General features: G+C 54.5%; 186 protein-coding genes, 2 tRNA genes and 1 riboswitch (2 of these 189 only partly in view). Of the genes, 103 read left to right on the top strand and 85 right to left on the bottom strand.

Annotated features, from left to right (window positions below; translation table 11 throughout):
* The 9 genes from DTL42_RS23650 to DTL42_RS23605 all read right to left on the bottom strand — a co-directional run.
* Positions 1-583, bottom strand: the 5' portion of a protein-coding gene (locus DTL42_RS23650) for a hypothetical protein (RefSeq protein ID WP_114372862.1). 32 nt of this gene lie to the left of the window's left edge; the window shows 583 of its 615 coding nt (coding positions 1-583); it begins with the start codon at positions 581-583; the stop codon falls past the left edge of the window.
* Positions 584-617: 34 nt separating this feature from the next.
* Complete coding sequence (locus DTL42_RS26110) at positions 618-782, bottom strand: intracellular growth attenuator family protein (RefSeq protein WP_147274420.1); 165 nt, start codon at positions 780-782, stop codon at positions 618-620.
* Positions 783-856: 74 nt separating this feature from the next.
* Positions 857-1,153, bottom strand: coding sequence for a hypothetical protein (locus DTL42_RS23645; RefSeq protein WP_114372860.1), 297 nt, complete (start codon positions 1,151-1,153; stop codon positions 857-859).
* 34 nt (positions 1,154-1,187) lie between these two features.
* Positions 1,188-1,532 (bottom strand): hypothetical protein, encoded by a 345-nt coding sequence (locus DTL42_RS23640; RefSeq protein ID WP_147274419.1) that lies wholly within the window; start codon positions 1,530-1,532, stop codon positions 1,188-1,190.
* A gap of 14 nt (positions 1,533-1,546) precedes the next feature.
* On the bottom strand, positions 1,547-2,524 hold the full coding sequence (locus DTL42_RS23635; RefSeq protein ID WP_114372855.1) for a hypothetical protein: 978 nt from the start codon (positions 2,522-2,524) through the stop codon (positions 1,547-1,549).
* Between the two features lie 210 nt (positions 2,525-2,734).
* Positions 2,735-3,175 carry a tellurite resistance TerB family protein gene (locus DTL42_RS23630; protein ID WP_158545530.1) on the bottom strand — a complete coding sequence of 147 codons (441 nt, stop codon included), beginning with the start codon at positions 3,173-3,175 and terminating at the stop codon, positions 2,735-2,737.
* A gap of 68 nt (positions 3,176-3,243) precedes the next feature.
* Positions 3,244-3,450 carry a carbon storage regulator CsrA gene (gene csrA, locus DTL42_RS23625; RefSeq protein WP_114372851.1) on the bottom strand — a complete coding sequence of 69 codons (207 nt, stop codon included), beginning with the start codon at positions 3,448-3,450 and terminating at the stop codon, positions 3,244-3,246.
* Between the two features lie 123 nt (positions 3,451-3,573).
* Positions 3,574-4,545: a tyrosine-type recombinase/integrase gene (locus DTL42_RS23620; RefSeq protein WP_114372849.1), complete on the bottom strand. Its 972-nt coding sequence runs from the start codon at positions 4,543-4,545 to the stop codon at positions 3,574-3,576.
* 838 nt (positions 4,546-5,383) lie between these two features.
* Positions 5,384-5,457 (bottom strand) — tRNA-Asp (locus DTL42_RS23605).
* Between the two features lie 262 nt (positions 5,458-5,719).
* Between DTL42_RS23605 and DTL42_RS26455 the strand changes: the two genes are divergently transcribed.
* Both DTL42_RS26455 and DTL42_RS23600 read left to right on the top strand, forming a co-directional pair.
* Entirely contained in the window at positions 5,720-5,866 is a 147-nt protein-coding gene (locus DTL42_RS26455) for a hypothetical protein (RefSeq protein ID WP_158545529.1), read from the top strand.
* Positions 5,867-5,937: 71 nt separating this feature from the next.
* The gene (locus DTL42_RS23600; RefSeq protein ID WP_114372843.1) at positions 5,938-6,975 is read left to right on the top strand and encodes a GGDEF domain-containing protein; all 1,038 of its coding nucleotides are present in this window, start codon (positions 5,938-5,940) and stop codon (positions 6,973-6,975) included.
* Between the two features lie 34 nt (positions 6,976-7,009).
* Here DTL42_RS23600 and DTL42_RS23595 read toward each other — a convergent pair whose 3' ends face one another.
* Positions 7,010-7,954 (bottom strand): tetratricopeptide repeat protein, encoded by a 945-nt coding sequence (locus DTL42_RS23595; protein ID WP_114372841.1) that lies wholly within the window; start codon positions 7,952-7,954, stop codon positions 7,010-7,012.
* A gap of 411 nt (positions 7,955-8,365) precedes the next feature.
* On the opposite strand from DTL42_RS23595, the gene DTL42_RS23590 reads away from it, so the two are divergent.
* Both DTL42_RS23590 and DTL42_RS23585 read left to right on the top strand, forming a co-directional pair.
* Positions 8,366-8,692, top strand: coding sequence for a DUF6793 family protein (locus tag DTL42_RS23590; protein ID WP_114372839.1), 327 nt, complete (start codon positions 8,366-8,368; stop codon positions 8,690-8,692).
* 236 nt (positions 8,693-8,928) lie between these two features.
* Positions 8,929-9,156, top strand: a complete 228-nt coding sequence (locus DTL42_RS23585) for a hypothetical protein (RefSeq protein WP_114372837.1) — start codon at positions 8,929-8,931, stop codon at positions 9,154-9,156.
* A 148-nt stretch (positions 9,157-9,304) separates the two neighbouring features.
* Here the strand turns inward: DTL42_RS23585 and DTL42_RS23580 are convergent, their stop codons facing one another.
* Both DTL42_RS23580 and DTL42_RS23575 read right to left on the bottom strand, forming a co-directional pair.
* Positions 9,305-10,321, bottom strand: coding sequence for a hypothetical protein (locus DTL42_RS23580; RefSeq protein WP_147274418.1), 1,017 nt, complete (start codon positions 10,319-10,321; stop codon positions 9,305-9,307).
* Between the two features lie 409 nt (positions 10,322-10,730).
* A complete protein-coding gene (locus tag DTL42_RS23575) occupies positions 10,731-11,339 on the bottom strand; it encodes a superoxide dismutase (RefSeq protein ID WP_114372832.1) in 609 nt (202 codons plus the stop codon).
* Between the two features lie 349 nt (positions 11,340-11,688).
* Between DTL42_RS23575 and DTL42_RS23570 the strand changes: the two genes are divergently transcribed.
* Positions 11,689-12,621 carry a cupin-like domain-containing protein gene (locus DTL42_RS23570; protein WP_114372830.1) on the top strand — a complete coding sequence of 311 codons (933 nt, stop codon included), beginning with the start codon at positions 11,689-11,691 and terminating at the stop codon, positions 12,619-12,621.
* Positions 12,622-12,625: 4 nt separating this feature from the next.
* Here DTL42_RS23570 and DTL42_RS23565 read toward each other — a convergent pair whose 3' ends face one another.
* Positions 12,626-13,024 carry an NINE protein gene (locus DTL42_RS23565; RefSeq protein WP_114372828.1) on the bottom strand — a complete coding sequence of 133 codons (399 nt, stop codon included), beginning with the start codon at positions 13,022-13,024 and terminating at the stop codon, positions 12,626-12,628.
* 126 nt (positions 13,025-13,150) lie between these two features.
* On the opposite strand from DTL42_RS23565, the gene DTL42_RS23560 reads away from it, so the two are divergent.
* Together DTL42_RS23560 and DTL42_RS23555 are read left to right on the top strand one after the other, a co-directional pair.
* Positions 13,151-13,900 carry a 2-phosphosulfolactate phosphatase gene (locus tag DTL42_RS23560; RefSeq protein ID WP_234824333.1) on the top strand — a complete coding sequence of 250 codons (750 nt, stop codon included), beginning with the start codon at positions 13,151-13,153 and terminating at the stop codon, positions 13,898-13,900.
* Positions 13,901-14,116: 216 nt separating this feature from the next.
* Positions 14,117-14,191: transfer RNA gene (locus tag DTL42_RS23555), tRNA-Pro, on the top strand.
* 118 nt (positions 14,192-14,309) lie between these two features.
* Here DTL42_RS23555 and DTL42_RS23550 read toward each other — a convergent pair.
* From DTL42_RS23550 to DTL42_RS23515, 8 genes are all read right to left on the bottom strand, one after another.
* Complete coding sequence (locus DTL42_RS23550; protein ID WP_114372826.1) at positions 14,310-16,502, bottom strand: PVC-type heme-binding CxxCH protein; 2,193 nt, start codon at positions 16,500-16,502, stop codon at positions 14,310-14,312.
* Positions 16,503-16,569: 67 nt separating this feature from the next.
* Complete coding sequence (locus DTL42_RS23545; protein ID WP_158545528.1) at positions 16,570-17,439, bottom strand: 3-keto-disaccharide hydrolase; 870 nt, start codon at positions 17,437-17,439, stop codon at positions 16,570-16,572.
* A 259-nt stretch (positions 17,440-17,698) separates the two neighbouring features.
* Positions 17,699-18,988, bottom strand: a complete 1,290-nt coding sequence (locus DTL42_RS23540) for a DUF1501 domain-containing protein (protein WP_114372821.1) — start codon at positions 18,986-18,988, stop codon at positions 17,699-17,701.
* Positions 18,989-19,050: 62 nt separating this feature from the next.
* The gene (locus tag DTL42_RS23535) at positions 19,051-22,785 is read right to left on the bottom strand and encodes a DUF1553 domain-containing protein (RefSeq protein ID WP_234824332.1); all 3,735 of its coding nucleotides are present in this window, start codon (positions 22,783-22,785) and stop codon (positions 19,051-19,053) included.
* A gap of 92 nt (positions 22,786-22,877) precedes the next feature.
* Positions 22,878-23,309, bottom strand: coding sequence for a hypothetical protein (locus DTL42_RS23530; RefSeq protein WP_234824331.1), 432 nt, complete (start codon positions 23,307-23,309; stop codon positions 22,878-22,880).
* Positions 23,310-23,408: 99 nt separating this feature from the next.
* Complete coding sequence (locus DTL42_RS23525; protein ID WP_114372817.1) at positions 23,409-24,347, bottom strand: DUF1559 domain-containing protein; 939 nt, start codon at positions 24,345-24,347, stop codon at positions 23,409-23,411.
* A 136-nt stretch (positions 24,348-24,483) separates the two neighbouring features.
* Positions 24,484-26,172 carry a FecR domain-containing protein gene (locus DTL42_RS23520; protein ID WP_114372815.1) on the bottom strand — a complete coding sequence of 563 codons (1,689 nt, stop codon included), beginning with the start codon at positions 26,170-26,172 and terminating at the stop codon, positions 24,484-24,486.
* Positions 26,169-26,696 (bottom strand): sigma-70 family RNA polymerase sigma factor, encoded by a 528-nt coding sequence (locus DTL42_RS23515; protein WP_114372813.1) that lies wholly within the window; start codon positions 26,694-26,696, stop codon positions 26,169-26,171. The genes DTL42_RS23520 and DTL42_RS23515 overlap by 4 nt, the downstream gene beginning before the upstream one ends.
* Positions 26,697-27,291: 595 nt before the next feature.
* Between DTL42_RS23515 and DTL42_RS23510 the strand changes: the two genes are divergently transcribed.
* Positions 27,292-28,104 carry a hypothetical protein gene (locus DTL42_RS23510; protein ID WP_114372811.1) on the top strand — a complete coding sequence of 271 codons (813 nt, stop codon included), beginning with the start codon at positions 27,292-27,294 and terminating at the stop codon, positions 28,102-28,104.
* Positions 28,105-28,230: 126 nt separating this feature from the next.
* On the opposite strand, the gene DTL42_RS23505 is transcribed toward DTL42_RS23510, so the two are convergent.
* The 3 genes from DTL42_RS23505 to DTL42_RS23495 form a co-directional block, all read right to left on the bottom strand.
* Entirely contained in the window at positions 28,231-28,698 is a 468-nt protein-coding gene (locus DTL42_RS23505) for a hypothetical protein (protein WP_114372809.1), read from the bottom strand.
* Between the two features lie 81 nt (positions 28,699-28,779).
* Positions 28,780-29,658: a DUF1559 domain-containing protein gene (locus tag DTL42_RS23500; protein ID WP_114372807.1), complete on the bottom strand. Its 879-nt coding sequence runs from the start codon at positions 29,656-29,658 to the stop codon at positions 28,780-28,782.
* Positions 29,659-29,920: 262 nt separating this feature from the next.
* Positions 29,921-31,126, bottom strand: coding sequence for a XylR family transcriptional regulator (locus DTL42_RS23495; protein WP_234824330.1), 1,206 nt, complete (start codon positions 31,124-31,126; stop codon positions 29,921-29,923).
* A gap of 259 nt (positions 31,127-31,385) precedes the next feature.
* On the opposite strand from DTL42_RS23495, the gene DTL42_RS23490 reads away from it, so the two are divergent.
* The 3 genes from DTL42_RS23490 to DTL42_RS23480 all read left to right on the top strand — a co-directional run bounded on the left by DTL42_RS23490 (position 31,386) and on the right by DTL42_RS23480 (position 33,900).
* Positions 31,386-32,570, top strand: coding sequence for a sialidase family protein (locus DTL42_RS23490; protein ID WP_114372805.1), 1,185 nt, complete (start codon positions 31,386-31,388; stop codon positions 32,568-32,570).
* Positions 32,570-33,529, top strand: coding sequence for a dihydrodipicolinate synthase family protein (locus tag DTL42_RS23485; protein WP_114372803.1), 960 nt, complete (start codon positions 32,570-32,572; stop codon positions 33,527-33,529). The genes DTL42_RS23490 and DTL42_RS23485 overlap by 1 nt, the downstream gene beginning before the upstream one ends.
* Before the next feature lie 155 nt (positions 33,530-33,684).
* A complete protein-coding gene (locus tag DTL42_RS23480) occupies positions 33,685-33,900 on the top strand; it encodes a hypothetical protein (RefSeq protein ID WP_114372801.1) in 216 nt (71 codons plus the stop codon).
* 21 nt (positions 33,901-33,921) lie between these two features.
* On the opposite strand, the gene DTL42_RS23475 is transcribed toward DTL42_RS23480, so the two are convergent.
* Positions 33,922-35,118 carry a Gfo/Idh/MocA family protein gene (locus DTL42_RS23475; RefSeq protein WP_114372798.1) on the bottom strand — a complete coding sequence of 399 codons (1,197 nt, stop codon included), beginning with the start codon at positions 35,116-35,118 and terminating at the stop codon, positions 33,922-33,924.
* Between the two features lie 26 nt (positions 35,119-35,144).
* The gene (locus DTL42_RS23470; RefSeq protein WP_114372796.1) at positions 35,145-35,927 is read right to left on the bottom strand and encodes a phytanoyl-CoA dioxygenase family protein; all 783 of its coding nucleotides are present in this window, start codon (positions 35,925-35,927) and stop codon (positions 35,145-35,147) included.
* Between the two features lie 134 nt (positions 35,928-36,061).
* On the opposite strand from DTL42_RS23470, the gene araC reads away from it, so the two are divergent.
* The 3 genes from araC to DTL42_RS23455 all read left to right on the top strand — a co-directional run bounded on the left by araC (position 36,062) and on the right by DTL42_RS23455 (position 39,528).
* Positions 36,062-36,877 carry an arabinose operon transcriptional regulator AraC gene (araC, locus tag DTL42_RS23465; RefSeq protein ID WP_114372794.1) on the top strand — a complete coding sequence of 272 codons (816 nt, stop codon included), beginning with the start codon at positions 36,062-36,064 and terminating at the stop codon, positions 36,875-36,877.
* A gap of 103 nt (positions 36,878-36,980) precedes the next feature.
* On the top strand, positions 36,981-38,066 hold the full coding sequence (locus tag DTL42_RS23460; protein WP_147274417.1) for a hypothetical protein: 1,086 nt from the start codon (positions 36,981-36,983) through the stop codon (positions 38,064-38,066).
* A gap of 109 nt (positions 38,067-38,175) precedes the next feature.
* Positions 38,176-39,528 carry a sulfatase gene (locus tag DTL42_RS23455; protein WP_114372790.1) on the top strand — a complete coding sequence of 451 codons (1,353 nt, stop codon included), beginning with the start codon at positions 38,176-38,178 and terminating at the stop codon, positions 39,526-39,528.
* A 56-nt stretch (positions 39,529-39,584) separates the two neighbouring features.
* Here DTL42_RS23455 and DTL42_RS23450 read toward each other — a convergent pair whose 3' ends face one another.
* A complete protein-coding gene (locus tag DTL42_RS23450; RefSeq protein ID WP_114372788.1) occupies positions 39,585-39,806 on the bottom strand; it encodes a hypothetical protein in 222 nt (73 codons plus the stop codon).
* A 200-nt stretch (positions 39,807-40,006) separates the two neighbouring features.
* On the opposite strand from DTL42_RS23450, the gene DTL42_RS23440 reads away from it, so the two are divergent.
* Entirely contained in the window at positions 40,007-41,110 is a 1,104-nt protein-coding gene (locus DTL42_RS23440) for a hypothetical protein (protein WP_147274416.1), read from the top strand.
* Positions 41,111-41,162: 52 nt separating this feature from the next.
* Positions 41,163-41,525 (top strand): phosphopantetheine-binding protein, encoded by a 363-nt coding sequence (locus tag DTL42_RS23435; protein WP_147274415.1) that lies wholly within the window; start codon positions 41,163-41,165, stop codon positions 41,523-41,525.
* 7 nt (positions 41,526-41,532) lie between these two features.
* On the opposite strand, the gene DTL42_RS23430 is transcribed toward DTL42_RS23435, so the two are convergent.
* The 3 genes from DTL42_RS23430 to DTL42_RS23420 form a co-directional block, all read right to left on the bottom strand.
* Positions 41,533-43,959 carry an amidohydrolase family protein gene (locus DTL42_RS23430; RefSeq protein ID WP_199590202.1) on the bottom strand — a complete coding sequence of 809 codons (2,427 nt, stop codon included), beginning with the start codon at positions 43,957-43,959 and terminating at the stop codon, positions 41,533-41,535.
* 124 nt (positions 43,960-44,083) lie between these two features.
* Positions 44,084-47,164, bottom strand: a complete 3,081-nt coding sequence (locus DTL42_RS23425) for an efflux RND transporter permease subunit (RefSeq protein ID WP_114372780.1) — start codon at positions 47,162-47,164, stop codon at positions 44,084-44,086.
* 57 nt (positions 47,165-47,221) lie between these two features.
* A complete protein-coding gene (locus DTL42_RS23420) occupies positions 47,222-48,709 on the bottom strand; it encodes an efflux RND transporter periplasmic adaptor subunit (RefSeq protein WP_158545527.1) in 1,488 nt (495 codons plus the stop codon).
* 321 nt (positions 48,710-49,030) lie between these two features.
* On the opposite strand from DTL42_RS23420, the gene DTL42_RS23415 reads away from it, so the two are divergent.
* Together DTL42_RS23415 and DTL42_RS23410 are read left to right on the top strand one after the other, a co-directional pair.
* Positions 49,031-49,912 (top strand): sensor histidine kinase, encoded by an 882-nt coding sequence (locus DTL42_RS23415; RefSeq protein ID WP_114372776.1) that lies wholly within the window; start codon positions 49,031-49,033, stop codon positions 49,910-49,912.
* A complete protein-coding gene (locus tag DTL42_RS23410) occupies positions 49,909-50,589 on the top strand; it encodes a response regulator (protein ID WP_114372774.1) in 681 nt (226 codons plus the stop codon). The genes DTL42_RS23415 and DTL42_RS23410 overlap by 4 nt, the downstream gene beginning before the upstream one ends.
* Here DTL42_RS23410 and DTL42_RS23405 read toward each other — a convergent pair.
* The gene (locus DTL42_RS23405) at positions 50,583-51,587 is read right to left on the bottom strand and encodes a hypothetical protein (RefSeq protein ID WP_114372771.1); all 1,005 of its coding nucleotides are present in this window, start codon (positions 51,585-51,587) and stop codon (positions 50,583-50,585) included. The genes DTL42_RS23410 and DTL42_RS23405 overlap by 7 nt on opposite strands.
* Before the next feature lie 301 nt (positions 51,588-51,888).
* Here DTL42_RS23405 and DTL42_RS23400 point away from each other — a divergent pair, with 301 nt between their 5' ends.
* From DTL42_RS23400 to DTL42_RS23390, 3 genes are all read left to right on the top strand, one after another.
* On the top strand, positions 51,889-55,035 hold the full coding sequence (locus tag DTL42_RS23400; protein WP_114372768.1) for an amidohydrolase family protein: 3,147 nt from the start codon (positions 51,889-51,891) through the stop codon (positions 55,033-55,035).
* A gap of 67 nt (positions 55,036-55,102) precedes the next feature.
* Positions 55,103-56,344 carry an amidohydrolase family protein gene (locus DTL42_RS23395; protein WP_114372766.1) on the top strand — a complete coding sequence of 414 codons (1,242 nt, stop codon included), beginning with the start codon at positions 55,103-55,105 and terminating at the stop codon, positions 56,342-56,344.
* Positions 56,345-56,427: 83 nt separating this feature from the next.
* Positions 56,428-57,030, top strand: coding sequence for a nitroreductase family protein (locus tag DTL42_RS23390; RefSeq protein ID WP_114372764.1), 603 nt, complete (start codon positions 56,428-56,430; stop codon positions 57,028-57,030).
* 51 nt (positions 57,031-57,081) lie between these two features.
* On the opposite strand, the gene DTL42_RS23385 is transcribed toward DTL42_RS23390, so the two are convergent.
* On the bottom strand, positions 57,082-58,080 hold the full coding sequence (locus DTL42_RS23385) for a hypothetical protein (protein ID WP_114372762.1): 999 nt from the start codon (positions 58,078-58,080) through the stop codon (positions 57,082-57,084).
* 208 nt (positions 58,081-58,288) lie between these two features.
* Between DTL42_RS23385 and DTL42_RS23380 the strand changes: the two genes are divergently transcribed.
* Both DTL42_RS23380 and DTL42_RS23375 read left to right on the top strand, forming a co-directional pair.
* A complete protein-coding gene (locus DTL42_RS23380) occupies positions 58,289-59,038 on the top strand; it encodes an ABC transporter ATP-binding protein (protein WP_158545526.1) in 750 nt (249 codons plus the stop codon).
* Positions 59,035-60,837: a hypothetical protein gene (locus DTL42_RS23375; RefSeq protein ID WP_114372757.1), complete on the top strand. Its 1,803-nt coding sequence runs from the start codon at positions 59,035-59,037 to the stop codon at positions 60,835-60,837. The genes DTL42_RS23380 and DTL42_RS23375 overlap by 4 nt, the downstream gene beginning before the upstream one ends.
* A 44-nt stretch (positions 60,838-60,881) precedes the next feature.
* Here DTL42_RS23375 and DTL42_RS23370 read toward each other — a convergent pair whose 3' ends face one another.
* The 3 genes from DTL42_RS23370 to DTL42_RS23360 all read right to left on the bottom strand — a co-directional run bounded on the left by DTL42_RS23370 (position 60,882) and on the right by DTL42_RS23360 (position 65,131).
* Positions 60,882-62,351: a DEAD/DEAH box helicase gene (locus DTL42_RS23370; protein WP_199590201.1), complete on the bottom strand. Its 1,470-nt coding sequence runs from the start codon at positions 62,349-62,351 to the stop codon at positions 60,882-60,884.
* Positions 62,352-62,761: 410 nt separating this feature from the next.
* Positions 62,762-63,700: an epimerase gene (locus tag DTL42_RS23365; protein ID WP_114372755.1), complete on the bottom strand. Its 939-nt coding sequence runs from the start codon at positions 63,698-63,700 to the stop codon at positions 62,762-62,764.
* Between the two features lie 78 nt (positions 63,701-63,778).
* Positions 63,779-65,131 carry a sugar porter family MFS transporter gene (locus tag DTL42_RS23360; protein ID WP_114372753.1) on the bottom strand — a complete coding sequence of 451 codons (1,353 nt, stop codon included), beginning with the start codon at positions 65,129-65,131 and terminating at the stop codon, positions 63,779-63,781.
* A gap of 235 nt (positions 65,132-65,366) precedes the next feature.
* Between DTL42_RS23360 and DTL42_RS23355 the strand changes: the two genes are divergently transcribed.
* The 4 genes from DTL42_RS23355 to DTL42_RS23340 all read left to right on the top strand — a co-directional run bounded on the left by DTL42_RS23355 (position 65,367) and on the right by DTL42_RS23340 (position 69,817).
* A complete protein-coding gene (locus DTL42_RS23355) occupies positions 65,367-66,692 on the top strand; it encodes a UDP-glucose dehydrogenase family protein (RefSeq protein ID WP_114372751.1) in 1,326 nt (441 codons plus the stop codon).
* A 41-nt stretch (positions 66,693-66,733) separates the two neighbouring features.
* The gene (locus tag DTL42_RS23350) at positions 66,734-67,702 is read left to right on the top strand and encodes a UDP-glucuronic acid decarboxylase family protein (protein ID WP_114372749.1); all 969 of its coding nucleotides are present in this window, start codon (positions 66,734-66,736) and stop codon (positions 67,700-67,702) included.
* An 81-nt stretch (positions 67,703-67,783) separates the two neighbouring features.
* Positions 67,784-67,847: riboswitch (guanidine-III (ykkC-III) riboswitch) on the top strand.
* 33 nt (positions 67,848-67,880) lie between these two features.
* Positions 67,881-68,204 (top strand): DMT family transporter, encoded by a 324-nt coding sequence (locus DTL42_RS23345; RefSeq protein WP_114372747.1) that lies wholly within the window; start codon positions 67,881-67,883, stop codon positions 68,202-68,204.
* 221 nt (positions 68,205-68,425) lie between these two features.
* The gene (locus tag DTL42_RS23340; protein WP_114372745.1) at positions 68,426-69,817 is read left to right on the top strand and encodes an alkaline phosphatase PhoX; all 1,392 of its coding nucleotides are present in this window, start codon (positions 68,426-68,428) and stop codon (positions 69,815-69,817) included.
* Between the two features lie 177 nt (positions 69,818-69,994).
* Here the strand turns inward: DTL42_RS23340 and DTL42_RS23335 are convergent, their stop codons facing one another.
* From DTL42_RS23335 to DTL42_RS23320, 4 genes are all read right to left on the bottom strand, one after another.
* A complete protein-coding gene (locus DTL42_RS23335) occupies positions 69,995-70,786 on the bottom strand; it encodes a hypothetical protein (protein WP_114372743.1) in 792 nt (263 codons plus the stop codon).
* Between the two features lie 79 nt (positions 70,787-70,865).
* A complete protein-coding gene (locus DTL42_RS23330) occupies positions 70,866-71,672 on the bottom strand; it encodes a hypothetical protein (protein ID WP_114372741.1) in 807 nt (268 codons plus the stop codon).
* Complete coding sequence (locus DTL42_RS23325) at positions 71,669-72,505, bottom strand: hypothetical protein (protein WP_114372739.1); 837 nt, start codon at positions 72,503-72,505, stop codon at positions 71,669-71,671. Before DTL42_RS23325 ends, DTL42_RS23330 begins: the two co-directional genes overlap by 4 nt.
* A complete protein-coding gene (locus DTL42_RS23320; RefSeq protein ID WP_114372737.1) occupies positions 72,505-73,350 on the bottom strand; it encodes a hypothetical protein in 846 nt (281 codons plus the stop codon). The genes DTL42_RS23325 and DTL42_RS23320 overlap by 1 nt, the downstream gene beginning before the upstream one ends.
* Positions 73,351-73,575: 225 nt before the next feature.
* Here DTL42_RS23320 and DTL42_RS23315 point away from each other — a divergent pair, with 225 nt between their 5' ends.
* Positions 73,576-75,177: a glycine--tRNA ligase gene (locus DTL42_RS23315; RefSeq protein WP_114372964.1), complete on the top strand. Its 1,602-nt coding sequence runs from the start codon at positions 73,576-73,578 to the stop codon at positions 75,175-75,177.
* A gap of 45 nt (positions 75,178-75,222) precedes the next feature.
* Here DTL42_RS23315 and DTL42_RS23310 read toward each other — a convergent pair whose 3' ends face one another.
* A complete protein-coding gene (locus DTL42_RS23310; RefSeq protein ID WP_114372735.1) occupies positions 75,223-77,466 on the bottom strand; it encodes a diguanylate cyclase domain-containing protein in 2,244 nt (747 codons plus the stop codon).
* A gap of 261 nt (positions 77,467-77,727) precedes the next feature.
* Here DTL42_RS23310 and DTL42_RS23305 point away from each other — a divergent pair, with 261 nt between their 5' ends.
* The 4 genes from DTL42_RS23305 (at position 77,728) to DTL42_RS23290 (ending at position 83,607) form a co-directional block, all read left to right on the top strand.
* The gene (locus tag DTL42_RS23305) at positions 77,728-78,588 is read left to right on the top strand and encodes a fumarylacetoacetate hydrolase family protein (RefSeq protein ID WP_114372733.1); all 861 of its coding nucleotides are present in this window, start codon (positions 77,728-77,730) and stop codon (positions 78,586-78,588) included.
* A 294-nt stretch (positions 78,589-78,882) separates the two neighbouring features.
* The gene (locus DTL42_RS23300) at positions 78,883-80,616 is read left to right on the top strand and encodes a hypothetical protein (protein WP_147274414.1); all 1,734 of its coding nucleotides are present in this window, start codon (positions 78,883-78,885) and stop codon (positions 80,614-80,616) included.
* A gap of 168 nt (positions 80,617-80,784) precedes the next feature.
* On the top strand, positions 80,785-82,374 hold the full coding sequence (gene gltX / locus DTL42_RS23295) for a glutamate--tRNA ligase (protein ID WP_114372729.1): 1,590 nt from the start codon (positions 80,785-80,787) through the stop codon (positions 82,372-82,374).
* 6 nt (positions 82,375-82,380) lie between these two features.
* Positions 82,381-83,607, top strand: a complete 1,227-nt coding sequence (locus DTL42_RS23290; protein ID WP_234824329.1) for a class I SAM-dependent rRNA methyltransferase — start codon at positions 82,381-82,383, stop codon at positions 83,605-83,607.
* Between the two features lie 19 nt (positions 83,608-83,626).
* On the opposite strand, the gene DTL42_RS23285 is transcribed toward DTL42_RS23290, so the two are convergent.
* Positions 83,627-84,412: a hypothetical protein gene (locus DTL42_RS23285; RefSeq protein WP_114372727.1), complete on the bottom strand. Its 786-nt coding sequence runs from the start codon at positions 84,410-84,412 to the stop codon at positions 83,627-83,629.
* Positions 84,413-84,671: 259 nt separating this feature from the next.
* Here DTL42_RS23285 and DTL42_RS23280 point away from each other — a divergent pair, with 259 nt between their 5' ends.
* The gene (locus tag DTL42_RS23280; protein WP_114372725.1) at positions 84,672-85,616 is read left to right on the top strand and encodes a N(4)-(beta-N-acetylglucosaminyl)-L-asparaginase; all 945 of its coding nucleotides are present in this window, start codon (positions 84,672-84,674) and stop codon (positions 85,614-85,616) included.
* A gap of 400 nt (positions 85,617-86,016) precedes the next feature.
* Here the strand turns inward: DTL42_RS23280 and DTL42_RS23275 are convergent, their stop codons facing one another.
* Positions 86,017-88,980 carry a hypothetical protein gene (locus tag DTL42_RS23275; protein WP_114372723.1) on the bottom strand — a complete coding sequence of 988 codons (2,964 nt, stop codon included), beginning with the start codon at positions 88,978-88,980 and terminating at the stop codon, positions 86,017-86,019.
* A gap of 240 nt (positions 88,981-89,220) precedes the next feature.
* Here DTL42_RS23275 and DTL42_RS23270 point away from each other — a divergent pair, with 240 nt between their 5' ends.
* From DTL42_RS23270 to DTL42_RS23235, 8 genes are all read left to right on the top strand, one after another.
* Positions 89,221-90,123 (top strand): PfkB family carbohydrate kinase, encoded by a 903-nt coding sequence (locus DTL42_RS23270; protein ID WP_114372721.1) that lies wholly within the window; start codon positions 89,221-89,223, stop codon positions 90,121-90,123.
* Positions 90,124-90,151: 28 nt separating this feature from the next.
* Complete coding sequence (thpR, locus tag DTL42_RS23265) at positions 90,152-90,724, top strand: RNA 2',3'-cyclic phosphodiesterase (protein WP_114372719.1); 573 nt, start codon at positions 90,152-90,154, stop codon at positions 90,722-90,724.
* A 271-nt stretch (positions 90,725-90,995) separates the two neighbouring features.
* A complete protein-coding gene (recA, locus tag DTL42_RS23260) occupies positions 90,996-92,144 on the top strand; it encodes a recombinase RecA (RefSeq protein WP_276527742.1) in 1,149 nt (382 codons plus the stop codon).
* Positions 92,145-92,432: 288 nt separating this feature from the next.
* The gene (alaS, locus tag DTL42_RS23255) at positions 92,433-95,249 is read left to right on the top strand and encodes an alanine--tRNA ligase (protein ID WP_114372717.1); all 2,817 of its coding nucleotides are present in this window, start codon (positions 92,433-92,435) and stop codon (positions 95,247-95,249) included.
* A gap of 231 nt (positions 95,250-95,480) precedes the next feature.
* Positions 95,481-95,699, top strand: coding sequence for a BON domain-containing protein (locus DTL42_RS23250; RefSeq protein ID WP_114372714.1), 219 nt, complete (start codon positions 95,481-95,483; stop codon positions 95,697-95,699).
* Between the two features lie 278 nt (positions 95,700-95,977).
* On the top strand, positions 95,978-96,499 hold the full coding sequence (gene tpx, locus DTL42_RS23245; RefSeq protein ID WP_114372712.1) for a thiol peroxidase: 522 nt from the start codon (positions 95,978-95,980) through the stop codon (positions 96,497-96,499).
* A gap of 131 nt (positions 96,500-96,630) precedes the next feature.
* The gene (locus DTL42_RS23240; RefSeq protein ID WP_114372710.1) at positions 96,631-98,109 is read left to right on the top strand and encodes a hypothetical protein; all 1,479 of its coding nucleotides are present in this window, start codon (positions 96,631-96,633) and stop codon (positions 98,107-98,109) included.
* A gap of 161 nt (positions 98,110-98,270) precedes the next feature.
* Complete coding sequence (locus DTL42_RS23235; protein WP_114372708.1) at positions 98,271-99,680, top strand: undecaprenyl-phosphate glucose phosphotransferase; 1,410 nt, start codon at positions 98,271-98,273, stop codon at positions 99,678-99,680.
* Between the two features lie 46 nt (positions 99,681-99,726).
* On the opposite strand, the gene DTL42_RS23230 is transcribed toward DTL42_RS23235, so the two are convergent.
* Complete coding sequence (locus DTL42_RS23230) at positions 99,727-102,171, bottom strand: PVC-type heme-binding CxxCH protein (protein ID WP_114372706.1); 2,445 nt, start codon at positions 102,169-102,171, stop codon at positions 99,727-99,729.
* Between the two features lie 123 nt (positions 102,172-102,294).
* On the opposite strand from DTL42_RS23230, the gene DTL42_RS23225 reads away from it, so the two are divergent.
* Positions 102,295-103,296: a ThuA domain-containing protein gene (locus DTL42_RS23225; RefSeq protein ID WP_114372704.1), complete on the top strand. Its 1,002-nt coding sequence runs from the start codon at positions 102,295-102,297 to the stop codon at positions 103,294-103,296.
* A 2-nt stretch (positions 103,297-103,298) separates the two neighbouring features.
* Here the strand turns inward: DTL42_RS23225 and DTL42_RS23220 are convergent, their stop codons facing one another.
* From DTL42_RS23220 to DTL42_RS23180, 8 genes are all read right to left on the bottom strand, one after another.
* The gene (locus DTL42_RS23220; RefSeq protein WP_114372702.1) at positions 103,299-104,876 is read right to left on the bottom strand and encodes a GumC family protein; all 1,578 of its coding nucleotides are present in this window, start codon (positions 104,874-104,876) and stop codon (positions 103,299-103,301) included.
* A 113-nt stretch (positions 104,877-104,989) separates the two neighbouring features.
* On the bottom strand, positions 104,990-106,117 hold the full coding sequence (gene solA, locus DTL42_RS23215) for an N-methyl-L-tryptophan oxidase (protein WP_114372700.1): 1,128 nt from the start codon (positions 106,115-106,117) through the stop codon (positions 104,990-104,992).
* 8 nt (positions 106,118-106,125) lie between these two features.
* Positions 106,126-107,967: a BlaI/MecI/CopY family transcriptional regulator gene (locus DTL42_RS23210; protein ID WP_114372698.1), complete on the bottom strand. Its 1,842-nt coding sequence runs from the start codon at positions 107,965-107,967 to the stop codon at positions 106,126-106,128.
* Positions 107,968-108,142: 175 nt separating this feature from the next.
* Positions 108,143-109,246: a DNA polymerase III subunit delta gene (gene holA, locus DTL42_RS23205; protein WP_114372696.1), complete on the bottom strand. Its 1,104-nt coding sequence runs from the start codon at positions 109,244-109,246 to the stop codon at positions 108,143-108,145.
* A gap of 32 nt (positions 109,247-109,278) precedes the next feature.
* Positions 109,279-111,027 (bottom strand): hypothetical protein, encoded by a 1,749-nt coding sequence (locus tag DTL42_RS23200; RefSeq protein ID WP_114372693.1) that lies wholly within the window; start codon positions 111,025-111,027, stop codon positions 109,279-109,281.
* A 166-nt stretch (positions 111,028-111,193) separates the two neighbouring features.
* The gene (locus DTL42_RS23195; protein WP_158545525.1) at positions 111,194-112,117 is read right to left on the bottom strand and encodes a DUF1559 domain-containing protein; all 924 of its coding nucleotides are present in this window, start codon (positions 112,115-112,117) and stop codon (positions 111,194-111,196) included.
* Positions 112,118-112,235: 118 nt separating this feature from the next.
* Positions 112,236-112,883, bottom strand: coding sequence for a bifunctional 4-hydroxy-2-oxoglutarate aldolase/2-dehydro-3-deoxy-phosphogluconate aldolase (locus tag DTL42_RS23190; protein WP_114372689.1), 648 nt, complete (start codon positions 112,881-112,883; stop codon positions 112,236-112,238).
* Between the two features lie 651 nt (positions 112,884-113,534).
* Positions 113,535-113,762, bottom strand: coding sequence for a hypothetical protein (locus DTL42_RS23180; protein ID WP_114372684.1), 228 nt, complete (start codon positions 113,760-113,762; stop codon positions 113,535-113,537).
* Between DTL42_RS23180 and clpX the strand changes: the two genes are divergently transcribed.
* The 6 genes from clpX to DTL42_RS23150 all read left to right on the top strand — a co-directional run bounded on the left by clpX (position 113,761) and on the right by DTL42_RS23150 (position 121,104).
* Positions 113,761-115,050 carry an ATP-dependent Clp protease ATP-binding subunit ClpX gene (gene clpX, locus DTL42_RS23175; protein WP_114372682.1) on the top strand — a complete coding sequence of 430 codons (1,290 nt, stop codon included), beginning with the start codon at positions 113,761-113,763 and terminating at the stop codon, positions 115,048-115,050. The genes DTL42_RS23180 and clpX overlap by 2 nt on opposite strands.
* 201 nt (positions 115,051-115,251) lie before the next feature.
* Positions 115,252-116,262: a UbiA family prenyltransferase gene (locus DTL42_RS23170; RefSeq protein WP_114372680.1), complete on the top strand. Its 1,011-nt coding sequence runs from the start codon at positions 115,252-115,254 to the stop codon at positions 116,260-116,262.
* 75 nt (positions 116,263-116,337) lie between these two features.
* Positions 116,338-117,174 carry a sugar phosphate isomerase/epimerase family protein gene (locus DTL42_RS23165; RefSeq protein WP_114372957.1) on the top strand — a complete coding sequence of 279 codons (837 nt, stop codon included), beginning with the start codon at positions 116,338-116,340 and terminating at the stop codon, positions 117,172-117,174.
* A 128-nt stretch (positions 117,175-117,302) separates the two neighbouring features.
* Complete coding sequence (locus DTL42_RS23160) at positions 117,303-118,625, top strand: alkaline phosphatase family protein (RefSeq protein ID WP_114372678.1); 1,323 nt, start codon at positions 117,303-117,305, stop codon at positions 118,623-118,625.
* A gap of 397 nt (positions 118,626-119,022) precedes the next feature.
* Entirely contained in the window at positions 119,023-120,630 is a 1,608-nt protein-coding gene (locus DTL42_RS23155; protein ID WP_114372676.1) for a HEAT repeat domain-containing protein, read from the top strand.
* A gap of 12 nt (positions 120,631-120,642) precedes the next feature.
* Entirely contained in the window at positions 120,643-121,104 is a 462-nt protein-coding gene (locus tag DTL42_RS23150) for a hypothetical protein (protein ID WP_114372674.1), read from the top strand.
* A 41-nt stretch (positions 121,105-121,145) separates the two neighbouring features.
* Here the strand turns inward: DTL42_RS23150 and DTL42_RS23145 are convergent, their stop codons facing one another.
* Together DTL42_RS23145 and DTL42_RS23140 are read right to left on the bottom strand one after the other, a co-directional pair.
* Positions 121,146-121,466, bottom strand: a complete 321-nt coding sequence (locus tag DTL42_RS23145) for a YbjQ family protein (RefSeq protein WP_114372955.1) — start codon at positions 121,464-121,466, stop codon at positions 121,146-121,148.
* 231 nt (positions 121,467-121,697) lie between these two features.
* Complete coding sequence (locus tag DTL42_RS23140; protein WP_114372672.1) at positions 121,698-123,098, bottom strand: hypothetical protein; 1,401 nt, start codon at positions 123,096-123,098, stop codon at positions 121,698-121,700.
* A 498-nt stretch (positions 123,099-123,596) separates the two neighbouring features.
* On the opposite strand from DTL42_RS23140, the gene polA reads away from it, so the two are divergent.
* From polA to DTL42_RS23100, 8 genes are all read left to right on the top strand, one after another.
* Positions 123,597-126,458 carry a DNA polymerase I gene (gene polA, locus DTL42_RS23135; protein WP_234824328.1) on the top strand — a complete coding sequence of 954 codons (2,862 nt, stop codon included), beginning with the start codon at positions 123,597-123,599 and terminating at the stop codon, positions 126,456-126,458.
* Positions 126,459-126,565: 107 nt separating this feature from the next.
* Positions 126,566-127,177, top strand: coding sequence for a dephospho-CoA kinase (coaE, locus tag DTL42_RS23130; RefSeq protein ID WP_114372667.1), 612 nt, complete (start codon positions 126,566-126,568; stop codon positions 127,175-127,177).
* Positions 127,178-127,715: 538 nt separating this feature from the next.
* A complete protein-coding gene (gene rho, locus DTL42_RS23125) occupies positions 127,716-129,194 on the top strand; it encodes a transcription termination factor Rho (protein ID WP_425305532.1) in 1,479 nt (492 codons plus the stop codon).
* A 160-nt stretch (positions 129,195-129,354) separates the two neighbouring features.
* Complete coding sequence (gene ribH / locus DTL42_RS23120) at positions 129,355-129,825, top strand: 6,7-dimethyl-8-ribityllumazine synthase (RefSeq protein WP_114372665.1); 471 nt, start codon at positions 129,355-129,357, stop codon at positions 129,823-129,825.
* A 112-nt stretch (positions 129,826-129,937) separates the two neighbouring features.
* A complete protein-coding gene (gene nusB, locus DTL42_RS23115) occupies positions 129,938-130,357 on the top strand; it encodes a transcription antitermination factor NusB (protein ID WP_114372663.1) in 420 nt (139 codons plus the stop codon).
* Positions 130,358-130,508: 151 nt separating this feature from the next.
* A complete protein-coding gene (locus DTL42_RS23110; RefSeq protein ID WP_114372661.1) occupies positions 130,509-131,705 on the top strand; it encodes a glycosyltransferase family 61 protein in 1,197 nt (398 codons plus the stop codon).
* A 131-nt stretch (positions 131,706-131,836) separates the two neighbouring features.
* On the top strand, positions 131,837-132,829 hold the full coding sequence (ftsY, locus tag DTL42_RS23105) for a signal recognition particle-docking protein FtsY (protein ID WP_114372659.1): 993 nt from the start codon (positions 131,837-131,839) through the stop codon (positions 132,827-132,829).
* Between the two features lie 243 nt (positions 132,830-133,072).
* The gene (locus DTL42_RS23100; RefSeq protein ID WP_114372657.1) at positions 133,073-133,396 is read left to right on the top strand and encodes a calmodulin-binding protein; all 324 of its coding nucleotides are present in this window, start codon (positions 133,073-133,075) and stop codon (positions 133,394-133,396) included.
* A 245-nt stretch (positions 133,397-133,641) separates the two neighbouring features.
* Here the strand turns inward: DTL42_RS23100 and DTL42_RS23095 are convergent, their stop codons facing one another.
* Positions 133,642-134,826, bottom strand: coding sequence for a M20 family metallopeptidase (locus DTL42_RS23095; protein ID WP_158545524.1), 1,185 nt, complete (start codon positions 134,824-134,826; stop codon positions 133,642-133,644).
* Positions 134,827-135,023: 197 nt separating this feature from the next.
* Here DTL42_RS23095 and DTL42_RS23090 point away from each other — a divergent pair, with 197 nt between their 5' ends.
* From DTL42_RS23090 to DTL42_RS26450, 4 genes are all read left to right on the top strand, one after another.
* Positions 135,024-136,400, top strand: a complete 1,377-nt coding sequence (locus tag DTL42_RS23090; protein WP_114372652.1) for a sigma 54-interacting transcriptional regulator — start codon at positions 135,024-135,026, stop codon at positions 136,398-136,400.
* 66 nt (positions 136,401-136,466) lie between these two features.
* Positions 136,467-136,904 (top strand): hypothetical protein, encoded by a 438-nt coding sequence (locus DTL42_RS23085; protein ID WP_114372650.1) that lies wholly within the window; start codon positions 136,467-136,469, stop codon positions 136,902-136,904.
* 79 nt (positions 136,905-136,983) lie between these two features.
* Positions 136,984-138,051 (top strand): Mrp/NBP35 family ATP-binding protein, encoded by a 1,068-nt coding sequence (locus DTL42_RS23080; protein ID WP_114372648.1) that lies wholly within the window; start codon positions 136,984-136,986, stop codon positions 138,049-138,051.
* Between the two features lie 190 nt (positions 138,052-138,241).
* Positions 138,242-138,700 (top strand): hypothetical protein, encoded by a 459-nt coding sequence (locus DTL42_RS26450; protein WP_158545523.1) that lies wholly within the window; start codon positions 138,242-138,244, stop codon positions 138,698-138,700.
* A gap of 174 nt (positions 138,701-138,874) precedes the next feature.
* On the opposite strand, the gene DTL42_RS23070 is transcribed toward DTL42_RS26450, so the two are convergent.
* The 3 genes from DTL42_RS23070 to DTL42_RS23060 form a co-directional block, all read right to left on the bottom strand.
* Positions 138,875-139,648 (bottom strand): hypothetical protein, encoded by a 774-nt coding sequence (locus DTL42_RS23070; protein ID WP_114372644.1) that lies wholly within the window; start codon positions 139,646-139,648, stop codon positions 138,875-138,877.
* Positions 139,649-139,665: 17 nt separating this feature from the next.
* Positions 139,666-140,451, bottom strand: a complete 786-nt coding sequence (locus DTL42_RS23065; RefSeq protein ID WP_114372642.1) for a site-2 protease family protein — start codon at positions 140,449-140,451, stop codon at positions 139,666-139,668.
* A gap of 198 nt (positions 140,452-140,649) precedes the next feature.
* Positions 140,650-141,348, bottom strand: a complete 699-nt coding sequence (locus tag DTL42_RS23060; protein ID WP_114372640.1) for a 3-keto-disaccharide hydrolase — start codon at positions 141,346-141,348, stop codon at positions 140,650-140,652.
* 264 nt (positions 141,349-141,612) lie between these two features.
* Here DTL42_RS23060 and DTL42_RS23055 point away from each other — a divergent pair, with 264 nt between their 5' ends.
* The 3 genes from DTL42_RS23055 to DTL42_RS23045 all read left to right on the top strand — a co-directional run bounded on the left by DTL42_RS23055 (position 141,613) and on the right by DTL42_RS23045 (position 144,967).
* Positions 141,613-143,184 carry a sialate O-acetylesterase gene (locus DTL42_RS23055; RefSeq protein ID WP_234824327.1) on the top strand — a complete coding sequence of 524 codons (1,572 nt, stop codon included), beginning with the start codon at positions 141,613-141,615 and terminating at the stop codon, positions 143,182-143,184.
* A gap of 157 nt (positions 143,185-143,341) precedes the next feature.
* A complete protein-coding gene (locus DTL42_RS23050) occupies positions 143,342-144,232 on the top strand; it encodes a mechanosensitive ion channel family protein (RefSeq protein WP_114372638.1) in 891 nt (296 codons plus the stop codon).
* Between the two features lie 171 nt (positions 144,233-144,403).
* A complete protein-coding gene (locus DTL42_RS23045) occupies positions 144,404-144,967 on the top strand; it encodes a hypothetical protein (RefSeq protein WP_114372636.1) in 564 nt (187 codons plus the stop codon).
* Positions 144,968-145,150: 183 nt separating this feature from the next.
* Here the strand turns inward: DTL42_RS23045 and DTL42_RS23040 are convergent, their stop codons facing one another.
* The 5 genes from DTL42_RS23040 to DTL42_RS23020 all read right to left on the bottom strand — a co-directional run bounded on the left by DTL42_RS23040 (position 145,151) and on the right by DTL42_RS23020 (position 151,519).
* Positions 145,151-146,854, bottom strand: coding sequence for an STN domain-containing protein (locus tag DTL42_RS23040; protein ID WP_114372634.1), 1,704 nt, complete (start codon positions 146,852-146,854; stop codon positions 145,151-145,153).
* 16 nt (positions 146,855-146,870) lie between these two features.
* Positions 146,871-148,622 carry a hypothetical protein gene (locus DTL42_RS23035; RefSeq protein WP_114372632.1) on the bottom strand — a complete coding sequence of 584 codons (1,752 nt, stop codon included), beginning with the start codon at positions 148,620-148,622 and terminating at the stop codon, positions 146,871-146,873.
* Positions 148,619-149,203, bottom strand: a complete 585-nt coding sequence (locus tag DTL42_RS23030; RefSeq protein WP_114372630.1) for a hypothetical protein — start codon at positions 149,201-149,203, stop codon at positions 148,619-148,621. The genes DTL42_RS23035 and DTL42_RS23030 overlap by 4 nt, the downstream gene beginning before the upstream one ends.
* Before the next feature lie 124 nt (positions 149,204-149,327).
* Positions 149,328-151,130: a hypothetical protein gene (locus DTL42_RS23025; protein WP_114372628.1), complete on the bottom strand. Its 1,803-nt coding sequence runs from the start codon at positions 151,128-151,130 to the stop codon at positions 149,328-149,330.
* 125 nt (positions 151,131-151,255) lie between these two features.
* Positions 151,256-151,519 carry a hypothetical protein gene (locus DTL42_RS23020; RefSeq protein WP_114372626.1) on the bottom strand — a complete coding sequence of 88 codons (264 nt, stop codon included), beginning with the start codon at positions 151,517-151,519 and terminating at the stop codon, positions 151,256-151,258.
* A gap of 234 nt (positions 151,520-151,753) precedes the next feature.
* On the opposite strand from DTL42_RS23020, the gene DTL42_RS23015 reads away from it, so the two are divergent.
* A complete protein-coding gene (locus DTL42_RS23015; RefSeq protein ID WP_114372624.1) occupies positions 151,754-152,608 on the top strand; it encodes a sensor histidine kinase in 855 nt (284 codons plus the stop codon).
* A 279-nt stretch (positions 152,609-152,887) separates the two neighbouring features.
* Positions 152,888-153,913, top strand: a complete 1,026-nt coding sequence (gene aroF / locus DTL42_RS23010) for a 3-deoxy-7-phosphoheptulonate synthase (RefSeq protein ID WP_114372622.1) — start codon at positions 152,888-152,890, stop codon at positions 153,911-153,913.
* 117 nt (positions 153,914-154,030) lie between these two features.
* Here the strand turns inward: aroF and DTL42_RS23005 are convergent, their stop codons facing one another.
* From DTL42_RS23005 to DTL42_RS22980, 6 genes are all read right to left on the bottom strand, one after another.
* A complete protein-coding gene (locus DTL42_RS23005) occupies positions 154,031-156,199 on the bottom strand; it encodes a hypothetical protein (RefSeq protein ID WP_147274413.1) in 2,169 nt (722 codons plus the stop codon).
* A gap of 24 nt (positions 156,200-156,223) precedes the next feature.
* Positions 156,224-159,196: a serine/threonine protein kinase gene (locus DTL42_RS23000; RefSeq protein WP_158545522.1), complete on the bottom strand. Its 2,973-nt coding sequence runs from the start codon at positions 159,194-159,196 to the stop codon at positions 156,224-156,226.
* 387 nt (positions 159,197-159,583) lie between these two features.
* On the bottom strand, positions 159,584-160,627 hold the full coding sequence (locus DTL42_RS22995) for a threonine aldolase family protein (RefSeq protein ID WP_114372615.1): 1,044 nt from the start codon (positions 160,625-160,627) through the stop codon (positions 159,584-159,586).
* Between the two features lie 124 nt (positions 160,628-160,751).
* Entirely contained in the window at positions 160,752-162,473 is a 1,722-nt protein-coding gene (locus DTL42_RS22990; RefSeq protein ID WP_114372613.1) for a DUF1559 domain-containing protein, read from the bottom strand.
* 147 nt (positions 162,474-162,620) lie between these two features.
* Positions 162,621-164,342, bottom strand: a complete 1,722-nt coding sequence (locus DTL42_RS22985; RefSeq protein ID WP_114372611.1) for a DUF1559 domain-containing protein — start codon at positions 164,340-164,342, stop codon at positions 162,621-162,623.
* 63 nt (positions 164,343-164,405) lie between these two features.
* Complete coding sequence (locus DTL42_RS22980) at positions 164,406-166,109, bottom strand: DUF1559 domain-containing protein (RefSeq protein ID WP_114372609.1); 1,704 nt, start codon at positions 166,107-166,109, stop codon at positions 164,406-164,408.
* 233 nt (positions 166,110-166,342) lie between these two features.
* On the opposite strand from DTL42_RS22980, the gene rlmKL reads away from it, so the two are divergent.
* The 6 genes from rlmKL to DTL42_RS22950 all read left to right on the top strand — a co-directional run bounded on the left by rlmKL (position 166,343) and on the right by DTL42_RS22950 (position 174,830).
* On the top strand, positions 166,343-168,529 hold the full coding sequence (gene rlmKL, locus DTL42_RS22975; protein ID WP_234824326.1) for a bifunctional 23S rRNA (guanine(2069)-N(7))-methyltransferase RlmK/23S rRNA (guanine(2445)-N(2))-methyltransferase RlmL: 2,187 nt from the start codon (positions 166,343-166,345) through the stop codon (positions 168,527-168,529).
* Positions 168,530-168,616: 87 nt separating this feature from the next.
* Positions 168,617-169,987, top strand: coding sequence for a histidinol dehydrogenase (hisD, locus tag DTL42_RS22970; protein ID WP_114372607.1), 1,371 nt, complete (start codon positions 168,617-168,619; stop codon positions 169,985-169,987).
* A gap of 9 nt (positions 169,988-169,996) precedes the next feature.
* A complete protein-coding gene (gene hisC, locus DTL42_RS22965; RefSeq protein ID WP_114372605.1) occupies positions 169,997-171,055 on the top strand; it encodes a histidinol-phosphate transaminase in 1,059 nt (352 codons plus the stop codon).
* Positions 171,056-171,076: 21 nt separating this feature from the next.
* On the top strand, positions 171,077-171,670 hold the full coding sequence (hisB, locus tag DTL42_RS22960; protein WP_114372602.1) for an imidazoleglycerol-phosphate dehydratase HisB: 594 nt from the start codon (positions 171,077-171,079) through the stop codon (positions 171,668-171,670).
* Between the two features lie 119 nt (positions 171,671-171,789).
* Positions 171,790-172,965, top strand: coding sequence for an SHD1 domain-containing protein (locus DTL42_RS22955; RefSeq protein ID WP_114372600.1), 1,176 nt, complete (start codon positions 171,790-171,792; stop codon positions 172,963-172,965).
* Between the two features lie 56 nt (positions 172,966-173,021).
* The gene (locus tag DTL42_RS22950) at positions 173,022-174,830 is read left to right on the top strand and encodes a S1C family serine protease (protein ID WP_114372598.1); all 1,809 of its coding nucleotides are present in this window, start codon (positions 173,022-173,024) and stop codon (positions 174,828-174,830) included.
* Between the two features lie 77 nt (positions 174,831-174,907).
* Here the strand turns inward: DTL42_RS22950 and nadD are convergent, their stop codons facing one another.
* Positions 174,908-175,531 carry a nicotinate-nucleotide adenylyltransferase gene (nadD, locus tag DTL42_RS22945; RefSeq protein WP_114372596.1) on the bottom strand — a complete coding sequence of 208 codons (624 nt, stop codon included), beginning with the start codon at positions 175,529-175,531 and terminating at the stop codon, positions 174,908-174,910.
* A 169-nt stretch (positions 175,532-175,700) separates the two neighbouring features.
* Here nadD and priA point away from each other — a divergent pair, with 169 nt between their 5' ends.
* From priA to DTL42_RS22920, 5 genes are all read left to right on the top strand, one after another.
* Complete coding sequence (gene priA, locus DTL42_RS22940) at positions 175,701-177,986, top strand: replication restart helicase PriA (protein WP_234824325.1); 2,286 nt, start codon at positions 175,701-175,703, stop codon at positions 177,984-177,986.
* A 134-nt stretch (positions 177,987-178,120) separates the two neighbouring features.
* The gene (locus DTL42_RS22935) at positions 178,121-180,010 is read left to right on the top strand and encodes a sensor histidine kinase (protein WP_114372593.1); all 1,890 of its coding nucleotides are present in this window, start codon (positions 178,121-178,123) and stop codon (positions 180,008-180,010) included.
* A 161-nt stretch (positions 180,011-180,171) separates the two neighbouring features.
* Entirely contained in the window at positions 180,172-180,639 is a 468-nt protein-coding gene (rnhA, locus tag DTL42_RS22930) for a ribonuclease HI (protein WP_114372591.1), read from the top strand.
* A gap of 27 nt (positions 180,640-180,666) precedes the next feature.
* Complete coding sequence (gene recG / locus DTL42_RS22925) at positions 180,667-182,763, top strand: ATP-dependent DNA helicase RecG (RefSeq protein WP_114372588.1); 2,097 nt, start codon at positions 180,667-180,669, stop codon at positions 182,761-182,763.
* Between the two features lie 97 nt (positions 182,764-182,860).
* Positions 182,861-183,304, top strand: a complete 444-nt coding sequence (locus DTL42_RS22920) for a GNAT family N-acetyltransferase (RefSeq protein ID WP_114372586.1) — start codon at positions 182,861-182,863, stop codon at positions 183,302-183,304.
* 33 nt (positions 183,305-183,337) lie between these two features.
* Here the strand turns inward: DTL42_RS22920 and DTL42_RS22915 are convergent, their stop codons facing one another.
* The 5 genes from DTL42_RS22915 to ubiE all read right to left on the bottom strand — a co-directional run bounded on the left by DTL42_RS22915 (position 183,338) and on the right by ubiE (position 188,161).
* Entirely contained in the window at positions 183,338-184,375 is a 1,038-nt protein-coding gene (locus DTL42_RS22915; protein ID WP_114372584.1) for a DUF4272 domain-containing protein, read from the bottom strand.
* A gap of 252 nt (positions 184,376-184,627) precedes the next feature.
* Complete coding sequence (gene mqnE / locus DTL42_RS22910; protein WP_114372581.1) at positions 184,628-185,782, bottom strand: aminofutalosine synthase MqnE; 1,155 nt, start codon at positions 185,780-185,782, stop codon at positions 184,628-184,630.
* 117 nt (positions 185,783-185,899) lie between these two features.
* Entirely contained in the window at positions 185,900-186,808 is a 909-nt protein-coding gene (locus DTL42_RS22905; protein ID WP_114372579.1) for a UbiA-like polyprenyltransferase, read from the bottom strand.
* Positions 186,801-187,454 carry a UbiX family flavin prenyltransferase gene (locus tag DTL42_RS22900; RefSeq protein WP_114372577.1) on the bottom strand — a complete coding sequence of 218 codons (654 nt, stop codon included), beginning with the start codon at positions 187,452-187,454 and terminating at the stop codon, positions 186,801-186,803. The genes DTL42_RS22905 and DTL42_RS22900 overlap by 8 nt, the downstream gene beginning before the upstream one ends.
* Entirely contained in the window at positions 187,451-188,161 is a 711-nt protein-coding gene (ubiE, locus tag DTL42_RS22895) for a bifunctional demethylmenaquinone methyltransferase/2-methoxy-6-polyprenyl-1,4-benzoquinol methylase UbiE (RefSeq protein ID WP_114372575.1), read from the bottom strand. Before ubiE ends, DTL42_RS22900 begins: the two co-directional genes overlap by 4 nt.
* Positions 188,162-188,667: 506 nt before the next feature.
* Between ubiE and rpmE the strand changes: the two genes are divergently transcribed.
* The 3 genes from rpmE to prmC all read left to right on the top strand — a co-directional run bounded on the left by rpmE (position 188,668) and on the right by prmC (position 191,043).
* Positions 188,668-188,898 (top strand): 50S ribosomal protein L31, encoded by a 231-nt coding sequence (gene rpmE / locus DTL42_RS22890; protein WP_114372573.1) that lies wholly within the window; start codon positions 188,668-188,670, stop codon positions 188,896-188,898.
* Between the two features lie 130 nt (positions 188,899-189,028).
* Positions 189,029-190,105, top strand: coding sequence for a peptide chain release factor 1 (gene prfA / locus DTL42_RS22885; protein WP_114372571.1), 1,077 nt, complete (start codon positions 189,029-189,031; stop codon positions 190,103-190,105).
* Positions 190,106-190,161: 56 nt separating this feature from the next.
* On the top strand, positions 190,162-191,043 hold the full coding sequence (prmC, locus tag DTL42_RS22880; protein WP_114372568.1) for a peptide chain release factor N(5)-glutamine methyltransferase: 882 nt from the start codon (positions 190,162-190,164) through the stop codon (positions 191,041-191,043).
* A gap of 6 nt (positions 191,044-191,049) precedes the next feature.
* On the opposite strand, the gene DTL42_RS22875 is transcribed toward prmC, so the two are convergent.
* From DTL42_RS22875 to galE, 4 genes are all read right to left on the bottom strand, one after another.
* Positions 191,050-192,342: a sensor domain-containing diguanylate cyclase gene (locus DTL42_RS22875; protein WP_114372564.1), complete on the bottom strand. Its 1,293-nt coding sequence runs from the start codon at positions 192,340-192,342 to the stop codon at positions 191,050-191,052.
* A gap of 113 nt (positions 192,343-192,455) precedes the next feature.
* A complete protein-coding gene (locus tag DTL42_RS22870; RefSeq protein ID WP_114372562.1) occupies positions 192,456-193,493 on the bottom strand; it encodes a 3'-5' exoribonuclease YhaM family protein in 1,038 nt (345 codons plus the stop codon).
* 58 nt (positions 193,494-193,551) lie between these two features.
* Complete coding sequence (locus tag DTL42_RS22865) at positions 193,552-194,772, bottom strand: 1-acyl-sn-glycerol-3-phosphate acyltransferase (RefSeq protein ID WP_114372560.1); 1,221 nt, start codon at positions 194,770-194,772, stop codon at positions 193,552-193,554.
* A gap of 38 nt (positions 194,773-194,810) precedes the next feature.
* Positions 194,811-195,794: a UDP-glucose 4-epimerase GalE gene (galE, locus tag DTL42_RS22860; RefSeq protein ID WP_114372558.1), complete on the bottom strand. Its 984-nt coding sequence runs from the start codon at positions 195,792-195,794 to the stop codon at positions 194,811-194,813.
* Between the two features lie 242 nt (positions 195,795-196,036).
* Between galE and xerD the strand changes: the two genes are divergently transcribed.
* Positions 196,037-196,966, top strand: coding sequence for a site-specific tyrosine recombinase XerD (gene xerD, locus DTL42_RS22855; RefSeq protein ID WP_234824324.1), 930 nt, complete (start codon positions 196,037-196,039; stop codon positions 196,964-196,966).
* Between the two features lie 134 nt (positions 196,967-197,100).
* Here the strand turns inward: xerD and DTL42_RS22850 are convergent, their stop codons facing one another.
* The 7 genes from DTL42_RS22850 to DTL42_RS22820 form a co-directional block, all read right to left on the bottom strand.
* The gene (locus tag DTL42_RS22850; RefSeq protein ID WP_114372554.1) at positions 197,101-197,610 is read right to left on the bottom strand and encodes an ExbD/TolR family protein; all 510 of its coding nucleotides are present in this window, start codon (positions 197,608-197,610) and stop codon (positions 197,101-197,103) included.
* A 17-nt stretch (positions 197,611-197,627) separates the two neighbouring features.
* Positions 197,628-198,080: an ExbD/TolR family protein gene (locus DTL42_RS22845; protein WP_114372552.1), complete on the bottom strand. Its 453-nt coding sequence runs from the start codon at positions 198,078-198,080 to the stop codon at positions 197,628-197,630.
* Positions 198,081-198,128: 48 nt separating this feature from the next.
* The gene (locus tag DTL42_RS22840; RefSeq protein ID WP_114372549.1) at positions 198,129-198,956 is read right to left on the bottom strand and encodes a MotA/TolQ/ExbB proton channel family protein; all 828 of its coding nucleotides are present in this window, start codon (positions 198,954-198,956) and stop codon (positions 198,129-198,131) included.
* 237 nt (positions 198,957-199,193) lie between these two features.
* Positions 199,194-200,210: a tetratricopeptide repeat protein gene (locus DTL42_RS22835; protein WP_114372547.1), complete on the bottom strand. Its 1,017-nt coding sequence runs from the start codon at positions 200,208-200,210 to the stop codon at positions 199,194-199,196.
* 70 nt (positions 200,211-200,280) lie between these two features.
* Positions 200,281-203,451, bottom strand: a complete 3,171-nt coding sequence (locus tag DTL42_RS22830) for a hypothetical protein (protein WP_114372545.1) — start codon at positions 203,449-203,451, stop codon at positions 200,281-200,283.
* A gap of 274 nt (positions 203,452-203,725) precedes the next feature.
* The gene (locus DTL42_RS22825; protein ID WP_114372543.1) at positions 203,726-205,813 is read right to left on the bottom strand and encodes a hypothetical protein; all 2,088 of its coding nucleotides are present in this window, start codon (positions 205,811-205,813) and stop codon (positions 203,726-203,728) included.
* Between the two features lie 85 nt (positions 205,814-205,898).
* Positions 205,899-206,471 carry an RNA polymerase sigma factor gene (locus tag DTL42_RS22820; protein WP_234824323.1) on the bottom strand — a complete coding sequence of 191 codons (573 nt, stop codon included), beginning with the start codon at positions 206,469-206,471 and terminating at the stop codon, positions 205,899-205,901.
* 397 nt (positions 206,472-206,868) lie between these two features.
* On the opposite strand from DTL42_RS22820, the gene DTL42_RS22815 reads away from it, so the two are divergent.
* The 23 genes from DTL42_RS22815 to DTL42_RS22705 form a co-directional block, all read left to right on the top strand.
* A complete protein-coding gene (locus DTL42_RS22815; RefSeq protein ID WP_114372540.1) occupies positions 206,869-207,918 on the top strand; it encodes a hypothetical protein in 1,050 nt (349 codons plus the stop codon).
* Positions 207,821-209,377 carry a hypothetical protein gene (locus DTL42_RS22810; protein ID WP_158545521.1) on the top strand — a complete coding sequence of 519 codons (1,557 nt, stop codon included), beginning with the start codon at positions 207,821-207,823 and terminating at the stop codon, positions 209,375-209,377. Before DTL42_RS22815 ends, DTL42_RS22810 begins: the two co-directional genes overlap by 98 nt.
* A 185-nt stretch (positions 209,378-209,562) precedes the next feature.
* On the top strand, positions 209,563-210,510 hold the full coding sequence (gene mdh, locus DTL42_RS22805) for a malate dehydrogenase (protein ID WP_114372536.1): 948 nt from the start codon (positions 209,563-209,565) through the stop codon (positions 210,508-210,510).
* A 343-nt stretch (positions 210,511-210,853) separates the two neighbouring features.
* Positions 210,854-211,594, top strand: coding sequence for an alpha/beta hydrolase (locus tag DTL42_RS22800; RefSeq protein ID WP_147274411.1), 741 nt, complete (start codon positions 210,854-210,856; stop codon positions 211,592-211,594).
* Between the two features lie 307 nt (positions 211,595-211,901).
* Positions 211,902-214,424 carry a tetratricopeptide repeat protein gene (locus DTL42_RS22795; protein WP_114372532.1) on the top strand — a complete coding sequence of 841 codons (2,523 nt, stop codon included), beginning with the start codon at positions 211,902-211,904 and terminating at the stop codon, positions 214,422-214,424.
* Positions 214,425-214,440: 16 nt separating this feature from the next.
* Positions 214,441-214,902 carry a hypothetical protein gene (locus DTL42_RS22790; RefSeq protein WP_114372530.1) on the top strand — a complete coding sequence of 154 codons (462 nt, stop codon included), beginning with the start codon at positions 214,441-214,443 and terminating at the stop codon, positions 214,900-214,902.
* Positions 214,903-214,918: 16 nt separating this feature from the next.
* Positions 214,919-215,797, top strand: a complete 879-nt coding sequence (locus tag DTL42_RS22785) for a sensor histidine kinase (RefSeq protein WP_234824322.1) — start codon at positions 214,919-214,921, stop codon at positions 215,795-215,797.
* Positions 215,794-217,206 carry a sigma-54-dependent transcriptional regulator gene (locus DTL42_RS22780; protein WP_114372527.1) on the top strand — a complete coding sequence of 471 codons (1,413 nt, stop codon included), beginning with the start codon at positions 215,794-215,796 and terminating at the stop codon, positions 217,204-217,206. The genes DTL42_RS22785 and DTL42_RS22780 overlap by 4 nt, the downstream gene beginning before the upstream one ends.
* A gap of 13 nt (positions 217,207-217,219) precedes the next feature.
* Positions 217,220-217,417, top strand: a complete 198-nt coding sequence (locus DTL42_RS22775) for a hypothetical protein (RefSeq protein ID WP_147274410.1) — start codon at positions 217,220-217,222, stop codon at positions 217,415-217,417.
* Between the two features lie 12 nt (positions 217,418-217,429).
* Positions 217,430-217,846 carry a flagellar basal body rod protein FlgB gene (gene flgB, locus DTL42_RS22770; RefSeq protein ID WP_114372523.1) on the top strand — a complete coding sequence of 139 codons (417 nt, stop codon included), beginning with the start codon at positions 217,430-217,432 and terminating at the stop codon, positions 217,844-217,846.
* A 38-nt stretch (positions 217,847-217,884) separates the two neighbouring features.
* Positions 217,885-218,307 (top strand): flagellar basal body rod protein FlgC, encoded by a 423-nt coding sequence (flgC, locus tag DTL42_RS22765; protein WP_114372521.1) that lies wholly within the window; start codon positions 217,885-217,887, stop codon positions 218,305-218,307.
* Between the two features lie 18 nt (positions 218,308-218,325).
* The gene (gene fliE / locus DTL42_RS22760; RefSeq protein WP_114372519.1) at positions 218,326-218,628 is read left to right on the top strand and encodes a flagellar hook-basal body complex protein FliE; all 303 of its coding nucleotides are present in this window, start codon (positions 218,326-218,328) and stop codon (positions 218,626-218,628) included.
* 81 nt (positions 218,629-218,709) lie between these two features.
* Complete coding sequence (locus DTL42_RS22755; RefSeq protein WP_114372517.1) at positions 218,710-220,392, top strand: hypothetical protein; 1,683 nt, start codon at positions 218,710-218,712, stop codon at positions 220,390-220,392.
* A 22-nt stretch (positions 220,393-220,414) separates the two neighbouring features.
* A complete protein-coding gene (locus DTL42_RS22750) occupies positions 220,415-221,590 on the top strand; it encodes a FliG C-terminal domain-containing protein (RefSeq protein WP_114372515.1) in 1,176 nt (391 codons plus the stop codon).
* A 13-nt stretch (positions 221,591-221,603) separates the two neighbouring features.
* The gene (locus tag DTL42_RS22745; protein WP_114372513.1) at positions 221,604-222,272 is read left to right on the top strand and encodes a FliH/SctL family protein; all 669 of its coding nucleotides are present in this window, start codon (positions 221,604-221,606) and stop codon (positions 222,270-222,272) included.
* A complete protein-coding gene (locus DTL42_RS22740; RefSeq protein ID WP_114372511.1) occupies positions 222,269-223,627 on the top strand; it encodes a FliI/YscN family ATPase in 1,359 nt (452 codons plus the stop codon). Before DTL42_RS22745 ends, DTL42_RS22740 begins: the two co-directional genes overlap by 4 nt.
* A 13-nt stretch (positions 223,628-223,640) precedes the next feature.
* Positions 223,641-224,090, top strand: a complete 450-nt coding sequence (locus tag DTL42_RS22735; RefSeq protein WP_114372509.1) for a flagellar export protein FliJ — start codon at positions 223,641-223,643, stop codon at positions 224,088-224,090.
* Positions 224,091-224,092: 2 nt separating this feature from the next.
* Positions 224,093-224,791, top strand: a complete 699-nt coding sequence (locus tag DTL42_RS22730; RefSeq protein WP_114372506.1) for a hypothetical protein — start codon at positions 224,093-224,095, stop codon at positions 224,789-224,791.
* Between the two features lie 12 nt (positions 224,792-224,803).
* A complete protein-coding gene (locus DTL42_RS22725) occupies positions 224,804-226,459 on the top strand; it encodes a flagellar hook-length control protein FliK (protein ID WP_158545520.1) in 1,656 nt (551 codons plus the stop codon).
* Between the two features lie 75 nt (positions 226,460-226,534).
* The gene (locus tag DTL42_RS22720) at positions 226,535-227,128 is read left to right on the top strand and encodes a flagellar hook assembly protein FlgD (protein WP_114372502.1); all 594 of its coding nucleotides are present in this window, start codon (positions 226,535-226,537) and stop codon (positions 227,126-227,128) included.
* 55 nt (positions 227,129-227,183) lie between these two features.
* The gene (locus DTL42_RS22715; protein WP_234824321.1) at positions 227,184-230,024 is read left to right on the top strand and encodes a flagellar hook-basal body complex protein; all 2,841 of its coding nucleotides are present in this window, start codon (positions 227,184-227,186) and stop codon (positions 230,022-230,024) included.
* A 99-nt stretch (positions 230,025-230,123) separates the two neighbouring features.
* The gene (locus tag DTL42_RS22710; protein WP_114372500.1) at positions 230,124-230,345 is read left to right on the top strand and encodes a flagellar FlbD family protein; all 222 of its coding nucleotides are present in this window, start codon (positions 230,124-230,126) and stop codon (positions 230,343-230,345) included.
* A gap of 12 nt (positions 230,346-230,357) precedes the next feature.
* On the top strand, positions 230,358-230,686 hold the start of the coding sequence (locus DTL42_RS22705; protein ID WP_114372499.1) for a motility protein A. It continues 448 nt past the right edge of the window; 329 of the gene's 777 nt are visible here — the first part of the coding sequence; the start codon lies at positions 230,358-230,360; its stop codon lies beyond the right edge, outside the window.

Genomic DNA, 230,686 nt, shown 5'->3' with positions numbered 1-230,686 from the left:
GATTACACTCGTACCATATTAAGGAGTCTTCAGAAATAGTCGTAATGCAATCGATTAGGCATTGGCCCCGATAGTTGTGAGGTCGACTGTTTTTCATCGCCTCGGGCGGTACGATCGGGTTGCGATCGTACCAGGCTTCAACCTCCCACAAGATGTGGTAACGCCGCAGGTCGACCGATCGCTTCATTGCTCGCAGTTCTTGCCTGACGTCGGCTGGCACGATCGGGATTCGCGTGTATTTCGTTTCCCAAGTATTCACAAGGTCGTTGGCGATCTGGACTATCAGGCTTGAACCGTAGCCTTCACGCGAGGCGTCAAATGTGGTGCGTCCTCTTTGCAGAACACACTTCACCACTTGGCGGTCAGCACGGGCGATTGCCAGGCGTGGGAACTGATCGGGAAATGTTCCCCCTTGGGAAATTGCCTGGCCGATGTCGATCAGCTTCAGCCCTTTCGCCAAGGCCTCGTAGCCTTGGGCCGCCGCCTGATAAACCTCATCCGCGCCGTGATGCAATTCACGCCGATAAGCTTTCAGCTTCGCCAAAGCCTGTTCCTGGTCCATCTCGATCGTGGGGACGTTCATAATTCGCAGCTCCAAAAGGTTGGGAAATAGTTCGCTAGGCGTTAGTCTTGCTAATCGCCCTAGCCACAAACCAGCACGCCATCGCCAGCAGCACGACCGACATCATCGCCAGCCAGGGCAGAAGCGACTGTAAGAACCAACTGACAATCGGCAGCGAGACAATCGCCGCGAAGAACAACACTAGGTAAAAACGCATCATCAACTCCCAAGCGGAAAGGGAAACGGTTCGCAGGTGCCCTCCGTGGCTTGCTGTTTCCTCCGTGCCGATCGCGATCAGCCCACCAGCTTCTCGAGATTATTGAGGGCCTCAACCGCCCGGGCCTTGCCGCCCATCTGACGAACGAAGTCTTTCGCGGCCAGCAAGTCGTCGGCAGTCAGTTCGCCACGCCGCGTGGTCCCGCTGCTCTTGCGTTTGTCCATGCTCTTAATCGTGCTGACATATTGCGGCGTCGTGTCCTTGAAGCCGCGTTTCTTCATCGCTTCGGCGATCACCGCAGGGGAAGCGTCAGGCGTGGCGGCCATTAGTTCGCGGATCGCGTCGGCCTTGGTTTGCTTGGTTCGTTTGATCATTGGGGCATTCCTTGTAATGAAACAGAAACAGAAATTAAAAAAGAGACATCTGACCAGCCGCAGCCGGCTTCTCGGTGTGAACGATGGGTGGCGGTGGTGGGATTACCGGGGGCTGCACCTTTGGATAGCGACCGTGCCGTTCACAAATGCGACACGGTCCACCTTTCGAGTTAATCGCCGTCCCGCCGCAAGCCAGACAAAACTCTTCGGCAGCCGGCTCGGCCTCGGCTGGCTGTTCGTCGGCAACGAAACATTCGCCTGGCAGATCCTCAACAGGCAGCCCGCGATTGATCCGCCAACACCGGTACGAGCAAAACGAGCCATACCCAGGCCCACCGCATTGCTGACAGACGTGGCTTGCCAAGGGGGAACTATTCATGAGGCCATGATTTGTCATGTGCCGATAGTCTCCAACTGCGCGAGGACTTTTCGGCGTGCTATTTCGGTGGAGTCGCCGTCCGTTGTCGCCAAGGGAACGCCACGCAACTGCAAAGCGTCGCGGCTGCGTCTAGGAATTCGGTTGGGTGGCTGTTGGGGCCAACGTGGCTCAATCCAAACGCCCAGAGAAAGCTGGTCGAACTCGGGACAGATATTGCGAACTGTCTGCCGAAAGTAACCTGGTGCGTTTCGACTTCCACGGCAACCCCGAGCAGCGTCGACCAACTGGTGGCGGGTTAGTTTGCCGGGATTGGTTTCGAGAACGGCAGCCGCCTTGTAGAAGATTCCCCCGTCATCGCCGGAGTACTTCGCCTGGCGAAAGAGTTCTTCGGCAACCTCCATCACCTTAGAAAGCTCTACTTCGGTGAACAGTTCGCCTTGGGCTTTCTTCCCCGAACTTCCTTTTCCTTGGTCAGAGCAATCAGGGGGTTCTTTCTTTGGGGAAGGTGTGGAGGCCGTTTGACTGTTACTCTGATCAGGTAAATTCTTCTTCTTGTTCTTACTGTCCTGTTGGTCGGCATTCTGTCGGCAACCTGGCGACACAATGCCACGCTTCGCAGGCTTAGGCTCTTCGGCCTTAGCTGCTCGCGATTTAGCCTTCTGCCGTGCATCTTGGGCGCGGCGTTTGGCCGACTTGTCAAACCGCTTTTCATAACGCGGAATCTGCAAGCCTTCCTCGGTGATCCAGAGCCAATCGACGGCAGGATCCGCCAAGGCCAGCCAAAATTCAGGCGTTCCACCGAACTTGCGGGCAAGCGTGTTCACCGTGAGGCCCGGAAAGAATCCGTCCGTGGTGGCTCTTTCCACCCACGACCACAGCTTCACCAGACGAAAGAGAACAAGCTCGTCTGCGTCGCCAGTGATCTCGACTATTCGCAAGAACTCTGGCTTTTCCATGATGTCGATATCGATTTGCATCCATTCGCCGGCCATGGTTATTGCCCTCCCGTCGCAGAAGGCGTTGTCCGAATGACGAATGTCTGATTAATCTTGTCGCCAGGTTGCCGACAAAATGCCGACTCAGTCCGTTCGCATAACATGGGGCAAAACTCCTTTTCTTTGGGCGTGCATCCATTCCAAAACCCGCGTCCGGCCTTGCTTCACAGCACACCATCCAGGCCGGACGCGGTTCCGGGGTAGCGGTTACAGCCCGTAGTTCACCGGGTTTAGTTCCATGCGTGAACAAAGCTGGCGAACGATTCCCTTCTCGGTGTCGTCGAAGTCGCCGTCAGCCCCGCCAATGTAGACGGCCGCCCGAATGATCGCTTCGGCTGCTTCGCCTTTCGCTTTGCCGATCTCGTCCATCACTTCGAGCGTGCCCATGTTGACATCGAAGTTCAGCTTGTCTTCTGCCTTCGCAATCGCTTCTAAGATGTCGTCGAGCGAGTACTGAGGCAGCTTTTCACGAATCAATTCGGCGGTTGCTTTTCGCTCTTGGCTATCGAAGTTGCCATCAGCGCGACCGATCAGGAAACAGGCCCACACCACACGGTTAAACGTGGTGCGATCCTTAATGCGATTGAACGTCTCCGCGCCGCGATCGCGACACGATTTCAGAAAGTCGGTAAAGAGGGGGAATACCATCGAGAACAACTCCATTCAAAAAGAACACCGGCCCAAAACGCCCTGGACCGTGGGGCATGTTTGAGCGGTTACGCGGCAGGAACTGGGATCGCTTCGCCGCCTTCTTCATCCTGGCCGGCCTTGATCTTGGCCCACACTTCGCGACGGTGAACGTCGATCGACTTGGGGGCCTCGATCCCCAGGCGGACCTTATCGCCGCGAATTTCGACGACGGTGATTGCCACGTCGTCGCCGATCATGATCGTTTCGTTTTGGTAGCGAGAAAGAACAAGCATCTTGGAATCCTTTCAGATGCGGACCGTCAGGCGGTCCAAGGGGGGCAGCAAAAGCCACGCGTGGAACCGTTCCACGCGTTGAAACAGGGAAGGGCAGGGGAGTCCAACGAAGCGGACGGTCCGTTAAACGGCTTCCGATTCCTCCCTGCCTTGGGCTAATGCGTCGAAGATCGTTAGCTTCTCTTGGGCTTGGGACAGCAAGCGAACCTTTTGATAGATTCGTGTGGTTCGCATGCTTGCGTGGCCGGCTGCAAACTGAGCAGCTTCGCCAGAGATTTCCGACAAGCTGGTGATTGCGGAAGCTCGCACGGCGTGAAACCCGAAGTGGGGAACGCCTGCGAGATCTTGCAGGCGATGAAGTTCGTCGTAGATCGTCTTCTTGGAATGTTCCTCGAAGATCGGAAACAGCAGTTCCCGAGGCCCACGAATTCGCATCAGCAACTGCATGACGAAAGAGTGAACCGGTTTCGGTTCGTCCTTCTTCGACTTGCGGCAGATCTCGTAAGGCAAAACGATTTGCATGCGATCCCATTTGACGGCGTTCATGGGGATCTGCGAACACTGGCCGATTCTTAGGCTGGTACAAAGTTGCAGCCCGAAGATGGCTTGCCATAAATGGCCTGGGTTGACGCCGGGGACTTTGGGCAAGCGGGCATGCTCGCCAGCCACGTGAAACACTTTCACGATGTCGTCGGCAGGGACTTCGTCCTGGTACGTTTCGCGTCGCTTGGGCAACTTCGTAAATGGAACTCGGTCCAAGATCCCGACGGCCGTTTTCTCTTTGCCGCGTCGACCTGGTGGCCCGGCCTGATCGAGAACCCACTGAATGTGCGATAGATGCTTGTGGACCGTGTTTACCGCGAGCGTTCGCCCGCGAAAACGAAAGGCAAGCAGTTTGCCTTTGAACTCGGACAACGTCTCGCAAGTGATTTGCTTTAGCGGCGGGTTGTCGGTTAGTTCCTCCCACAGATCGAGGGCACGTTCGTATCCTTCCATGTTGCGGCTGGTTGGATCTTCGATGCAATGCGGGATGTAGTGGCGGAGGAAGAATTGACGTAGATAGGTATTGGGCCCAAGTGGTGGTTGGGAAATCATGGAAAAGGTGCCTCTTGCAGAGCACTGGCGTTCGCTCGCTCCTCGCGTCCATCGCCGCGATCGCCAGTATCAAGGCCTCCCTGAGAGTCGCGCATTCCCACACGACATGCGAGGTGTTTCGGGGGGACGCGCAGGCGTCCCGTTGGCGCATGCAAAGATGCATGGTGTTGGTCCATTGGTTGGCACCAAGCGCAGCATTTGACGAGGCGTTTCCACGCCTAATTGCAATTGGTTCGTTCAAGTGAACGACGCGGTAGCGTTGCATCAAATGGTGGTCAGAGGACGGCGCGGACTCCTTCTCAGTTCCGCGCCGCCTCTGATCCAACCAGGCTCGGCGGTCGTAGCCAATGCCGAAACTTCTGCAAAACGGCTACGACAAATTCGGAGGTGTGCAAGAATCTCCGAAGGTCGAGGCCACGCCGCCGCATGATTGCAGTTTTTGTTGGTTATTGCCGAAGCTCAATCGAGCCCGATGCGCGTTGGCGTCCCTCGCGACGGACGAAGAGAAATCTGCCCAGGGCATCGTTGATTTATAACGGTACCGTTAACTCTTCAGTGAGGCACGAGAGCAGCCGGTCAAAATAGCCAAATAGGCTAGTTGCGTACTGCTGTTTTGTTTTCCAGAGTCACAAAAACCGGATAGAAGTTCGGTTCCCAGCAAGGAAAAAGATCGCTGCCCCAGAGTCGCACAGGTTAGCAATGTCAACGATTAACGGCAGCAATTACCGAAGAGTTGGCTGTGCGACGCCGGGCCAATGGCCCAATTGCAATTTCAAAATGAGCGCGTAAAAAATGGCAGTTGTTGGACATCCAACAACTGCCATTTTCGCTTTAAAAGCGAGGCCGACGGGGATCGAACCCGCAACCACCGGATCGACAGTCCGGTACTCTAACCAATTGAGCTACGGCCCCAACTCGTGTTGAGATAGATAAATATAGGCCCATCTTCACAGAACTCAAGGCCCCCTGGCGATAATTTGCTCGCATTTTTTTTGCTCGCTGCAAGCATTCCCCCAGAAAGGACAGTTCGGGGCTGTGAGTTGTCCGGACGGTTGTTGGTGGTTCGCATGAATCGGGCAATTTGGATTGGTTTTGGTGCCTGGCATCGATTCATGACCTACCGTTCTAGTGTGGTATATCGTTTGCCTTTTTTCCGTCGCGGGACTGCAAAACCATGCGAGATTTCCTCTTCAAGCTCATCGACAAAACAGAAGACTTTGTCGTGCATATGGGGACGCTGGAGTGGACGCTGGCTTTTCTGATCGTCGTGGGGTTCGGTGCGCTGTGCCTGCAGGGCGTGGGAAGTCGGAATCGGTTGTAAGTGACCGGAAGGGTAGCGAGAAGCCGTATTGAGACAACGAGTCCTCCCAGAGTGAACAGGGTAGAGCCAGGATGGAAGACTGGATTTTCGGAATACCGACCCCAGTGGCAATGGCGCTGATTGCGTTGATTGGCTACTTCTTGGGCAAAAGAAATCAGCAGCCAGCATCGGTAGAGCATGCGTTTGCTCGCCGCGAGCTGAAGCGGGCCAAGGCTGTCGTAAAGCAGCTCGAGGAAATTTCGCGCGAAGTACGCCGCAATCTGGCGACCCATCAATCAAGCATTACTCACTTCAAAGATCGTATTTTGCTGATGAGTTCCGACGAGAACCAGTCGGGGGAATCTTGGCAAACCTTATGCGAAGAAGCGGAACGCATGTTGAGCCCGACGATGCGGCTCTCTTCCCAGATTGCGCATGCCTATGACGAAGTGCGTCAGCAGGCCAACCTGTTGATGACCTTCACCGAATCACGTACCGACCCGTTGACTGGCCTCTCTAATCGGCGGGCTTTAGATGATAGCCTGGAAAGCTTGTTTGCGATGAAAGATCGCTACGAGCTGACTTTCTCGCTGTGCATTTTGGATGTCGATCATTTCAAGAGAATCAACGACGAGTATGGTCATCTAGAGGGAGACCGGGTGTTGCAGAAAGTTGCGGATTTGATCGACAACTGCGTGCGTGAAACCGATGTGGTTACACGTTACGGTGGCGAAGAATTCGTTGTTTTAATGCCTTCCACTGGTCTGGACGGAGCAGGCATGTTTGCCGAACGGGTACGCAGTGCGGCCGAGGAAAAGCTGAACGTGACCGTGAGCGGAGGCGTTGCCCAGGCAAGTGCTGCTGATGAACCGCAGACGTTGTTGGCCCGTGCTGATGCGGCTCTTTACCGCGCCAAAGCGAATGGACGAAATTGTATCTTCTGTCACACAGGCGATAAGGTCGTTCCCTATCCTTCCTCATCTGAAACGAATGCTCACGAGGAACTGAGTGACGATAAGAACTTGCTGGAAGAAATTCGCTTGCTTGAACGGTCGCTGGGGACGCGGCTTGAGATCGAGGATTCGGCAAGTAAATCTGACGTGAAATTAGAGGAAACCGAAGTGGTTTAGTGCCACTTCGCGGAAGTTCGTTTCGCTGGAACTACTACCAAATTCCCTTCTTGCGGTTCAGACCGAAATCTTTAGCTCGCGCGCGATCTGCTGCGGCAGCTTCTGGCTGGTTCAACTTTTCGTAAATCGCAGCGCGATGCGAGTAGAGGACCGCAAGGACGTTCTTCAGTTCTTTGTCCTCGGCAACCACCGTTTCAGGGAGTTGGTCGAGCTTTTCATCTTTCTTCGTTTGGGCAAGCAATTTTTGCCGCAAGAGTTCGTACACTGCGATTGCTTTGTTGATATCTTCCAGACCTTGTTTGGGGGCACCAGCAAAGAGTTCGAGATAGCCTCGGGTATCGAGATAGTTAGCGATCCGTTGGTCAATCACCATATCGTCGTGTACGAAGATAGCCAGAGCTTCGTTAATGTCGATCAGCCCCTGCTTGATCTGCTCTGGGGAAGCCTGTCCATCCTCTGCCGCCAGGGCGATCGCGTAGGCTCGTTGATTAAGGGCTGTGTGGCGATGGATGGTGTGCTTGGTTTCGGCCAGTTCGACAACCTTGTCGGCTAGTGGCAAGGATTGGTCGTGCCTGCCCATGCGAGCAAGCAGGAAGCTTGATGTGTTCAGTACATAGGGGCTCTCGCCGGCCAGTTCCAGGGCCCGTTTGAGGTGCTCATTGGCATTCTCTGGCGCGTCGATGCGGTAAGATAACTCTGCTGCATAAAGCTGCATCGCCGGATCGTCTGGGGCGAGTTCTAACGCTTGATCAGCAAACTGCTGGGCTTCGGTAATTTGTCCCTGTTCTAAGGCCTGGAGGGCCTCTGCCCATTTCCACTGGGCTCGCGATTTCGTGTTCAAAAAGGTGAAGCCAAGATAGACCACCAGCAGAACAAAAATCGTCAACAACCAACGACCGATCGGCCTGCTCCGTCTCGCCGGTGGTGGCGACTCGCGCGGCGGGAGTGGTTGGCTTTCTGGCGAATTAGACGAACTCATAGGGGTGGTCGTACTTCAGCGGGGAGAAAAAAATCGGGTATCTTCAACCAGGGGATCTCCTTCATTCTACCAGAAATTTCCCGTTAGGTTGAACAACGGCAAAGACCCAACCACTAGGCATTTCCAAGTCGCTTGGCGATGGCCAGAGCAGGAAGGGAATTTGATTGACGGTCGAGTACGCCAGCTATTAAATTCGCAAAAACCACTCCATTGTCAGCTGCTGGAATACCTTGCCATGTTTCGTGCTCATTTACGGCCCTGTCGCTGGGCTATCCGCTTGTCCAGACGTTGTCGCGTTGGGCAAGAGCCGAACGAATAAGAGCGAACGCGAGGGAGCTAGCATGGGATGGAGTCGAGGTTCTGTTCGCTCTTGCTGGTTCCTCTAGTTTGCTTCTCAGAAGGAGATTCGCCATGGCACTGTTCGAGGTTGAAACCAACGCTCATATTGTGATCACCTGGGCCGAGGACGAAAACGAGGCCAAAGGGCAAGTTTACGATAGCTACCCAGGCGACGAGATTATCCGAATTGCCAAACGCCCACGAATGTCTTGGGTAATCTCAAAGGCCGCACTTGGGCTAACGACAAGCCCGCTCGATCCATGCATGGTGGCGCGAGATTGTCTCTCGAAAGCGGAAGGAGACAAGGTTCACGCCATTCGGCTTTACATGCACGAGACTGGCAACGATCTGAACCAGGCTCGAAAGGCGATCGAGTCGAATATGGTAATGGGCTGGTAGTTTCTGGCCTACTAATTCGCGCGCCCACGCACCGTTGGTTGGGGCGTTAGCCAAGCTAACAGCGAGGATCTTTCTGCTCGTTTCAAGGGTATGCCGCTAGAGGAATGCTCTGCGTGCACGGATTCCCGCAGATCGGGCGTGGCGACTTGCAATTTCCCAGGATTTCACTCATCACAACTTACGGTTGAGTCGATGCTAGTAGAACCGCATCCATAAAATCTTAGGAGTATTGTGCCATGTGTGAATGTTCGCACGACGCGACGGGGAAGTGGATTTCCGTCAGTGCTCCGGGGGGAATGGCAAGGCAGATTATCGTCGACGAGTATGACTCGGCGGAACATGCCTGGAAGCGAGTTGGTACTTTCGCCGATGACACCTCTGCTGAAAAGCAATTGTTTCGTTTGAAGGTGAAAGGGATTCAATCTCGCGTGATCAGCCAATCTTTCTGCCCCACTGGCTTGTAAGCGTTTTGCTGTGTCTGCTTGATTGCAGTGACAATCTGCCCACGTTATCGCGTGGGCATTTTTTGTTTTGTGACCGGACATAAAAAAAGGGAGCAACTTGAAGTTGCTCCCTCTCTCGATGAAGTTTGTTTGGGCGTAGCTAGTCCGACTATCGGGTGAAGGTCGAACTTGGGTAGTCCGTGGTATTACCGAAACGCGAAGCCGTGCCGGCAGCGGTTCCGCTGTAGTCGGCGGTGCCACCTGGGCGGTAGCTCGAATCGTTACCTGCGGCGGAAGTTGCCGAAGCGGTCGAGGCGGCTGGGCTGCTCATTGCTTGGTAGTTGCTCGGATTAGGAGCCGCTGCACCAGAGTAGTTGCTGGTGGGCGGGTACGAGCTCGAGCTCGCCGACGGTCCAGATCCGGTCGAAGGATACGAAGACTGTGGCATCGAAGACTGCGGATAGCTAAAGCCGCTTGGCCCCGATCCTGTGGATGGGTACTGAGGCGTCGTCGAAGAAGTTGTTGGATAGTTGCTGCCGCTCGATGGCTGCGAGGTTCCGCTGCCATAGGACGAGCTTGGGGCAGATGGTGTCGAGTACGACGAACCACTGTACGACGAGGTGGAACCGCTAGGCGAAGTTTGGCCATAGCTGGAACCGGTCGACGGTTGCGTGTAGGACGGCGGCATGGCCGAGTAACCTACCGGGGCAGCGCCCGAAGAACCGTATGTCGAGGTGGTGTTGGCATTGGCGGTGTAAGCTGCTGCCGAGGCACCGTAAGCGCCAGGCGTGCCTTGGGCTGGGTAGGCACCGTAGCCGGCCGGAGTGGTGGTGCTTGCCACCGGGGTGTTGCCGCTTGGCGTGGCCGAGTAATAGCCAGGCCCTGCGGGGCTTGTCGCCGAAGCTTGTTGCGTGGCATTAGGCGTCGAGGACTGAGTGGCACCGGCTAAGTAATTGGGCATCACTTGCGAGCGGCCTGCCAACTGCGTGGAAGATGGTGTCGGCGTCGAAGTCGACGATGGTGTCGCAGCGTAGCGTGGTGCTTCAGATTCGCTGGATGCAGACGGTGCTCCCATGCGGGCCATGTAACCCCAGCCTGGCATCGACTTGCACCCCGTCGCGGCGACGGAAGTAACGGAAACGGCTACGGTAAACAGTAGCGACCAATATTTGGTGTGCATTCGCATGGCGTCCTTGCCTTCGGATGTGCACGAGATGGATGCGAGAGAATCGTTCTCTGCCAACCAACTCATTCGTGTGTGGTTCAATTCGACGGGGACGTACCTGGACGTTTTCAGGCCAAGCCCTCTCAATAAGAGTGGGTAGGTGTCCCTATACCTCTTCAAATCGGAAGTTGGGTAATAGTCCTTCAACCATTCTGATTCGAATTCCCAGAATACTCCGCCCAGCTTGACACAGGATTCAGGAAAGCGGGCGGATCGTAGTTTTCGCTCCTGCTTGGGTCAATGCCATTCTTGGCAGAATAGAATCACAGCATAAAAAAAGGCCTGATCCATGGTTGGATCAGGCCTTTGCTGGTTGTGCTATCGATGCCACCATCGTCGGCTTCGCCGTAGGAAGGTAGCTCCGGGGCGATTAACCCTTGGCAGCGGCATAACGGGAAGCAACTTCGTCCCAGTTGATCACGTTGAAGAATGCCGTGATGTAATCAGGACGCTTGTTCTGATAGTTCAAGTAGTAAGCGTGTTCCCAGACATCGAGGCCCAGGATCGGAGTCTTGCCTTCCATCAGTGGCGAGTCTTGGTTCGGCGTGCTGGAAACTTCCAGCTTGCCACCGGAAACACTCAGCCAAGCCCAGCCAGAACCAAAGCGGGTTGCGGCGGCATTGCTGAAGTCTTCCTTGAATTTCTCAAAGCCACCCAGTTCGGCATCGATGGCAGCGGCCAAGTCGCCAGTCGGAGTGCCGCCACCGTTGGGCTTCATGACGGTCCAGAACAGCGAGTGATTGGCATGGCCACCACCGTTGTTGCGGACTGCGCCGCGAATATTTTCTGGCACCGAGTTGATGTCGGTGACCAAGGCTTCGATCGTTTTGCTTTCCAGATCGGTGCCTTCGATCGCAGCGTTCACCTTATTGATGTAAGCCTGGTGATGCTTGGTGTGGTGGATTTCCATCGTGCGAGCATCGATGTGCGGTTCGAGCGCATCGTATGCGTACGGCAGCGCGGGAAGTTCGTAGGCCATGGTGGGTCCTCATCTATTTTCAAGTAGTATCGTTGCGGGCGAACAGCAATCGTGGGATGGAAAGCGATCGGCTTTCTCTATGGCGGCCATCGCCTGCTCCTATGAAAGGAGCTGGTAAAACCATCCGACTTGCCGTCAGAATAACGCATCCCCAATGCGGTGGCAATCATCCTCAGTTAGGGAACGATTACTCCATTGGTAACGCTTCCAAGGAATAAATCAATGCGAGTGAAGAGAACGGTGGTCGATTCGAGAAACGGAATCAGCGAAGTGATCTTTCGCAACGCACGGCACCTAGACTTCCTTTGTATACCCTCGTTTACAGTTCTTTCCGCCAGAGACCGTGCCCATGTCCGCCCCGAACCTGATCGATTGCACGTTTTCCAATTCCGACTTAGAAGAAAAGCCGCTGACGACTACCCATCGCTTGGTAGAAACCGGTTTATTTGACGACGAACATTTAGTCCGCATTCTGGACACTCATCCGCGCGAGTGCCTGAACGTCCATACGATGGGGACGGACGAGACGGCTAATCAGTGGCGGGAAGGGGATGCCTCGACGCTTTCCGGCGAGCAACTGCTGGCAGCAACCAAAGCAGGGCGACTGTGGCTGAACGTGCGGAACATGGCCCAGCATCACCCTGATTTCAACCGATTGATCAACGGCATCTACGACGAGATCGAAGCCAAAACACCTGGCTTTGTTGCGCTCGAACGGTCGGCCAATTTGCTAATCAGTTCCCCGAATGCCCTGGTCTATTATCACCTGGATATTCCCTGCAACATGCTGTGGCATTTGCGAGGCGTGAAGCGAGTGTGGGCTTATCCACCTTACAACGAGCGATATGTGACTCAGCAGAAAGTCGAAGATGTCATCTGTGGCGTCTGCAACGAGGAACTTGACTATCAACCTCAATTCGATCAAGAGGCCATGGTCGTCGACTTGCAGCCTGGGCAAATGGTTACCTGGCCGCAAAACACACCCCACCGCGTTAGCAACCTAGAGGGGCTGAACGTTTCGCTCACTACGGAACACCTCACGCCGAAAGCTCGCCGTCGTATCAAGTTGTTCCGGGCGAATCGCTTCTTGCGGCACGCGTTTGGTTATCAAAAGCTTTCGCAAGCCACGGAAGGAATCGACTATCGCTGCAAAGTGTTGGCCTACTCGGCCGTGCGAGCCTGGCAGAAGCTGTTTCCCCAAAAGGCCGAGGGATACCACTACCCGGTGACCTTTAAGCTCGATCCGAATAACCCTACCAAAATCCAAGATCTGGCGAAGTAAGCGTCTACTCCACGCCTTGGTTGATCTCGTCGACTTGGCTATTCAAGGTGCAAACATCGTACAGAAAGCCCAAGGTAAAGAGCCCACCGGTGCAAAGCCAAATGATTCCAGAGATCCACTTGCCCATGTAAAAGCGGTGGATGCCAAAGATGCCGAGGAAGAAGCACAAGAGCCAGGCAACGTTATAATCGATAGGGCCGCTTTGATACCGCTGATTGCATTCCTCGTCCATCGAGGGGATCAGGAAAAAGTCGATGATCCAGCCAATCAGCAAAACACCCCCCGTACACAGCCACAACACGCCGGTAAGTGGCTTGCCATAGTAAAAACGGTGAGCGCCAAACACACCAAAAGCCCAGGCAATATAACCAACGACAATTGAGTGGGTATTGTTTTCCGTCATTCCGTTACGGCTCCTTTCGATTCATAATTTGCAAAGCTGCCAAGCCTGAAAGAAGCTCGGCCCTCCAAACTCTAATAGTAGATTCGGAGGCAAGGCCGGAAAATTGCCAGTTTCAAGGGGATTTCTTTGAAGACAAAACGGATCGACGTTTACCTTTTGCCGGCTTTAATGGGAGAAACCGACCTCTCTGGCACAGTAGCGGTCGTCATAGACGTCCTTCGCGCTACGACCACCATTACCCATGCGATTGCCAATGGGGCCGAGTGCGTGATTCCGCAGCTAACCATTGAAGAAGCCCAGCAGCAACATGTTGCCAACCCAGCCGCCTTGCTGGGAGGCGAAAGGGGAGGGGAGCGAATCAAAGGTTTCGATCTGGGGAATTCGCCAACCGAATATGCCCCTGCCGTTGTCGCTGGCAAACAAATCTTGTTCACCACCACCAACGGCACCAAGGCCATGCAGGCCTGCCGCGCGGCCGAACTGATTTACATTGCTTCGTTTGCCAATTTAACCCCTCTCTGCAACGAACTAGCCGAATACGAGAACATCCAAATCGTGTGTGCCGGCACCGAAGGTGAGATCACGCGAGAAGACGTCTTGCTGGCCGGGGCCATCGTCGACCATCTCACGGCAGATGCCCCTTTGATCGAGCGAAACGACCAGGCCCAGATCGCCACCGACGCCTGGCAGGAGGCCAAGTCAGGCCTTACCGCTTCATCCCTCGCCCAGCGTCTAAAGCGAAGCCGCGGAGGTCGCAACGTCCTGCGAATCGGCCTCGAAGCGGACATCGAAATCGCCGCCACACTCGACAGTTTGAATGTAGTCCCACGCCTAGACCCTAAATCGTGGCAAATCCGTGATAGCCGAATTTCCTGATCGTAACGGACATTTTCGCCCCCTAGCCAAGCAAAACCACCCCCAACTTCCCCAGAGAAGTGCTATCAGGCCTTGTTTGCCAGCGACAGAGTTGGCATATTGGTACCTTCCCTCAGGCAACCAGATCGCCACCAAGCGAACCACCACCCAGCAACGGTGTCTGCCAGGACACCCAAGCAACAAGTGGCAAGAAAAACCGCACGAGGGAAAAAACATCGGGGTATAGCGCAGCCTGGTTAGCGCGTTTGACTGGGGGTCAAAAGGTCGCAGGTTCGAATCCTGTTACCCCGACTAAGCAAAAGCCTTTATGCAGTAACGACTTGCGTAAGGGCTTTTTTTTCTGGCCTATTTCCCGTTGTTGGGGCATCCCAGTGACTTCAGGGGCAGGCATGTGCTGATGTTTGGTTGGCTATTTGGTTCCCGATAGCGATTCCAAGTAGGCGAGCAGGTCTGCTAGTTCTTGGTGGGATAGGTTTTTGGCTAGGTCTTTGGGCATGATCGAGACTTCGCTTGCTCGGATTTCTTCAATCTGAGGCGAGGTCAGGGTCACCGATTGGTCTTTGTCGATGCCGAGGCGGATTTGGTCGGCGCCTTCTCCGAGGATGATCCCGCTGACCACTTTGCCGTCGTCGGTTAGCACGGTGTAAGGTGCGAAGCCTCTGGCGAAGGTCGCACTGGGGAAGAGGATCGATTCCATTAAGTCGAGCCGCGATCGGCTTCGCCCGATGGTTGTTAAATCGGGGCCAACCTGGCCACCTTCTCCGTTGACCTGATGGCATTTGTTGCAAGCCGTTCGCGCATCACTAAATAGCTTCTGCCCGTGCGCAGCATTTCCCGCAGGCAGATCGGCTTGCAATTGTAAAAGCTGCTGGCGTTCGGGATCGGTTAGCTTGGCTCCGAGAGAAGCAGCAGGGATATCGAGCCAGTGCCGATCGGCAATCGCAATCGTAGGACGACGCAATTGTTCCAGGGCGATGGCCGCGGCCTTGCTAACTCGCTCGTCTTGGGCCAGCAGTGTTTTGTTGAGCGCTTCACGTTGGCCACTCATGATAACGTTGAGGATGATTGCGTGTCTCTCTTCAAGGCTGACCTTGTCGTTGGCCAAGGCGTCGAGAACCGTGGGAATATCGTTTGCTTCAAGACCTTGCCAACGGGCCAAAACCCATGCTGCAACGCGTCGTTCGGCTGGTTCGCCGGTCGTCGCATGCTGGACCAATTTGGTCATTAACTCGGTGTTCGTTTCCAGGTTGGGCCAATCGAGCAAGGCGCGAATCGCCGTTTGACGAACGCCGGAGTGTTCACTAGCTAGATATCCGGTCAGCGTCTTGAGCGACTCCGGCGATTCCTGGCGACGCAGTTTCCAGATCTGACGTTGTGCTTCGGCGATCTGTGTTGCTTCGGTTGTGGGCGAAGCTTCCGGGGATTCGCTGATCGGCTTCCGGCGAATCCGATAGATGGCACCACGCACATCTGGCTTGGCAATTTCAGACTGAGGACAACCTATACGAAACCATCCGCCGGTATCAATCACCAGCAGCGAGCCATCTTTGTCTTGAAGAATATCGGTTGGATGGAAGTCGTGGTTGTCTGCGATTAAGAAGTCTTCGATCTCTTCGGCTTGGTAGGTACCGTTGGCGTCGCCCAATTTTACACGCACAATTCGACCGGTATTGAACTGGGTGATAAATAACGCGCCACGGTTGTCATTGCCCCATTGATCGCCTTCGTACCGACAAAGCCCAGATACGGCGACATGGCCGAAGTTAACGACTTCTTTCAGGAGGTCCCCAGTCCGAATGAACTCTTGCTCAAGAATTTGTGCGTAGTCTTTTCGCGGATAGACACCCCCATATTGCCAATGGACCAAGCAGTCGCCGCGTGGGGCTCCGTAGAAGAGGTTGACGGTCCCTAATATCTCTCCTTCGGGGGTGAAAACGACTTCCACCGGGTTGTCCATTCCGCCAGTGCAAAATGTTTGGACATCGCTACCGTCGGGACGGCACGAAAAGATGCGGGCCGCTTTGCCCTTGCTGACCAACGCCCCGGACTTGTCTGCGATTTCGTGCCCATGTCTTCCATCGCACCAGTAGATTCGGCCATCTGGACCTAAGAAAGGACCATGGATATCCGCCGCGTTGCCGGTATAGCCAAAATCACCCACGATCTTTTCTCGATGGTCCGCCACACCATCGTCGTTGTTATCGGTAAATCTCCAAAGTGCCCCGCTCGATGCCACGTACAACGAGCCTGCGTGCCAGAGACATCCTTGCGGGAAGGTGAGCTGGTCGACAAACAGGGTCGATTTGTCGTACTGGCCATCTCCATTGGTGTCTTCCAAGCGTTGGATAAAGCCAGGTAGTTGCTTTTCAAGGTCTTCGCGCGAGAGGTTCTCGCCTGAGTTGGCAGCCACATAGAGACGCCCTTGGTCGTCGAAATTGGCCATAATAGGGTAATCGACCAAAGGAGGCGCCGCCGCGAGTTCCACGGTGTATCCCTCAGGTACCGTAAGTGCCAGCGGAGTGAACTCGGCGGCGAGACCTGGTGCGGCAAAGAATGGGAAAAGCGTTGAAGCGGCAATCGCGATCAAAGGTAGGCTACGCATTCATTCAACCCAATAAGTTATCGAACGTACGGTGCGCGAGGTACATCTTTACAAGACAGGTATCCGTTCACGGCTGAACTTCCGGCAAAGGGTGTAGTTCTAGCTTACGAATGAACCATTCTGCACCCTCGGTTTGCACCAAGATTTTGCCTTGGCGAGGCTGAACATCGGTGATGTGATTGACAAGCTTTCCGTTAACTCGATAGGTCAGCTCGTCATCGCGGCAGATACATTCGATCCGTGTCCAAGCCTGGCCTGGGCTTTCGACATCGTTTTTGCCACGGAACCCTAAACGGTCTTGCCAGTCCGGATCGCGACCCAACCAGTTTACCCGTCCTTTGCGAAACACTTCCGGCTTGCCTTCCGACGACCAGACCGGCTCGCCATCTCGATCGCGCACAACGCTTACGGTCGCAGAGGGGTTAAGTTGGGTACCGTTTTTCCCACGTCCGGAAAGCACCAAAAGGTCACCGACGCCTCCTTCGATGATCTGGAATTCAAAGGAAGGCATCCAAGCCCCTGGCTGACCATCTTTCCAGCCGTAGCCGCCGTCGATTCCCTGGGCATGCACGAGCACACCGGCATCTTTGGCTGCCTGCTCGCGCGGTGCCCAAGTCTTTTCGCCCCAACGGTACTCCATGATCAGCAGGTAATTCGCATACTCTTTCTTGGTCGTTAATGCACCAAAGCCGTCTCCTGAGATTCGCAGAATCCCATCTGGTTGAACCGTGAAAACGTGGCGAGGATCTTCATAGCCGCTATCGGTGAGCCAGGTGTACCACTGCGATAAATCGTTATCGGGAATTAATGGAATAACCTTCGTCGGTATGACCGCCTGCCCAGGTTCTTGTACAGGTGAATCTGCTAGGGCGGGCAAGGGAAACGGCAAAGATAGGCTTACTCCCAGCAGCAGAGCGAATGCGTATAGTGCTTTCACTGTTGACACCTGTCGATTATCTAGGCGGGAAATAGGGGGGATTGTGATCGTGATATCTCCTGACATCACCATCGCGATAGTTCGCAGCATAACCTCTTCAGAAGCCCTTGGCCACTAAAAGACTAAACTTCGTGCGCGGGCAGAGAGGTTGTAGAGAGGAAGCCCAGCCGGAGAACGGCGACCGCTTGAGGGCAAATTGATTTCGCAGCGCGGCCAAAGGAGTGGTCTCGACCGCGCAAAAAAGTCTCTTGAGGAGCTTTTAGCCGAACAGTTTGGCAATGGGGTGCCCGCCGTCGGTGATTGGTACCGGGCGGTCTCCGTCGAAGAGCGACTTGGTGTAGTCGATGCCGACCGCAGCGTGGATCGTCGCGAAGAAGTCGGGGACAGAGACCGGGTCGGCGACGATTTTTTGCGATAGTTCGTCGGTTACATCGTAGGCACCTTGATGTTTCAAGCCGCCGCCAGCCAGTACACAGGTAAACGTCGAGCTTTGATGGCCACGCCCGCCACCACCGTCGAATTGCGGCGGACGACCAAATTCAGTGGTGATGACCACCAATGTTTTGTCTAGCAGTTTGTGTGATTCTAGGTCGAGAATCAACGTGGCCACGGCGGCGTCCATCTCTTGAATCAGTTTATGCTGATCGAGAATCCCACGATTGTGGACATCCCAGCCAGCCCCGTTCAGGAAGTTGAGATTGTGAGAGACCTCGATAAAGCGAACACCTCGTTCGACTAGGCGCCGCGCAAGAAGACAACGCTGGCCGAACTCGCCGCCGTAGCTTTCACGCAGTTGAGCTGGTTCGTTGGCGAGTTCAAAACTCCGCATGAACTCGGGCCCACTTAAGCGCATACTCAACTTGGCGGCGGCATCGTAGTCTTGCAGACGCTTGTCATTGGTTGGCGATTGGACCGCGCGTAATTCGTTTAAGTAAGTCTCGCGTAGAGTCTGACGCTGTGGCGTGATGGTATCGTGACGGGAAAGCCCGGCTGGCCCGCGTCCCGTTTCCGTTAGGTAAAGATAACTATGCTGGGCGCCCAAGAAGCCTGGGCCGCGCGAACTGTTCGGGTAGCCGATCAACACATAAGGAGGGGCCGCGTCAGATGCCGCGCCCCGCTCGTGGGCGATGATCGAGCCGAGCGAAGGATAGACGACCGTTCCGCTGACCGGACGGCCGACGTGCATCCAGTTGGTGGCCGCCGCATGTTCGTCGATCACGGAATGATGGACCGTGCGAACCGCCGTCAGGCGATCCATCACCTGAGCGACTTGGGGAAGGTGTTCACAGACTTCGACCTCGTTGACGGCGGTCGGAATGCTGTCGTAATAGGCCCCTGCTTGCTTTTTGGCAGGATCGCCTTTGCGTTTGGGATCGAACGTGTCGATCTGCCCCATGCCCCCTCCCAGCCAAATCGATATGACATGCTCGGCTTGCCCCTGGATCAGCGCCGGCGCATTGGCACCCCAAGCAGGGGCTGCTGCCACACCGGCTGCGGTCAAGCTGGCTGCCAGAAATTCGCGTCGACTAAAGTGATGAGAAGAAAACATATCCTCGATCCTCGTAGGCAAGGGTGAGATGAATGGGGAAGCGCATCGTTGCGGGCTGGGTATTAGGGCATCCAGACGAACTCGCGTAAGTTGGCGATACTCCAGACGAAGTCTTCATAACGCTGACGCCACTGGGGATTCAAACGAGGATCCCCTGGCGGGCCTTGGCGGACACGTGCTGCGTGCTCTTGCTGAATCGTATTCGCTTCGGAACGCAAGTGATTCGACCACGTCACCTGGGGCAAACGGGGCAGGGGGGCGGGGCGCATGATTTGATCTTCGGGAACCATTCGGTCCGAAAAACCTTCTGCTAGACGTGGTCGAAAAATCTCCTTCTCTTGGGAAGTGGGATAGCGGCTCAGCATTCGTAGGAAAATGGAATCGACCAGTGCCTCGGGCGACTTGGCTTCAACCGCCAGATCGGCCAGGACGCTGCCGTGCGAAGCTTTTGTTAGCCAGATGGTTAAATTGCTGTTCGCCATCACGGCAGGCTGGCGCACATTGGGATCGGTTTCGCGGTCGGTCTTCGGCGTTTGACGCTCGGCAGACCAGCCAAACGCAGTCAGCACTTCGGTTACCATGGCTGCATAAGGGAACGTCAAGCTCGGGCGATCACGCTCGTTTGACATGCTGACGAACATCCAACTGCGCGTCGGAAAGCCAAAAGAATTGCGGCTACTCGCGGTCCGGCGTCCATCCGGATCGAGTGTCATCCGTTCGACACTCATTTGGCAACCAGTCGCTGTGTAGAACGAGTCGACAATCTGCTCGGCCGTCATGCGGCGACGATCCGGGGCATTGAACAAACGCTGCTGAGGATCGGCATCCAAGTTCCAGCCAATGGCCTCTTGTTGGTAAAGATCCGAGGTCATGATCACGCGAGTGAGGTGCTTGATGTCGTAGTTATTAGCCACAAGCTCTTTGCCCAGCCAATCGAGCAACTCTGGGTGACTTGGCGGATTGCCTTCCCAATCGTAGGGGGATTCGACGATGCCAGCCCCGATAAGCCGTCGCCACACCCGGTTGGCTACGACCTGGGCGAAACGCGTGTTCTGAGGTGCGGTGACCAAGGTGGCCAGCTTCTCGCGTGTGTCGCTGGGGTTTTGCATCAATTGCCGGAGTGTGTCGTTATCTGCGGCACCGGTCGTTTTCGCAAACGGCCATGTCGGCGTGACGGGCTCGCCTGGTTTCAAGGTAACTTGAATCAACGATTCACGCTGCTTGGCCTCGAAGAAACCAGGAGGAACGGTACTCGACTTCGGCACCGTCACCGAACTGCGCGAGAACATCGCCGCGAGCGAGTAAAGGTCGCGCTGGGTGGTCGAGTGATAGGGGGAGTCGTGACAACGAGCACATTGCATCTCGATCCCCAGGAAAGCACTGGCCACAACGTGCCCCTTGGCGGCGAATGGGGAATCATTTTGAGCCGCTTGGGCAAACCCGGCGCTGCCTCCCTCGGCGGCGCTGCCACGCATCATCAACAACTCGGTCACCATGCGATCAAGTGGCTTGTCGTCTCGTAGCGAGTCGTGCAAAAACCAGCGGAATGGGCCGGTGCTGTTGAGGGTCGCGTTGATCATGGTGGGGTTTTCGGCCAACAGATCTTGCCAATAGCTCACCCAATGATCGGCCCAGCGTGGATCGTTCAATAGGCGATCGATTAACGCTTCGCGTTTGCCGGGCGACGTATCGGCCAGAAAGGCTCGGGCTTCCTCTGCCGAGGGAACCACGCCCACCGTATCGAGATAAGCCCGGCGAAGGAACGTGACATCATCGACCAGTGGAGCACGTGTCGTTTGTGTGGCGTTGAGGCGAACTTCCGGCCACTTCGCACCGTCGGTGATCCACTTTTCGAGGATTTGAATCTTCTCTTCTGAGAGTGGGTTGCCGGTTGGTGGCATGCGAAGTTCTTCATCGTGCGTTCGCATTCGTTTGATCATTTCACTCGCATGCGGATTGCCTGGGGCGATGGCTGGTTCGCCAGAGTAACCCCCTTCGATGGCCAGCTCACGCGAATTCAGGGCGAGGCCTCCCTTGTCTTTCTCGCCGTGGCAACGAATGCACTCGCTTTTCAGGATTGGGAGAACCTTGCTATGAAAGTGATTGGCCAGTTCCTCTGGCGTGTTATCGGGGCGCGATTCAATCTCTTCGAGACGCGCCACAATGAACGCGTCGATCGGGTTATGGGTGGCCACCTTGGTGGATGGCACACTCGGCTGCGGATGTTGGGCGACCCATTGCTGGGCAGCCGCATGTCGCTTTTGCCAGAACGCGTCTTGACTGGCCGAGGCGGTGTGGCGTGCCTGGTCGTTTTGTTGATCTAAGGAAGCCGCGATCCGAGATAGTTCGGCCTCCACCGCATCGTCGGTCAGTGGCAAGGGATCGCCGGCTAGGCCGGCTGGTCGCAGAACCTGAAACGATTTCCCTTGATCGGTACTGATCGCCAAGGTGAGTTCGCCTGGCTCGACCTTGAAGCTCTTGCCGCCAGCGATCGCTTCGACCACCACGCGAACCGGGCTTGCGGATTTGATTGAGACGTTGCCGGTCACCTCTTGGCAGCGATGCCACTTGGCACGATGCCCTGGGGCTGGAGGAGCGGAGACTGGGGTAATCGCTTCTTCGCCATCCGGCGAACCGGTAAGTGGCTCGGTCTTGGCGATAAGTTGCCCATCGACCCATACTCTGGCCAAGCCGCGAGCACGCATGAGCAGGGTGTGATCGCCTGAGGGCAGGACGACATCGCTGGCCATGCGAACAACAACCGGAGCTTTCCAGGCGTCGCGAATGCCCCAGCTATCGTAACGCAGGGGCAAACGGTCGAGCAGAAAGGCTTCCCCCTTCCAAGTATCGGCCACGTCAGGCCATAGCTCGTCGGTCATTAACCAGCGATCGTGCGTAGGAAAGCCTTCGTGAAAAGTGACTTGAACTTCATCGGAAGGAAGGATGCCAAGCTGCGGCATCACTTCCGGCTCAGGCCCGATGATGATCGGTTCTCCCACGCGATGAAAACGTTCTTGCAACGTTTTATCCGCGAGCACCTGACGATGAATGGCGACGGAATCGAGGAGGCCGCGAAAGCTGGCACCTGCCGAACCGTTCATCGACGAACCGATCCACACGTCATCGTTGTCGTTAACCGGAGCCGCTTGGGTGGGGCCTCCCATATCCCAAAAACCAGGGAATTTTTGCCCGTCGAGCCAAGCCCCGATGCTGGTAGGATCTCCGAACCGGTAGGTCACAGCGATATGATGCCAACCGCTACGAGGACGAAAGCCAGCATGCGTTGTAAAACGATGCCACGGATCGCGAGAGCCAGCACCGGGCGGTGTGGCGAACAGGAAATTGACTCGAGCGGTGCCATCGATGCCACGAATTCGCAGCGCCCAATTTTGATTATTCGCCGAAAAGCCACCTTTCCCCGTTCTGCCTTTGCCAATGATATAGGCCGTTTCTCCTTCGCGCAATTCTTTGACGTTCACCCAGGCTTCTAACGTGATTTCATCGCCGTTGGTGAAATCGTAAACGCTTCCCTCGCCGGGGTCGGCCACGATGTAGCGTGCTCCGTTGCCAGCGAAGCTGACCGCTGGGTTATCGCTCGGAAAGTCCGGAAAGCTGGGAGGACGAGGGCCTTCCGCATTTGGGTGGACGCCCCCTACCGAACGAAGTGACGCAGCCGTTTGGGGGCCGATTTTCCAACTGGCGAGGGACTGATCGGCGGTCCCGGCGGTTGCAACGCTAGGTAGCAAAATCGCCAAGCCCAGAAGTAACGCGACTGTCATTCGGCGTAGGGGTGTCATGGGAAAAACTTTCCAATCTCAAACAAAGTTCAGGCGGGAATCGATCGAAGAAGAGGCGAGGCGGGCAAGGGGAGCAAACTTCTAACAGCTTGCTAGTCATTCAGTTCGAAGGTGAACTTGTTGACGTCTCCGGCTTTGACTTCAGCGGTCAGTTCGCTGGTCGAAAAGCTGGTGTACTTCTTGGGGATCATCGACTTGGAAACCGTCATCTCGGTATTGGGATCGGCTTCTTTCTCTTTGCCAGCATCTCGTTCGGTAGCAATAATCGAAACCTGATTGAGGCCGATAATTGCCCCGTCGCCATCGCCATAGGTCGAAAGCGTGAACGTGCCGTCCTCTTGGATCTTGCCCGTCGAAGGGGAACCTGCTTCTGGGCGGAAGCTCACATTGCCAAATGTCAGCGGCTTACCTTTGTAGGTCACGGTTCCTTTGACCGGGGCCGTTTCAAGCTGGCTCGGTCCCGAGCATCCTGCCGTGAGGATAGCCATGCCAATACAAATCAAACCGTAGTAGTACAGGCGCATATATTTCTCCGAATTCGTCGTGTGGCCTGCCGCAAACAACCGTGCGACACGACCAACGACAAAATTTAAGTTGGGGTAAAGTGGGAAAAGAAAGTTTGACTATGGGATCGATAGAGGTTCACCGCCACTGACGGTGGCAATGGCGCGGTAGGTATCAAAGTTGATCGTCTCAGGCAGGAAATGAACGCTTCCATCCACGGCGGCAAAGTTCGCTCCGCCAGGGTGGAAGCTGCCAAACGGCAAGTGATTGAAAGCAAGCCCATCACTCGCCCGATCGCGACGCGAGTTGATGGTGTCTTCGTAGATGATTTTCAAGTTATAAAGCGCGCCTTTAGCGACATTGGTCGTGCCAACGATCCAGCAGCGCACGTTCCCCGGGTAGCCGCTGTTACTGCCGCTCCGATCGCGGTGAATGAAGTCGCCAATCATGATCGTGTTACTCAAGCCATCGGTGATGTCCGCAATCGAGCGTTCCCCGTTGATGCGGAAGGCCCCGTTCGAGGTGATCATGCCGTGGCCTGCGTTGCCCGGTAGGCTTTGATCTCGGGTGGTGTCGTTGAAATAAACACCGGCAATTCCTTGGTAAGGAAAGATCGCGCCGTCGGAATAGAGTGCGCTGGAAGTGTTCACCTGTTGCCCGGCAAAACTTGGGCAGAAGTAGCCACTGATGGCCGCTTTACGGATGTTCTCGTGTGAGGTGTCTAAGGGACCGACTGAGAAGTTGTACGCATCGTACAGGGCGTTTTGTTCGATGAAGGGAAGGATTGCTACCGCCCAGCCGTGCGAATCCCATTGCCCCGATTTCAGCTTGTAGTAGGTTCCAGGAGGAAGTTTGCCTTGGTTGGTATCCATATAGTTGTGACAAGCCAACCCCATTTGCTTGAGGTTGTTAGAACACTGCATGCGCCGCGCGGCTTCGCGGGCCTGTTGCACTGCTGGCAGCAGCAAGGCAATGAGAACGCCGATAATAGCGATCACGACTAACAGTTCTACCAGGGTAAAACCGAGACGAGAGGAGGGAGACAACTTGTGATGCATGGTGAGGAGCCTCAGCAGGAATAGAAAGGAAAGTAAGATTACGTGAAGAAAGGAAAGCCAACTTCGGCAGCTGATGAAAGGTAAGTCGCCAGCCAACAAGCCGTTGGCAATGATCTTGGGAGGAGAACAAAATGAATTAGGGAGCCGTAGGGGGATCGTCGGATAGAACGTCGGGGAAGCCAGCGATAAAGGTGGGATCAACGATGTGGTCGTCGTCGAGGGCATCTTGGAAGAACAAACCGTCTACCAGTGCACCTTCTGGATAACCTAAATCAGATAGATCAATCCCCACGGCGATAGCGCGAAACTTCGTCGAATCGGCGATGGGGGTATGATGAAAGGTTTGCAATTGATCTAGCGACCGAGGAAGCTCTTCAAAGCGGTAAATATACAACTGTTGAACTTCCAACGATTCGGGGGATTCGAGTGTGAGGTCATACGAGGTGATGGTATGGGAATGAAGTCCTGGCTCAAACTTCAAAGGGCTAATATGGAATGCGTCACCTTGTAGTGGATTGGAAAACGTTTGCAACTCGCAGAACACCACATCCGCCCCTGGTCCATTACGCACCGGACGCGCGAACTGGACTGCCATGCCTGGCGTGCCGAACTCACCGGTACTTTCGTCGATAGTTAGATCGGGATTCGAGGTCAACGGCTGACGGCTGCCGCCAATGTTGATGACGCCAGTGCGAATGCTTTGGTCACGGGCAAAATCGGCGTAGTGCTGGGGAAGCTTTCTCTCGCCAATTAAATAGCCGTGACTCGTCTGCGCGTGAAACCAAGTCACGTGCGAGGGAATCAGGTCTTCCACCGGGAATTGATAGGTCTTGCCGCCACGCTGAACCGTGATGCTTTGCAGATTCTCGGCACTGCCGGAATGGTTCGTGCTTGCTTCGTAAGAGATGATTCGATCAGGCAAGTGGGACTGGTAGTGATTGGGATTGAACGACAACGGTTTGGGCGAGGAAGGATCGGGAAAGGAAAATCTCCAGGCGTCGGCAGGCTTTAACCGCAATTGAAAATCTTGCTCGGCATCGTTGTTCGACTCTCGTTTCCGATAGACATCCGCAGCACCTTCTACAACTTGAACATCGGTGACATTCGATTCAAGCACATCGACCGAGAAACGGGTGCCACGGTCGACAATATTTACGTCAGGCGTATCGACCTGAAAGCCTTCTGCGCCATCCGGAGCATGGACACTACAGCGTCCGACATCGATTGCCATTCGTTCGCCGGTAAGCACGCGAAACACGGCTGGCCCTTCGATAATGGCCTTCGCCCCGCGCGGAAACTTTAGCTCGACTTGCCCTTCGATCAGTATGTAATCGCGTTTGGGGATTGGCGTAGCGTCAATCGCTGGCGGAAGTTCTCCAAAAAACTTGGCCCGAGCCATGCTAGAGAAACGAACGCCTGAGGTCGGAGAAATCGGGGCTTGCGGGGCACGTGGTTGCTGGTTGAAGGCAACCGGCTTGTCTCGGTGTGAAACGAACATCCCTGTTAAGAGCGTCAGCGGCAACAGCAGCGCAATTGCCAAGCCTGTCTGCCAGTTCGTTATCTTTGGCGGGCCTTTGGCGGAAGCGGAAGATGCCGTGGCTGGTTCCGCCAGTTCGCTCTCGGCAAGATTGCCTAGATGAAAAGCCACGTCGGGAAGGTCTTCGTGAACTTGCAGGTATTCAAGATACAAACGTCGAGCTGCCGGATCGCTAGTCAAGTGTTGATCGAGCAAGGTGAATTGATCGTCCGTAATCGAACCATCGATCAGGGCAGCAATCAGGTCTCCTAGCTCACGTTCACGGGGCAATGGTTGTTTGCCGCTCATACGTTGCCCTCCGAGGAACTGGCCTTACGAACGCACGAGGCCAGCACGTAGCGAATCCTGGCCAGATTGCGATACAAGCGGGCGACCGGTTCTTCGATTCGCTTCGCCAGGTTCTCGACCGTTTCTTCACTGAAGTAACGCAGTTCGACGAGGCGGCGATCCTGTTCGTTCAATTTGCCCATACACGTGGCTAAGGCCTGTTTGTTTTCTTCGATCTGGCGAGTGTTCTGTTGATATTCGACGGCGATCGCCTCAACCACTTCATCCGAAAAGTGACGCTGTTGCGTCTTCGAGCGTTTGCGGTGCTGCAAGACTTCGTACAACGCAAAGCGACACGCCCAATTGAAAAAAGGATGCGCCGAATCGTACTGATCGAATTTCCGCATTAGCGCAATCGCCGTCTCTTGCATGACATCGTCAACATCGGCCGAGACCGCCATCAACGACGATACATACCGCCTCAGCCGCGATTCTTCCTTGGCATAGAGGCGGATAAATTCTTCGTTTTGTTGCGTGATCTTCACCGAGTTGTGTTTTCCTTTTCATATCGAATCATCCTTATCTCTGCAGATTCTCGCTAGAAAATAATAAAAACGCAAAAATGGATACACCCCCGCCGTTGCTATGGTTCCACATGACGTTAAGGGATGGTTGTTTAGTATTAAAGACGAGCTCCTCATAAGCGAAATAGGAAGGCACCTTCTTATCCCATGGCTCGGGCTGTCAACGCATCCCAAGCCAGGCACCAGAAAGCTTGGCCAGATGCATTGCCTTGCGCTTTGAAGGTCACGCTACAAACGTAATTGCTTGCCCATAACTGCTGAGTTGGATTCCATTTATTCGGAACACGCCGTCATGCTACGAACTGGGCAAGCGGTAGCGATTGCGCTGCCAACTGGATAACGGCTTCTGCAAATTTCTTGAATCTAGTCAACGTGTCTGATATGTTCTCGATTAACATCCCCCAGCAGTCTGTTGATTTTCTCAGATCGGCTACGTAATTGAGATTGGGGCGATTGCTGCGTGGTCACGCCGTGCGCTCGACGCAATCTCAATCACTCGCGAACGAAGCAGAAATTCCACAGGCTGCTAAATGCTTGGCCCAGAGGAATTGAAGAGATGGGTGGCTATCGGATTGGTGCTTGCAGTGTGCTAATGATCGCTTGGTCAGCCGTTTCGTTCGGGCAAGAGCGAGGGGAGTCGGACAAGGCGAAACAGTATTTAGAGGCCGCTGCGCAGACATACACTCTGCGGTCGACCAGTGAGAGTCGTCAGTTTAAGCTGTCGGAAAATGCAATTCTCAGTTATACCAATCCCACACGTGAGTCAGGCAGTATCCATGGCGCGAGTTGGCTATGGTTAGATGGCGAAAAGCCTGTGGCCGCTTGCTCGTACTCGATTCGTCGTCCTTATAACAACGTGATGCTAGAGTTTTCCCTCCTGGATGCGCAACCATCCGTAGGAGTGCATGAGGAAAACGAGATCTGGCGGCCAGATGTGAACGGGCTAAGCTCTTTGGATTTCACCGATGTGCCGGCCCCGCGTCCGCGTGAACAGCAACGCTTATCGCAGATGCGTTTGTTAGCCAGAGAATTTCAAGTGGTTTGCAAGCGGAAGGGAGAGCCAACGGTACTACGTCTGCTCTCCCAGCCACTCTATCGCTACAAAGTTCCCACCGAGGGCGTGGTAGATGGAGCCTTGTTCGCTTTCGTGATTAGTAACGACCCTGAATTGCTTCTTAAGATCGAAGCCGTCTCGGAAGCAGATGGAACACCAGGGAAGTGGCGCTACTCGTTTGCACGCATGACTTCCCTGGAAATGGAAGTCCGGAGGAAGGATCAGGTCGTCTGGGGCGTGGAAGACTTCTACGAGAACGGCAGGTCGAATGCCAAAGAGTACTTCGAAGCCAAACACGGTAAATACATCGAGTGATACCAAGCACTTGATGGGTGATTATGGGATCGCTGGCTTCTTCTCTAGCACGATAAAAAAAGCTGGCATGCTACCGTAATTGGCATGCCAGCTTCTCGCTTGACGGTTGAAATGTCGCTACGTTCTTCAAGTCCCTTCAAACGACTTGTCACTCTTCTTTACGTCGAAGTCCATGGTGGAGTTCTTTTCATCGGTGAACTTCACCTTGGTATTCCAGCCAATAAATAGTGGGCTACCTTCCGGATTGTCTTCTGTGGCAACGCCGTCGTAGGCACTGATGGTAACAACCTGGTCACCACCGGTTGTTGCCCGCCCATTTTGTTTTGTGTTGAATTTGCCGTCAACGATTTCGGCATAGCCTTGCGGGCCAGAGTTGCCTAGCGTGCCATCCGGATCAAACGTAATTCCACCTCGCGGGATGGGCTTGCCCGCGAGTGTGGCCGTTCCTTGCACGTGGAAGCTACGCGGGTCGTCGCCAGACTGACTGCAGCCGACCAGGGCAACGACGATCAGCAAGAGCAGCGACAGCGAGGTACGGTTTTTCATGGGAGCCGCACGAAGCATTTCTGCGATCTGCCAGTTGAGAGTTTGCATGGGAGAATTAAATTCTTGAGAAGGAAAAAGTGAGTCGGCGACGAACGAAATATTGGTCCCTGCCGGTCAGGGATGGTGTCGTTATTCCTCAGAAACGACTTCGCCGTAGGCACGCGAAGAGAGAGCCCGATAGATTCCCATATCGATTGTTTCAGGCACGAAGCGAGAACTGCCGTCGCATAGTTGAAATTGGGCGCCGCCAGGATGATGACTGTTGAACGGCATGTAGGCAAAGGTGGAGCCAAGCGTGTTGATACCGTGCTTGACATACTTGGCAGAAGCATCCGTTTCCCCACGAACCCAACTCGACCCATCGAACTTCTGATCGCCCGTTCCCAGGAGACCGGTAATCTCTCCTACTTGCAGTGTGTTGGACGTACCATCGGTGATATCGCGGAACTTGATCGAATTGCGGTTAAGGAAAGCACCGAGCTGCGTGCCACCAACACTCGGGTATTCGTTTCCTGCTGCCTGGCCCAGGATTTGGCCGGTACGCGGTCCTTGGTTGCCATAGTAGTGAGAAACGTAACCTTTGCGACCATCCGAAAGGGTACTCGAACCGTGCACGACTTGCTCAATGGTACCGCTTGGGCAAAGGAAGCCAGAAATACGATTCAAGCCGTGAATCAGCTTGTTCGGGCCTTCTTTGTTGGTGCCAGCGTTCCACGATCCGCTGTTGAAATTGAATTGATCGTGCAGTGCCCCTTGTTCGATGAATGGCAAAATCAGCACGTTCCACGAGAGTGTATTACTCTGCACACTGGCGGGCGGAAACGTTTTGAACGTGTCGTGATAGTTGTGCAGCGCCAATCCAATTTGTTTGAGGTTGTTGCTACAAGTCATGCGACGTGCGGCCTCGCGTGCTTGCTGCACTGCCGGCAGCAAAAGAGCGATTAAAACGCCAATGATGGCGATGACGACAAGAAGCTCAACCAGCGTAAAGCCTTGCTTTTTTGACATGGTAACCAAGGTTCCCGAAGAGAAGCGTTTAATGAAACGCCGAAGGAGAAATGTTTGTCAGGAGAAAAAAACGTAAAACAAATGACAAATTCATTTCTCGATTTGCTTATTCTTTCTTAATGAATGAGGAAGAACAATGTACATTTTCGGGAAAAGCATGGTTGATTTCGCTACCCATCAGGTTGCTGCCAAAAGGGTCTGAGGTTATCGGTTGCAGAGATCAGAGGAGAATGAGAGCGCAGCGTCCTCCTGTTCTGGCTGTTTAAGGTTGCCCTCCGCTCCCATGCTGGGCGCGGTACTGATTCGGGGAAATTCCTAGTTGGCGTCGGAAGATACGACATAGGTTGTGCGATGTCAGAAAGCCTGATTGCTCGGCGACCTGGGCGATTTTCAGTTTTGTCTCGGCCAGCATCCGACACGCGTCCGTCATTCTCAGCTTGCGCAATTCCTCCATCGGCGACCGTGGATAATGTTCGCGGAAGGCTTTCTCGAGGCCACTTCGCGACATGCCAACATGCTTCACAACGTCGCTCATATCGATCGGATCGTGAGAGAAGTCGCGCATAAATCGCAGCGCTGCCGCGACGCCAGGGTGATCGACGGCCAGGCTGTCGGTGCTCCGTCGGTCGACAATTCCACCCGGCGGAACGTAAAGCGGGGAAGTAGGAACAGGTTCGCCGTTCATAATGCGATCCAACAGGGCAGCGCCTTCATAGCCCACGCGTTCCCAGTTGGTTTCGACGCTTGAAAGGGGCACTCGTAGGCAATCGCAAATCGTTTCCGTGTTATCGACTCCTAGCACGGCGATCTGCTCTGGGATCGCAAGGTTCGAGGCCGCACAAGCTTCGATGACTTCAACCGCTTCGATATCGCGAACAACAAAAGCAGCCAAGGGACGCGGCAATTGCGAAAGCCGCCGCACCAGCCAAAGATGTCGCTGCTGTCGGGTATCCTCTTGTTGGTGGCGTTCGCGCTGCCAAGACAAAATCTCGCAATCGAAGCCAGCGCTGCGGAGTTCGGCCTGAAAAGTTTGCAGACGGGCCCGGCTGACTCCCATCTCCCAGCGATGCACGAAGGCGAAGTTGCGATGGCCTCGATCCAAAAAATGCCGAGCTGCCAGTCGCCCGATCTGAGCGTTGTCGACCGTTACCCGAGGCAAGTCGATATCGGGGCGACTTTCTGAAAGATCGACGATGGGCGCATCGAGCCGCCACAAACGACGCCATAACTGAGCGCGGCCGCCAAGCAACGTTATCACGCCGTCGCCTTGCCAATGCTTGGGGACCAAGTCGTCGAGATCCGCAGTGAGATGCCAATGCCGCTCGCTGGCGAACTTCGCAACCCCACGATGGATCTCTGGATAGTACCAGCTGAGGGAAAGGAGAACGCTGCGGGCCTTCTCCGCCCCTGCGTGATGGCTCGTCATACGACGATTGGCCGATGACTTGATGACCATGTTTAGGTTCATTTCAGCCGAATCCTGAGGCGATGGTAGTCTTCAATAGGAGTAGCGAAACTGCCCATGATTTTGCCTGAATTGCTTATATCGCTACATTTTGTGTTGGTTACCATATTACTTGGCGGGCGCAAGATTGCCCATAATTTAACGATTTATCGCCATCGATCCTCGCCGCGAGTTCCCCCCATCCCACCCAACATGGAATGCCAGAATCGTTTTGCGCGCGGTTTGGGCTTACCAAAAATCGACGATCGAGAGGACACCCAGGATGACCAACACGTTTGTAAAACCCGCGACCGTTTTGGCCCATTTGTGCCTGGCTTTGGTGCTTTGCTGCCAGACCGCTCTGGCGGAAAACAAAGTGGAAGATAGCCAAGCCCTGCCACAAACCGATTTGTTTGTTTCTGGCGAAGGAGGCTACAACAGCTACCGAATTCCTGCGCTTGCAGTCACCAAATCAGGAACGTTGCTGGCTTTTTGCGAAGGACGAAAGAACAGCCTGTCCGACGCCGGCAAAATCGACTTACTGCTGCGGCGTTCGACCGACGGTGGCAAAACGTGGTCGCCAATGCAAGTGATTTGGGACGATGGCAGCAATACGTGCGGTAACCCTTGTGTGGTCGTTGACCAGGAAACGGGAGTCATCTGGCTTTTGTCCACATGGAACTTAGGTAGCGATCATGAAGGCCAAATCATCAATGGAAAAAGCAAGGACACACGCCGCGTGTATGTTCTTTCTTCCGAAGACGATGGCAAAACTTGGTCCTCGGCTCAGGAAATTACCGCTACCACCAAGAAGAAAAATTGGGCTTGGTACGCTACCGGGCCTGGTTGTGGTATTCAGCTCGAACATGGGCCGCACAAAGGGCGTCTGGTAATTCCTTGCGATCATATCGAAGCCGGCACCAAAGGTTACTACTCGCACGTGATCTATTCCGACGACCATGGCAAAACCTGGCAGTTGGGTGGACGGACACCAAAAGGCCAAGTCAACGAGTGTGAAGTGGTTGAGCTTACCGGCGGGAAGATGATGCTTTGCATGCGGAACTACGACCGCTCGATCAAGGCCCGTCAGACCGCGATTTCTGAAGATGGTGGAGCAACCTGGACCGATCAGAAAATCGATCCGGAACTGGTCGAACCACGCTGTCAGGCCAGCATCCGACGTTTGCGTTGGCCAAGTGCCGAGCAGGCTGGCGTGCTCCTCTTTCTGAACCCAGCTCACCCTGATAAACGCGAGGCGATGACGATTTTGGCCAGCGAAGACGACGGCGAAACTTGGCCTCTTGCGATGCCGATTTACGACGGAAGCAGCGCCTATTCGTGCCTCTGTATCTTCGATTCGCCCGCAGGAAATCCGCAGATTGGTTGCTTCTACGAACGGGATAATTATCGCAAGATCACCTTTACCCACTTCGACTGGGAAACCCTGGTAAAGGAAGCCCAGAAATAATGAAGCCACTTTCCGCCGAGCAAATTCGCGGCAACTGGGCGACGTTAATCGTGCCCTGGAAGGAAGACGATTCGCTCGACCTGCCACGGTTGGCGACGGAAATCGATACGCTCATCGCAATGCAGGTTGATGGAATTTACTCGCATGGAACCGCCGGCGAGTTTCATTGCCAGAGCGAAGAAGAGTTTGATCTGGTAAGCGGGTTGCTCGCGGATAAATGCAACGCCGCCAACATGCCGTTTCAAATCGGTGTGAGCCACATGTCGGCTCAAATTTCGTTAGCACGGCTCAAGCGAGCTATTTCGCTTAAGCCGAGTGCGGTCCAGGTGATTGTACCGGACTGGTTTCCACCGACGAATCAAGAGATCGTTACCTTTCTGCAGCGGATGGCGGAAGCGGCCGGAGAGATTGGCATGGTGCTGTACAATCCGCCCCATGCCAAACGAGTTCTCACACCGGTTGAGATTGGCAACTTGGCCGCACAGGTCCCAAGCCTTATCGGGCTGAAGACGGCAGGGGGAGACGCCGCTTGGTACGCGTCGATGCGTGAACATCTCTCGGACTTGAGCGTTTTTGTCCCGGGGCATCTGTTGGCTAGTGGTATCAAGCAAGGAGCCCACGGAGCTTACTCGAACGTGGCCTGCTTGAACCCTGCCGTTGCCCAGCGATGGACCGATCAAATGCAAACCGACTTGCCGGGGGCGTTAGAATTGGAGCAGCGGCTGAGAGCTTTCATGGCCGAGCATATTGCCCCGTTCATTACGCGCGATCACTATTGCAATGCGGCCTGCGATCGTTTGCTTAGTCAAATTGGCGGCTGGGCCTATGTCGGCACGACCATGCGTTGGCCCTATCGCTCGATCCCCACCAGCGAAGCCGAGCGGCTACGTCCGATTGCCAAGGAGATGCTGCCCGAGTTTTTTCAGGCCAATTGGCAGTCAGCTGCCGTCACTTGTTAGACGCCTCGGCTCCGTATTTGTCCCGGTTTTGCCAAGTTGGTACACGCTCGAAAATCAGCCCGGTGCGGCTTAACCCCCGGTCGACGTGTTGCTTGTCTTCTGTGCGAGGGATATCTTAAATCGAATCGACGATTTACTTCCCAGGAGATCAAGCCATGGCCAACTTTCTACGCGTTCCCGATTCCAACGGTCATACCTGTTACGTCAACCTGAGCAGCATCCAAATGTGCCGGCTGGAACCACAAAGCGGCCGCTTGACGATTCACTTGAACCCCAGCGAAGGCAGCTCGCTCCTGCACATCTTGCTCGACGGCGAAGAAGCCAAACGAGCGGTGCGCATTCTGGAAAGCCAGTGCGTGGATGTTGTGTAAGCATCCCGCTTGGTCGAGTTACTAAGCTTCGACAACTCGCTGGCTGAGTTCGCCGGTTGTTTTATGTCGTAGGATCAACTTGGTTGCTCCGCTGGGCATTTTTTCGCGTTTGATGAGTAGGTGCTCGGCATCGTACTCGCGAGAAGTTCCCACGTGCGGAACGTTTTCGCGGCCACGCCACAGCGGCAACTCAACGGCTGTCCACTGCTTGCTTTGCACCGATGCATAAGCGGCGTCGATGATGGCGTTCACAACGTAACCATCGTAAAAATCTTCCATCGGCTGGCCGCCGCTTTCTAGTTGCGAAAGGACATCGGCGAACATTTCGACATACCCCAACGCGGCCGCTTCGTCCCCCACGGGGAACAGCCAGCCGGTCTCGCTTTCCGCTTTCTCGGCGACGTAGCCCGCTTGGCCTGCTGCCGAGAACATTTCCATCCCGGTCCGCAGCCAATGATTGAGCCAGATGGTTCCTTCCGTACCGGCGACTTCGTCCCGCAGATCCATGCCGCCGCGAAAAGCCCAGCTAACCTCAAACTGGCCGATCGCTCCGTTCTCGTAGCGAACCATCCCCACGGCGTGATCTTCGACGTCGACCGGGTGAACCTGGGTATCGGCCCAACAGATTACCTCGACCGGGCGAATATCTTTGCCGATGAAGTTACGGGCGATCTCGATGCAATGGCAACCCATATCAATGATCGCGCCGCCGCCAGAGAGTTCCTTATTCCAGAACCAATCGCTGTGCGGGCCAGGGTGTGTTTCACGTGAACGAACCCATAGCACATCCCCAATCGCGCCGGCTTGGATCGATTGAAGTGCTTTCAAAGTTTTCGGGGTGTAGACCAAATCTTCCAGGTAACCATGAAAGACGCCAGCCTTTTCTACCGCTTCCAACATCCGCAGCGACTCGGCCGCGTTCGTTCCGAGTGGCTTGGTGCACAAAACGGCTTTGCCAGCTGTCGCCGCCGCGACCACGGCTTGCTCGTGCAAATGATTCGGCAAACCGATAATCACCGCATCGATTTCCGGATCGCTAATCGCAGCGTGCAGGTCGGTGGTATGCCGTGGAATTTGAAACTCGTGAGCAAACGCTTTCGCGCTGTCTGCATTGCGTGAATAAACCAACGCCACACGATCACGCGAGCGTTTGCCTTGAAGCGACTCGGTATAGAAGCGACCGATTAATCCGGTCCCTAGCAAAGCAATCCGCGTCATCCGTTGCCTCGTTGACGTTTCTTAAACTATAAAGCCGCCTGACGTTCGATCATTTCGGTCACACGCTCGTCGGGCCAGATCTCTAGCGGCGAGTAATTCGGATGCCGGCCACCGGTGACGATTGGATCATTGTGACGCGTATTGTAACAGCAGATCAATGACCAGCGCGAAAGTTCCGACGTATTCTGATCGGAACGATGCAGAAGATTGCTATGAAAGAAAACGGCGTCGCCTGGGTCCATTTCGCAGTAAACCAGGGCATGTCGCGAACACGCTGCGGCGACGCGTTCAGGGTCTGCGCCTGTTTGCTGGCCAACCTTCACGTGCTCGATACGCCCCAGCTTGTGCGAGCCACTTAATACTTGCAGGCAGCCGTTGGCTTGGGTGGCCTTATCGACGGCTAGCATGCAACTGCCCATGTCAGGGTATAAACATCCGTTGTAATACCAATACCCATAATCTTGGTGCCACTCCCACGCGCCGCCAGTGAGGGGCTGCTTGAGGGTCATCTTATGATGGTAGTGATAGACTTCGTCCCCCAGCAAGGCAGCCATCGTCCCGGCAATACGCTGGCTCCGCACCACTGCCGTGTAAAGCGAGTCTTCGGCTAAATCGTTCCGCACCGCCAAACGAGTCTCGCCACCTTGCCCATCGTTGCGGACGTACGATTCGCCTAGCATCGACTCGTCTCCCTTGGCGTAGGCGATCAAGCGATTCATCTCCGCTTCCCGAAAGATCTGCCGAACGATCAGGTAACCTTGCTCCTGAAACTGAGCGATCTGTTGAGGGCTTACCGTAAAACCGGGCATGCTACGAAATCCTTCAAAAAGGGAAATGGCCTGCGTGAATTGAGACGTCAAAAACGCTTGCTCAGGCACTCATTATCCCCCAGCGACGCAAATGTGGAATTCACTTTGCGGTTCAATAGTTGTACAATCCTGCTATGCCAACCAATCCTTCCACCAAACGAAAACGTTATTTGGCCGCTGGTCACTTCCATGAGGGACCTGGCTATCGTGTCGAACGGCCTGCGGGTTGTCACGATTGGCTTTTGATCTATACCGTTTCTGGTAAAGGACTTTTTAGCGACACGCAGGGCAGCTTTCTGGCCGCTGCCCACGATGTTATTTTGATTCCGCCACACGTACCGCACCATTACGAAGTTGCCCCAGAGGCAAACCATTGGGAGCTACTATGGGCACACTTCCTGCCAATCTCGCAGTGGCGTACCTGGCTCAAATGGCCAACCCTAACGCCCGGCTGGGGGCATGTACGTTTAGAAAACGATGCCGTCTGCAAGCAATTGATTGGCCGTATGGAAGAGGTCGTCCAATTCACGGCCGGTTATCGACCGCACCGCGAACCGCTGGCCCTGAATGCTTTAGAAGCGGTGCTGATCGGTTGTCACGAACAAGTCGTGCACGAACGGGGAGAAGGAATCGACCCACGAATTGGCGATGTGCTTGATCATATCTGTCGCCATCTAGAACAACCGCTCCGTATCGAAGACTTGGCTCGGCAATGTCATCTTTCACCTTCTCGCTTTGCCCACTTGTTCCGGCAACAGATGGAAATGACTCCGGTTCAGTTCATCGAGCAACAGCGGATCGAACGAGCCTGTGAAATGCTGGAGCATACGGGCTATCCGATCACGGCTATTGCCCAGCAGGTTGGTTTCGAGAACGCATTTTATTTTTCGCGTAGGTTCAAACGGGCCAAGGGGATAAGCCCACGTGCTTATCGTCGGCAAGCAGTGTAGTGGCTGCCCGCTTCAGGAAAAAAATTCCCAAAACCATTTCTCGCACGGCTTCGTCCTACAGGTAGCGGCCTTCTCGTTTTTGCAGCTTTGCCTAACCACTACCATGCCTACATTTCAATTTTGGATGATCCTAGCGTTTGCTTTTTTGCTAGGTACATCGTTGGGTTGTCAGGGAAACAGCCAACCTTCCTGCCATGTGCCGGCCGAACAGCTTTTGCTGCGGGCTTCAGGAGCTTGCTTAGCAACGATCGTTAAATTGGAAGAACACGATGACCGGCCATTCGATGGCGAACATTGGTTGGAAGCTTGGCTAGAAGTGGAACAAGGCACCGGCGAAATTCCACAATCGTTGTACTTGATGATCGAGCTTGGTGGTAAAAGGCCTGCCGAGCTGCGCCAGCAACAAGAGGAGAACCTGCAGACGATGGTTTTGCGGCACGATTCCTTAAAGGTTGGCGAACGACATTGGTTCGTGTTTTCTTCGGTTGAAGATCTTGCCAAGTACCCTTCTGGGATTGTTGGCTGGTGGCGATATGACGACCGCAATGTTCCGAATGAAATTGTCGCGGCGATCGACCACGATAGTTTCGCCGACCATCCGCAATGGGACGAGCAAAGAGACGTTATCTACACGTGGTGGCAGAACGGCGATAAATTGAATGTCCGCGTTCGCGAGGCTGGCTCCACCGCTGCAAGTAGTTTTTTGTTCGGCAAGACATTTCTCGGGCAGGGCCTTTCCTTGACGCTTGCTCACGCCCCCTTTCGCTACGAAATCGAGCCTCTTTCCTCTCCGCAAGCCTGCCACGTGCAAGTAGAAATGATCGAAACCTTGCCGTCTGAGAACGAATTTGATTTACCAGCAGGGAATTATCACTTTCTGAAAGCTTACGATCTGGATACCGGAAAATTGGCGACCATTTCAATCTCTTCCACCGACAACATTCCGCTGAGGCAGGCGTTTCGCCAATACGATCTCGCCCGTGGAGAGCCCACCGTGGCGATTGATTACCAACGGATGGATACCGGCGGAATCGCAGTTGGCAGCGACTCGCCACAATGGTATCGGCGCATCATAAGAAAGTACGAAGCCGGTAAGCTGAAGAGCGAAGAGACCTTCCGCCATCTTCACATCAAAACAGGTCTAGAGCATAGCGATAGCCTTTCTGATTGGGGGCCGGTAAGCCAGTGAAAAAACAAAATTCCCCACTTGGTTTGCGGCAGCCTTCTTTTGAGCTATCGTGAGAGCACCCCATCGCTCCACCCACGTCGCCAACTCTTCGGTAGGAGAAGGTCTCTGCATGGTTCGCCTGATCGTTTGTTTTGTGATTGCTTGTTGTGCTGGTGGAATAGGCCTTTCTGCCGAAGCCGCGCCACCTCATATTGTCTTGATCATGGCCGACGACATGGGGTGGCAAGATCTCCATTGTCAGGGGAACGAGCGATTGCGTACGCCGCATCTCGATCGCTTAGCCGAGCAAGGGGTTCGCTTCACCAATGCCTACGCGGCTGCGCCCGTTTGTTCCCCCACGCGGGGTGCGTTAATCACCGGACTAGCCCCCGCGCGGTTACATATCACACAGCATGGAGCCGACGAACCTTCTTTTTGGCCGAAAAATCGTGTTGTGCAACCGCCCACCACACAACATGAACTTGCCCACGAAACGACCACGCTGGCCGAACGCCTGAAGCAAGCAGGCTATGCCACGGGGTTCTTTGGGAAGTGGCACTTAGGGAGCGATCCGAAGTTCTGGCCAACGGAACATGGGTTCGATGTCAATCTGGGGGGCTGCGGCTACGGAGGACCACCTACCTACTTCGATCCTTACCGCATCCCTTCGCTGCCGCCACGAAAGCCAGGCGAATATCTGACCGACCGCTTAGCGGACGAGGCGATTGATTTCTTACGGCGCGAGAAAGACAAGCCGATGCTGGTTTGCCTGTGGACTTACAACCCGCACTATCCGTTTGAAGCCCCGCCAGAGTTGACGGCTCATTACGAAGGGCAGGTTGGCCCCGGCTTAAAGAACCCGATTTATGGGGGCCAAATCGAAGCAACCGATCGTGCCATCGGACGCGTGCTGAAAGAACTAGACAACCTGAAGATTGCTGACCAGACGCTCGTCCTTTTCACCAGCGACAACGGCGGCTGGTCTGGGGCAACCGATAATCGTCCTCTGAAAGAAGGCAAAGGATATCTTTACGAAGGAGGTCTCCGCGTTCCGTTAATCCTCCGCTGGCCAGGCGTAACTCAGGCCGCCACCGTGAACCACACACCGGTGATTAGCATGGATTTGACGGCTACCATTCTCGACGCTGCTGGCAGTGAACTTGGCCAGGAGGAAACGCTCGACGGAGAGAGTTTGCGTCCTTTATTCACCGGCGACAAATTAAACCGAGAAGCCCTTTACTTCCACTATCCCCACTTCGCCTTTCACCAAGCCAACCGACCAGGCTCGGCCATTCGTCGCGATCAATACAAGCTGATCTGGAACTACGACGACGACTCGTGCGAACTGTACGATTTAAGCAGCGACCTCTCTGAGCAAAATGACTTGGCTCAAATCAAACCACAAGTCGCCGACGATTTGAAGCGTTTACTGGCCACCTGGCTGCACGAGGTCGAGGCCGGTATTCCGACGAAACTGCCATAGTTTACCATCGGAACTACCGGCCTCTTGGTCGACCAGCGAGCAGATCGGTCAGGCAACTAGCGTTGCGGAGCCGCCGTCGGCGGCTTGTCGCTCGACCCCTCAGCCCGCGCCGGTTTGCCGGGGGCAAATCGGTTGCAGCCGCCGTTTCCGGTAATGCGGATTTGGAACGGTTGTAGTTTATTGTCGATACAATACCCGACGGTTTGGTCGGCAATGGTCGCATCAGGCTCGATTTGCCACCACTTACAATCTTTACAAAGGCCCCACGAATCGCTCATTGCTCGTCTCCTCTTGGGTTACCTAGAATTTGGTTGCCTAAAAGTCAGCAAGGAAAGGAATCGAGAAGTGCATTTCCTGTGCCGATTAGCTGCTGTTCAGCCATTTTCTCGCCATTGAAGAAGGGCTGGTTCTCTAACCGCCAGAAAATTTCTTCCCTTGTTTGGACAACACGTTGCGTAGGCCAGCGAAATAAAAACGCTTGCCAAGTGAACACAATCTCGGGATAACCAATCCCGATCATTACTTCACGACTTTGCAGGTTCGCTTGAGTTCGACAACGGCCTGCCAGCAAAACGACATTTGCATTCCAGCTCTTAATTCCATGTCCGACACGTTCCAACAACTGGCCGGCGAACTCGATGCTTATACCGAGTCTGTCTTACCTCCGCTTCAGCGCACGAAGCCGGCGACTGGTCACGATATAAAGCGTTCGGTCTGGGACTTGATGTTGCAAATCGACACGATGATGCTTTCGGTCGTTGGTCGCTTACGGACGTTAGATGCCTCGCTGGAAAACGAGCAACGCAAGCTCACGCCCAGTGCCAAAGCTCGCATGCCTCAAGCTCCGCGAGTCGAACTAGGGGACATCAATCTACGGGTTTCTTACCCCCTGCGGCGACGTCGCCCGACGTGGCAAGCGATGGGCCGCCGACTTTCGCGCGTGATCGAGAAGGTCAAGCAGAAAGAAAAGCGTGCTCGTCAACAATGGGAAAAGAAGCAGCGTTACCTAAAGCAGCGCCTAGCCGACGATCATCAGAAATGGTGGCGAATCCCTCGGCCAACTGCTCGGTCCCGCCCTCGTTCTCAAGGCAATTCTAAGCGTTACGTGCCGCCAGCGAGTACCGACCTGGGCATCGGTCCCGCGGTCAACCTTGGTGTGGGCAAACAAGTAACGCCCATCGCCAAGCCTGTTTCTAGTACCGCAGAACACTTACCCGTTGCCTTCGAACCGGCACGAAACGAGCAGCCGATTGCCGCAAACAAAAGGCATCGCCAGCCGCGACCGTGTTGTCGGCTGGCGCGTGCCAAATGTTGTCAGCGGCGTTTGACTTGCTCGGCTGGTGCCCCGCGACACGGCCAGCGAGGGCTTTGTTGGTCAGTGGCAGCCAGTATGTTTTCTGGCAACCCCATGGTTTTACGGCTGCTGGGCACGCGATGTTCAGCCAAGCGGAAACCGAACGCTCGTCTTTGGGGTACACAAATTTCGGCTTGGCGAAAGGGCAGCAAAAGTCATCCGGCCAGGGCCCCAGGCACCTTTTTCTGGAATCGAGGGCCTCCTACGATGTATCCTAAGAAACGCTAGCTTGCTATTCGACATCAAGTGCGGAACAACCAAAATTTGTGGAGGCGTCGGCATGACGATTTCGTCCCGTACCCCAGAAGGCCAGCCAGGCTGTTGCCCGGTTTGTCAGGCCAGGGTGGTGATTGAACCGTCAGTCCTGACCGGCGATGCACCATGTCCTGCTTGCGGGCACTTGTTGTGGTTCGTTCAGACGGCAGAGCAAACGCATTGCTTCGAGGCAGAAAGTTCTACTGCAAAGCGACAACGTGTCTTCGACTTGATCGCTCAGCAGCTTGGTGTCGTGCCAGAACGCTTGATCAATTCGCCTGAAATGCTGCGCGATATTGAGGCCGATTCGCTCGATATGGTCGAACTGAGCATGGAACTCGAAGAGGAACTCGCCGGGAATTGGACCGACGAGCCCGATGGCGTGTGAGTACGCGTTAGTTGCTCTTTTCACCTGACAACGGTGTTTTGCGGAGCGGCTTGCCTGCCAAGACGCCGGTTAAATGCCCTTCATTAATGGCAACTTCGCCGTTGACGAAGACATAGCGAATGCCTTCCGAATATTGATGCGGCTTGATGAACGTTGCCGTGTCGATAAACGATTCGGGATCCCACACGGCAATGTCGGCAGCGAGACCAGGGCGCAGATAACCGCGATCGGTCATGCCCAGAATATCGGCTGGCAAGCCGGTGCTGCTGCGGACGGCGTGGTTCAGCGGAACAACGTTCTCGCGGATCGAGTAAAGCCCGATCTTGCGCGAGAACGTGCCGTAACTGCGCGGATGGGGAACCGATGCACCAGGGATCTTGGCGCCTCCATCCGATGCGGTGGCAACCCAAGGGAACGTCATCACGTAACGGACGTCGTCTTCGTTGATGCTGTGGTTCACAATTTGTGCCCCGCCAGCGGTTTCGATTTCGAGGACCAGGTCAAACGTGCTGATTCCTTTTTCCTGAGCGATTTCATCCAAGCGACGGCCAGCCCACTGCGGGTTGGCCGAGTAGTTGGCGATTTGAATGCGGTGACCATTGTCGGTGATCTTCAGCTTGTACTGCATCGCCTCGCGAGCGCGGGCACCTTCGTCGGTGTCGGCTTGAATGCGTTTGAGCATCTCGGCCCGTCCGCCAGAACGAGCCCAGCTCGGAATGACCGTGGCACCGAGCGAAGTGCTAGACGCGGTGTAAGGATATTGATCAGCAGTAACAAGGGCACCTTTTTTCTGAGCCGCCTTGATGTTCTCGATCGCAATTCGCACCAACCCCCATGAATCTTGGCCGCTCGACTTAAAGTGAGAGATATGAACGGGAATATTTGCCCGGCGTTGAATTTCGAGAATTTCGTCCACGGCTTCCAGCAAGCCAGTTCCTTCGCCTCGCATGTGACTGGCGTAAATGCCACCTCGTTTGCCAATAACGCTGGCCAGTTCGACAAGCTCGTCCGTGTCGGCGAACGAGCCTGGCACGTAAATCAAGCCGGTCGACATCCCCCAAGCTCCTTCCGACATCGCCTTGTCGGCCAGCTCCAGCATCTTTTTCTTTTCTTCAGCGGTCGCGGGCCGATTGTTGTCTCCCATCACGCGCGAACGGAGTGAGCCTTGCGGTAAAAGATGGGCGATGTTCAAACCGATACCGCGCTCGTCGAGCTTGTCGTAATAGGCACCTGCAATGACCGGGCCAGAGCCACAATTGCCGGTGACCAGCGTGGTACAACCTTGCGTAAGGTAGTTCGCCGCCGAACGCGTTGCCGGGCGTTGAATTGGGTTGTCGCTGTGGTTGTGCAAATCAATGAACCCCGGGCTAATCGCCAGACCTTGGCAGTCGATGTCCCAAACAATTTCCCCTAGGGGAAATTCACCGACAGCGACGATCTTGTCCTCTTTAATCGCCACGTTGCCCAGCTTCGGCTCGCTTGCGTCGCCTATAAAAAGCAGGCCGCCACGCAGCAGCACATCGGCATCGACCGGACGAGACGCGGCAATCGCTTTCCGCAAGGCAGCGACGTTATCTCGCAGTTGCGCAAACGTGGTAGTCCCTTGCTGGGGCTGGGCCGGGGCTGAACCCATGATGGCATAAACCAACGTCTCGCCGTTGTCTTCGTCCCAGCCAGACAGAACTCGCGTCACTGGGGTACTGCTCAGCGAGCCTGATTTGCCGTAGCTGGTAACGCCAGGCGTTGCGCTTTCCAGCTTGAGGATCTCTTGAATTCGCTTAACCGTTTCGTCCTTCAGGCCAGCAACTTTGCCGGTGGACAATTTCGCGAGAACGGCTGCGAGCGATTGGGGCGTGGCAATATTGTCGCCGTTGGCCGTACGATTGGCCAGTTGATAGCGGTTGACGACGATCCCTTGGAACGCAGGATCACGCGCATGAATCAATTCGGTGGTCGATTTTGGTCCGCCCAGTAGCGCCGTCGCGATGTTGGTGGCGCCGTTGTAAACCCGATTCGGAGCCCCAGCGGTATGAATCATCCGATAGCCAATTTCCGCGACCGTGGCATCCCCCAAATACTTGGCGACTTCATCGCGCTGCGGCTGCGAGAAATAGCTGAACGCCGGCTGGTCTGGCTGAATGAGCTCTTTCACCCCTGCGGGAGGATGGTCGAGTTGGTCTTCATATTTGGCGAAAAGTTCCAGCAAGATCGCCACCTTGATCGCGCTGGCGGTTGGCATCTCTTGCGCTGCGTTGTGCTGGAAGAGTGTTTCGCCGTTGGGCCGCCCGATCCAAATCGCGAATTGTGTCCCCGCCGGGCTGGCGGCCAGTTGACGGTCGATTTCCTGCGGAAAATTAGGGTTTAAATCACCAGCCAGGGAAGTTGCGGCGAGCGATAGACAACAGCAAATTGGCAAAGCGAACGAACGTAGCATGGCGTATCAGGACAAATCAGGAAGGAAAAAGTTGGGGAAGACCTACCAACTTAATCAACTTTTCCTGCGGTTGCTGCCCCTGAGCGAAATGAAACCACTTCGCGGGGACGAGGCCGAGCGGCTGCTAGGCGTCCTCGTCGATCGGTAATCCTTTCGCGAACCAGGGATAAATTGCTGGTATCACGAGCGAGGTTAGGAGTGTCGAGGTGATGAGCCCGCCAATCACCACGGTGGCAAGTGGACGCTGCATTTCGGCACCGTCGCTGGTCGAAAGGGCCATCGGTAGAAATCCGAGGCTGGCCACCAGGGCAGTCATCAGCACCGGGCGAAGGCGTGCCAAAGCCGTATCGTGGCTGATTTGATCGAGCGGCATTCCGTTTTTCCGTTGATGCTCGGCGGCACTTACCCACACCAAACCATTCAGCACGGCCACACCAAACAAGGCAATGAACCCCACACCAGCAGAGATGCTGAACGGCATCTCACGAAGCGCCAGGGCAATGATCCCGCCTGAGGCCGCCATCGGCACGGCCAGAAAAATCAGCAACGCCAATCGCACCGAGCCCAAGCTGGTATGCAACAACAACAGAATCACCAACAACACAATCGGTGTAATCAAAGCCAGACGTCGGCTGGCCGATTGCAGGTTCTCGAAGTCACCACCCCACACAATTTCGTAGCCCGCCGGCAGGTCGATTTCCTTGGCGATGGTTGCCTGGGCTTCGTTGACGAACGAGGCGACGTCACGCCCACGCACATTCGCCGAGACAAACGTACGGCGGCGAATCGCTTCGTGCTCGATACTAGGGGGTGTTTCCTCCAGTTTGATTTCCGCAAGCTCCTTTAACGGAATCGGCTGCCCGCCAGCTTCTGCGACAGGAAGTTGTTCCAAGAGAGAAAGGTTTTCACGCCATTGAGTAGGAATCCGCACGAGAATCGGGAACCTGGCCCGGCCATCGAAAATTTGCCCCACCGGCAAGCCGCCGATAGACGAGATCACATCCAACACGCTTTGAGCATCAACCCCGTAGCGGGCCAGCTTGTCGGGGAGGGTCGTGATGTTGATGGTCGACAAGTTGGCCTGGTAGTCGGCTTTGACGTCGACCGCCCCTGGGATTTTCCGTAGAGCTGCTTCGATTTGTTTTCCTTTGGTCGCCAAGATATTCAGGTCGTCACCGTACAGCAGCACTGCCACGTCGGCTTTCACGCCCGCTACCAGTTCGTCGACCCGCATTTCAATCGGCTGGGTGAAGCCGAAGGCAACGCCTGGGACATTGTTGTTGAGGACTTCCGACATTTCATTAATCAGTTCATCCCGCGTCTTCTCTTCCGGCCAGTCGTGCGGTGGTTTCAGCAGCACCCAGACATCGGTTTGATGAACGCCCATCACGTCGTTGGCGATTTCAGGACGCCCTGTCTTGCAGAAGACCGTTTTCACTTCAGGAAACTTGAGCAATGTCTTTTCGATTTGGGTCGACATGGCGATCGAACCTTCCAGGGTCGCACTGGGCAAGCGGACTGCTTCCACAAGCAAGTCCCCTTCATTCAGACGTGGCATGAATTCCGCCCCGAGATTCAGGCCAATCGGAATGCTCAATGCAAACACTGCCAAGGCGATCGCCACCGTCGTCCCCGAATAATGTATCGCTCGTCGTACGATGGGTTCGTAGAAAAACTTGATCCAACGCACCAGGAACACTTCTTTGTCTTCCATCTTCTTCGGCAGCATCAGCGAGGCCATGGCCGGCATGAAGGTGAGCGACAAAACCAGCGAGCCAGCCAAGGCGAACAGCACCGTTAACGCCATCGGACGGAAGAGCTTGCCTTCGGTTCCCTGCAGCATCAAAATCGGCACGAACACAACCGAGATGATCAACTCGCCAAACATGGTCGGCTTACGAACTTCAATGGCCGCATCGCGAATGACCTGGATGTGCGATTTGCCTTCGTTGTTATGCGAGAGGCGGTGCATGCAGTTCTCGATCATGATCACCGAGCTATCCACAATCAGCCCGAAGTCGATTGCTCCCAAACTCATTAAGCTGGCCGTCACGCCGGTGGTGTACATGATGTTGGTGGCAAACAACATCGAAAGGGGAATCGCCAACGCCACCACAATCCCCGCACGGAGGCTACCGAGCATGAACAGCAGCACCACAATCACCAGCAAGCCACCTTCGGTCAGGTTGGTTAGCACCGTTTTCAGCGTGCGGCCAATCAGCGCGGCACGATCGTACGTTACTTCCAGCCACACCCCTTCCGGCAAGGTGGGTTCGATCTCGGCCAGGCGTTCCTTGACGCGCTGCACGACTTCTCGCGAGTTCTCGCCGATCAGCATCATCACCAGCCCGGTCACCGCTTCGCCCCGCCCGTCGCGGGTTACGGCCCCTTGCCGGGTCATGGGCGCGACTTCGACCTCGGCAACATCGCCCACCAGGATCGGCGTGCCGTCCGCTTCCCGCCGCAAGACGATCGCCCGAATGTCGTCTTCGTCTTCCAAAAGGGAAGAGCCACGCACGAAACGTTGCTCGCCGTAGTGAACCACATAGCCGCCGCCAGCGGTGGAGTTGTTGTTTTGCAGGCGAGCAAACAAGGTGTCCAACGTAATCCCGTAGCTGGTCATCCGATCGGGATCGGGACGGACTTCAAATGTTTTGTAGAAACCGCCATGCGAGTTGATTTCCGTCACGCCAGAGACTTCCCGCAGTTTGGGGGCGATCTCCCATTCCAGCATCGTTCGCAAGGCCATCGGCGAATGGTGTTTGCTGCGAACCTCGAACTGCAGAATCTCTCCCAAGGCGGTCGTCAGCGGACCAAGCGTGGGCGTGCCGTAGCCTGGCGGAATATTCGTGGCCGCTTCGCTCAGGCGTTGACCGACCAATTGCCTGGCCCAGTAGACGTCGGTGCCTTCCTTAAACACAATCGTCACCACCGAGATGCCGAACTTCGAGACGCTCCGCAGTTCTTCCACATTGGGCAAACCGCCCATCGTGTTTTCGACCGGGTAAGTCACGTACCGTTCGACTTCAATCGGCGAAAGCGAGCCCGCATCGGTGACCACTTGGACCTGGACGTTGGTCATGTCCGGCACCGCGTCGATCGGCAGTTCGATGGCCGAATAGAAACCTGCTCCGGCCATCAGCAGCGTCAAAATGATGATCAGGCCGCGGTTCTTAAGCGAAAAATCAATCAGGTGGGTCAACATGGCAAACTCACTTGCAGCCGAAGATGGGGCAGGGGAACGATCGAATTTCGCGGGCGATTACTCCGCCTCACCTTCCAAAAGCCATTCCGACTTCAGTAGGAACGCACCTTTCTGGACAACTTTTTCATTGCCTTGCAAACCACTGCGGATCTCGACCCATTCGTCGGAGTGCAGCCCGGTTTCGACTTCGACGCATTGAAATTCGTATTCGCCAATTTGCACGAACACATATTCTCGGTCGTCGTGATGAACGATCGATTCTGCGCTAACCGCCAACGAGCGTTGTGGCTCGCTAATGGGCAGCGTGATGCGGGCGAACATCCCGGGCCGCAACACGCCTTCCGGATTGCTCAGCGAAGCGACGACTGGCACGCTGTTGGTATCGGGGGCGACCTCGCGACCCACATATTGCACATGACCATGAAATGTTTGGTCGACAAGGGCCGGCAGGGTGATCCGGATCTCGGTGCCAGGTTTAATCTTGATGGCCGGCCAATCGTTCTCGCGGATGCTGGCATTAACATACAGCGAGGAAGTATCGGCCAAAGTAAACAGGCTGTCGGCACCGTACACGCGTTCGTTCACAGCAAAGTGCCTGGCTTCGACGGTGCCGTCCATCGTCGCCACGACTTCCAGTTCCGAAATATGATCGCCCGATTTTTCCGCCGCAGCGTTTTGCCCTTCGCCTACCAGGGAGAGAAGCTGATCTCGCGCGATTTCGACTTGTCGCTGGGCATCGGCCAAGTCGGCCGTGGCTTGGCGTTGCGATTGCTTGGCGTCGAAGATGGCCTGATCGAGGAGGGCCTTGAATTCGGCCCGAGCGACCTCGTATTGCGATTCCCGTTCACGCAAGGTTTTGCCTGCAATCGCACCCGTTTCAGAAAGGGGCTGAATGTTTTTCAGCAGGTCTTGCGTCAGGTTCAATTTCGAGTGTGCCGGCTGCAAGACTTTGCCAAAATTCCCCAGCGAGCGATTCTTAAGTGCCGCTTCTACTTGGGCAATATCAGTATCTTCGGCCAGCAGGTGAGCGTAGTATTCCAGGTTCTTCGCGATCTCTTGGGTACGTTCGGCTTGGGCAGATACCAAATTGAACTCGGCCTGAGAACGAAGCAGTTCGGAGCGAGCCTTGCCGATTTCGGGACTGGTTACCGTTGCCAGTAGCTGCCCTTTTTTAACGTGGTCGCCTGGGTTGACTTCCACACTGCGAAGCACGCCATCGATGGGAGAGCGGACTTCGACATGACGCGTCGGATCGTAGGTGATGCGGCCAGGGACGACGTGGGAATGTTGAATCAACTCGGTCGAAACAGGAGCAATCACGAGCTGAGCGGAGCTGACTTTACCCGGCGGGAGCGTCAAGATGTCGGCGACCACTTCTTCCGAGCCTGGCTCGGTGGGGTTTTCATCGTGAGTTTCGTCGGTGGCGTTCATGTGATGCACGGCGAGCCACGCCGCCCCTAGTGCTCCTATCACAAGCACTGAAGGGACGATCTTAACGATCGTGGTAAGGATGCCTTGGCTAATTGTTGCGGTTGGCTGAGACATGCGTCTTATCCCGGCGTAACTCGGTTTCCGTGTCTGAATGATCATTCGGCCCTGTCAGGGCAGGCCGCTATGTTCGGTACTTATTCATTGTTGGTTCTCGGAATAGATCCAGCAATTCAGGAGAAGCCGTAATCTGAAGACGCTTGTAAGGGTTTCCCTGACGCGGCATTGGCAGAGCCAATTGGCTTTCGCTAGATGCGACCTCACATCGGGTTCCGCTAACAGAAAAATCGTTCGATTGATAGAATAGAAAGAGCTTCCAATTAAGAGACGTTCGATAACCGATTTGCCTCGACTTCGATCTTTAATAGGGCGTTGCCCATGACGACTCCTTCCCAGGCACGTAACTACCCGGTGCGACCGTGGCGTGTATCTTTGACGATTCTGCTGGTGGTATTTCTGGCAGAATTTGTCGTGATGCTGTTGCTGCCGGTGTTGCTCAGAGAAAGCCGTATCTCGTGGACCGATGCCATCGCCGATGCGGTTTTGTTGACGCTGATTTTGATCCCGTTTCTTTGGTTCACCACCATTAGGCCGCTACAGCGTCTGGCCTTGATGCGGGCCGATCTGCTCGAAACGTTTGTCTCGCTGCAAGAGGAAGAACGGCGGCGGATCGCATTTGACTTGCACGACGAGATCGGTCAATCGCTGACTTCCGTGATGATGGGCCTGCGAACGATTGGTGGTCATCCTGATGGTGTCAGCGATCCGCAGCGATTGAACGATTTGCGAAACATTGTCAACCACGCGGTGCACGAAGTTCGCCGAATAGCCAATGGCCTGCGTCCGGCGGCGCTCGATCATTTGGGGTTGGAAGGGGCGCTAGAAAGAATGGCCGAAGACCTGCGGCAGATCCACGATTTGGATGTCGATTTAACGTTGGATGTCAGCGACTATGCGGTGCTTTCCGTGCCGGTGCAAACCGCCGTCTATCGAATCATTCAGGAAGCAACGACCAACGTAACGCGGCATGCGAAAGCAGATCAGGTTCGCGTGCTCGTCGCCAATCGTAGCTCGGAACTGTTATTGGAAATTGAAGACAACGGCGCCGGCTTGTCCAACGCAGCAGGCACGCCAGAGTCGAGCGGCTTAGGGCTGACCAGCATCTCGCAACGTGCTTCGTTGTTGGGAGGGCAGCTCGTGATCCTTTCGCCGCCAGGTGGCGGAACTCTTCTGCGTGTGAAATTGCCGGTGCGACAATGAGTGAAAACAAGAAAATTCGATTGGTGATCGCCGACGATCACTCGGTGTTTCGTGCCGGCTTGAAACTGCTGTTGCAGATGAACGACGACATGGAAGTGGTGGGCGAAGTCGCCGATACGGCTGGGATTTTGGAAGAAGTCCAGCGGCAGCAGCCAGACGTGTTGATTCTCGATCTGACGATGCCAGGCGGAAGCACGCTTCCCTACATCGAAACGCTCCGACGCGATGTACCGGGGACGCGGATCATTGTGCTGTCGATGCACGACGATCTGGGCCTGGTCCGCGCAGCGTTGGCCAGCGGAGCCAGTGGATACGTGGTGAAAGCAGCGGCAGATACCGAAGTGGCGGCTGCCATTCGCGCAGTGGCCAGCGGGAAGATCTTCGTCGATCTCGATCTCGACCCCAGCCAAGTTGGCACGCTGCTGGTGGCCGAGAAGGAAACGTCGACCGACGACAAAAAAGGACCGCTGAAAAGTTTAAGTGCCCGCGAAAAGACCGTCTTCTTACAGTTGGCGAAAGGGTACACCAATCAGGAAATCGCCGACGAATTGGATCTGAGCGTGAAAACGGTCGAGACCTATCGCGGACGCATTGGCGTCAAGCTCGGCCTGCGGAGCCGAGCTGATTTCGTCCGTTTCGCGGTTGAGTTGGGACTGATGGGCCCCGGAAATTACTGAGGTTCGTTGGTCTGCGCTGGCTGCTTGCGTGGCAAGACCTTTTTCATTTCATCAAGCACCCACGGATCGGGAACGTCCTTCGCGCCGAGTACCAGCAGCATGAAGTTATCGGCCAACGCTTCTTCAGGGTGAATCACATAGCGGGTGTTGCTTCCGATTTGCTGCATGTAGTCTGGCACTTCTCGTGGCGAAAGAAGCTGCGGGCGGCCTTCGACGAGCTTGGCAGTGAACTTGCCGTCTTGTTCCTGTAGCACCATCAACTTGAAATCAAGATTGGCAAACAAACCGCCAGGGCTATATTCGGCAGAGCGAGTCAAGATGACCGGCACGACAGGCGTTTTTTCGCCATCGATGTCTAAGAAAAGGACATGCTCGTTGTGCGTGGCATCTGGGTTGGTGATTCGCTGCGGCTTGAGCCCAGGGGGAAGTTCGATTTCGTCGCTGGGCTGAAAGTGAATGATCTTATACAACTTGTCACGCAGTTCCGGGTTGTGGCTGCTGAGAACATGGAATAGTTCGTGCGCCAAAATCCCAGTTGCTCGGTTCGGATCGGCAAAGAAAGCATCTGGCAAAACGATACTCGCTTCGCGACAGTGCGGGGCGTTCCCTTCGACTTCTTCCGAAACACGAATCAAGTGAATCTGTGGCGGGAAAGGCAGGTCGTAACCTTGCAGCCGCTCGCGAACACGTTGGGTGGCTTCGACGACAAACTTGATATCTTGTGGCTGCCAATCTTCCACGCCAGCTTGCAGGCTTTCGATGTAGGCTTGCTTGGTAACTGGCTTTTCGCTTTGCAGGCGAACTTGCATTTCCAAGTCGCCAACCCGGTCGAGGAAGTCATCTTCCTTGCCAATCAGCGCTTTCCCTTTGGAGGCAGGTTCAAAGATAAGCGAGGTCTTTTCGCTCAAGCGGACCGACGGTGGTTCTTGGGCGTTGGCCCAAGAGAGGTTGGCCAGTAACAACCAACCGGTCAGAAAAATGGTAAACGATCGTGCCATCGTATGCTCCGTGGTCATGCTTGCTGAGAAAACAACCATTCTAAGCAAGCCAAACTAGATAACGATACCACTTTCAAAACTTTGTCGGGGCCCGTCATCAAGGCGAACGGTAGAATCACAGAAGCGGTGACATTCTGAGGGGAAAGGAAAAAAGAAACAAAAATGTGCAGTTGATTGCGCAAAAGGATATGGAATGCACCCTAAAGTGGAGGCTATCCTTGGTACTACATGCGTTTCTCCTGATTAGGTGAACTAGATAATTCGCTTTTCTTGCCAATTGAGCCTGCCTGGATTTTTCCTAATGAAGTATTCCTTCTTGCTTAGCTGCTGCCTGGTTGCAATTTTCAGCATTGCCGCCTGGGCCGAAGCTCCTCAGCAGACGTCTCGCCACGACGAAGGTCTCCGCCGCCACCCGGTCGAGGTTTACGCGATCACCAACGCAAAGGTCGTGACGCGCCCTGGCGAAGAGCCGGTGGCCGCGACGATTGTGGTGCGTAATTCGAAGATCGTGGCGTTGGGCCAAGACGTTCAAATTCCGCCAGAAGCGGAAGTGGTCGATTTAGAGGGGAAGTACCTCTATCCTGGCTTCATCGATAGCTACGGCGAAGTGTCTTTCAGCGCCGCCGGACAGCGTCCGCCTCTTGCGTATTGGAATCAGAACATTCGGTCGGACTTCAACGTTAGCTCGGCCATTAAAAGCTCGGACTTGGCGGCCAGCGACTATCGCAAGCAAGGTTTCGTGGCTCGCTTGATCGCGCCGCAAGATGGTATCTTGCGCGGGCAAACGGCCATCTATTCGCTGGATGACGGCGATGTGCATTATCGACAACTACGCGATGCGTTTGCCTTGGCAGGGCAGTTGACCCTTACACGGCGCGGTCCACGCGGCAGCTATCCGAATTCCCCGATGGGAGCCGTCGCGCTGGCTCGGCAGTCTTTCTACGACGCCGCTTGGTATCGCGATGCCCTACGTGCTTCCGAGAAAGATGCCACACTGCTGCTGCCAGAAACGAACGTCACGCTGGAAGCGATGCAGCCTTACTTGGCTGGCGACTTGCCGGTGATGATTGAAACGAGCGACGAACAGTTCGCCACGCGAGCCGATATCTTTGCCCGTGAGTTTGGTTTAGACCTGATTGTGATTGGCAGTGGCCGAGAATACCGTTTGCTGGACGAGATTGTCGGAATGAAACGGACGCTGGTCGTGCCGGTCAATTTTCCGAAAGCCCCCAACGTCGCAACGCCAGAAGCAGCTGCCGAGACGTCGCTGCTCTCGTTGATGCACTGGGATCACGCCCCTGAAAATCTGGCTCGCTTGTCCGAGAAGGATGTCGAGATCTTATTGACGACGCATCGCTTGGAATCTCCTTCGTTGTTTTTAAAGAATCTGAGTACGGCGGTCGAACGTGGTTTCGATGCCAACCAGGCCTTGGCCGCGATGACAACCGTTCCGGCGAAGCGTTTGGGAATCGACAATCAGCTGGGCACCGTCGAAGAAGGGAAGTTGGCCAGCTTCGTCGTTACCTCGAAGCCGCTGTTCGAGAAAGACTCGAAAGTGGTCGAAACTTGGGTCAACGGTCAGCGTTACGAGCACGATCAGCCAGCCCCTAAGCAGCTTGCCGGGGATTGGAAGATCGAAATGCAAAGCCCACCCAAAGATGCCGCCGCGACTTTGCTGATGCATTTGACCGGCCCCAAAAACATGAAGGGAACCGTTCGACCGGCTGAGACCACTCCGAAGTTCAAAGAAAAGGTCGAACTGAAATCGCTGAAATATGACGAAGGACGAATCGTCGGCCAGTTTATCGCCGACAAGTTCGGCCCGCGCGGCGTGGCGACGTTGTCGATTACGTTCGAGGAAGATGCCGAGTCGATGCTGGGCACCTTGCGCTGGCCTGACGGAACAGTCTCGGCGGTGACGATGACTGCTTCGGGGATGGATGAAGCGAAAGAAGAAAAGAAAGAAGAGGCCGCCGAGGATGGCGATCAAGAGGATGCCGAGGAAGAAAAGAAGGACGACAAGAAGCCGCAACTGGCCAGCTTCCCGGTTCAATACCCACTCGGCTCGTTCGGACGCGTGAGTCCGCCGGCAGAGGCTGGGCTGATCGCTTTCACAGGAGCGACGGTGTGGACGTGTGGCGAGCAAGGCATCCTTGAAAACGCGACCGTGCTGGTCTCTGACGGCAAAATTAAAGCGGTCGGTGTTGATCTCGAAATCCCGGAAGACGCCACGGTTGTCGATGCTGCTGGGTTGCACATTTCGCCCGGCTTGATCGATTGCCATTCGCACATTGCCACCGATGGGGGCATCAACGAAAGTGGTCAGGCCATTACTGCCGAAGTTCGGATTGGTGATTTCATTGACGCCGACGACATCGATATTTACTGGCAGTTGGCCGGCGGTTTGACGTCGTCCAATATCTTGCATGGTTCGGCCAACCCGATTGGTGGTCAGAACCAGGTAATCAAAATGCGGTGGGGCTTGCCTGCCGAGAAGTTAAAGTTCCAAGGGGCTCCGCAGGGGATCAAGTTCGCCTTGGGCGAAAACGTCAAGCAAGCCAACTGGGGCGATGAGTACACCACGCGTTATCCGCAAACACGCATGGGGGTTGAGCAGATCTTCCAAGACGAGTTCCGCGAAGCGCAAGAGTATCAGGCCGCTCAAGAGGCTTACGCTCAGTCGAAGCAGGGACTGCCTCCACGTAAAGATCTAGAACTGGAAGCCGTCGCCGAGATTTTGGACGGTTCACGGTGGGTGCATTGCCATAGCTATCGCCAGGACGAAATCTTGGCGTTGATCCGCGTGCTGGATGAGTTTGACATCCGTATCGGTTCGTTTCAGCATATCTTGGAAGGCTACAAAGTGGCCGACGCGATGGCCCAGCATGGGGCGACCGCTTCGTCGTTCTCGGACTGGTGGGCTTACAAGTTTGAAGTGAAAGACGCGATTCCCTACAACGGGGCAATGATGCACCAGCAAGGCTTGGTCGTGTCGTTCAATTCCGACGATGGGGAAATGGGACGACGCATGAACCAGGAAGCCGCCAAGGCAGTGAAGTATGGTCACGTTAGCCCGGAAGAAGCGTTGAAGTTTGTGACCCTGAACGCGGCCATTCAGCTGCGAATTGAGGATCGCGTTGGTTCGCTTGAGCCGGGTAAGGATGCCGACCTGGCCATCTGGAACGCTTCGCCTCTTTCTAACTTTGCCGTCTGCCAGCAAACGTGGATCGATGGTCGCAAGTACTTCGATCGGAAAGAAGCTGAGAGCGACAAAGCCAAGTTTGCCCAGATGAAGAATACCTTGATTCAAAAGGTCCTCGACTCGCGGGCCCCGATGCTGAAGGAAGGGGAGCATACCGAAGATCCTTCCGACCTGTGGCCACGTTGCGACGAGTTCTGCCACGCTCATGGTGATCATGGGCACGAACATGAACACGAACACCACTAGTCTGCTGGTGGTGTGATTGTGTTGTGTTGGTTGCTTTCATTCATCTTGAACTCTGTGAGATACCATTATGTTCTTCAATAGCAAACTGCTCTCTCTTGTTTTCGTGCTGACAACGGTTGGCCTGGTTTCTGCTTCGGATCAAGTCCCAGGCAAAATGCCGTCAGGCCCGGTCGCGATTGTCGGAGCGACGATTCATCCGGTCTCAGGCGACGTGGTCAAAAAGGGAACCATCCTGTTCGAGGACGGTAAAATTGTCGCTGTCGGCAAGAAAGTGAAAGTGCCGAAAAGTGCTCAAGTGATCGAAGCGGAAGGGAAGCATGTTTATCCTGGCTTGTTCGAGCCGTATACCCGCATCGGGCTGACCGAATACTCGGCCGTTCGCGCGAGTCGGGACTTTAACGAAACGGGCTCGCTGAATCCCAATGTCAAAGCGAACGTGGCCGTCAATCCCGATAGCGAAATCATCCCCGTGACTCGTTCCAATGGTGTGTTGTTGGCGTTGTCTGCGCCCAGCGGCGGACTGCTGGCAGGGCAGGGGGCCGTGATGCAATTGGATGGTTGGACCTACGAAGACATGACCATTCATCCGCGTGCCGTAATGGTGGCTTCGCTGCGAAGTGAACGTGATCGTGAAAGCTTGGAAGAGTTCTTTGACGAAGCGAAGCAGTACGCAGCCGCTCTCAAAGCTGGCGTCGAAATTCGTCACGATATGCGGTTGGAAGCCATGGACGCCGTGTTGGCTGGCGAACAGCCAATTGTGATCGAGGCCGACCATTGGGAAGACATCGTGCGGGCAGTCAATTTCGCCGAGAAACAAAAGGTAAAGCTCGTCATTTTGGGCGGATACGATGCCCCGAAGTGTGCCGAGGTGCTGAAAAGGGCCGATGTCCCGGTGATTATTTCGGCGGTCCACCGCACGCCGCTGCACGTTGACGAGCCGTACGACGGGGCATACACCCTGGCGAAAGAGCTGAAGGAGAAGGGGATCCAATTCTGCATCTCTGGCTACGATCGTTCCAGCACGTGGAATGCCCGGAACCTGCCGTATCATGCGGCGACCGCTGCGGCGTTTGGTTTGAGTAAAGAAGACGCGATCCGCGCGATCACCCTTTCTCCAGCCGAAATATTGGGAGTCGCCGATCGAGTTGGCAGTTTGGAAGAAGGCAAAGATGCCACGCTGATCGTTTGTGATGGCGACCCGATGGAAGCCGACACGCATACCGAGTTGGCCTGGGTTGCCGGTAAGCCGGTCGATCTGAACAATAGTCAGAAGATGCTGTACGAGAAGTATCAAAAAAAGTATGAATAGGGTGGCATCGAAATTGCGGTTAGGATGCTGTAATTGCCGGCGTTGCTATTTTCACTTTTTTGATTTTTGCAAGGAGCGAGCCCATGACCAAAGAAGCCAGCACCCACCATCCCATTCACGACCTGATTGCTAAACGCTGGAGCCCTTACGCGTTTGCTGATCGCGAGGTATCTCAGGCCGATTTATGCGGTGTGTTGGAAGCGGCTCGCTGGGCGCCTTCTTCCTACAACGAACAGCCGTGGGCGTATATCGTGGCCACGAAGGACTCGCCGGAAGAGTTCGAGAAGGTGCTGTCCTGCCTGGTAGAAGGAAACCAGGCCTGGGCCAAGGCCGCCCCTGTTTTGATGTTGGGTTGCGTCAACACCCAGTTCCAGCGAAACGGTAACCCCAACGCCGCCGCCGAACACGACCTGGGCTTGGCCTCGGCTAACCTCTCGTTAGAAGCAACCCATCGAGGTTTGTTTGTCCACCAGATGATCGGAATTTTGCCCAGCAAGGCGAAAACCGTATTTCAGCTTCCTGACACCGTGATCGCAAAAACCGGCCTCGCCTTGGGCTACGTGGCCGATCCAGAAGTTTTGCCTAATGACATCAAAGAACGAGACCTCGCCCCGCGCCAGCGAAAACCGCTGAGCGAGTTCGTCTTCACCGGCAAATGGGGCGAAACATCTGCGGCGGTGAAGTAGCTTACTTCTTCACAGGTTGTTAAACGGCCGTCTGCTCCTGGCGGCTTCGTTTCATTTCTCTGCCCAGAAGTCATTCTCGTCGAGATTGAGAATGGCTTCTCCGGCCAAGACCATCGGCCAGGGACCGAGCACGCCGGTGTCGCTGCCGGAAGGGCCTGGCGTGGCAAGCTGGAACGAGGTTGCTGTCGGCGCGTAGAGAAACGGCTTACCAGTGAAGGGGGCGAGCGGAACGTTTGGCAGGATGCTCGGCGTAAGCTGGGACAGGTCGCCGGGGTATCGATCGGTCGCGCGGTAAAACGTTCGCAGAGCGAGGTCAATCGTTAGCATCCGTAAGTGAGCGATCAGGCGTCGGTCTTGGTTGCGGTAGAGGCCATGTCGGTCCGCCTCGGGCCAACTTGCCATTTCTTCAATTTGTTGGGTGATCCAAGTGTTGACCTCTTCCGGTATCTCGGGATCGTCGTCGAGTATCTCTTCTAGTTCTTCGAAGTCGACCTCTTCGTCTTCATTGCCCGTTGCTTTTTCCCACTGTTGGTCGCGGGCGATGATGATGCCGATCGACTCGATCTCCTGTTCGAGTTGAGGAAGGAGCTTGATCCATTCGGCTCGTCGCTCTTGGTCGATCTCTGCTCGAACTTTCCTTAATTGCTCTACGCCAGTTAAGGAAATCGAGGAGGCAGTCAGCATGTCGACGATCAGCCCGCCACGCCGCAGCGCGTTGCCCAAGCGAAGCAGATCGAGCCCGGCGTTGACGACCTGATCAAGTTGCCGGTCGAGTTGGGCCAACTCGGCTTCCAGGCGAAAAGAACAAGCCAATTCGCGCAGCGGAACGAGTTCCGGGCCGTGCTTCTTAAAGAAGTCCTGCTCGAAGGTCAAAGGAACGCAACATTCAGGTGTCAGGCATTGCCGGGCATCGTTCAGGATATGGCGATTCTCGTTGACGACGCGTGACAGTTCGGACAAGTCGGTCTGCTTGTCGAGGTATTGCAGATAATCTGGTAAGTGAACCGACTGGGCCAACGCCACAAGCCGCTGGTAAGGAGTTTCTGACACGTGATGAGTCTTCGGTGGGTGCTGTATCGTTTGCGGAAGAGCTTCGCGAATTATAAGTGCGTGGGCTGAGTCGCAAAAGTAATTTGTGATTTCCCGGCCAGCATAAAATTGCCAAGAAACTCGACGATGGAACGAATACCTATTATGATGCTTCGCGGTCCTTCCTTTTAGGAGGAGGCTGCAGTTTGTCGTAAGAAAGGGTACGCACTTGTCGGTCGAACGAATCTCGCTGGTGAACGCTGGGCGTGTCTTCAGTGGCAAATGGGCTCTGCGCGGTATCGAGGCCACGCTGAAACCAGGCCAGGTCTACGCTGTGCTAGGTGCCAACGGCGCCGGTAAATCAACCCTTCTGCGGCTGATGGCCGGCTGGCTGCCACTGAGTGAAGGACGAATCTTGTTCGACCAGTCTCCCATGCGTCCGACCGCGACCCACTTGCGGCGAAAGGTGATGTTATTGGAAGAGCATACCGTCAGCAGGAACGGAGCCCGTTCGAAGCCAACCGAGACCTTGTGCAGTACGATTAACGACTACCAGGCCGACCGACCCAATCTCGAACAGGATATTGCCGATTGGTACGAGCGGTTGGAAGTGACTTCCGTCTACAATAAAGACGAACGCTCGATGTCGAAAGGTCAGGCCTACAAGATCAAGTTGATTGGTTTGTTTGTCGTTGCTCCACCGGTGTGGCTATTGGACGAACCCTTTTCTGCCGGGCTCGATGCGGACGGGCTGAAGGTATTGGAAGAACAAATGCTCGCGCATGCTCGGCGCGGGGGAATTGTCGCGTTCACTAGTCAGTGGCCAGAGCATGCCCGTCGCTTGGCTAATTGGACAGTGGTATTGGATGATGGACGCCTGGCCTGGTGTGCCCCGCCGCAGGAAGCGCCTTCTAAAGAAGCTCGCGCCAACGGGGCTTCTTCCTTGGAAGCCGTGCTGCAAGGTTTGGGACCACAATGAACCCTTTCATCGACAAGACGGCGCTGGTTAATCGCACGAAGCACAAGCTGCGTTATCGATACGCCCGCTGGCTGGCGAAGCACAAGCCTGAATGTTTTTGTTATCGCCCCGCTTGGCGTAACTTTTGGCGAAAGTCGCGGCGAGTGGCTAGCAGCTTGCATCGGTTGCTGGGGGGGAAACGCTATTTCACGTTCGTAAGGAATGTGCTGCTCGGGGTAGGGACGATTGTCGGGGCTGTGTTCTTGGCGGTTCTCTTGTTCGCCTGTCTGGCTTACTCGTCAGAACTCCTCCGCGAGAACCCTGGTCGGGCGAAGATTTCCTCTGAAGTGACCACGGAGATTGCTTTTGCGCGCCTGACGCTGATGCAGTATTGGTTCGTCTTCTTGTCGGTCGTGTTGGGTCTGAGTTACCGCAATGGCCGACCGGATGATCCACGCCCTCAATTCGTTGCCCGAGATCAAACGCCGCGTATCCAGCTTATCGCACTGCGAGTGATCGCGAGTGGAGCGATTTTGTTGACGCTGCCGGGAGCGATTCATTGCCCCACGACTCTTCCCTTTTACGCCCGAAGCCTACTCGCGACGGGGATTGCTGGGGTGACTGTGGCGGCTGCTTGTTATTGGTTGGGCAGATGGCTGGCACGAATTCATGTTCCCAATCGTCACGACTGGTATGGCACGGGCATGTTCATGATGGGCATGTTCGTGGTGGGAGGTAGCATACTGCTGATGATGGATCCTCGGCTTGTGGACATCGCGCAGGAACTTGCGTGGTGGGGGCCGGTTGGTTGGCTGAATGCTCAAGCAATGGAGATCGGTCGGGGCAGCATGGCGGCCGGATGGTTATGGGGCTTGGGCATCGTGGTATGCGGACTGGTGACATTCCAACTGCGACGCCAAGTAAGGTCACCGCAGCACTGGCGAAAAGTGCTGACCGATGAAGCGATTGAGCTGCCGCCAGAAGAAAGCAGCATTGCCCGTAGCAACGTTTCCCAAGTAGAACTCGCCCTGCAGCTGCGTGAAAAAATTCAAGCCTATCCTACCACGTGGCATCGCTGGTTGGTTCCCCATTGGTTGCGGGAGGAATGGACACTGATCGCGATTGCAGCCGTGCTGACCTGCCTGGTTCAAGGGGTGGCGATTGGTTTTCACTGGTGGTTCGAGCGGATTCAAGCAGACGGAGGACTGGGGGAAGGGGAGTCACTTCTGTTGCCCTTTGACGAAATAATCGCCCTGGCCGCGATGGGGTTGATGATGTGGTCAGTCGAGGTGATGGGCATGTTGGTCGACGATCAGCAGCAGTTACGCGAAATTCAACGACGTCCGGTTTCTGTTGCTCAGCTTTGGCGAACGGTGCAGTGGCACGGCCTGGTTCGCACGCCGGCAATCTTGTTGGGGGTGCTTCCCTTTTTGGTCGTTCCGCTTTACTTGACGTGGGATCGTCCCTGGATTCCTTTCCTGATGATCGGGGTGGCGTTGTCGTCGATGATTGCTACGCGGACGGGAATTGTAGCCTCGGTCTTGGCGATTGTGGGGGTAACGCTTCTGCCGGCGTGGTTGCTTTGGCTGGCGATTGTTTACTTTTACGTTCCTGCGGCGGTGGTGATCTATGCCATGTACTCGAGCATGCCAGACTTCATGACGAGTGGGCTGACGTTGCCGTTTCGCCAGTTGAGTGCCCATCTGCTGGCGATTTTGCTACTGGGAATCGGCTGCGTGATGTGGCATTGGTACGGAAAGCTCCCCTCAGAAATCACCGCGCGGCCAACTGCCCAAAAGAAAACCGCCGCAAGCGAATGATCGCTTACGGCGGTTTCGTATTTCACGTTTTAGCGGTTGAAGGCTTACGCGCTGGCCGGACGGCGGCGTTGGCCTTTGCGGGAAGAGCCGCCAGCGGATTGGTGGCCGCCATGGCCGCCGCCAGCTTTCTTCTTGCTGAAGAACTTGCCGCCTGACTTTTTCTTGAAGCCAGAGCTTGAGCCCGATCCTTCTCCCTCGCTCCCACCGGAAGCGTTAGGCTTAGAACCGAAACGACGTGGCTTTTTGCCAGGCTTGCTGAAGTTGCCACGACCGCCGCCACCACCACGCGAGCCGCCGCGACGGGGGCTGTCGTGGACGATTGGTTCGGTGGTCTCGAAACCTTCGATGGTTGCTTCAACGGGAATGTTGATGCGGGTTAGGCGTTCGATTTGTTTCAGAAGACGACGTTCGCCGCCAGCACAAAACGAAACGGCAACCCCTTCGGCACCGGCTCGAGCCGTACGACCGATGCGGTGAATGTAGGTTTCCGGCGTCTCGGGCAGGTCGAAGTTGACCACGTGCGTGACGTCGTTCACATCGAGACCACGTGCGGCGATGTCCGTAGCGACCAGCACCGGCGGGCGTTTGCTTTTGAACTGAGCCAGCGTACGGCCACGCACGTTTTGGCTTTTGTTGCTGTGAATGGCCGCAGCCCGCAGGCCGTCTTTTTCCAGCAGCTTAACGATCTTGTCGCAATCGTACTTCGTGCGGACGAAGACGAGTGTCCGGCTACGAGGTGTGTCTTGCAGGTAGCGAGAAAGCAGTTCTGGCTTCCGCTTTTTGTCGACAAAGTGGACCGATTGGCTGATCCGCTCTGCCGGAGCCGAGATCTGGGCAACTTGAATTGCGACCGGATTGGTCAGCCATTTTTGGGCTAACTCGCGAATCTCTGGCGGCATTGTGGCCGAGAACATCAGTGTCTGACGTTGCTGCGGCACAGCGGCGACAATTCGCTTCAAGGCCGGCAGAAAACCCATGTCGAGCATTTGGTCGGCTTCGTCGAAAATCAGCATTTCGATCTGGGAAAGATCGATGTGACCTTGCTCCATCAGGTCTAAAAGTCGGCCAGGTGTGGCGACCAGGGTATCAACGCCGTAGCGAAGATCGCGAACCTGAGGATTTTGCGAAACACCACCAAAGACAACCGTGTGCTTCAGCGGCGTGGCCTGACCGTACTTTTTCAAGCTTTCGCCAATTTGGGCGGCCAGTTCGCGGGTGGGTGCTAAGACCAACGCCCGCAACGGGCGCGGGGCCGGGCGCGGGGCACCAGGATCTCGTTTGCCTTTGACGCGCTGTGTGGGTGGCTTAGGAGGAAGTGTTTCCAGCAGGCGATGCAGCATGGGAAGGGCGAAAGCGGCGGTTTTACCGGTACCCGTTTGCGCACATCCGATCAGGTCGCTTCCAGCGAGAACGGCAGGAATCGCTTGAGCTTGAATCGGCGAGGCCGTTTCGTATTTCAGCTTGGTCAGCGCGTTCAGGAAGGGTTCAGCAAGTCCCGTGTCGGTGAACTTCATCTAGGGAATATCTTTCGGTGGACGTTCTGCCGGCGCGGAAAATCACTATAGGTGAACCGCGTGCGCACAACGTAGGCCCCATTAAAAAGGACCATTGCCAAGTTACCGGCCAGCGTCGCTGCGATACGTCGCAGGAGAATCGTACACCTAGTAAAACTACTCAGGTGGTGGCCGTAAGGGGCAAGATAATCAGTCGCGGTCGAGAGAACGAGCAACCTGGGAAGAGTTTGGAACCACCCGCTAGAGGGCTGGTTCGGTCCAGGTGACCGCTAAAATCGAGTCGAATGAACTTGACCGAACCGAAGGAACGGTAAGTCTCACACCTTAATATGCACCCTATCATAGCACTGGCTTAGGGTTTCGGCTAGGTGGTTTTCCCCGGAAGGCAGTACGAAGGAAGCGGTCACTGCTTATTTCTTAGCCAAAAGGTCACGCAGGGCGTGCTCTAAATTGAGGAAGGAAAAGGCAAAGTTTTCTTCGGCCAGACGCCGGGAGACGACATAGCGGCCAAACAAAGCAAGTTCGGGATCGGTTTTTAGGAGGAGAGGGGCCCCCAGTCGGACCATCCAAGCCAACGCAGGCAGGCCAAGCCGAATCCCCAAAACTCGCCGTAAGGTTCGCATGAATTCTGTTTGAGCAACAGGATTGGGGGAAGACGCGATGTAAGCACCGTGCATTGTCTCGTCTTGCAAGGCACGATGAAAGAGGCGATTCATGTCGGTTTCGTGGATCCAACTCATCCCTTGGGTGCCGCTGCCGATTTTGCCCCCCAAACCCCAGCGGGTGATGGTCAAAAGTCGCGCTAGGGCACCGGCTCCGGCGCCGCGATCTTTCCCTAGGACGAAACTGGTCCGCAGCACGACGGATCGTTGTGTGGGAAGCACCGCTTCACGGAGGGCTTCTTCCCAGGCTTGGCCGACCGTTGGGGCTAGGCCAATACCAAAAGGGGAGTCTTCCGTGCAGCGAACATGGGGCGGATCGCCGTAAATATGCGCCGTCCCCATTTGCACCCAGACCGGCGGAGGCTGCCGCAAACAGCGCATTGCCTGGCCAAGCACCAGGGTCGATTCGACACGCGAACGGAGGATTTCGTCTTGGTGATCGGGGGTTTTAATGCAATCGACCGAACGACCTGCCAGGTTGACTAACCCTGCTGCGTTTTCCAAAGACTTCTGCCAATCGCCAAGCGAACGACCGTCCCAAGCCACATGCTGCCAAGGGCCGGAAGGACGCGGGGCACTGCGGGAAAGAATGGTGACTTGATAGCCCTGCGAAGTAAGTGTGGTTGCTAGAGAGATCCCCAGAAAACCACTGCCACCGGCGATTACGATTCGTTTTTGAAGGGGCATCTCGATTGGTTCCCAAAGTGTTGAGGTTTACTGGGAACCAACCGAAAGGGGTTGATAGAAGTAACTGTCCGTGGTGTTTTATTCGTGAATGCCAAGCTTGCGTTCGATTTCTTCTAGGGGAACGCCTTTGGTTTCTGGCATCATTAGCAGCACCCACACCAACTGCAGGACCATCATGCCGCAGAAGAAGCCAAAGATGGTCGACGTGGGAAAGGTTTCGACCACGTAGGGAAAGACCAGCGTCAACGCGGCGGCAAAGACCCAGTGCGTCTCGCTGCCGAGAGCCTGACCTTTGGCGCGGTAACGATTGGGGAAGATCTCGGAAATGAACACCCAGATCACCGCACCTTGTCCGATGGCGTGGGCGGCGATGAAGGCAAACAGGCAAGGGGCGACAATCGCATACTGCTCGGCATGGAACGCCCAGGCACAAAGCCCCAACGACGCGATGTAGCCCAGCGAACCGATGATCATCAATGTCTTGCGTCCGAGACGGTCGATCAGGGCCAGGCCGACAAAGGTGAAAATTAAGTTGGTAATCCCCAGGCCAATCGATTTGAGCAGCGCAGCATCGTTTTCCATGCCGGCAAGTTCAAAAATGCGGATCGAGAAATAAAGGATCGCATTGATGCCGGAAAGCTGGTTGAAAAAAGCGATGAGAAACGCCAGGGTGATGGGGAGCATCAGTCTCCGCGACCAGAAGCGGCTTGTCACGGCAACTTGCTGAGCGGCCGTTTCGATTTCATTGGTCAACTTCTGAACCTCTTCCTCGGTCGCGTCAGGCATCACCTGTTGCAGCACCTCGATTCCGGCTGCCCGATCTCCTTTTTCGGCAATGAGCCACCGGGGGCTTTCTGGCAGGCTGAAACACAAAAGGGAATAGATCAGAGCCGGCAACGCTTCAATACCCAGCATCCAACGCCACGCAACCGAGGGTTCGCCGTCGGGGCCATCGGGAAAGATTTGAGCGATGGTATAGTTCGAGACGAACGCGATCAGAATTCCGAACACGATGTTGAACTGGAACATACCGGCTAGTTTGCCACGGTTGCCGGGGGGAGAGATTTCCGAAATATAAAGGGGAGAGGCGACCGTCGAGATCCCGACCCCCACCCCTCCGATGAAGCGGGCCAGCATGAACGAGGTAAAATCGGTGGCCAAACCGGACCAGATGGCGGAGACAAAATAGAGGATACCGATCGAAATCAACGTTTTGCGTCGTCCGAATTTATCGGTGGGAACCCCGCCAATGCCGGCCCCGATCACGGTGCCCCATAAAGCGGCGCTGATCGCTAGCCCATGTTCAAATTTGCTTAGCTCCCACAGCCCTTGAATCGTTTTTTCCGCGCCGGATATGACGACGGTATCAAATCCAAAGAGAAAACCGGCCAAAGAGGCGGTTACCGACCATAGGATGACGCGATTCTTCATGGGGGGCCGCTAGGAGGAGCTAGGATCAAGGATAAGACGCGTGAGACGCTTTTCTGCTAGTTTTCGGCGAATTCTCTTTACACTTTAACAGGTATCCGAGGGGATTGCTGCAGGGGCGGAGGGCAGGAAGTGCTTGCATGCCGCAGGAATAGAGGGTCCGCGGACTGTGTTCTTAGGCGAACTTGACTACAATGTCGGACTTAGATGTTCGCTCCGCACCAGTAGGAAGAAATTGATGAAGCTGGCAGTCATTGGCACCGGGTATGTTGGACTTGTTACCGGAACGTGTTTCTCCGACTTAGGGAATGATGTGACGTGTATCGACGTCAACCAAGCCAAGGTCGAGGGACTCAAGCAAGGGATCATTCCAATCTACGAGCCTGGTCTGTCTGAACTGGTTTTACGAAATCATGAGGAAGGCCGCCTGAGCTTCACAACCAGCGTGGCCGAAGCGGTGCCGGACGCGGATGTGGTTTACATCGCGGTGGGTACCCCCCAGTCCGATAGTGGTGCGGCCGATCTGTCGGCCGTGTGGAAAGTCGTAGAAGACATCGCCCCCCACCTGCGCGAAGATGCGGTGGTTGTCGTCAAAAGCACCGTGCCGGTTGGTACCAATGGTAAGGTATTTGACTTGCTGCAGAAGCTGACCGGGCGCGAGTGCCACGTGGCCAGCAACCCTGAGTTTTTGAAAGAAGGCTCGGCGATCGACGATTTCATGTATCCCGACCGGGTGGTTTGCGGTGTCCGCAATAAGAAATCGGAAGAAATCTTGCGGCAATTGCACGCCCCGCTTTTGCGAACAGCCAAGCCCATTTTGTTCATGAGTCCGGAAAGCTCGGAACTGACCAAGTATGCAGCTAACGCGATGCTGGCTACCAAAATCAGCTTCATTAACGAGATCGCCAATTTAAGCGAGAAGGTCGGCGCCGACATTAACGACGTCCGGATTGGGATGGGGCACGATCAGCGAATTGGTTTTCAGTTCCTCTTTCCTGGCCTCGGTTACGGCGGAAGCTGTTTCCCAAAGGACGTGCGGGCCCTGACTTCGTTGTCGGAAACGCTGGACTTAGAACCACGCATCATGCGGGCCGTCGACGAGGTGAACGTTCATCAGCGTTCTTCGCTGGTTCGTAAGATCGATGCCCATTACAAGGGTGACGTCGCTGGCAAAACGTTTGGTGTGTGGGGTTTGGCTTTCAAGCCCAAGACCGACGATATTCGCGAAGCGCCGGCACTCGATCTTTTGCAGTACCTGATTGAAAAAGGGGCGAAGATCATGGTGCATGATCCGGAAGCGATGGAAAACATCCGGGCCATGTTTGGCGACAAGATTAACAAATATTGCGAAAACGTCTTAGAAGCGGTTGAGGGAGTCGATTGTCTGGCCATTAACACCGAGTGGAACGAGTATCGCACGCCTGATTTCAAGCAGTTGAAAGCCAAGATGAAGGAAGCGGTTATCTTCGACGGGCGAAACCTGTTCGACCTCGAGATATTGGAGCAAGCCGGCTTCACTTATTACTCGGTGGGACGTCGTCCGGTCAAAGCTGACCGTAGCTAGTCGTAGCCCTCTCCACAACCTTTTAGGGTGAATTGAACTCGATGCCTCAGATCAAACGCATTATGGTGGCGGGCGGAGCCGGTTTTTTGGGCTCGCGGATTTGCGAGAACTTGGTAGAGCAAGGGCACGATGTTATCTGTGTCGATAACTTCTTTACCAGCCAGAAATCAAATGTGACCCATTTGCTGACGCAGCCGAATTTCGAGATCATTCGGCACGATGTGATTCACCCGCTTTATCTGGAAGTGGACGAGATCTACAACATGGCCTGCCCAGCCGCGCCCGGCCATTATCAGTACAACCCCATCAAGACGATGAAAACATCTGTGATGGGATCGATCAATTTGCTGGGAATGGCCAAACGCTGCAAGGCTCGCTACTTGTTTGCTTCTACGAGCGAAATTTATGGCGACCCAGAAATTCATCCGCAGCCGGAAACCTATCGTGGCAGTGTGAACACCCTTGGCCCGCGGGCCTGTTACGACGAAGGAAAGCGTGCCGCCGAGACGCTGTGCATGGATTACTACCGCATGAACAAAGTGCCGGTGCGCATCGTGCGAATTTTTAATACGTATGGCCCTCGGATGCACCCGTATGATGGACGCGTGATCTCGAACTTCATTCGCCAGGCTTTCACCGGGGAACCGATTACGATCTACGGCGACGGTTCGCAGACACGTTCGTTCTGTTACCGCGATGACTTGGTCGCTGGCATTATCAAGATGATGGGTTGCGACCAGGTTGGCCCCATCAATATCGGCAATCCCAACGAGTTCACCATCAAGCAGCTTGCTGAAATTGTGATCGAGATGACCGAATCGAAGTCGAAGATCATTTACACCGACTTGCCCGCGGACGATCCGAAGCAGCGGCAGCCTGATATTACCTTGGCTCGTAAGCACCTCAACTGGGAGCCCACCACGCAGCTGCGCGAAGGGCTCAAGAAGACGATCGACTGGTTCCGAGGGATCGAACTGTCGCACTATCGTCCCCCGACCCCCAACTTTTAGTTCGTGGGCGGCTGGTACGGAAAACTGTCTGGTGCTGCTGATAGACGTTGATTAACGGGCAGTTCGAACTACAATTCTTCTGCATTGGCCCCTGTTTGGCCCCGGACGAGACGCGCCGTACCCGGTTAGGACAAGACGACGCACGAAGTTTTAACCTCGTGTCGTAGGAGCTATGTCCATGGCTTGGTGGATCTTATTATTGGCCGGTTCGTTAGAAATTGTCTGGGCGGTGGGTTTGAAGTACACCCAAGGGTTCACCCGCCCTTGGCCCTCTGCAATCACCTTAGCGGCGATTGTCGCCAGCATGTATTTGCTTTCGGTGGCGACCAAGGAGTTACCCATCGGAACGGCCTACGCCGTGTGGGTGGGGATTGGCGCGGCAGGGACTGCTATCTTGGGAATGGCCGTTCTGAATGAACCGGTCACCGTTTGGCGACTGTTTTTCCTGGTTTTGCTGGGGATCGCGATCGTGGGGCTGAAGTTTAGCGCAGCACCTGCCTAAGGTACGAAGAAAAGTCGATGAAGAAATCGTTAAGCATCTTGCCAGTTCTCGCCTCGATTCGGTAAGTTTCGAGCTACTCTTAAAGGCGTTTGTGCTGGGAATTTAACAAGGGCAATCAACAGAAAACTGGAATTCGCCTCAGGCAAAGCGAATAATCCCTCGTTTTCTCGCGCAGACATCCATTCATCGAGTTTGTTCCTTTCCGAGAATTAAAGAAGTCTATGGCCGGCTCTAAATCACGTCGTGAGTTTTTAAGCGATACGTTTTCCGTTTTCGGAGCTTTCGCCGTGGGTGGAGCGTTCTCGACGTTGGGGGCCCGCACGGCCTTAGGCGAAACGGTCAAGCAGTCGCAACCGCTGATCCCCGTGGCGGACGAGACCACCGGCTTGCCGCTGCTCAAGTTGCCGGAAGGTTTTCGCTATATCTCGTACGGTTGGACCGGCGACGAGATGAACGACGGTCAGATAACCCCACCAATGCACGATGGGATGGGGGTCGTCTCCAAGTCGGACGATCTGTTAATGCTGACACGTAATCACGAGGTCAGTACCGTTGGTAAGCCGTTTCAATTTAAAGATGGCAATCCCTACGACAACCACGCGACCGGCGGTTGTACGCAGTTGATCTTCGATACCAAGCTCGATCGCTGGATCGAAAGTTTCGGGGCGATCTCTGGCACGGTCCGCAATTGTGCTGGCGGGGTGACCCCGTGGGGAAGCTGGCTTACCTGCGAAGAGACCGTCGTCGATCAGAAAGATGGGAACGACCTGGCCAAGTACGGGCAAACGCACGGCTGGGTATTTGAAGTCCCCTCGCAAGGAACCGCTTCGGCAGAACCCATTAAAGAGATGGGCCGCTTCGTCCACGAGGCAGTCGCCATCGATCGCAAGTCAGGCTATGTCTATCTTACCGAAGACGCTGGCGATGCTGGTTTCTATCGCTTTCGCCCCAACCAGCCTGGCAAGCTGGCCGCTGGCGGTACGTTAGAGATCGCCGAGGTGATCGGTCAGCCTAATCTGCAAGGTGGCTTTCACGACGGATCGAGTTTCCCCGTGCGTTGGCATCGTATCGCCAATCCGACGCTGGAATCGCGCGACCCCAGTCAGCCGGTTGAAACCGTTTACGAGCAAGGACGCAAGCTTGGGGGCTCGACCTTCTCGCGTTTGGAAGGTTGCTGGTATGGCAACGGGCTGATCTACTTCGACGCGACCGACGGCGGGGCTGCCAAGGCAGGACAAATTTGGCAATACGATCCCAATCTGGAAACGGTCTCGCTGCTGTACGAATCACGCAACAAGCGAACGCTTAACATGCCGGACAACTTGTGCGTGAGCCCCCAGGGCGGTTTGATTTTGTGCGAAGACAACGACTACGCCGGCGAAGCACCGCTGCCGCAACGGATGTTGACCCTGACCAAAGATGGTCGCTTGAACACCTTCGCCGAAAACAACATCGTGCTAGAAGGTGAGATCAACGGCTTTAAGGGCTCGTACGTCGACAAAGAATGGGCCGGTTCTACTTTCAGCCCTGACGGAAAGTGGCTGTTCGCCAACATCCAAACCCCTGGCATCACCTTCGCCATCACTGGCCCGTGGGATGATCTGCTGATTTAAGCGCCGGCTCAGGTTGCCGAGCCCGGCTGGAATATTGGTTTGGCAAGTAGCTGACTATCTCTGTGTGCCACGGTGCCTCTGGCCCGTGTCTTGGAATCCGTATGACGTTTGGCAAGCGGTTTCATGCTTGTCACAGTGGATTGCAGGAATGGCTTGGCGCTTATTCCATCCAACTTTCTACAGATCTGTTGGTTGGCTGCCGTGATTCACAAGGTGGATCTGCTCGGCTAATTCTACGGCCCGACGGACGAGGGCCCAATCGAAACGTATCAGGTCGTGCCAAGTGCGTGTTTCCAGGGGAAGTAGATAAAGTTCGTGCGGTCCGTCGTCGGTATCGAGCACCATGCGAACCACCGCGCGATTGCCGGAGTTGAACTGTAGTTTGTATATGTCGAAAGTCCAAAGGCTGCCGCGCGGGATGCGGTACCGCTTTGCGTCCCCTTCCAGCAAGATCTCACGTTGCCCCAGGTCGAAACGAATCAGGCCGATATCGGCAATCTTGGTTATGACTGAGGAGAGGCGGAATACGGGAACCTTTTTCGGAACACTCACCAGGAAGACCAATTGGTACGGTGTCTCTTCCGCGGAAAACAACGCACCTGGCCGGACTTTCAATTGGTCGATCATTCTCGGCAGCCACCAGGCTTTGGGGGCAGTTGCTTTCTCCAGACGAACGACAAACAAGAGAAACGGAATGCCAAGTATCACCGCCAGAAGCATTCGCAGAGAGTAGAACTCGGTGACGAGAAAGATAAGTAGGATAAACGGCAACGCTAAGGCGAAACTGGTGATGCTCTCGCTTAGGACGCGGAGAAAACGCTGCTCCATCGTTCTGGCCGTTCTTGCGAAGGGAGCCGGAACATCGGTCACGTCTGCCTTGGTTGTGGGAACCAATGGATAAACTTCGGCCTGCGTCTCAGAAATATCGGCCGTGGGAGATGCAAACGGGTTGATGGAAGAATCCGACACAGTGTTCCTTAATCTCGGTGCGCTGGAATGGGGATTACCCCGATTCTAAGATCTGGCAATGCCCGATGCGAACGGATTGTCACCACTTATCTGCCGGCACTAAGCAGCGCCGTATTTCAGCGGACAAGGGCTCTGCGGTGCTTGCCAGAACCGGTCCGAACAGGGACTTTCGCATGATAACATCTGCAGGGCATAAGTGAAGCTCGAGCGGGCCATCGTCCGTTTCCAGCACAAGCCGTATAACCCACGTATTGCCCGTATCGAGCGGGAGTTCGCACAGTTCGCAGTTCCAAAGGCTGCCGTATGGAATGCGATAACGCTTCAGGTTTCCTTCTAGCAAGACTTCACGTTGTGTCATATGAGCACGAAGCAAACCGATATCAAGCGTGTGCGGTTGGCCAATGGTAAGTCGAAACGGTTTCGGCTTCTCGACCGCTCCGCTGGTCAGCGTAACGAATTGGTATGGCTCTTGGTCGGCGCGAAACAGGGGATCAGGGCGGCGTTTTAATTGCTGGATCATTCTTGCTTGCCAAAACTGCTGATCGCTGCGGAAGACGATCCCTATAAGGAGACTTTCTAACATCGAGAGCAAGAATACAACAAATAGCCCTGCCAGCGCCCAATGCTGTTGCCATGGGGATAGAGGCAGCATGGTCATTACGATGAAGCCGTATCCAATGCCAATGATGCTGATTAGAACTTGCGAAACGCGACGGGCCAGAATCGCCCAGCCATAACCGGCAGCGCCTCGATAAGGAGGGGGAACTTCCGAGATCACGGCACGCGTAGTGGGAACAAGCGGGTAGTCCTCGTCCGGATCTGGATGGCTTAGATCAAGATTTGATGTCTCGGGGGAAGCAAACGGGTTGTCATTGTCGCTGCTCATGAAGGGCCGCCTGGAACAGGGGAGGTTGGTTTGGCGGCGTGTTGCTGCTGTAACAGGATGATCCGTGTCCAATACTTCTCGGCATTCCTTTGCCGCCCGCTGTTGGTCGGGTTGTTGAATGCTTCGGCGTCACTTACCCGCAGGAATAGCTCTTGCGGTCCGGTTGTCGCTTGAAAGTTAAGTCGCAACAGCCAGATCTCGGTCCAGCGTTGGGAGAAGTGTTCGACGGAACAATAAGTAAGGCTCGCCACAGGAATGCGGTAGCGAAATTGGTCTCCTTCCAGATAAATGGTGGCAGTATACGGATCGATCCGCATCATTGCCACGTCGGCCGAGAGTTGATGGCGTGCCCGTTGCCAATTCTCTGGTGGAACGCAGGCCACAAACAGGCAGTGAGTCGAGTTAGGGGCTGGTGTGTACGATTCTGGACGTGAGCGAACTTCGCGTTGCAGCTTGCTCGCAAGGTAGCGGTCTTCAAACCAAAACGGCACCATCATGTTCGAACTGAACATGAACAGCCCCCACATCAACAGCAGCACCAACAAGGCGACCGACATGAAAATCGAGACTCGCCACGTCGAGAGAATAGGATTGCCGACGTAAAAAATGAAAGCAGTCGGCAACAGGTATATCCAATAACGGCTCAGATGCGCCCAAAGGAAATGCCAGGGTGTCAGCACGCGTCCATTCCACGGAGGAGACACTTCCTGCACGACGGCCAGGTCGGTGGCGGCTACGTCCCGCGATGGATCGCGCAGCGGAACTGGCGACGGTTCGACCTGCGGTGTCTCGAGCGCCGGCGAGGCAAACGGGTTGGGTTCGGCTTCAGACATTAGGCGCTTGCGCTCTCGCTGCTTGAGTGGTTGTCAGACGAGACGGTGGGATGCGGCTTTTCCGTATCGCGGCTGGCGATCAGCATGCTTGTGATTCGATCGTGCAAATCTTGGGCAAAGGCCCGTTGCTGTTTGAGGTCGCTGAAGTTCAAGCTCAGTAGCGGCTTGATTCCTGGTCTTAGGAAGATCTCGAACGGTCCTCCGGCCAGACGTAGGATGAGGCGAACCAGCGGAGCTTTTTTGGTCCATCGTTTCGGTTCGACAAGCTCACACAGATAGATACCATCCCAGGGAACACAAAGATGGTAATGGGCACCTTCCAGCGTAAGACCCTGGTCTTTGTCTAGAAAGACTAGGCCTGCATCGAGCATCGTTTCGAGAGTTGGTAGGTATTGGTCGTCTGGGAATTCTTCGATCACAAAAAAGTTGCGGCGGATGTTACGTCTCGTTTGCATGCCGAGATTCCTCACCAACAATAGCCGTTTCGCGAGCCTGAAATCGAAAGGAAAGCCTTCCTGGTCTTGGCTGATATAGATGAACAGCGGGGAGGTGATAAAGGTGACAGGAAGCACCAACCACTTCTCCATTGGAGTAGCTTCGCCGAGGAAGTACAGGAAAAAGAAAGAAACACAGCTGGCCCCGAAAAACCCCAGGAAAAGGCTGAGCTTGATCCGTGTCACTTGCGCGAAGAACTTAAGGTCCAAAATAGGCTCTGCCTGCAGCACCGTCGCATCAGCGGTTGCCATAAGGCAGCCTTCCGGCAAATCGGCCAGGGTTAGCTCGGGCAGGACGGGATCGGTGGAGGCCGTCGGTGAGGCGAACGGATTGATCGAATCGTTGGGCATTGGGCCGCCTGCATGAACCTATCGGAGAGATTTCTGTCCGAATTCTAAGGGAAAGTGCGTCGGAATACGAGGTTTTTGCCCTTTCAACCCACGTAGACGCCACTTGGCCCCCTGCGGTACACTAAATGGTTTACCGCTTAACGACTTACGCAGCCTGTTTGAAGCAAAAAAATCAAGCGGCTGCCACGCCAACCATCTAACGCAAGCAGAATCGACGCCATGGAAATGGAAAAGCTTGTCTCGTTGTGTAAGCGACGAGGTTTCATGTTTCAGTCTTCCGAAATCTATGGAGGAGTCAATGGATTTTGGGATTACGGCCCGCTGGGCGTTGAACTGAAACGGAATATCAAGGATGCCTGGTGGCGAGATATGGTCACCGGGCACGACGACCTGGCGCAGCTTCCCGGGGCACCGAGCGCGTATGAAATGACGGGGCTCGACTGCACGATCATCATGCACCCCCAGGTCTGGAAGTGCTCTGGCCACTACGATCTGTTCCACGATTACATGGTCGATTGCCGTGAGTCGAAGAAGCGATACCGGCACGATCAGATTCAAGGTCGTTGGGTGGAAGCCAAGGGCAAAAAGATCTTCGCTACGGCCGGTTCCGATTCCGAATCGCCGGAAGCGGACATCGAACGCCAGGCCCTCAAGTTCTTCGGCATGCGTTCCAAGAATGCAGACGAACTGAAGTGGGACGGGCCGCTCGTTTCGCTGACAACGGTTGACGACTTCGAGCAAGTCCTGGGCCCCGATGCCAAGACGCTGGGGACGTTGACCGAGCCACGCGAATTCAACTTGATGTTCAAGACGACCCTCGGTGCCCTTGGTGGCGAAGCTGACACGGCTTTCTTGCGTCCGGAAACGGCCCAGGGGATTTTTGTGAACTTCAAGAACGTGGTCGATAGCAGCCGCGTGCGGGTTCCGTTTGGGATTGCCCAGGTTGGTAAAAGCTTCCGCAACGAGATTACGCCTCGCAACTTCACCTTCCGCTCGCGCGAATTCGAGCAGATGGAGATTGAGTTCTTCTGTCATCCCGACTCGTCTTCGGAATGGTATACCTATTGGCGCGAACGTCGTTTCCAGTGGTACCAGGACATGGGGTTAGACAAGGGGAAGCTCATTTTGCGTGAGCATTCGCCTGAGGAGTTGGCCCACTATTCGATTGGTACCGCCGACATCGAATACGCCTTCCCGTTCCTGCCGGAAGGGGAATATGGCGAGTTGGAAGGGATTGCTCACCGAGGTGACTTCGACCTGCGTAGCCACATGGAAGGCAAGCTCGATCCATCCACCAACCCGATGACGGTTGAGTTGAATGCTGACGGGAAGCCGAAGCATCGTGGTAGTGGCAAAGACTTGTCCTACCGAGATGATATCTCCGGGGAACGTTTCGTGCCGCATGTGATCGAACCTTCTGCTGGTGCGGATCGGGCGATGCTGGCATTTTTGTGCGAAGCATTCACCGAAGACGAAGCTCCGGACGACAAGGGGAACATGCAAACGCGTACCGTGATGAAGCTGCACCCACGGATCGCCCCGATCAAAGCGGCCATCTTCCCCTTGGTGAAGAAGGACGGCATGCCGGAGATGGCGCAGGATATTTACCGTACGCTTAAGAAAAGCTGGAACGTCTTCTACGACGAAAAAGGGGCGGTCGGTCGTCGCTATCGTCGGCAAGACGAAGCGGGAACACCGTTCTGTATCACCATCGATGGCGAAAGTTTGCAGGACCAGACGGTCACCATTCGTCATCGCGACACGCTCGATCAGTGGCGTGTGAAAGTCGATGACTTGACGGAAGAATTGCGCAAGCAAATCGGTTAAGCAAAACGAAGAAAGGCCTGTGAAAGCAGGCCTTTTTTTATGCGCCTACGATTCTTTTTGGGAGGAACCGTGCCAGAGACGACTCCACCAGGAAGTGCTTTCGTCGATGGTGGCGACGGTGGTGTCGACGAATTCGTAAGCCACCAGATACGATTGCAAACTTTGCAGCAAATGTCGGGCTCGCTCGATCGCATCGCGTTTACGACGATCTCGATTACGGCGTGGTGAGATCGAGATTTGCACTTTCGTGTGTTGGCTGCCGTTGCCGCTTGTGATCGGGCTGAACTGGAGTTCGATGATCAGGGGGACTGCGCGGTCTGCCTGGCGACGCTGCAACGGGAGCGATTCGCCATCGATGACCATTTTGATCGATTCCTCTTGGACATCGAGAACCGCAGCCCGATGATCGACCACGAAGCCTCGTATTTTTTCAGCGGCCAGGTTCAGCGGAACACGCGTCTTCATGGCTCGCTTGAGTAGCACTTCCGGTTCGACTTTGGCAAACAAGCGATGCCACCAGTGACGACGGTCGCTGATGGACGGTTCCGAGAGGCCACCGCCGATTTGAGTGACGATGTTGCGGCCCATTTCTTTCGATTGCAGCAAAGCTCGGTCGGCTCGATTCAAGATCGAGTCTGCGGTGTCGCCCCGCTGCAGTTCCGTGACGCCAAAGCTGGCCGTCATGCCCTTACCGCCCAACGCGGAAAGAGAAATCGAAGCGAGTTCGCTGCGAATCGCTTCGGCCAGGGAAGAGGCCGATTCGCCATTGCAGTTGGGGCAAAGAATCACAAACTCTTCTCCCCCGTAGCGAGCACAAATATCGGCAGTGCGAGCATGGGTTTGCAGCAGTTTGGCAAACATCACCAAAGCTTCGTCCCCCGCCGGGTGGCCGTAGGTATCGTTAATCTTTTTGAAGAAGTCGATATCGCAAATGATAACGCTACAGGCCTTGCCTTGAGACGAGTGACGCTCGACCATTTCCGTCAACGCGCGATCCATCTCGGCTCGATTGACAAGCTGGGTCAAGGGATCGCGTGTGGCGCGATAGTGCAGCGACTCGATCTGCTCGTGGAGCGACTCCATGCCAGAGGTATCGTGCAGCTGAATTGTTGCTCCCAGGCGAGTTCCGTCTTCCCTGACAACCGGCACAATGTGGGCCTCGACCGTGATGAACCGATTGTCGGCATTGCGAATCGAAAGACCCTGCGCAGATTGAATATTGTTGACAATGGCTTGGCGGACTGGATCGGATTCAGGAGATAGGTTGCGACCTTGTTGGTCCGCCAGACCTATTAGTTCCGCCGACCAGCGATGTCCTTCGACACTTTCTCGCGTTAAACCGGTCATCCGCTCGGCGGAGTGGTTCCAGCCGATAATCTGCATGTTCAAGTCAAGGCAGATGACGGCGTCGTTATTGTGTCGGACGAAACTGTCTTGATACACACAGATCGAGCAGACGTGAGAACGCTTGATCGCCGTCAGGTTTGCTTTAAAGTGTCGATTGGCGTGATCCGGCGAAAGCACTCGCAGCCAGTGCCGCGTGTTGTGGCCAGCGATTTGCTGCGGATCGGCTTGAAGCTGGCAGAAATGACCTACCAATTCGGGATCGAACTGGGTTCCGGAATAGGATACCAGTTCGGCAATCGCACGATCTTTCGAACGAGCGCGACGGAAGATCTGATCGACCGTCATCGAGTCGTAGGCATCGACGATTGCCAGCATGCGGGCTTCGAGGGGGAGGCTGTTTTGGGTTTGGCCGAAGTTTCCCTTGCTGCCGTCGTACCAGGCATAGTTGTAGCGAATGATGTCGATGATCTCTTCGCCATCGCAGCAAGCCGACAAAATTTCCAGGCCAATATCTTGGCTGCGATCCATCAGCAATTGTTCTTCGGCGGAGAGCTTACCGGGGCAGGCCAGAACGTAGTCGGGAACCCCAATCTTGCCGATGTCGTGAAGCAACGCGGCAACTTCCAGTTGATCGCGATGGAACGGCGGCAGATCGAGTGCGATGGCCCAACGCGAACACATTTTAGCTACGCGTAGCGAGTGAGCCGCCGTCGGAAAGTGTTTGGCTTGCAGGGCATAAAAAAGGCCTGAGGCGATGCCGAGACGGACTTGAATGAGTTGATTGTCGGACTCGTTGATTTGATCTACGTTCTGTCCTTCATCACCAGATTCGTCGGCCCAGGCGAGGAGGTTCGTCAGGGCATGACCTTGGCTGTCGGTCGGTTGAGTAGAACCAGCCGAGGGCTCAATTGCACCAGGATTCGAGGTCGGTTCCAGGGCCATGGAAATATTGCGCCGTTGTCTGAGATTTAGGTGTGGAATCTGCTTTGTGCTGAAAGGTACGTCGGAATCCTTAGAGTCGCAAACTTGGCCTCTAGGAAAGCGATAAGAATTCTGCTGCCTCTTGTTTCAGATCAAAAATGCCTGGCTGCTGCTGCGGTTAGGCTCGTTGTCTGGTGGGGATTTTTCCGATAAGTTGAATTCTGAGTTTGAATTGCCTCTTGCGGTTTGAAGCGGCTTTGCCGAAGAAAGGGTGAGACCGAAATGCGTCTGATCAGCTATCAAAGTGAAACAGGGCCACGAACCGCAGTTGCACGTGGTGATGGCTATGTCGATTTGCACAAGGCCGACCCGCTGCTGCCCACCCAGATGAAGCAATTGCTGCCGATGCTACCGACGCATCGCGAGGCCATTTTGCAAGCGGCGCAAACTGGCAAGCTGCTTGATCCGACCAAAACCCGGCTGCTGCCCCCCGTAGTTGAACCGCAGAAAATCTTGTGCATCGGTTTGAACTATGCCGACCACGCCGCCGAAACCGGGGCTACCGTGGGGGACGAGCCTGTGGTGTTCAACAAGTTTCCGACTTGTTTGCGGGCCAATGACGCGCCAATCGAGCTCCCTTCGGTTAGCAAAGAGGTGGATTACGAAGCAGAACTAGTCGTCGTGATTGGCAGAACCGGCAAGAACATTCCTCAGGCAGAAGCCATGAGCTACGTCGCCGGCTACGCCGTTGGGCATGACGTCTCGGCGCGGGATTGGCAAAAAGGCAAACCGGGCAAGCAGTGGTTGCTTGGTAAGTCGTTCGATAGCTTTGCTCCTTTGGGCCCAGAACTGGTAACCGTCGACGAGATTGAAGATCCTCATAACCTTCGCATTCAATGCCGCCTCAACGGCGAGACCATGCAAGATTCGTCGACAAGCCAATTGATCTTTCGTATCGACTTTCTGATTGCATATCTCTCGCAGATTTGCACCCTGGTACCGGGCGACTTGATTTACACCGGGACACCTCCAGGGGTTGGTATGGCGCGGAACCCCCCTGTGTTTCTCAAACCAGGCGACCGTGTCGAAGTGGAAATCGAAAAGCTTGGCACGTTGAGTAATCCAGTCGTGGCAGGGGCATAGCTGCCTGTCTCCGGTCGCTAGCTCCGCTGGCAATTCCGAACGAGTTTGCGAGTTTTGCGTGCTTTAATTTGCGGTGAGTCGCCAGACTGAAATAAGACACCGGCAATCATTCAGATCCGTCCGAGCGATTGCCGAAAAGTCCTATAGGCGGATGATTTGAATGCCACAGGGAAGTGGTCATTTATTTTCACCAGGGATGGGTAATCTAGAATGCAGTTTAGGCGGAATGGCCTGCGTGACGAACGTCGACGCCGGGCATTGATGGATGATCGCTCAGGCAAGGAGCAGACCTCTGTGGATACATCCCACGGAGGTTACCAATCGACGCGCACTTATTCCAAATCGGCCGTTGACGAACGACGAATTCGGATCGTCGACGTCGTGCCGGTTTATGGCGTACACGTTTCTTTGGTGTACGTGGCCATTGTGGTGATGATTGCTGGCTTGCTGGCACTCGACCACTATTTTTCCCGCGTCATTCGCTGGACCGATCTCAACCGGGTCGATAGCTTAGGCACCTACTTGGCATCTGGCAGCTTGTTTGTGGCGGCCTTGTTGGCGGTGCTCATTTATCGCATTCGCCGCCATCGCCTGGATGACTATCGAGGCTACTATCGCTGCTGGCTGTGGTTTGCAGGCTTGCTGCTGTTGGCCAGTTTAGACACCATGCTGAACTTCCGCCAAGATGTGGCCATGGGGCTAGAAACGGCCAGTAAGCTCCGTTTCTTTGGCCAAACCGATGGCTGGTGGGCTGTTGTTTGGTGTGTCGGCTTCGGTTCGATGATCTTGCGGGCCGCGATCGAAGTTCGAGAAAGCTACGGCACGTTGGCGGTGGCAACGCTAAGCAGTGGGCTGTTGTTGCTAGGGGTAACCTTGCAGCTAGACCTGGTGATGCTACCTAGTACACTACCTGCGGAAATAACGCTGCACGCGGCTCAACTGTTAGGGGTTGGGTTACTGTTGGCCAGTTTGGTGCAGTACGCCCGGTATGTGTGGCTTGATGCCCAAGGTTTAATCTCACGGCGTGAACGGGTGGTGACCGAGCAAGACACCGACCACGAAGAGGCCGCCGCTGCGAAACCCAAACCAAAACGTTCGCGTGCCGCCTCCAAGAAGCAGGCCGCTGAGCCGGAGGAAGACGAGCAAGATCTAGCCGAAACCAAACCACGACGTGGCTGGTTCTCGTTTGGCCGTAAGAAGGTCGAGCAAGACGCCGAGGAAGAAACCTCCCAGCCCGTAGCCGCCAAGAAGCGATCCACGAGCAAGCCAGCCGACGACGAAGCGAGTGAAGAGCAGCCGAAGCGAGGTTGGTTCTCATTCGGACGCAAGGCGAAGCCGGAGCAAGAAGGCGAAAGCGTCGAGCCCAAGCCTGTCGCTACGAAGAAGCGATCCGCGAGCAAGCCAGCGGAGGACGAAGCAGGCGAACAGCAACCGAAGCGTGGCTGGTTCTCCTTCGGTCGCAAGGCGAAGTCCGAAGCGGATGGAGAAAACGAAGAGCCTAAGCCTGCCGCCGCCAAGAAACGAGCCGCTAGCAAGCCCGCCGAGGAAGAACCGGCTGAAGTGAAAGCGAAACGCTCGTGGCTCTCTTGGGGGCGAAAAGAGGCCAGCGAAGACCCTGCTGATGGGGCCAAGGTCGCTGCTTCGTCTGGCGGAGCGAAATCGGACGAGAATGCCGAGCCGGCCCCAAAGAAGGGTTGGTTCTCGTGGGGCAGCAAGTCCGAGACGGAAGACGAGACCGCTGCGACATCGCAGGAAGCGGAAGAAGAGCGGACCATCATGACGCCGCGTATCAAGACTCGTCCGAAGCCCGCACCGGCACCTGAACCGGCACCTGAACCGGCACCAGCGCCGCGCCGCGAAGTGCCGACCATCACCGGTAACGCCGCCAAGGCTGCTCCGCCGCAAGACGAGAGCGACTCTGGCGAAGAAGACGAGGAAATCTTACGGCTGGAAGGGAAGCCAGATCACCTGCTCAGCAAGGCGGAACGACGCCGGTTGAAGAAGTTAAAACGGCGAGCAGCGGCCTAATGGCCTGCCAATTGCGGGACGCCCCTTTGACGGGCTTCCTCGATTACGTCTAAGCTTAGGGATCGTTCATGGTGCCTCCACCCGGACAAGGGGGAGGCACCGCTCGTTATTCGATCCCTTTACAAAGGCGGGCGTGGCTCATTCGATGGGCTAGGCCGAAATCGACTCATGGCACCTGTTCGCACTCGTTTCGCCCCCAGTCCGACTGGTTATCTTCACATCGGCGGGGTTCGTACCGCACTGTTTAACTGGCTGTTTGCGCGCCGTCATGGTGGGCAGTTCATCCTGCGGATCGACGACACCGACCAAGAACGCAACGTGGAAGCGGCGTTGCAGCCAATCTTGGAAGGTTTTCGCTGGCTGGGCATCGATTGGGATGAAGGGGCTGAAGTTGGTGGCCCTTACGAGCCGTACTATCAATCGCAACGGCTAGAGCGTTATCAGTCCGCCGCTCAGAAGTTGATTGAAGACGGGTTCGCCTATTACGACTATTCCACGCCGGAAGAAGTCAATCGCGAGCGTGACTTGGCAATGGCCGAAAAGCGTCCGTTTCAGTATAGCCGCAATTGGATGGCGACCACACCGGAAGAACGCGCCAAGTTCGAGGCAGAAGGTCGCGCCTGCGTGGTGCGATTGAAAATGCCCCGCGAAGGCGTTTGTGCGTTTACCGACTTGGTGCGTGGCGATGTGTCGTTTGAATGGTCGAAAGAAAACGACCACGTGATCCAACGGAACGACGGTTCCTGCTTGTATCACTTGGCGAGCGTGGTTGATGACTACGATTTCAAAATCTCGCACGTCATCCGGGCGGAAGAGCATCTGCCCAACACGCCCCGGCAAATCTTCATTGCGCAGTCGCTGGGCTACGAACTGCCCGAGTATGCTCACTTGCCTTACGTGGCCGAGCCTGGCAGTAAGAACAAGCTGAGCAAGCGGAAGCTGGAAAAGTATCTGAAGAACCAAGACTTCAAGCGGTTGAACGAACATGGCGAGGAAATCGCCAAGCGTTTGGGGATGACAACCTCGGCGGAAACGTTCAACCCGGTGATCGTCGACTTCTACGAAGCGAGCGGCTATTTGCCATCGGCGATCCTGAATTACTTAGTGCTGCTGGGATGGTCGTTGGATGACAAGACGGAAGACTTTACCGTCCCCCAGATGATCGAGAACTTCAGCCTAGAACGCGTTACGAAGGCACCTGCCAGCTTCGATTGCAAAAAGCTGTGGGCGTTTCAAGATCGCCACATGCAAACCCTGAGCACGGCCGAGAAGGCTGCCGGCATGCTGCCGTATCTGCAAAAGGCGGGCTTGGTCGCCGATCCGGCACCTGCGGGAGAGATGGAGAAGCTGGAAAAAATTGTTGCCGCGTGTGGTGATCGTTTGAAGACCATGGGCGATATCCTCTCGTACGCCGACTACTTCTATGTCGCTGACGACAAGATGGAGATGGACGAGAAGGGTTTCAAGAAGCGATTAGGTGACGCCGAGGCCCAGGCCATTCTGGCGACCTTCCGCAATCATTTGTCGGGGGTCGAAGATTGGACCGTCGAACATCTCGATAAAGAGATGCACGCTTTCATCGATGAAGCAGGCATCAAAATTGGTGATCTTATTCATGCCGTGCGACTGAGCGTGACCGGCAAAACGGTCGGGCCTGGCATGTTCGATTGTCTGGCGATCCTCGGTAAAGAATCGTGTTTGCATCGGATGGATGCCACGTTAAAGCTGGCTCAAGAAACGTTTTCCCCGGAAGCCTAATTGAAGATGACGGACGAATCGGTCGTGACTCCCCCTGAAACGAAGCTTCCTAAGGTCAAGCTGCGGCCCCGCAAAGCCCAGCCGTTCTTTGGTCGACATCCTTGGGTCCGCGATAGCGGCATCGACAAGGTGATTGGCAAGGTGGAAGATGGCGATGTGGTTGAACTGATCAGCGACAAAGATCGCTTCATTGCCTACGGCTTGATCAATCGGAACAGCCATCTCCGCGTGCGGCTTTACTCGTGGGATCCTGAGGCCAAGCTCGATCATGCGTTTTGGCGAAGTCGGCTAGAGCGAGCGATTCAGATGCGTCGTGAACTGGGCATGCTGCGCGAAGATAGCGGCTGCCGACTTGTTTACAGCGAAGCAGACGGGCTCAGCGGCTTGGTCGTCGAGTATTTCGCCGGGCATCTGGTGATTCAGATTACTTCGCTGGGGATGTACAAGCAGCTAGAGCAAATCGTGGCTCTGCTGGAAGATTTGCTGCAGCCCAAAAGTATTTCGCTGCGTGGGGAAGCAGGCATCTTGAAGCTGGAAGGCTTAGAGATCGAACCACGCGTGGTCAGTGGCGAAGTCCCTGCCGAACCGATCGAGCTGGTCGAGAACGACTTGCGTTACGAAGTGGGGCTTTCGGAAGGCCAGAAAACCGGCTTCTATCTCGATCAGCGGGACAATCGCCGCGTGGCGGCCAACATAATTCCTGCTGGCTCGAAGGTGTTGGACATGTTCTGCTATAGCGGTGGCTTTGCCCTGAATGCCGCCAAGCATGCCCAGGCCTCCCACGTCCATGGGGTCGACGGCAGCGGTCCGGCGATTTCCGCTGCCGAGCGTAACGCCGAGCGAAATCAGTTGACCAATGTTACCTTCGAGAAAGCAGATTGCTTCGATTACTTGAAGGCCCGTGTCGATGCCGGGGATCAGTACGACGCGATCGTGCTCGATCCGCCGAAGTTCACCAAGTCGCGGCGAACGATCGATGAAGCGTTGCGTGCTTACTTTCATATCAATCGCCATGCGGCTCAGCTGCTGCGACCAGGCGGGATTCTCGTAACCTGCAGTTGCAGTGGCAACGTCAGTCGCGATGAATTTCAGATGATGCTGTTAGGGGTTTCGCAGAAGTCGGGGCGTGACTTCCGGATTCTCGAACAGCGTGGCGCGGCGCCAGATCATCCGGTGAGTGCGACCTGTTTAGAGAGCGAATACCTGAAGTGCTTCATCGCCAGCGTCGGATAAACGCCAGTTGGCTTGACGCTTATTGAAAGATGGACAGCTGGCCAAACTGGCCAGCTTGACGTCCGTCGGGATAATCGGACGACCGGCCTTGGGAAGCGGGTGGGCCGACCTGCTTTTCGAGCACTTCGCAAAGCAGCTTACAGTCGATTGGCGACATGAAGACTTCCACCGGCCCGCGACCACGGATGTGGAAGGTAATGTACGAGCATGCGTCTTGCCACACGTGATAGCTGGTGATTCGCTGCCAGCGGCAGGGATAGAACCCGCCGATCATGAGTCCTTCTGCATGCACCTCTAGGTCATGCCCTTTCACGTTCACCAACAACTGGACGAGCCAAGGGACGCTAGCCACGGCGGAGAAGCCAGACAAGACCATAAAGAGAACGAGCCCGCTGCTGGAATTCTTCGCGTCTGCTTCTCCGAGCAGGGGTAGCCACAGCAGAAAGATGGCCACGCATTGCATGGTGCCGCTGAAGATCAAGTTGCGAAACTGGGACGATTGAAATCCCTCGACCGTGAATTGCCATTCTCCTAGTCTACTGCCGGCGGTGCTTCGCCAGGCAAGCAATATCGCTCCAAAGCCTAGGTCAAGCAGCGCGATCATGCCAAGCCCAAGTGCGAACGTCACGATTTGGCTCGGTTTCGCTGACGTAATGAAAAAGGGGAGAATGGCCAGCAGCAAAGCCGCACCAAGCACCGCTGTGCCCAGCAAGCGAAGTCGGCGCTGCTGAGGAGAGGCGGACGACGAACCGTCTTCAATTCGCAAGTGAGAAGACGAATCGGGATGATCTGAGGGGGAACTCATAGGCGTTCGTGGTCAGGGGCAAGGCGATCATTGATCGAGCGATGTGGTTACACGCCGACTATCGATAAAGGAGAACCAACCCAATCGATTTTTTCGTTCGTTCCGATAACAATACGGTCTCACGGATTGCCTCGTGCCCTGTTTTGTTTGCGTGTTGTTTCCGCAAACATCCGCCTTGCAGGCACTTTCCGCGACCGTGAACTATTCCGGGATCAAATTTCTAATCTTAATTATAGCGTGACACGAGCCGCGAAAAACTATGAAACTCATTGCCTCTCACAACGGTTTAGAAGCGACTCGCTTGGCTTGGCAGGAATTACAACGCGGCCAGCAGCTGATCGATGCCGTGGTCCAGGGGGTGACACTTGTTGAAGATGACCCTGATGAAGTGACGGTTGGCTATGGCGGGCTGCCTGACGAGCAGGGTCATGTCACCCTCGACGCCGCCGTGATGGATGGCCGGACGCACCGGGGCGGCTCGATCATCGGGCTCAAAGAGATTCGCCACGTTTCCCAGGTTGCTCTTTGTTTGATGCGAGAATCGCGCCGGGTGATGCTGCAAGGAGAAGGGGCTTATCAGTTCGCTCTAGCAGCGGGCTTTCCGACCGAGAACCTCTTAACCGAGAAAGCACGGAAGTTATGGCGTTTGTGGAAACGAACCTATCAGGCCAACAAGGAGTGGTTGCCTGCACCAGATACGGCAGAGAACCAACAGCTCCGTGAGATCTTGGATCAGATGTATCGGCATCCCGCAGGGACGGTGCATGTGGCCGGGCAAGACGCGGCAAAAGATTTAGCGTGTTGCACGTCGACCAGTGGACACTGCTTCAAAACAAAGGGGAGAATCGGGGATTCGCCCATCTTTGGGGCTGGGCTGTATGTCGATAACGAGTACGGTACGTGCGGTAGTATTGGCCATGGTGAAGCCAATTTGTTGAACTGTTCCAGCTTTCATGCCGTGCAGTTGATGGGGCAAGGCATGACGCCTCGCGATGCCGGTATGACCGTGCTAGAACGCGTTGCCCAGCATGCTCCGCCGTTTGAAGTCGATGCCCGGGGCCGCGCGAATTTCAATCTTCAACTGTACTTGCTCGGCAAAGACGGCTCGCATGCTGGCGTTTGCTTGCGAGGAGATTGGAAGATTGCCGTTACCGACGAAAACGGTCCGCGGGTAGAAACCTGCGAGCCGTTTTATCAGGACTAATTTTCGACATGCACCCAAAGCTTCTCGATTGCGATACGAGTTGCGGTAGCCGAACATGCCGGAGGCTTCCCATTTCACGTTGGCTCCGGTTTGTTCCGAAGGGCCATAGTGCCCAGAGACCAATGCGTACGAGGCCGAAGCCCAGTTCTTTCCAACGGTCTCGAACGAGGGTTGCATCGTCGAACTTGGGCAAACAAATGCCGCCGGACGCGTGTTTACCACGGCTTCCGGTAGGCTTCCCGGGAACTTATTGTCTGGGCCGTAAGGGGCGAACTATTGATGTCTGCGCGGGCAATCTAACATGGCTACGGACCGATTTGCCACGAATCTGGAGCTTCCGCTGGTCGCCCCTATTGGATTGCTGACGCAGACCTCAATAGGGCCAGAAAGTCGCATAAACCTAGTTTTGGGGATTTTTCAGGTGGCTTGCGTGCTCGATGAGAGGCCGCGCGATCGTTAGCACTGGCTGTCCATTCGGGGCGATCCCGGTCACAAATCCACTGATTTGGTGGTCGCGATCGATCGCAATCGCTCCAATCTGACAAGCAAACGATTCGGGCTTCGTCACAATGACGACCTGTTTGTCATACGTCAGGGGGCGGCAAATATCCCAGGCAAGCTTGCCTGGCTGTTCTGATGGCTGCAGAAGCAAGTGAGAGTATTGCCAATCAAATTGGGTCCGGCTCGACACGTTGAACGCTTGCCACTGACCATCTTGCTCGATCGAGTCGATTTGAAGGAAGCCGAACTGCGACGGTTTGTCGATTCCCAATCGCTTCGCTACAAACTTCTTACCATCGAAGCGGCTGACCTCGACGGTCGTTCCTGGCTTCCAATCGTCGTCACCAAGCATGGCCAAAATGCCTGCGTTTTGATCGACCATGACCGCCGGACGAGCTGTTTGGCCAGGGAGGTGTACCGTCAGCGTGGCCTTCTGTAGCCTGGGCAGCAGTTCTTCAGAGCGTTTTTGCCAGTTGTCCCAGTTTGAGTTTTCAGCGCTGACCGACAAGTTGCGACTAAAGTTCCATGAAGTGCCAGCGAAGCAGATTTGATCCCACAAGCAACTGGACTCTCCCACGGACTTGATCGCGATGCCGGTAATGTCGAGATCGCGGAAGTTGGAATAAAGGTCGGTGGTGATGACGTGCCAGTTCTCGTCGAGAGACTTTTCTTTTCCGAAGGATCTCGGGTTGAGCTCGATCACGCCTTTGCCGGCGCTCTTGGTGCCAATGGAATAAATCGCAGGTGAGGTTTCTTCTTCATCGTGGAGAAAGCGAATCAGTGCGTGCCCTTGGCCTGCTTTGGCAACTGCGAAACGGAGTTGACGATACTGCCCCGACACCGGCCGTTCGCGAATTTCGAGCGGTTTCTCGAAGCTGGCGATTTTAATCCACTCGCCATCGGGCGTTTCGATCAGCGGTCGCGATAGTTGCCGAATTTCGTTCCGCAGGATCACATGAGCAGGATCCCCAGCCAACGTTTGCATGGCAGCGACATCTGCCAACGTGGGATTTTCTAGCACGGGATAAAGGAACGAAGGGTGTTCCAGAAAGTGCAGACCTCGCCAATCGACTGGCAGTTCTTCTGGCCCGACCGATTGCGTGATCTCGATGGTAACTTCCGAGCCAGCGAACGGAGTCACGTTGACCAGGTAAGGGGGGGGCGAATGAACGTGGTCCGAGGCGTTGGTATTTTGCAGCGGGGCCGATAGTACCGGAATCCCGTTAATGCGCACATCGAGCACCGGTTGCTCTGGTCCTTCAAACTTAGCCGTCACGATTTCAAGGAACTTGGTTTCCGCTGCGATTTTCTTACGAGTGGTCAGGCGAATGGGCTGATCTTGTGCTGAGATGGTCGTTCGCCACGAAGACGTTTCGTAAGGGTACTGAACGCGGCGATGCGTCATCGCAAAACGAACTTCGCTTAAATCGTTTTCCAACTGCCAGCCTTGCCAAGCCAAGATTGTATTGGCCGTGCGGGCCTTGATGGCTTCGCGCAGTGTTTGTTTGTCGAGCAAGAGTTGTGGTTCAAGCCAGTTGGTCATGTCGCGAATGTCGAATGGGTCGGCCCCTGCCGGACGTCCTTCGATCATGGGATCAGCAACCAATACCAGTTCCCCTTCCGGCGGAACAGTCAGGAAACGGAGGTTCCCACTAGCCACGACCTTGTCCGAACCGATGAGTGTTGGGCTGGTAAATTTCGGGTCGCTTTCCCACGAAAAGAAGACCTGTCCTTGAATGCAGCCCCGCTGATGCGCGGCTTGATCGATCGCCACACGGGTTTGAAAACCAATCGCCCACAAGGGCAACGGAAAGTGGAGGCGGCTGGGGGCCATGACCCCTATGCTCCAACCGGTTGGTCGCTTGCCAGACTCGGCAGTTCCTCCTAGAACGCCGCGATTGACGCGGGCTGAGAACCCGCCCCGTGAGAACATCGCTCCTTCGCGAGTTTCGGTGAAAGGCAAACGAAACAGCGGGACGGTGTCGAAATTCCAACTCCGCCACATCCACGTCGAGCGACAGGCGACCCAAATCGTATCGAGCGACCACGCCGGTTGAATGCCGTGAACCCAGCGATCGGAGTTGTTGTTTTCGCCGTACGACTCGACATCGATTCGCTGCACGCTGGTCGTCGCGACCAAGCCAGCGACCGTTTCCCACTGGACCAGACGTTGTCGATCGTTCGGCTCGACCGTGCCGCCAGGAAAGAGGATGGCCAATTCCTGGAGGTAGCGATCCCAATACGACTCGTTGTCGAGGTGCAATTCAGCGATCTCTTGAAAGCCAAACGTCATCCGCTCGCGTCCCGCCAACAAGTGGATGCCGCTGGTGTCGAAGCGAATTGCCCGAAATTGAATCTCTCGGCCATTGGTTAGAAAAACGGTCGAAGGAACGTGCCGATCGATTAAGGCAGGCATCTGCTGCCAGACGATCTTCCGCACAAAATCTCGCCGCACGCGAATCGACTGGCGATAGGAGGAGTCAGAGCGATTGAAAGGAAAGCTCGGAGCAACGGAGAACGATTCCGGCTGGTCGGTTTGATACTCGACGGAAGCCTCGTGATACGACATCACGCGACCTGGCAGGCGATCACCGGAGTAGAATTCGATATAAGTCGTGGGGGTTTCGGCAGGGCCGAGCGTTCGATCGACCAGCCAACGCATCGGGTTACCCCCATTCAGCAGGCTATGTCCGGCAAGCTGGGGCATGGCATTGCCTGAGTACCAATTTCGAAGAATCGCATCCTCCACGACACGTTCGTCTTCCAACATCGCGATGAAGCGTTGAGGTTCCTCGGCCTGGCTAATCGACTTTAGGTCGCAAGTGACAAGCAAAACGGCAATAAGAAGTAAGCGAAAAGCCAATTTATGGAAACCTTTGAGGGCGATAGGAAGGAAAATGGAGGATGACTGCCCAACAAAAAATGACCTTACAAGGCATTTGGTTTCGTGCGTCACGTTGCAGTCGTCGTCATTTCCCAGATAATGGGCCTCTTGTAGAGATTATTATGGCCTGATTAGGGCCATCTGCCCAATTCTCGGCCGGGTTTGTTCTGCTCGGTCAACGAATTTTTCATTGCTTAGACTTAAACGAGAGACGTCCCTATGTCACTTCTGGTCGTCGGTTCTATTGCCATCGATTCAATCCATACCCCCACAGAGGTCCGGGAAAACATTCTGGGTGGGTCTGCCACGCATTTTTCTTATGCCGCCAGCTTCTTTAGCGGTGTCCGCATGGTGGGTGTTGTGGGGGATGATTGGCAACAAGAGCATACCAAACTGCTGACCGACCGAGGCATCGATACTTCGGGCATCGAAGTCCAAGAAGGTGGCAAAACGTTCCGCTGGACCGGCAAATACCACGCGAACATGAACGACCGTGACACGCTGGAAGTTCATTTGAACGTGCTAGAGAACTTCAGCCCGGTACTTTCCGAAGAAGCCAAACGCTGCCCGTTTGTGTTTCTGGCGAACGGTTCCCCTTCAACGCAGTTGAAGGTCTTGGATCAGATGACCGGTCCCCAGTTGGTTGTGGCCGACACCATGGATCTGTGGATCGAGATCGAACGCGACGAACTGAAGAAACTGATGCAGCGCATCGATGGTTTGGTGCTGAACGATAGCGAAGCCAAGTTGCTGACCGAAGAAGAAAACTTGGTCCGGGCTGGGCAAAAAGTGCTGGAATATGGGCCGAAATTCGTGGTGCTGAAGAAAGGCGAACATGGGGCGATGTTCTTCTCGAAGGGAGAATCGTACGTGATGCCTGCCTTCCCGACGCCTGATGTGGTCGATCCGACCGGGGCGGGCGATAGTTTCGCGGGCGGCATGATGGGTTACCTGGCTCAGCAAAACAACTTCGAGCCTAAGACCTTAAAGGAAGCGATGGCCTATGGAACGGTCGTGGCAAGCTACATCGTCGAGGACTTCAGCCTGGACCGGATGAAGGAGATTGGTCGCGAAGAAATCGATCAACGTCTCGGCCAATATCGACAGATGCTGTCGTTCTAAGCTTTTTTGCAAGGGAGAGTCCTCCACGATGGAAGCGACTCGTTGTTTTCTGGCCGTGCGGATTTCCACGGACGTGCGGCGACGCGCCGAGAGACTGATGAAAAAGCTCTCGAGCGCCGGGTCCGACGTGAAGTGGGTTGAGTCAGAAAATCTGCATATTACGACCAATTTTCTCGGGGATATTACCGGCCAGTATCTGGTCGATATCTCGATGAAGACGCTGGAGGTTGCCGAACGCCATGCCGCGTTTGATTTAGAAATGGTTGGCACCGGCGCCTTTCCTGATACCGAAAATCCACGCACGCTCTGGATTGGGGCAGGGGAGGGGGGCGAACAGTTGATCGCCTTGCAGGAAGATCTTACCGAAAGTCTAGCCGCGATCGGCTTTCCACCTGATTCGCGGAAGAAGTACCATCCTCACCTGACGCTGGGGCGTTTGAAGCGATTTACCCCGGAAGTGGCTGATTTAAAGACGCTGCTGGAAGAGAATGCAGAATTGCCAATGGGCCAATCTCGGGTCAAAGAGGTGTGTATCTTCGCTAGCAAGCTGGACCGAACCGGCCCCAAATATACGCTTATTGGGCGTGGCCAACTGGGCTAGTCTTGGCGTTTGCCGGGAATTTTGGCTTGTTTGTTGTTGGCGTAAAGACTTTGCTGGTTTTGGTTTAGGCCGATCCGTGGTGATTGCTGGGAAATTCTTGAGGGTCCTCTGACCTAACGTGTCCAGCGTTTCGCCGATCATTTTTTCTAGAAACAAACCAGAAACAAGATTGCATTGTAGATGCAAATTTGTACACTGTTCATCTGTGCACTTTGATCCGCAGGGCCGCTTGCAGTGCCTTCGGTCATTCCGCATAAAGGAGCCCAAAGAAATGGTCACAGTCGCAACTAAGAGCAACGGTAAGATGGCAGCCAAGAAAGCAAAATCGTCCGGCAAGGGCACCGCCGCTAAAGGGACGGAAGCCAAAAAGGATGTATTTGCGGGGAATACAACCCTGAAGACGACTCTTTCGCAAATCGAAAAGTCGTTCGGAGAAGGGGCAATTATGCCCCTGGGCAACGATTTCAAGGTAATCGAAGGGATTTCGACCGGTTCGCTTTCCCTTGATCTGGCCCTGGGGGGCAAAGGGATTCCGCGGGGACGAATCATCGAAATGTTCGGCCCGGAATCAAGTGGTAAAACAACGCTGGCATTGCACTGTATTGCCGAAGCCCAGAAGAACGGGGGCATCGCCGCATTCGTGGATGCCGAGCACGCACTCGATCCTAGTTGGGCGAAAAAACTTGGCGTTCAATTAGAGACCTTGCTGGTCAGTCAGCCATCCAGTGGTGAAGAAGCGATGCAGATCACCGAGATGCTGGTTAAATCGAACGCGGTGGATGTGATTGTGGTCGACTCGGTCGCCGCTCTGGTTCCCAAGGCGGAACTCAATGGCGAAATCGGTGACTCGCATGTTGGTCTTCAAGCTCGTTTGATGAGCCAGTCGATGCGTAAGCTGACCGGTGCGATCTCGAAGTCGAAGACCAGCGTGATTTTCATCAACCAGATCCGTGAAAAGGTCGGGGTGATGTTCGGTAGTCCTGAAACGACGCCAGGTGGTCGCGCCCTAAAGTTCTACTGCTCGTGTCGCGTCGATGTTCGCCGCATTGGGCAATTGAAAGACGGGGAAGACGTGGTCGGCCAACGGGTACGGACCAAGATCGTCAAGAACAAAGTCGCTCCTCCTTTCCGGATCGCCGAGTTCGACATGATGCACAAAGATGGCATCAGCTACGAAGGGGACGTGCTAGATTTAGGCCTGACCCATAAGATCGTGGCTCGCAGCGGGGCTTGGTTTCGCTACGGTGATATGCAGTTGGGGCAAGGTAAGGAAAAGGCTCGGGTGTTCCTGGTTGAAAATCCGGAGATAACCGAGGAAATCAAGCAAAAAGTGATGGTGGCCGTGGCTCCCGTGGTTCCTCCGATGGTCTCCGACGACGAAGATCCTGGCGAGGAAATGCCAGAGGCTGAGGAATTTTAATTCGAGCCGAAAGCTTTGGGCGGCAAGTATTTCCATTTCGCTTAATGCAGCAAAACAGGGTTCCGAGGTCGGCTATCTCCATCACGGGAGATGGCCGGCCTTGTTTTGATTCTTGCCCAGCATTAGAAGGGCTGAAACGGACTCGAAACGCCTCTGCTCAGGCACCTTTGCCCAGATTGGCAAAGAACTTATGATAAGGTGTTTGTGTCCCGAAGTTTGAGGGGGAGATAAAGAGTAACTCCACCCTCTGGCTAAATATCGAAAACTGGCTACGAAAACGATTTCCTGATGAAAACCGACGAACTCCGCGAAAAGTACCTCAGCTTTTTCGAGACCAAAGGACACACACGCCGTCCGAGCGATGTTTTGGTCCCTACGTGGGATCCTTCCGTGCTATTCACGCCTGCTGGGATGAACCAGTTTAAGGACCACTTTCTGGGGCGTGTGAAGCTTGACTTCACCCGCGCGACGACATGCCAGAAGTGCTTGCGCACCGGCGATATCGACAACGTTGGCCGGACCGCCTATCACCATACCTTCTTCGAGATGCTGGGTAATTTCAGCTTCGGCGATTACTTCAAAGAAGAGGCGATTCAGTGGGCCTGGGAATTTCTGACCGATAAGAAGTGGCTCGGAATGAATCCTGAGCAACTGAGCGTTACGGTCTACAAGGACGACGAAGAAGCGGCCAACATCTGGCACGATAAAATCGGCCTGCCGTTCACACGCATCGAATACTTGGACGAGGATGAAAACTTTTGGCCGGCCAGTGCGCCCAGCCAAGGACCGGATGGCGTTTGCGGCCCTTGCAGTGAAATCTATTTCACACCCACAGATGGCAAAAAGGTTGAGATTTGGAATCTCGTGTTCACGCAGTTCAATCGCGTGGGAGATCCGCCAAACAATCTGGAACCGTTGCCCAGCAAGAACATCGATACGGGCATGGGCTTGGAACGGACGGCGGCCACACTGCAAGGTGTGAGTACGAACTACCACATCGATATCCTGCGCCCGATCGTCGAAGCGGCAGGCGAAATTTGTGGGGTGAAGTACGATCCTGATTCCGACAACGGTCGTCGTCTCCGCCGGATTACCGATCACATTCGAGCTTGTACGATGGCCGTACACGAGAATGTTTATCCCGGGGCGAACAAAGAAAAGTACGTCATTCGTCGCCTCTTGCGGCGGGCCGTCCTCGATGGCCACCAGATGGGCATGCATCATCCGTTTGCTTATCAGTTGGTCGACAAGATCGTCGAGATGATGAAGACCCCGTATCCCGATTTGCAAGATTCGGTTACCCGCGTGAAGAGTGTGATTAAGAGCGAAGAAGAAAACTTCCTCCACTCGCTCGATGATGGGATTGCTCGTAGCGAAAAGATCTTCTCCGGCATGCGAACCTCCAATCGCACCGTCGTCAGCGGAGACGAAGCGGCCGAGTTATATCAAACGTACGGTTTCCCACCGGAGCTGTTCGAGCAAGTTGCCATCGAACATGGCTTCACGTTCGATTGGGCTGGCTATAAGAAAGCCATGGAAGAGTTCGGCGAACGATCTGGCGGAGCCCAGGTCGAATTGTTCGGCACCGGCCCGATTGAATCGCTCAAAAACTCGGTTCGCTCAACGAAATTTGTTGGCTACGATTCCGAAACAAGTGAAGTTACCGTCAAGGGAGTCGTCGTTCGTTCTTCGGAAAATAAAGACGACAGCTTGGTGAATGAATGCAGCGAGACGGGGAAAGATCATGAACTGATCGTTGTCCTCGACCAGACCCCCTTCTACGGCGAATCTGGTGGACAGATTGGCGACGTCGGGCGAATCGTGTCGGACGACTTCGAGTTCGTTGTCACCGATACCCAAAAAGATAGCGATCTCTTCCTGCACGTTGGCTACCTGACCAAAGGCACAATCGCGACCGATGCGATCGCCACGGCAGAAGTCGACACGTCGCGTCGGGCAGCCATCAAACGGGCTCACTCCGCTACGCATATTTTGCATCACGCGTTACAGAAGACGCTTGGCTCGCATGCTCAGCAGCAAGGTTCCAAGGTCGAAGACGATCTCTTGCGGTTCGACTTCACCAACATGGAGCCGATCGCGCTCGATCAATTGACGACAATCGAGTCGGACGTGAACGCCAACATCGTCGGTGGCGGCGCGGTGAAGTGGGAAACGGTTCCCCTGGCCAAAGCCCGGGAACTGGGGGCGATGATGCTCTTCGGCGAGAAGTACCCTGACCCGGTCCGCATGGTCACCATGGGAGACTTCAGCCGCGAGTTGTGCGGTGGGACTCACCTGACCAACACCAACCAGGTACAAGCGTTTGAGGTAATCAGCGAAGAAAGTGTTTCCGCTGGCGTACGGCGCATCATCGCTCTGACCGGCGAGAAAGCGAAAGAGTACCGCGCGAAGGTCGATCAATCGCTTAGCAACATGGCCAAGGCCCTGGGCTGTGGTGTGACGGATGTACCGGAAGCCGTGAAGGGCTTAGTCGGTTACGTGCGAGACATGAAGAAAGCGGTCAACGGTAGTGGTAAAGCTCCTGAGGCTCCTGCCAAGACGAAGTCTTCTGGCAGTACGGAAGTCGATTACTTCCACCGCAAAGAGATGCTCAAAGAAGCTGCCCGACAGTTGAACGTGCCACTTTTCGATGGAGCCGAACGGGTACAAACTTTGTTTGCCGACATCGAAAAGCTGAAGCATCAACTGGCCGAACGGGCAAAGTCGGGCACGCTTACCGGCGACGATCTCTTGGCCAAAGCATCCCAAGTGGGCAATGTCAGCGTGGTGGTCGCGGAAGTGCCAGGCGCGAATGCCAACTTAATGCGGCAATTGATCGACCAGATCCGCAAGAGCACCGCTTCGTCTGCAGTTATGTTGTTTGCCGCCGCCGACGAAGGGAAAGTCACCATCGTGGCTGGCATTAGCAAATCGCTGACCGAAAAGGGGCTGAAAGCAGGCGATTGGGTGAAAGAGCCCGCAGCCCTGGTAGGCGGTTCTGGTGGTGGTCGGCCTGACATGGCCCAGGCAGGCGGGAAAGACGCCGAACAAATCCCCGCCGCGATTGCCAAAGCGGAAGAACTAGCCAAGAGCCTGTTTGCTTAGGCGGGTGTTGGGGAGGATGCCGCCGTTTCGTGCGACATCCGTAGGTAGGTGATTTCGTGATTCGCGCAAGCCAAGCGGGGAGCTATTCGTTACGACCCCGCTAACTGGTAGGGTTTCTGCCAGTTTGCCTATGTCGCCCGCAAATTCGTGCAGGTCGCCGGGGAAGATTCCGATAGCAGTGATAGCACCGCTACGAATTTCTAGATCTCACCTTTCCTTGAGGCACCCGTGATGCACGACGTTTCCGCGTTTGCCAGTACCGTTTATCAAGCCCTTTCCAGTAGCCCACATTTTCCTGGCCGCAATCTGCAGGTCGAAGGAACAGAAGGGCGAGTTGTTTTGAAAGGGACTGTGGGCAGCTATTTTCACAAGCAAATGGCTCAGGAAGCCGTGCTGCGTGTCGATGGCGTTCACGATGTTGAAAATCAATTGGAAGTCGCCTGGCGTTAACCGGACCGGCTTCAACGGTCCAAGGTTATCGCTCCGCGAACCATTTCGATAACGAAAAAGACTGCCCTGCTGATAAGCTGGGGTGGTCTTTTTGCGTTTCTATTGAGGACTCGGCTGCGAAACAGGGCGACTAACGTAAACCCCGTAATTCGTGGAGAAAGCGCTTTAGCAAGGCTTCATCACGCGGGTGGGCACCCTCTTTATCGTCTTCTAGTGGCGCGTCACAATGCGCATCACGATATTGCCCATCACAACATTTCATAGCGAGAGGAAGTTTCATGAGTCGTCCCGCAGCGATTACCTTCAAAGGCAACCCGATGACTTTAGTAGGCGAAGAAGTCCAAGTCGGCCAGGCCGCTCCTGACTTCAAGTTGCATGCTTTCGGTTCAGAAGGCCTGACCTCGATCACGCCGGCCGATCTTAAGGGAAAGCCGACCATCATCAGTGTCTTGCCTTCGCTCGATACCGGTGTCTGCCAAATTCAAACCAAAACATTCAATCAGAAACTGGGTGGCTTGGGCGATAAGGTCAATGCGTTGACGGTCAGCTTGGACTTGCCATTCGCCCAGAATCGTTTCTGCGGTGCCGAAGGCATCGAGAATATCAAGCAGTACAGCGATTACCAAGATCGTAGCTTCGGCAACAACTGGGGCATGCTGATTGATGAGCTGAAGTTGCTGGCCCGTGGTACGTTTGTGCTCGATAGCGAAGGCAAGGTCGTCTACGCCGAAGTTTGCCCAGAAGTTACGCAGGAACCCAACTACGACGCTGCTTTGGCGGCGCTGAATTCGCTGCTGTAGTCGCGAATGAGGCTGGCGATTGCTGGCCCAAAAAATCAAGGGGATCAGTCCGATTGTCCAACAATCGATTGCCGCTGAGGCAAATCGTAGGATAATGGGGTGATCCCCTTTTTTGTCGCCGGAGCAAAACCATGAAGCTGATCCGAAAACATTGGGGCAAGTTGCTGGGCTTAGCTGGCGGCTGCTTTCTGCTCTTGGTAATCCTGCTCGTCGCTGCGCCTACCATCATGGCGTATGGGCCTATCCGCGACTTTCTCTTGCATCAATTGTTCAACGGGCAAGAAGTCACGGTGGCGGTCGATTCCGTTTCCGTCGGTTGGTTTCAATCGACGAAGATCGAGCATCTTCAAGTTGCTCAGAGGGAAAACAAATTCGACGTCGATGTCGCTGTAATCACCAACGATCTCTCGCTGTTTCAATTGATTTCACAGCCACGCCAGCTCGGGAATCTTGTGATCGAGCGGCCGGCGATCGTGCTGCAGTTACCCTCGGAAACATCGGATCTTTTTAACCGGGGCCCCGAGGCAGCGCCTTCGATCGATGAAGCGCAACTTCAAGCAGCATTAAGCCGGACGATTGATGTTTCGGTCTTTGATGCTTCCGTTGAAGTTCGCAAGCCTGGCCAAGGCGAGCCATGGGGATTCCAGAAGATCGCGTTTCTCGCGCAACTGCGGCCTGGCCAAACCGAGGCCGAGGGGCCGTCGCTTTTGGTGCCGGAAGCGACGTTGATGGAGCATCAACAGTTGACGCAAGCGATGTGCGACGACCTATTGAAGTTTGTCGCACCGGTGGTGACAGGGGTTACCAAGGTAGACGGAGACGTATCGCTTTCCTTAAAGGAAATTCGCGTTCCGCTGGCCGATCGCCAAAATTCGGTCGGTAAAGGAACACTTAGTATTCACGAGGTAAACCTAACCGGCTCTCCTTTGGTCCAGAAGATCACCGACTTTCTGGGCGTGGGGGCTTCCGTGGAAGTGTTCACCGATTGCAATATCGAATTCGAACTGGTCGATCGGCGGATCTATCATGAAGGGCTCGATTTTGGTGTGGGCAACCTGCGAGTCCGTACGCATGGATTTGTGGGGCTCGATAAATCACTCGATCTGATCGCCGAAATTCCAATTCCCTTGGCTGAGACCGGCGAGCTTCTAACCGGGGACAAGCCGAATCCGTTGCTGGCAGCCCTGCGCGGCAAGACGATTCAAATTCCGATTGTGGGAACGCTTGATAACCCTCAAATCGATGGCCAACGATTGGGGAATTCTCTTTTGTCTACCGCAGAATCAACGCTTCGCGATTTACTGCAGAACGAGAATCTGGAGTTGAATCTGCAGGGGGATGATGGCCAGATTGATGTCGAGCAGATCATGGGACTGACCGGTGCTTTGCTGCAAGGGGCCAATCGCGAGGGAGGATTGCTCGATCAGATGCGACAGAGGCGCGAGACCCCGCAGCAAGGATCGACCGATGCCGCCAAAGAAGAGGCACCGCCACAAGGGCTGCTGAAGCGTTTCTTTCGCCGCGTGGAAAAGAGCCTGAAAGAACCCCCGCCCGATGGCGAAACGGCCACCCCACCGAACGTTTCCGAAGATGGTGCGATTGATCTATAGCGCATTCGCGGAACAACCGACACGATCGTTGCTTTCAGTCAAGAGCATCCAAACCCAGTGATGGGTTTGGCAAGACAAATCCGCGCAGGGGAACCGTGCTGACCTATATTTGCCAGGTTTAAGCAATTGATAACGCGTGTGCGCACTTCCTGGCAGATAAAATGACCGATCGACTCCGCAATATTCAATACAAGTCGACGATACTCGATGGCCTTTACCGGGTGATTGATGCCGTGGCGATCATCTTGGGGATGGTCTTGGCGGTGCTAGGGGCTGGTGAACAGCCAGAGTCAGACCATCGCCTGGCAGTTGCGGCTGTGTTGGCGATCTATTACGTGGTAGCGGAGTTCACCGGCGTTTATCGCAATTGGCGTGGTGTTTCTACGCAACGGGAAATTGCCTGTGGCGTGCTGACTTGGACGATCTCGCTTGGCATTCTCTTTCTCTGTGCCACGCTGTTCCACTTTGATCATTCTTTTAATCGGTATGCGCTGGTGTCTTGGTATTTAACGACACCATTGCTGATGACGACCGCCCGAATGATATTGCGAACGATCATCCGCTGGATGTTGGCCAGCGGTGTGAACCAGTTGGGAGTGGCGATTGTGGGGGTGAATGAACTGGGAATTCAACTCGCAAAGAATATCCGCGATACACCTGACTTGGGCATGAAGGTCTATGGTTTTTACGACGACCGGCCAAGTTCGCGTTTGCCAGCGATACCAGATCACCTTGGGGCATGCGTAGGAAATTTGCACGAGCTGGTCGAAGCGGCACGCCGGGGAGAGATTCATCGGATCTATATTACATTTCCCATGCGAGCCGAAACTCGGATTCGCAACGTGCTGAATCATCTTGGCGATACGACCGCTTCGGTTTATATCGTGCCAGATTTCTTTGTGTTCGATTTGCTCCATTCGCGTTGGTCCGATATCCGGGGCTTGCCGGTGGTTAGCGTTTACGAGAACCCCTTGCTGGGCGTGGATGGAATTTTAAAGCGAGTGAGCGATATCATCCTGGCTTCGCTGGCTCTGCTGATCTTGGCGGTGCCGATGCTTCTGGTGGCGTTGGCGGTGAAGCTAACCTCGAAGGGGCCGATTTTCTTTAAGCAGCGACGATACGGACTCGATGGCCAAGAGATCTTGGTCTGGAAGTTCCGCAGTATGACCGTTTGCGAAGATGGGGCGACCGTTACCCAGGCAACCAAGAACGATAGCCGCTTGACGCCGATTGGTGGCTTTCTGCGAAAGACTTCCATCGACGAACTGCCACAGCTTTTTAACGTGCTGTTCGGGTCGATGTCGTTAGTTGGGCCTCGTCCGCATGCTTCGGCGCACAACGAACAATATCGCAAGTTGATCCAACATTACATGCTGCGTCATAAGGTAAAGCCAGGGATTACCGGCTTGGCTCAGGTAAGTGGTTGGCGGGGTGAAACCGACACGATGGAAAAAATGGAACGCCGCGTTCAGTGCGATCACGAGTACATTCGCAATTGGAGCTTATGGCTTGACCTGCGCATCCTCTTCAAGACGGTGTTCGTCTTGTTTGGGGATAAGAATGCCTACTAGGCTCGATTCACAACCCAAGCCAATCACAACACGGTGCGATTGGTGTTCATTCAGGCGTGGCCAGCAAGAAGCCGACTAGGTCACGCATTTCGGTTGGGCTGAGAATCTGCTGAAAGCCTTCCGGCATGATTGACTTTGCGGAGTCCTTTTCTTCTTCGATCGTGGCAGGATCCAACTCGAACCGTTTACCGGTCGTGTCGACAAACAACCTGCGTTCATTGATCCCGGCGACCGTTATCGGGTAGCCTACGTGCACGTGGCCGTCGTCGGTCAATAAGATTTTGGGAACATACATCGGGGCGATCTCGCTGCTTGGCTGTAAGATCGATTCCAACAGGCGTCGCTTGGTAATGCGTTGGCCGATGTACGTTAAATCGGGGCCGATATCTGCGCCATTGCCATTAAAACGGTGGCAGCGAACGCAGTAGCCTCCCTTCGAGGAAAAGAACGTGCGGCTGCCGGCTGCGATATCTGCGGTCCCTTGAATCTGCTGAAGCCAGCCATCGAGGTCGGTCGGAGGGAGCGGGTTGGCAATGGTCTCGGTACGTAGCGTCCGTTCTGCTTCCTGGCGAACGATCGGATTCGTATCTTGGGCCAACTGCTGCAGAACCTCTTGATGCTGGTCAGCATGGTCAGAAAGCCCGACGACTCCCCAGGCCCGTAAGGTGGCGTCGCGAGATTGGTCTAAAGCCACTTCTGCCGCGACCTTTTCCGCAAACTCGCCACCACGAAGGTAAAGCGTGCGCATTGCTTGTTGGGCCAACTCGGCATGCGAAGAGTTGATCATCGCTTGTAGTTGCTCTGGCTTTAGCGGTTCGCTGCGTGGATCAATCAGACGCAAAGCAATGGTTCGTAGTTCTGGCGTTTGGTTTTCGTCGGTGATGATATCGACAAGCATGCGTTGTTGAACGATATCTTTCCCCCCGCCGACGCTGCCCGATTCGAGCCAGGCGATGGCGCTTAACAGCACGGGAAGTTCCCGCGTGGTGGGAGGGTGCGTTTGAAGTCGCTCTTTCAGTTGCGGGAGGTAGTCGGTTTGTTTTAGGTCGGCTATCCATCGCATGGCGAAAATACGGACTTCATCGTCTGGATCGTTGAGGGCCTTTTTCAGCATTTCGGGACGATCGAGCAGAAACTGGCGTTCGTTTGCCCAACGCATTGCTTCGAGAATCCCTGCCCTTTGCGAGCCACTGGAAACATTAGCCAGGTCGATTTCTTGAAGCCGCTGGAGATGCTGCGAAAGGCCATACACGGCGGCTTGGCGTAAGAAGGGATCTGCTGAATCAAGTTGGTCGAGCGCGGGCGAGCTTGTCCGCAATTTCGCCGCGAGTTCCTCTTGTGCCGAAAGAGGCAAGGGTTGGCTGGCAACTGGCTGCTCTTTCCAAGAAAGTCGCCAGATGCGTCCTCGGCCATGCACCGGGTAACTGCGATCGACCCAATCGGTAAAGTACAGCGAACCATCCGGAGCAATCGCGAAATCAACCGGGCGAAAATCAGGATCGCCTTGCACGACGGTCTGGGCAGTGGCTTGCACGCCTGCTCCGTTGTGGCCGAGATGGAACGTTTCGATGCGATGATCGCCCCAACTGGTGCCCCACAACTCGCCAGCGTACCAGACGATACCACTTGGGGCTTCACCGGTGCCGGCGACCATGGGCAAAGTCCCCGGCAGTTCGCCATTCCAAGCTTGCAGCGGATGAACGCCGGTGCGGCCGTAGCGGAATTGGTAGCCGTAATCGCCACCAGGAACGATCTGTAGTAGCCGACAAGGGGGACGGCTGTCCGGATCGTTATCGACCATGAAGAGTCGTCCCAGCGGATCGAAGACCATGCCAAACGGATTCCACACGCCGGTTGCCATCCGTTGCAAGTCACTGCCGTCCATTTGGCAATGATAGATCGTTCCTCCTTCGCCACCCCCGGTTAACTTGGTGCCGTCGCTGCCAACAATGGTGTACGGTGCTCCCAGGTTTTCTCCCAGGCCAAAATAAAGCAGCCCGTCTGGGCCCAAGGCCAGCCCGGCCAGCCCATCGTGAGGATAACGTTCCTCGGTTTCCAGATGCGCGATCTCGTCACGTTGATCGGCGACATGATCTCCGTTGGTATCACGGAGCCGAAAAACTTCCATGCGCGTGGCCACGTAGATCGAACCATCTGGCGACGTACGCAAGCTCATGGTCGCTTCTGTCCCTTCGTAGAAGGTGCTCCACGTATCGAACTTGCCATCCCCGTCGGTATCGGAAAACCGACGAATACGATCTTTCGGCGGGCCTTGGTAATCGCTTTGGCGATGATGCGTGTGGGACTCGATCACCAGTAGATCGCCGTTGGGGGCGAAGGCGATTCCAATGGGGGTGACGATGTGCGGCTGCTCGGCGATCAGTTCCAGCTTCAACCGCGGGTCGAGCACTCGCGGAGCTTCCGCAGGCAGGACCGAAGCAAGGCAAAAGAAACCCATCAGGCTAAACAGAATCGGTCGGCAGGAAAGCATCGCAAGGCCTAGCGGGAGAAAAATGGGGAAGGGGAGCGAGGAGCGGTGAAATCGAGGTTGTTTTCGATTATAAACGAAGCTGCTGATAACTTCCCACCTTTCCCTGCTACCCGCTGAAAACTCATGAAATCTCCAATTCTCGGTCTCTTTACCGTTTTGTTTCTTGTTCTGCCGGTTTCGTTTGCACTGGCGGAGGATTCTTGGTTGACGTTTGAAGGAAAAAATGGCCCAGGCCAAGGGAAATCGATCGTCCTGATCAGCGGCGACGAAGAGTATCGCTCGGAAGAAGCGTTGCCGATGCTGGCGAAGATCTTGTCGCAGCATTTTGGTTTCAATTGCACGGTGCTGTTCGCCGTCGATCCTGAGACTGGCGAAATCGATCCGAACAATCAGCAGAATATTCCCGGCATCGAGAAACTCGATACGGCGGACTTGTTAATTCTGATGACGCGCTTTCGTAACTTGCCGGACAAAGATATGAAAGTGATCGACGACTACCTCAAAGCAGGGAAGCCAGTGATTGGAATACGCACCTCGACGCACGCTTTTAACATGTCGGACGAAAGTGCTTATAAGCATTACGACTGGCGCAAAAACGGTGGCTTTGGCAAGCAGGTCCTCGGCGAGACATGGGTGAGCCACCACGGGCATCACAAAGGGGAAAGCACTCGCGGGGTGATCAATCAAGAGTACAAAGACAACCCCATTCTGCGCGGCATCGACGACCTATGGGGGCCGACCGACGTGTATGGGATTCGGAAGCTGCCAGCCGATGCCAAAGTGTTGATGTACGGTTCCGTGCTCAGCGGGATGAAGCCAGGCGATAAGCCGATCGAGGGAAAGAAGAACGACCCAATGATGCCTCTTGTGTGGACCATGCCGTACCAACTGGAAGGGGGCAAGCAGGGGACTTCGCTATGCAGCACGTTTGGCAGTGCGGTTGATTTTGAGAACGAGGATGGTCGCCGGTTGATCGTGAATGCCGTGTTCAGCCTGTTAGGCATGAACGACAAGATCACGCCGGATCTGAACGTGGATATCGTCGGAGAATACCATCCCAGCTTCTACGGCTTCAACGGCTTTAAGAAAGGAATGAAGCCGTCGGATTACGATCTGAAAAAATGAGCTTAGGTGGCTCGGCGATCACCCGGCGTGGCAGTGTCGCGCCGGTCGAAGCCGCTGCGGCGTTCGATTTCTGGATAGCTAACCGGCGGGAGGGCTGGTTGATCGGTCGCGCGACGTCCGCGACCGTTGACCTCAGGCTGCGAACTCGCGACCGTTCGGCGATCGCCAGGAGTTGGTCCAGCATCGGTATCGGTTGCCCGTCGTCCCCACAAGCGATCGGTCCAACGACGTCCTTCGCTGCCGGGGGTAGGGGCTAGTAAGACCACCAGACCAATGCCCAAGGCCATGCCGCCTATCAAGCCGCCGCCAGCGATGACCGTTTTGCTGGGGCCGATTGGATATTCGCCGAGTGTCGGTGTATCAATTCGAGTAATTAGGCTGGAGGTTTCTGAAGCGCGTTGGTTCGCTTTCGCGTCGGCCAGTTTTTGGTGAGCTTCTCGCAGCACGAGCGTACACTTTTCGACATCCGCCACCAGATTGGCATAAGGGGCACGGATGGAAGCCAACGAGTCGAGGCGTTCGCGAACTTCTTTTTCCTGCTTTTCAATCGAAGCCAAGCTACTCCGTTGCACTTGAATATCGGCATCCAAGCCGCGAATCGCTAAGGCCAGTTCGCTACGCAGTTTCTGGCGGACTTCTTCCTCGGAGGCCATCGCCGATTGCACTTGCGGGTGGCTGTTGCTCATTTTGCCTTGCAGCTCTGATGTCCGCAGTTGGGCGTCGACCAGGCCATCCTTCAACCGCCGTAGCGCCGGCTGGCTTTCCAGCAATTGGTTGGGGGTCGCGATGAGATTGTCCGGATCGTCTTGAGCGGCTTTCAGGATCTTCAGTTGTTCCTGCTTACGAGCCAAGTCGGACTCGCCGTCGCGGATTTGTTGCTTGATCTGATTCCACGAGTTGCGCAAATTACCGTCGCCGGAAGAGGTGTCGTTTAAGCTACGCAGTTCTCCCAAGTCGCTACCGACTTTGGTTTCTTCCGCTTTGAGGGCGGCGGTAGCTCGGTCGAGTTCCACTTGGGCGAGATGCTGAGCATCTTGCAGTTCTTTGATCACACTGTTGGCACGCCGATTACGAATGTCTTTTAGCGTTTTGTCGATCTGCTTGTACAATGTTTCCGCCAGCAAGAAGGCACGCTCGCGGGAATCGGCGTTGACCGTTAAGTGCAGCACTTCCGTCGTACCGAATTCGGCACCGTTTGGTGGACTGATTTGAACGTTCTTCCGCAGTGATTCAATATCGGTAAGCGTGGGCCATTTTGCTCGTGGAGAAGCAAGTGGCGGAGGGCCGACTTCTTCCAGTGTGGCTTCTAGTACGGCCTGATTACGGGCGACTTCCACCACCATCTCTTGGGCAGCTTTCATCGTGTCGAGGCTATCGAACCGCCCTTGTCCGCTCAACTGACCGGCGGCTTCGTCGCGCAAGATCATGGATTGGGTTGCTTGCCACTCGTCTGGTTTCACGAGCGCATAGGTGGCCGCTAAAAGAAAAACGGCGACCGATAAGGGAACCCAGATTTTCCACTGGTCGCGCAGAAGCTTGACGTACTGATGAACTTGATGAGGCAACTGAAGCTGGCTCATGGTGACTTCCGAGGGCAGATTAGAACGGTTGTATCGATTGTGCCCCAACAACGCGCTTGCACCATGGGGCTGGTACCTAACTCTAGGGCGCCAGGAACCGCATGTTGTCTGAATTACGAGAATCGTGTGGCAGAAAGGAAACCAATCGGCGCAGACGTTTGGCCTGTTGTGGCTAGATCCGCTAAAGCCATCCCCAACGCGGAAGCAAACTTGAAGCCGTGCCCGGAAAGCCCACTGGCAAAGTGCAAACCAGGATGGGCGGGATGGGTGCCCAAGAGAAAGTGCTGGTCCGGTGTCAACGTGTACATGCACGCGGCATGGCGAATTCGCTGGTGAGAAAGCCGAGGTAAATAGCGTGACAGAAAGTTCTCCACCGAAGTTTGATCGGCGTTGTCTTCGGCCTGCGAGTGCAGCTTGGCGTGGGCAAGCGGTTCACCACCGTCATGCCGGGCCAGTTTTACCCCTTGGGAATCTATTTGAGGGAAGCCGTAATAGATTCCTTGCGGCGTTTCCATGAGAAACACCGGAAACTTGCTTTGCGCGGTATAGTGCGGAGATTCGTTGGCGTACCAGTAAAGATGCTTTCGCAGAATCGTCAACGGAACGCCAAGGTCGGTAATCAATTGAGCCGCCCAAGCTCCACCACAGATAACAAGCTGCTTGGCGCGTACGGTGTTGCCGGTGGTGTAAAGGACGAACTCGTTTCCTTGATCTTCCCAGCGCTCGACCGGGGTATCGGCAAGGAGCGTTGTCCCTAACTGCTTTGCGCCTGTTAGGTAGGTCGCAATGCATTCTGAGACCAATAAGTAGCCGGCGTCTCGTTCTAAAATGCCAACAACATTCTCGGGCGATTGAACCCCGGGAAACGTGCGTGGGATTTCACTCGCCGTGAACGATTCGATTGCCAGGTTATGCTTTGTTGCGCTCTGGCGAATGCCGGCGATCACGTCGCCTTGCTCTGGGCCGATTTGCAGAACGCCGGTTGGGAAATAGAGCTGCTTGCCTGCCAGTTCTTCCAACGCATGCCAGCCCTGATAGGCTTGTTGCAGGAGAGGGACGTAATCGGGATGCTCGAAGTAAGCCATCCGAATCACGCGGGTATCGCCATGCGAGCTGCCGCGCGAATGCGGAGGAGCAAACCGATCGAGGCCGATTACATTGGCTCCGGCTTGGGCCAGATGGTAGAGTGCCGCGCTGCCGACGCCGCCAGTACCAATCACGGCCACGTCGTAAACGCTCATCGTGGCTCCTACTTAATCTGGAATTCGATCGAAGCCTGACCGAACTTGTCGTCGGCCTGATCGCGTACGGTCAATTCTAGCCGATAGGTACCTGGGGTAATATTCTCAGGCATGTAGATCCGATACGGTACGTAAAAATCGCGTCGGCGAACGCGGCACGAGTCTTTCACTTCGGGGAAGTGCCGGGCATCGATGCGGCGGCCAGACTGATCGTAGATTTCGTAATTGCTTTGCAGTACCGTTTCAAATTGTCCGCCCGTATCACGGGAACTGAAGTTGTCGACTTCGACGTACAGCAGCACTTCCTGCTGTGGTTTAAAGTCGTGCGAAGGAAACGCTTTGAACTGGCCAAAGCTATCCACGCTTTGGATAAATTCGAGATTTTGCAATTGCAGCGGGCTGGCCGACTCAAGGTGAGTCATGGCGCGACGGAACGAGCCCAACGCCAACGCGTGTCGGCGATTTAGCGGAATCTCTTCCATGTTCATGTAGTCGGACAAACCGAACAGCGTGTTGCTCCAGACCTCTTGTTCCTCGGGGCTTAGGCCTTCTACTTTCTCCATGGCATCGGTCTTGCGATCGGCGGCCAGGTAAAGCATACGGAGGCGAAGCTGAGCGATAGTGCGTTCTTCGGAAGTAAGTCGCGTGTTGCTGGCAAGTTCTTCCAACGTGTGAATGGTCTCGTTGAGCATTTGTTTCCAATTGCCGGTTTCCTCTTCCGGCTGGCTACGCGTGGCCCAATAGACAATTGTGTTTCCCCGCCGCGTGTCGGCGATCCAGCCTCGTTCTTTAAGGTCGAACAGAAGCGTATGCAGTTCGTCGATGCTTTGAATATTGGGATCTGGCGAACGACGATCGGCTTCCGGAGAAGTCTGCGAGGCAAGTTGTTTGTGTAACGCTTCCAGCGAAACCTGGCCACGTTGCCACAAAATTTGTAGCACTTCGTATTCGCCTTGCGAAAGTTGGCTGATGTCTTCTTCTTCCGCTGACGACGGTTTAGGGCCTGCCTTTTTGTTGGGTAGGTTTTTCGGATTGTTTCGCCGCTGGCGATACTCTTCCGTTTGCAGGTCTTCCGGATACAAGCCGGCGGGATCGGCCCCCATTTCTGGCACGTAGGTAGCCAACTGGATGTTGGTATTCTCGCGAGTCACTGGCTGAGGCTGCCCCATCGCTCGGGTGGCAGCGGGCGTTTTGCCCCGTTCGAGATCGATGGTCTTGGGATAGATGTTCGGATCGGCTGCCGCCAAGTGTGAGGTGTCTTGATGTAAGTTCGTCGACGGTAGCCGTTGGGGCGATGTCTCGGCGGCTGGATTGGCGGCCGGTTGTTGGAGGTGCCGTTCGACTAGTTTCGAAGCGTACTTCTGAACCATGTCGGTTTCAGGGTTCGATGGCGCGGCAGGGGCCTGGGCGGCAATTGTTTGTTGTGGTCCGAATGCGGGTTCGAGCGTGGAAAGGAGTTCTTCCCATTGGTTGTCGCTGGCCGAAGCGAATTCTTCCAAGATTTGTTGCTTGTCCGCCTCTGGCAGAGACAGCGATTGGACGCGAGCAGCGTAGGTCGGACCTTCTGCTGTCGTTTGGGGGTCAAGCTTTTTCGATTCCTCTAGGCGGGCGGCTAGTTTTTTGGCCAAACTCGACTCAGCCGACTCGGATTGAACGAGCGCATGTTTCTCCGGAGACTTCGCTGCCGAAGCAATCGTGACTTCTTCCGGCTTAGCCGTCTGCGATGCTCGTTGATTGAGGTAGGTATTCAGCGAGCTAGGCTCTTTCGCTTCACGTCCCCAGCCGGTCATGCAACCAGTCATGAAAACAGTAAACGAAATAACACTCGATAGGTAAATCTTCGACTTCATACCATTGGGCTTCCGTTGATGGCGCGCTGGCGCAGCCTTCTTCCAAGAAACGGTCCGGCGGATGTTAGGGAAAGCTCTAGTTTGAAGCAAGAGATACCAGAGTATGTTTATTTCTGGGTGATAGCAGATCGGCCTGGGGCACAGAGGTGCCGCTTCGTTTTTTCCAGGCCTAAGGTTACGAGCGTGCCGTGCTAGCTCGGGGCGGATCGAGGGCTTTCGAGAACGAGACGATCAATTTTTCTAGCGCCAGACGTCCACGTGCTTCCTGGGAATGGCTTCCCTTGAGCGACATATCGAGCTCTAAGAGCTGGCGATAAAGGCGACCGCCGCGGATCTGACCGAGGGCCAGCAGCCGGCGTTGCGCTTCTTCCAAGGCCTTGGGCCAATTGGGGAAGCCGGCTTCTTTCAGGGCATCGCGTAAGCTCACGGCATCCCCTCGACGGCGCGCACGCTGATAGATGCGGGTGGCAGCCGCGAAGCGTCGCAGGCTCCACGCGATTTGTCCAAAGAGCTTCTGCGGTCTTTCGCCAGATTGAAACAAGCGATCGAGTTGTTCGAGGGCATCGGCTGTATTGCCTTCGACGGCGGCATCGACCAGGTGCCAAATTTCCTGCAACTGGCCACCGTGAACTTGTTCCTGCACAAGCTGTTCGTCAATGGCCTCGTCTGACTCAACAAACAGAGAAAGACGCGCGATTTCCTGGTCGATCAAACCGAGTTCGGTACCCAGCATGTCGACCAACATGCGGGCCGCTCCGGCGGAAAGCTTGGTGTCGTGAACGGTTTTGGCCCGTTGAGTAAACCATTTCGTAAGCGCATCGAGATCGAGCGAGGTCTTTTTGCCGCTCTTGCGTTCTGGCGGGTTGCATTGAATTTGCAGACCGACGGCATCGCACTTTTTATACAACCGGGTATTGGCCGCCCACTTTTCGACCTGAAGCACCAGCACGCCGCCAGGACGTTTCTTTTCGAGGAAGTTCTCTAGTTCGTCTCGGTAGCGGGTGACGAATGGATCGGCATCTTCAACAACTGCTAAACGCCTGCCAGAACTACCGAACAAGCTGACCGTGGAAACTTCGTCAGCGACATCGACCCAGGTAACCAGGTTGCCGGATAGCCTGCCGTAGGGGACATCGCGATCTTCGCCCAGCACCGTTTGGCGAACTCTTTCGGTTGCCAAACTGCGCAGGAAAGGATCGCGTCCGAAAACAATGCAGACGGAAGGAACCTGCGTCTCGTCGGAGGCGAGAAAATCGAAAGCATGAACCGTATTTGACATCGCTTCAGCGTACTATGCCGCCGCCCGATTGGCTACCGGACGGTTACCGGCATGCCGGCTTGGTCGTTAATTGGTTTTAGCGGTTTCAGCGAGCGAATCTGGGCTTTCGGAACCAAGCCATCGTTGGCGATGGGACGTTTCAGGACATACTCGCCGATGTTGCCGGCTTGATCGACGGCGGTGATCTTCAGGAAAATATCGGCAGGAACTTCGGGAGTAATTTTCCAGATGAACTTGCCGGAATTGGCAATGCTTTCGGCAATTGGCCGCCAAGGTCCATCGGCAGATGAACTGTAGTACAGCGAAATCGGACGTTCGGCGAGAAACGGATCGGTGGCTGTCCAACTTATATCGAGATGGCCAACGTTCGGTCCTTCGCCGTAGATCACATTAGTAATCGTAGCCACGGGCTTGCTCAGGTCGACATTCACCCAAATGTCGGCCAGGTCGCCAGGTTGAGGACGTCGCCCAGTTAGGCCGTTGCCCCCTTCCACGACAATACGAAATCCATAGATGCCTTCCGATTGAACCTCGACATCGAAGGGGCTTTCCCGGTCGGGATCGACCCCGCCTGGTTCCCAGGTTTCGCCGGCATCGCGAGTAACCCACAACTCGATCTGGCCAATGCCAGAGGGGCCAACCGTTTCGACCCCATAGTTCAGGGCGAAGCCTTTGGTGTTGATCGATTGCGGCTCGACCCCGGGCGGAAGGCCGACATGCTGCGTGGTGGGCTGAGGACGGGCGTTGGGATCGCTGGAGTTGGCAACCGGCGGCTCCATTCTCATGTTCGCCGGACGAAATGGGGAATCGATCCCCGTTGGGCTGGTGGGTGGTGCTGGTTGTGCGAACGTCGACCCAGGTGGTTGCTGCGGTGACGGCTGGGGATTGGCCGCTTGGTTTTGTGGCTGGGGCATGGTGTTGTTGGTAGGCCACGGAACCGCTTGTTTCGGTGGCTGCGGCATTTCAATGCGGCGTTGCTGGAACGGATCGACCGGAACGTTGCCGCCAGCGAGCGAGTTGGGATCGCCACCGGAGGTGCCAGGAACTTGACGTGGGACACCGTTCCAATTGGGACGCTGAGCGATCAAGGGAACCGAGAGAGATTGCTGCGCGGCACCTGCGTTGCCTGCTTTGTCGTAAGCTTCCAGCCGAACGAGCATCACACGTTCGGTCGCCAAAGGAAACCAGCGAGTTTCGCCAGCCAGGATACCTTCCGATTGATATGCCTTCGAGGCGTCGATCTGAACCGGCTGGTAAGGGCTGGCGGCAGACGTTTGATAGCTGAGGCGAATTTGTTGCGGATCGATAGCAGGGTCTTTGATCACCCATTTGGCGATCACTTCGCCCGTTTCCAGTGCTTGCACATCCAGCGTAACAACCGGGGTTTGCGTATCGACGGCGACCTTTAATTCTGGTTGAAAGAAGGCACTGCTATCGGTGGCCCGGCCAGAGGCATCAAACGTGCGAATCGCGAACCAATATTCCCCATCGTTGCGGGCCGTGAAGACAAATCGATCTTGGCGCGACGATTGTCGCTGGTAACCCACCCAGTTGGCGCCGCGATCGTTCGAGACCATCAACTGAACTTGCGGCGTTTCGTTCGGGGCATCCACTTTGAAGGGAATGCCGAACTCGGTCTGCCGGACCAGGATCGGTGCTTTCTCTTGCTGAGGAGCAGTCGTACGGCTTGTGGATTGCGCGAAAAGATGACTATTCACGCATGCCAGCATTGTTGCCAATACGCCAGCCGTGACAGCGAGCAAGCGAAATCTGGCAATCATGGGCACCCCTTTCCAACTGAAGAACACGACAGAGAGTCTATCGGTCGTTCCGATGGTCCGCTTGACGGGGTTGCCCCTATAGTACGTGTCAGTGAAGACTGGCAATTTGTACCGGTCGTAAGGGTCTTACCAGTCGTTCCGTATGTAGCGGCAAATAGAGAATTGGCTACGGATCAAGGTTCTTGAAGTCGGTAGCCGGAATGACCTCGAAACCAGCCCGAGTCGCCATGTCGCGGAGGGTGGCGGAAGAGGTATTGTTCGAGAGGTGGTAGGTGTCTTCGTTCAACATCCCGACGTTGCCTGTCAGCGTCGATGAGTTGAGCAGTTTGCCACCAGTGGTGTCATCATCGATGACGAACGTGCCTTGCGGCCGATCGATGTCGTAGTCTTCGCGCGGATCGGTCCAGTCGAAGCCAACGCCTTGCACTTCCACAATCGCTAAGACGGTGTCGTGCGGGTCGCTAATGTCACTTCGTTTTACGGACTTGGCATAAGGGAACATCGTGGCTTTGCCTACGACAGCAGCCATGTGGGTTGTGCCTGAGCCAAGCGTTGCACCCGCACCGTAGGAGGTGTAAACATCGGGCATCTCTTGTATGACTTGCAAGTTGATGGGAGCGTCCCAGGGCTCTTGAAAGCTGTAACGATTATAAAGATCGTTTCGCCCCAGTTCCGGTAAGATCATCACCCGCCACGAATGACTCGGCTTCCCCTTTTCGTCGGTGAAATAGGCTGGCGGGTAACTTCCATGTGTGTCGTGGTATTGATTAAGGGCCCTGACGATCCGGCGGATGTTCTCTTGCGAGTTATTGTGCATGCGGGCCACACGCATCTGGTGGGCTGCCGGCAACGCTACCCGCACGATCGCGATCGCGACTAAGAAGATCACGGAAAAACAAACCACGGCCCCACCCAGGAGGCCGATTAAGGTGCCTAAAGGAACGCCGCTGGTATCCTTGTCTTTCTGACTTGCGGGGGCCTGAGCGGTACCGTAAGAGGCTGATTCTACCACGCGCGGCGGAATGGTAATCGTTTTGGCACAAACCGCACACGGTCCCGTTTCGCCAGCATAGCGTTCGAGGACCTCCATATGGGTTCCACAGTGTGGACAGTCGAAGGAAATAGACATGGCAGTATCGGGCCGAGCGAAGAGGAGCAAGCGTTATCGCGTTTCGCTTTATCCTAGCCCTCGGTTGCACGCGGAACAACTATTCCGAGCGGAATCGTTGGACGAGGCCGACGTATTGCGCGGCTAGATCTCGAATCCGATCCATATTGCCACTAACAATCGCCGACTTTTCGACGAGCGACCCGCCAACGCCGAGCGCACAGGCTCCTGCTTTTAAGAAGGCTTCTGCTGTGTCGAGATTCACACCTCCGGTCGGCATCATGCGGATTTGCGGCAATGGACCTTTCAAGGCCTTGAGATAGCCTGGTCCGGTCAGGTCGGATGGGAAGATCTTGACGACGTCTGCTCCTGCTTGCCAGGCGCGGACGACTTCGGTTGGTGTCAGTGCCCCAGGCATCATTGCTTTGTCGTAACGATGACTCATTTCGATGGTCGGCAGGTCGACAATCGGCGAGACAATAAACTCGGCCCCGGCCAAAATCGCAATCCGAGCCGTTTCGGCATCGAGCACCGTGCCAGCACCCAGTTGAATTCGGTCGCCAAACCGGTCGGCAACGTACTCGAGCACCTTGTGGGCTTTGGGGACGGTAAAGGTGACTTCAATCGCCGTAACCCCCCCAGCGACCAGGGCCTCGGTCACGTCGGCCAGGATTTCTCCATTGTCTGCCCGGATCACAGCAACAATTCCGACGTTTGTGATATTTTGCAGGGTGGTTTCGCGTGCCATGGTCAAGATGTTCTAACTTGTTATTTGATAGAAGGATACGATGAAGTTTAACCTAGCCGGGGGAGGGGGCTCTTGTCAATTTGCCATTTGGGATGGGCATTCCGGGCGAATCATTGGACGAGTGGACGATTTAGAGGGATAATTGAGTTTAAAGAGGTTTTGTCGTGCTAGCAGTGTATTGGCTGCCCAGCACGACGTGATTAGGTGCGTGACTGATTTGCCCATGGAAAAGCAATACCTACAGTTAGCATTCGCAGTATTCCTACTTGCGGTATGCATCCTAGGATTGGCACTAACGTTTCACCTTCTGAGAAAATGGCGCGAATACTCGGACGAGGACCAACAGAACCCTGATACGATGCTATCAAAGTTCCGCGAAATGCATTCACGGGGTGAGCTATCGGACGAGGAATTCCGAAAGATAACAACGGACATACGAGCCCGAATCCAAGTTACCACAACAAGTTCGGAAGAAACGGAGATCGTTTTTTCCGAAGATGCCAGCAAGGCGGATTAGGGGGAAGTTGTCCGGTTTTTGCGAAAACTACTCGCACAAACCAAAACAATGTTTCGTAGAGCGAGGTGTGGTGCCTGGGAGGCCAACCAAATGAGAGTTGATAGCAACTCTCTCTTCGCCCATGCGAAGCGGTATCAGTCGAGGACGTAGCCACTGCGAATCGTCCAAAGGCTGAGAAAAAAATACGGCTCGAACTCTTTGCGGACAAGGATGCCCCCAGGCCAGACGGCTTCGATAAGCCATGGCCAGTCGAGCAGCACGTGGAAATAACAACAGCCTGGCCGGCATAGCAGCACGAGATTTACCTCAAAGGTGTCCGCCGCCAGTCGCTGTTCCAAGCGAAGCCGAAAGGAGTATTTCATGCCCGCAGGAAATGATGTTGGTGGAACTCGCCATAATAGCACCAACAAGAAAAATGCGTTCTGCTCGTTCTGTCGTCGAAACTATCGCGAGGTCGGACCTTTGGTCGAAGGCCCCGGAGATGTCTACAACAACGTATACATCTGCGGCGAGTGCATCGATTTGTGCAAAGAGATTCTCGACAAAGAAAACCGCCGCCGTGGCACGGGGAACAAGCTGTTCAACAAGATCCCCAGCCCACGCGAAATCATGGCCAATCTCGACGAATACGTCATTGGTCAGGATGGTGCCAAGAAGGTTCTTTCGGTCGCCGTGCACAACCACTACAAGCGGTTAGTCGTCGGGCACGAAGGTTCCGACGTGGAAATCGAAAAGTCGAACATCATGCTGGTCGGTCCGACCGGTAGCGGTAAAACACTGATGGCTCGCACGTTGGCTCGTATCTTGAACGTGCCGTTTGCGATTGGCGATGCCACCACGCTGACCGAAGCTGGCTACGTCGGTGAAGATGTCGAGAACTTGCTGCTCAAGCTGCTGCACGCTGCTGACTTCGACGTGGAAGCTGCTCAGCGAGGAATCTTGTACATCGACGAAATCGACAAGATCGGCAAGACATCGAGCAATGTTTCGATTACCCGCGATGTTTCGGGCGAAGGTGTCCAGCAAGCGTTGTTGAAAATGCTGGAAGGAACCGTCGCCAATGTGCCACCACAAGGGGGGCGCAAGCATCCGGAACAACAGTATATCCAAATCGATACCAGCAACATTCTGTTCATCTGTGGCGGAACGTTTGTCGGCATCGAAGACATCGTTCGCCGCCGGATGGGACGCAAGAGCATTGGTTTCGGCCAAGCTTCGGGCTTCAAGTCGGAAGCGGATGCCGCAGAACTGATGCGAAATGTGACCAGTGACGACGTGCTTGAATTCGGCCTGATTCCAGAATTGGTCGGTCGTTTGCCGATGGTCGCCTCGCTGGAACCACTCGATTTATCTGCTTTGAAGAGCGTGTTGACCGAGCCGAAGAATGCGTTGATCAAACAGTATCAAACGCTGTTCGAGATGGAAAACGCCGAGTTGCAGTTCACCGAAGAAGCAATCGAAGCGATTGCCCAACGTGCTCTGGCCAAAGGGACAGGGGCTCGTGGCCTGCGTTCGATCATCGAATCAGTCATGCTCGATATTATGTTCGACCTGCCTGAACAAGAACCAGGCTCGAACTATTCGATCACCCGGGAGATTGTCGAGGGACGCGAGAAACTCTTCAAAATGCCGGAAACCAAGAGTGCTTAATATCCATTAACCGTTTTCCCCTCCTTTCCGTAAAGAACCCTGTGCCAATCGCCCGGCACAGGGTTCTTTTCTTTTTTGTGTCAATTTCGGCACAGGATAGCGGATTGCAGGGGGTGGGCATTCTCGACGCTGGTATCGGTAAAACGTACAATCAGCGGTCTTATCCCCTCATGTCGATAGAGATACCGTAGAAGACGCATCTTGGAAGAAAACTCGCAAACTGAAACCGCGCTCGATCCCCCTTGGTTGGCGTTTTGCAAGCTTTGCCGATTGCCGAATCTGTTTACGGCTTGGGCAGATATCTTGGCGGGATTTTTTGTCGTTTCGTTCTATTCGAGCGAACGTTTGACCGGCCTCGATTTCCCGCTGGAATTGATGTGCCTGTTGCTGGCTTCCAGCTTGATCTATTCGGCGGGGATGGTGCTGAACGACTACTATGATCGAGAGATCGACGCCGAGCAACGTCCCGATCGGCCAATCCCATCCGGGGCGATCTCGGCCGGGGCTGCTATGGCCATCGGATATGGGATGTTGGCGGCTGGCTGTCTGTTTGCCCTGTTGGGGGGCTTTGTTTACGTCGATTCCGCCGCGATCGCTTGGCGGGGCGGGGTGGTCGCGGTCGTGCTTTCCGCGAGCGTCGTTGCCTACGATGCCGTCCTCAAGCGGACAGCGTTGGCTCCCTGGATTATGGGAGCCTGTCGGTTCTTCAATATTTTACTGGGGATGAGTCTGGCCCAAGCCTTGCCGCAGGAAGGGCACTGGCAAGTTTTCGGCTACGATGCCGGGCAACTCCTGTTCGCAGGAGGAATTGGGCTCTATATCGTCGGCGTCACCTGGTTTGCCCGCACCGAAGCGGTGGCAAGTGATCAGCGTATGTTGATTGCTGGAGCGATCCTCATGGCGGGCGGAATTGGCATGTTGGCCGCATTACCGGTCGCGCAGCCATCGGTTGTGGCTTTGGCGCAACTTACTCCGTCCGGTTTGTGGGGCATTTTGGTATTATTAAGCTTGGTCTTGGCACGCAGAGCGGTCATCGCAATTGCTCGGCCAGACCCCCGTAACGTCCAGCTAACCGTAAAACAGGCGATCTTGTCGCTGATTTTTTACGACGCGGCGATTACCCTGGCGGTATGTGGTACTGGCTGGTCGGTGGCGATTGTGGCATTGTTGCTGCCGATGTTGGGATTGCGTCGCTGGATGTATTCCACATAGTAAAGTTTGGTGGGGAAGGCACTTCGAGTGTCTTTCAAGCAACGCGACGCAGAAAGGGCGAAGGTTCAAATCGGAATGATCTTGGGATATAACACAAACGGTCTCGCGCATCACGACCCTTTCGACGCCGTCGAGGTTCTGGCCGAGATCGGTTATTCCGCGATTGCTCTGACCATCGACCACCTGACCCTTACCCCCTTTGGCAACACTTACCTGGCCACTCGTCAGGTCGACTTGTTGGCCAAGACGTTGGCAGACGCCCAGATGCGGAACGTTGTCGAGACGGGGGCTCGCTTCTTGCTGAATCCTCGGGTCAAGCACGAACCAACGTTCATCAGCCCTGATGCCAAGGGGCGTGATCTTCGTTACGAGTTCATGCGGCACTGTATCGACACCGCGCAAACCCTTAAAAGCGATTGCGTTTCTGTATGGTCTGGCCGACTGCTGGATGATGTTTCCGAAGAGGTCGCCATGGATCGCCTGGTCGCTTCGCTGGAGCCTGTCCTCGACTACGCTGCCGAGCGTGAAGTGATCATCGGTTTCGAGCCGGAGCCTGGCATGCTGATCGATACGATGGATAAGTTCGATCAACTACAAGAACGTATCGATTCGCCCAACTTTCAGTTGACGCTTGATATTGGTCACTTGCATTGCCAGGGCGAGACTCCGATTGCGGATTACATTCGCCGTTACGCCGGGCGGATTGTCAACATTCATATTGAAGACATGAAGTACGGCGTTCACGAACATTTACCCTTTGGCGAGGGGGAAATCGATTTTCCGCCGGTTCTTAAAGCCTTGCAGGAAATTGACTATCAAGGGCCTGTCAATGTCGAGCTAAGTCGCCATAGTCACGATGGTCCGAACATGGCCAAACAGGCTTACGATTTTCTGAAACCGTTGCTGCCGTAATGGTCTCGGGTTTCCGTGTTCTCTGGGAGACGAACTCCCGGTTTCCTCGAAGTGCGTCTCGGGGTAGAGTGACATAATCCTCCTTCAAAGATTGACCTGCCCCTAAGTTCCTAAGTGAGTGATTTCTTATGGCCGACAACGTTGTCCTTCTTTCCATTCCCGGACTTCGCGCTTCCGATGTCGCTCATATGCCGAACCTGGCTGCGTTGACCAAAGATGGGGATCAAGCCCCGCTCGTGCCTAGCTTTCCGGCGGTAACGCTGTGTGTCGAAACCAACATCATGACCGGGATGTTGCCGATCGATCATGGGGTAGTGGCCAACGGCTGGTACGATCGCGAGAAAGGCGAGGTCGAACTGTGGACGATGGGGAACGAAGCGATTCAACGTCCGCAGATTTGGGATACGCTCAAACAGCACAATCCCTCGCTCACTTCGGCGGTTTGGTTTCCGATGTTAAGCAAACGCTGCCAAGCCGATTATGTTTGCATGCCGGCCCCGGTTCATAACCCTGATGGCAGCGAATCGCTCTGGTGCTATACGCGGCCCACGGAATATTACGGCGAATTGCTGGCCGCCTACGACCATTTTCCCTTGAAGTTCTTTTGGGGGCCTTTGGCTTCGATTCCTGCGACGAAATGGATTGCCGATACGGCCGTTCTCACTGCGAAGAAGCACAAACCCAACTTTTTCTACATCTATCTGCCCCACCTCGACTATCAGGCCCAAAAGCTGGGCCCCGATAGCGAAGCCGCGATGAAGTCGGTTACGGAACTAGATGGAGTGTTGGGAGAACTTTTTGCGGGCTTAAAAGAAGCCTACGACGAGGACGTGTTGATCTTGATCGCCAGCGAATACACGATCGTTCCGGTCGATCATGTGACCTATCCCAACCGTGTGCTGCGTGAAGCTGGCCTTTTGAAGGTCAACGATGGGGAAGAAGGTGAGTTGATCGACTATCGCGGCAGCGACGCGTTCGCGCTTGCTGATCACCAGCTTTCGCACATCTATGTGAAAGATGCTGACGAAGCAACCATTGCGAAAGTTGCCGAGCTATTCCAAGGACAGCCTGGCATCGCAGAAGTGCTGACCGGTAAGGATCGGGGAAAATACTTCCTCGATCATCCCCGCAGCGGCGAGGTCATTCTGGTTTCGACCGCCAACAGTTGGCAAGCCTATTACTACTGGTTAGACGACGCGCGGGCACCGAAGTTTGCTCGGACGGTGGATATCCATCGCAAGCCAGGCTACGACCCGGTTGAATTGCACGTTGATATGGCAACTCGGTCGATCCCGCTCGATGCAACCCTGGTGAAGGGCTCGCACGGGGCGCCAGCCGAAACCGACGCTCAACGCGGTGTTTTGCTTTCTAATCAGCCGGGCGTTTATCCTGAAACGCCGATGGCAGACACCGACGTTTGCGACTTGGTCCTCCGCCAGTTCAATATCTAATTTCTCTTTGCGAGGGCTGCCTTGCCAGGCCAACAGGGGCAACCAATGGAAGCCCCTGAATTCGTAGACAAAGCGTTTGATCGATTTTAAGAGACACACGCAGGCATCAATAAATTCTATACTTGAAGTGTTTGGCGGGCTTAATAGACCCGCTAGGGATTTCGTATCGGCAGCAATGATTAAAGGGAACCGACACCCAAACTAGGGCCATTGTTGTTCTGGTTATGCCGATTTTTCTAGCTGTCCCTTGCGTGGATCACGAATTCACCACGTTTCCCTCCGCACCTGCTCTAGGACGAAAACTAAATTTTCAGGGTAGTCATCGCGGTGCGCTTGCATAGAACCGTGACTGGCAATGATTGCTTGACTCGATCTGAAATGAATTGGGAAGCCCAGAGTGCCAACCGGAATCGAAAAGACTTTTCAGCTGTTTGCAAGTACGGACAACCATGCGGTTGTGCCGGTGCTTGTTGACGCGCTCGATTCCCCTTATTCCGATATTCGAGAGTCCGCGTTGTCCTCGCTGTTGCATCAGCGGCACGTCGTAGCCCAGAGGGCGATTGTGCAACGCTGGCGACAATTTACCCAAGTGCAGAAAAGCTGGATCGAACTGTCCGGTATTTCGTTGGAAATCGCTTTGCGAGAGATGATTCATTCCAGCGATCCGGCGGAATTTTCGCTCGGCTTAGAGATTCTCGGCCAGGTTTACGAGTATGAGCTGATCCCTTCGCTGGTCATGCTTGTCCGTGAAGGCAATCAACAATACCGCGACTCGGCAGGAATTACGCTGATAAATCTGGCCGCGAACCTGCGGAAAGAGTTGCGTAACTCGGACGAGAAGGTGGGTTCGACCGAAGCCGTGCGGGGGCGGGCAATCGAATCACTTGGCAATTGCATCTGCCACTACGAACAACATGAATCGCTGGCGATTCTCGAGTCGTTTCTGGTGTTAGCCACACGCGAGAATCAACTGCTGCGTGAAGCTTGGAGCAACACCAAGCACCCAGCCCATAGTTCGATCATTCGGATGATGCGGCATAGCACGCGGCCTGAGATTATCGATTTGCTGATCGGCACGTTGAACGACATGCATCCGAGCATTCCGGTGTTAAATATCATCGGCTTGAGGCATGATCCTGCTTTCATGTCGGAACTGACCACTCGGCTGCAAGGAACGCTTAGCGACGAAACACGCCGGAACTTGGCCAAGTTATCGAAGGTTGCTTGGGCAGAAGAGCATTGCAAGGTGCTCGATAAGTTGAACGGCTTGCAGCAAGCGGCAGCGGTTCACATGGCCATGTCGACTTCGATTGGGTCGAGCCGCTTGTACGACTTGTTGGTCATGATGGCAGGTTCCGGGCATTCGTCTGGGCGATTGGCGGCTTTGGAAGAATTGGCCAGCTACGTCGATCCGCAAACCAACGAGATGATTTTAGAAGCGGTCAGCGATCCCAACTCTTCGGTCCGCGCCGAGGCTCTGCGGCAATTGCGGCCACGCGGGATTCCTGGGGCGATTAAGTTGTTACTGCAGCATCTCGATAGCCCGCAATTGGTTATCCAAGACACTGTTCGTCGGGCGCTCGCTGAATTTAATTTTCCTCGTTACCTCGCCGCTTTTGACAAGATGAATCCAGAGGCGCAGAAGAACAATGGGCGTCTGGTTCGCGGTATCGATACCAATACGCAGCGTTTGCTTGCCGCAGAACTGACCAGCGAAGCGAGCTCACGACGCCTGCGTGCGATTAAGATCATCGAGGTCATGGAAAATCATTTAGACATGGAAGCCGATCTAATCAACGCGTTACGCCACGAGGATTATTTCCTGCGGGCCGAGGCCGCCAACTTGTTGGCCCGTTGTCACTCTTCGGCGGTGGTGTCTGCGCTGAAGGAAGCCATGCTCGATCGCAATGTGCGTGTGCGAGAAAACGCAGAAGCGAGTCTGCGGAAGATTGCCGGCACAAAGTCAACCGTGGCGGCTGTCGATCCCCCTACGGTGACTCAATAGAAGGATCGAACCATGCGTGCTTGGGAAAAGTTGATTCTTCTCGCGGTGGATGGACCGGTCGATTTCACGGCCATGGGCAGGCACTTTCGTGCCGACAACGCGACGATCAATCTGCCCCACTGGATCATTCTTGCCCTGGCAGTGCTGGTCGTCTCGTCACTGATTTGGGCACTTTCTCGCTGGCAAGAGAACGACGAAGAGGTTAGCAACGAGAACCCACAAAAGCTGTTTGACGACCTTTGTAAACAGCATAGCCTCGGTGCCGCAAGCACGAAGATGTTGCGGAAAATCAGCCGAGAGCTTCAGCTTGCCAATCCGGCAAGCCTGTTTGTCGATCCGAGCCTTCTGGTTTCTGCCGTCCAGCTTGAAAAGTTTCACGGCACAGAAACGGAATTAACCAAAGTGGGCGAAGAGTTGTTTGGCTATCATCTTTGGCGGCAAGCGGTCGCGACCGAACGTAACCACGGGCATTAGGCTTGGCTGCGTTCCGGCGCACCACCGACGCCAGCAGCCTCTTAGACTCGGACAATCTTCACGGCGGTTCCATAGGCGAGAACTTCGGTGGAACCTTGCATGAACTCGGTGGCATCGTAGCGCACGGCAATCACTGCGTCGGCACCATGTTCGCGGGCATGTTGTACCATCAAGTCGTAAGCATGCTGGCGTGCCTCTTCGCATACCGAAGCGTATTCAGGAATGTTGCCTCCGCCAATCGAGCGTATCCCGCCGATGAAACCTCGGGCGATTCCGGTCGAGCGGACAACGATGCCCCGCACGACTCCCAGGTAGTCAACGATTTCATGGCCAGCGATGTCGTTGCCTGTCGTGATGATCATGGTCGGTGCCTTACACGCTAAGAAGGGTTGTTGATGTTTGCGCAAGCAAGCCAAGCATCGATCGATCCGTTTAGCCACGATTTCCGGAGCTTCCGTTGATCGTCCCTGCTGGATTGCTCGCGCAGAAGTCAATCGTCTCGGGTTTTGGCTCTTTATAGCCTGAGACTGCGCATGAAAAAAGCCGAGGTCAGTACCTCGGCTTTTAGGGAAACTTGGTCAGAGCGGTGCGTCTTAGAACGCGCTGTTACCGGTTGGGCGACGTTTCTGGAAACCGGCTTGCTCTTTTTCCTTGGCGGCTTCGATCTCTTCGAGACGCGAGCCAGAGTTGAGGCGAACCAGCTCTTCTGCCCCGACATAACCAGCCCATTGAATGAACTGGTCGACTCGAATGGCTTCGATACCATTGTTTCGAGCCGTTTCGCTCATTTCAGTGTAGGCTTTCAAGCCACCTTCCGAGGTTCGATCGGTTGGCCGATCACCCAGAATCAAGTAACGAACTTCTGGGGTTAAATTGCCTTTAATGTCACCCTTGCCGTCAACATAGGCGACTACTTGGCCACCAGCCGTTTCAATGATGTCTCGCAAGGTTTCGCTATCGTCTTTGCCATCTCGGTCGATATCGATCAAACCAACGATAGCAAACTTTTCGGAACGACCTGGCGTCCAAATTGGGGTGAAGATTGCATCGCCAGGCATCACAGGATCGCCCACATCGGACTGGGTAATACGTGCTTCTGCTTGGTTGCCGGAGTGAATTCGCGTGATCTCGATCATCGCTTTCGGTTTCGAGTCGACTAGGCTTTCTTGGCCAAATGGGTAGACACTAAAGGTCATTTGGGGACGCAGCATGTCCGACGAGCCGAGGTTCACCCACACGGTTTTATTGCGGGGGTTCGACCACACAATTTTTCCATCAGGACGGTCGCCAGTTTTGGGCTTCAGGTCTTCGGTAATTTTTAGCAAGCCAACAATGCGTTGTTGTTGTTCGTTGATGGTTTTGTTCAGGGCTGCTTGCTCACTAGCGGCGGTTGCTTGAACCTGGGCAACTTTGCCTTCGATACCTGCCTTGGCAGCGAGAACTTCTTTCTGCTGATTCTGTAGCGAGGTTCGTTCGGTTTGGGCGTCTGCGGTCAACTTACGTAGTTTGGCTTCGGCGTCGTCTTTCGCGGAAATGGCTTGAGCGACGCTCGAAGCTTTTTCAGCCCGAGCTGCGTCGCGTTCGGCAGTGATGGTGTTGACTTGTTCCCGAGCAGATGCGAGCTGTTGTTCGAGGGTCGCGTACTTGTTGCGAAGCTCGACCGGGATCTTGCGATAGCTCATCGCTTGAATGTCGGCAGGCGTCCCGTTTTCGTCCGCTACGAAGGAGGCTACGTCGTTGGCGAACTGGGTTTCTACTTCTTCCATCGAGGTCTCTTCGGTGTGGCCAATCATGACCTTCAACCGGTTGAGATTGGTCATTGCTTCTCGCTGCGAAGACTGCGCCGTTTGAGCCGCGTTGTTCGCTTGCTTCGCGTCGGCTTGAGCTTTCGCGTTGGCGTTGTAAAACACGCCGGCAACGATGCCGAGGCCTAAGACCATCATCACTAACAGAATCAGAGAGATATGCAGACCTTGGTTATCACGGGACGCCATGGGCGAGTTTCTCCTTCGGGCGACAAGTACCGGGGACCGTGTGGTGAACGTAACGATCTCCCTAGTTTGCCTAAATTAGTCAAAGCTCGGGCAAATTCCAATCCGCTGATTGGTGCGGATCGAGTAATTTATGCGGAGAAGGCCGGAAAGACCTTCTAATTCGATAAGGTTAGCCGTAGGGCAGATTAGCGTTTGGGACGAGGGGATGGCTAGCTAATTGATTGCCAGCACTTGTAAGTTTAATCGGGACAGACCGGAAAGTCAATGATTTGGTATTGATGTAAGTCGTTTGATATCAATGGATTCCAGTCGATGTTGCGGAATTGCAGCAAGATGCTTTCCGGCTACGTTCCTTCAGGGAGGCGTGTTGATTTCCGGAGAATCGCGTGAATGAGGCGTTTCGCGTCCAGACGCTTGTTCGTAACTCGTTACTACACAATAATCTACGAACAGATTTGAGTCCCAGATAAGCTGTTGGCTTCTTTTTTCGTAGATGGAATGATGACAAAACGCACTCGGCAGACGTCGCTTGGATTCGACACGCACACTTCCGAGGAAATTTCGGAAAAATCGCCGATCCCCACCCAGCAGCCACAGGAAGAGACCGATCCGAACGATCTGCGCGGCAAAAATGTCTGGATTGTCGACTCCCATTCGTTGATCTTTCAGGTGTTCCATGCCATTAAGCCAATGACCGGTCCGGCCGGGCAGCCGGTGGCGGCCATTTATGGTTTCGCCCGGGACATGATCTTTCTGCTAGAGAAAAAGAAGCCGGACTATTTGATCTGCGCGTTCGACATGCACGGACCGACGTTTCGTCACGATTTGTACGACGACTACAAGGTCAATCGATCTGAAATGCCCGAGGAACTTCCTTCGCAGATCGAAGGGATCCGACGGCTGCTCGACGCGATGAACATTCCGGTGGTCGAGTCGCCGGGCTTTGAGGCGGATGACGTGTTGGCCGCGATGGCCAAAGTGGTTGATGAGCGAGGGGGAGTTTGTACCCTGGTCACGACCGACAAAGACTGTCGGCAGTTGATTACCGACAACGTACGGCTGTTCAACGTGCGGAAAGATGCCTTCTACGATGCCGAAGCGCTGCTCGGTGACTGGGGGATTCGCCCGGATCAGGTGGTCGACTTTCAGGCCATGGTCGGTGACCCGGTCGACAACGTACCCGGCATTCCCTTAATTGGTCCCAAAATTGCCAAGGAACTGCTCAACGAGTTCGATACGCTGGAACAAGTGCTGGACAACGTCGATAAGATCTCTGGCAAGAAGCGAAAAGAGAACCTTGCCAATGGTCGCGAGAAGGCGATGCTGAGCAAAGTGTTGGTTCGGCTACGCGACGACGTACCCATTGAGTGGGATTGGGCTCGGTTTTTAGTCGGACCTGCCGATGCCGAGGCCTGCGAAGCGATTTGCAACGAGTATGGTTTTCGCACTTTGCCAAAGCAACTGGAAGCGTTATCGGCCTCGGTGGCAGGGCAGGGGAGCAAGCCGGTCAGCCAGTTGCAGCAAGACACGCTGGACTATCAGACGATCGAAACGCTCGACCAATTACGCGAACTGGTAAAGGTACTGGCGGAACAGAAGCGAATTTCGATCGATACGGAAACGACCCACACCAGCCCGCGCTGGGCCGACTTAGTCGGGATTTCGATCTCTTGGAAACCAGGCATCGCCCGCTACATTCCCATTCAGGCCCCAGCCGAAGATGTACAACTTCCGCTGAACGAGGCGATCGAGATTTTGCGACCGGTACTGGAAAATCCCAACGTGAAGAAGTTGGGGCAGAATCTTAAGTATGACGAGATTGTTTTCCGTGGCGTAGGCGTACAGTTGGCAGGTATCGACTTCGATTCGATGATTGCCCACTACCTGCTTGAGGCAGGAGCACGTTCGCATGGTTTAGACGAACTGGCCCGACGATATCTTCAGCACGACACGGTCAAGATTACCGAGCTCATTGGAACCGGTAAGAAGCAGATCTTGATGAGTGAAGTGCCGGTTGAGAAGGTTTCGTACTATGCCTGCGAAGATGCGGATATTCCGCTGCGACTGTACGAGATACTCAGTCAACGGCTGGACGAAGAAGGTCTGAACGATCTGTTCGACGACGTCGAGATTCCGCTGATCGATGTCCTGGTCGAAATGGAATACAACGGTATCCGTGTCGATACCGAGCGACTCGATCAACTTAGCCGTGATTACGGTCAGCGGTTGGACGATCTGGAAAAACAGATTTACGAGATCGCCGAGCAACCGTTCAATATCGCTTCGCCGAAACAGTTGGCTGAGATCTTATTTGAAAAACGAGGGCTTCCGGTCATCAAGAAGACCAAAACAGGGGCCTCGACCGATGCCGAAGTACTGGAGCAACTAGCCAAGCAAGATCCGCTACCGCAAAAGATCGTCGAGTATCGTCAGTACGCCAAGCTGAAGAATACCTATATCGACGCTCTACCGAATATGATCTGCCCGAAGACCAATTTGGTTCACACTTCGTTCAATCAAGTGGTCGCGGCAACAGGGCGGCTTAGCTCGAACGAGCCGAACTTGCAGAACATTCCGATCCGCACCAAAGAAGGGAAAGACATTCGCTCGGCGTTCAAGGCCAGCCGCGAAGATTGGGTTTTGGTTTGTGCAGACTATTCGCAGATCGAACTGCGTGTGTTGGCACATTACAGCAAAGACCAAGCCCTGCTCGATGCGTACCAACAAAATCAAGATATCCACGCACGGGTTGCATCCGAGGTGTATGGCATTCCACTGGCCGAAGTGACTTCCAGCGAGCGTCGCAGCGCGAAGGCGATTAACTTCGGAATTGTTTATGGGCAAAGCGCCTTCGGGTTGGCGAAGTCGTTGGATATCGAGAAAGATAAAGCCTTTGGATTTATTGACGCTTACTTCCGGAAATATCCTGGCGTCGACGACTTCATGGAGAACACCCTCCAGCAGTGCTACAAAGATGGCTACGTGAAGACAATTCTTGGGCGTCGGCGAAAGATCGACGGTGTCCGTTCTCCCCAAAAGCGTGATCCCATGGCTCGGCAACTCCTCATGCCAGAGCGGACTGCCGTAAATACCGTGATCCAGGGATCGGCGGCAGATATTATCAAGTTGGCCATGCTCCGAGTTCACCGTGCGTTGAGCGTTTCAGGGCTGGCATCGAAGCTGTTGCTACAAATCCACGACGAATTGGTGTTCGAGGCACCACCAGAAGAAGTGCAAGCGTTGGTGAAATTGATTTCGCACGAGATGGTTTGTGCGATCACGTTGGATGTCCCCTTGGTGGTCGATGTCGAAACGGGACAGAACTGGGCCGAATGCGAGCCATTTGAAATTGATAGCTAGTCTCACAAGTGTCCACAGAAAACGCACTCACCGAGCAGAAAACTAGAGTAAGTGGATAGACAAAATGGAGTTGAGTTAGTTTGCCACCTTATTGAGTTTGTTTAGGCATGAAGACAATCGGAGTTCTGGGGGGCATCGCATCCGGTAAGAGTGCGGCTACCAACATCTTACGAGAATTGGGCGCTGAAGTTTTCGATGCCGATAAAGCCGGGCATCGCGTGCTGGAAATGCCGGACGTGAAAGAAGAGATTCGAGCGAGATTTTCTGCTGCCGTATTTGATAGCCAAGGGCAAGTTTCTCGGCCCAAACTGGCCTCTTTGGTCTTTGGTGATTCCGCCGAGCATCGACAGGCCTTGGCTGACCTCGAAAAGATCTCGCATCCACGGATCGGGCGACAGCTTGAAGAATCGCGAAACCAAGCCCGCGAACGTAGAGTTAGTGCTTTTGTGGTAGATGCCCCTGTGATGATCAAAGCGGGTTGGATTGATTGCTGTGATCATGTCCTCTTCATAGATGCCTCACGAGAAACTCGTCTGAAACGAGCTCGAGCTCGAAACTGGACAGAAAATGAGTTTGACAATCGCGAGGCAACGCAGGAAGAATTAGACATTAAACGTCAGCACGCCGACTTCGTCATCCCAAATGAAGGCGATTTGTTTCAGCTGCGAGACAAGCTTGAAACGTTTTGGAGGCAGCAAATCGCCACTTCCTCATCGTGACGCGGGTTCCCGCGATAAGTTCATCGAATATTTTCCGCTATATCGCCGATGCTTATTTTACGAAGTGCATTCATTTAACGGTAAAATAACCCACCATAAATCCAAGGAGGGGGTTGTTAAGCGGCGTGTCTTCGAGTGAACCTGAATTATCCTTACCCCTATAATTTACAACCATTTACGAAGATTAGGTTTCCCACGAATATCGCCTCGCGTACTTTCAAGCGTTTTGCTACAACGAGTAAGTCTCCTCTTTCATTCCTGGAACAGCCGGCGCATTCATGCCGATCAATGAACCGCTTCGATACGTAGCCGGTCTGGATAGTTAGTGATGGGACCATCTCGTTTCACGCCATCCGGCCAGGGAACTTCTCTCGGAGAATAATCTCCAATGCCGCACCGTAATTCAACAACAAATCGAAATAACAATTCCAATTCGAGTAGCAAAATGACGCCTCGGGTCTCGAAGGATGGTAATGCGTTTGGCGCCGGAATTATGCCGGACCCTAACGAGAGCACTTCAGACCAGACCGATCAACCCATGTCCAATTCGCCCCAATCCTCCGGTTCCTCGAACAATCATTCTTCCGATGGTCGTCGCTCCTCGCGGGAGTCGTCCAGGCGGAATTACAACAATCATAATAGCTACGACGACGGCCCCGAGCCGATGTCCCTCGCAGAGCAGATCGCCCGGGGGAAGCAACGCGGCGAAACTTTGGGGGAAGAAGACGATCAGATCGAAAATCTGAAGCACAGCGAAGTCCATATCGCAGAGCTGCAGAAAATGTCGATGGCTGAACTGATTGAAGAGGCTCGCAAAGAGAACCTTGAAGACATCACCGCCTCGCGCCGCCAGGACCTGATCTTCCGGATCCTGAAGGAACGCGTGAAGATGAGCGGCCTGATGTATGGCGAAGGTACGCTTGAAATTTTGCCGGATGGCTTCGGATTTCTCCGTAGTCCCGACTATCACTACCTTTCCTGCCCGGACGATATTTACGTCTCGCCTAGCCAGATCCGTCGGTTTGGTTTGAAGACCGGGAATGTGGTTACCGGCCAGATTCGTCCGCCGAAGGAAAACGAACGCTACTTCGCCCTGCTACGCGTTGAAGCGGTGAACTATCAAGATCCCAACGTGGCGGCTCAGAAGGTCTTCTTCGACGACTTAACGCCACTGCATCCGGACGACCGTATTCGGATGGAGACGACCCCAACCGAAGTTTCTGGACGCATTATCGACTTGATCGTGCCCATTGGTTTCGGCCAACGCGGGCTGATTGTCAGCCCACCGCGTGCTGGTAAGACGATCATGATGCAGAACATGGCCAAGTCGGTTCTGGCCAATTACCCCGATGCCTACGTCATCATGCTTTTGATTGACGAGCGTCCGGAAGAAGTCACCGACATGGAACGTCAGGTGAAGGGCCCGAACTGTGAAGTGATCAGTTCAACCTTCGACGAACCACCTTCCCGCCACGTTCAGGTTGCCGAAATGGTGATCGAGAAGGCGAAGCGGATGGTTGAGTTTGGCACGGACGTTGTGATCTTCCTCGATTCAATCACCCGCTTGGCGCGAGCCTGGAATAGCGAGTGCCCACCTTCGGGCAAGCTGCTTTCTGGTGGTTTGGATGCCAACGCTTTGCAGCGTCCTAAGCGGTTCCTCGGTTCGGCCCGTAAGGTCGAAGAGGGGGGCTCGCTTACGATCATCGCGACCGCCTTGGTTGATACCGGCAGTCGCATGGACGATGTGATCTTTGAGGAGTTCAAAGGAACCGGCAACCAAGAGATCGTGCTCGATCGCCGGATGGTTGATCGTCGGATCTGGCCGGCCATCGATATCAACGCGAGTGGAACTCGTCGCGAAGAGATGCTGATGGACCCAGAGGAATATCGTCGCGTCTGCATCTTGCGACGGGTGCTCAACGAAATGAACACCCCCGATGCGATGGAGTTCTTGCTTGGCCACATGGGCAAGTTCAAGACCAACGCAGAGTTCCTGATGAGCATGAACGTGCCATAATGCACGATGTTCTCGCTATTTAACGCGGCCTCAATATTGAGCGCCGTGTTATTCTGGGAAGCTATCTCCGCATTAACTGCTTGGCTGATTAACAGGCCAGGCTTTCGTGGCTAGTTTCCTGCTTCCTTTCCGATTCAGGCAATTATCGTTCGAGGCCATCGTGGCGAATATTTATACTGGAACCGACTATCAGGCCAGCGGGTTGCGTGTGGCTATTGTCGTGTCGACTTACAATCATTCGATCACCGACAAGTTGCTTACCGGTTCGTTAGAGACGTTGGCTAGTCGTGGTATCGACGAGGCGAACATCGATATCGCCAAAGTGCCTGGCGCTTGGGAGATCCCCCTGGCGGCTGCCGTAATGGCGCGAAGCGAAAAATACGCCGCCGTGATTTGCCTGGGGTGCGTCATCCGAGGGGAAACCACCCACGATGTCCATATCAATACCCAGGTTAGCCAAACGTTGGGTAATTTGGCCATTGAGTGTGAACTACCAGTGGCTTTTGGCTTGCTGACATGCAACACCGTCGAGCAGGCGATCAGCCGAGCAGGGGGTGCCGTTGGCAATAAGGGGGTAGAAGCGGCGGAAGCTGCCCTGGAAATGATGGGACTTCTCCGAAATCTTCCTTAGGCCGAAACATGATCTTGGCTCGCTCGTTATAATTCAACAAACCGTTTGGTCCCCATAGCCCACCTGTTTGCCAAACGGCTGAAATTCGAGACGAGGCACTCTCTGGATACCCATGGCAAGACGTAGTCGAGCGCGCGAAGTAGTTCTGCAAATCCTTTATCAGGAAGACCTTAACCCCGATGCTGATCCGGGGCTGGCCGACCAATTTCTGCGCGCCCGTTTGAATCAAGATGAAAACTTGATTGCGTTCGGTCGCTATCTGTTGGTCGGAACGCGCGAGCATCGGAAGAAGATCGATCAACAGTTAGAGCGTTTTGCCGATAACTGGAGCCTCCGCCGAATGGCGGCGACTGATCGTAACTTGCTGCGGCTAGGGGGGTTCGAGATCTTGTACTCGAATACACCTGCCCGAGTGGCCATCAATGAAGCGGTCGAATTAGCCAAACGCTTTGGCGGCAAACATAGCCCTCAGTTCGTCAACGGTTTGCTCGATCGCATTCTTAAGAGCATGCACGCAGAAGGCAACGCATAAGGGCGTTGGGCTGCAAAGTTGCTAGCAGCCGTATTCCGCTGAACAAAGAAGAGGCCCGCTAGGGTGTTATATTGCGGCATCTCTATTGCGATTGCTTGTCTATTAACGGTAGATTTCTGGACTTGAAATCTGCCAATCGAGACGAGCCAGGATGCGCCTGAAATTTCAACCGGTCAAAGACTTACGAAACCACCTTCTTCAATTATGGTGGCAGCAAAGTGGCGTGGCCGTTCCTAGGCGTTCGCAGTGTACGTTGTACAGGCATCTGTCGCGAATTAATGGGGTGGCCTTAAGCAGTGTCGAACCTGCGATTCAGGTGCGTTACCCCGCCTGGTCGATGGTGGGCTTGGTTGATGATTTACCAGCCTCGACAGAGGAAGGCGAGTCGTGGCAAGGTGAAATGGTGGTCGACTATCCGGAAAGGATCGTCACCAGAGTTTCTGGCGGAAGTCTATTTTGTCGCCAGGGATTTGTTCTGACAGAGAATCAGCAGGAAATCCTCGACCTGAACGGAGATGGGTTTCAGCAGGTTTTTCCCTTCGCCGGCAAAGAGGTCTTCGTCCCGCGTCCGCAACGTGTTCCAGGCCGCTTGCTGGTGCTGACCAACAGCTGTGCCCAGCGAAATTACTATCACTGGACGCTCGAAATCATGTCGCAATTGCGGCTGTTGAAAGAGGCGGGAATCGAGTTCGATTGGGTCGCGGCCCCCGATCGCAGACCATTTGTGGTGCCATCGTTAGAACTGCTGGGCATCAAGCCAGCGCAAATGATCAGGATGGGGCGTTACACGCATTTACAGGCCGACGAGCTCGTTATGCTCGGGCGAGACGGAGGTTACCCGCATCCTCGTGGTATTACGTACCTACGCGATACGATGCGAGATCAGCCGTGGAGCAAGTTTGAGAGCAGCAAGCGGCTGCGGCTCTACATCCCTCGCTCGTCCTGTGTTTCTCGTCGTATTGTTGAAGAAGAGAAGCTCGTTGAGGCTTTATCGGTATTCGGTTTCCAAAGTGTGCGGCTGGAAAGTCTTTCCGTTCAGCAGCAAATCGAACTCTTTCAGCAAGCCGAAATGGTGGTCGCCCCGCATGGGGCCGGGCTGACCAATTTGGCCTATTGTCGGCCTGGTACGGCGGTCCTCGAGGTTTCACCCACTTCACGCCCCTGCCGCTACTTTCATGGTTTATCGCACATCAATCAGCTCCGTTTTCGAGTCTATTTCGGGCGTTCGGTCCGGCGGTTGGGCCAAGTGGGGACGGAAGCCGATATCGAGATCCAGCGAGAGGCATTACTGCACGAAGTTCAAGATCTGCTAGCGCATGTCGAGCAGCCGCTGGCTTGTACCGTGTAAGCGGAGTGTGAGTCTGCCAAATGTTCTTCTTGGTCGCCTCGCAGACAAAATCAGGCGAATCGGGTACGATTTCTAAGTAACCCCCCGATGTTTCATGTTCTCAACCATGGTTTAGGAAGCGGTTCTCAGAGATGGGCATTTTCGGTTTCGGTAAGAAAAAAGAAGAAGCAGATTCCACCTCGCAGGAAGCTACCCCAGCCAAGGAACCAGGCTTTTTCGGTCGGTTGGGCATGGGCCTCGAGAAAACCCGCCGGTTGCTCAATACCGATATCCGCGATCTCTTCAAAGCGGAAGGTCGCTTGGTTGATGAAGAGTTGCTGGACGAGATCTTCGCAATTCTCATCCGAACCGACATGGGGGCTGGCCCTGCCAACCAAATCAAACAGCGCATCCAACGCGATTTCCGTGGGCGTGTCGTCCATACCGAAGACATCCTGAAGAACATTCAGGACGAACTTTCGAGCCTGATGCAGCAAGATCAGGAACCGATCAAAATGGCCGCAGAAGGCCCCACGGTGATCTTGGTAGTGGGGGTGAATGGGGCCGGTAAGACCACATCGATCGCCAAGCTAACGCGATGGTTCATCGATCAGGGGAACAGCGTGGTTCTCGGCGCCGGCGATACCTTCCGCGCGGCGGCGACCGAACAGCTTACCATCTGGGCCGAACGGCTGGGGGCGACCATCGTTAAAGGCGAAGCTGGCAGCGATCCGGCCAGCGTTGCCTTTCGTGCGGTTGACGAAGGGCTGAAGTCGAACGCCGACGTTGTCATCATTGATACCGCCGGTCGCCTGCAAACGCAAAAGAACCTGATGACCGAGTTGGACAAGATGCGCCGCGTGCTCGGTAAGAAGATCGAAGCCGCCCCGCACGAGGTGCTGCTGGTACTTGATGCCACAGCCGGCCAAAACGGCATCAGTCAGGCCAAGGGGTTCTCGGAAGCGGCCCAGTGTACTGGTATCGTGCTGACTAAGCTCGATGGAACGGCCAAAGGGGGCGTGGTGATTCCGATTCGCAAAGAATTCGAGCTGCCGGTTAAGTTCATTGGCGTCGGCGAAAAGCCAGAAGACCTGACCCGGTTCGATCCCCAGGCATTTTGCGACGCGATGTTCGCGGAATCGTAAGCTTCGCCCCAGCTTCAATTCTCTTGTGGTTGGTACTTTTATGCAGCGACTAGGCTTCCTGGTCGCTAGCATGCTCTTCCGGTCCTAATTTGACCATGGTGCCGGTTCTGCAGGATTTTCTTTTAATTCCGACTTCATCCCAGGCCGATGCTAAGGGTGCGGCATGTCTTCGTGCCCGTGGGATGCGTGGGAGATTGGCCACGGCTTCCAATAAAAACCACTGAAGTTTTAGGGGGATCATCGATGTTTCGACACATCGTGTTTGGTCTGGTCATTGCCGCAATGATGTCGGTTTCGGTTTCCAACGTAGAAGCCGGTGACCAGGCATTTAGTCGTGTTTGGGGCGGAACCTACGGCAGCTACGACTGGGAACGGTTCTATCACTATCCGTACGTGTACTATCCCCAGAATTTCCAGGGGCCAGAGTACTACCGCAGTCGCGATAGCCTGTACTATCGCTACCCGGCTGAAATGCGAGTTCCAGTTTACAACAAGCAGTGGCAGAACCCGTACCCGAACGGACGTTTGTACCACTCGGGTCACCACTTCCTGCTAGACGTGTTTTAATCGCGCCGTGGCAGTGCAACCGAATAGTTGACCTCGGAAGCGAGAATCCTTCATCAGGTTCTCGCTTTTTGGCTTTCTTGAAGCCTGCTTTTTCAGATTGGAATTAAGCCGGTACCATGCCGTTCTCTTTGTTGTTATGCGAAGCAGAGAAGAGCATGCTCACGAAGACGTGAGGCATGGCACCCATGCGGCGTGGTACCCATGCGATATGGCGCCGAGGCCATTTGTGGCGGTGGCTGTATTGGTTATGAGTAGCTGCGGCAAACGGCTTCTAGAATGTCGGTGGCTTGGTAAAGTTGTTCGACTTCGATGAATTCGTCTTTGGTGTGCGCTTGCAGCAACGAGCCAGGACCGTAAACGACCGAAGGGACACCAATCGCATAGAACGCTGGCGAGTCGGTCCCATAGGCGACTTGGTGGTGCTGGCTGGTCACGCCGAAGGTGCTTGCGACGTCGGTAATGCGTTGGGCTAAAGCTTGGTTCGCATCGCTTAGCGGCAAGCCGGGGGAACTCATGTAAGGTGGGTCGTGGATTACTTTCGCGGGATCGTCCACCCGGGCAGCAATGAAGTCGATCACTTCTTGGCGGATGGCCTCTTGTGATTCCCCAGGCAGCACGCGGCGATCGATTTCAATCGTGCAGCCATCGGGCACGGTATTCACGCTGACGCCCCCTTGGATCGTACCAACGCTGATCGAGGCTTTACCCAAGGCCCCAACTTCCGCTTGTTGGTTCAGCACCGTCTGTTCGTATTCGCGAATTGCAGCCAGGACGGTTCCCATGCGGTAGATGGCGTTATCGCCTACCGCCGGTCGGCTGCTATGGGCGGCCTGTCCCTGGGTGTGACAGCGCCAGCGGATGACCCCTTTGTGCGAAACGACAACGTGCATTTCGGTCGGTTCTGCTACAAAGACGGCATCTGGCAGCCCGCTTACCAGCTTCGACTGGCCACTTGCCCACTGCTGGGCTAAGTGCCGTGCGCCGGTGAAGCCGCATTCTTCGTTCACAGTACAAGCAACCAAGATGGTCGGTTGGTTCTCGCTGGGGTTTTCTTGCAAGCGCGAAAGGACCGTCAGGGCCATCGCCATGCCCCCTTTGATGTCGCATGCCCCGCGACCGTAGATACGATTGCCAACTTGCTTGCCACCGAACGGCTCAACGGTCATGCCGTCGATCGGGACGGTATCTTGATGCGCTTCCAGCACGATTGTCTTATCTGACGTACCAGGCAGGCAGCCAACAATGTTGTCGCGTCCTGGGGCGACCTCCGAGCGTTCGTACGCGAGGCCAAGTTCCCGAAAGAACGCTTCCAGAAAGTCGGTTACGCGGTGCTCGAGCTGAATTTCAGGCTGATCGACCGCGTGTCCCATAGGGTTGACGCTGGGAATCTGGACCAAGCGTTGCGTCAGTTCCACCACATCCATCGGCATAAAGTGCATCCTAGGGAAGGAAATCGAGGGCTCGTTCGCCCCATCCGGCTAATTACAAGGAGGAAAGTATCCTTCCATTGTTCGCGCTGAGGCGATTTCTCACAAGCGCCCCGCGACCGGGGTGGGCATAGTTTATAATGCGAAGTTTGCCGGAATGCGTCCCGGCGACGTTAAAATCACTTGCTTGAAGTCGCGCCGTGCCTTCTCCTCCTCGCAAACCGACTACGTTTTTGCTGCAAGCATTCGATCTTTCGGCTTGGCCAATTGTTTTGTTTGGCGAAGGAAACTTGGTTCGATATTTGAACGCCGCTGCTGAAAAAACGCTGGGAATCTCTCGTGACGAACTGCTCGAACAAACCGCCAAGTATCATGGCCTGGGGCAGTTGCCTCGCCCCTTGCAGCTGGTGGCCGACCTTTGTCCCGCGTCGAATGTCTGGCTAGGTGAGGTCGGCACGCGCGAGGTAACGTTAGCAGTTGCCGGAGAAGATGCCGAGTTGGCCACCTGGCGAGCTGTCTTCGTTCCTTTGGCCGACAGCCAAGATACCGACGAAGTGTCTCTGGTACGCAATGTGGTGGTCATGCTGGGGCCACCTGATCGCTTTCCGCACGCAGGCCCATTGCAACCTCAGGAAGAAATTCATGCCGCTTTGCAAGCGTTGCGGCACGAGTATCGGGGTAAGTATTCGGTCAGCCACTTGGTTGGCATTAGCACGGCGATGATTCGTGTACGGCGCCTGGTCGACTTGGCCTCGCAATCGCGTGTGCCGGTGTTAGTGATCGGCCAGCCAGGCACTGGCAAAGAGAAAGTCGCTCGGACCATTTGTTACTCCTCGCATCACGGCCAAGTCGGGCCCGTGATTACGATTCAAGGGGAACTGATGGACGCCGAGATTATGCAAACGACCATTCGCGCATTTGCCCGCCGTTGCCTTGACGACGACGAAGCGAATCGCGCGTCGTTGATATTGTTAAATGCCGAGAAGTTAGATCTGGGAGCCCAAAGCGAGCTGTTGCATTTGTTGGATTTAATCGACGTTGATTTGCGAATTCTTTCGACGGCGGAAGAGTCGCTGTTAACGCTGGCTCGGCGCGGTCAGTTTCGGGAAGACTTGGCCTTTCGGCTTTCGACGTTAGAAATCACTTTGCCCCCCCTGTGTGATCGCCCAGAGGACATTCCGTATCTCGCTCAGGCCGTATTGGAAGAATTGAACATCACTTCTGATCGCCAATTGCAATCCATTTCAGCGGATGCCATCGATCGGCTGCAGCAGCAAGAGTGGCCTGGAAATATTGATGAACTGAACGAAATGTTGATCGCCGCGCACGAAGTGGCAACGGGGTTTACGTTAAACGTGACCGACTTCCCGGTGGCCGTTTCGCACGCCCCACGCAAAGTGACCGAGGCCAAGCCAGCGGAGTCAGTCGACCTAGATGCCGCCTTAGAGGCGTACGAGCGGCAGATCATCGAGCGTACGCTGAAAGCTGCCAAGGGAAACAAGACGCAAGCGGCCAACATGCTGAGTATCTCCCGCGCTCGGTTGCATCGGCGGATCGAACAGTGGGGGCTAGAATAGGTCTGGCACGGGGTTGGGCGTGGTTGTCACTTTTGATCTCTCTTTTTACGATGAACAGTGGTTGTCATGGATCGGTCGGCTCGGTGTATCCTTTACGAAACTCACCCTTATTGGGCACCACGCCTCCGGGCGGTCGCGCCGATGTCTGCTGGCTTCATAGAAGCCCGTATCGCTTCGGAAGTCGATAAGCTGCTGGCGGAAGAGAGCGATCGCCTGCTTCTGATTGCCTTGCGTCAGGCGATGTCGGCCTCGCAGTGTGCGGCTAGGTTGCGGCAAGCTGCCCAGGCTCATGTGCGTTGGCCCAATTGCCAGGTCTTGCTTCTGCTGGACGAAGAGATGGAAGCATGGCATCACGCAAGTTTTGAAATGGGAAGTGGCTTGGTCTTCATCGGAAGCCAAGCGGTGCCCAGGCTTGCCAAGACGATCGATCGACTCTTGAAGGCATTTCCTTCAAGTGAAGAAACAACGGAAGTGCAGGACCCCTTGGATTGGCTTCCGTGGTAACTGCCCCCACATTCAAGTTCATTCAGCGCGGCGAAGTTTGATTCCTTCGTCGATCGCTTTTCCCTCAGGAGAGTTCTCCATGGCTGACGTGCAACAAGTAATCAAAGCTTTGGAAGGTATCAAAGACCCACTTAGTGGGCGTTCGATTACCACGACCGATCAAGTGAAAGAGATCGACCTGCAAGAGACGAAGCTTTCATTTATCTTGGAATTAACTTCTCACAGTGCCCCGTTGTGGCAAGAGACCAAGCAAAGCGTAGAAGACGCCGTGCGAAAGGCGATTCCAGAGCTAACCGAGGTGCAAATAGAACTGAAAGTGCATCAGCGGAAGGTGGAACCGATCGGGCAGATTGGTCTGAAGGCTCGCAGCGTAATCGCTGTCGGTTCTGGCAAAGGGGGCGTGGGTAAAAGCACGGTCGCTTCTTGCTTGGCGTATGCGTTGAAAAAAGCTGGGGCGAAAGTTGGCTTGATGGACGCCGACGTCTATGGCCCGAGTGTTCCTCATCTGTTGGGGGTTAGTGGTCGACCAGAGGTGATCGATAAGAAGATTCAGCCGCGCGAAGTCGACGGCATGAAGGTGATTTCGATTGGCCTGTTGGTGGAACCGGACGAAGCCGTGATCTGGCGTGGCCCCATGCTGCATGGCGCGATTACGCAGTTCCTTCGCGATACCAACTGGGGTGAACTCGACTACTTGATTATCGATATGCCACCTGGGACCGGAGATATTGCCTTAACGCTAAGTCAATTGTTGCCTTTGACAGGGAGTGTGGTTGTTTGCACACCACAAGAAGTCGCGCTGTTGGATGCGATCAAAGCGATCTCGATGTTCCGCAAGGTGAAGATCCCGGTGTTGGGGTTGGTCGAGAACATGAGTGGCTTCGTTTGCCCTGATACCGGCAAAGAATGGGATATTTTCGGCCGGGGTGGCGCTAAGAAGAAGGCCGAAGAACTGGGCGTGCCTTTCTTAGGGGACGTTCCCATCACGATCTCGATTCGCGAGGATGGTGATGCGGGTAACACGGCTCACGTTTTAGAGAACGAGGTTACTGCTCCACGCTTCGAACAGATTGCTTACAGCCTGGTGAAGCAGTTAGCCGAATCGGCCGCTGAGAAGCCACCGATGCCGAGCCTCACGGTACTGTAAGTGTTTGACTTGTAGTAACTTAAGTCAGCATTGCAAACGATCAAACAAGAAAAAGTTAGAGCCGTTTTTCGCTAAGAAAAACGGCTCTGTCTCGTTGTGATCTTGCTGAGGGAAAAGATGCGCGGCTAGCCGTGCTTCTTTTCGGTGCTTACCGCAGGCTAGGTCTTAGGACTTTTTCTTTGCGGTCTTCTTGGCCGACTTCTTCGCAGCCTTTTTGACGGTTGTCGACTTGGTGGCGGTCTTCTTCACAGCCGCCTTCTTGGTGGTCTTCTTCGCTACCTTTTTAGGAGCAGCTTTTTTGACGGCTGCCTTCTTCGCAGCCTTCTTCTTTGGGGCAGCCTTCTTGACGGCCTTCTTCACGGCAGCCTTCTTCGGTGCGGCTTTCTTGGCGGCAGCCTTCTTTGGCGCGGCCTTCTTGGTGGCAGCCTTTTTGGTTGCTGCTTTCTTAGGTGCCGCCTTCTTCACGGTTTTCTTCTTTGTGGCCACTATTACGTCCTCCGTAAGATCACGTCGCGTTGCACTTCAAATTGAAATGAATCGAACCGATCGAGTCACTTCTTCATTCCGTTGCGTTAGCGACAAACTTGAAAATCTAGCCGGGCGCCCGATGGGCAGTGCAGCTTCCTATGCAGCCCGGTGCCTTTCATAAGGCCATTCACAAAAGAAGCTGAGGTAAGTTGTACGTATATTCGTTTTTTTTGCAACACGTTTTCCACATGTCGCGACACACAACTGCAAACTTCTTTGAGAAAAAATCGGGATCGCGTAGAAAGGCGAACCGCATGTTAGAAGCGCGCGATCAACATCGCGCGCTTCATGATCATCAATAGAGCGCGACCGTAAGATGTTCGCCACGATGAATCGAAGGTTGTGTTTGCGTTTGTTGAAAGCCAAACAGCGTGCGCGATGCGGGACGCGTTCTCCAATGCTTCATCGAGTGAAAGAAGCTCGAATGCACACGAGAATAATCAAACGTCGCATGCCCCAGCGTGCTAAGGATCGTGTGCCAAACTTCAGGGCGTTTGGCTTGCTTCCAATGAATAGGATCGAAGCCATACCACTCGGGTTTTTGCGGGATAAACGTGATGTCGTCGTCGTTGGCAAGCTGCTGCAAACGGACGTCTAATGCTTCCGCACGCTCTTGCACGGTTTGCAATTGCAGACGTGAACGAGGGAACATCATCGTGCGAAATGCTTTGAACTTGTACGGTGCTAAACTTCGCACGCACGAAAGAGGAATGCCGGTGATGGCGATGCGTCCTTCGGTTTGCCGTAAGCGAATAATGCACTGCTCGACCCAGTCGATAATTTGATCGACCGATTGATCGTACAAGAGGTCGTTGCCAACGTCGGTGATCACACATGACGTTTCTGCTTCGTTGTTTCCTTTTTTCAAAACAGGCCAAAGTTCGGACTCTAAAATTCCGGGAAGACCACGAAAAAGAAACTTGGAAGCGACCCCGTAAGAACGCCCGCGACCAATCGCCGCGTAAACTTCGAGTGGCTTAGGCATCATGCGCGGAGCAACATTCAGCAGCACTTCCAAGCTTTTGGCGACGTTACTTGCGCCCAACACAATCAAACGATGTGGTTTCATGTCTGGTTTCGATTCGATTACCAAGGGTTTCCTCCTCCGTAGCGGCCGGCACCGGTTAAGTCTTGGTAGTTGCTGATGGCCATGAAGATGAACATGATCGCAATGAAACTATCGCGACTCTGAAATCCCCAAATTGCCATGCCGCCGGCACAGACGAGGGAAAGAATCAACGAGTTACGTAACGCTTCGTGTCGATCGAACATTTGAAAAAGTTCTCGCGCGACATGACCACCATCGAGCGGCCAAATCGGTAGCAAATTGACAATACCCCACCAAATGTTGATGAACAGCATGTCGTAGATCAAGCTGTAGAGGTAAATGTATTTCTGCGGATCCATCTTCGCCAACGGCAAGATCATTGGCAGGTTGGCACCTTCCAACCAATGGATACGGAAGCTGGCCACATTGGTGACGGTTAGCAAGCCAATCATTGCTCCAGCTAACAGGAACCCAGCGGTTGGTCCCGCTAGGCTGATCACGATCTGCGTCCACTTGTTCCGCCGCATCTGGCTGGTACCCGAATAAGCCGACGTGTAAGGATTGTGAATCGCTAGTCCTCCTAGCGAATACAACACCACACTAGGGGACCAACCGTACCAGCGAATGGCGAATGCGTGTCCCATCTCGTGTACCAAAATGGAAATGAAAACGGCTCCAACCCATAACAACACCTGCTTAGGATCTTTCGGATAGAAACCTAAGACGACGGAGACCAGCCAGAACAAGGGATGAATACGGACAGGGACACCGAACAGACGGAAGTGAAGGTCGTACGGCGTGTGAGTGGGTTCAGTCAGGAACATACTGGGCTTATGGTTCAATCACTTGAGGAAGCGTCTCCTTAACGTTCTACGCGAAAGGAGATCGCGAAATAGACAATCCGTTTTGATCTTAACGTTTTTTATCGATCGAGAAGATTGCAGACGCGCAAAAAAAGACAGGCCGCAAGAAAATTGCGACCTGTCTTAACTGCATTGCGTTCGTCAGAACAATCGTCGAGCTTAGTCTTCTAGTTCGATGATGTTGACGTTACGCCATTTGATTTGTTTGCCGACTTTCTTTTCGTCGCCACCAATCCCATGCACTTGCAGGGCAATGAAACCGCTCGAGGTCATGTCGTCCTTCAGGTCAGCCGCTGGTACACCGTTGACCCACGTCTTGATCGAATCACCACGGCATTCGATGCGGTACTTGTTCCACTCGTTTTGCTTAAATGCAGCGCGAGCGTCGTCTTTACCTTCCAGTTTGTACAACCAGCCTCGGCGACCTTCGTCGTAGATACCGCCACTCCAAGCACGCTCCGAAGGATCGATTTCAACTTGGTAGCCATGCACGCGACCGGGCGAGACAGTGATCTCTTTCCCTTCGTCGGTCTTGTAAGTCTTCTTTTCGTCGTAAACGTTGCTGCGAATCTGGATGCCAGAGTTCAACAGCGGATCGACCATGTATTCCACTTCCAGAATGAAGTTGTCGTACGGCTTTTCGGTGCAAAGAAAGCTGTTGCCAGTTTTGGGAACTGAAGTGCCCACGATCATGCCATCTTCGACGGTGTACTTCGCCGTGCCGCCATGTTGAACCCAACCGTCGAGCGTTTCACCATCGAACAGCGGAACGAACTTTTCGTCTTCTGCCGCTTGGCAAAAACCTGCGGTAAATAAAACGGCAACAAAGCAGGGAAGGGTAATCCAAGTACGTGTCATGAGGAGGTATTCCTTTGTGGGTAATCGGGGGAAGCGAGGGGGAATGCTAATGAAATTCAGAATAGTTGAGATTCTGTACAGTGTCCATCCCTGGAAAAGGTAGGGGCGATCGGCAGGAAGACACAAGGGAAATCGCGAGAAACGGAGCTGAAACCATCAATTGGGATACGGTTTTCAATGGCTGTTTCCTCATTCTCGGTGTGTTATAGTGAGCGGTCTTGCCGGAGTTTTCTATTCCCATTTCCCTCCTTGGAGACATCCCTCATGAGAATGCGTCCGTTGCCTTGTGGCATGTTTGCTGTGCTGTTTGCCTGCTTGTTTGCAGGTTCTCTGCAAGCCGAATTGAAATTGCCCAACCTGTTCACCGATCACATGGTGCTGCAGCGAGACATGCCCATCTTTATTTGGGGCCAAGCTGACAAAGGTGCTGATGTAACGGTTACCCTAGGTGATCAGAAAGTGAACGTCACCGCCAACGATGACGGTCGCTGGAAAGCGGAACTGAAATCGCTGCCTGCGGGTGGCCCGCATGAAGTGGTCGTGCGCAGTGGCGACAGCGAAAAGGTTATTTCAGATGTTTTGGTTGGCGAAGTTTGGGTTTGCAGTGGCCAGTCGAACATGCAGTGGGACGTGAACTCAGCGAACGATGCTGACATCGAAAAGCTGACCGCCAATTTTCCCAAAATGCGTTTGATCACGGTCCCTCAGGTTGGCACGCAAGAGCCGCAAGACAACTTCAACGGCAAGTGGGAGATTTGCACCCCGGAAACGGTCGGTAGTTTCTCAGCGGTTGGTTACTTTTTCGGTCGGCAGTTGGAGCAAACACTCGACGTGCCGATTGGTTTGATCGATAACTCGTGGGGTGGTTCTTCGGCGGAAGCCTGGGTGAATCGTGATTTGCTTCGCGAAAGTGGCAAGTTCAACGAATTGCTGTCCCGTTGGGAGAAGACGGAAGCTACTTACGATCACGAAAAAGCGATGGCCCAGTATCGAGACAATCTGGCTGCCTGGCAGAAAAAAGCAGACGAGGCGAAAGCCGCAGGAAAGCCTACTCCTGGTGGTCGTCCAAATCCACCACGCAACCCGCTGACCAATCAGCATCGTCCCGCAAATCTTTACAACGGGGTGTTGAATCCGATTATCGGCTACGGAATTCGGGGCGTCATTTGGTACCAAGGAGAATCGAACGCCGGACGAGCCTACCAATACCGCGATCTGTTTCCTTTGATGATCGAAAACTGGCGAAACGACTGGGGACAAGGTGACTTCCCCTTCTACTGGGTGCAATTGGCCGACTTCCGCCCAGAGAAAGACCAGCCAGCCGAAAGCGATTGGGCCGAACTCCGCGAAGCACAAACGATGACGCTCGATCGTCTACCCAAGACAGGCGAAGCGGTCATCATCGACTTGGGCGAAGCGGAAGATATTCACCCCAAGAACAAGCAGGACGTCGCCAAACGTCTCGCTCGTTTGGCATTGGCCAACGATTACGGCTACAAGATCGTTTCGCAAAGTCCACGTTACAAGTCGATGAAAGTGGATCGAGACGCGATCGTGTTAGAGTTTGATACCTTCGGCAGCCAGCTCGATTCCTTCGATACACGCGCCCTGCAAGGCTTCACGATCGCTGGGGAAGATAAGAAGTTTGTGCATGCCACGGCCAGTATCGTCGATGCCAAGCATGTTCGCGTTGCGAGTCCCGAAGTCAAACAGCCGGTCGCTGTGCGGTATGCTTGGGCTGACAACCCGGTTGCCAATTTGCAGAACGTGCAAGGAATGCCGGTAACGCCTTTCCGGACCGACGATTGGGATGGCGTGACGAAGAACAACAAGTAAGCGTCGATTTCGCTGAGAGATGAAGTCGCAAGGCCGTGTTTCCTAAGGGAAACGCGGCCTTATTTTGTTTCTAGACCGGGCTTGGCTCATTTCTGGCTGAAAGAGGATAATCCAATCGTTATGGCCTACCTTGTTAACCATCAGGAGAGAGAGTTTCATGTATCTACTTGCTCAAGCCGACGGCGATGCCCCGCAGGACGCAATTACGCGGTTATCCGAGATCTATTCCAAAGCTTCCACCTTTTTGATCGAACAAGGGCCTGTGTGGGCGACGAATTTTATCGCGGCGCTGGCGGTGCTGGTGTTGGGGTGGATCGCGGCTCGCTTTGCTCGTGGGCTGTTCGTGCGGGCGATTAAGCGAAGCCGAATCGACGATACGTTGGCCGGTTTTCTCTCGAACATCGCTTATGCCTTATTGATTGGGCTGGTGATCATTGCTTCTTTAAGCCAATTAGGAATCAACACCACTTCACTGGCGGCAGTTGTCGGGGCGGCAGGCTTGGCGATTGGCTTGGCGCTGCAAAACTCTCTCTCGAACCTGGCCGCAGGCATCATGTTGATTATGTTTCGCCCGTTCGGCACCGGCGACTTCGTGGAAGCTGGCGGTGTGACCGGTGTGGTGCAGGAAGTTCACATCTTTCATACCATCATGCGTTCGATTGATAACAAACGGATCATTGTTCCCAACGGCCAGATTACCAGTGCAGTGGTCACCAACTTCACCGGACATTTGACACGCATGGTCGAGTTGGAGATTGGTTGCGGCTACAACGACGACATCCGGTCTGTGAAACAGTATCTGATCGAAGCTTTGGAAAGCGACGAGCGGATCATGTCCGAGCCAGCGATTGAAGTTCGCGTGTTTGAACTGGGAGATAGTGCGATCAACTTCAAGGTTCGGGGATGGGTGAAAACGCCAGACTGGTGGGCAACCCGCTGCGACTTGCTAGAGCAGATCAAGCTTGGGATGGACGAACGTGGTTTTCATATTCCATTCCCACAACGGGACGTACATTTGTATCAAGAAGAGTCGAAACAGCCAGCGTAGCTAGCGTGGAGTTTTCCAGGGGTTCCTGCGTTGATTTGGATTGACGTACGATTGCTGCTCTTGGTAGTTTCTCATGCCCCATGATGTTGGCGATGAGAAGCGGCGGTTTGTTTCTCGCAGGGAGGTTGCCAGCGCGGGAGTTTGACTTCAACGTTGGAAGGATTTGAAGCGATGATGAAGAGTGTTTGGACCGCTGTTTTCTCGGTGGGAGTTTCCTCCTGCTTCGTAATGGCCGATGAACCCCTGCGCTGGACGCCTGGCCAAGCCGAAAAGGTGATCGGACTGTACGACGAGTTGATGGAATCGTCCGATTGGCAAATGGCAGAACTGATTGCCTTAGGGGCCAAGGAAAAGTTCGGCGAGGAAGTACCAGCGATTAAGCGAATGCTGGAAAAGGTCGAACAAGCCAAAGCCGACGCTAAGAAAGAGACGGTTACTAAGAAAACCGAAATGCCGCAGAAGAAGGCTGCCCTTGTCTACATGAAGGTCTACTCCGTTGAAGACTTGGTGGTACAGCGGAATGAAGAACTTTCAGCCGGGCTGAAAAAAATTGTTACCGAACTTGAGACGGCCATAGGTGAGGAAGCGATTACGAAGTCGAATTCGAGCTTGGCACCGTTTAACACAAACCTTTCCATTGTCGTGGGTGCTACCCAAGAAATTCACGACCAAATCGCCGCCCACTTGAAGCAAATGCGAGCCGCAAAACCTGCGGAGCCGGCTGTCGCCAAATAAGTATTCGCTTGCGAACGAATCCATTCCCCTAAATGGCTGCTCGACGAATTGTCAGCAGCCATTTTACTTTCGAAGGTGTGCCGCTCGATTACGACTTACTATGAGAGAACCGCTTGTTCACAAAGAAATCGCCGTGATGTTGACCAAGCGGTTCGAAATGCCATTCTTTCGTTAAGGGCTTTGTTAAAAGAAGCCCCCGCCTCCGCCGCCCCCCATATATTGACCTGGGGGTAACTGCGCAGGCGGGTTTGTTTTGGGGACCGGGTGAAGCAAATCGAGCTCGATTAACATCGAAAGAATTTGCTGCTGGACATCACGCCGTTGCCGCACAACCAGATCGCGGTAGGCAAAGCTGAGCGATGTTTCTGGTAATTGCCAACGTGATTCGCCGGTGCCGGAATAGATTAGGCGGATGAGGTTGTTGAAGCCTGCTTCGTCGAGATCGTCAGTCGGTGAACTCCAAAGCAGCGGGTAACGCACGCTGACAATCTCGGCATTGGCTTTTTCAATTTGGGTTTTAAATGCCGTGGTAGTTTCAGGCGTTTGCTGCTGGCGGAGTTGTTGGAGCAAACCGTCGATTTCGTGGTGAATCTCTGGAGTTTGTTTGATCAATACGCAATCAATCTCTTGCACAAACTGAAGGGAGCCAGGACCACCAAGAACTTCCCAACTGCTAGGCCGGATTGTCCCTTGGATGACTTGGTCGAGCTGTTGGTAGTCGGGAAGCGCTGGGATGTTTGCCATGCGGAGTGATTTCAGGTAGGCGACGTTGCTCCATTGATCTGCTTGCCAGCGTGTGCTGTCTTGAAGAAAACGCCGCTGTTGCATCGTTTCGACGTTCAAGCCATGCCACACCAAATCGCGGACCGGGTAGAGGCGGACCTCTTCGGAAAAACAATTGCTATCGAGCGTTGTGATCACAACGAGATTGTTTTGCTTGGTACACACCCAAGTAAGCTGATGGGGAGACAGGATCTCGTCGAGGATGCTAGGAATGCTCCGTTGATCTTTGCTTAGGGTGATTGGCAAGGTTGGGCTAAGGCCGACGTCGTTCAATGCTTGTTCGTCTAGCTGAAAAATGACAGAGCCAGACTTGTTTAATTGTTGAATCGCTTCACGCAAGGGCGTGTTCTTAAATTCGACTTCAAGTGTGGTCGCTGCCAGTTTTTGATTTTGTGCCGAATCACTTGAGGAGATAGGAAGTGATTGGACAGGGTAGTTCTGGTTTGGAAATTGTTTAACCTTCAGGGCCAGATCAAGAAAGGAACCGATCTCGGCATGGACTTGCTCCGTCTGGCTGACGACCAGCGAGTTACCAAACGCCCGCACAGTGCCAGGGCCTCCTAAGGCTTCCCAGGAATCTTCCCCCAGATTTTCAGTGATGATTTCCTGCCAACGTCCGACCGTCCCTGAACCATCTTGTAGCAGCGGTGCCAGGGAATAGGATCTTAAATGCAGGATCGAATCCCGCTCTTCACGTGAAGTAATCTCGATGCCGTCCCCTTTGGGCACGTAGGTCAATCCATATTTTTGTAACGCCAGATCAAGCACGCCGTTGGCGGAAAGATTCTTGGCCTGGATCGTTATCTTCGCATTCTGTGAGAGCCCTTTGTCCTGCAAGGCAAAACGATCGAGCGATATAGGAACGTTTGCCTGTTTCGATAAAGTCTCGACAAACTCATGCAGCGGCGTCCCTTTCACATCTAGCGAAATGGACTCGGCTTGCATGCGTTGGTCGATGGTTTGCCGGCGCTCAAGCTGCTGGGTGGCGTCTGCGTCCGGAGCGATTGTCATGGAACCGGCGTCAGGCAGAGCAGGCGGCTGCTCGCCCCACAGGTAGCCGCTGAAGGATAGCAGCACGATACTTGTTGCCAGAAGAACACGCATGAGAATTCCTTTCGACTTACATGGTGGGAGAGGCACCGAAGGGGGCTTCGGAACTTTGGTTTTCGCTGCTTGGAACGACCGGAACGGTTTCGCTGTGGGGGCTTGGTGGTGACGGTTCGATAAAGCCGCCATACAGCGGACCTCGGCACGAATAGCCTGTTATTCTCGGAGTAAGGATGCCCTGGTTGATCAGCCAGGCGAGAACCTTACGCACGACTTCCCGGCGATGGCGGATCGTCACTTTATCTTGCAGCGTCTCGACAAAATACTCATCTCGATTCCAGTTTCGAGGCTCGACATGTATTTTGATTTGCCGAGCGATCTCTTGCATATCGGCTTCTTGGAACAACGAGGTTCCTTGCCGGGATTGGTCGAGAGAGAATGTTACGGTAAGCACTTCATTGTTTTCACGGTCGAGGGCCGCTCCGAACTCATTGAGATCTAAGGGAGGCGAATGTTGGCGAATCTGCTCCAAGGTATCGGCCAGTTTCTCGTGGATGGGGGCCGATTGACTCACGACGAAGCAGTCGGCGCTGGGCAGGAACTTGATCGACCCTGGGCCACCAAGTTCTTCCCAAGACTCAGGTTCAATCGTCGTTGTGATGAGCTCTTGCAAATCATGGTCGGTTGGGATGGAATCTAAGACAGGGGAAGGAAGCAGGTCGCGATACGGCTGATTGGAATTGTTCCGGCTTGCCGTAATCGGTGGATAAAACTGCTTTAAAATTTGCTTCAGCTGAGGCTCGTGCTTGTCGAGTCCTCGCCACACGAGATCACGCACTGGGTAAACGCGGATTTCCGGGCTGCTCTCCTGTTCGCTTTCTGTCGTCACGATGACAACATCGTCCTGCACCATGTAGACCAGCGGTGCGAGCATTAGTTCCAAGGTGCGAGCAACACTTCGCTTGCGGGCTTGAAGTGTGACTGAACATTCCGCATCCAGACCAATGTCTTCCAGTGCCCGACTATCCAGCACAAGATTTAAGCCGGTCGCTTTCCGTAGGTCTTCAATCGCTTTGCCTAGTGGGACTTGGTCGAATGCGATCTCGATCTGCTGACTATCGAGCTGCTCACGAAGTGTGACCGATTCCGCCGGAAGCAATGTGACAAGCCGCGGTTTTACTTCGTAATTATCCACAGGCATCGCTTGAGACTGGGCAAGTTGTTCGTACAAACGGTCCAGCAGCAGATGGTTTTGCGTTATTTGTCTGGCAACAAGACCGCCGTTTATCGGGGCGATTGAACTTGGGCCGCCCAACTCTTCCCAACTTGGCGGTTTGACAACCGCACACGTCATTTCGATGAGCGAATCGTAATCGGGCTCCGAATCGCCCAGTAACTTGGCAACTGGGTGAAACCTCGTTTGTTGGAGGTCCTCTACCGTATCTGCTGTGGTGATCACCACTTCGTCCGAGTCGACGTAATAGGTGAGGTCGTGTTGCCGCAACGTCCAGAGCAGCACGCTATGCAGTGAAGCGTTCTTGTACTGCGCATTGACCGTCTCATTGTTCGTCAGACCGTATTCTTCGAGAGAAAGGCCATCAATCCGTATCGGAATCTTCGACTCCCGTTCCACCAGTTCGGCGAAATCGTCGAGCCGCATTTTGGTGGCATCCACACTGATCTTCGTGTCGATCACTTTCTGCTGCAGGGTAAAGCAGGCCTGGCTCTCTGACTCTTCAGCCTGGGCAGGGGAGGTCGCCAACAGGAAAAGTACCAGCGCGATGGCGGATGAGCGACAAATGCAGGTAGGTTGGTGTTTCATCATGGAGTTGTTCGCCTAAAAGTGGCCGCCCGATTGGTTGGCGGGCGTTGCATTGGCTGGCTGAGTTGATACTTCGGGTTGGGGCGTGTTGCTGACCTCTGCGGAATTGAACCCTCCTCCGCCAAAGCTTCCTCATGGTTATCGACGTCTTCTTGGGTGGTGATAGTCACGCCGTAGGGAGTGACGAGATAGGTTAAATTAAGCTCACGCAAGATTAGTCGTAAATGCGTCTGTGCCCGCAAGCCGGTCATCGCGTAGGTAAGCGGAGTGTCAGGAGTGAGGCTTAGATCTTCAAGGGCACGGACATTCATCCGAACCGGCACGCCCAGCTTCGATTCCAACTGCTTCACGAACTCGGCCAGAGGAGTATCGACTAGCTGGAGGTCGAATTTTTTCTCGCAAAGTGCCTGAACGACCGCTTCTTTCTGAGACGCCTGCTGATCGGGATAGTTCGCTGCCTGAAGATGTATGGTTGATACCTGAACGGGCTCTTGGGGGCGGCCGTCGTGAGTTCCCCCAAATTGAGCGAACGCAGGCGAGCAAAACAGAAGCAAACAAACCGCCAGGGAAGCCAACGCACGCATGAAACATCTCGGCAACATGTAGGGCAAGGGACTGGTACCCCATTACCCTAACCGCGGGGAGAATTGCCTGCAACGATTTGGCGGAAGTTGATTTATATGTTTCTGGATATGCAGTAACCAGGGACTAAAACACGCCTCCGCCTCCCTGGGCATTGGCTTGCGGGACGGCAGGCGTTGGTTGAGGGGAAGAGGGCGTGCTTTGTTGCGGTGGGAGATAACGAGAGCTACTGGGTGACATCATGCAACCAGAGTATCCCACCGCTTGAGGCGGCGGTGTGACACTCATTTCTCGTAAATACTCTTGAACTTGGCGCTGAACATCTCGTCGGTTGCGTACCACGATTGTGTCACCCAGAGGGCGGATGTACGTAAGCTCTTGACGCCAGCTTTCTGGCTCGACTTGTTCTTGGATTAACTCTGCGATTTGTTTTAAATCATTAGGAGTGAAAAGTGGGTTCTCTGCCGATTTTCGCATTACTGAATAGGACCGTATAAGCAATTCCGATTCGTGCTTTGCGATATTGGCCAGCATCTTTTCGATGTCGACCGGTTGCTGCTGTTCTCGGATCTGCGACAAGGCTAACCGAACGGCCTGATGGTTCGCTTGTGTTTGAGATATCGCCAAGCAATCGGCATGCAAGGTAAATGGTGCGAGACCACCAGGGCCTCCCAAGTCTTCCCATGAGCTAGGATTGATGGTCGTCGTGAGCATTTCGATGATCGCATCGTAGTCTGGCAGAAGGGCGATGGCATCTTCTGCCCAAGGATCGACGAGAAACGAATCATTCGCAAGAAGTCGATTTTGCAACTGCGGATTGGTGATATGCATCCCCTTCCATACCAGGTCGCGGACTGGGTAGAGGGCGATGTCGAGGTGTGATTTCTCCTCTTCCTGATTGGAGATCACGACTAAGTCGCCGGCAACAAACCAACCTAACTCATTCGCCTCGGTGACAATGTCCAAGGTTCTTGCGAGCGAGCATCCCTTCGGTAGCTGAGGAATGAGCATTCCCTCGGTTTGAAAGCCAATATCTTCGAGACCCCGCTGATCGATATGGATGGGACAGCGAGCTTGCTGGCGAAGCTGCTTTAGCAGATTTTCCCAGGTGAGGGGAGCTTCAGGGGATAGGGCTTCTGCTTGATGAAGGTGCGCGAGGATTTCACTTTGCCGCTGTGGGAATAAGCCTAACGGATAGCTGGCCGTGGGATACGGATTGTTGGGAAATGTTTGAAAGTGCTTTAAGCCGGTTAACATTTGGTCGATTAAGACATGAATTTCATTCGTGTTGGTCACCATGATGCCGTTGTTGTAGGGAGCAACCGAGCCTGGGCCGCCTAATTCTTCCCACGAATCAGGCTCGATGACGGTCGTCATCGTTTCAATCACCTCGTCGTAGAAGGCCGGGTTGCCGATCAGTTCTGGGATGGCATAGAAGGTAACCTTCAAGTTGTTTTCTGCTTTTTCAACATTCGTAATGACGATCGATTCGGCATCAATGATGAATGTCAGGTCGTTGGGATGCAGCAACCATTTCAGCACGCTGTAGAGCGAAACGTCTTCTAGCTGTAGCGAAACTTTTACGGACGGCTTGAGGCCGAATTCTTCCAGGGCAAACTGGTCGATGCGGATATCGATTTCAGTTTGCTGCGAGAGCTGCTTGATGGCTTCGTCGAGCGGGAGATTGTCGAAGTGGACGCTCGTTTTCTGCGTCAGTAGCCGAGCAAAGAACCCCTTTTCCTTTTGGGAATCGGACGTTCCCTCAGGTGACTTTTGGGGGATGATTTGCGAGATTTCATCGGTCGCCGTAAGCAGGATCTCGCGAGGAGGCGGAGGGGGCTTTGTTGGCTCGAAGCCACCACTAAATTGAGCGAACGCAAGCGAGCAAAACAGAAGCAAACAAACCGCGAGGGAAGCTAACGCGCGCATGAAAAGATCTCGGCAGGCAAAAGGATAGGGGGAGTGGTCTCCAATTACCCTAACCTTAGGGACAAATGTCTGCAACGATTTGGTGGAAGTCGGCGTTCTGCTGGCGGCCAGGCTTTTTCGGCAGGTTACGCCGCGCGGCGGGTGCGGCCGAGGATTTGGCTTAATTGCGGCGATAGCGGTGCTTGCGCGAGGGCGGGATCGGACCGGAGGGCTTCCAGCACCTGATCGAGTTGTTCCAGCGAAGAAAGGCTTAAATCGAGAAAGATCCAGCGTTGGCTGCCGATTTCGCAGACGCCCCCGCTTTGGCCGTCGAGCCATTCGCGGCGGATTTGGTATCCCAAGTCTTTGGCGGTGGCGATGGCCTGGTCGAGTAGGTCGAGCGTGTGCATCCGTGCGAACTCCGAGAATCTAGGCAGCTTGAATAGGCAGCCATAAAGACTGCCGGTTGTTCGGATGCTAATTGTAGCGATCATGCCACGAGCGACGATAGAGATATCTAAGGGCAATTGCCACAGAGGGAACCGATTGCTGCAGAAAGGATTCTGTGGAGCAAGGTTCCCTGCGACTGCTAGCTCTTCCGCTCTCCCCATAGAACCAGAAAAACATTGCCAGAAGGCTCACGGATGACCGACTCGCATGCTGCCAACCCATCGTCAATTGTCGAACAACAAGCTAAGGAAATCGAAATCCTAAAGCGCCGCTTGTTGGAAGCCCAAAAACTGACCGCCATGGGAGAACTCGTCAGCACCACAACGCACGAATTTAACAACGTGCTGATGTCGGTGATCAACTATGCTCGAATGGGCTTGCGACACAAGGACGATCAAACGCGGAACAACTGTTTCGAAAAGATCGCTGCCGCTGGAGAACGGGCCGCCAAGATCACCACCGGTGTGCTGGCCATGGCCAAGAATCGGGGCAACCGGATGGAACCGACCGAACTGGCCAAGATCGTGGACGATACGCTCGTTCTGTTGGAACGAGAAATGCGCAAGTATCGCATTGATGTCGATTTCCAGAACAACGATGTACCCCTAGCCCAGGCCAACGGCAATCAGATTCAACAGGTGCTGTTGAACCTGATGATCAATGCCCGCCAGGCGATGCCCCAAGGGGGACGTTTGATCTTGCGGCTCTCGTATGACGCGGCCGATAACATGGTCGATCTGCTGGTCCGCGACCATGGTGTGGGGATCCCGAGCGACCAATTGCCGCAGATCTTCGATGCGTTCTATAGCACCAAAAGTGGGCCGGACGAGACCGGTAAAGGGGGAACGGGCATCGGGTTGTCTGCCTGTCGCGATATTGTGGAGGCCCACCAAGGTAAGATCCGCGTGCAAAGCACGGTGGGCATGGGAACGGCGTTTACGATTCGGATTCCCGCAGTCGAAATGAACCCGACTAGCCATGCGGATGTCTCGCATGTAGTGGCGGTTTCCGGCGGTAGCATGCTTCCCGCATCGTCGGTACGGCAATAGTCCGAAGTACGATTTCTGCTCGCCGGAGCAGATTCGGGCTTGTCATGAATGAAAACGCGCACATAATAAGTGGCATGAATAGCTGGCAGTTTACCTTTGGTTTCTTTTATCCCTACTTTCCGAGTAGGGCCGAGGATTCTGTGTAAACTGCTAACTGCCAAACGCAAGAACTCCAAAAGCCCTGAATCGGAAAGCGATTCAGGGCTTTTTTTGTTTCTATCGCCAACTTTATCACACACTACCTGACACCTCACCAAAATAGCCTGGGAAGAGAAAGCCATGATCATTGTTATGAAACGAGATGCAACGGAAGAGTTAGTTCAGCGAGCGGCCGATAAGGTCGAGCGAATGGGGCTGAAAGCCCACGTTATTGTGGGAACCGAGCGGACGGTAATCGCCGCGATTGGGGACAAACGCGAAGAGATGCGCGAGTCTTTGGAAACGGTCGCCGGCGTTTCCAAAGTGGTGCCGATCTTGGCCCCTTACAAGGTCGCCAGCTTGGAAGTCAAGCCAGAGCCAACCCTGGTCAAAGCAGGCAGCTTGGAAGTTGGCAGCGGCAAGTGCGGTGTGATGGCCGGTCCTTGCTCGGTGGAAAGTGAAGAACAGATCGTGCAGACGGCCAGAGCGGTCAAGGCCGCCGGAGCAACGGCACTGCGGGGTGGGGCGTTCAAGCCGCGGACGAGTCCTTACTCGTTCCAGGGTTTGAAAGAGGAAGGCCTAAAAATGCTGGCCACTGCTCGTGAAGAAACCGGACTGGCGGTAGTGACCGAAGTGGTTGCTTCGGAAGATGTTGAGCTTGTGGCGAAGTACGCCGATGTCTTGCAGATTGGCGCTCGCAACATGCAAAACTACCGCTTGTTAGAAGCGGTAGGACGCGTCGATCGCGCGGTTCTCTTGAAGCGTGGTCCTTCGGCTACAATCGACGAATTGTTGCTGGCCGCCGAATACATTCTGAACGAGGGCAACACCCGCGTGATGCTGTGCGAACGAGGCATTCGCACGTTCGAGTCGCATACACGTTTCACCCTGCCGCTGGCGACGGTTTCGTACTTGCATCAAAAGACGCACTTGCCGGTGGTGATCGACCCCAGTCACGGCACCGGGCACGCGGCGTTAGTGCCGGATATGTGCGTGGCTGCTGTTGCGATCGGGGCAGATGGGATCATTGTGGAGGTCCACCCAGAGCCCGATCAAGCGATGAGCGACGGTTACCAATCCCTCGATTTGCCAACCTTCGCCGCCACCATGCAGCGCTGCCGTGCGGTTGCCAATGCCATTGGTGTTCAGTGTGGAGCCGAGGTTTAAGAAGAAGCGATGCGCCACAGAGGGCACAAAGAACGCCGCAGGGAAGAAGAGAGTAATCGGTGATGATGCACTCTTCTGCCCCGGTGTGCTTTGTGATCCCTGAGGCAGCAACACTATTTAAGGGGCCATCCTGCGCTGCAGAATTTGCCGCAGGCGTTGGTGGTCGCCTTGCGAGAGCAGGGCAAGTAGTTGTTTCGAGACCGGATCGTACAAAACTTCACCGTAGCCGGTCTTGCGGAGATCGCTCAGCTCGCGTTTGGCTGCGTTGATCATTGCAGTGGCTTGGGACTTGCCCAGGTTCATTTCGCGGATGTCGTAAAATTCGATCCACGGCATCACCGGCGCAGATGATTCACTGACCAGTTGTACGGTATGCGAATTGATCGGCAACGCGGCCAGCTTCCAGCTTTTGCAGAAATGGTTAAGCGTTTCGCCGGCGGTTGTCCCCGAGGCCGTCAGGGTGACTGGCGTGGCTGGCCCGAGCTTGTTCAGCGCCAAGGAATCCCAATCGCAGAGAATGTCCAGCCCGGTCTTCTTTTCAAGCTGATCGATCACTTTGTACATCGGCGTAGGGACGACAATCTGTAGATTGACGGATTTCCCTAAGGCAGGGGCCAACTGGTCGGTCCGTGATTTCAAGTTGAACAAGTCTTGCGAATAGCTTGACTTAGGAGTCAAGCCACGAGCGACTCGCATTTTTTCCAAAAAGACCATCGATTTGAATTGGGCGACCTCGTTTTGAGTGATCATGATCGCGTCGGGGTCAACACGATAAAGCCCTTTGCCTCGGGAATGGTTCCACGAGAGCGGTTCGACCAGGCGGGTTAACAAGTAAGCCAGGTCTGCAACTTCTTTGGCGTCGCTGGCCATGTCGTCGACTTGCAGCCGCATCGTTCGCTCGTGGCCATCGAGCGGCTGGGTAATTTGCAGCCGGGCACTATGCTGGGTGGCAACCACATCCAGCCCAAACGGATGTACGGCCGCGCGTAAGATGCCTTCGACGGAGGTCTGTGATTGCTGCACCGAAATTGGTTTCGTCGCACCGATCTCGGCATAGGCCAGGGCCAGCGGATCGAGCGTGACTGGAGCGGTGCTCATTTGGGTAACAAACGAGGTGAACTCGTTGAGCGGCATATCTTTCAGCTGGATCTCGACAATCGGATCACGCAGGCGGGCCGCCACGTCAACCTCTTGAATGGGAGGAACTAACTGGGGCGTGGGTGCTGGTTCCGCCGCAGGAACAGAGGCTGCAGCCACTGGCCCAGGATTGGTGTTGGCTGAAGCTTCTAGGGCGTCGGGATCGAAGACAGGGAACGACGGTCCGAACACTTCGTACAGCGGATCATCTTTTAGTTCTAAGATCGACTTAGGCGTCGCGGCGACGGCGGGTTTGTTGGCTTCGGGCGGCTTCTCCGCAGGCTTCTCAGCAACGGGTTCTTCCTCGGGCTGCCCAAACAGAAAAGGATTCTCCTCAATCTTCGGAGTTTTCGCCGGGGGAGATGCTTCCTCGGTTTCAGCCGGTTTGTCTTCCGTTTGGGGAGGCTCTGTGGTTTCCTCGGGCGTGTTTGGTGTATCGGCAGCCTCAGAGGTTCCTTCCTCGGGAACTGGCTGAGGCTCTTCGGGGGCTGCTGGCTCCACTTCCGAGGTGTTGTCGACAGGGGATTCCGACGAAGGGGTGTCTGCTTGGGCTACTTGTTGTGCGGTCGGATCTTCTGCTGGTATCGGCGTGGGGCTGCTTTCGGAAAGGAGTGCGTAGCCGATCACGGCAATTGTTGCCAAGGCCATCACGGAGGTTCCGCCGATCAACGCCACGTTTCGCCACTTCCCTACGGAAGCGTCGTTGGAAAAACGTCCGGCATCGATCGGAGCTGGGGGGGCCGCTGCGGCTGGAGCTTCTTCTGCGGTAGGTGGTTGGGAAGCTGCAACCGTTTGCGTGGGAGTCGGCTCTGCGGCCGGGGCAGCATCGAGCATGTCGTCGATGTTGTCGAAAAGTTCGTCCGAGTTCGACGCCTCTGCGGCGGTCTGGGCTGATTCAACGGGAGCAGTTTCGGCGGGCGCGGTTTCCGCTGGAGGGGGCGCTGACGCGGTGACCTGGGGAGGAGAAGCCACAGGAGGCACAACGGCTTTCGACCGAGCCTTTTCCGATGGTGGGTCGTTGCCGCCTGGTTCGGCGATCTCGATCATGCTGCCGCACTTCGGGCAGTTGACAATCTGACCGATAAGCGACCGGCTGGTTACTTTCAGTCGAGCATGACAGGTCGGGCAATGAACGCGGAATAGGGTCACGCGAATTCTCTCTGGGCTTAAGTGCTACTTGATTTTGAACACATCAGGCAGGGTGTACTTTTCACGTTCGGCTGCCTTGCGTGTGGTCACCACCAGCTTCTTAGCGTCGTCAGGCCCATCCATGGGATGAATTACGAAAATCAATTTTTGAACGTCGGTGCCGGGGCCAGGCGAGGCCTCGGGATTGGCGCGAACCATCAACTGAGCCAGGATCTCGCCGACCGGTTTATTCTCGAAATGGAAGTCTTTAATTTCCTTGTTGCGGGTAATGCCGTCCAGTTGCAGGTCGGTTCCGTTGATTTCTACCGGAATGCCGGCTTCTTCGCCAATATCGCGGAGAGCGAATTCCAGCGAGTTTTGGGGGAACGAAATGCTCATGGTGCTGGCCAGCTTTTCTTCGATGGTTTCTGGCGTTTTCTGCGCTGGCATTTTGCCGCCAGCAGGCGCGGCCGCGCCACTGGTGTTGGCGGCCAGCAACAATTCGGAAGCAGCCACCAGGTTCTGCCCTGCCGTCGCTGGCAAGATGCAGTTGACCATCGCTTGGTCTCCTTCCACTCCGCTACGCGCGTTTTGATAGGCGAAGCGGACCATGCTGGGGAACTGGGTCGCCAGGCGACGCCAATAAGGCGTCGGGTTAACCGCCATGACCGACTCTTCCAGCCGCCGCGAAACGCCCTTGATCTTCTCTTTCATGTTAGCGGCTAGGTTCGGCGGATCTAGACTGAGCGAGCCAATCATTCGCATTTCTAGGTAGAGATCGTCTCCGGTATGGGCACTGAACAAAACGCCGCGCAAGCTTTCCCCGAGGAAATCTTGCACTGGTGTGGCTGCTGCGGCCAACTCGCCCGGGAATACCTGAGCACTCGCCGCCGCTAAAAATTGGGGATCAACCAATAGATTGACGGTTTGTTGATTGTCGGACTCGCGGCGAAGTTGTTCCAGTTCGCGGGTCATCTGCGGCGCAGAGACGCCTTGCGCGGCGACGGCTTGGACTACGGCAGACGAGCCAGCAACGAACGCTCGATCTTCTTGGCCGGGAATGGGCAGCACGGTCCAGCCGTTTACTTCGTACATTGGTGGCGTGCTGCCGGCAATCGGTGTGGGGTTGCCCCAGAGCGAGGGCAAGTTCGTGGTTTCTTTGAGCTTAACAAGTAGGCAAGGGGGCCCTCCGGCCGTCGATTCGCTTAGGCCGACCGTTAAGCTTTCCAGAGCGTTGAAATCTACCGCCAGGTCGCCTTCCAATTGGCTCCGAACGGCGGCAAATTGGGGGCCAAGCCCCTGAAGAATTTTTTCTCCTTCGGGGTTCGATAGCAGCTCGTTGGTACGCACTGCGAGGGCCAGGCGAGTATCGTGCGGCAAGCCACTCAAGTCTACGGGCTCGCCGTTGGTGGGTGACGCCCACAAGGTTTGGCCGTCGTCTTCCACCAACGGCGGGCCAGCCGATGGATTGTTGGCCGGATCGACTTCGCTCTCGGGCGGGGTTTCAGTTGCCGGGGCGTTTGAGGTGTCGGCAGGCGGTGGGGTGGTGTTCTCCGCAATTTGTTCTGGCGGAAAGACAATTCCGTAGCCGAAGTACCCACCTACGACGGTGGCAGCGGCCATCAGAACCAGGACCAAAATGCTGGTGATCTTTCGCTGCTGTTTCCGTTTGCGAATACGTTCGGCCAGCATCGAGGCTCGACCGGTGCCACCCTCGGCGGGAGGTTGCCCCACGGGGATCGCCACCGCAATAGGAGGCTGGGGAGTCGCCGGGGTACCAACTGGCGGTACCGGAGGGGAGGCTACCCCGGGAAAAGGAGCGGCCTGAGGAGGAACGGGTTGAGGCATGCCCGGCGGTGGCACAGGCTGCGGAACTGGTGGCTGAGCGCCTGGTGGTGGCGGAACCGGCGCTGCCGTGGGAAAGGGGGCCGCAGTTGGTGGTGGGGAAGCGACTGGCGGCGAGGCTGCCGGAGCAGGTGCCGCCGGAGGAGCTTGCTGATTGGCTAAATGTTGCAGGTAGCTGCCCAGCGTGGGCGGGACATCAACGTGCGGTGGCGACAACTGGGTGGCATCGACGAAAGGACGCAGCGCCTCGGCAACGTCCGAGGCCGATTGATATCGACCAGCCGGACTCTTCGCCAACAAGTATTGTAAGATCTGCATCAAATCGCCGGGAATGTAAGGGGGCGTGGGCACCGGCGAATTGGCGTGCTGCTGAAGCTTTTCGGCAATCGAACCCTCGAAAAGAGGTTTGCCCGTCAGCAAATCAAAGAGGATTGTCCCTAGCGAATAAAGATCGCTCAGCTTGGTGGGTGTCGCGCCAGCTTGCTGTAGTTCAGGCGCCGAAACATTGGCGAGCGATTCCAAGCGTGCGGCCTGGGACGTATCGGACCAAGAGATCGCTTCGACCGGACGAACCGGTAGATGAAGTAATTTCAGATTACCGGTCAGTTCTAACCACAAGTGATCGAGGTTGAAATCTCCGACGACCATGCCTTGGCCATGTAACTGAATTGCTCCGAGGGCCGCTTGTCGACCCAGGCGAGCACAATCTGCCGGAGGAATCGGAATACCAGGGCCGGGACGGCTTTCGGCCAGGGGGTTTCCGTCAAGCTGTTCGGTAACCAAATGGCTTCGTTTGGTTCCTTCACGCAGGTGGAAACAGCGAATCAAATGCGGGTGAGGTGCGGCCGAGCGCAGTTGGCACATCCGCTGCACAATCGGAAATCGCACCGAGTCTGCTTGAATTTCAGACGCGATCGGGTGCAGCCAAACCGGATGACCGGTCGGTTTGTGCGTGGCGACTAAGGTGCCCTGGAGCAGGCCTGCATCGATGCGATCGGAAACAAAGTACTCGCCAATCGAAAGTGCTTTGGGGCGTGCGGCCAAAAGAATGCGCGCTTGATAGGTGGTGAGGTGCCCACCTTTGATCAGCCAGGTCGCTAATGCTTTGACGTCGCCGTTGGGGGAGGTCTGTTGGTACTGGTCGTGGATTGGCTTACAGGTCTCTTTTGTCATGAGACCTGATTCCAAGATCAGTTTCCAGAAGTCGTTCGGTTTCGTTACGGGCATGGCTATTTGATTTGGGCTGTACGGTCTTCGGCTGATCTCTGATGGCAAAGACGAGCAACCACCCCGGCAGGCTTTGTGCCCCCTAAAGCTCGTCACCCGAAAAAAAGAAAACCGATCACCTACCCAAGTTGGGCGTAAGTCTTAATACATCAACGTATTAGTTTACCGCGCAAGTCACTTAGAGAGCAAAACTTCGGTCAGGATTTCATGCCTGATGAGAACGCCCCCCGAATGCCCCTTACAATCGGAACGACAGGAACGTTCTCCCCCGGAAAGGAGGATGAAAATTCCCTGTAAACGGTCCTGAAGTAGGGGGCTGCGGGGCTGCTGCGGTTAGGCCATTGCGGGGGAAATTGTTTTGATAACCTCAACGGCTGCTTCAACTTGCGACATACTGACGTCTAAGTGAGTCACGAGGCGAATTTTTTGCGGAGCGGTGGCCAGGACGGCGACACCTCGCTGGGCCAGCGATTGTTGCCACTGGGCAGCTGTGCCCAGTTCTGGGGCGATGCTGAAGATGACGATGTTGGTATCAATCGGGTCAACTTCCAGCGTTAGGCCGTCGGTCTCGCGAATCGCGTCGGCTAGTTTGGCGGCCTTTTCGTGGTCTTCTGTCAAGCGAGAGACGTTATTTTGCAACGCGAAAAGTGCCCCAGCAGCGATAATCCCTGATTGACGCATGCCACCTCCGAACAGCTTTCGGGCTCGTTTGGCCTTCTGGATAAACTCGGCCGGGCCAGCCAACGCACTGCCGACCGGGGCCCCCAGTCCTTTGCTGAAGCAGACGCTAACGGTATCGAACATCTCGCTCCACTGCGCCACCGAAATACCTGTGGCAACCGCAGCGTTAAATAGGCGAGCCCCATCTAAGTGGGTGGCTAGGCCGTTTTCGCGGGCCCACGAGGTGATCTGTTGAACGTTTTCAAACGGCTGAACTTTGCCTGATCCGCGATTATGGGTGTTTTCTAAGCAAACCAAGCGAGTACGAACGAGGTGGTCGTTGATCGGGCGGATGGTTCCTGCAAACTGATCGGGCGAAAGTACGCCGTGAATTCCAGGCAGCGTTCGGGCGACGACTCCGCTTAACTGGGCGAACGCGGCTTGTTCGTAGTTGTAAACGTGGCAGTTTTCTTCGCACAGGAATTCATCACCAGGCTGGCAGTGCAGACGAATCGCGATTTGATTGGTCATGCTGCCTGAAGGCATGAAGAGGGCCGCTTCTTTACCCAGCATTTCGGCGGTCAGGCGTTCGAGGCGATCGGTCGTCGGATCGACATCGATCACGGCATCGCCCACTTCGGCCTGGGCCATGAACTGTCGCATCGCCGTGCTGGGCTGGGTGACGGTATCGCTGCGCAGATCAATCGAAGGTTTCATGGCAACCTGGTGGGTAGAGTTTTCGAGACGAAAGGCAACAGGGCCTCCCACTATTTTGCCGGGAGGCCTGTGCTGTGCCAAGCATGCGTTTGCTGCGTGCTTGGCTTTTCGACTCAAGGGGGACCTACCAAGGTAACGGCTTGCCATCGTTGCGTTGGAGCAAAAGCTGCAGGAACTCGCCAGACATTTCTGTCGGAAGTGCCAGTATGCTGCCATCGGCGCGAAGGACTTGCAACTCCAAGTGCATCGATTTGTCGAGGTGGTTCCAGGGTTTGGTCAGGTCGATTTCCAGATCGTCTGGCTTGGTCCAGATGACGGCTGCGTCGTCGTTTACGTTCAACAGCAAGGCCGTGTTGGAAATGCCATCGGAAAAGTCCCTAAATCGAACCCCGGTTGGCCATTTCTCTTTGGTTTCGGGGGTGGGTTGTTCGAAGGCCATGTTCTTGCCCAGCGGTACCAGGTAGGTGGTATGGTATTCAGGAGCCGTACTCACTGGATCTTTAAAGGTATCGGGCATGAACTGAATTAGCTGCTTGTTGTGTTCGCTGTCCCATGGTTCGTCCAAATGGAATTGTTCGTAAAGTTCTTGCTGTTCCAGAAACGGCAAGATGTGAACACGCCACGAGAGCAGCTTCTTACCATCTTTGCCTGTTGAGGCTTGGGCAGGTAAGGCCTGAACGGTGTCGTGGTAGTTGTGCATCGCCAAGCCGATTTGCTTCATGTTGTTGGTGGATTGCACGCGTCTTGCTGCCGCGCGGGCTTGTTGGACGGCGGGCAGCAACAAGCCCACCATCACCCCCATGATCATCACGTTTGTACCGACAACCGTATTAGGGTCTTGCTCGTGCTTGAGGACGAGCGATTTGCCTTCTCGCGTCGGTTTCAAGTTTTCAAACATTTGCGTGTTGGTGCGGACTTGATATTTCCCCATGGCAACTTGCAGTGGGTTTTCGCTTTGCAGATCCATCTCAGCCGCTTGATTGGCGAGCTGTTTTCCTTTGTCGAGTGCCGAGTTGATGAGCGTTTCCAGTCGCTTGGCTGCTGCTTCATCGACAGCGTTCAGCTTTAAGGCAGCCGCCGAAGATTCAATCAGGTTAATCCTGACGCTGATCGATTCGGTGTCGTTGGGTATCTGGCGAACTTCCGCAAACTCGGCCGGAATCTCTTCTTTTTCGAGCGATTGGTTGATGAGGTCACGAACGGGGGCCATGTTAAGAATGGCAGACAGGTCGGCGTCTTGGGTGTTCTCGGCTAACAGCTTGGCCGGTGTGGTTATGGGAGCGTTTGGACCGGCCTCGGCAATGTCGGCGACGATTGCTTGCATGCCGATGAGAAAAGTATGTTCGTCCAACAGATGCGCACAGCACATTTCGCCCGGAAAATCTTCAACGGCGAAGACTTTGCCTTTCAGCGTGGGGAAGAAATCGTCGAGGTCATCGCGCGTGGCGACGTAATCGACCAGCGAGCCAATCCCAGCGAAGAAGGTTTCCTCGTTGAGGGTTTCCGAGGTTTGCACAATCGCATACCCTTCGGGCTCTTCTTCGCCTTCAAACGGAGGCGTCATGACAAGCGTAATGCCGGTGATCTTCATGGGGTTAAAGCCAAAGTACTTCTTGCCGTACGCTTCAACCACCTCGACAGGATAAGCCCAGATGTACGGCGAAGTGAGAATCCGGTCGGCCTGGACTTGGATGATCCCTACTGCGTTCTCAGGAATAAACGATAGCCCGGCAATTTTCGTTTTCGGTGCCGAGGCTGCCTGCTCTTGAGCCACAAGAGCAGACGGGGGAACGGCCATCAGCGCGGAAAGAAAGCCGACCAGAATCGCGTGACGTAAAGATTGCATGGTGATAATTACCTCGATGAACGTCGATCGGTTGTTCCGGGAAAATTCAAAAGATGGCACACCAAGGTGCCTGGCAGTCGTAAAGAGGCCGCACGCCTACGGGAAGGGGCGTGCGACCAGAGAAGCTTGATGTTTAGACCGCAAGCATTAACGGGGCAGCCGCTGACCGTCGTTTCGCTGGAACAAACGTTGCAGGAACTTGGCTGTTGTCGTGGCAGGTAGCATCAGCACACTTCCATCGGCGAACGAAACCTGGATGCCTTCCGGATTGGTATCGTCCAGGTGATTCCAAGGGTTGTTCAGATCGACTTCCAGGTCATCGGGCTTGGTCCAGATGACGGCTGAGTCATCAGCGACATTGACAACCATGGCTGTGTTGGAAATTCCATCAAGGAAATCTCCAAAACTGGTTCCGGTAGGGAACTTTTCACGGGTATCTTTGGTCGGTTGCTCAAAGGCCATATTCTTGCCCAGTGGTACCAGGTAAGTGGTGTGGTACTTGGGAGCGTTGCTTTTGGGATCGCGATATATTTCAGGCATCTTTTCGATGAGTTTCTTGTTATGTTCGCTATCCCATGGTTCGTCAAAATGGAATTGTTCGTACAAGGCGTTTTGCTCAATGTACGGCAAAATGTGCACACGCCACGAAAGCAGCTTTTTGCCATCTTTATCGGTTGAGGCTTGGGCTGGTAACGCACCGAATGTGTCGTGGTAGTTGTGCATTGCCAGAGCGATTTGCTTCATGTTGTTGCTCGATTGCATGCGGCGAGCGGCGCTGCGGGCTTGCTGAACCGCTGGTAGCAACAACGCAACCAAAATCCCCACGACCGCCACGTTCGCGCCGGCGATGCTGTCTTTGTCTTGCTCGACCTTCAGGACCAGCGATTTGCCTTCACGAACGGGGGTTAGTGCCTCGAACATTTTGGCAGTCACGCGCTGCTGGTACTTGCCCATCGCGACTTCGATTTCGTCGTCACTTTGCAGCATTTGGTTGGCCTGCATTATGACCACTTGTTTGCCCAACTCCATCGCTGATTGGATCATCACTTCTAGTCGTTTGGCCGAAGGTTCATCCACGCCGTTGATTTTCAGCGTGGCCGAAAATCGATCGCTGGAACTCAGCTGCACCGTAACCGATTCGGTATAGTTGGGGATTTGCTTGAACATCCCAAACGGAGGTGGCAATGGCTGTTGGTTCAGTGCTTGATTCGCGATGTCACGCACGGCACCCACATTAAAGATCGCCATGATGTCGGAACCTTGGTTGCCTTCGGCCAGCATTTTCGCCGGGGCGGTTAGCTCGGCGTTGGGACCGGTCGAGATCACCTTACTCACCAAGCCTAACGTGCCAATGATGAAGGTATGCTCGTCCAGCATGTGGGCACAGCAGTAATCCATCGGGAACGCTTCCGTGTAGAACGCTTTGCCTTTGAGCTGAGGGAACCGTGTGGCGATGTCCTCGGGGCTCATGACCTCGTCCACTACCTCGCCGATGCCCGCGAAGAACGTTTCTTCGTTGAGTGTCTCGGAAGTTTTCACCACGGCGAAGATGCCTGGCTGGGGCATGCGTGGCGAAGGTGCCGTCAAAGCTACGGTAAACGCCGTGATCTTCATGGGGTTAAAGCCCAAGTACAAATCACCAACCGCCTCGGCAACTTCTACCGGATAGGCCTGGATGAACTTGTCCTCCAGAAATCGCCCAGCTTGAAGTTGGGCGACGCCAACCGCGTTTTCGGGAATGTATTTCAAACCGACCAGCGTTTCCTGAGCGGCTGGGGCAGCAGGTTCCTGGGCCAACAAAGCCGACGGCGGAAAAGCCATCGTGGCTGAAAGAAAGCCGATGATTAGGCTATGGAAGAGTGGTTTCATGAGTGGCTAGCCTCGGGTGTCTATTGGGTTAGTTTTAGGTGAAAAGGAGGGCAAAGCGGCGTATTACTCGGTAGACGATTGCCCATCGTTCCGTAGCAATAGGCTCAAAATGAACTCGTTTGACTGCTTAGGCGAAATAAAATCTTGGGCTCCGTCAGCATAACCGACTTGAAGAGCAAAGATACGAACGTTTCTGAGATGTTTCCAGGCATCGCTTCGGTCAACCTCCAAGTCTGCCGGCTTGGTCCAAGGGACAGCCGCCTCGTCTTCGGCATTTACCAGCATGATGGTCTGATCAATCCCGTCGGTGAAGCTCGCGAATTTCAAGCCCAAGGGAGATTTCGCTTGGGTTTCCTTCGTCGGCTGTTCGAAAGCCATGTCTTTGCCAAGAGGAACCAAGTAGGTCGTATAAAACTTAGGGGCTTTGCTGGATGGATCTCGATAGGTTGCCGGCATCTGGGAAATCAGTTTCTTGTTGTGCTCGCTGTCCCAGGGTTCGTCCAGGTGGAATTGATCGTACAGTTCTTCTTCGTCCAGATAGGGAAGCAAGTGAACCCGCCACGAGAGAAGCTTTTTACCATTATCGTCGGTTGATGCCTGGGCGGGCAAAGCACCGAAAGTAATAGAGTATTGAAGCATCGCAGTCGTGATTAATCGCATGTTGATTTGCGAGCGAACATGCTGAGCCGCTTCACGCGTTCGGTCGAGGGCCGGGATCAAGAGGGCGGTAATCGCCCCTGTTAAGATTGCATGCTGCTCAGTTGTGTCGGCTCCTTCCGGCGGAAGCTGTAGGTGAAGTTTCTTGCCTTCTCGCGTGGGGATCAACGTTTGGAACCAGGTCGTCAGAATCCGTTGTTGATACTTGCCCATCGCCACGGTCAGCTTGTCGTCACTCGCTTGCATTTCATGAACCGAGTTGAATAGCGACTGTTTGCCTTCGTCTAGAATCGACAAAAGGAGCTTTTCCAGGCGTTTGCTGGCTGCTTCGTCAACCGCTTCGATCTGCAGGTTCGCTTGAATACGATCGACAAGGCTAAGTTGCACAGAGACCGACTCGGCATCGTAAGGAGCTTGCTCGAACTTTTTGGGAAAAGGAAAACCGAATTTCTCGATTTTCTGGCGAATCGGTGCGAGTTTTACAACCGCCGCTAAGTCGACATGTTCTGGAACGGTGGCGAATTGTTGGGTTAGTACAGCGACTTTCTCCACCGCGCCTTCTTGCACAACCGGCACCACGAAACGCTCGTCGCCGACGAGAAACGTGTGCTCGTCGATCAAGTGCGACGCAAGAACTGGTATGGGCAAACGATTGTCCAGGAATACTTTCCCTCGCAATTGGGGAGCTGCCTTGGCAACGTCCTCTTGGGGGATGACGTGCTCTGCAATTTCGTCAATCCCGGCGAAGAAGGTCTCTTCGTGCAAGGTTTCCGCCGTTTTCACGATGGCCAGCAACTTAGGCTCTTCGCTCATCTCGACCGGAAAGGTCAGCACAAACGTGAGCGAAGTGAACTTCATTGGATCGACGCCGCCATATTTTTGGCCGAACGCGGTAATGACTTCGACCGGCTGCCCTTCCATATACTTGGTATTAAACAGTCGATCGGCCCGGATGTGGGCGACTAGCAGAACTTCTTCCGGATTAAACTTGAACGGTTGCGGTGAGTTCGCCTCGGCTGGGGCCGATGGTGCCTGGGCCTGCAGGGTTGGACAGAAGGATGCCATCGCAGCGACGATAAGAGTCACGACAAAAAACGGAATCGATTTCATGAGGAGATGCCTCAACTGACGAGATGCGCTAGTCCGGGTGGGATGAGTTTACTCCCTCAAGTTATATAATGATTAGGAGTCTCTTGCGACTAGTTTTCGTGCTGAATATTTCGGTGCGGAGTCGTTTTTTTCTTAATAATAGCCTCTCGATCACGCTTCCTCGGGCCTAGCAAATCAGGGGCGACCGCGTACGATGAAGGATTCCCTCTGGAACTTCGCTTTTGAGTACACGTGTGAACGAGCCATCAATTCTCAAGTTATTAGCCACCACCGCCTTCGGCATCGAAGCGGTCACCGCGCGCGAACTGCAGCAGTTAGGCTACCAAACCGAGATCATTGGTTCGGGCCGCGTTCGTTTTCAGGGAACCCTTACCGACGCCATGCGGGCCAATCTTTGGCTACGTACGGCCGACCGGGTGTTGATCGAAGTCGCCCAAATTCCGGCCGGAGACTTCGATGCCTTGTTTGAAGGGGTGAAACAAATTCCGTGGGAAGATTACATCGACGTGACTGGAGCGTTTCCGGTGAAGGGACGCAGCTACCAATCGCAATTAACCAGCGTACCGGCTATTCAGCGCAGTACCAAGCGAGCGGTGGTCGAGCGTCTGCAAGCTGCCTACGAAGCCGAACTGCCTGAGACGGGAGCGACCTTCACGATTGAAGTTGCCATTGCCAAGGACGAGGCGACGCTTACCATCGACACATCAGGAGCTGGGCTCAGTCGTCGTGGTTATCTCGATCAAGAGCGATTCGCGCCGATGAAGTCGACTCTGGCGGCAGCCCTGGTGCAGCTCAGCCATTGGAATCGCGAACGCCCGCTGCTCGATCCGTTTTGTGGAAGCGGGATCATCCTGATCGAGGCGGCCTTGATTGGCAAAAACATCGCTCCTGGTCTGCTGCGAGACTTTGCTTTGATCGATTGGCCTAGGATCGATCAAGAAGCGTGGCTCGATATGCTGGAAGACGCGCGGGCTCAGCAGGTCGACACCTTGCCGGAAACGATCGTCGGTTATGACGAAGACGCGTCAGCACTCCGTTTGGCGCGGCAGCAAGCGATGTCGGCGGGTGTCGATCAACACATTCACTTTCAAAAACAATCGTTTGCTGAACTTACCAGCAAACGGAAGTTTGGCTGCGTGATTACCAGCCCTCCTTACGACGATCATTCGCGGGCTCGTCGGGCCGAGTGGGACAAGTATCGCAGCTTCCCCGATATCTTACGGCGATTGCCGACCTGGTCGTTCTTCATCCTAACCGCTTTCCCCGAACTCGAACGAGCAATGGGGCAAGAGGCGAATCGTCGCCGGAAGATGTACAACGGCCGCGTCGAGTGTCACTACTATCAATACCATGGTCCTCCGCCACCGAAGAACGACGAACGTCCTGCCGAAGAGATCACGACGCCGGAAGAAGAAGTCGTCGTAGAGGCGCCGAAGCCGAAACGAACGTTCACGCCGGCTTTTGGTGGTCTGGACGACAAGGCCCGCGAGCAGGCCCAGTTGCTCAAGAACCGTTTGGTGAAACGGGCCCGGCATTTTCGGCGTTGGCCTAAGCGAGGTATTCACTGTTACCGCTTGTACGAACGTGATATCCCTGAGATCCCGCTGGTGATCGATATCTATCACGATTTTCTGCACATTACCGACTACGATCGACCACACGATCGAACGCCAGCCCAATATGCCGATTGGCTAGACAACTTGGCCGAGGCTGCTCGCCAGTCGCTAGAGATCCCTGAGGGGCATGTTTTTGTTAAGCACCGCACCCGGCAAGCAGGCAACACCCAGCACGAGAAAGTCGCCGACGAGTCGCGGATGGTTGTGGTCGAAGAAGGGGGACTCAAATTCGAGGTCAACCTATCCGACTACGTCGACACCGGGCTGTTTCTCGATCACCGGAACCTGCGGGCCAAGTTTCGCGAGGAAGCGGCGGGGAAACGTGTGCTGAACTTATTCTGTTATACCGGGGCTTTTAGTGTATACGCCGCCGCAGGTGGCGCCGCCTCGACGACGAGCGTTGACCTGAACGCGAACTATTTGGACTGGGCTGGCCGCAACTTTCAGCTCAACGGTCTTTCTATCGCCAAGCAGCACTTTATTCGGGCCGATGTGATGCAGTATCTGCGCGATCAGCCCCCCGGCGATAAATTTGACTTGGCGATCGTCGACGTGCCGACTTTCTCGAACAGCAAGCGGACCGACGACGTCTTTGACGTCCAGTACGACCATGTCGAACTGATCCAGCGAACGCTGGGCCTGATGAGCCAAGAGGGGGTGCTTTATTTCTCGAATAACTTCCGCCGCTTCAAGCTGGACGAAGAAGCCCTCAGCGGGCTAACAATCCGAGAAATCTCGAAACACACCGTTCCCGAAGATTTCCGCAACCAGCGAATCCACCGCTGCTGGCGGATTACCCGCTGAAAGCCCCTTTTCCCGATTGAGTTGGCGTAGCAAAATAGGTGGTTCCTTCCTGCGTGAAGCCTCTTAATGTAAACCCCAGAGAACGTAATGGACCTGAAGTCGAAAATCGCTCGGATCGATACCCGGCAAGACGACGTCGAGTCACAACTGCAAAGTGTCCGCGACAAGCTGAGCCCGAAGGGAAATATTGTCAGCGAGGCAGGCCGGCAACGGACGATTGCCGTTTTTGGCGAGCCCCTTTCGCCGCAGCAAGTGGTAGAGCGGATTTGCGCAGACGTGGAAGCACGCGGTTTGGCTGCGGTGCTTGAATATGGGCAGAAACTTGACGGCAAGCAGTTGTATTCCTCGACGATTCGCGTTTCCGAGGAAGAACTGCGTCTGGCCCATGAAGCTGCAGATCCCCAGTTTCTCGCAACGATCCGCGAGATCCGCGAGAACATTCTCCGTTTTCAAAAGGCAATTCTCCATCAAGATGTCGAGGTGCCGATCGAGCATGGGGGCAAATTACGGCAGCGGTATGCTCCTTTGAAGCGGGTTGGTATCTGCGTCCCAGGTGGGGCCGCCGCCTATCCATCGACCGTGCTGATGACAGCCGTCCCGGCGCTGGCCGCAGGGGTGGAAGAGTTGGTTGTGATCGCTCCACCTACTTCCTTTGGTAGCTACAATCTCGACCTGCTGGCAACGTGCGTAGAAATCGGCGTGAAAGAAGTTTACCGCGTGGGGGGCGCCCAAGGGGTGGCCGCGTTGGCCTACGGAGTCGAAGGGATTCCGAAGGTTCAAAAGATTGTCGGGCCAGGCAACTTGTTTGTCGCCTTGGCGAAGAAGCATGTGTTTGGTGATGTCGATATCGATTCGATCGCCGGACCCAGCGAAGTGGTGGTAGTCGCCGACTCGACCGCCACGCCGCAATATATTGCCGCCGATATGTTGGCCCAGGCCGAACATTCTCCCGGTAGCAGCGTCCTTATCTCGTGGGATGAAGCACTGATCGACGCCGCGCTGACCGAGTTGGAAAAGCAAGTTGCCGTGCTGGAACGCTGTGACTTAACGGTGCAAAGCCTGATTGATTTCGGCGCGGTTATTTTGACTCGCGACGAGGAAGAAGCTTGCCGGATTGCCACCGATTTGGCGCCAGAGCATTTGCACATCGCTACGCAAGACAGTGAAGCAACCGCCGAGAAGATTTTGACCGCCGGGGCGACTTTCCTGGGGAACTTTACCCCAGTGGCGGTGGGGGATTACGCGGCTGGGCCTTCGCACGTTTTGCCAACCGGGGCGACGGCGCACTGGGCCAGTGGGCTTTCGGCGAACGACTTTTTGCGTTCGCGGAGCGTCATTCACTTCACCGAAGATGGGCTCAAAGCGATTGCTCCGTTGGTCACCACGCTGGCCGACAAAGAGGGGCTAACCGCCCACAAGCGTAGCGTGACGATTCGTACCGAAACAGAGAACGGTTAGGAACAACCCATGGGTTACTTTCGTCCCGAGATCGAAGCGATTGCCGGCTACACACCGGGGGAACAACCGCAGGGGGGCAAGTTCATCAAGCTGAACACCAACGAGAATCCTTACCCCGCTTCCCCCAAGGTTGCCGAGGCGATTCGCCAGCGGCTCGATCAAGGGTTGGAAAAATATCCCGATCCGGTTGGCACAGCGTTTCGCATTCGTGCGGCGGAGGTCTTGGGGGTCGAGCCTGATTGGATCATGTGTGGCAACGGCTCGGACGATATTCTAACGATCCTCACGAGGGCCTTTGTCGGGGCAGGGGAGTGGCTGCGGTTACCGACGCCCAGCTATATCCTGTACAAAACTTTGGCTGAGATCCAAGGTGCCGATAGCGAAGAGATTCGCTTTAACGACGATTGGACATTGCCTCAGGCGTTCGGTGCGGCCAGCAATCATTTGAAACTTGCCTTTCTGCCGAATCCGAATAGTCCCAGCGGGACCGTTGTTCCGAAGCAGCAGCTGCGCGAGATCGCCGATTCGCTGCCTTGCCCGATCTTAATTGACGAAGCTTACGCCGATTTCGCAAACGACAATTGCATCGATCTGGTCCGTGAAAACGAAAAGATCATGGTCGCCCGCACGCTGAGCAAGTCGTATGCGTTGGCCGGACTGCGGTTTGGTTTTGTCGTCGCACAGCCGCAGATGATCGAGCAGTTGATGAAGGTCAAAGACAGCTACAACTGCGATGCTCTCTCGCTGGCCGGCGCTTTGGCGGCGATTGACGATCAGAAATGGGTTGCCGAGAACAAGGCCAAAGTGATTGCTACCCGCAGCCGAATGACCACTCGGTTACGAGAAATGGGCTTCATGGTGCCAGATTCGCAGGCCAATTTTGTGTGGGCCACACGACCAAACGTCAAACTTAAACCTGTTTACGAATTCCTCAAGCAGAACCACGTGTTGATCAGATACATGCAATACCCCGGTATTACCGAGGGAATTCGCATCTCGGTTGGCACCGATGGCCAAACCGATGTTTGTCTCGACTTGATCGAGCAATTCCTTCAGCAGAACCCGTAAACTCCGCATAATTGCTGCTTCATGACTCGCATTGCTAAAATCGAACGCGACACGACCGAAACGCAAATCAAGCTCGAACTAAACCTCGACGGCTCCGGTAACTTCACCGGTTCGACCGGCGTCGGTTTTTTCGATCACATGCTGCAGCTGTTCACGCGGCACGGCTGTTTCGACTTGAATGTCGACGTGACCGGCGACTTGCATGTCGACCAGCATCACACGGTGGAAGATACCGGCATTTGTATCGGTCAGGCCATTCGTCAGGCAATCGGAGATAAGAAGGGAATCCGTCGTTACGGGCACTTTACCCTACCGATGGAAGAGACCCTGTGCAGCACCGTTTGGGATTTAAGCGGACGCTACTTTCTGGTGTTCAACGCACCGTTTACCACCGAAAAGATTGGCGAGTTCGATACGGAACTGGTCGAAGACTTCTGGCAAGCGTTGGCCGCCAACGCGTTGTGCAATTTCCATGTGAACATTCACTATGGACGCAACAACCATCACATTGCTGAAGCGATCTTCAAGTGTGCCGCTCGCAGCTTGCGGATGGCGATCGAGCACGACCCACGTTCTCCGGGTGTTCCCAGCACCAAGGGAACCCTTAACGGGTAAAGACCGTTAAAGCTGGCAAAGGCAACCACTCTTCGCTCTCTATGTTTGCTATCGGGCAAGCTGCTTGTTAGTATTTTGTCTCAGGGAATTTCTTTTCTTGCAGCTGGGAGCGGTTGTTGATGTTGGGGCGTGGAATTGCCGCGATGGGGCTTGCGCTGTGCGTGGTTGCCAGTGCCGTCATGGCGCGGGAGTGGACCGATCAGACCGGTAAATTCAAGACGGAAGCCGAGTTCATCTCACTTAAAGATGGAATCGTAAAGCTACGCAAGCCAGATGGCAAAGAGATTACCGTTCCGCAAGATAAGCTCTCGTACTCCGATCAGGCATTTCTAAGTAAGCTGCCGAAAACGAGTAGCGGTACGCCCCTGGCCGCGCGAGATTTTGTCGAAATTAAACCGCCAGAAGGGGTGACGCTGGGGGAAGTGCGCCGCTTCAAAAAAGGAGGTGCCGCTTCCTGCTTGGTGTTTTCTCCCGACGGAGCAACGCTCGCTTCCGGCTTCTCGGGATCGCTCACGTTACGGAACGTTCCGCAGCAAAAATTGCTGCGCAAAAACGAAAAGCTCGGAAAGCTCTACTCGGTCAATGCTTGTGCCTTTCTGCCGGATGGTAATCGAATATTGGCAGGAGGCTCAGGCGCGGTCTATGTGTTTGAACTCGATGCGCTCGAACAATTGCGCGTCGTGCATTCGCTACCAAGTTCCGGCGGGCTCGCTCACGTGGCTATTTCCCGAGATGGCAGCAAGGCCGTTGGTGGCGGCAGTGAAGATAAGCTTTTCTATTGGGATTTAAACACAGGCAAGATGCTCGCTTCTTTTGCTGGCTTTAAGGACGAGATTCGCGCTTGCTACATCACGCCCAGCGGCAAGCAGGCCATGGCTACCGATGGAGCCACTTTAAGATTGTTTGATCTGGCAGAGAAAAAAGAGATTGAAAGCATGGACTTGATGACTGGCTACGCGTACCACGCAGCGTTTTCCCCTGATGGGCAGTACGTGGCTGTAAGTAGTCGGGATAAGCTTTGCATCTGGAATACGATTTCAGGTCAGGGGCACGAAATTACTTATAACAGACGACAGTTATCTCTCTGTTTTTCAACGGACAGCCAAATGTTGTTTTCTGGTGACGACAATAGTTTAAACGAATGGGAGCCAGCCACCGGCGAGCGTCTCAAGTCGACCAAGTACGACGAATTGACGAACGTTACCCAGATCGCTTGTTCTCCGGATGGGCGTCACATTGCTATCGCTGGTGGTTCTTCCAGTAACGATATGATCGTGCTGCGAATTGCCGAGTAGATGCCATTTACTTTTCCCTCTTTGCCTTTGTGGTGTTTCTGGAAATAAAAGCCGCTATGACTTGTCCTCGTTTTGCTTTTGCCTGCCGATTCGAAGCACTCGCGATGGTAACGCTGACGATTCTGTTGGGCACACTTGGATGTGGCAGCGGTGCGGGGGAACCTGGCGGCAATACTGGAGGTGGTTTGTTTGGCTCGGGGCCGGCTCAGGAGAAATCATTCGAGTCTACCGTCGTGAATGCCGCAGGCAAAATTGTGCCTTACGATAAGCAGCCCCCTTACAAAGCTCGCCCCACCGAACTGCATTATCAATTGGAAAAGACGAGCCGCTTTATCTACAAGGTCGAAACTACGGTCAACTTTCCTGATAAGGACTCGATTTACCTTGGGCAAATCACCTACACCGTTCCGAACCTAAGCCCCGAATACGTCCTGCGAAACCAAAAAAAGGAAGAACAAGAGGGGGAGGTCTTCGAGTCGAGTGGCACTGGGTTTGTTGTCCATGCCGAGGGTTTTTTGGTGACGTGTGCCCACGTTGTCGAGGGCTCTACCAAGATCGAGGCCCATATCGGCGGCAAGACTTATCCGGCCAAGGTGGTGGACATTGATAGCAAGCACGACTTGGCCCTGATTCGTGTCGATACGACGGGGCTAACGCCAATCGCGATCATGGATTCCGCTGAGGTGCAGTTGGCCGAAGAGATTCGTGTCGTCGGTTATCCGCTGTCGGATGTCTTGGGAGAAAGCTTGAAGATCGCGCGGGGAACGGTTTCCGGTATCGATAATGACCGGCCCAACCGCGTCTTTCAGCTTGATGCGACGGTGAACCCAGGTAACAGTGGCGGACCGGTTGTCAACGAGAAAGGGCATGTCGCCGGAGTGGCAACCTCGCTCTTGTCAGGCGATGGACTCTCGAACGTCGGCTTTGCGGTGCCGGCGAATCAAGTGCGAGAGATGCTCGAGCGGCAGAAGATACCTTTTCAAGCAGCTGACGCAGCAGAACCTTACTTGCGAGGCCCAGACTTGGCCAAACGAGTGACCCCTTCGGTCGCGTTCTTAAAGGTCACTTCAGGTCCCAATGGTGTTGGGACGGCGGAAGACAAAGTGGTTTCGTTTTCTGGCAGCTTGGCTCAGCACGTGAAGCCACAGATCGGCAGCATGTATCGGATAGCTGGCGTGCGGCCGCTATCCGATTCCGGCCATCTGTTGATGAAGCCGCATGGAGAACTCTCGTACAACGGAGGCGAACGTTTTCTGCCGAACTTCATTGGCTTCTTTAGCACCATTGGCTTGGAACCACTTCCCGAATCCGATTCCGATGAATGGCAGGTAGCTAACATTCGAATCATTCCCCAGAAGAAAGAATCGAAGTTGGTGGTCGAAGAAGATCCGTTAATGGCCGACCTGTTACGGCTGAGCCCTGCTTTGCAGAGCCGATTCCGTTTCGGATTGAATCCCCAAATTAAAGAGATCCCCTCGTACGATCTTCACCCAGCGGTGGAAAAGGCGGACTACAAAATCATCGCGCGGCGGGGCAATTTGATCGAAATCGAAAAGTCGTACGAACTAAAAACAATGCATGAAAATAGTCATATCCCATTTTTGCACTTGGTCGGCAAAGCGACGATTCAATTCGATAAGAAAATAGGCCGAATCCAATCGGTTAGTTACAAAGGAAGAGCCGACTACCATATCGACGACATCGATGTGAGCCTGCCGATGTCGTATAAGTGTACGTTGGAAAAGAACTATCCTCCCTACAAACCCGACCCTCAAGCCGTTGCTAAATCCAAGGAAACTTCGGTGCCGGTCGTGAAGGAATTGCCTAACGCAACGGGCTTGCGAAAATTGGAACTAGGTAATTAGCGAGGTTTTCTGGCGACCAGCAGCTTGGAACGGCTTCGGTTGCTTGCCAACGATTTCGGCTACGGGAGAATCGTTGGCTACACGTGGGCTACTTGCGAACGGAAGACATGTTGCGTCTCGATATATTTCTCGACACTTCGAGGCACCATGTATCGGATCGAACGGCCATCGGCGATCCGTTGCCGGATTTCGGTACTGCTGAGTCCGATCAGGGGCATTTCGACAAAGTGGTCTTTAATCTGCAGCATTTGCTCTTCGCTCAAGACTTCCGGTAGACGTCCCCAATCGTTCAAGTTGGAACCAGGGCGTCCTACAGTGCAAATCGTGGCCAACTCGCAAATTTCATTAATCGCCCGCCAATGAAAGAAGTCGGCAAAAGAATCTGCCCCAATAAGCAGAAAAAGTTGGGCATGCGGAACGATCTGGGCCACCTCGCGGAGCGTATCAACGGTATAGCTGACACCGCCTCGTTCCAATTCGATTGGACTGACTTTAAAGGCTTGATTGCCGGCGATCGCCAATTCCAGCATGGCCACACGATGGGCATTGGAAGCGGGATTTGCGTCTTGCTTTAGCGGACTGACAGCAGCTGGCAGAAACCAAACTTCGTCCAGCTGGCATTGTTCGCGGCACGATTCGGCGAGCAGTAAATGGCCATTGTGAATTGGAGAAAACGATCCCCCGTAGATTCCCAATCGCATTGCGGACCCCCTGATTGTATCGTCGTGCTAAATAGACGAGCCGTTTGGTTCGCGGCTGGGAAGGTGGTTGGTTACCTGTTATCGTATCGGTCCTGGTTAGACTTGGCCAGGATTCCCCCCGATTCGATTGTTTCCCAATTAAAGTGTAGCCCCATTTCGCGTAGGTTTGGTGAAGAATCAAAAAGGACTTTTCGGCGACGATTCAACCCCCTGGGAGCAAGACGATGCCCAGACGGGGCTGGTGGCTTCCGTTGTCATGTCGACCGGGCCAGAGCAAGCGTTCGATTACCTGATTCCCGACGAATTAAGCGGGGAAATCTTACCGGGACGAAGGGTTTATGTTCCCTTGGGGCGTTCCAACCGCCGGGTAATGGCGTACTGCGTTGCCGTAGAGCGGAAGGAGTATGGCCGTCGTAAGCTAAAGCATGTGCTGGCCTCGCTCGATCAACAAACGCTCGTTTCGTCGCACATGCTCGCCATGACCCAGTGGATGGCTGAGTATTACTTGGCAAGTTGGGGGCAGGTTTTAGAGGCCGTGATTCCCGCAGCCGTGCGAGGAAATGCCGGAACCCGCGAGGTCACGCTGTTGAGTGTACCTCCTCAGGTGGCGATGCAGCTTTCTACGTTGAAGCTAACCGAGAAGCAGCAAACCGTGTTGACGACGTTGGCCGCTGCCAGCAAGCCAATGACCCCTGGCGACTTGGCTGACAAATGCCGTGTGACCCAAGCCCCGATCAGCACGCTACGAAAAAAGAAGCTAATCGCAGCGGAAGTTCGCCGGGTGAGTCACGCGCATTTCGACGACCTCGATATCGAACGAGAATCGGCTAAGTCCCTTAGCGAAGACCAAGCTGCCGCACTGCGAACAATTCTTGCTCAGGTCAAAGCTCCCCAGCCGAAACCAATTCTCCTGCATGGGGTGACCGGCAGTGGTAAGACCGAAGTGTACATTCAGGCGATTCAAAACGTGATCGATCAGGGGAAGCAGGCGATTGTCTTGGTCCCAGAGATCAGCCTCACGCCGCAGACCAAACAGCGATTTGCCTCGCGGTTCGATCGGATTGCCGTGCTGCATAGCCACATGAGCGATGTTGAACGGCACTGGCAATGGAAGCGAATTGCCTCGGGGATTGTCAACGTAGTGGTTGGGGCCCGTAGTGCTGTATTTGCCCCGACACCCCATTTGGGGATGATCATCCTGGATGAAGAGCACGATACGTCGTTCAAGCAAGATTCGGTGCCCCGCTACCATGCCCGCGAGGTGGCAGCCAAACGGGCGGAACTCGAACAGGTTCCGCTCATTCTCGGGACAGCGACCCCTTCGTTAGAAACGTTCTACCGTGCCAAGCAAGGTCAGTACGAATTGATCAGCATGCCACGACGGATCGGCAATCGCCCCTTGCCAGCGGTTCGGACGGTCGACATGCGCTACGATAAGACGACTGGTTATCGGGGGGCGATTAGTCGCCAGTTGTATCAATCGATCCAGCGAACGTTACAGCAAGAGGGACAAATCATTCTGCTGTTGAACCGGCGCGGGCACAGCACGCATATTCAGTGCCCCGCGTGTGGGCACATTGTGAAGTGCCCACACTGTGAACTGCCACTGACGCATCACATTACCGATGGCAGCACGGTTTGTCATTACTGCGATTTCCGGAGTGTTGCCCCGCGTGTTTGTCCTGATGCCAAGTGCGGTTACTCAGGCATTCGCTTTTCTGGCATCGGCACGCAAAAGTTGGAACAAGAGGTCAAAGCGAAGTTCAGTTCGTACCCGATCATCCGGATGGACTCGGATACGATGAAGAAGCCCGGTTCGCATGAAGCGGCCTTGGAAAAATTTCGCAACCAGGAAGTTCGCATCTTGGTCGGCACCCAAATGATCGCCAAGGGGCTCGATTTTCCGAACGTGACCTTGGTGGGCGTAATCAATGCGGATACAGCGCTCCACTTTCCCGACGTGCGCGCAGGGGAAAGGACATTTCAGCTAATCACCCAAGTTGCCGGGCGAACCGGACGCGGGGATTTAGGGGGGGAAGTGCTGGTGCAGACGTTAAGCCCCGATCACCCAGCCATTGAAGCGGCCACCCGACATGACTACGCCTTGTTCGCCGAACGAGAGTTGCCGTTTCGCCGTGATTTTCAAATGACACCCTTTGCTCATATGGTGCGGATTATCGCTCGTGGTCCCACCCAACCGTCGGTCGAGCTGTTTATGCAGCAAGTGTCCGAGGAAATTACCCGTTTTATCGCCGAGAAGGGGGGAGACATCTCGCAGCAAGGGCCTGCCCCAGCTCCGATTGAAAAGTTACGGGGAAATTACCGCTATCACTTGCTTTTACACAGCTTCGATCGTCATTTAATGCGGGCCGCCGTACTGCATTGCCGCCAGAAAATTACCGTACCGGACGAGGTTTTGTGGATCGCGGATATCGATCCGATCGACATGATGTAGTTTCGTCTGGAAATCTGGGTAGTTTCAGAAAGGCAAAAGCGCTAGAATTCAAGAATGATCGTTTTTCTGAAGCGGTGTTCCAGTGCGGTCTCTCTTCTGGTTGAACACTGAAAACTGAAGATTGAAAACCACTTATGTCCTACCGTTCCATCAAACGCGTTCTCGGCGAGACCAATCTCGAACGAAAATGTCGTTTTCTATACGGGACGTGCCTACTGCTGCTGATTACCGGCAGCTTTTGGTGGTATGGGCAATCGACCGAGCAATTGGTGCATAGCAACAATCTGAGTACCGGTCGGCACTTAGTGGATGCAGTGCTGTTGAAAACCCACTGGAAGGACGACGCCGGGACGACTTACGGCTATGACGAACACGTCCAAGAGACCGGGCTGGAACTAGAGTACGTCTCGTACGATTGGCAGGTGATGACGCTCGACCCCGCCGACCGAGAGCTGGCCGCCACTCCGCATCGCGAAGAGCGGATTCATTTGCCTGCCAATGAAGAAGAAGCAGATATCTTGCGGCGGCTGAAAGAGATTCAAGAAACACGCGATAAAGATATCGTCGAAAAATTCCTGCGTACGCCAGAACCAGAAACGCGTGAAGTGGCCGACGAACTAGCCCAGGTTCGTCCCCATAATCCCGAAGGAGATCTGATCGATTATTCGCCGGCCTCGGAAGCGTATTACGATGCCGAGAATGAAGAGTACATCTACTACCAGCCCATCTACTGGAAACATACATGCGCAATCGCTTGCCACAACAACAACCTGCAAGCTGCATTTCCTGCTGGCGTTTTGGTTGAAAATCGGTTGCCGTTTAACGTGATCAAGATCATCAAGAAGGATGCCATCACCCAGTATGCGTTGACCAAGAACCGGGCTTATCTGTTGGCCACGGCCATTATCACGGTGGCCTTGTCGATGATCGCGTTGTATTTGATCGTACGGTACATCATCGTCAAGCCGCTGACACATCTACGAGATGTGAGCGACGAGGTTAGCCAGGGACACTTGGACGTGCGGGCCGAGATTTATACCGGCGATGAATTTGAAGATCTGGCCACGTCGTTCAATCGCATGTTGGCGCAGTTGATCGACGCCCAGAACAAGCTGACCTATGTGAACCGCGATCTGGGTGGCAAGGTCGATCAGTTGGCCCAGGCCAACATGCAGTTGTACGAAATGAACTGCCTGAAAAGCGACTTCCTGGCCAGCATGAGCCACGAACTGCGGACTCCGCTTAATAGCATTCTCGGTTTCTCTGACGTGCTGCGGGGAATCGATAGCTTGAATGACAAACAGAAGCGATACGTCGAAAACATTCAGAAGTCAGGTCGTTTGTTGTTGGACATGATCAACGACATTCTTGATTTGGCTAAGATCGAAAGCGGCCGGATGGAAGTCCGTGCTACGCGTTTCTCGGTGGCGGCGGTCGTTTGTGGCGCGTGCGATATGGTGCGGTCGTTGACCGAAGAAAAGAACATTGATCTGATTTGCCTGGTCGATCCTGACGAGCAGCCAGCGTTGCAGGATCAATCGAAGTTCCAGCAGATTCTTACCAATCTCCTTTCCAATGCCATCAAATTCACACCGGAAGGGGGACGCATCGGCGTAAAAATCCAGCGGATCGATAATCGCATGCACTTGTCGGTCAGTGATACCGGAGTGGGGATTGCGGATGAAGATCGAGAGATCATCTTCGAGAAATTCCGCCAAGGATCTGGCCCACAAGGCGATACCCTCACGCGAGAATACTCTGGAACAGGCCTGGGCTTGTCGATCGTGCGCGAGCTATGCCAGTTACTGGGCGGAACTGTGCGTGTCGAAAGCGAACTCGGCAAGGGAAGCACCTTCTATGTCGACATTCCTTGGGAAATCGAGGAACAACCAGACGTCCACGAGAATTCGTTTTCGTCGCGGATTGACGAAATTACCAAGTCGAAACATGGTGACTTCGTCCGCATTCATGGTTCGCGTCTGAACGACTCTCCTGAGACAATCGATTCGTCGACAAGCAGCTAAGGGGGAGTTATCCCACCTCGGCGGCGATTTCTCTTTCGCGAACTTGCCTCGCCGGAACTCGATCGTTCGCCGTTTAAGCGAACTCGAGGTCGTAGCCTTTTTCCCGGCGACGCAAAGAGGCATAATTGGTCGTTTGAAAATCAACACCCAGGGAGCAGTGCATGGCGGCCTCCACCTTTGAGCCGGAAGTTCTTCTTTATACCGATGGAGCGTGCAGCGGTAATCCTGGCCCTGGCGGCTGGGCGTTTATCTTGCGCCATCCTGGCACCGGCAAAGAAATGGAGAAATCAGGCGGCGAGAAGGTAACCACCAACAATCGCATGGAACTGATGGCGGTGATTCAAGGTATGCAAACGCTAACCCGCCCCTGCAATATCGAACTGTTCACCGATAGCGTTTACGTGGGGAAGGGGATCTCAGAGTGGATGCCCAAATGGAAGAAAAACAATTGGCGACGCAAGGAAGGAACCCAGTGGAAGCCAGTTAAGAACGACGATTTGTGGCGGCAATTGGATGAACAACTAGAAAAGCATCGCGTAAAATACACGCGGGTTGCCGGGCATAGCGGCCATCCCGAGAATGACCGCTGCGACGAATTGGCGGTCGCCGCGTATCAACCTTATCGATAAGCCGGGCGATTACTTGGTGAGGACTCGATGCCAGATAGCCGCGATACGACACCGCTGGAACGTCTGCGGACGCCAGTTCAATTCTTAAAAGGAGTCGGGCCGCAGCGTGCTGAGAAGCTGGCTCGGCTGCAGCTTTATACCGCGCTCGATCTCATCTTCTTCTTTCCCCGCGATTACCAAGACCTTCGCGAGTTAGTCGCCGTTGAAGATCTCATCGAAGACGAGCCCGCTTCGATTTCTGGGGTTGTCGAACAAGTCGACTTTCGCGGAACCGGGCCTGGGCGATCGATACTGGGGGTACTGGTTCGCGACAATCAGGCCTACCTCCGCGCTATCTGGTTCAATCAGCCGTTCCTGCGAAAACGGTTTCATGAGGGACAGCATGTCGTGGTTTCCGGCAAACCACGTTTCGAGGGGAACCGCTGGGAAATGACGCACCCGGTGGTCGACATCATGGAGATGGGCGAAGTCCCCGAAGGAGGCAAAGTACTTCCCGTTTATCCGTTGACGGAAGGGATCCGCCAAGGGGTGATGCGAAAGATGGTCCACGCCGCACTGGATGCTTTCAGCAGCGACCTGGAAGAAGTCTTGCCAGAATCGTTTCTGCAGCAGCACGAACTGCTGACCGTTCATGACGCGCTAAACAAAATCCATCGGCCTCCAGCACGCGAAGATGCTGAAGCGGCACGCAAACGGTTTATCTATCAGGAATTGCTTGTCCTGCAGTTGGCCATGTCGCTGCGGAAGCATCAACTGAACGAACGTCGTAGCGCGATTCCCATTCCTGTCGATTTTCGTGTGGATGAACGAATTCGCCGGCTGCTGCCGTTCGAATTGACCGAGGACCAGAATCAAGCCATCCACGAAATCAGCCACGACCTGGGACGCACGATTCCGATGAATCGCTTGCTGCAAGGAGACGTGGGAACCGGCAAGACGATGGTTTCCGTCTATGCCATGCTGGCCGCTGTCGCCGCGAAATCTCAGGCCGCCCTGATGGCCCCGACCGAAGTGTTGGCCAAGCAGCACGCCCGCACGCTCACCAAACTGCTGAGCCATGCTAAGGTGCGCATTGGCGTGTTGACCGGATCGTTGACCGATAAAGAGCGACAAAAGCTGCTGGCAGAAGTAGCGGCGGGGGAGATCGATTTATTGATCGGCACCCAGGCCATCATTGCCACAGAGATTACTTTCAAACGCCTGGGCTTGGTGATTATCGACGAGCAGCACAAGTTTGGCGTGCGGCAACGGGCCGCCCTGCGTAGCGCCGGAAGTGATCCCCATTACTTGGTGATGACCGCCACGCCAATTCCCCGAACCGTGGCGCTGGGGATGTTTGGCGATCTCGATCTTTCCACCATTCGTAAGGCACCGCCTGGGCGGCAGGCGGTCAATACCTACATCGCTGACGAAGAGCAGCGAGCCAAGTGGTGGGACTTTTTTCGCAAGAAGCTACGTGAAGGGCGACAAGGATATGTCATCGCGCCGCTGGTCGACGAAACGCAGCGAGAGGATACGCTGGGGGGGGTCGAGCAGTTGTTGGAACATTTGGCCAACGGCGAACTTGAGGCTTTTCGTTTGGCCATGCTGCACGGGCGGATGCCACCAGCGGAGAAAGATGCTGTGATGCAGCGGTTCGCCCGGCACGAGATCGACGTGCTGATTGCCACCACCGTGGTCGAAGTGGGGGTCGATGTGCCCAACGCCGTGCTGATGACGATCGAAAGTGGCGAACGCTTCGGCTTGGCTCAATTGCATCAATTGCGTGGCCGAATTAGCCGTGGCAAGCATCCTGGCTATCTGTGTGTCTTTGCCAACCCAGCGACCGATTCCTCGAAGGAACGTTTGCAGGCGTTCGCCGGTACAACCGATGGCTTTGAGTTGGCCGAAGTCGATTTTCAGCTGCGCGGCCCTGGCGATTTGTTCGGCTGGAAACAGCACGGCATGCCTCCGCTACGAATCGCTGACCTGCAGCGAGACGGCGACCTGTTAGCCAAGGCCCGCCAAGATGCTTTTTCGATCACCGATACGGACCCCAATCTGGCCGGAGCCAAGTGGGAAAAGCTGCGGCGGATGGTGATGATCCGCTATGGCAAGTCGTTGGATATCGGGGACTTGGGTTAGCAGCCTTTTCTGCTAATACACAGGCGAACCTTTTAGCCTCAGATGTGTCACCAAAGGGTTGCTTCTGCCCCACTTCTGGTACCGAAAGGATTCGAACGTGATCCGAGCCTACCACGAACAAGATCTGAATGACCTATTGGATATTTGGTGGGAGGCATCCGTCATTGCCCACCCTTTTCTCACGGAAGAGTTTCTCACGCAGGAGCGGGAGAACATTCCCAATATCTATTTGCCGATCGCGGAAACGTGGGTATACGAAAAACAGGGGAAGGTGGTTGGTTTTATTGCTTTGCTCGGAAACGAGGTTGGTGCGATTTTTGTTCATCCCGACCATCAAAAAGTGGGTATTGGGCGATCACTCATGGATAAAGCTGTAGCGCTGCGGGGTATGGTCGAATTAGAGGTTTTCGTGGACAACCCGAACGGACGAGCATTCTACGAGCACTACGGCTTTGTGATGCTGGAACAGAAACACCACGAGGCAACCCAGCAGCAGGTTTTGCGTCTACGCTTTAATGGCCGGGACACAAATTCCAACTAGCGGAAAAGTACGCCGCTTGGCAAATGGTTGGTGCTAAGTCGAGCAATTAACGTCGTCCCAATCGGCGTTCTGGTGGCGGATGAGCCAGTTCAACGCGTGGCGGCGTTCTGAAATCACGCCGATATCAAGACCAGCAGGGGTTGGCTCGCCTTTCAACGACGGCTGGCGGGCGATCCAGTGGAGACGAAAGTAGCGATCAGCCTGATCTAAGATCTCAGTGGTCGGGCGAAGCTTTGCTTCCGCAATCATCGCCGCTCGATCGCGGTTAAGGATGTCTCCGGCTACCTGGGTGACATCGCAAATCGTATTGGGAAATTGAAGTTCGTCGAAATGCCCTAGAGCCCACTGCAAGACGTACAAGCATTCGTACCGCCAAGCATGGTTGATTACCGACTGCTGATCGGGAGATTCTGCTTCCATGAAAGCCTTCTCTACCGGCGTGAACGAACCGAAGGCTTGAGGAAGGCGTTGTCGAATTTCTGAAACCGGAAGAGGTTCATCCGAAGCTAAAGATTCCGCCCGGACGGCAACCGCCATCAAAGCAAGCGCCCGGCGAGCGACCTCGTCGGCAGGTCGCAGGTCGACTTCGCTTTCGGCAATTACTGGCGGTAAACCCTCGTACGGATGAAGGGCCAGTTCGCCGAGTTCGGTAGTGATGCGTTCTTTTCGCTGAAGGGCTTCTTCCGTGTAGGGGACCTCCGCATCGTCGTCGTAGCTACCATCGGTGTGCGAGACAAGCAGCTTGCCGGTCGGATCGCAGACGTTGAAGTCTTGCATCAAGAGCACGGCGTTGGCTGCCCGTGCCCAGTTGCCAAGCTTGTCGAAGTGCTCGGGATAGATTTCCAGGCTGTATTGGTTCTGCACCCGTTCGAGATGCTGGATCACATGATACAGCGTTTCGGTCATTTCACGTTGGCCACCTTGGCAAACGAAGCCGATGAACTCTTGCAGGTGCGTCGCCAACTTCGGGTCATGGTGATTGCGGTGGCTGAGCAGTTGGTGAGGGAATTCTAGGGGAGGCGGATTGCGGCGTGTGCAGTAGGCATTGACCAGCGTGGGCGTGGAACTCATGCAGTGAATCTTTGCTTGGAGCGAGAGTGAGCTGAGATGATAAACCAGTCTGCTCGGGCAAATGAAACAAACGCAGGCTCAAATCGATTCCGCGTGTAGCAATGCCGCACGACTTTCATAGGCTGTTACCTGAAGATTGCCGTACTGTGAGCAATATCCGCCCGACATAAGAAAGCCGCTGAACATGACTTTCCTTTGTTGGGCGAGTGCTTTTAGCGTAGTGAGAATACCAGCGGAATGCAATCGTTGCGGCTAGTTCATCACTTCAACCGGTTCGCCGGTGGTCCATTCCGACATGTTCTGCGGATCGCGGATCACGCGGTTGTAGACGGTGTCGCGTTCGACCGGTTCGCGGCCAGCTTCTTCGATCAAGCGGCGGATGTCATCCACCGACATAACCTCAGGCGTGGTGGCGCCGGCATCGTGGTAGATCAACTCGTGCCGCACGGTACCGTCGATGTCGTCGGCTCCGTACGAGAGGGCCGTTTGAGCCGTGCCCAAACCGAGCATGATCCAGTACGCTTTGATGTGCTGGAAGTTGTCGAGCATCAATCGCGAAACGGCCATCGTTCGCAGGTCCATCAAACCGGAAGGCTTCTTCAGTTTTTTGAGTTCGGCCAGTTCGGTGTTATCAGGGTGGAAGGCCAGTGGGATGAACGTTTGAAAACCGCCGGTCACGTCTTGTGTTTCGCGCAGACGGATTAAGTGGTCGATGCGGTGGTAAGCGTTTTCAATGTGCCCGTACAGCATGGTGGCGTTGGTCTTGATGCCCATCTCGTGCGCGGTGCGATGGATCTCGTGCCACTTGCCGGTGTCGGCCTTGTGTTCGCAAATCTGGTCGCGGACTTCGCGGTGGAAGATTTCGGCACCGCCACCTGGCATGCTGCCCAGACCAGCGTCTTGCAGTTCCTGCAGCACTTCGCGAACCGACTTCTTGGTAAGGAACTCGAACCAGTTGATCTCGACGGCGGTCCAGGCCTTGAGGTGCAACTTGGGGTACGTGTCGTGCAGAATCCGGACCATGTTCACGTACCAGTCGAACTTCTTCTGGTGGTGCAAACCACCGACAATGTGCATCTCGGTACAGCCGTTGTCGATCGCTTCCTGGCCGCGGGCCAAGATCTGCTCGTCGCTCATCACATAGCCACGTGGGTCCCTCAGGTCGGCCCGAAATGCGCAGAAGTTACAGCGATAGACGCAGATGTTGGTGGGGTTTAAGTGCGTATTGATGTTGTAATACGCAAAGTTGCCGTTCTTCCGCTCGCGGACCAAGTTGGCCAACTCGGCGACTTCGTTCAGCGGGACATCGTCGTTGTAGAGAAAAACCCCTTCGTCCAGGTTCAAACGTTCGCCGTTCTCGACCTTCTTACCGATGGTATCCAACGTGATTTTGTCTGCTCGAATCATTTCAGGTCGCTTGGTCCAGTGATGGTGAAAGAACGGTTTGCCGTTTGAGTGAACCGCACAGTTCGGGCGATCGATAACTATTATGGTCGCTGTTTGGCCCTTTCCCTGCAAGGCGGGTCAATTCCAAAGCAGGTCGATGCTGGTAAAAACCAGCACTCCCACGCCAATGATGGTGTTCACATGAAAAAATGCCAGATTGACCTTCGAAAGATCCGAGGGACGCACGAGGGCGTGTTCGTACAAAAGTAACCCAGCCACGGCAGCGAGGCCCAGCCAGTAAATAATGCCCAAAAGTGGGGCAGTGAAGGGGAGTAGCGCAAATGCAAGCACGGCCAAAAGATGGCTTACGGCGGCAATTCGCAGGGCTCCTTGAATGCCATATTTCGCAGGAATACTGCGCAGTTTGGCGTCGCGATCGAACTCGGCGTCTTGGCAGGCATAAATGATGTCGAAGCCGGCCACCCAAAACAGCACACCCAAGCCCAGCATCACCGCTGGCAAAATATCGGACGGATGCCGCAGGACGACTTCGCCACGAATGGCCACCCACGCACAAATGGGGGCCAGCATTAACGAGAGGCCGAGCCAATAGTGGGCCAGCGAGGTAAACCGTTTGGTGTAACTGTACCCGCACAAAAATGCCAGCACTGGGACCGAACAAGCCAGCGGCAACCAGTTGGGCCAAAATAGAAGTGTCGAGGCGATAAAGCCAACGCTGCACGCCAGCGTGAAGAACGCCACACTAGCCACAGAAAGGATGCCTGCGGGAAGATGCCGCGTCGCTGTCCGAGGGTTCTCGGCGTCGATTTTGCGATCGACCAGTCGGTTAAAAGCCATCGCCGCGCTGCGAGCAAAGACCATGCACAACACAATGCCTAGCCCTGCTTGCCAGGTTAGCGCAACCTTTTCCCCGTCGGGTGCCGGCAACCGCCAAGCCATGATAGTGGCCAGCAACGCGAACGGCATCGCAAACACCGTATGGCTGAAACGGATCATCTCTAGAATGTGGCGAATACGCTCAGGCATCGTCTCCCCAGCGGTGCATCAAGGCATGTGGAATGTCGAGTTGGTCGAGAATTCTGGCGACCATAAAGTCAATCAAGTCGTCCAGCGATTCCACGCCGTGATACCAGCCAGGCATCGCCGGCATGACTACGGCCCCGGCTTGGGCAGCTTTCTTTAGGTTGTCGATATAGCCGAGCGAAAGAGGCGTTTCGCGGGGAACTAAGATCAATTTACGGCGTTCTTTTAAATGAACTTCTGCCGCACGTTGAATTAAATTGCTGCAGGTTCCGTTGACGATTCCCGCTAGTGTTCCGCCAGAGCAGGGGCAAACGACCATCCCCGCCGAGAGAGCTGAGCCGCTGGCCATGGGGGACATAAAATCGGTGAAGTGAAAGTAACGAAACAAGCCTGGTTCTTGCGGCTGATTCAATTCCACTGATTTCGCCAAAGCGACATCGCTTGCAGAAACCTTTTGAGGAACGAGCGACCAGGGATCGAAGTTATCGAGTTCTAGCCGAATACCGAGCTCCTGTTGAAAAACGGTTTGGCCTGAAGTGCTGATCGACAACTGGATGTCGTAACCGCAATGGTGCAGCACACTAAGCAATCGCCGCGCATAAACGGCTCCGCTGGCACCGGTGATCGCCACGACAATCGGCAAGCTCATTTGGTCCCCACGTACAAAGTGGCCACGCCAAATGTGAACGGTTTGTAGAAGACTTCTTTGAGGCCAGCTTGTCGCATCCGTTCGGCCAAAGCTTCGCCATGAGGAAACTCGCCCACGCTATCGGGCAGATATTTGTAGGCATCTTGTTTGTTCTTGGCCAACGCCTGACCAACTCGTGGCAAGATGTTCTTAAAGTAGAACTGGTAAATCCCGCGGAACGGTTGCCAGCGCGGCTGCGAGAATTCGAGCACGGCTACCTTGCCGCCGGGCCGACAAACACGAGTCATCTCTTTCAATCCGACATCGGTATCAGCAACGTTACGCAGGCCAAAAGCGACCGAGACAATTTGAAACTGATCGTCTTCGAACGGGAGCTGCTGCGTGTCTGCCTCTTGAAATCGCACCTGCCCGTTGATGCCCAGCTTTTGCTTTTTGACTTCTCCAACCTCAAGCATCTCAGGGCAGAAGTCGGTGGCTTCGATTTTGACTTTTCCCTGTCCTGCTTTGTAGTAAGCCAACGCCAAGTCTCCGGTCCCGGTGCAAACATCGAGAATCGGGCTATCCCCAGTTGGAGGGACGATTTTGACCGTTCGCCACCGCCAATATTTGTCGATATTCATCGACAACAGGTGGTTCATGCGGTCGTAGCTGCCCGCAATCTCGGAGAACATCTGCCGAACTCGGGTTCCCGATTTGTCGATCGCCATGCGTTTTTGGCCTAAGTAATGGCTAATTTCCTAGAAGCAAGTCTCTTCCCGCAATCAGGAGGGCCGATTACGGAAGTCGTTTCCCTAGCAAGACTTCTGAATTGAGGCTTCCGCAGATTGGTTCCAACTTGAGCAGCCGGTTGAATATTGCGGTTTGGCTACGTTATTGAGAGTGGCCCGATTGCTGTGTTGCGACTTTCTCCGACGTATCTCGTTAAAAATGCCAGCGGATTCACGCTTTGCCCGCGCCCCAGTCTCAATAACTCGCTATCGAAGCAGAAAATCAACCGCCTGCTAGGAGTTCAAGCCGTTTAATTTACCGAAAAAGGGGCCCGTAGGTAACACGGCCACGGCAGAGAGAGCCGTTTCGGGTGAAAGGCGTTGCGCCCAGCCCATCTACGATTGTCGCGCAGCCGTTTGAACTCTATAATTGTGCGTTTCGCAGCACAACAGGGGAACGGACCGGCGCAGGGCTCGTCCGCGAACTTGCCTCGGAGTAAAGAACGATGAAAGAAAACATCCATCCAAAATACCAGGAAACCGTCGTTAAGTGCGGTTGTGGCAACTCGTTTTCGACGCGTAGTACCCGGAAGGAAATCGTGGTCGACGTATGTAACGTTTGCCATCCGTTCTACTCCGGTAAGGAACGCTTCTTAGACTCGGGTGGTCGTATCGAGAAGTTTAAGAACAAGTTTGCAGGCAACTACGCTAGCCTGGCTAAGAAAAAGAAGAAGTAGCTTCTTTCAATTCGAAATTCGTCGGCACGCGAGAATCCTCGACATGGGGACTCGCGTGTTTTCGTAGATTCCCGCAATCGGTCTGTTTAACGATTTGTCACCGCAGACCCCTCTCAGGACAGCTCTACCCATGCGCGAGATTCTGGAAGAAAAACTTTCTCGCTTCGAGTTCCTCGAAAAGCAAATGAGCGACCCGGACGTGTTGTCCAACTCGACCATGATGGCTAACGTTGCCCGCGAGCATGGTTCGTTGGCCCGGCTTGCAGGGCGCTATCGCCAGTTCAAGCAGATTGTGGGCGAGATTGAAGACGCACGCGAGATGATCGACGGAGACGACGCTGAGATGGCCGAGTTGGCCGAAGCTGATCTGGTGGATCTGAAGGGGAAACGTGAGAAGATTTGGCGTGAGCTGTTGGATATGACCATCGGCGGGGAAGACGCCAACCGTGATAAAATCGTCTTGGAAATCCGAGGCGGCACCGGCGGCGACGAAGCCGCGTTATTCGCACGCGACCTGTACGAAATGTACAAACGTTTTGCTGAAAGCAAAAAGTGGAAGTACGAAGTCATGGAATCGAATCCAACCGAACTGGGTGGATTCAAGGAAGTGATCATTTCGGTACACGGCGAAGGCGTCTACCGAGAAATGCAGTATGAAAGTGGCGGGCATCGCGTGCAGCGTGTTCCCGATACGGAAACCAAAGGACGCGTGCACACCTCGGCGGCAACCGTTGCGGTCATGGCCGAGCCGGAAGAAGTGGAGTTCGACCTAAGCCCTGACAGCTACACGGTGGAACGATATGCCGCGAGTTCCGGCCCCGGTGGTCAGCACGTGAATAAGACTGCATCGGCGGTGCGACTGATTCACCAGGAAACCGGCGTGATTGTGCAATGCTGTGAAGAGCGAAGTCAGCATAAAAATCTCGACCGAGCGTTGCGTCTTTTGAAGACGAAGCTGTACGAAGCTCAACGCGAGAAGGAAGCCAAAGAGCGAGCCGACGAGCGAAAGAGCTTGGTCGGTTCAGGCGACCGAAGTCAGCGGATTCGGACGTATAACTTCCCCGAAAACCGGCTCAGCGACCATCGGATCAATCTCACGCTCTACAAACTCGACCAGATCATGGCCGGAAATTTACAGCCCGTGATCGACGCCCTGATTGACCACGATCGTGAACAACTTCGCGGTTCAATGGGAGACCTCGACTAAGCCCGAGGTTTCTTCACCTTTCGCGCACTTCCCCCTGAAGAGATCAAAGAGTCCGCATGTCGACCGCCGAACCATGGACGATTGGCCGTTTGTTGAACTGGACGACGGAGTACCTGGAATCAAAAGGAAGCGACGAGGCGCGGCTTGAATCGCAGTTGTTGCTGTGCCATGCAATCGGTTGCCAGAAGATTCAGCTTTACACCCGGTTTGAAGAGACGGTCGACGACGACAAGCGAACGAAATTTCGCGAGTTGGTCAAGCAACGTGCCGCCGGAACGCCGGTCGCCTATCTGTTAGGGACGCGCGAGTTCTATTCGATGGAATTCGCTGTCACACCGGATGTACTGATTCCTCGTCCAGAAACCGAGCATTTGGTGATCGAAGCACTCGATCGCCTCAAGGCCCGAGGCAGTGAAGGGACGCTGCGATTGCTGGAACTGGGAACGGGCAGCGGCATTATCGCCGTGACGGTGGCTAAGCATGCGAAGAATGTGACCTGCTTGGCTACGGATATCAGTGCGAAAGCTTTGCAGGTTGCCCAGAAGAATGCCGAGAAGCACGGAGTGAGCGAACGAATCGAGTTCGCGCTAGGCGATCTATTTGAAGCCGTGCCGCAGGGGGAAACGTTTGACATTATTGTCAGTAACCCACCTTACGTGGCAGAATCGGAGCGAGCGATGATGGATCCGCAAGTGATCGCTCACGAGCCGCACGTGGCGTTATTTGCCGCCGAGGATGGAACCGCCATCCTCCGCAGAATCTTGGAGAAGGGGGCCGACCATCTCAAGCCGGGCGGTTGGTTGCTTTTGGAATTCAGCCCAATGATTGCGACGCGAGTCGCCAAGATCGCCGAGCAACTAGGGAGCTACCAGCAGATTTCCATCGGCAAGGATCTTGCACGGCACGATCGCTATCTTGTCGCGCAGAAGGGCGAATAACGGTGCCTATTCGCCAATGCGAATGACACGAGGACGAACTGGGTACTCAGGGGGATCGATCGCCTGGGGACCATGCCCTTCGTCGATGAAAGTGCGGTTGCGCCCATTCTTTTTGGCGGTTCGTAAAGCCGTCGTTACCCGTGTCATTAATTTGGCAACGGTATCGTCCGGTTTAACCTCCGCAACGCCGGCGCTGGCGAGAAGATCGATTTCTTCTCCATCGTATTGGAAGCTGGTCGCTTGAATCGATTGCCGGATGCGTTCAATCGAGCTTGTGGCACCACGAGGCCCGACGTCACCAAAGAACAAGATGAAGCGTTGCCCTTCCAGTCGCATAGGGAACTCGAAGCCGCGATCGCTGCGCATGATATCGCCAATAAATCCACCAAGGGCAGCAATCACTTCATCTCCGACTTCCGTACTGAGACGTTCGTTGATCTTGCGGAAGCCATCGACATCGATGAGGCCAATACTGAGAGCACGTTCGCGCCGAATGTCATCTCGCCACCATTCGAAAAGCTGGCACTCGAACCCGGTACGGTTTCTTAGACCGGTGACTGAATCCATTTTCATTTTCTTATCAACCGTGTCCAACCGTTTCTCGGCCCGCAATACCGTAACGATGGTCTCGGTCATTTTGTCACGTAGGTCATGCGCTAAGTCGATCAGGCGACCGATCTCCAAGACCAACTTGCGACAAACGTCGTTCAGGCTGTCGGTAAAGTCCAACTGCTGCAAATTGCTGAGGGTCGTTTCGATTTGGGCGGTCTGATCGAAAAGGGTATCACAAAGCCGACGCCCAATATCCGAATACGCACCGAGCCCTTCTGTGCTTCCGTCTAAATGCTGCGATGCTTCAGCTTGTTTGTCGAGCCAATCGAGGTTGAGGGCATCCAGGTCGTCCGCGATCTCTTGCAAGACTTGCTCAGTCGGTTGGTACCAGGCTTCGCGAAGGCGATTTTCAATCGCTATTAGCTTGGTGCGATAGCGCCCAATCTCTAAACGCAGGACTTGGGCAGTCGCTTCGACCAGTCCGTTGGACTCAATGGCTTCATTTTCCAGCACGGCCAAATATTCGTACGGAATGACTTCTTCCGGTACGACGAGCTTATTGTGGGGATGGTCGCGGGTGGGGGGGATTTCGATAGGATCTTCGTTGGAAATTTCGCCAAGAAATAAGTCTGCTTGTTCAATCGTAATGACTGCCGGCTGATGTTGAACAAGCTGACGTACGCGTACCGCCGCGCAGAACCCTACAAGTAGATTTGCGGCAATGGAAAGTAAGAGATAAAGAATCATTCAACGGTCCCGACTGTAAGCGCGGCATATGCCATCCGTCCAGAAGGCAGATCACTCAAGCCTAGACTACGATTCCTGGCTGTCGGAAAAGAGGGTCGGAAAAAACAGGCGGGTTATGCCGATGATTCCGGTTCCATTGCCAATTCCCCCCGAAAGACCCGTCGACCAAATGGGTTGGGACTAGCAACAACGGGCTCATTCGTTTCGGTCTGTTGAAACGTTTTCGCCAAGCGGAAGATGTTTCCGTCTAGCTGGTCTGCCCAATAGACCAAGTTGGCTTCCCAGGTCATCGGCTGCTTGGGGCTGCCATGCTCAGGCGTCCCTTGGTGACTAACGATCAGATGTTCCAGACGAACGAGCCACGGAGCGTCGATTGCCAGCTCTTTGGCTGTGTCTCGCACGATATCTCGCCCCAGGGCAATGTGCCCGACTAGTTCGCCTGCGGTGGTGTAGGCCGTGTTGCCGGCGTCGGCATCAAGTTCGTGGAGCTTACCAATGTCATGCAACAAGGCTCCGGCGATGGCAAGCTGCTGGGTTAAAGGGTCGCGGAGCGAAGCATGTTGTCCTCGATAGGTGTCGATCAGGTAGAGAACATTGCGGGTGACGCTATAGACGTGTTCAAGATAACCTCCGGCGTAGGCGTGATGGTGATGGATCGCTCCAGGGAGCGACTCCAAGCGTTGCCGATTTTGCTCGAAAATGGTGGTGACCAGCGTGCGAAGTTCTGGGGTGGTGATCTCGCGGTCGACCAGATCGAGAAGATAGTCGAACATCTCGCTAGAATCGTTTTCTGCCGTCGGTTGGCAGAGCAGAGGATCGAAGCCTGATTCGGTGTCGGCTTCTTCAACGACACGGATACGCAGGATCTCGATCTTGGCGCCGTAGGCCGTTTCCTGGAAGGTGCCGCGAATCTTGTAGAAGTGCCCCACTTTCCATTCGTCGCGGCAAGCTAATTCGTGCGACGATCCTTCCCAAATTGCGGAGGAAGCGTTGCGACGGTTGTCGCGAAACTCGACCGCGAAGAAAGGACGCCCTTGCCGAGTGGTGCCTGGGACCTTCTTACATAACTGAGCGAAGAAGTCGGCCGATTGTCCATGCTGAAGTTCAGAAAGTTGCTTGACGTTCGCCATCTCAGAGATTTTCCAGGTCATTCCGCAGATGCATTCTGGTATCCATCATAAGTGGGGATGAGGCGGAACGCTAGGAAAATTACTTCGGCGAATAGAGCTGAGATTCGGCTTTCAGTTCGTTCAATTTTGCTTGGAGACGCTGCTTTAGTTCGTCCATCAGCGGGTCTTCGTCCCCTTTAGGACGTCGCTCGTGAGAAACGAGGATCGGTGTGTCGACATCGATGATGACATGCAGCGAGCCATGGATGGTGGTGGTGTCTTTAAGGTCTTCTTCGTAACGCTCGACCGTTTCCAGCAAGCGGTCTACGCTGGGGTAGTCTCGCAAGTAGTTAGGGATGTAACACGAAATCTGCTGGGCGACGTAAATATCTTCCAGCTGCATCCAGCGGCGTTCTCGTTCCTCTGCGGATAGCTTGCCGGTGATCATGTCCGGAAGAATGCGCGAGCGAAGGGCTTTGATCCTGGGCAAGACACTGCCTGACGACTCTTCTTTCAGCCACTCTTTTTCCAGTGGCTGGAGGATCGCGTTGATCAAATCTGCTGTGCGAAGCGAAAGTTCAATGCCTGACTTGGCCTTGCCAGCGTAACGGATTTCTTCGAGGGCAAGTAAGCCTTCTCCCATGCGTTCGACACGTTCCAGTAGAGAAAGCTCTTCCGAGGTTCGCCAGCCTAGGCGGTGTTCGATTTCGTGTAGGACGGGAAGAACGGCTGCGTCGATATCGCCACGAAAGACATACTTAATCCCAATGGGGTGAATGACCGTATCACCAAGACCTTCTTTCGCGCGACGTTTAGCAGCCGAGCGAGCGACGAAAGCGACTCCATCGAGAAGTTCGTGCAAGTGATCGTTGGTCCGTGTGGTGGAACCTTCCGAGAAAACAACCAGCGGGCGTTTGGCTTCGACCATGGCATCGATTGCCGTAGCGAGCGACTTGCGATCGATCCCTTCACGAAAGATACTGAATCCGCCCATCAAACGAATCGCCCAGGCCTTGAACCATCCCTGGTTGAAGAGATGCCAACTCGCCATAGAGTAGAGATGGCAATCTACTTCCCGGGCCAGAAAACCAAGAACCAAGGGATCGGAAATGCGGCTGTGGTTGGGCGCCAGTAGAATCCCATGGCCCGCATCCAGCGATTTTTTGAGGCGGTCGCTGTGGCGGACTTCGTGCGAAGTAATCCCTTCAAACCGCTTTAGGTAGCGTCCATAAAGGTTAAAACGCTGGATAAAGTCGGGCCAGCGCGTTCCACGATGCGGAGGAACAAATCGATAGGGCTTTTCAATGATGATCTTCTGCATAGGATCGCGGGAGCCTTGCGATTCATCGCACGGGAACGCTAGTCGGCGAAACCTTGGGGGTGCGACTGATGCCAACGCCAAGCTGTTTCAATCGTTTCGCGTACATCCAAGTACTTCGGTTGCCAATCGAGAATTTTACGGGCCAGCGACGGATTGGCTACCAGGGCAGGCGGGTCTCCTGCCCTGCGTGGACTAAGCTCGGTCGGAATTTCGTGCCCTGTCACTTCGCGACAGGCCTCAACAATTTCTTGCACGCTGCTTCCTCGCCCTGTGCCCAGATTTAGCTGCAGGGAGTTTTCCGGCGTAATTTTTTCCATGGCCAGAAGGTGGGCGTCGGCTAGGTCATCGACATGGATATAGTCGCGGACGCATGTGCCATCCTCGGTGGGGTAGTCGGTACCGAAAATACTGATTGCTTTTCGCTGGCCCAAAGCGACTTGCAAAACGACCGGAATCAGGTGCGATTCGGGCGTGTGGTCTTCGCCAATATCGCCTTGGGGGGAAGCCCCAGCTGCGTTGAAATAGCGAAGCGCTGCGTAAGCGATTCCATAAGCCTGTGAGTAGTCTTGCAACGCATGCTCGATCGCTAGTTTTGAGAAACCATACGGATTGATCGGAGCTTGGGGAAAGGTCTCGTCAATGGGTGACGACGCAGGAATACCATACGTGGCACAAGTGCTGGAAAACACAATCCGTCCGACATCGGCTGCCCGCATGGCATCGAGCAGGCTGATGGTTCCGCAAATGTTGTTGTTGTAATAGATCGAAGGATTGGTAACCGACTCGCCCACTTGGGCAAACGCCGCAAAGTGGATCACCGCTTCAATCTTGTTTTCTAGTAGGGTAGCCGTCAATTTGTCGCGGTCGATCAAATCCTCCACGACAAGGGGTATTTTCCCGGCGGCGCTGCGATGTCCGTACAAGAGGTTATCGAAAATCACTACCTCGTGCCCTGCTGCGGCCAATTTGCGAGCCGTATGCGAACCGATGTAGCCTGCTCCTCCGGTGACTAGTACACGCATTTTCCGAAAACCTCGATACCTTTTGATGGACGGTGCGGAGAGTACGGCGGATCGACATACCCACCGTTTGGCGAGCGGCTTGCTGAGTGAGAGTTCGGATTTTGACCCATTACGCCCTTAGGATCAATACGATCGGAATCTTCCTTGGATTGTTCGAACGGGCCACGTATCCTGTCGAAGAAAGAGAGTAAGCCACGATCTCATACTGCAAAAAATAGCTCGGGTTTTCAATGAAGCGGAAATTGAAATTAAAACTCAAACGACCGCTGCCACAACCGCAAGGGGAACGAATCGAGCGGCTGATTGCTTCGTTGGTTACTTACCTGACGACGGAGTGTCATCTTTCTAAAAATACCATCCAAGCTTATTCGCGAGATCTACAACGTTTTCGGACATGGGTCGGTAATAAAAATCCGAAAGATTTGACGATCATCGAGCTTTCGGATTATGTGGCTTGGTTACACGATCAGCAATTGGCCCCGGCTTCAATCGCCAGGCATATCATCTCCCTTAAGGTTTTCTTTCGCTACTTGCAATTGGAAGGTGTGCTGGAAGAAAATCTCGTTGAACTGCTAGGCTGTCAAAAGCTGTGGCAGAAGATTCCTTCTGTTATTCCACCTTATCAGATCGATGACTTCCTGACGGCACCGTGGAGCGAAGATCCTTATTGGCGACGCGATCGCGCGATCTTGGAAGTGCTGTACGCGTGTGGTTGCCGAGCTTCGGAAATTGCAGGCCTCAAGGCGAATGACGTTCACCTGGGTGAGGGGTATTGTCGTCTCCATGGTAAGGGAGATAAGCAGCGCCTGGTTCCGCTTGGTGAAAAAGCCATCTCGGCGTGCCGCGATTACTGCGAAAAAGAGCGACCCAAGTTGGCAGCGCGAGGTCCAGAGACGCCTGAGTTCTTTTTGACTCGAACCGGGCGAGCATTGCGGCGGGAAGCAATTTGGGAGATGGTAAAAAAGTATGCTTTACGAGCAGGCATCGCCCCAGATGTTAGTCCGCATACATTACGCCATAGCTTCGCCACGCATCTGTTAGCTGGTGGAGCGGATCTGCGCCAGGTGCAAGAATTGTTGGGGCATGCCAGTATTGCCACGACCCAAATCTACACGCACGTCGATCAGTCGCGTTTAAAGAAAGTTCACGCCACGTTTCATCCTCGCGCGTGAACTATTGATGTCTGCGCCGGTAATCCAACATAGCAACGGGCCGATTTGGCACGAAGCCGGGGCTTCCGTTGGTCGCCCCTCTTGGATTAGTGGCGCAGACCTCAATAATTGGTTTTGAGAATGCATGCAGCAGTTTAGCTGCCGCTTCCAGAGCCTGGGGCGAACTTGATCTTTTCGATCAGCTTCTGGACTTCGCCTGTCTTGGGATCAATCCGACCGGTAACCGCCGTGATGGCTTGGATTACGTAGTTGTAATGCAGTTGGTAGTCGGCATCGATTTCGATTTCGGACTCTTCCTGCGTGGTGCTGGGGCCATCGTTGACACCCACTTGTTCGACAATGGCATCTTGCAGCTTACGGAACTTTTCCTGCACGCTCCCTTCAAAAGGGGGCAGGTTGTTCAGTGAGACCGATTGCAGGTTCCCACTTGGTCCAGCTCGTAGCGAAAGCGTCAGCGCGATTTGCGTGGTACTGGGCGAGCCCTGAGCGGCTTGCGGCATGTTGATGTTAAAGTCCCCTTCCATCGCGACGATTTTGAACGTCATGATGAAGAAGACGAGAAGCTGAAACACGATGTCGATCATCGGCGTCATCGGGACTTCAACTTTTTCTCGTCCGTGGACTTCGTTCTTGCGAAGTTTCATGAATTCAAACCGTTGCCTTAGTAGGGGACTTTTTCTTTCGCCTTCAAGGAGAACTTCTCGAAGCCGACATCCTGACAAAGCTTGATTAGGTCTTGGACTTTCCCCGTTTCCACACGAGCGTCCCCACGAATGATCACGGTGACGGTCTGGGCGGCTCCGCCTTTGCCCGCGTTTAATTCGTCGGCAATCTGTTTTTCCACAATCAACGAAGGGCGGATCGATTCCGGCGTGTACTTCTTGCCATCGAAAAAGACGTTGCCGTCCTGAAAAACTTGCAAAGTTAATGCATTTTCGAAGGGGACTTCAGGCGGTTTCGCCAGTTCGCTTTCAGGAAGTTTGATGTCCTTGTTCTGATCGGCTTGCGTAAAGTTGATCAACACCATAAAGAAGGCGATCAACTGAAACGTCATGTCGATCATCGGGGTCATGTCCCCTTCCTGAACCTCCCGTCGGTACTTCTTGATCTTCATGTCGTACTAAGTCTTTTTGCGAAAGAGATCGGGCGGAGGAAACAGGCACTACTTACGCACGTTTTCAAAGCGGCTCATCAGCCCTTCGCTGGTAATCCCAACTTCCAAGGCCAGGCGATCGACGCGATTGCGGAGGATGTTGTAGGCGGCGATTGCCGGAATGGCCAACGCCAGACCGACCAACGTGGTAAACAGAGCGGTCGAAATACCTTCAGCCAGCTTCGAGGCTTCCGGCGTCGAACCGCTGATGGCGATAACGCTAAACGCTCGGATCATCCCGTCCACCGTACCGAATAGTCCGATCATCGGGCTGAGCGTGCCGATCAAGGCCAGATAGCTGAGGCGGTGATCGAGTTTCATGTTCTCTTCTTCGCCCACTTCCTGCATCGCTTCAATGGCCTTGTCGTAGCCACTGGAGACCTTTTCGAGGCCAGCCGAGAGAACCTTACCGAGGAATGACTCATCTTCCTTAGCCATGTCGTAAGCCTCTTGCACTTGGTTCTCGTCCAGGCACGCCTCGAAGCTTTCGACCAACGCCAGGGGAACCACGTTTTCGCGGCGGGCGTTCATGATGTTCATGACCAGAAGCGCCACAAATATCACCGAGATCAACAAGAAGATCCAAAAGTAATAGGTCAGTGCTTTGTAGGTCCAGGCCAGAACGGAAAGCCGTTCTTTCGGGGTGTCTTCTTTTTGGGCGTCCGCTGCGCCGCCAGCGTCATCAGCTGGGGCATCGGCAGCCGGCGCTTCAGCGGCCGGTTCGGCGTCGGCGGCATCTTGGGCTGTAGCCGTCTGGGTCGTCAGGAAGATACCCAACACTAAGGCAACCAGGGCCAGGCAGAAGGGAAGGGAATACTCGTGGGATCGACGCAACATAGGGATCTCCAAGCGATGCGAATATCTGAGCTAAGACCTGGATTGGTTGGGAATAGACGAGTTTTTCACTCGCGGCTTGCTAAACAATAGGTCACAAGGGCGAGTAGATTTCGGGATAAATCAAACGGAAAAACTTGTATTTTAGTTGGCGTGATTCACCCCGAGAAGCACTTCTAGGGTGAGTTGGCCGCTGTTTTCTGGCGAACTCACCCTCTTAATCGTAACTCGACGGGCCAATTATTGCCGATTGGACCAAACGCTGCCTGGATATTGATTGATTAGCAGGTTTCTGGCTGAAGTTGCTTCATCGGGAGAGTTGACCTCCTTCCAAAGATTGCTCAGGTGGTATAACGCTTCGGCATGAATTTCTGGATCTCGATAGAACAAGATGTCTGTATGAAGGTAGGCCAGCAGGGCTTCTTTGGGCTGGCTCTGTTTCATGTAGCACTGACCAAGGGCATTGTAAGCACGCCCGAATAGTTCTTTGTCTTGCGGATCGGCGTTCTCGATCACCTTTTGGGCCAGCGTAACCCCCTCGTCAGCTTTGCCTGTCAGGGCTAATGCTTGGGCCTTGCCAACCGAAGCAAAGCTTTTTTGGCGGACCGCTCCGGCAACGGAAGCATCGGACTTAAGCACCTGGTCAAATTTCTTAATGGCTGCGTCTGCTTTGTCTTGAGCCAGTAGCGCACGGCCTTCGAGCACATTGCCGGACATCTTCATATCGGGCCAGGGGGCCTTCGACAACGCACCGTAATATTTGGTGGCAGCGTCGTAGTTGCCGGTGCTTACGGCCAGGTCTCCCAACATGCGGGCGACTTCGTAAAAGTGATAACTGCCAGAAGACTGGCTGGCAAAGTCAAGCAAAGCTTTGGCAGCGGTTGCCTTGTCTGCCGAGCCGGCCAAGGCGAGTTTGCCCAGCGAATAAGCACGCAGAAAAGCGATCTCTTGATTGACGAGCTCGTTCTTGCTTTGCTCTCCCTTGAGCTTCTCAATGGCATCCGCATATTGGCCAGATTCGACGTTGCTGCGGGCCGACTTTACGGGGAAAGATTCTTCATCGAGTAGAACTTCAACCACTTCATTGGTCGGGATCTCTACGACCGTTCCACCTTTGCTCAGCTTGATCACGTCGGCGGTCGTGCCAACGATGGTGCCTGACTGTGGAGTACCAGTCGTGGTGCGAACCGTGTCGGCCAGTAGTGGGCCGCCAGCGACCAGAGTCGCGACGGTGGCCAGAAATAGGTACTGACGCATATTGAGTGCTCCTCGAATAAATCGATCGTTCTGTGATAAGTTTGGGGTGGCCTAACGCGAGCGGTGCTTGTTATTTCTTTTCCAAGCCCTGGGGGGTTCCGGTTAGGTCCTTTTGAATCTTTTTCATCAATGCATCGAACTTCGACCACATCGGTTCGCCACCCAATCCGGGATCGAACAACTGAGTCGAAGTGATGTCCTTGGCAGCCATGCCCAAGTATTGCTTCTTTTTATCTTCGCTGTCTTGGGCCAAGGCGTATTGGTAACGGCATGCGGCCAGATAATAGCGGGATTCGTAGAAGACATCTTTGTACGGCGACGGTTCGGCTCCTCGTTTCGCGTAACGAGCCAAGATCGCTTGCAAACGCCCCCATCCCCAGATGGTATTTTTCTTCGTCTTGGGATCGGGGTGGGTTCCCATCATCGCCTGATAGAACGTTTTGGAGTCACCCCCGTTAAGGCCCCACAAGTAGTAGGTCTTCGCGGCTTCGACTTGCACGTTCACGATCATATTGTTTTGTTCCAAGATATTAGCGAACGTCGTTAATGCTTCTTCATATTGCCCCGTCTCGCGCTGCGCCATGGCAATGCGGACTCGCACTTGTTGCAGCAAGGCTGGGTTAACATCGTCGCTGGAATTCTTGTCTAAGATGCGCTGATAGGCGGCGATCGCTTTCTTGTAGAAATTGCTGGCATCACCTTTATAACTAGGATCTTCCGAGAAGCTTTGTCCCACGTTATAGAACGTTTCCCCGACCCAGTTGAGCACGTTCGGTTCGCTGCTGGTTTGGGCTAAGCGGTCCAGGAATTTCTCGAAGGCCGCCCCGAGCGATTCTTTCTGGGAAGGCTCGGCGTTGTCTAGCTGTTGCTTAAGATCGGTTGCCAGTGATATGTAAATCGCAATCAGCTCTTTCTGGCTTTTGGCATCATCGCCGGCCAGGTTTTGCAGTTCCCCCATGGCCTTCTCGGCATTGGCCATCATCGTTTCGGTTTGGGCCGGATCTTTGGTGGTCGAAAGTGCTGAGATATACGTCCGCACGGCCGCTCGATAGATGAACTGCTTAACGCCGGGGACATTGGCGGCTTTATTGTTGGCTTCAACTAAGCTGAGTAAACCAAGCTTAGGCTCTTCTAATAGAGCAACCGCTTTTTGGGCCTCGCCAGTATCGGTGTAGATTTGGGCCAATGAGATCGCCGCAAGGACGTAGGTGTAGTCAGCGTCGTTCCCTTTAAATTGGTTGACTCCGGCAGTGAGGATCGATTCCGCTTTTTGCTTTAGCGCTGCGAGTTCCTTGTCGTCGGGCAGACCTTGCGTAGCGTTGTCCTTTCCCGCAGCACGTTTTAAGGCTTTGCCACGGTTAAACAAGCTCCAATACATTTGGCCAATCTTCAATTGCGCATCTGCTTTGGCAGAATTGCCATCGGCCATTTTGGTGACGATGTTTTCGGCGTCGCCGATCAATGTTTTCTGCTGTTGCCAAGGGAGGTCGGCAGCTGAAGCTTGTTGCAGTTGCAAGCCGACTAACGCAAGTTGAGCTTGGCCAGCTTCTTCGGAATTCGGCCATTGCTTGGCAACAAAGTCGGTCACGCGTTTAACCAGGGAAAGCTCGAAAGAGCGTTGATCCGCTGGGGCACTTTCAAATAGGCGATAAGCACTCTTCAGCGACACTATGCTGCATGCCTGAGCACTTGAACTATTGGGATAGTGCTCTGCAATGAACGAAGCCCGTGCGAATGTTTGCCAGTATTGGCCTTCTTGGAAGGATAGATACGAGAGGTGGTATTGCACGTTGTTGATTTCGTCGCGCGGGGTATCCCGATCGGCCAACCGCATCGCTTGTTGAAAGAACAACTTGGCTTGGGCGAAATCGTCTTGAACCGTTTTCTCTTCGGTTTCAATTTTGCTGGTAAGCTCTTGCTTGGTCGCATCGTCGGAGGCGGCTGCCAAGTCTTTTTGCAGCTTAGCGATCACGATTTGTTGTTGCGTATTTGCTTTGGTGAGCAACTCTCGTCCAGCGATAACGGCTTCCTGAAAGGTCTTCGGCTCCGGCGTGTTCTGAGCGACCGTCTCTGCGCCTTGCAACTCGATCTTTATTTCAATCGCCTTCTTTTTGTATTCGTTTGGATACTTGGCGATTTCGGTTGCCAGTTTCAAGGCTGCACGACGGTAGGTGGCATACGATTTATCTTTGGGACCAAGGGCTGCGGCATCGGCTAAATATGCTTGGGCAACAAGATAACGAAGTTCCAGCCATTCTTCGTCGCGGAGATCGTTAGGACGAAGTTGTTGCGCCTCGAGCCAGGGAGCGAGTTCGTTGACAACCTTAGGGGCTGCTTCCTGCTTGAGCCAAATATTCGCCAGCCCGATTGCTGCTTTCAATTTCACCCGACGCATCCGCTCGGGTTGATCTTCAAGCAGTTTAAAAAGGTCGTCCTGGTAGATGGAGATCGCTTCTTTGTCTTTGCCCAAAGCTTGCTGGGCTTGAGCTTCGTATAAACGAGCGTATAAGCCCGCTAAGAAGTCCTTGTATTTGCTGTAGGTTTCACCGAATTCTTTGGCGGCCTGTTCGAGCTGTTTTTTGCGTTCTTCGCTCTTTTCGTCAAGTGTCTTGGCCGACTCTAGGAGGCAGGTCGCGGCCAGCATTTGTGTTTGGATGTAAGAGGCACGCATCTCGTCACGGAAAGCAATCTTGGCACCATCTTTGGTCGGATCGAGAACTTTGCCGAGCTTAGATAGCGTGTCACGAATTTGCGTGTTAGCAGCTTCGTAGATCTTGCGGGCCTCGGCGTATTTGTCGCGTGCTTCTTTCAGGAAAGGAGCTTTCGCCGCAGCGGAATCTTCTTTCCGTGCCAGGGCTTGGGCGACGCGAGCTTGGCTGGAAAGCACAGTGCCGCGTTCGATGGTCGCATCAATCGCGCGATCGTTTTTGGGGTGTTGCTTGAGAAATTCGGCCAAGTTGTTTGAGGCATCCTCTAGCATTGCTCCGCGCTGCTGGAGATTAGCGATATAACGCGACGCTTCAATTTGGGCCTGAGCTTTCCGATACAAAAGCGTATTCTTGATCTCGTTTGGTAGTGTCGGATTATTTGAAACCGAATCGACGTACCAGATCGCTTGCTCGTAGTAACCACGCTGCAGTAACCCATCGAAAAACTCGTTGAAGGGTTCCTCGGCGCGTACAAAAGGCGCGGCGGCCAGAAGCAGGCCAAGAGAGATCAATGATTGTTTGAAAATCCGCATCGATATACATCCTCGTAAGACAAGGCGAATCTTCTACCCGTACCCGCTCAAAAAAAAGACTTCCCTGTATAAATCGCCGCCTGAAGTCAAACGCAATGGAAAGGGAATAAGCTTAAATTTAGGCATCCAAGACAACCGGCGCGGTTCGTCGTCGGGTTCGTCGGTGATGCGATTTGAGAAGAGTAAGAGGAGAAGTGCTGTTCCTTTACCAATCTATTATAGACTCAATCCTGAGGCATCAAGGTTGGTCTTTTGCTGGGGAGTTCCATTCTTCCTATAGGTGGGTAGGCGGCAACAGGAGTTCTAAACGGGGGTAACTGGCATGCTGCTTGAGGGCTGGGTTCAGTCCTTCTGCCCAGCTTTCTAGCTCGTCCATCGTGTTGCCCCGGCGCCGAGAAAAGTACGAATTCCGCTGTAATGACAAGGATTGAGCCGTTAATTGTGCTGCTTGCAGCGAAAGTGGGGAGGCATGCCACGACGAGGCAAATTGCAGCCGGCTGACCTTTTGGGTCGACTTGCGGAGCTTACCGCTGGGGTCTTGCCATTGCAGATTAACCTGGGCAACCTCGTTAGGCCCTTCTTCCGGCATAATCACTTCAAAAAGAACCGTACCGGAATCGAACGCGTGTAATTCTTGCGTCTGGGAAGCAGGTATGAAATCGCCACCCAGCGGCAGATAGCCGATCAACCGATATTGCGAAACCGACTTTTCGTTCCATTTAATTTCGATGGTGGGATTCGTCCCCACCAAAGTCTCGGCGTCATGAATCTGCTGATCGAACAAGTGACTGAGGTCTTGCAGGGAATTCGTTACCAGCCAGTGCCCCAAGCCCTCTATCGAGGATGGAGCAGGCAGAAGGGAAGCGAAGTGGCGGTCTTCGAGTTGGACCCAGGTAAAGTCGACATGCTGCTTGGTGGCGTCTTCTACCAGGGGGCGAAGCTGGCGATTGGTCTCGGTATCTAAAGCAGGGAACCGATCTGAGAGCACGACTAACGGGCGGCGGATATCTCCAAACCCAGGCTTGCCAATCGCCGTGCCCGCAGCCAAGCGAATCCCTTCGGCAAGGTTCGATTGTTCGCCAGGCTGGATACGGTCGAGCGCGGCAAACCAGACTTCGCTATCGTCGACACTAACGTCTTCGAGAAGCACGTACGGAAACTCAGACATCACGACCAGCGTGATCGTATCATGAGGTTGTAAATGATCGATCATCTCGCGAAGTGCGATTTTAACGGGCATCCATGTTCGAAGGATGTCGGCGCTATCCGCCGGAGGGGTAACCGCAAAAGTGATATGGGCAGGCGGGCGATTGGCTGGGTCGGCGGAACCAGCGACGACCCCAATTTGCAGTAGCTGCACGCGGTCGCGGGCAAATACGGCTGGGCCGGCTGCCGTGCGAAGCTCGAGTTGGCCTGGCTGAGCGGGAACGTAAAACCTGCCGGTCGCGGCGAGCCATTGTTCCATGCGGGCATCGGCCAGCAACTCGGAGGACCATGGTTTTTCCGAGAAGGCAACACTTTCATAGCTCTGCTCGGCTGTGGAAACAGGCAAGCTCGTCGTGCGTAGTCCGGCATCTTGCGTCGAGACAAACGGCTGGGCAGACTCCCGCAATAAGAAATCGCGATCGTACGCTTTGGTTGTCGGGAAGTAGGAAACAGGCGAAGTCACGGGGAAGATCATTTGAGGCCGCCCCGGCTGGGTCGAGATCAGCGGGTTGGCTCCTAATGGTTGGAAACGCATAAGGAATGTGCTGGCCAACAGATCGCTGGGGAACTGCTCGTCCATCGACGAGATGCGTGGTGGGCGTTTTGTTGCATCGGCAGACAAATTCGGCGATGTCCATTCGGTGCCGAAGTGCGCCAGTGAGTCAGGGCCGGGCAGGGGTGTAAGATCGGAGAAAGACTGCTCTGTACGAAGCTCGGCGGATGTTGGCCCAAGCCAAACGAGTGGTTGGTCGTCGTTGGTGGGGTGAGTTGGCAGAAGGGGATCAGGGAATGTGCTTTTGACAGATGGTTGGGCAATGTCTGCCGGCCCTTGGTGCAAAATACCCCAGCCAATGCCTACCGCAACTAAGATCGCAGCAGCCGCGCTCCACAGGGCAGTGGCCCAGCGATTGCTGTGTCTGGGGGAAATTTCTTTCGGTTGGAGTTCAGGAAGCGAAACAGGAGAAGCGGTTGTCGTAATTTGCCGTAGCTTCTCCGTTAGATCTTCTGGCACGGCGACGGCGTTGAGTTTCGCATCGAGCGCAGCGTCCGCTTCAGAGCCAGCAGGGATCGACTTCAAGCGTGCCATCAAATCGGGCGGAACAGGCACGCCTTGAAGCTGATGGTCGAGTTCGAATTCTCGGTCCGAAGGATTCACGTTAACGCTTGTTTTCAGTACTTATAGGTTGAGGCTATTTCGAGGGTCACTATCTATGACGATGCCTTGCTGTCTGAATTCCCGTTTAGGAAGACGACTTCGTGGAAAGCTCGTGATGGAGTTTCTTCCTGGCTCGGCTTACGCGAGAGAGGATGGTCCCTAAGGGCACTTTCAGGAGATCCGCAGCTTCCTGGTGCGTCAGTTCCCCGACGACCACCAACAAAATTGCTTCCCGTAGATCCTTGGAGAGACTAGCCAAGGCGGATTGCATTTCATCGCTGAGGCTTTGGTCTGGTTCGGCAGGGGCTTCCAACTCGGGCGTAATTTCATCGTGATCGGAAAGGGGCATGGGCTGCTTTTTTCTGCGCCAACGATCAACAATGCGACGGCGCAGAATGGCAATCAGCCAAGCCCGTTCTCCCTTTTCTGCGTCGAATCGATCGCGGCTGTCCCATACCGATCGAAAGGCGTCTTGGACGACGTCTTCGGCATCGTGGCGATTGCCCATCATACGAAACGCGACGCGGTAGAGCGTCGGTCCGTGGTGGTCAACCAATCGGTGAAACTGCTCGTCGGAAAGAGCCAACGCAAACTCCGAGGAAGAATCGACAAGGAAATAACAGACGAGGTCGAGGCCCCGTTGTATCTCGCAAGACAACTCCTCCTAGGTAATCATTCGTGGACGAAAACCCTGATTATTCCCTGAAAGAGGAGCCAATTTCGAGATAAAACCCATAATACCATAGAGCTGAGCGGATTCGTCCAGCCCTGGCTTGTGGTTCACTTGGAAGGTGTGTCGGTTGATGTATCTCTTGGTAGAGAATAGATTTAAGGCACATAGAATGTCGTCTGTGCCCTCTCAACTGCCGCAGCCGAAATTTGACACACTGCCAGGCTAGGGGAGGGGATCGGCATCTTGCTTGGGTTTCCCTTCTGGTTCGCGTGGACTGCTCGGCCGGTTGCCTATAATAGTTGTTGCCATGTCACCTACCCCATCGGAATCACCTCGTTCTCGACGCCCCCCCCCGCGAGATTACTTTTCGCGGAAAGAACAAATGCGCCTGCTGATGCTCGTCGGCTCGTTGGGGTTGGTGTTCGTCTTGATTTTTCGCGCGTCTGATCCCAAGACATGGCATTGGATTGTACCTCCAGAGAGTGGATCGCAAGAGGTTGAGGGGCAAGCGAATCCGAAGCTCACGCAGCAAGATATTCGTGTTGAGCGAAAAGCAGTCGCCGCTGACAATGGCATCGAAGGAGAGTTTCGTCTGGCAAAGCCTCGCGAACGTCCGGTGACTCCCTACACCTTAGGGGCAAAGGGGAAGCAGCCAGCCGGCGAAGCCGATGCCACCGACCTCTGGGCAAGTCCCGAAGCACTTGCGGCGGTGGAAGATAACAGTGCATTTCGCGCGAGTGGCTTTCCCGCTTGGCGGCAGATTCGTGATCGTTTGCAGGCGACAACGATCACCCAGCTTGAGTCCGAGAAAGCACCACGTGTTCAATTCGGTCAGCTTTTTCAGCAATCCGAACTCTATCGCGGCCGCTTGGTAACGGTCTCGGGGACGATCCGCCGGTGTGTAAAAGTCTCGCCCAACAAACTGGATGACCAGGCCAGCGATATGTGGCAGTTGTGGTTATTCGGTGGGAGCGATAATTTTCCGATGGTCATTTACTGCCTTGACTTACCGGAAGGGTTCCCGGTGGCAGATCAAATGGCCCAACGTGTAACGCTCAGGGCGATTTATTTCAAAAAGTGGGTTCATCCAGCGAAGGGAGGTGCCACCACGTCACCCTTGTTGATGGCAAAAACATTTCGTTGGACGACTCCTATCGAGGTTGCTCAAAATATCTCATCAACTGAAATCATCGTGGGAGTTGCTTTGACATTCGTCGTGGCAAGTGTTGTGGTGGGGTTTGTGTGGTGGAACAGTCGCAATCAAGATTCTGAAGTCGAAAAGCGAATTCGCCAAAAGAACCGTAAGCAATTTGAAGAGCACTCCGAGGAACTGGATGTTGGCATTTCTGTACGCGATCGACTTGGCGCCCTGGCTGCCGAGCTTCAACAAGCCTCTTCTCACCAGCAGCCAGATGATAAATCACCGGAATAACTTTCCCCGCTTCACTCCTTTGCTTGGGTTGAGCATTTTGTGGATCTTGTCCGCTTGCCCGGCTTATCTTTCCGCTCAAGAAGAAACCGCCAAGCCGAGCGACCATCAGCCAGCGACACCGGACGAGCAGCAGCAAGCCAAGCCTGGCGCTGAGGAAGCATCGCGTCCTGATTTTGACAAGATGACGGCCCGCGAATTTTTTGGGCTAATCGATTTCGGGAACAGTTATTTGGCGATGTTCGTCGATGGCGAAAGGTTAGGAAATTCGGAGCAAGAAGCGGTTGTCCGCGGGCTCACACGAATTCGCCGTCTTCAGCCTCATCGGATTACGCATTGGTTGAAGTTGAGCGTACCTTGGAACGAGCTGGCCACGCATCCCGCCGAGCATCGCCTGGAGATCTATTTGTTGACCGGAACGGTCGAGGCAATCCGCAGGCAGATGGTGCCGGAAGAGGCCGTTTCGACCGTTGGTATACCGTTTTATTACGAGGTCGACGTGCGGCTCGATCAGGACAACGGGACGGTGCCGGGAACGATCGTTGTCGAAAAGCTTCCGGCTGCTTGGGAGGCGAACTTCGAGCAAGTCGACGCAATTCGTGGCCAGCCTTTTAGTTGTCCGGGCGTTTTTCTCAAAACCTTTCAGGCGGAACCGAACGAGACGGGCTATATCTTTGCGACGTCGAAGATATCGTGGCATCCTGATCGTGTTGATGCCCTGCTAGGCGTGACACCGGCGATGGTTCGTTTGGCCAAGCAAGGGATGGATATTGGCGAGTTGTCGTATATTCAAGACCGGGCTAAATTCGAGGGACGCGAACGCGAGCCGTTTTATCAAATGCTGGCTGCGGTGGGGCGTTTACCGTTCGGTCAGCAAACGCCTACCGTCGAATTGAGTGTGTCCGATTTGTTGACGCTGCCCAGGATCGGCTTGATGGTCGCCCCAGAAAAATATCGGGCCGAGTTCATCGATCTGGCCGGAGTTTGCCGACGGATTACTCGAATTGAAGTCGACGATGCCGATATCCAGGCTAGGCTAGGGATCGATCACTATTTTGAAGTGTCCATTTTCGTGCCGATTCCGGCGCCAATTGTCTCGCAGCGGCCAGGGGACGAGGCGTCTCGCAAGGAATTTGCGCATGAGTATCCCGTGTTAGTTTGTGTGTCTGAATTGCCAGAGGGCATTCAAGAGGGAGACCAACTTCATCTTCCCGTTGCCGCGACCGGAGCGTTCTTCAAGCTGTGGGCTTATCGGAGTCCGTTTATGTCTGGGCAGGAACATACTCGGCGGCAAATCAGCCCTTTGTTGATCGCAGAATCGCTGAAGGAGCAGAGCCAAGTTGGTGAGCCAGAGGTCAATCAGTTTGTCTTAGTGATCGTGCTGATTCTGGGCGGGGTGATTGCACTTGGGGGGACCATGGGGATGATATTCTCATGGAAAAAGCATCCGCGTCGCCGTTAAATCGGCCTATCGACTTGGAAGTCGGCGTCGGCTGCGTCAAGCCCTCTTGATAATCGCGCACAGTGCGCCCATATTCAGCAGCAGAATCGGAACGCGTATTTTAATTGGCGTAGACCGATCGTCTTGCGGACATGTCTTCAACCATGCTTCCCCAGCCCCGCTGGGTCAACCAGGAGAACCTTCCCATGAAACGAGCCAAGATCACAATCGTCGGTGCTGGAAATGTGGGGGCAACGACTGCCCACTGGTGTGCCGCTGCCGAACTGGGCGACATTGTGCTGTTGGACATTCCGCAAACGGAAGACATGCCCAAAGGCAAGGCGCTCGACCTGATGCAGGCTTCGCCGATCGTCGGTTTCGATAGCAATGTGATTGGCACAAACGATTACGCCGATACGAAAGACAGCGATGTGGTTGTGATCACCGCTGGTATTCCTCGTAAGCCAGGGATGAGCCGCGACGACTTGTTGGCTACCAACGCTAAAATCGTGACCGCCGTCACCGAGCAAATCAAAGCCACCAGCCCGAATGCCTCGATCATTGTCGTGAGCAACCCGCTGGATGCCATGGTGCAACAAGCTCAAAAGGTGAGCGGTTTCCCCGCGAATCGTGTGATGGGGCAAGCGGGTGTGTTGGATACGGCTCGCTATCGTACGTTCATTGCCATGGAACTGGGAGTTAGTGTCGAAGACGTTTCGGCAATGCTCATGGGTGGCCATGGCGATACGATGGTTCCCATGCCTTCTTGTACTTCGGTTGGTGGTATTCCCGTCACACGCCTGATGGCTGAATCTCGCTTGGAAGAAATCGTCGACCGTGCTCGTAAGGGTGGTGCTGAAATCGTCGGCTTGTTGAAGACCGGCAGCGCTTACTATGCACCGGCTGCCGCGACTGCCCAAATGGTCGAAGCGATTGTCCGTGATAAGAAGCGTTTGGTTCCGTGTGCCGCCTATTGCGACAAAGAATACGGCGTGGGTGGTTACTACGTCGGTGTCCCCGTGATCCTCGGTTCTAACGGTGTCGAGAAGGTGGTCGAATTGGAACTGACCGATCAGGAAAAAGCAGATTTCCAAAAGAGCGTCGACGCGGTCAAAGGCCTGGTCGAAGCCATGGACAAGCTGTTGGCTTCCTAAGCGAAGCCTCTTTCATGGGAAGCTCTCGTCAGGTACGCCAATATTCCGCGGCGTCAAGAGGGAAATACGTCGCGGAAGCCGAGAAAAAAAACTCTGAAATTGGTGCTCGCTAGCAAGATTGTTTCCCTTCTTCATTCGTGTTTCAATGCTTGTTCCAACGGAGCGACAAGGATGTCGCGCAGGACGCCGGAAAACGATTTCTCGTCGTTGGCACGAAACATGAGCGAACTAGATCGGCCATAAAAAAGTGGTCCAGGCTGATCTTGACCCAAATGGCGAACCAAGCCACATTTTGGTCTTCGCTCTCCGAACATCCAACACCGAGAGTCTTCAAAACGTGTTCATGAAACGCTTAGACACGCCTGCACCGCCGACAAGCCATTCGTCCAACCTTTGCGTCCAGCAGAGCAAGATATACGAGTTTCGTATTCGTCGAGATTCGTCGCAAAGTTGCCCTCTCGAACTCTTTTCGCCCGAGCACTACGAACCAGGCTACGCGTATCCGTTGATTGTCTGGTTGCACGGAGCGATGGATAACGAATCGCAGCTTCGTCGTATCATGCCGCTGACCAGTACGCGGAACTTTGTTGCGGTGGGACCGCGTGGTGTTAATTGTCATTCGCGACGCGTCAATGGTTTTCCTGCCTATTACTGGTCGCAAGATGAAGCGAGTATTGAAGCCGCTTCCCGCCGAGTAGAAATGGCAATCGAATCGGCGACTGAGCAGTTCAACATTCACCATCGCCGCGTCTTTCTCGCTGGCTACCAAGATGGGGCCACGATGGCGTTGCGACTCGCCTTGCAGAATCCTGGCGAATACGCAGGTATCATTTCCATCAACGGTCCGCTGCCAACCGGGAATGCCCCGCTGCGCAACCTAGGCATGTGTGATAATTTACCGATTCTGTTGATGCATTGCCACGAAAGCACGTACTACACGGAATCGCAATTGTGCGACGACATTCGCTTGGGTTACAGCGCCGGTTTGCGAATGGATGTCCGCGAGTACCTGTGCGGCGATGGGATCATGACCGATATGCTGGAAGATCTGAACGGGTGGGTCATGGGGCAGGTATTGAAATAATCGGCAGCGATTTAACTTCTTGCTGAAGCGTTAACCCTCGATTTTATCGAGGGTTTTTTGTTGAATCTCTCTCTTTCGGCCTATCTGCCGGCAGTGCTATCACCTTGTACGCTAGGCTTGCGTTAGGGATACGTATTGACGCCTATCCCTGGTTTTCGCTACATATTCCCCCGCGAATCCTTGCGCCGAGCGATTGCTCGGACAGATTCCGCAGTTTTTTAAAACGCTGACCTGCATGAAACAGTGTTTAGACCGGCCCTTAGTCGTTATCGACTTGAGGGGCCTGAGGACTTGAGAACTTTTTTCCATGAGTACTGAATCGGCCCAAAACGAGTTCGCAGAAACTCCGCCAGACGCAACGTCTCGCGGTGGTCTGAGGGGCGTTATGGGCAAGTGGTTCCTCTTGGGATCGGCCATGGTGATCGTCGTCGGATTGGCCACAGGAGCTTGGTGGGTTTTTCTTTCCGACAGTGCATCGACGGAAAAGAAACTGGCTGTCGCGATTGTGGCCTACGAAAATGACGAAGATAACGTAGCGCGAGAGATCGCACGCGAGTTTGTCGACGACCTAGCCGTTGAAGCCCCCTATCAAGGCACCGCGTCGTTTCTGTTAGGGGCGATTCTCTCGGACGAAGCGCAAGATTATCTCAATCCCCGAGACCGCGAAACCGTCTATCGTCTTGCTGCTCAGCACTTAGAGACCGCGAAAGAACGTGGCTTTCCGCCTGGTTATGAAATACGTGGAGAGTACTTGCTTGGCATCGCCCAGTTTCATGCCCGGCAATACGATCAGGCGATCAAAACCTTGGAAGCCATCTACAACGATTACCCTGTTCGTCAGTTGGAAATCGAAGATGCTTTAGCGGAATCGTATTTAGAGCTAACGCCCAGAACGAACGAGCACATGCAAGCTTCCATGAAGTGGAGCGATTTGTTTCGTGCGCATTCCAATCTGACAACCGATCAACAATCCGAGGCGCAATTGCGTCTGGCAAGAATTCAGTACGAGCTAGGGCATTTCGATGAGTCCTTGCAGACGCTCGAAAAGATCTCGCCGGCCTCGCAATACTATGTCGACGGAGTAATTGTTCAGGGCTTGATCAGTCGACGGCGCTACGAAGAGTTCAAGAAAGCTGGCAAAAAGGAAAAAGCCCAGGACGAACTCAATGCCGCGATTCGCTTGTTCCGTAAAGCTGCCAGCAATCAGCTGGTGGCTGCTGATGCAACCCGTAAAGCTTCCTACCTTCTGGCCGTGATGTTGCGTGCGAATGATCAACTAAAGGAAGCATTGGATCAAGCGGCACGGACTCGAAAGATCTATTATCGCACGCACGAAAGTGTCGCTGCAGGATTGGAAGAAGCGGAGTTGCTGCGGGCCGAAGGGAAAGACGAGGAAGCGGTTGAAATCTATCGCCGCGTCATGCGAGAAGCCAATCTGAACGGTAGTTACGACAACCCTTGGATTGACGAAGTCGAGTTTCGCCAAAGAATCACACGGGCGATCGACGCTTGGAAATCATCGCAGCATTTTGAACCTGCGGTGGAAGTTGCCCATGTCTTGCGTCCTATTTTCCCCGACGACCAGGCTTTGCAGATTGAAGCGGATGTCGAATATCAATGGGGCGAATACCTCGAAAACCAGGCCACTAAAGTTCCTTTCGATCAGTCGTTGGAAAAGCGGACTCAGTCACGGTTTCATTTTCGTCGCGCTGGTAGCGTCTATCTTGACTTGGCTAATTATCGCTTTGCTACCGCGGAATACACCAACGACTTATGGAAAAGTGCCTCGGCTAATCTAAAGGGGCAAGATTTCAGCAAAGCGGTCGAAATTTTGGCCGAGTACCAGCGTTATGAAACACGCGATCATAAACCGCGTGCTTTGGTCGCAACGGCTCGGGCATTGATTGCCTTGGATAAAGCTGAAGAAGCCCTAGGCCCGCTCAAAGAATGCCTGGAATTCTACCCCAAAGATCCTTCCGTGTACGAAGCTCGGGTTCTGGGAGGGGAAGCTTACATGGAACTCGGTAAGCTGGCCGAAGCCAAGGAAGTACTCGCCCAAAACCTCGACGATGGTCACTTAGAACCCAGCAGCCGTGAATGGCAAGATTCGCTCTTCTCGCTCGGTCAGGTGTTGCACTTGGAAGGTGAAATGTTCGAAGCTCAAGCTCGCGTGAAAGGAGCTTTGGAAGTTGCGGAAGCCATTCCACGTGATGCGTTTCAATTGCTCGAACAAAGCAGTGCATCCTATCAAGGGGCGATCAAATATCTGCATGCGGCCGTACGTCGATATCCAGACGATCCACGATCGATCGGAGCCCGTTATCTGATTGCGGAATGTCATCGTCGTTCGTCGATGCTGCCGAAGAAGAAGTTTCGCTTGGTTAATATCGAAACGCAACGAATTAAGTTCGACAAAGAGGTGAAAGATCACCTGGAAGTGGCCGTCGAGATCTACGCGGGCTTGATCAACGAACTGACCAATAAACTGGAAGAGCAAACGCAGCTTCACCCCGTTGAAGCAAACATTTTGCGGAACTGCTATTTCGCTCAAGGTGCCGCGATGTTCGAGTTGCAGCGGTTTAAAGATGCGATCGATGCCTACTCGACCGCTTCCAATCGTTATCAAACCGAAGCCGTTTCGCTGGAAGCGTTTGTTCAAATCGCCCAGTGTTATCGCTATATGAATCAAACGGCTGAAGCCCGGGGAACCGTGGAACAGGCCAAAATTGTTTTGTCTCGCTTGGCGGACGGAGTCGACTATTCCGAGACGACGCATGCCACGCGTGACGATTGGCGAAACTACCTCGATTGGTTGGCAACATCCCTTTAACCGAAAGCCCAATGGAATGCCTTCAGTAGAGGAAACCGATCAACTCATTGAACTGATCGATCAAAAGCACGAGGTGTTAACGCAGTTGTTGACGCTTTCGCAGTACCAATTGCGTTTGGCTGGACACGACGACCACATCAATGACTTGATGCGGGTTCTTTCGGCCAAGCAAACTTTGATTGAACGGTTGACGCGAATTGATCGGACGATGGATCCTTTTCGGCAGCAAGATCCTGAATCACGCGTTTGGCGAAGTACCAGCGACCGCACGAAGTGTTCGCAAACAGCCAAGCAGTGCGAAGTGATCTTGAACGAGCTAAAAGCGATTGAGCAACGCAGTACAGAAGTGGTTTCGACGCATCGCGACGAGATTGCTTTGCTGCTTCGCGAGACGCACACCTCCTCCGATTCTGTAACGGCTTACAACAACCTGGACACCCACAACTCCAGTTGCGGCTTTGACCTAACTGTCGAGTAAGAAAGGGCAGACCAACATGCAAGATGCATCAGAGAATAACTTCCCTTTGGAACCCAGCCGCGTGTTTCCCATGCCTGGCGGCGAATCGCTTGATCTGCGCGACTTGCTGCAGTGCTGGGATAAAGCCACTGCCCGGTTGCAGGAAACGCATGAATCGTTGCGTAAGGAAGTCACGCGGCTGACCGATGAACTGGAAGTTAAGAATCGCGAGTTGGCACGCAAGAATCGTCTGGCCGATCTCGGCTTGGTCGCTTCGCATATCGCTCACGAGGTTCGCAACGGCTTAATGCCGCTGACGTTATATACCGGCATGCTCAGGCGAAATCTGGGAGCCGACGCAGAAAGTGCTCGCGTGATCGGTAAGATTGAATCAGGTCTGACGGTACTCAATACCACCGTCGACGATTTGTTGCACTTTACCGCCGATCGTCAACCAAATCGCAGCTATGTGGCAACTTCCGAGTTGATTCTGGATGTCTGTGAAGACTTGGCCTTACAGCTGCAAGCTCAGGGCGTACAGCTGCGTTTGGATTTAACCGAACGAGATATGCTGCTGGCAGATAAAGACATGCTCAAGCGAGTCTTTTTAAATCTGACGCTCAACGCCTTGGATGTGATGCCCAAGGGAGGCATCCTGACGATCACTTCCCAGGTCAACTTCGGGCACCTGGAAATCGAATTTGCAGATACCGGTTGCGGTATCTCTTCCGGAGATGTTCGCCGCATCTTCGATCCATTCTTCAGCACGAAGAGCACCGGCACCGGCTTGGGCCTTGCTATCGTGCAGCGGGTGGTGGAAGTTCACGAAGGTCAGGTCTCGGCGATGAATTGCCCTGACTTCGGCGCGGCATTTACGCTCATGTTTCCGATCAAAGCAATGAAGGCTGCTGCATGATTGATCTCAGCAAGAATCGCCAACCGGCTCACTCGGTCCTGGTCGTCGACGACAATCCTCATTCGCGTGAAAGTTTATGCGATGCCGCTTCGCTGTTGGGCTATTCGTCTGCAGCTTGCGGAAGTGGCAAAGAAGCGTTGGACTTGTTGGCTCAACAACCAGCCGACGTTGTCGTAACCGATCTGCAAATGCCTGGCATGGATGGTTTGGCGCTCGTGCGGGAAGTTCGCGCTCGGCACGAAAAGACGCAAATCGTCATGGTTACCGCGCACGGAAGTGTGGGGACTGCGGTCGAAGCGATGCGTTACGGGGCACTCGACTACCTGGAAAAGCCGGTTCAGATCGAAGCCTTGGAATCGGCTATCGCGCGTGCTATTGAAGCAACCAAGCGGGGTGACCGCGCCACGGCAATTCCCCCAGGCGGAAACAGTGACAGCGTGGTTATGATCGGCAATAGCCCGGCCATGCAAACGCTTCGCCAACGAATCGCATTGGTGGCGCCTACCGACGAGACCGTGTTGATCACCGGCGAAAGCGGGACCGGGAAAGAACTGGTTGCTCGTTCCATTCATCAGGCCAGCCGTCGCAACGGTCAGGCGATGATTAGCCTCAACTGCCCCGTTCTGTCGGCTCACTTGATGGAAAGCGAGCTATTCGGACACGAGCGAGGCGCGTTCACCAGTGCCGATCATGCTCGTGTCGGGCGGTTTGAACTGGCCGATCAAGGAACGATCTTGCTCGACGAAATCACCGAGATCGACCTGCCGCTACAAGCCAAGCTGCTGCGAGTGTTGCAGGAGAAGCGATTTGAAAAAGTGGGTAGCAGTTCGACCATCGAAGCCGACGTGCGTGTCTTGGCAACCTCGAACCGTGACCTGTTGACGGAAGTGGCTGCCAATCGGTTCCGACAAGACTTGTACTATCGGTTAAATGTGGTTCCGATCGAATTGCCACCGCTGCGTGCTCGCACAGAAGATGTGCCGCTGTTGGTGCATCACTTCTTGGCTGCCGCCGTCGCGCGGGTAGGCCGGGAATCGTTGACGGTGGCCGACAGTGCCATGGATTTGCTTTGCCAGCACGCGTGGCCAGGCAACGTGCGCGAACTCGATAACATCGTTACGCGGGCAGCTTTGCTCACGATTGGCAATCAAGTCACTGCCGATCAGCTTCGTCCTTGGTTGTTAGAAAACAGCTCCGAAGAGATTTCGCTGAACGCCAGCGGCCATGTTTCGGTAGTGGGCATGCGATTAGAGGAAATGGAACGCCAACTGATCGAACAAACGCTAGAGCATTACGAAGGGCATCGCGAAAAGACCGCCGCTGCACTTGGGATTAGCGTACGGACGCTAAGCAACAAGCTGCGAAGTTATGGTCTCGCACCACGAGCTCGAACGTTTGCTCATGTTTAAGGGATTGAAGTGCATGAACTGCTATCGGCAGAATCTTCCGGAAACCAAGCGGCAAAAGTTGCCGGTTGCCCAGGGGGCCAGGCAGGCCGTGCTAGGTGGTTTCCCGCAGGAAATGCCGCTTTCAGCAAGGTTTGCCGAGCGGATCGTTCGGTTGGATATGCAAGCACTCAATACGGCACAGGTTTTGCGATTAGCAATTCGCTTCGTTTAAGGAGACCAGATCATGGAATCTTCGATCTTCAATGCGAACACGACGCCTGTCTTAGAACAGGTTGTCAATTTCGCACAGAAGCGGCACTCTATCCTGGCCACCAACATCGCCAATCAGCGCGTGCCTGGTTACAAGGGGCGTGACTTAAACGTCGATCGCTTTCAAAAGGTTTTGGCTGAAGCGATCGAGCATAAGAACAATCCGAACGCTCCGCTGTCACCTGGCGGCCTTGTAAAAACCAAGTCAGGCGATCCGATGCGGGAAGTAAGAGATTCGCTTAATGGTATTTTGTTTCACGACGAGAGTAACCTCGACATCGAAAAGCAAGTTGCCGAGCTATCGAAAAACCAAATCATGCACAACATGGCCTTAACGATCCTAGAAGATCAGTTCAACTTGTTGAACGTGGCGATTAGCGAACGAGTATAGTTTTCCCTTCACATCCATTCGTCAGGAAAGGACGCCTTATGATTACCTCCCTGGATATCAGTACCAGTGGGCTTATCGCGCAACGCGAACGCCTGACAACGATTTCGCAGAACATTGCCAATATGTCCTCGCTTCGCGATGCCAACAATCGGTTGGGGCCGTATCGGGCGAAGCATGTGATCTTGGAAACCGACAACCAGATGGCGACCACCAGCGGCGCAGCCGGCGTGAAGGTAGCTGAGATTCGTGAGAATGATGTTGAACCACGTCGCCGCTGGGAGCCCAACCATCCTTTAGCGATCAAAGAAGGACGCTGGAAAGGGTACGTCGAGTATCCCAACGTCGATATGACCGAGCAGTTCGTCGATGCCTTAGAAGCAACCCGGGCGTATGAATCGAATGTCGGTGTGATCGAGATGACCAAGAACATGACCAATCAAACCCTTCGTATTTTGGCGTAATCGGTGTAGATCCCCCCCATGACTTCGATCAACGCAATCCAACAGCAGCTTAATTTGCCGCAAACTCCGAATATTCTGCCTGGCAAACAGGAAGAAACGCCGGAGTCGTTCGGTAAGTTTTTGCTGAAGGGAATTCAAGAGGTAAACCAGATGCAGCAAGACGCCGACCGAGCGGTCGAGTCGCTGTTTACTGGTGGAGACGTGAACCCGGCGGAAGTTTTGTCTGCGGTTCAAAAAGCCGACATGTCGTTCAAAATGATGCTGCAGGTTCGCAACAAGATGATGCAAGCCTACACCGAAGTGAAAGACATTCGGATTTAGAGTGGCCAGGAAAACTGCTGAAGGATTCGGCAGTTCGTTAGATACTAACTCACACGATTTCGCATTTTGAAGGGTCCACGGATGGACTTCTTGAACAAGGCGTTCGAGCAGGTAAAAGACCTCTTTACCTCCATGACTCCCGGCTCGCGGATCATAGCCGGGCTGTTGGTCGTTGCTATCGTGACGAGCGTTGCTTTCTTGTTTCAAGGCGAGATGTTCGAGAAGGAAGTGCCGATTCTTTCCGGTGCTCCGATCGCGCCTGCAGATCAAACCGCGATTATCGCTGCCTTTTCTACCGAAGGCCTGGATAACTACGACGTAAAGGGAAGCCAGGTCTACGTGCCGCGTAGTCGCCGTGTTGATTACATTGCTGCCCTGGTTAAGAACAACGCAATTCCCCCCAGCTTTCAAGATGCCGCCGAACAAGCGATCGGCGAAGCGAGCCCTTTTGAATCGGAGCAACATCGGGCCGATCGGCAAAAAATGGCTCGCGAGAAAGAAATGGCGCTTGTACTGCGGAACATGCGTGGCATCGAGTACGCTTCGGTCCAGTACGATATCGAAGACAAAGGTGGCTTTCCCCGCCGCAAGGTTTATACCGCCTCGGTTGTGGTGCGTCCTTCAGGCTCAGATGAACTTGATGCCAAGACCGCCAAGAGCATTCAAAATTACGTTGCCCACTCCATTGCCGGTTTGAGTAGCGAATATGTTTCTGTCATGGATTTGAATAGCAGTCGTACCTTCAGTGGCGGAATCGACGATCTGGAATCGGTGAGTGACGATCCTTACGCGGCTCGCAAGAAATGGTTCGAGAATCACTGGACCGACCGTATTCAAAATGCCTTGCGAGATATTAAGGGGAGCAACGTCACGGTCAACGTCGAGATTGATCCAGAAATGAATCGCATCGAAAAGGGAATCAAGTACGATCCCCGCCCGACGCCGCTTGCTCAATCGAGCGAGAAGACCTCGGAGATGAAAAAGTCGCTGCCCGATGGTGGTCGGCCAGGGTTGGACGCTCAAGGGCCTGCTTTGGCCAACGGCCAAGCTGCCGTGACGGCTCGCCCGCTGAACGAGCAGACTTCGGAATCGAATCGTGAAGAAACTTTGGCGGTCACCAATCAAGATTACACACAAATGCAAATCGCCTCCCTCACGCCCAAACGCGTGAAGGTTTCGGTGAGTATTCCTAGCCAGTACTACGCCGACGTCTGGCACGCCCAGAATCCCACTCCGGAAGGGCAAGCTTTGGCCACGCCTGATCCTGGCGAGCTGAAGAAGATTGAGGACGAGACGAAAAAGTCGGTGGAAGAAACCGTCATCACACTCTTGCCGGAACAGCCCAAAGGAGACGATCCCTATCCTCAGGTTTTCGTCCGAACGGCTCCACAAATTTCGGATACTCCGACCCCGGAACCGGCCATTGCTGATACCGCTTTAGCGTGGCTGGCCACCAATTGGCAAACGTTAGCTGCCATCGGCTTCGGTCTGATGGGCATGATGATGCTACGTAGCATGTTGGCCAGCAACGGCGGTGCTGCGGAAGGGGATAGTTCGTTCCGTCTGGAAGATCCTTCCACCGGAAAGGGCGGGGACGGAGCGAAGAAGGATGAAGAGGCCGAAAATAACATGCAGGGCCTGTTGAAGAAGCGCTTCGCTCAAACGAGTGGACCGAATTTGAAGAATGAATTAGCCGAGATGGTGAAGGAAGATCCTGATACCGCCTTGGGCATTTTGCAAACCTGGATCGGCAGCCCTAACTAGCGTTACCTAACTGAAACACACCATGAACACTACGTCTGATTGCATCCGTAAAGCCGCCATCGTGATCGCCAGTCTCGATGAAGCCTCGGCCGATCGCCTGCTCGATAGCATGCCGGAAGAAGTCGCTTCGCAGATTCGCTGGATGTCGATCGAGTTAGATGATGTTACCGAAGCCGAACGACAGCAAGTGCTAGACGAGTTCCTGCGTAACTCCGGACGCACGGCCCCGGTGGAAGACAGCGGTGTTGAGCTGGAGTTCACCTATCAAGAACCAGCCCCAGTCGCTCCAGCGAAAGAGGCTGTTCCCACACCGCCTCCATTTGCATTTCTCAACGATGCCCCCTGCGAAATGTTAGCCCCGTTCTTCGAGCAGGAACATCCGCAAGTTACCGCCGTGGTAATGAGCTATTTACAGCCTGAGCGAGCTTCCGACATTTTGCGACAGTTGCCGGCCAGACTACAAGCCGACGTTGTGCATCGCATCACCCAGTTGGACGAGCCTTCGCAGGAGATAGTGAACGAGATTGAAGCTCGGATTAAACAAATCGTTTCACGGCAAACACTCTCGTTTGAACGGCGTCGCTTAGGTATGGCCGCCGCCCAAGCGATCCTCAAAGCATCGTCTGGCGATCAAGCGCAGCAGCTACTCGATGAACTTCGTAATCGTGGTTCGCACTTGTTAGATGACCTTGAAAAGTTTCAAGCGAACCCTCAGTCCGTAGCCGTCGTTTTGCCCACGACAACACCTACGGTTGTCGAGCCAAGTCCTAAGAATATCGAACCCCCACGACCGGTTGCCACCGCCAGGGAAGCCCAGCCGATTGCGGCTGTTCCGCAAAGTTCACCAAAACCGAAGCCCGTCAAAGCACCCCCTGCTCAGACGGAGTTACCCCAACCGAACTTCCCCTTTGAACGCTTCGCCCAATTAGACGATCAGTCGTTGGCCAAGGTATTGCATCAAACCGGCCCTAAGGTTGTGTTATTAGCACTCTGCGGAGCCTCGCCAGCGGTGATGAAACGAATCTCACGAGGGCTTGGAAATGGGGACATGAAGCTCCTTTCGCAGAGAATTCGTCAGATGCAGCCGGTGCTGCTTTCGGATATCGATCGGGCCAAGCGAACGATGTGCCTGGCCGCCGATCAATTGTTGTCTCCTTCCGTCTCGACCCCCATGAGCCAGCTACAAGCGGCAGCGTAAGGAGAGCACTACGATGGCAGTTATTAAGTCTGGCGACCTGCAAGGTGACTCACGGACGCTTTCGTCGGTCGCGTTCAATCTGAACGATGTTTCCTCGAAAGCCCAGGCAGATCTGAACGGTGTCAAGTTAAAGGCCGCCGAGATCGTTAAGCAAGCGCAAGAGGAAGCCAAACAAATCCGTGCTAAGGCCGAAGCCGAGGGGCGTCAGGCTGCCGAGCAAAAGGCCCGTCAATCGCTCAAAACCGAAGTCGATCAGCACGCAGCGACCCTACTGCCGGCATTGCGAACGTTGGTGCAAGAGCTGACCACTGCCAAGCAAACCTGGCTAAATCAGTGGGAACAAGTCGGTTTGCAAGTGGCTGTAGCGATCGCTGAGAAAGTGATTCGTCACGAGATTGCTAATCGTCCGGAAATTGCCAACACACTAGTTCGCGAGTCGTTGCAGCTTGCTTCCGGGTGTGGCGAAATTCATATCCGGATGAATCCACAAGATCTTAGCAGCATGCAAAGTGGCGAATCGATGATGTGCGACGAGCTGAAAAAATTAGCCCCGGCGCAAATCATCGCCGACAAACAAATCTCACGCGGTGGATGCGTTGTCGAAACCAAATTCGGTTCGATCGATAACCGCATCGAATCCCAGCTTAGCCGTATCGCGGAAGAATTGGGAGGAACCGTATGATCACCTCGCTCAATAGCCGCTTGCGGCAAGTCATGCCTACGGCAGTAACGGGAAGCGTTGTCGAGACCTTAGGCACAACCACTGCCGTCGCCGGTTTTCCGGTGCCGATCGGTGCCGTTGTGGAAATCGATTGTCAGTTTGGCTCCCCCATTCCTGCTGAAGTGATCGGTTTTCGTGGCGAGCACACGCTCATCTATCCGTTAACTGGCGTGCAAGGCGTTCGTCGCGGCAACCAGGTTCGACTGCGACATTCCTTCCGCACCGTAGGGGTTGGGCAGCGGCTGTTAGGGCGTGTGCTCGACGCGCACGGACACTGTTGCGATCAACGGCCACAACCAATTGCGGAAGACCGACTCCGGCTCGATCGTAATCCGCCCAATGCCGTCAGCCGGCCACGCATTGATCAAACGATTTCCACCGGTGTTCGAGCGATCGACGGGCTGTTGACGTGCGGACTGGGGCAGCGTGTGGGGATCTTTGCTGGTTCTGGGGTAGGAAAGAGCGTGACGTTGGGCATGATGGCCCGTTACACCTCCGCCGATGTCAACGTGATCGCGCTGATTGGCGAACGTGGCCGAGAAGTGAACGACTTCATCGAACGTGACCTGGGGCCTGAGGGAATGGCACGTAGTGTGGTGGTCGTGGCCACTAGCGATCAACCCGCCATTCAGCGAATGCAAGCCGCTTTAACGGCGACCAGCATTGCCGAGTATTTTCGTGATCAGGGAAAGAACGTCTTGTTCATGATGGACAGCGTGACCCGTTTCGCGATGGCACAGCGTGAAATTGGTCTAGCGGCGGGCGAGCCTCCGACAACGAAGGGCTATCCCCCATCGATGTTCGCCTTGTTGCCCCGCTTGGTCGAACGAACCGGCCGCACTCCCAAGGGAAGCATTACGGCTTTTTATACCGTGCTGGTCGAAGGGGACGACACCAACGAACCGGTCGCCGATACCGTGCGTGGCTTGCTGGATGGGCATATCGTGTTGTCTCGCAAGCTGGCCGGTAAGGGGCATTATCCCGCAATCGACGTCATGCAAAGTATCAGTCGGTTGATGAACGACCTGGTCAGCGAAGAAGTTCGTACTGGGGCGTTGGTCTTGCGCGATTTGATGTCGACGTATGCCGAGAACGAAGACCTGATCAACATTGGGGCGTATCGCCAAGGATCGAATCCACGTATTGATATGGCGATTCGCTTGAAAGATGAAATCGATCGTTATTTACGTCAGGCCGTCGACGAACAAGCGACGGTCGAAACGGCGCATCAGCAACTGTTGGCTTTGGTACGCAAGTGCAGCATTGCACAGCCAAACATGGCAGCCGGTCGCGCACCTCGCATCGGTGCCAAGTAGTTAGGGAACCATCATGGCCACGTTTCGCTTTCGACTCGAGACCTACCTGCGGTTGAAAATCGCCGCACGGGATCAGTGTCGCGCCGAACTGGCCGAAGTGCTCCGAGCTGAAGAACAACTCAAGCAGCAGCAAGTTGAAATCGCCGAGGAAATCGACGGACAACACGACTACATTCGCCAAGCAACTCAATCGGGCAGTGTGAACCTCGACTTGATTACCGCCGCCCAACGCCAGGTTATGTTTTTGAAGGCTGCCGACCAGGAAAAGCAAATGTTGATGAAGCAGCTATTGCCTCATATTCAGCAGCGCCGGCAAGCCCTGATTGATGCCGACCATGAAGTTCGCACCTTAGAGAAACTGAAAGAACAGAAGCAAGTACAGCACCTCCAACGGGAGTCGGCTTTAGAAGCGAAACAGATGGACGAAATCGCCCTGACGGGATTTCGACGTAAAGGAGTTTAGCCATGGCCTTGTTACGCATGGCAGGATCATTCTTTGCTTATCTCTGTGTTGCTACTGTGTTGGCGCAGATTATCTGCGTCGCCATGTTTGCCAACTCCGGGACGTTTACCCAGGATAAGCTGTACTCCTTGATGGCCCTCGTATATGGCATCGATGAAGATGCAATTCGGGAAGAAGCACAAAACAAGGATCAACCGGAAGTCGACCGGGAAGAACCTGATATGCAGCAGATTATCGATGAACGAGCCGAACGCCACTTGGCACTCGATTTTCGCATACAGGCTTTGGATACCGGGATCGAGAATCTGCGTAACATGCAATCGCGTTTGATGGAAGAACGTCGCCGATACGACCAATTGAAAAACGGCTTCGATCAGCGATTGAAGGCCTTGGAAGATGGGGTGCTGGACGATGCAATTTTGGAAGTGCAGCGAACACTCGAAGCCCTCGATCCGCGTCAAGCCAAAGAACAAATCTTGATGATGCTAGAGCGAGACGACAAGGCGATGATTGATGTGGTGAAGATCATCAAAGCCATGTCGACCGACAAGCGTAAGAAGATCATGGGTGAATTCCGCACGGAAACTGAGCAAGAAAAACTGGCCGACATCCTAGACGAAATTCGTCGCGGGGTGCCAGATACCGAAATACTGGGGGATGCCCGGGACAAACTAAAACAGTTCGAGCCTGAGGCAAAATAGGGGATGAGTGGTATGAAATCTTCGTCATCACAATCGGTGAATCCCGTTCCCAATTGGGGGAACAATAACCGAAGTCAGTCCAATCGTTCGGCTGATCCACTGGCGTTTTTCGATTTGATTATGGATTCCGCTCGTTCGTCGTTAGGGCAAGGGCAGAACTCGCTTGATCCAACGACGGCCATGACGCCGACATCGACACCGCAAACTGGCGATAGCCAAGCAGCCGCAGACAAGCCTGGTCGGCAGGATGACCACCGCGACCATGACGAGTCAACCAATTCGTCGGCATACTCGGGCTCGTCACCGCGCGAAGTGACCGAGCCGTCCGACGCTCGCAACGAAGAGGTTGAAAGTGAGGATGTCTCTGACGTTGTCGATCTGACTGACGATCAGGCGGTGGAAGATGCTCCGCCAGAAGAAGCAGATCAAGCGGCTTTGGAAACGGCGGCCGCAGCGGGTCAAAGTCAGCAACTGCTAGGGCCGCCAGATACGTTAGCACCCGAGCCAGAACAAGAAGCGGAGTCCGCTGAAGAAGTCGCCGCCAGCAACGCCAAGTCGGTGCTTCCTAACGAGACGAAGGCAACACCGCCGGTCGATACTGACAAACCCCTTGATACCTCCATGGAAGCCGAAAGCGGAGAAGGGCAACTAGCCGCTACGGAGGCAAGTGAAGTGGATGAAAAGGTGGTTAAAGACTCGGCTAAAGACGAAGAGCTTGGCAGCGAAGAGAACGAAGAAGTTTCGCTGGAAACTGAACCGGTAGAGACAAGGGCGGAAGTTCACGACGAACCTGTTGAACGCGATGCGGAAGCGACGCAGGATGAATCGGAAGCGAGCGAACTCGAGGTAAACGCGGAGGAAGAGGGCGTTACGGTCGAGCAAGATTCGCGAGACGAGTCTTCAAGAAATGGCAAGGACTCTTCGCGTTCCCAGCAGACGGCCAAGGCAGATGCCAAGGTTGAAACGGCTGCCGCTACGCAAGAGGCGAGTTCGCCAGTAACGGTTCAAATGCCAGCGGCGACCGAAGCAGCTGAAGCGGTGGCTGCGAACAACGCGGCCGCGTCTGCTTCTGCGGCGCAAAGCAGTGCCCCAACCACGACCAGCTCGACTTCTGGCACCAATCCCAACAACTTGGCCGGGCTGTTACAACGTGGTTTGCAACGCGGCACGCTTCAAAAATCAGCGGAAAGCAAGTCGACACCTCAGTTAGATCCCAAACAGCAGATTCGTTTGATTAATCGAGTCGCGCGAGCGGTGGAAACAACTCCGGCTGGACAATCGATCAAGATCCGTTTGAACCCGTCAGAACTCGGGCAGTTGAAGGTCGAGATCAAGATCGAGCAGGGGAACATGATCGCCAAGATAGAAGCCGAGAACCCTGCGACGCGTCAAGTGCTTTTGCAGCATTTGCCTCAATTGCGTGAACGACTCGCGGAAAGCAATATCAACGTGCAGCAGTTCGATGTCGACGTGATGGGACAACAAGATACGACCGATGGTGGCGCGTCGAACCTCGGAGATCAACAAGCGGGCAACGAGAGTTCGTCTGGTGGATCAAGACAATGGGGAACAACCAGTCGTGGCGACGACGAAGTTGCCGCTCCACGCGCGGAACAAGTCAACAAAGAAGCAGAACGTGATAGTCGCAACTTGAATATTACGATCTAAAACTGTGCTGTCGATAATGAATTAATGCATAATAAGTTAATAATTCAAGCCAATTGATTGTGAAGTAGAAGAATCATGTCAAGTGTGGACACTAGCGGGTCGAACAATACTACTCAAGGCAGTTCGGGTACCTCTGGTTCCTCTGCGGCCAAGTATGGATCTGGTATCAACGACCTGAACATGGATGAGTTTCTGCAATTGATGATTGCGGAACTACAGAACCAGGATCCGCTTGATCCAACGAAGAACTCGGAGATGTTGCAGCAGATTGGGCAGATTCGCGAGATCGGGGCCACCGATCAACTGCGTGCGTCACTCGATTCCATGCAGCAAAGCCAAGGGATCTCGACAGCGAGTAGCCTGATTGGCAAGCAAGTACAAGCTCTGACGGATGACGGCTACGTTCTATTTGGCGTGGTGAATAGCGTGCAGTTGACTCCCAATGATGATGGAACCCGCGAGCTAAGATTAAAGGTGAACACGGGAGACCAAACCGTGGACGTGAAAATGGATGACATCTTCACGATTCTGCCAGCTAGTGCTCAGGCCCCAGCAGAGCCTGATCCGACGGACGAAACCGATACGGGTACCGAAGACACCACCGACTCCGAATCGTCTACGGACGATAGCAATTCGGGCAGCGATTCCGTAGACGAAACAACGACATAAGCACCACGCACTCCACGGATTTGGAGTCGCTTTCAACCTTTCAAGGAGGTTAACCATGGGTCTGGCATCAGCACTTTCGACCGCGTTGACCGGTATGACCGCAGCGGAAACTCAAATTGACGTCACCGGTAATAACCTGGCCAACTCGCAAACGGTTGGGTTCAAGGCGTCCGAGGCTCGCTTCGCCACGCAGTTCTTGCAGACCCAAAGTTTGGGATCGAAACCAACCGACTCCAACGGCGGTACCAACCCTCGGCAAACTGGTTTGGGTGCGAAAGTAGCGGAGATCACGCCAAACTTCACCCAAGGGACTATCGAAGTTAGTAACAGCCCTTCGGACCTGGCCATTCAAGGTGATGGTTTCTTCATCGTGGAAGGCGGGGCGGGCGAGACGTTGTATACCCGCAATGGTATCTTCAAGACGAACTCGCAGAACGAACTAGTGACGATTACCGGGCAGCGTGTGCTTGGTTTCGGCATTGACGAGAACTTCCAGATCCAGCGTACGCAATTGGTGCCGCTGACGATTCCGCTGGGTGCTAAAAGTGTGGCCAAAGCGACGGAAAACGTTTACCTGGAAGGCTCGCTTACCGCTACCGGCGATCTGGCGACACAAGGTCAAGTGATTGAAAGCGCGATTCTCGGCAACGCAGCCGTCCCGCGCCCAGATACCTCGACTACCAATGTTGGTGTGGCCGCTCAGCCTAGCGTCGCCGCGACGACCGGCGAATCCGCAGTCACGCCGGGCATCGGTTCGATGACGCCATCTCAAAGCGAAGGTGCCGGTGCGGTTCCCAATGGGGCGTACAACTATCGCTTTACATTCTCGAACGCTGGGCTTACTGGGGAAACACTTGCTTCGGCGGATACGGCTGTTAATGTTGCCGACTTGGGAGATGCAATCCCCGATAACAACACCGTCACGTTTAGCAACCCACCCCAGTCGAGTTCCTTCTCGCAAGTGAATATGTACCGCAGCAATGACGGCGGTGCGACCTACTTCCTGGTCGATTCGTTTGCGATGGGCGCGCCGGTAGAGGACGTTTCTGCTGCTACGACGGCGACCACGCTTGCTGCTTCGAAAATTGGTGGTACTGGGGCCAATGGAAACCTGACCGGTGGCGATGTCTATCAGTACCGCTACTCGTTTATCGACAGCAATGGTAACGAGACGGCCCCTTCGAATTCGCAAACCGTGACCGTTTCGGGAAGCCCTGCCGATGGCAATGGCTACTCCGTGGTGCTCGATAGCATTCCTACGGACACCAATTACGATTCGGTTCGCATTTATCGAACCACGGCCGGTGGGTCTGATTTCTACGAACTAGATACGCTGACCATGGCCGCTGCAGCGAGCCCGTATGTCGACGATGGCCTGACGCCGCTGGGCACCAACCAGCTGGACGCCCAGACCATCAATGGTAACTACACCTACTTGATTACCTTTGCTCGATCGGGGGAACAGGAAAGCCGACCTTCGTTGGCCTTGGGCCCTCAAAACGTGGTCAATGGGCGTATTGAACTAAGCAATTTGCCGGTTCCACCAACACCTCCAGCGGAAGGTGGTTTCCCGGCGTACGATAAGGTTCGTATTTATCGAAACCTGGCCACCGACTCGGACAGCTTCTACTTGGTGGACGAGCTTGATCCAGGCGAAGACTTCATCGATACGGTTCCCGATTCGCAGATCTCAGATCTTACAATCACGGGCAACAAGACGATCGACCTGGATGGTCCCAAGATCGACTCGAATACCCTGTTAGTCGATGTGGTAAAACGCGACGGTTTGAACTTCGAGAACGTGTTTGAAGAAGGCGAATTGAGCTTTACTGGTTACAAGGGAGATCGCAAGCTTGATACCAAGAAGTTCACGATTACCGATACGACGATCGTGCAAGAACTGCTTGAGTTCATAGGGGCTTCCACCGGTATTCAGCCATCGGTCAACGGTAACGCCAACCCGGTTCCAGGTTCAGAGAATTCGATTCCAGACGAAACGGGAACGCTGACACAAGGGGTTAGTATCACCGATGGTCGAATTCGGGTGACATCGAATAACGGTGTCGACAATGGCGTTGATGTCCGGTTGTCGTCTTTCACGCTCGATAACAACAGTGGTGTTCTGCAAAACCCGAATTTGAATTTCGGTACCGTTCAAGAAGGCATTGGCCAAAGTGCTGTTTCCGACTTTGTGGTCTACGACACGCTTGGTATTCCCGTTAATGTGCGGGTGACTGCGGTGCTGGAAGAACGTAACGGTTCAAACACAGTTTACCGCTGGTTTGCCGATTCGCCCGACAATGACAATGCGATGGACAGCGGAGACATTGGCGAAGCAAAAATCGCGGTGGGAACCGGCCTGGTTTACTTCGATGGCGATGGTAACTTTGTTGGCTCTGACAACAATACCGTCACCATTCAACGGCGTGACGTTCCTTCGCAGTCTCCTTTGGAATTTGATCTCGATTTCTCGCAGCTCTCGGGGTTGGCCAGCGATAAGGCCTCGCTCAATGCTTCGCGTCAGGATGGTTCCGGCACAGGGACACTTAATAGCTTCATCATCGGTGAAGATGGTGTGATTCGCGGTGTGTTCTCGAATGGTGTCGATCGTGACTTGGGTATGCTGCAGTTGGCACGTTTCGGTAACCCAACCGGTTTAGAGCAACGTGGTGAGAACTTATTTGCCACCGGCGTGAATTCTGGCTTGCCGGTTACCGGCGACCCAGGGGCCGACGGGCTAGGAGATGTGATCGCAGGTGCGGTGGAATTGAGTAATACCGATGTGGGTGGAAACCTGATCGATTTGATTCTCGCGTCGACGCAATACCGTGGTAGTTCGCGAGTTATCACCACCGCTCAGCAATTGTTCGACGAACTTTTGAATCTGCGACGATAAAGTCGGCCTCGCGCAATTAGATATGACCTAGGATTAATCGCCTGGTATGCCTTGAAAAAGGCTACCAGGCCTTTCCTGCTTCGAAGTGGAGTGGTTTCAATGATCAAGTTGACCCACCTGGGTGGTGAACCGTTTGTACTCAATGCAGAGATGATTCGGTACCTCGAGGCGAGTCCCGATACGTTTATCACCTTGACCAATGGTGATCGTATTGTGGTTCGTGAAGCAACTGACGTTGTCGTAGACCGCGTAATCGAGTACCACCAGCGCAAAAATTTGTTACCACCAGGATTTTCCCGCCCTACCGAAGGGGCAGAGTAAGACCAATACGCCATGGATATCGCATCCGTCGTTGGAATTTTGGCTGCGTTCGGCCTGATCCTCGTAGCCATTCTGATCGCGCCGGGCTCCTCGTTGACCGCGTTTATTGACGTGCCGTCTATTCTGGTTGTGTGTGGTGGGGCTTTGGCTGCTTGCTTGATCGCATTCCCCTTAAAGTCCATGCTGGGGATGCCAATGACGATTAAGGTTGTTTTTCTTAACAAAGCAACCGACTACGCCGCATTGATCAAACAGATTGTCAGCTTGGCCGAAACCGCACGCCGCGACGGTCTGCTGGCTTTAGAAAACCGTATTGGCGAAATAGACAATTCCTTCATTAT

Origin of the sequence: Bremerella cremea (assembly GCF_003335505.1) — a bacterium.
Taxonomy (GTDB): domain Bacteria; phylum Planctomycetota; class Planctomycetia; order Pirellulales; family Pirellulaceae; genus Bremerella; species Bremerella cremea_A.
This window is presented reverse-complemented; position numbering and strand designations above follow the sequence as displayed.

Excerpts from the sequence above, each read along its gene's own strand:
- DTL42_RS26110 (WP_147274420.1), bottom strand. The coding sequence starts at position 782 with ATGATGCGTTTTTACCTAGTGTTGTTCTTCGCGGCGATTGTCTCGCTG.
- DTL42_RS23645 (WP_114372860.1), bottom strand. The coding sequence starts at position 1,153 with ATGATCAAACGAACCAAGCAAACCAAGGCCGACGCGATCCGCGAACTA.
- DTL42_RS23640 (WP_147274419.1), bottom strand. The coding sequence starts at position 1,532 with ATGAATAGTTCCCCCTTGGCAAGCCACGTCTGTCAGCAATGCGGTGGG.
- DTL42_RS23635 (WP_114372855.1), bottom strand. The coding sequence starts at position 2,524 with ATGGCCGGCGAATGGATGCAAATCGATATCGACATCATGGAAAAGCCA.
- DTL42_RS23630 (WP_158545530.1), bottom strand. The coding sequence starts at position 3,175 with ATGGTATTCCCCCTCTTTACCGACTTTCTGAAATCGTGTCGCGATCGC.
- csrA (WP_114372851.1), bottom strand. The coding sequence starts at position 3,450 with ATGCTTGTTCTTTCTCGCTACCAAAACGAAACGATCATGATCGGCGAC.
- DTL42_RS23620 (WP_114372849.1), bottom strand. The coding sequence starts at position 4,545 with ATGATTTCCCAACCACCACTTGGGCCCAATACCTATCTACGTCAATTC.
- DTL42_RS26455 (WP_158545529.1), top strand. The coding sequence starts at position 5,720 with ATGCGAGATTTCCTCTTCAAGCTCATCGACAAAACAGAAGACTTTGTC.
- DTL42_RS23600 (WP_114372843.1), top strand. The coding sequence starts at position 5,938 with ATGGAAGACTGGATTTTCGGAATACCGACCCCAGTGGCAATGGCGCTG.
- DTL42_RS23595 (WP_114372841.1), bottom strand. The coding sequence starts at position 7,954 with ATGAGTTCGTCTAATTCGCCAGAAAGCCAACCACTCCCGCCGCGCGAG.
- DTL42_RS23590 (WP_114372839.1), top strand. The coding sequence starts at position 8,366 with ATGGCACTGTTCGAGGTTGAAACCAACGCTCATATTGTGATCACCTGG.
- DTL42_RS23585 (WP_114372837.1), top strand. The coding sequence starts at position 8,929 with ATGTGTGAATGTTCGCACGACGCGACGGGGAAGTGGATTTCCGTCAGT.
- DTL42_RS23580 (WP_147274418.1), bottom strand. The coding sequence starts at position 10,321 with ATGCGAATGCACACCAAATATTGGTCGCTACTGTTTACCGTAGCCGTT.
- DTL42_RS23575 (WP_114372832.1), bottom strand. The coding sequence starts at position 11,339 with ATGGCCTACGAACTTCCCGCGCTGCCGTACGCATACGATGCGCTCGAA.
- DTL42_RS23570 (WP_114372830.1), top strand. The coding sequence starts at position 11,689 with ATGTCCGCCCCGAACCTGATCGATTGCACGTTTTCCAATTCCGACTTA.
- DTL42_RS23565 (WP_114372828.1), bottom strand. The coding sequence starts at position 13,024 with ATGACGGAAAACAATACCCACTCAATTGTCGTTGGTTATATTGCCTGG.
- DTL42_RS23550 (WP_114372826.1), bottom strand. The coding sequence starts at position 16,502 with ATGCGTAGCCTACCTTTGATCGCGATTGCCGCTTCAACGCTTTTCCCA.
- DTL42_RS23540 (WP_114372821.1), bottom strand. The coding sequence starts at position 18,988 with ATGTTTTCTTCTCATCACTTTAGTCGACGCGAATTTCTGGCAGCCAGC.
- DTL42_RS23535 (WP_234824332.1), bottom strand. The coding sequence starts at position 22,785 with ATGACACCCCTACGCCGAATGACAGTCGCGTTACTTCTGGGCTTGGCG.
- DTL42_RS23530 (WP_234824331.1), bottom strand. The coding sequence starts at position 23,309 with ATGCGCCTGTACTACTACGGTTTGATTTGTATTGGCATGGCTATCCTC.
- DTL42_RS23525 (WP_114372817.1), bottom strand. The coding sequence starts at position 24,347 with ATGCATCACAAGTTGTCTCCCTCCTCTCGTCTCGGTTTTACCCTGGTA.
- DTL42_RS23520 (WP_114372815.1), bottom strand. The coding sequence starts at position 26,172 with ATGAGCGGCAAACAACCATTGCCCCGTGAACGTGAGCTAGGAGACCTG.
- DTL42_RS23510 (WP_114372811.1), top strand. The coding sequence starts at position 27,292 with ATGGGTGGCTATCGGATTGGTGCTTGCAGTGTGCTAATGATCGCTTGG.
- DTL42_RS23505 (WP_114372809.1), bottom strand. The coding sequence starts at position 28,698 with ATGCAAACTCTCAACTGGCAGATCGCAGAAATGCTTCGTGCGGCTCCC.
- DTL42_RS23500 (WP_114372807.1), bottom strand. The coding sequence starts at position 29,658 with ATGTCAAAAAAGCAAGGCTTTACGCTGGTTGAGCTTCTTGTCGTCATC.
- DTL42_RS23495 (WP_234824330.1), bottom strand. The coding sequence starts at position 31,126 with ATGAACCTAAACATGGTCATCAAGTCATCGGCCAATCGTCGTATGACG.
- DTL42_RS23490 (WP_114372805.1), top strand. The coding sequence starts at position 31,386 with ATGACCAACACGTTTGTAAAACCCGCGACCGTTTTGGCCCATTTGTGC.
- DTL42_RS23485 (WP_114372803.1), top strand. The coding sequence starts at position 32,570 with ATGAAGCCACTTTCCGCCGAGCAAATTCGCGGCAACTGGGCGACGTTA.
- DTL42_RS23480 (WP_114372801.1), top strand. The coding sequence starts at position 33,685 with ATGGCCAACTTTCTACGCGTTCCCGATTCCAACGGTCATACCTGTTAC.
- DTL42_RS23475 (WP_114372798.1), bottom strand. The coding sequence starts at position 35,118 with ATGACGCGGATTGCTTTGCTAGGGACCGGATTAATCGGTCGCTTCTAT.
- DTL42_RS23470 (WP_114372796.1), bottom strand. The coding sequence starts at position 35,927 with ATGCCCGGTTTTACGGTAAGCCCTCAACAGATCGCTCAGTTTCAGGAG.
- araC (WP_114372794.1), top strand. The coding sequence starts at position 36,062 with ATGCCAACCAATCCTTCCACCAAACGAAAACGTTATTTGGCCGCTGGT.
- DTL42_RS23460 (WP_147274417.1), top strand. The coding sequence starts at position 36,981 with ATGCCTACATTTCAATTTTGGATGATCCTAGCGTTTGCTTTTTTGCTA.
- DTL42_RS23455 (WP_114372790.1), top strand. The coding sequence starts at position 38,176 with ATGGTTCGCCTGATCGTTTGTTTTGTGATTGCTTGTTGTGCTGGTGGA.
- DTL42_RS23450 (WP_114372788.1), bottom strand. The coding sequence starts at position 39,806 with ATGAGCGATTCGTGGGGCCTTTGTAAAGATTGTAAGTGGTGGCAAATC.
- DTL42_RS23435 (WP_147274415.1), top strand. The coding sequence starts at position 41,163 with ATGACGATTTCGTCCCGTACCCCAGAAGGCCAGCCAGGCTGTTGCCCG.
- DTL42_RS23430 (WP_199590202.1), bottom strand. The coding sequence starts at position 43,959 with ATGCTACGTTCGTTCGCTTTGCCAATTTGCTGTTGTCTATCGCTCGCC.
- DTL42_RS23425 (WP_114372780.1), bottom strand. The coding sequence starts at position 47,164 with ATGTTGACCCACCTGATTGATTTTTCGCTTAAGAACCGCGGCCTGATC.
- DTL42_RS23420 (WP_158545527.1), bottom strand. The coding sequence starts at position 48,709 with ATGTCTCAGCCAACCGCAACAATTAGCCAAGGCATCCTTACCACGATC.
- DTL42_RS23415 (WP_114372776.1), top strand. The coding sequence starts at position 49,031 with ATGACGACTCCTTCCCAGGCACGTAACTACCCGGTGCGACCGTGGCGT.
- DTL42_RS23410 (WP_114372774.1), top strand. The coding sequence starts at position 49,909 with ATGAGTGAAAACAAGAAAATTCGATTGGTGATCGCCGACGATCACTCG.
- DTL42_RS23405 (WP_114372771.1), bottom strand. The coding sequence starts at position 51,587 with ATGGCACGATCGTTTACCATTTTTCTGACCGGTTGGTTGTTACTGGCC.
- DTL42_RS23400 (WP_114372768.1), top strand. The coding sequence starts at position 51,889 with ATGAAGTATTCCTTCTTGCTTAGCTGCTGCCTGGTTGCAATTTTCAGC.
- DTL42_RS23395 (WP_114372766.1), top strand. The coding sequence starts at position 55,103 with ATGTTCTTCAATAGCAAACTGCTCTCTCTTGTTTTCGTGCTGACAACG.
- DTL42_RS23390 (WP_114372764.1), top strand. The coding sequence starts at position 56,428 with ATGACCAAAGAAGCCAGCACCCACCATCCCATTCACGACCTGATTGCT.
- DTL42_RS23375 (WP_114372757.1), top strand. The coding sequence starts at position 59,035 with ATGAACCCTTTCATCGACAAGACGGCGCTGGTTAATCGCACGAAGCAC.
- DTL42_RS23370 (WP_199590201.1), bottom strand. The coding sequence starts at position 62,351 with ATGAAGTTCACCGACACGGGACTTGCTGAACCCTTCCTGAACGCGCTG.
- DTL42_RS23365 (WP_114372755.1), bottom strand. The coding sequence starts at position 63,700 with ATGCCCCTTCAAAAACGAATCGTAATCGCCGGTGGCAGTGGTTTTCTG.
- DTL42_RS23360 (WP_114372753.1), bottom strand. The coding sequence starts at position 65,131 with ATGAAGAATCGCGTCATCCTATGGTCGGTAACCGCCTCTTTGGCCGGT.
- DTL42_RS23355 (WP_114372751.1), top strand. The coding sequence starts at position 65,367 with ATGAAGCTGGCAGTCATTGGCACCGGGTATGTTGGACTTGTTACCGGA.
- DTL42_RS23350 (WP_114372749.1), top strand. The coding sequence starts at position 66,734 with ATGCCTCAGATCAAACGCATTATGGTGGCGGGCGGAGCCGGTTTTTTG.
- DTL42_RS23345 (WP_114372747.1), top strand. The coding sequence starts at position 67,881 with ATGGCTTGGTGGATCTTATTATTGGCCGGTTCGTTAGAAATTGTCTGG.
- DTL42_RS23340 (WP_114372745.1), top strand. The coding sequence starts at position 68,426 with ATGGCCGGCTCTAAATCACGTCGTGAGTTTTTAAGCGATACGTTTTCC.
- DTL42_RS23330 (WP_114372741.1), bottom strand. The coding sequence starts at position 71,672 with ATGAGCAGCGACAATGACAACCCGTTTGCTTCCCCCGAGACATCAAAT.
- DTL42_RS23325 (WP_114372739.1), bottom strand. The coding sequence starts at position 72,505 with ATGTCTGAAGCCGAACCCAACCCGTTTGCCTCGCCGGCGCTCGAGACA.
- DTL42_RS23320 (WP_114372737.1), bottom strand. The coding sequence starts at position 73,350 with ATGCCCAACGATTCGATCAATCCGTTCGCCTCACCGACGGCCTCCACC.
- DTL42_RS23315 (WP_114372964.1), top strand. The coding sequence starts at position 73,576 with ATGGAAAAGCTTGTCTCGTTGTGTAAGCGACGAGGTTTCATGTTTCAG.
- DTL42_RS23310 (WP_114372735.1), bottom strand. The coding sequence starts at position 77,466 with ATGGCCCTGGAACCGACCTCGAATCCTGGTGCAATTGAGCCCTCGGCT.
- DTL42_RS23305 (WP_114372733.1), top strand. The coding sequence starts at position 77,728 with ATGCGTCTGATCAGCTATCAAAGTGAAACAGGGCCACGAACCGCAGTT.
- gltX (WP_114372729.1), top strand. The coding sequence starts at position 80,785 with ATGGCACCTGTTCGCACTCGTTTCGCCCCCAGTCCGACTGGTTATCTT.
- DTL42_RS23290 (WP_234824329.1), top strand. The coding sequence starts at position 82,381 with ATGACGGACGAATCGGTCGTGACTCCCCCTGAAACGAAGCTTCCTAAG.
- DTL42_RS23285 (WP_114372727.1), bottom strand. The coding sequence starts at position 84,412 with ATGAGTTCCCCCTCAGATCATCCCGATTCGTCTTCTCACTTGCGAATT.
- DTL42_RS23280 (WP_114372725.1), top strand. The coding sequence starts at position 84,672 with ATGAAACTCATTGCCTCTCACAACGGTTTAGAAGCGACTCGCTTGGCT.
- DTL42_RS23270 (WP_114372721.1), top strand. The coding sequence starts at position 89,221 with ATGTCACTTCTGGTCGTCGGTTCTATTGCCATCGATTCAATCCATACC.
- thpR (WP_114372719.1), top strand. The coding sequence starts at position 90,152 with ATGGAAGCGACTCGTTGTTTTCTGGCCGTGCGGATTTCCACGGACGTG.
- recA (WP_276527742.1), top strand. The coding sequence starts at position 90,996 with ATGGTCACAGTCGCAACTAAGAGCAACGGTAAGATGGCAGCCAAGAAA.
- alaS (WP_114372717.1), top strand. The coding sequence starts at position 92,433 with ATGAAAACCGACGAACTCCGCGAAAAGTACCTCAGCTTTTTCGAGACC.
- DTL42_RS23250 (WP_114372714.1), top strand. The coding sequence starts at position 95,481 with ATGCACGACGTTTCCGCGTTTGCCAGTACCGTTTATCAAGCCCTTTCC.
- tpx (WP_114372712.1), top strand. The coding sequence starts at position 95,978 with ATGAGTCGTCCCGCAGCGATTACCTTCAAAGGCAACCCGATGACTTTA.
- DTL42_RS23240 (WP_114372710.1), top strand. The coding sequence starts at position 96,631 with ATGAAGCTGATCCGAAAACATTGGGGCAAGTTGCTGGGCTTAGCTGGC.
- DTL42_RS23235 (WP_114372708.1), top strand. The coding sequence starts at position 98,271 with ATGACCGATCGACTCCGCAATATTCAATACAAGTCGACGATACTCGAT.
- DTL42_RS23230 (WP_114372706.1), bottom strand. The coding sequence starts at position 102,171 with ATGCTTTCCTGCCGACCGATTCTGTTTAGCCTGATGGGTTTCTTTTGC.
- DTL42_RS23225 (WP_114372704.1), top strand. The coding sequence starts at position 102,295 with ATGAAATCTCCAATTCTCGGTCTCTTTACCGTTTTGTTTCTTGTTCTG.
- DTL42_RS23220 (WP_114372702.1), bottom strand. The coding sequence starts at position 104,876 with ATGAGCCAGCTTCAGTTGCCTCATCAAGTTCATCAGTACGTCAAGCTT.
- solA (WP_114372700.1), bottom strand. The coding sequence starts at position 106,117 with ATGAGCGTTTACGACGTGGCCGTGATTGGTACTGGCGGCGTCGGCAGC.
- DTL42_RS23210 (WP_114372698.1), bottom strand. The coding sequence starts at position 107,967 with ATGAAGTCGAAGATTTACCTATCGAGTGTTATTTCGTTTACTGTTTTC.
- holA (WP_114372696.1), bottom strand. The coding sequence starts at position 109,246 with ATGTCAAATACGGTTCATGCTTTCGATTTTCTCGCCTCCGACGAGACG.
- DTL42_RS23200 (WP_114372693.1), bottom strand. The coding sequence starts at position 111,027 with ATGATTGCCAGATTTCGCTTGCTCGCTGTCACGGCTGGCGTATTGGCA.
- DTL42_RS23195 (WP_158545525.1), bottom strand. The coding sequence starts at position 112,117 with ATGGAGGTCCTCGAACGCTATGCTGGCGAAACGGGACCGTGTGCGGTT.
- DTL42_RS23190 (WP_114372689.1), bottom strand. The coding sequence starts at position 112,883 with ATGGCACGCGAAACCACCCTGCAAAATATCACAAACGTCGGAATTGTT.
- clpX (WP_114372682.1), top strand. The coding sequence starts at position 113,761 with ATGCCCGCAGGAAATGATGTTGGTGGAACTCGCCATAATAGCACCAAC.
- DTL42_RS23180 (WP_114372684.1), bottom strand. The coding sequence starts at position 113,762 with ATGAAATACTCCTTTCGGCTTCGCTTGGAACAGCGACTGGCGGCGGAC.
- DTL42_RS23165 (WP_114372957.1), top strand. The coding sequence starts at position 116,338 with ATGATCTTGGGATATAACACAAACGGTCTCGCGCATCACGACCCTTTC.
- DTL42_RS23160 (WP_114372678.1), top strand. The coding sequence starts at position 117,303 with ATGGCCGACAACGTTGTCCTTCTTTCCATTCCCGGACTTCGCGCTTCC.
- DTL42_RS23150 (WP_114372674.1), top strand. The coding sequence starts at position 120,643 with ATGCGTGCTTGGGAAAAGTTGATTCTTCTCGCGGTGGATGGACCGGTC.
- DTL42_RS23145 (WP_114372955.1), bottom strand. The coding sequence starts at position 121,466 with ATGATCATCACGACAGGCAACGACATCGCTGGCCATGAAATCGTTGAC.
- DTL42_RS23140 (WP_114372672.1), bottom strand. The coding sequence starts at position 123,098 with ATGGCGTCCCGTGATAACCAAGGTCTGCATATCTCTCTGATTCTGTTA.
- polA (WP_234824328.1), top strand. The coding sequence starts at position 123,597 with ATGATGACAAAACGCACTCGGCAGACGTCGCTTGGATTCGACACGCAC.
- coaE (WP_114372667.1), top strand. The coding sequence starts at position 126,566 with ATGAAGACAATCGGAGTTCTGGGGGGCATCGCATCCGGTAAGAGTGCG.
- rho (WP_425305532.1), top strand. The coding sequence starts at position 127,716 with ATGTCCAATTCGCCCCAATCCTCCGGTTCCTCGAACAATCATTCTTCC.
- nusB (WP_114372663.1), top strand. The coding sequence starts at position 129,938 with ATGGCAAGACGTAGTCGAGCGCGCGAAGTAGTTCTGCAAATCCTTTAT.
- DTL42_RS23110 (WP_114372661.1), top strand. The coding sequence starts at position 130,509 with ATGCGCCTGAAATTTCAACCGGTCAAAGACTTACGAAACCACCTTCTT.
- ftsY (WP_114372659.1), top strand. The coding sequence starts at position 131,837 with ATGGGCATTTTCGGTTTCGGTAAGAAAAAAGAAGAAGCAGATTCCACC.
- DTL42_RS23100 (WP_114372657.1), top strand. The coding sequence starts at position 133,073 with ATGTTTCGACACATCGTGTTTGGTCTGGTCATTGCCGCAATGATGTCG.
- DTL42_RS23095 (WP_158545524.1), bottom strand. The coding sequence starts at position 134,826 with ATGCCGATGGATGTGGTGGAACTGACGCAACGCTTGGTCCAGATTCCC.
- DTL42_RS23085 (WP_114372650.1), top strand. The coding sequence starts at position 136,467 with ATGGATCGGTCGGCTCGGTGTATCCTTTACGAAACTCACCCTTATTGG.
- DTL42_RS23080 (WP_114372648.1), top strand. The coding sequence starts at position 136,984 with ATGGCTGACGTGCAACAAGTAATCAAAGCTTTGGAAGGTATCAAAGAC.
- DTL42_RS23070 (WP_114372644.1), bottom strand. The coding sequence starts at position 139,648 with ATGAAACCACATCGTTTGATTGTGTTGGGCGCAAGTAACGTCGCCAAA.
- DTL42_RS23065 (WP_114372642.1), bottom strand. The coding sequence starts at position 140,451 with ATGTTCCTGACTGAACCCACTCACACGCCGTACGACCTTCACTTCCGT.
- DTL42_RS23060 (WP_114372640.1), bottom strand. The coding sequence starts at position 141,348 with ATGACACGTACTTGGATTACCCTTCCCTGCTTTGTTGCCGTTTTATTT.
- DTL42_RS23055 (WP_234824327.1), top strand. The coding sequence starts at position 141,613 with ATGAGAATGCGTCCGTTGCCTTGTGGCATGTTTGCTGTGCTGTTTGCC.
- DTL42_RS23050 (WP_114372638.1), top strand. The coding sequence starts at position 143,342 with ATGTATCTACTTGCTCAAGCCGACGGCGATGCCCCGCAGGACGCAATT.
- DTL42_RS23045 (WP_114372636.1), top strand. The coding sequence starts at position 144,404 with ATGATGAAGAGTGTTTGGACCGCTGTTTTCTCGGTGGGAGTTTCCTCC.
- DTL42_RS23040 (WP_114372634.1), bottom strand. The coding sequence starts at position 146,854 with ATGCGTGTTCTTCTGGCAACAAGTATCGTGCTGCTATCCTTCAGCGGC.
- DTL42_RS23035 (WP_114372632.1), bottom strand. The coding sequence starts at position 148,622 with ATGATGAAACACCAACCTACCTGCATTTGTCGCTCATCCGCCATCGCG.
- DTL42_RS23030 (WP_114372630.1), bottom strand. The coding sequence starts at position 149,203 with ATGCGTGCGTTGGCTTCCCTGGCGGTTTGTTTGCTTCTGTTTTGCTCG.
- DTL42_RS23025 (WP_114372628.1), bottom strand. The coding sequence starts at position 151,130 with ATGCGCGCGTTAGCTTCCCTCGCGGTTTGTTTGCTTCTGTTTTGCTCG.
- DTL42_RS23020 (WP_114372626.1), bottom strand. The coding sequence starts at position 151,519 with ATGCACACGCTCGACCTACTCGACCAGGCCATCGCCACCGCCAAAGAC.
- DTL42_RS23015 (WP_114372624.1), top strand. The coding sequence starts at position 151,754 with ATGACCGACTCGCATGCTGCCAACCCATCGTCAATTGTCGAACAACAA.
- aroF (WP_114372622.1), top strand. The coding sequence starts at position 152,888 with ATGATCATTGTTATGAAACGAGATGCAACGGAAGAGTTAGTTCAGCGA.
- DTL42_RS23000 (WP_158545522.1), bottom strand. The coding sequence starts at position 159,196 with ATGACAAAAGAGACCTGTAAGCCAATCCACGACCAGTACCAACAGACC.
- DTL42_RS22995 (WP_114372615.1), bottom strand. The coding sequence starts at position 160,627 with ATGAAACCTTCGATTGATCTGCGCAGCGATACCGTCACCCAGCCCAGC.
- DTL42_RS22990 (WP_114372613.1), bottom strand. The coding sequence starts at position 162,473 with ATGCAATCTTTACGTCACGCGATTCTGGTCGGCTTTCTTTCCGCGCTG.
- DTL42_RS22985 (WP_114372611.1), bottom strand. The coding sequence starts at position 164,342 with ATGAAACCACTCTTCCATAGCCTAATCATCGGCTTTCTTTCAGCCACG.
- DTL42_RS22980 (WP_114372609.1), bottom strand. The coding sequence starts at position 166,109 with ATGAAATCGATTCCGTTTTTTGTCGTGACTCTTATCGTCGCTGCGATG.
- hisD (WP_114372607.1), top strand. The coding sequence starts at position 168,617 with ATGGACCTGAAGTCGAAAATCGCTCGGATCGATACCCGGCAAGACGAC.
- hisC (WP_114372605.1), top strand. The coding sequence starts at position 169,997 with ATGGGTTACTTTCGTCCCGAGATCGAAGCGATTGCCGGCTACACACCG.
- hisB (WP_114372602.1), top strand. The coding sequence starts at position 171,077 with ATGACTCGCATTGCTAAAATCGAACGCGACACGACCGAAACGCAAATC.
- DTL42_RS22955 (WP_114372600.1), top strand. The coding sequence starts at position 171,790 with ATGTTGGGGCGTGGAATTGCCGCGATGGGGCTTGCGCTGTGCGTGGTT.
- DTL42_RS22950 (WP_114372598.1), top strand. The coding sequence starts at position 173,022 with ATGACTTGTCCTCGTTTTGCTTTTGCCTGCCGATTCGAAGCACTCGCG.
- nadD (WP_114372596.1), bottom strand. The coding sequence starts at position 175,531 with ATGCGATTGGGAATCTACGGGGGATCGTTTTCTCCAATTCACAATGGC.
- DTL42_RS22935 (WP_114372593.1), top strand. The coding sequence starts at position 178,121 with ATGTCCTACCGTTCCATCAAACGCGTTCTCGGCGAGACCAATCTCGAA.
- rnhA (WP_114372591.1), top strand. The coding sequence starts at position 180,172 with ATGGCGGCCTCCACCTTTGAGCCGGAAGTTCTTCTTTATACCGATGGA.
- recG (WP_114372588.1), top strand. The coding sequence starts at position 180,667 with ATGCCAGATAGCCGCGATACGACACCGCTGGAACGTCTGCGGACGCCA.
- DTL42_RS22915 (WP_114372584.1), bottom strand. The coding sequence starts at position 184,375 with ATGAGTTCCACGCCCACGCTGGTCAATGCCTACTGCACACGCCGCAAT.
- mqnE (WP_114372581.1), bottom strand. The coding sequence starts at position 185,782 with ATGATTCGAGCAGACAAAATCACGTTGGATACCATCGGTAAGAAGGTC.
- DTL42_RS22905 (WP_114372579.1), bottom strand. The coding sequence starts at position 186,808 with ATGCCTGAGCGTATTCGCCACATTCTAGAGATGATCCGTTTCAGCCAT.
- DTL42_RS22900 (WP_114372577.1), bottom strand. The coding sequence starts at position 187,454 with ATGAGCTTGCCGATTGTCGTGGCGATCACCGGTGCCAGCGGAGCCGTT.
- ubiE (WP_114372575.1), bottom strand. The coding sequence starts at position 188,161 with ATGGCGATCGACAAATCGGGAACCCGAGTTCGGCAGATGTTCTCCGAG.
- rpmE (WP_114372573.1), top strand. The coding sequence starts at position 188,668 with ATGAAAGAAAACATCCATCCAAAATACCAGGAAACCGTCGTTAAGTGC.
- prfA (WP_114372571.1), top strand. The coding sequence starts at position 189,029 with ATGCGCGAGATTCTGGAAGAAAAACTTTCTCGCTTCGAGTTCCTCGAA.
- prmC (WP_114372568.1), top strand. The coding sequence starts at position 190,162 with ATGTCGACCGCCGAACCATGGACGATTGGCCGTTTGTTGAACTGGACG.
- DTL42_RS22875 (WP_114372564.1), bottom strand. The coding sequence starts at position 192,342 with ATGATTCTTTATCTCTTACTTTCCATTGCCGCAAATCTACTTGTAGGG.
- DTL42_RS22870 (WP_114372562.1), bottom strand. The coding sequence starts at position 193,493 with ATGACCTGGAAAATCTCTGAGATGGCGAACGTCAAGCAACTTTCTGAA.
- DTL42_RS22865 (WP_114372560.1), bottom strand. The coding sequence starts at position 194,772 with ATGCAGAAGATCATCATTGAAAAGCCCTATCGATTTGTTCCTCCGCAT.
- galE (WP_114372558.1), bottom strand. The coding sequence starts at position 195,794 with ATGCGTGTACTAGTCACCGGAGGAGCAGGCTACATCGGTTCGCATACG.
- DTL42_RS22850 (WP_114372554.1), bottom strand. The coding sequence starts at position 197,610 with ATGAAACTTCGCAAGAACGAAGTCCACGGACGAGAAAAAGTTGAAGTC.
- DTL42_RS22845 (WP_114372552.1), bottom strand. The coding sequence starts at position 198,080 with ATGAAGATCAAGAAGTACCGACGGGAGGTTCAGGAAGGGGACATGACC.
- DTL42_RS22840 (WP_114372549.1), bottom strand. The coding sequence starts at position 198,956 with ATGTTGCGTCGATCCCACGAGTATTCCCTTCCCTTCTGCCTGGCCCTG.
- DTL42_RS22835 (WP_114372547.1), bottom strand. The coding sequence starts at position 200,210 with ATGCGTCAGTACCTATTTCTGGCCACCGTCGCGACTCTGGTCGCTGGC.
- DTL42_RS22830 (WP_114372545.1), bottom strand. The coding sequence starts at position 203,451 with ATGCGGATTTTCAAACAATCATTGATCTCTCTTGGCCTGCTTCTGGCC.
- DTL42_RS22815 (WP_114372540.1), top strand. The coding sequence starts at position 206,869 with ATGCGCCTGCTGATGCTCGTCGGCTCGTTGGGGTTGGTGTTCGTCTTG.
- DTL42_RS22810 (WP_158545521.1), top strand. The coding sequence starts at position 207,821 with ATGTTGGCATTTCTGTACGCGATCGACTTGGCGCCCTGGCTGCCGAGC.
- mdh (WP_114372536.1), top strand. The coding sequence starts at position 209,563 with ATGAAACGAGCCAAGATCACAATCGTCGGTGCTGGAAATGTGGGGGCA.
- DTL42_RS22800 (WP_147274411.1), top strand. The coding sequence starts at position 210,854 with ATGAAACGCTTAGACACGCCTGCACCGCCGACAAGCCATTCGTCCAAC.
- DTL42_RS22795 (WP_114372532.1), top strand. The coding sequence starts at position 211,902 with ATGAGTACTGAATCGGCCCAAAACGAGTTCGCAGAAACTCCGCCAGAC.
- DTL42_RS22790 (WP_114372530.1), top strand. The coding sequence starts at position 214,441 with ATGCCTTCAGTAGAGGAAACCGATCAACTCATTGAACTGATCGATCAA.
- DTL42_RS22785 (WP_234824322.1), top strand. The coding sequence starts at position 214,919 with ATGCAAGATGCATCAGAGAATAACTTCCCTTTGGAACCCAGCCGCGTG.
- DTL42_RS22780 (WP_114372527.1), top strand. The coding sequence starts at position 215,794 with ATGATTGATCTCAGCAAGAATCGCCAACCGGCTCACTCGGTCCTGGTC.
- DTL42_RS22775 (WP_147274410.1), top strand. The coding sequence starts at position 217,220 with ATGAACTGCTATCGGCAGAATCTTCCGGAAACCAAGCGGCAAAAGTTG.
- flgB (WP_114372523.1), top strand. The coding sequence starts at position 217,430 with ATGGAATCTTCGATCTTCAATGCGAACACGACGCCTGTCTTAGAACAG.
- flgC (WP_114372521.1), top strand. The coding sequence starts at position 217,885 with ATGATTACCTCCCTGGATATCAGTACCAGTGGGCTTATCGCGCAACGC.
- fliE (WP_114372519.1), top strand. The coding sequence starts at position 218,326 with ATGACTTCGATCAACGCAATCCAACAGCAGCTTAATTTGCCGCAAACT.
- DTL42_RS22755 (WP_114372517.1), top strand. The coding sequence starts at position 218,710 with ATGGACTTCTTGAACAAGGCGTTCGAGCAGGTAAAAGACCTCTTTACC.
- DTL42_RS22750 (WP_114372515.1), top strand. The coding sequence starts at position 220,415 with ATGAACACTACGTCTGATTGCATCCGTAAAGCCGCCATCGTGATCGCC.
- DTL42_RS22745 (WP_114372513.1), top strand. The coding sequence starts at position 221,604 with ATGGCAGTTATTAAGTCTGGCGACCTGCAAGGTGACTCACGGACGCTT.
- DTL42_RS22740 (WP_114372511.1), top strand. The coding sequence starts at position 222,269 with ATGATCACCTCGCTCAATAGCCGCTTGCGGCAAGTCATGCCTACGGCA.
- DTL42_RS22735 (WP_114372509.1), top strand. The coding sequence starts at position 223,641 with ATGGCCACGTTTCGCTTTCGACTCGAGACCTACCTGCGGTTGAAAATC.
- DTL42_RS22730 (WP_114372506.1), top strand. The coding sequence starts at position 224,093 with ATGGCCTTGTTACGCATGGCAGGATCATTCTTTGCTTATCTCTGTGTT.
- DTL42_RS22725 (WP_158545520.1), top strand. The coding sequence starts at position 224,804 with ATGAAATCTTCGTCATCACAATCGGTGAATCCCGTTCCCAATTGGGGG.
- DTL42_RS22720 (WP_114372502.1), top strand. The coding sequence starts at position 226,535 with ATGTCAAGTGTGGACACTAGCGGGTCGAACAATACTACTCAAGGCAGT.
- DTL42_RS22715 (WP_234824321.1), top strand. The coding sequence starts at position 227,184 with ATGGGTCTGGCATCAGCACTTTCGACCGCGTTGACCGGTATGACCGCA.
- DTL42_RS22710 (WP_114372500.1), top strand. The coding sequence starts at position 230,124 with ATGATCAAGTTGACCCACCTGGGTGGTGAACCGTTTGTACTCAATGCA.